The sequence below is a fragment of the Terriglobia bacterium genome, assembly GCA_020072815.1.
Taxonomy (GTDB): Bacteria; Acidobacteriota; Terriglobia; order Terriglobales; family Acidobacteriaceae; genus Angelobacter.
This window is the reverse complement of record JAIQGE010000005.1, coordinates 1-230,686: the sequence shown is the minus strand read 5'-3', so window position 1 is coordinate 230,686 and position 230,686 is coordinate 1. Positions and strand designations below refer to the sequence as shown.

General features: G+C 59.0%; 195 protein-coding genes and 1 pseudogene (1 of these 196 cut by a window edge). 84 read left to right on the top strand and 112 right to left on the bottom strand.

The annotated features are described in order from the left end of the window. From LAO20_08400 to LAO20_08375, 6 genes are all read left to right on the top strand, one after another. Positions 1 to 705, top strand: partial view of a segregation/condensation protein A gene (locus LAO20_08400; protein MBZ5531438.1) — the 3' portion only. It extends 105 nt beyond the left edge of the window; 705 of the gene's 810 nt are visible here — the last part of the coding sequence; the start codon falls outside the window, past its left edge; its stop codon occupies positions 703 to 705. A 126-nt stretch (positions 706 to 831) separates the two neighbouring features. After that, positions 832 to 1,770: an SMC-Scp complex subunit ScpB gene (gene scpB / locus LAO20_08395; GenBank protein ID MBZ5531437.1), complete on the top strand. Its 939-nt coding sequence runs from the start codon at positions 832 to 834 to the stop codon at positions 1,768 to 1,770. Further along, positions 1,771 to 3,132, top strand: a complete 1,362-nt coding sequence (locus LAO20_08390) for a pseudouridine synthase (protein MBZ5531436.1) — start codon at positions 1,771 to 1,773, stop codon at positions 3,130 to 3,132. It begins immediately after the preceding gene. Positions 3,133 to 3,197: 65 nt separating this feature from the next. Beyond that, positions 3,198 to 4,331 (top strand): histidinol-phosphate transaminase, encoded by a 1,134-nt coding sequence (gene hisC, locus LAO20_08385; protein ID MBZ5531435.1) that lies wholly within the window; start codon positions 3,198 to 3,200, stop codon positions 4,329 to 4,331. 96 nt (positions 4,332 to 4,427) lie between these two features. Further along, entirely contained in the window at positions 4,428 to 5,291 is an 864-nt protein-coding gene (locus tag LAO20_08380; GenBank protein MBZ5531434.1) for an ABC transporter permease, read from the top strand. A 235-nt stretch (positions 5,292 to 5,526) separates the two neighbouring features. After that, complete coding sequence (locus LAO20_08375) at positions 5,527 to 5,982, top strand: metallophosphatase family protein (protein MBZ5531433.1); 456 nt, start codon at positions 5,527 to 5,529, stop codon at positions 5,980 to 5,982. A 233-nt stretch (positions 5,983 to 6,215) separates the two neighbouring features. Here the strand turns inward: LAO20_08375 and LAO20_08370 are convergent, their stop codons facing one another. Further along, positions 6,216 to 7,133 (bottom strand): ABC transporter permease, encoded by a 918-nt coding sequence (locus tag LAO20_08370; GenBank protein ID MBZ5531432.1) that lies wholly within the window; start codon positions 7,131 to 7,133, stop codon positions 6,216 to 6,218. A 117-nt stretch (positions 7,134 to 7,250) separates the two neighbouring features. Continuing rightward, on the bottom strand, positions 7,251 to 7,568 hold the full coding sequence (locus LAO20_08365) for an antibiotic biosynthesis monooxygenase (GenBank protein MBZ5531431.1): 318 nt from the start codon (positions 7,566 to 7,568) through the stop codon (positions 7,251 to 7,253). 101 nt (positions 7,569 to 7,669) lie between these two features. Between LAO20_08365 and LAO20_08360 the strand changes: the two genes are divergently transcribed. Then, positions 7,670 to 8,629 (top strand): helix-turn-helix domain-containing protein, encoded by a 960-nt coding sequence (locus tag LAO20_08360; GenBank protein MBZ5531430.1) that lies wholly within the window; start codon positions 7,670 to 7,672, stop codon positions 8,627 to 8,629. Between the two features lie 183 nt (positions 8,630 to 8,812). On the opposite strand, the gene LAO20_08355 is transcribed toward LAO20_08360, so the two are convergent. After that, a complete protein-coding gene (locus LAO20_08355) occupies positions 8,813 to 10,165 on the bottom strand; it encodes a hemolysin family protein (GenBank protein MBZ5531429.1) in 1,353 nt (450 codons plus the stop codon). A gap of 198 nt (positions 10,166 to 10,363) precedes the next feature. On the opposite strand from LAO20_08355, the gene LAO20_08350 reads away from it, so the two are divergent. The 3 genes from LAO20_08350 (at position 10,364) to LAO20_08340 (ending at position 14,118) form a co-directional block, all read left to right on the top strand. Further along, positions 10,364 to 11,572 (top strand): efflux RND transporter periplasmic adaptor subunit, encoded by a 1,209-nt coding sequence (locus LAO20_08350; GenBank protein ID MBZ5531428.1) that lies wholly within the window; start codon positions 10,364 to 10,366, stop codon positions 11,570 to 11,572. A gap of 30 nt (positions 11,573 to 11,602) precedes the next feature. Next, a complete protein-coding gene (locus tag LAO20_08345; protein MBZ5531427.1) occupies positions 11,603 to 12,601 on the top strand; it encodes a DUF4097 domain-containing protein in 999 nt (332 codons plus the stop codon). Between the two features lie 539 nt (positions 12,602 to 13,140). After that, positions 13,141 to 14,118 (top strand): hypothetical protein, encoded by a 978-nt coding sequence (locus LAO20_08340; GenBank protein ID MBZ5531426.1) that lies wholly within the window; start codon positions 13,141 to 13,143, stop codon positions 14,116 to 14,118. Between the two features lie 163 nt (positions 14,119 to 14,281). Here the strand turns inward: LAO20_08340 and LAO20_08335 are convergent, their stop codons facing one another. Continuing rightward, positions 14,282 to 14,521, bottom strand: a complete 240-nt coding sequence (locus LAO20_08335; protein MBZ5531425.1) for a hypothetical protein — start codon at positions 14,519 to 14,521, stop codon at positions 14,282 to 14,284. A gap of 517 nt (positions 14,522 to 15,038) precedes the next feature. On the opposite strand from LAO20_08335, the gene LAO20_08330 reads away from it, so the two are divergent. Next, positions 15,039 to 17,540, top strand: a complete 2,502-nt coding sequence (locus LAO20_08330; protein MBZ5531424.1) for a sodium-translocating pyrophosphatase — start codon at positions 15,039 to 15,041, stop codon at positions 17,538 to 17,540. A gap of 233 nt (positions 17,541 to 17,773) precedes the next feature. Here the strand turns inward: LAO20_08330 and LAO20_08325 are convergent, their stop codons facing one another. Then, the gene (locus LAO20_08325) at positions 17,774 to 18,160 is read right to left on the bottom strand and encodes a hypothetical protein (protein MBZ5531423.1); all 387 of its coding nucleotides are present in this window, start codon (positions 18,158 to 18,160) and stop codon (positions 17,774 to 17,776) included. A gap of 117 nt (positions 18,161 to 18,277) precedes the next feature. Here LAO20_08325 and LAO20_08320 point away from each other — a divergent pair, with 117 nt between their 5' ends. Together LAO20_08320 and LAO20_08315 are read left to right on the top strand one after the other, a co-directional pair. After that, positions 18,278 to 18,688 (top strand): VOC family protein, encoded by a 411-nt coding sequence (locus LAO20_08320; protein ID MBZ5531422.1) that lies wholly within the window; start codon positions 18,278 to 18,280, stop codon positions 18,686 to 18,688. Between the two features lie 55 nt (positions 18,689 to 18,743). Beyond that, positions 18,744 to 19,532, top strand: a complete 789-nt coding sequence (locus LAO20_08315; protein ID MBZ5531421.1) for an SDR family oxidoreductase — start codon at positions 18,744 to 18,746, stop codon at positions 19,530 to 19,532. Positions 19,533 to 19,605: 73 nt separating this feature from the next. On the opposite strand, the gene LAO20_08310 is transcribed toward LAO20_08315, so the two are convergent. Together LAO20_08310 and LAO20_08305 are read right to left on the bottom strand one after the other, a co-directional pair. Beyond that, on the bottom strand, positions 19,606 to 19,899 hold the full coding sequence (locus tag LAO20_08310) for a hypothetical protein (protein MBZ5531420.1): 294 nt from the start codon (positions 19,897 to 19,899) through the stop codon (positions 19,606 to 19,608). After that, positions 19,896 to 20,477 carry a redoxin domain-containing protein gene (locus tag LAO20_08305; GenBank protein ID MBZ5531419.1) on the bottom strand — a complete coding sequence of 194 codons (582 nt, stop codon included), beginning with the start codon at positions 20,475 to 20,477 and terminating at the stop codon, positions 19,896 to 19,898. The genes LAO20_08310 and LAO20_08305 overlap by 4 nt, the downstream gene beginning before the upstream one ends. Positions 20,478 to 20,750: 273 nt before the next feature. On the opposite strand from LAO20_08305, the gene LAO20_08300 reads away from it, so the two are divergent. From LAO20_08300 to LAO20_08290, 3 genes are all read left to right on the top strand, one after another. Beyond that, the gene (locus LAO20_08300) at positions 20,751 to 21,656 is read left to right on the top strand and encodes a fatty acid desaturase (GenBank protein ID MBZ5531418.1); all 906 of its coding nucleotides are present in this window, start codon (positions 20,751 to 20,753) and stop codon (positions 21,654 to 21,656) included. A 153-nt stretch (positions 21,657 to 21,809) separates the two neighbouring features. Beyond that, the gene (locus LAO20_08295; GenBank protein ID MBZ5531417.1) at positions 21,810 to 22,715 is read left to right on the top strand and encodes a HAMP domain-containing histidine kinase; all 906 of its coding nucleotides are present in this window, start codon (positions 21,810 to 21,812) and stop codon (positions 22,713 to 22,715) included. After that, on the top strand, positions 22,712 to 23,443 hold the full coding sequence (locus tag LAO20_08290) for a response regulator transcription factor (protein MBZ5531416.1): 732 nt from the start codon (positions 22,712 to 22,714) through the stop codon (positions 23,441 to 23,443). Before LAO20_08295 ends, LAO20_08290 begins: the two co-directional genes overlap by 4 nt. Here LAO20_08290 and LAO20_08285 read toward each other — a convergent pair. Together LAO20_08285 and LAO20_08280 are read right to left on the bottom strand one after the other, a co-directional pair. Next, positions 23,440 to 24,171, bottom strand: a complete 732-nt coding sequence (locus tag LAO20_08285; GenBank protein MBZ5531415.1) for a hypothetical protein — start codon at positions 24,169 to 24,171, stop codon at positions 23,440 to 23,442. The genes LAO20_08290 and LAO20_08285 overlap by 4 nt on opposite strands. Positions 24,172 to 24,675: 504 nt before the next feature. Further along, positions 24,676 to 27,753 carry a hypothetical protein gene (locus tag LAO20_08280; protein ID MBZ5531414.1) on the bottom strand — a complete coding sequence of 1,026 codons (3,078 nt, stop codon included), beginning with the start codon at positions 27,751 to 27,753 and terminating at the stop codon, positions 24,676 to 24,678. A gap of 765 nt (positions 27,754 to 28,518) precedes the next feature. Between LAO20_08280 and LAO20_08275 the strand changes: the two genes are divergently transcribed. Beyond that, positions 28,519 to 28,809, top strand: coding sequence for a hypothetical protein (locus tag LAO20_08275; GenBank protein ID MBZ5531413.1), 291 nt, complete (start codon positions 28,519 to 28,521; stop codon positions 28,807 to 28,809). A 205-nt stretch (positions 28,810 to 29,014) separates the two neighbouring features. Here LAO20_08275 and LAO20_08270 read toward each other — a convergent pair whose 3' ends face one another. Then, on the bottom strand, positions 29,015 to 29,851 hold the full coding sequence (locus tag LAO20_08270) for an NAD(P)-dependent oxidoreductase (protein MBZ5531412.1): 837 nt from the start codon (positions 29,849 to 29,851) through the stop codon (positions 29,015 to 29,017). Positions 29,852 to 30,024: 173 nt separating this feature from the next. Here LAO20_08270 and LAO20_08265 point away from each other — a divergent pair, with 173 nt between their 5' ends. Together LAO20_08265 and LAO20_08260 are read left to right on the top strand one after the other, a co-directional pair. After that, on the top strand, positions 30,025 to 31,209 hold the full coding sequence (locus LAO20_08265; protein MBZ5531411.1) for an acyl-CoA dehydrogenase: 1,185 nt from the start codon (positions 30,025 to 30,027) through the stop codon (positions 31,207 to 31,209). Positions 31,210 to 31,367: 158 nt separating this feature from the next. After that, complete coding sequence (locus tag LAO20_08260) at positions 31,368 to 32,948, top strand: hypothetical protein (GenBank protein MBZ5531410.1); 1,581 nt, start codon at positions 31,368 to 31,370, stop codon at positions 32,946 to 32,948. Between the two features lie 39 nt (positions 32,949 to 32,987). Here LAO20_08260 and LAO20_08255 read toward each other — a convergent pair whose 3' ends face one another. From LAO20_08255 to LAO20_08220, 8 genes are all read right to left on the bottom strand, one after another. Next, positions 32,988 to 34,286 carry a cytochrome c3 family protein gene (locus tag LAO20_08255; GenBank protein MBZ5531409.1) on the bottom strand — a complete coding sequence of 433 codons (1,299 nt, stop codon included), beginning with the start codon at positions 34,284 to 34,286 and terminating at the stop codon, positions 32,988 to 32,990. Further along, entirely contained in the window at positions 34,267 to 35,346 is a 1,080-nt protein-coding gene (locus LAO20_08250) for a cytochrome bc complex cytochrome b subunit (protein ID MBZ5531408.1), read from the bottom strand. Before LAO20_08250 ends, LAO20_08255 begins: the two co-directional genes overlap by 20 nt. 1 nt (position 35,347) lies before the next feature. Then, positions 35,348 to 35,824, bottom strand: coding sequence for a Rieske 2Fe-2S domain-containing protein (locus LAO20_08245; protein ID MBZ5531407.1), 477 nt, complete (start codon positions 35,822 to 35,824; stop codon positions 35,348 to 35,350). Between the two features lie 228 nt (positions 35,825 to 36,052). Continuing rightward, positions 36,053 to 36,361 carry a cytochrome c gene (locus tag LAO20_08240; GenBank protein ID MBZ5531406.1) on the bottom strand — a complete coding sequence of 103 codons (309 nt, stop codon included), beginning with the start codon at positions 36,359 to 36,361 and terminating at the stop codon, positions 36,053 to 36,055. Between the two features lie 30 nt (positions 36,362 to 36,391). Then, the gene (locus tag LAO20_08235) at positions 36,392 to 38,938 is read right to left on the bottom strand and encodes a hypothetical protein (GenBank protein ID MBZ5531405.1); all 2,547 of its coding nucleotides are present in this window, start codon (positions 38,936 to 38,938) and stop codon (positions 36,392 to 36,394) included. Between the two features lie 15 nt (positions 38,939 to 38,953). After that, on the bottom strand, positions 38,954 to 39,967 hold the full coding sequence (locus LAO20_08230; GenBank protein ID MBZ5531404.1) for a DmsE family decaheme c-type cytochrome: 1,014 nt from the start codon (positions 39,965 to 39,967) through the stop codon (positions 38,954 to 38,956). Positions 39,968 to 40,441: 474 nt separating this feature from the next. Continuing rightward, the gene (locus tag LAO20_08225) at positions 40,442 to 40,894 is read right to left on the bottom strand and encodes a cyclic nucleotide-binding domain-containing protein (GenBank protein ID MBZ5531403.1); all 453 of its coding nucleotides are present in this window, start codon (positions 40,892 to 40,894) and stop codon (positions 40,442 to 40,444) included. A gap of 103 nt (positions 40,895 to 40,997) precedes the next feature. Continuing rightward, positions 40,998 to 41,726 (bottom strand): Crp/Fnr family transcriptional regulator, encoded by a 729-nt coding sequence (locus LAO20_08220; GenBank protein ID MBZ5531402.1) that lies wholly within the window; start codon positions 41,724 to 41,726, stop codon positions 40,998 to 41,000. Positions 41,727 to 41,980: 254 nt separating this feature from the next. Here LAO20_08220 and LAO20_08215 point away from each other — a divergent pair, with 254 nt between their 5' ends. From LAO20_08215 to LAO20_08200, 4 genes are all read left to right on the top strand, one after another. Continuing rightward, positions 41,981 to 43,153, top strand: a complete 1,173-nt coding sequence (locus LAO20_08215; protein MBZ5531401.1) for a BON domain-containing protein — start codon at positions 41,981 to 41,983, stop codon at positions 43,151 to 43,153. Between the two features lie 265 nt (positions 43,154 to 43,418). Beyond that, entirely contained in the window at positions 43,419 to 44,300 is an 882-nt protein-coding gene (locus LAO20_08210; protein ID MBZ5531400.1) for a universal stress protein, read from the top strand. A gap of 123 nt (positions 44,301 to 44,423) precedes the next feature. Continuing rightward, positions 44,424 to 47,159, top strand: coding sequence for a bifunctional acetate--CoA ligase family protein/GNAT family N-acetyltransferase (locus LAO20_08205; protein ID MBZ5531399.1), 2,736 nt, complete (start codon positions 44,424 to 44,426; stop codon positions 47,157 to 47,159). A gap of 147 nt (positions 47,160 to 47,306) precedes the next feature. Then, the gene (locus LAO20_08200) at positions 47,307 to 47,933 is read left to right on the top strand and encodes a DUF308 domain-containing protein (GenBank protein ID MBZ5531398.1); all 627 of its coding nucleotides are present in this window, start codon (positions 47,307 to 47,309) and stop codon (positions 47,931 to 47,933) included. A 37-nt stretch (positions 47,934 to 47,970) separates the two neighbouring features. On the opposite strand, the gene LAO20_08195 is transcribed toward LAO20_08200, so the two are convergent. The 5 genes from LAO20_08195 to LAO20_08175 form a co-directional block, all read right to left on the bottom strand. Then, the gene (locus tag LAO20_08195; GenBank protein MBZ5531397.1) at positions 47,971 to 48,666 is read right to left on the bottom strand and encodes a formate dehydrogenase accessory protein FdhE; all 696 of its coding nucleotides are present in this window, start codon (positions 48,664 to 48,666) and stop codon (positions 47,971 to 47,973) included. Positions 48,667 to 48,747: 81 nt separating this feature from the next. Then, positions 48,748 to 49,431, bottom strand: coding sequence for a formate dehydrogenase subunit gamma (locus tag LAO20_08190; protein ID MBZ5531396.1), 684 nt, complete (start codon positions 49,429 to 49,431; stop codon positions 48,748 to 48,750). Beyond that, entirely contained in the window at positions 49,428 to 50,312 is an 885-nt protein-coding gene (fdxH, locus tag LAO20_08185) for a formate dehydrogenase subunit beta (protein MBZ5531395.1), read from the bottom strand. Before fdxH ends, LAO20_08190 begins: the two co-directional genes overlap by 4 nt. 10 nt (positions 50,313 to 50,322) lie before the next feature. Further along, complete coding sequence (fdnG, locus tag LAO20_08180; protein MBZ5531394.1) at positions 50,323 to 52,959, bottom strand: formate dehydrogenase-N subunit alpha; 2,637 nt, start codon at positions 52,957 to 52,959, stop codon at positions 50,323 to 50,325. A gap of 48 nt (positions 52,960 to 53,007) precedes the next feature. Further along, a complete protein-coding gene (locus LAO20_08175; GenBank protein MBZ5531393.1) occupies positions 53,008 to 53,586 on the bottom strand; it encodes a hypothetical protein in 579 nt (192 codons plus the stop codon). A 345-nt stretch (positions 53,587 to 53,931) separates the two neighbouring features. Between LAO20_08175 and LAO20_08170 the strand changes: the two genes are divergently transcribed. Together LAO20_08170 and LAO20_08165 are read left to right on the top strand one after the other, a co-directional pair. Continuing rightward, the gene (locus LAO20_08170; protein MBZ5531392.1) at positions 53,932 to 54,699 is read left to right on the top strand and encodes an enoyl-ACP reductase; all 768 of its coding nucleotides are present in this window, start codon (positions 53,932 to 53,934) and stop codon (positions 54,697 to 54,699) included. 37 nt (positions 54,700 to 54,736) lie between these two features. Continuing rightward, positions 54,737 to 54,928, top strand: coding sequence for a hypothetical protein (locus LAO20_08165; GenBank protein ID MBZ5531391.1), 192 nt, complete (start codon positions 54,737 to 54,739; stop codon positions 54,926 to 54,928). Between the two features lie 37 nt (positions 54,929 to 54,965). Here the strand turns inward: LAO20_08165 and LAO20_08160 are convergent, their stop codons facing one another. Continuing rightward, positions 54,966 to 55,544 carry a hypothetical protein gene (locus LAO20_08160; GenBank protein MBZ5531390.1) on the bottom strand — a complete coding sequence of 193 codons (579 nt, stop codon included), beginning with the start codon at positions 55,542 to 55,544 and terminating at the stop codon, positions 54,966 to 54,968. Between the two features lie 84 nt (positions 55,545 to 55,628). Next, positions 55,629 to 56,240: a hypothetical protein gene (locus tag LAO20_08155; GenBank protein ID MBZ5531389.1), complete on the bottom strand. Its 612-nt coding sequence runs from the start codon at positions 56,238 to 56,240 to the stop codon at positions 55,629 to 55,631. A 266-nt stretch (positions 56,241 to 56,506) separates the two neighbouring features. On the opposite strand from LAO20_08155, the gene LAO20_08150 reads away from it, so the two are divergent. Together LAO20_08150 and LAO20_08145 are read left to right on the top strand one after the other, a co-directional pair. Continuing rightward, a complete protein-coding gene (locus tag LAO20_08150; protein ID MBZ5531388.1) occupies positions 56,507 to 57,034 on the top strand; it encodes a hypothetical protein in 528 nt (175 codons plus the stop codon). Further along, positions 57,009 to 57,302, top strand: coding sequence for a hypothetical protein (locus LAO20_08145; GenBank protein ID MBZ5531387.1), 294 nt, complete (start codon positions 57,009 to 57,011; stop codon positions 57,300 to 57,302). Before LAO20_08150 ends, LAO20_08145 begins: the two co-directional genes overlap by 26 nt. Positions 57,303 to 57,363: 61 nt before the next feature. Here LAO20_08145 and tsaE read toward each other — a convergent pair whose 3' ends face one another. From tsaE to LAO20_08015, 26 genes are all read right to left on the bottom strand, one after another. Further along, the gene (gene tsaE, locus LAO20_08140) at positions 57,364 to 57,789 is read right to left on the bottom strand and encodes a tRNA (adenosine(37)-N6)-threonylcarbamoyltransferase complex ATPase subunit type 1 TsaE (protein ID MBZ5531386.1); all 426 of its coding nucleotides are present in this window, start codon (positions 57,787 to 57,789) and stop codon (positions 57,364 to 57,366) included. 10 nt (positions 57,790 to 57,799) lie between these two features. Then, positions 57,800 to 59,503, bottom strand: coding sequence for an NAD(P)H-hydrate dehydratase (locus tag LAO20_08135; protein ID MBZ5531385.1), 1,704 nt, complete (start codon positions 59,501 to 59,503; stop codon positions 57,800 to 57,802). A 19-nt stretch (positions 59,504 to 59,522) separates the two neighbouring features. Next, complete coding sequence (locus LAO20_08130) at positions 59,523 to 60,473, bottom strand: potassium channel protein (protein ID MBZ5531384.1); 951 nt, start codon at positions 60,471 to 60,473, stop codon at positions 59,523 to 59,525. A gap of 268 nt (positions 60,474 to 60,741) precedes the next feature. Beyond that, complete coding sequence (locus LAO20_08125) at positions 60,742 to 62,217, bottom strand: amino acid permease (GenBank protein MBZ5531383.1); 1,476 nt, start codon at positions 62,215 to 62,217, stop codon at positions 60,742 to 60,744. Positions 62,218 to 62,264: 47 nt separating this feature from the next. After that, positions 62,265 to 63,815 (bottom strand): amino acid permease, encoded by a 1,551-nt coding sequence (locus LAO20_08120; protein ID MBZ5531382.1) that lies wholly within the window; start codon positions 63,813 to 63,815, stop codon positions 62,265 to 62,267. 18 nt (positions 63,816 to 63,833) lie between these two features. Beyond that, on the bottom strand, positions 63,834 to 64,472 hold the full coding sequence (gene thiE / locus LAO20_08115; protein ID MBZ5531381.1) for a thiamine phosphate synthase: 639 nt from the start codon (positions 64,470 to 64,472) through the stop codon (positions 63,834 to 63,836). Positions 64,473 to 64,960: 488 nt separating this feature from the next. Continuing rightward, entirely contained in the window at positions 64,961 to 66,175 is a 1,215-nt protein-coding gene (locus LAO20_08110) for an AIPR family protein (GenBank protein MBZ5531380.1), read from the bottom strand. Between the two features lie 843 nt (positions 66,176 to 67,018). Continuing rightward, positions 67,019 to 68,404: an acetyl-CoA carboxylase biotin carboxylase subunit gene (gene accC / locus LAO20_08105; protein ID MBZ5531379.1), complete on the bottom strand. Its 1,386-nt coding sequence runs from the start codon at positions 68,402 to 68,404 to the stop codon at positions 67,019 to 67,021. 111 nt (positions 68,405 to 68,515) lie between these two features. Continuing rightward, positions 68,516 to 69,007 carry an acetyl-CoA carboxylase biotin carboxyl carrier protein gene (accB, locus tag LAO20_08100; protein MBZ5531378.1) on the bottom strand — a complete coding sequence of 164 codons (492 nt, stop codon included), beginning with the start codon at positions 69,005 to 69,007 and terminating at the stop codon, positions 68,516 to 68,518. Positions 69,008 to 69,076: 69 nt separating this feature from the next. After that, positions 69,077 to 70,165: a Xaa-Pro peptidase family protein gene (locus LAO20_08095; GenBank protein MBZ5531377.1), complete on the bottom strand. Its 1,089-nt coding sequence runs from the start codon at positions 70,163 to 70,165 to the stop codon at positions 69,077 to 69,079. Positions 70,166 to 70,228: 63 nt separating this feature from the next. Beyond that, positions 70,229 to 72,721, bottom strand: coding sequence for a type IV pilus secretin PilQ (gene pilQ / locus LAO20_08090; protein MBZ5531376.1), 2,493 nt, complete (start codon positions 72,719 to 72,721; stop codon positions 70,229 to 70,231). 203 nt (positions 72,722 to 72,924) lie between these two features. Beyond that, on the bottom strand, positions 72,925 to 73,737 hold the full coding sequence (locus tag LAO20_08085) for a hypothetical protein (protein ID MBZ5531375.1): 813 nt from the start codon (positions 73,735 to 73,737) through the stop codon (positions 72,925 to 72,927). A gap of 29 nt (positions 73,738 to 73,766) precedes the next feature. Further along, complete coding sequence (locus LAO20_08080; GenBank protein ID MBZ5531374.1) at positions 73,767 to 74,435, bottom strand: type 4a pilus biogenesis protein PilO; 669 nt, start codon at positions 74,433 to 74,435, stop codon at positions 73,767 to 73,769. 30 nt (positions 74,436 to 74,465) lie between these two features. Beyond that, entirely contained in the window at positions 74,466 to 75,071 is a 606-nt protein-coding gene (locus tag LAO20_08075; protein ID MBZ5531373.1) for a PilN domain-containing protein, read from the bottom strand. Then, the gene (locus LAO20_08070) at positions 75,068 to 76,120 is read right to left on the bottom strand and encodes a pilus assembly protein PilM (protein ID MBZ5531372.1); all 1,053 of its coding nucleotides are present in this window, start codon (positions 76,118 to 76,120) and stop codon (positions 75,068 to 75,070) included. Before LAO20_08070 ends, LAO20_08075 begins: the two co-directional genes overlap by 4 nt. Positions 76,121 to 76,160: 40 nt before the next feature. Continuing rightward, positions 76,161 to 76,373: a helix-turn-helix domain-containing protein gene (locus LAO20_08065; protein ID MBZ5531371.1), complete on the bottom strand. Its 213-nt coding sequence runs from the start codon at positions 76,371 to 76,373 to the stop codon at positions 76,161 to 76,163. A gap of 537 nt (positions 76,374 to 76,910) precedes the next feature. After that, positions 76,911 to 77,618 (bottom strand): pirin family protein, encoded by a 708-nt coding sequence (locus LAO20_08060; GenBank protein ID MBZ5531370.1) that lies wholly within the window; start codon positions 77,616 to 77,618, stop codon positions 76,911 to 76,913. Positions 77,619 to 77,718: 100 nt separating this feature from the next. Beyond that, positions 77,719 to 79,905 carry a fused MFS/spermidine synthase gene (locus tag LAO20_08055; GenBank protein MBZ5531369.1) on the bottom strand — a complete coding sequence of 729 codons (2,187 nt, stop codon included), beginning with the start codon at positions 79,903 to 79,905 and terminating at the stop codon, positions 77,719 to 77,721. 46 nt (positions 79,906 to 79,951) lie between these two features. After that, on the bottom strand, positions 79,952 to 80,404 hold the full coding sequence (locus LAO20_08050) for a MarR family transcriptional regulator (GenBank protein MBZ5531368.1): 453 nt from the start codon (positions 80,402 to 80,404) through the stop codon (positions 79,952 to 79,954). 122 nt (positions 80,405 to 80,526) lie between these two features. After that, positions 80,527 to 83,625, bottom strand: coding sequence for an Rne/Rng family ribonuclease (locus LAO20_08045; GenBank protein MBZ5531367.1), 3,099 nt, complete (start codon positions 83,623 to 83,625; stop codon positions 80,527 to 80,529). Positions 83,626 to 84,029: 404 nt separating this feature from the next. After that, a complete protein-coding gene (gene rodA / locus LAO20_08040) occupies positions 84,030 to 85,124 on the bottom strand; it encodes a rod shape-determining protein RodA (protein MBZ5531366.1) in 1,095 nt (364 codons plus the stop codon). Beyond that, on the bottom strand, positions 85,124 to 87,184 hold the full coding sequence (gene mrdA, locus LAO20_08035) for a penicillin-binding protein 2 (GenBank protein ID MBZ5531365.1): 2,061 nt from the start codon (positions 87,182 to 87,184) through the stop codon (positions 85,124 to 85,126). Before mrdA ends, rodA begins: the two co-directional genes overlap by 1 nt. 762 nt (positions 87,185 to 87,946) lie before the next feature. Beyond that, complete coding sequence (mreD, locus tag LAO20_08030; protein MBZ5531364.1) at positions 87,947 to 88,471, bottom strand: rod shape-determining protein MreD; 525 nt, start codon at positions 88,469 to 88,471, stop codon at positions 87,947 to 87,949. Further along, the gene (gene mreC / locus LAO20_08025) at positions 88,468 to 89,889 is read right to left on the bottom strand and encodes a rod shape-determining protein MreC (GenBank protein MBZ5531363.1); all 1,422 of its coding nucleotides are present in this window, start codon (positions 89,887 to 89,889) and stop codon (positions 88,468 to 88,470) included. Before mreC ends, mreD begins: the two co-directional genes overlap by 4 nt. Before the next feature lie 80 nt (positions 89,890 to 89,969). Continuing rightward, entirely contained in the window at positions 89,970 to 90,971 is a 1,002-nt protein-coding gene (locus tag LAO20_08020) for a rod shape-determining protein (protein MBZ5531362.1), read from the bottom strand. 208 nt (positions 90,972 to 91,179) lie between these two features. After that, the gene (locus LAO20_08015) at positions 91,180 to 92,475 is read right to left on the bottom strand and encodes a hypothetical protein (protein MBZ5531361.1); all 1,296 of its coding nucleotides are present in this window, start codon (positions 92,473 to 92,475) and stop codon (positions 91,180 to 91,182) included. Between the two features lie 266 nt (positions 92,476 to 92,741). Between LAO20_08015 and LAO20_08010 the strand changes: the two genes are divergently transcribed. Further along, on the top strand, positions 92,742 to 94,112 hold the full coding sequence (locus LAO20_08010) for a nucleotide sugar dehydrogenase (GenBank protein ID MBZ5531360.1): 1,371 nt from the start codon (positions 92,742 to 92,744) through the stop codon (positions 94,110 to 94,112). Positions 94,113 to 94,212: 100 nt separating this feature from the next. Here the strand turns inward: LAO20_08010 and LAO20_08005 are convergent, their stop codons facing one another. The 6 genes from LAO20_08005 to LAO20_07980 all read right to left on the bottom strand — a co-directional run bounded on the left by LAO20_08005 (position 94,213) and on the right by LAO20_07980 (position 101,373). Further along, positions 94,213 to 96,114, bottom strand: coding sequence for a serine/threonine protein kinase (locus tag LAO20_08005; protein ID MBZ5531359.1), 1,902 nt, complete (start codon positions 96,112 to 96,114; stop codon positions 94,213 to 94,215). A gap of 43 nt (positions 96,115 to 96,157) precedes the next feature. Next, a complete protein-coding gene (locus tag LAO20_08000) occupies positions 96,158 to 96,943 on the bottom strand; it encodes a protein phosphatase 2C domain-containing protein (protein MBZ5531358.1) in 786 nt (261 codons plus the stop codon). A 34-nt stretch (positions 96,944 to 96,977) separates the two neighbouring features. Continuing rightward, positions 96,978 to 97,472 (bottom strand): FHA domain-containing protein, encoded by a 495-nt coding sequence (locus LAO20_07995; protein MBZ5531357.1) that lies wholly within the window; start codon positions 97,470 to 97,472, stop codon positions 96,978 to 96,980. 103 nt (positions 97,473 to 97,575) lie between these two features. Beyond that, positions 97,576 to 99,222, bottom strand: a complete 1,647-nt coding sequence (locus LAO20_07990) for a trypsin-like peptidase domain-containing protein (protein MBZ5531356.1) — start codon at positions 99,220 to 99,222, stop codon at positions 97,576 to 97,578. Positions 99,223 to 99,762: 540 nt separating this feature from the next. Then, a complete protein-coding gene (gene rho / locus LAO20_07985; protein ID MBZ5531355.1) occupies positions 99,763 to 101,013 on the bottom strand; it encodes a transcription termination factor Rho in 1,251 nt (416 codons plus the stop codon). 138 nt (positions 101,014 to 101,151) lie between these two features. Continuing rightward, entirely contained in the window at positions 101,152 to 101,373 is a 222-nt protein-coding gene (locus tag LAO20_07980; protein ID MBZ5531354.1) for a DNA-directed RNA polymerase subunit omega, read from the bottom strand. Positions 101,374 to 101,790: 417 nt separating this feature from the next. On the opposite strand from LAO20_07980, the gene LAO20_07975 reads away from it, so the two are divergent. Next, a complete protein-coding gene (locus tag LAO20_07975) occupies positions 101,791 to 102,315 on the top strand; it encodes a putative metal-dependent hydrolase (protein MBZ5531353.1) in 525 nt (174 codons plus the stop codon). A 112-nt stretch (positions 102,316 to 102,427) separates the two neighbouring features. Here the strand turns inward: LAO20_07975 and LAO20_07970 are convergent, their stop codons facing one another. Beyond that, positions 102,428 to 104,632: a hypothetical protein gene (locus LAO20_07970; GenBank protein MBZ5531352.1), complete on the bottom strand. Its 2,205-nt coding sequence runs from the start codon at positions 104,630 to 104,632 to the stop codon at positions 102,428 to 102,430. Between the two features lie 288 nt (positions 104,633 to 104,920). Between LAO20_07970 and LAO20_07965 the strand changes: the two genes are divergently transcribed. Next, positions 104,921 to 105,745 (top strand): hypothetical protein, encoded by an 825-nt coding sequence (locus LAO20_07965; GenBank protein ID MBZ5531351.1) that lies wholly within the window; start codon positions 104,921 to 104,923, stop codon positions 105,743 to 105,745. Between the two features lie 61 nt (positions 105,746 to 105,806). Here LAO20_07965 and LAO20_07960 read toward each other — a convergent pair whose 3' ends face one another. Together LAO20_07960 and LAO20_07955 are read right to left on the bottom strand one after the other, a co-directional pair. Beyond that, positions 105,807 to 107,111, bottom strand: coding sequence for a DUF711 family protein (locus tag LAO20_07960; protein ID MBZ5531350.1), 1,305 nt, complete (start codon positions 107,109 to 107,111; stop codon positions 105,807 to 105,809). A 188-nt stretch (positions 107,112 to 107,299) separates the two neighbouring features. Continuing rightward, the gene (locus tag LAO20_07955) at positions 107,300 to 107,671 is read right to left on the bottom strand and encodes a hypothetical protein (GenBank protein MBZ5531349.1); all 372 of its coding nucleotides are present in this window, start codon (positions 107,669 to 107,671) and stop codon (positions 107,300 to 107,302) included. Positions 107,672 to 107,839: 168 nt separating this feature from the next. On the opposite strand from LAO20_07955, the gene LAO20_07950 reads away from it, so the two are divergent. Further along, on the top strand, positions 107,840 to 108,493 hold the full coding sequence (locus LAO20_07950) for a DUF4412 domain-containing protein (protein ID MBZ5531348.1): 654 nt from the start codon (positions 107,840 to 107,842) through the stop codon (positions 108,491 to 108,493). Between the two features lie 361 nt (positions 108,494 to 108,854). On the opposite strand, the gene LAO20_07945 is transcribed toward LAO20_07950, so the two are convergent. Then, positions 108,855 to 110,186, bottom strand: coding sequence for an amidohydrolase family protein (locus tag LAO20_07945; GenBank protein ID MBZ5531347.1), 1,332 nt, complete (start codon positions 110,184 to 110,186; stop codon positions 108,855 to 108,857). A 128-nt stretch (positions 110,187 to 110,314) separates the two neighbouring features. Then, positions 110,315 to 110,983 carry a hypothetical protein gene (locus tag LAO20_07940; GenBank protein ID MBZ5531346.1) on the bottom strand — a complete coding sequence of 223 codons (669 nt, stop codon included), beginning with the start codon at positions 110,981 to 110,983 and terminating at the stop codon, positions 110,315 to 110,317. Between the two features lie 269 nt (positions 110,984 to 111,252). Here LAO20_07940 and LAO20_07935 point away from each other — a divergent pair, with 269 nt between their 5' ends. Further along, on the top strand, positions 111,253 to 112,074 hold the full coding sequence (locus tag LAO20_07935; protein ID MBZ5531345.1) for an energy transducer TonB: 822 nt from the start codon (positions 111,253 to 111,255) through the stop codon (positions 112,072 to 112,074). Between the two features lie 49 nt (positions 112,075 to 112,123). On the opposite strand, the gene LAO20_07930 is transcribed toward LAO20_07935, so the two are convergent. Beyond that, positions 112,124 to 112,516, bottom strand: a complete 393-nt coding sequence (locus LAO20_07930) for a hypothetical protein (protein MBZ5531344.1) — start codon at positions 112,514 to 112,516, stop codon at positions 112,124 to 112,126. Between the two features lie 213 nt (positions 112,517 to 112,729). Between LAO20_07930 and LAO20_07925 the strand changes: the two genes are divergently transcribed. After that, positions 112,730 to 114,310 carry a M20/M25/M40 family metallo-hydrolase gene (locus tag LAO20_07925; protein MBZ5531343.1) on the top strand — a complete coding sequence of 527 codons (1,581 nt, stop codon included), beginning with the start codon at positions 112,730 to 112,732 and terminating at the stop codon, positions 114,308 to 114,310. A 253-nt stretch (positions 114,311 to 114,563) separates the two neighbouring features. Here the strand turns inward: LAO20_07925 and LAO20_07920 are convergent, their stop codons facing one another. The 5 genes from LAO20_07920 to LAO20_07900 form a co-directional block, all read right to left on the bottom strand. Beyond that, positions 114,564 to 115,106, bottom strand: a complete 543-nt coding sequence (locus LAO20_07920) for a DinB family protein (GenBank protein ID MBZ5531342.1) — start codon at positions 115,104 to 115,106, stop codon at positions 114,564 to 114,566. Between the two features lie 313 nt (positions 115,107 to 115,419). After that, positions 115,420 to 115,746, bottom strand: coding sequence for a PQQ-binding-like beta-propeller repeat protein (locus LAO20_07915; GenBank protein MBZ5531341.1), 327 nt, complete (start codon positions 115,744 to 115,746; stop codon positions 115,420 to 115,422). A gap of 174 nt (positions 115,747 to 115,920) precedes the next feature. Continuing rightward, entirely contained in the window at positions 115,921 to 116,814 is an 894-nt protein-coding gene (locus LAO20_07910) for a hypothetical protein (GenBank protein MBZ5531340.1), read from the bottom strand. A 506-nt stretch (positions 116,815 to 117,320) separates the two neighbouring features. Continuing rightward, positions 117,321 to 117,803, bottom strand: a complete 483-nt coding sequence (locus LAO20_07905; GenBank protein MBZ5531339.1) for a hypothetical protein — start codon at positions 117,801 to 117,803, stop codon at positions 117,321 to 117,323. A gap of 1,313 nt (positions 117,804 to 119,116) precedes the next feature. Continuing rightward, positions 119,117 to 120,664, bottom strand: a complete 1,548-nt coding sequence (locus tag LAO20_07900) for a YifB family Mg chelatase-like AAA ATPase (protein MBZ5531338.1) — start codon at positions 120,662 to 120,664, stop codon at positions 119,117 to 119,119. Positions 120,665 to 120,809: 145 nt separating this feature from the next. Between LAO20_07900 and LAO20_07895 the strand changes: the two genes are divergently transcribed. After that, positions 120,810 to 122,027, top strand: coding sequence for a PilZ domain-containing protein (locus tag LAO20_07895; protein ID MBZ5531337.1), 1,218 nt, complete (start codon positions 120,810 to 120,812; stop codon positions 122,025 to 122,027). A gap of 245 nt (positions 122,028 to 122,272) precedes the next feature. Here LAO20_07895 and LAO20_07890 read toward each other — a convergent pair whose 3' ends face one another. Beyond that, positions 122,273 to 123,460, bottom strand: a complete 1,188-nt coding sequence (locus LAO20_07890; GenBank protein ID MBZ5531336.1) for an acetyl-CoA C-acetyltransferase — start codon at positions 123,458 to 123,460, stop codon at positions 122,273 to 122,275. Positions 123,461 to 124,073: 613 nt separating this feature from the next. Between LAO20_07890 and LAO20_07885 the strand changes: the two genes are divergently transcribed. Continuing rightward, positions 124,074 to 124,373: a CPBP family intramembrane metalloprotease gene (locus LAO20_07885; GenBank protein ID MBZ5531335.1), complete on the top strand. Its 300-nt coding sequence runs from the start codon at positions 124,074 to 124,076 to the stop codon at positions 124,371 to 124,373. 614 nt (positions 124,374 to 124,987) lie between these two features. Continuing rightward, entirely contained in the window at positions 124,988 to 126,397 is a 1,410-nt protein-coding gene (gene rmuC / locus LAO20_07880) for a DNA recombination protein RmuC (protein MBZ5531334.1), read from the top strand. A 20-nt stretch (positions 126,398 to 126,417) separates the two neighbouring features. Here the strand turns inward: rmuC and LAO20_07875 are convergent, their stop codons facing one another. The 7 genes from LAO20_07875 to hrcA all read right to left on the bottom strand — a co-directional run bounded on the left by LAO20_07875 (position 126,418) and on the right by hrcA (position 134,402). Beyond that, positions 126,418 to 129,372 carry an ATP-dependent helicase gene (locus LAO20_07875; protein MBZ5531333.1) on the bottom strand — a complete coding sequence of 985 codons (2,955 nt, stop codon included), beginning with the start codon at positions 129,370 to 129,372 and terminating at the stop codon, positions 126,418 to 126,420. Positions 129,373 to 129,899: 527 nt separating this feature from the next. After that, positions 129,900 to 130,607, bottom strand: coding sequence for a 16S rRNA (uracil(1498)-N(3))-methyltransferase (locus tag LAO20_07870; GenBank protein ID MBZ5531332.1), 708 nt, complete (start codon positions 130,605 to 130,607; stop codon positions 129,900 to 129,902). A gap of 39 nt (positions 130,608 to 130,646) precedes the next feature. Continuing rightward, positions 130,647 to 131,774, bottom strand: a complete 1,128-nt coding sequence (dnaJ, locus tag LAO20_07865) for a molecular chaperone DnaJ (GenBank protein ID MBZ5531331.1) — start codon at positions 131,772 to 131,774, stop codon at positions 130,647 to 130,649. A gap of 7 nt (positions 131,775 to 131,781) precedes the next feature. After that, entirely contained in the window at positions 131,782 to 132,156 is a 375-nt protein-coding gene (locus LAO20_07860; protein ID MBZ5531330.1) for a DnaJ domain-containing protein, read from the bottom strand. Positions 132,157 to 132,191: 35 nt separating this feature from the next. Continuing rightward, a complete protein-coding gene (locus LAO20_07855) occupies positions 132,192 to 132,536 on the bottom strand; it encodes a DnaJ domain-containing protein (GenBank protein ID MBZ5531329.1) in 345 nt (114 codons plus the stop codon). Between the two features lie 148 nt (positions 132,537 to 132,684). Continuing rightward, positions 132,685 to 133,320 (bottom strand): nucleotide exchange factor GrpE, encoded by a 636-nt coding sequence (locus tag LAO20_07850; protein MBZ5531328.1) that lies wholly within the window; start codon positions 133,318 to 133,320, stop codon positions 132,685 to 132,687. A 35-nt stretch (positions 133,321 to 133,355) separates the two neighbouring features. Beyond that, positions 133,356 to 134,402 (bottom strand): heat-inducible transcriptional repressor HrcA, encoded by a 1,047-nt coding sequence (gene hrcA / locus LAO20_07845; protein ID MBZ5531327.1) that lies wholly within the window; start codon positions 134,400 to 134,402, stop codon positions 133,356 to 133,358. A gap of 676 nt (positions 134,403 to 135,078) precedes the next feature. Here hrcA and LAO20_07840 point away from each other — a divergent pair. Beyond that, on the top strand, positions 135,079 to 136,596 hold the full coding sequence (locus LAO20_07840) for a hypothetical protein (GenBank protein ID MBZ5531326.1): 1,518 nt from the start codon (positions 135,079 to 135,081) through the stop codon (positions 136,594 to 136,596). A gap of 140 nt (positions 136,597 to 136,736) precedes the next feature. On the opposite strand, the gene LAO20_07835 is transcribed toward LAO20_07840, so the two are convergent. The 3 genes from LAO20_07835 to LAO20_07825 form a co-directional block, all read right to left on the bottom strand. Next, positions 136,737 to 137,498 carry a J domain-containing protein gene (locus LAO20_07835; protein MBZ5531325.1) on the bottom strand — a complete coding sequence of 254 codons (762 nt, stop codon included), beginning with the start codon at positions 137,496 to 137,498 and terminating at the stop codon, positions 136,737 to 136,739. A 285-nt stretch (positions 137,499 to 137,783) separates the two neighbouring features. Continuing rightward, positions 137,784 to 138,629, bottom strand: coding sequence for an Mrp/NBP35 family ATP-binding protein (locus LAO20_07830; protein ID MBZ5531324.1), 846 nt, complete (start codon positions 138,627 to 138,629; stop codon positions 137,784 to 137,786). A gap of 111 nt (positions 138,630 to 138,740) precedes the next feature. Next, positions 138,741 to 139,157 carry a hypothetical protein gene (locus tag LAO20_07825; protein MBZ5531323.1) on the bottom strand — a complete coding sequence of 139 codons (417 nt, stop codon included), beginning with the start codon at positions 139,155 to 139,157 and terminating at the stop codon, positions 138,741 to 138,743. Between the two features lie 56 nt (positions 139,158 to 139,213). On the opposite strand from LAO20_07825, the gene LAO20_07820 reads away from it, so the two are divergent. Then, complete coding sequence (locus LAO20_07820) at positions 139,214 to 139,534, top strand: tetratricopeptide repeat protein (GenBank protein ID MBZ5531322.1); 321 nt, start codon at positions 139,214 to 139,216, stop codon at positions 139,532 to 139,534. 190 nt (positions 139,535 to 139,724) lie between these two features. Here LAO20_07820 and LAO20_07815 read toward each other — a convergent pair whose 3' ends face one another. Further along, positions 139,725 to 140,549 carry an SDR family NAD(P)-dependent oxidoreductase gene (locus LAO20_07815; protein MBZ5531321.1) on the bottom strand — a complete coding sequence of 275 codons (825 nt, stop codon included), beginning with the start codon at positions 140,547 to 140,549 and terminating at the stop codon, positions 139,725 to 139,727. Positions 140,550 to 140,767: 218 nt separating this feature from the next. Here LAO20_07815 and LAO20_07810 point away from each other — a divergent pair, with 218 nt between their 5' ends. The 3 genes from LAO20_07810 to LAO20_07800 all read left to right on the top strand — a co-directional run bounded on the left by LAO20_07810 (position 140,768) and on the right by LAO20_07800 (position 144,256). After that, positions 140,768 to 141,367, top strand: a complete 600-nt coding sequence (locus LAO20_07810) for an LON peptidase substrate-binding domain-containing protein (GenBank protein MBZ5531320.1) — start codon at positions 140,768 to 140,770, stop codon at positions 141,365 to 141,367. Positions 141,368 to 141,402: 35 nt separating this feature from the next. Further along, a complete protein-coding gene (locus LAO20_07805; protein ID MBZ5531319.1) occupies positions 141,403 to 142,896 on the top strand; it encodes a magnesium chelatase in 1,494 nt (497 codons plus the stop codon). A gap of 121 nt (positions 142,897 to 143,017) precedes the next feature. Further along, a complete protein-coding gene (locus LAO20_07800; GenBank protein ID MBZ5531318.1) occupies positions 143,018 to 144,256 on the top strand; it encodes a hypothetical protein in 1,239 nt (412 codons plus the stop codon). A 30-nt stretch (positions 144,257 to 144,286) separates the two neighbouring features. On the opposite strand, the gene LAO20_07795 is transcribed toward LAO20_07800, so the two are convergent. The 5 genes from LAO20_07795 to LAO20_07775 form a co-directional block, all read right to left on the bottom strand. Beyond that, a complete protein-coding gene (locus LAO20_07795; GenBank protein MBZ5531317.1) occupies positions 144,287 to 144,865 on the bottom strand; it encodes a hypothetical protein in 579 nt (192 codons plus the stop codon). A gap of 6 nt (positions 144,866 to 144,871) precedes the next feature. Beyond that, a complete protein-coding gene (locus tag LAO20_07790) occupies positions 144,872 to 145,039 on the bottom strand; it encodes a hypothetical protein (GenBank protein MBZ5531316.1) in 168 nt (55 codons plus the stop codon). A gap of 184 nt (positions 145,040 to 145,223) precedes the next feature. Then, positions 145,224 to 145,859 (bottom strand): hypothetical protein, encoded by a 636-nt coding sequence (locus LAO20_07785; GenBank protein MBZ5531315.1) that lies wholly within the window; start codon positions 145,857 to 145,859, stop codon positions 145,224 to 145,226. 187 nt (positions 145,860 to 146,046) lie between these two features. After that, positions 146,047 to 146,271, bottom strand: a complete 225-nt coding sequence (locus LAO20_07780) for a CDGSH iron-sulfur domain-containing protein (GenBank protein ID MBZ5531314.1) — start codon at positions 146,269 to 146,271, stop codon at positions 146,047 to 146,049. Positions 146,272 to 146,494: 223 nt separating this feature from the next. Then, positions 146,495 to 147,901: a sigma-54 dependent transcriptional regulator gene (locus LAO20_07775; GenBank protein ID MBZ5531313.1), complete on the bottom strand. Its 1,407-nt coding sequence runs from the start codon at positions 147,899 to 147,901 to the stop codon at positions 146,495 to 146,497. Between the two features lie 295 nt (positions 147,902 to 148,196). On the opposite strand from LAO20_07775, the gene LAO20_07770 reads away from it, so the two are divergent. Beyond that, positions 148,197 to 149,003, top strand: a complete 807-nt coding sequence (locus LAO20_07770; GenBank protein MBZ5531312.1) for an SAM-dependent chlorinase/fluorinase — start codon at positions 148,197 to 148,199, stop codon at positions 149,001 to 149,003. Positions 149,004 to 149,050: 47 nt separating this feature from the next. Continuing rightward, positions 149,051 to 149,284 carry a hypothetical protein gene (locus LAO20_07765; GenBank protein MBZ5531311.1) on the top strand — a complete coding sequence of 78 codons (234 nt, stop codon included), beginning with the start codon at positions 149,051 to 149,053 and terminating at the stop codon, positions 149,282 to 149,284. 161 nt (positions 149,285 to 149,445) lie between these two features. Here LAO20_07765 and LAO20_07760 read toward each other — a convergent pair whose 3' ends face one another. From LAO20_07760 to LAO20_07725, 8 genes are all read right to left on the bottom strand, one after another. After that, positions 149,446 to 150,873, bottom strand: a complete 1,428-nt coding sequence (locus LAO20_07760) for a sigma-54 dependent transcriptional regulator (protein MBZ5531310.1) — start codon at positions 150,871 to 150,873, stop codon at positions 149,446 to 149,448. Continuing rightward, complete coding sequence (locus LAO20_07755; protein MBZ5531309.1) at positions 150,809 to 152,470, bottom strand: hypothetical protein; 1,662 nt, start codon at positions 152,468 to 152,470, stop codon at positions 150,809 to 150,811. Before LAO20_07755 ends, LAO20_07760 begins: the two co-directional genes overlap by 65 nt. A gap of 75 nt (positions 152,471 to 152,545) precedes the next feature. Next, on the bottom strand, positions 152,546 to 153,754 hold the full coding sequence (locus tag LAO20_07750; GenBank protein MBZ5531308.1) for a type II secretion system F family protein: 1,209 nt from the start codon (positions 153,752 to 153,754) through the stop codon (positions 152,546 to 152,548). A gap of 69 nt (positions 153,755 to 153,823) precedes the next feature. Further along, positions 153,824 to 154,936 carry a type IV pilus twitching motility protein PilT gene (locus LAO20_07745; protein ID MBZ5531307.1) on the bottom strand — a complete coding sequence of 371 codons (1,113 nt, stop codon included), beginning with the start codon at positions 154,934 to 154,936 and terminating at the stop codon, positions 153,824 to 153,826. A 37-nt stretch (positions 154,937 to 154,973) separates the two neighbouring features. Next, positions 154,974 to 156,695 carry a type IV-A pilus assembly ATPase PilB gene (gene pilB, locus LAO20_07740; protein MBZ5531306.1) on the bottom strand — a complete coding sequence of 574 codons (1,722 nt, stop codon included), beginning with the start codon at positions 156,693 to 156,695 and terminating at the stop codon, positions 154,974 to 154,976. A 367-nt stretch (positions 156,696 to 157,062) separates the two neighbouring features. Next, complete coding sequence (locus LAO20_07735) at positions 157,063 to 157,452, bottom strand: hypothetical protein (protein ID MBZ5531305.1); 390 nt, start codon at positions 157,450 to 157,452, stop codon at positions 157,063 to 157,065. Between the two features lie 395 nt (positions 157,453 to 157,847). Continuing rightward, positions 157,848 to 159,500, bottom strand: a complete 1,653-nt coding sequence (locus LAO20_07730) for a methylmalonyl-CoA mutase (GenBank protein ID MBZ5531304.1) — start codon at positions 159,498 to 159,500, stop codon at positions 157,848 to 157,850. Between the two features lie 97 nt (positions 159,501 to 159,597). Continuing rightward, a complete protein-coding gene (locus tag LAO20_07725; protein MBZ5531303.1) occupies positions 159,598 to 159,903 on the bottom strand; it encodes a hypothetical protein in 306 nt (101 codons plus the stop codon). A gap of 115 nt (positions 159,904 to 160,018) precedes the next feature. Here LAO20_07725 and LAO20_07720 point away from each other — a divergent pair, with 115 nt between their 5' ends. The 5 genes from LAO20_07720 (at position 160,019) to LAO20_07700 (ending at position 165,039) form a co-directional block, all read left to right on the top strand. Beyond that, entirely contained in the window at positions 160,019 to 160,339 is a 321-nt protein-coding gene (locus tag LAO20_07720; protein MBZ5531302.1) for a hypothetical protein, read from the top strand. Positions 160,340 to 160,465: 126 nt separating this feature from the next. After that, the gene (gene glgC / locus LAO20_07715) at positions 160,466 to 161,719 is read left to right on the top strand and encodes a glucose-1-phosphate adenylyltransferase (protein ID MBZ5531301.1); all 1,254 of its coding nucleotides are present in this window, start codon (positions 160,466 to 160,468) and stop codon (positions 161,717 to 161,719) included. Positions 161,720 to 162,327: 608 nt separating this feature from the next. Further along, positions 162,328 to 163,551 (top strand): toll/interleukin-1 receptor domain-containing protein, encoded by a 1,224-nt coding sequence (locus LAO20_07710; GenBank protein MBZ5531300.1) that lies wholly within the window; start codon positions 162,328 to 162,330, stop codon positions 163,549 to 163,551. Next, a complete protein-coding gene (locus LAO20_07705) occupies positions 163,538 to 163,675 on the top strand; it encodes a hypothetical protein (protein ID MBZ5531299.1) in 138 nt (45 codons plus the stop codon). The genes LAO20_07710 and LAO20_07705 overlap by 14 nt, the downstream gene beginning before the upstream one ends. 1,010 nt (positions 163,676 to 164,685) lie before the next feature. After that, the gene (locus LAO20_07700; protein ID MBZ5531298.1) at positions 164,686 to 165,039 is read left to right on the top strand and encodes a hypothetical protein; all 354 of its coding nucleotides are present in this window, start codon (positions 164,686 to 164,688) and stop codon (positions 165,037 to 165,039) included. Positions 165,040 to 165,521: 482 nt separating this feature from the next. Here LAO20_07700 and LAO20_07695 read toward each other — a convergent pair whose 3' ends face one another. The 4 genes from LAO20_07695 to LAO20_07680 all read right to left on the bottom strand — a co-directional run bounded on the left by LAO20_07695 (position 165,522) and on the right by LAO20_07680 (position 170,645). Continuing rightward, positions 165,522 to 166,148: a hypothetical protein gene (locus LAO20_07695; protein ID MBZ5531297.1), complete on the bottom strand. Its 627-nt coding sequence runs from the start codon at positions 166,146 to 166,148 to the stop codon at positions 165,522 to 165,524. 444 nt (positions 166,149 to 166,592) lie between these two features. Further along, on the bottom strand, positions 166,593 to 168,578 hold the full coding sequence (locus LAO20_07690) for a transcriptional regulator (GenBank protein ID MBZ5531296.1): 1,986 nt from the start codon (positions 168,576 to 168,578) through the stop codon (positions 166,593 to 166,595). 168 nt (positions 168,579 to 168,746) lie between these two features. Beyond that, complete coding sequence (locus tag LAO20_07685) at positions 168,747 to 169,628, bottom strand: hypothetical protein (protein ID MBZ5531295.1); 882 nt, start codon at positions 169,626 to 169,628, stop codon at positions 168,747 to 168,749. Positions 169,629 to 169,865: 237 nt separating this feature from the next. Beyond that, positions 169,866 to 170,645, bottom strand: coding sequence for a hypothetical protein (locus LAO20_07680; GenBank protein MBZ5531294.1), 780 nt, complete (start codon positions 170,643 to 170,645; stop codon positions 169,866 to 169,868). Between the two features lie 226 nt (positions 170,646 to 170,871). Here LAO20_07680 and LAO20_07675 point away from each other — a divergent pair, with 226 nt between their 5' ends. From LAO20_07675 to LAO20_07660, 4 genes are all read left to right on the top strand, one after another. Continuing rightward, positions 170,872 to 172,266 (top strand): sigma-54 dependent transcriptional regulator, encoded by a 1,395-nt coding sequence (locus LAO20_07675; GenBank protein MBZ5531293.1) that lies wholly within the window; start codon positions 170,872 to 170,874, stop codon positions 172,264 to 172,266. An 8-nt stretch (positions 172,267 to 172,274) separates the two neighbouring features. Next, positions 172,275 to 174,170, top strand: a complete 1,896-nt coding sequence (locus tag LAO20_07670; protein MBZ5531292.1) for a PAS domain-containing sensor histidine kinase — start codon at positions 172,275 to 172,277, stop codon at positions 174,168 to 174,170. Beyond that, positions 174,167 to 174,835, top strand: a complete 669-nt coding sequence (locus tag LAO20_07665) for a hypothetical protein (protein MBZ5531291.1) — start codon at positions 174,167 to 174,169, stop codon at positions 174,833 to 174,835. Before LAO20_07670 ends, LAO20_07665 begins: the two co-directional genes overlap by 4 nt. 803 nt (positions 174,836 to 175,638) lie before the next feature. Beyond that, positions 175,639 to 176,106: a CBS domain-containing protein gene (locus LAO20_07660; GenBank protein ID MBZ5531290.1), complete on the top strand. Its 468-nt coding sequence runs from the start codon at positions 175,639 to 175,641 to the stop codon at positions 176,104 to 176,106. Positions 176,107 to 176,417: 311 nt separating this feature from the next. Here the strand turns inward: LAO20_07660 and LAO20_07655 are convergent, their stop codons facing one another. The 3 genes and pseudogenes from LAO20_07655 to LAO20_07645 all read right to left on the bottom strand — a co-directional run bounded on the left by LAO20_07655 (position 176,418) and on the right by LAO20_07645 (position 179,143). Then, on the bottom strand, positions 176,418 to 177,179 hold the full coding sequence (locus tag LAO20_07655; protein MBZ5531289.1) for a glycosyltransferase family 2 protein: 762 nt from the start codon (positions 177,177 to 177,179) through the stop codon (positions 176,418 to 176,420). Positions 177,180 to 177,912: 733 nt separating this feature from the next. Beyond that, positions 177,913 to 178,749: pseudogene (locus tag LAO20_07650) on the bottom strand (prolipoprotein diacylglyceryl transferase). Between the two features lie 148 nt (positions 178,750 to 178,897). After that, complete coding sequence (locus LAO20_07645) at positions 178,898 to 179,143, bottom strand: hypothetical protein (GenBank protein MBZ5531288.1); 246 nt, start codon at positions 179,141 to 179,143, stop codon at positions 178,898 to 178,900. A gap of 661 nt (positions 179,144 to 179,804) precedes the next feature. Between LAO20_07645 and LAO20_07640 the strand changes: the two genes are divergently transcribed. Then, complete coding sequence (locus tag LAO20_07640; GenBank protein MBZ5531287.1) at positions 179,805 to 179,999, top strand: hypothetical protein; 195 nt, start codon at positions 179,805 to 179,807, stop codon at positions 179,997 to 179,999. Between the two features lie 119 nt (positions 180,000 to 180,118). Here the strand turns inward: LAO20_07640 and LAO20_07635 are convergent, their stop codons facing one another. Continuing rightward, complete coding sequence (locus LAO20_07635; protein MBZ5531286.1) at positions 180,119 to 180,751, bottom strand: hypothetical protein; 633 nt, start codon at positions 180,749 to 180,751, stop codon at positions 180,119 to 180,121. Positions 180,752 to 180,866: 115 nt separating this feature from the next. After that, complete coding sequence (locus tag LAO20_07630; protein ID MBZ5531285.1) at positions 180,867 to 181,454, bottom strand: XRE family transcriptional regulator; 588 nt, start codon at positions 181,452 to 181,454, stop codon at positions 180,867 to 180,869. A gap of 170 nt (positions 181,455 to 181,624) precedes the next feature. Here LAO20_07630 and LAO20_07625 point away from each other — a divergent pair, with 170 nt between their 5' ends. From LAO20_07625 to LAO20_07610, 4 genes are all read left to right on the top strand, one after another. Then, positions 181,625 to 182,119 carry a fasciclin domain-containing protein gene (locus LAO20_07625; protein ID MBZ5531284.1) on the top strand — a complete coding sequence of 165 codons (495 nt, stop codon included), beginning with the start codon at positions 181,625 to 181,627 and terminating at the stop codon, positions 182,117 to 182,119. Between the two features lie 58 nt (positions 182,120 to 182,177). Then, positions 182,178 to 182,414, top strand: coding sequence for a DUF378 domain-containing protein (locus LAO20_07620; protein ID MBZ5531283.1), 237 nt, complete (start codon positions 182,178 to 182,180; stop codon positions 182,412 to 182,414). Positions 182,415 to 182,637: 223 nt separating this feature from the next. Continuing rightward, positions 182,638 to 184,080 (top strand): SDR family oxidoreductase, encoded by a 1,443-nt coding sequence (locus LAO20_07615; protein ID MBZ5531282.1) that lies wholly within the window; start codon positions 182,638 to 182,640, stop codon positions 184,078 to 184,080. 66 nt (positions 184,081 to 184,146) lie between these two features. Beyond that, positions 184,147 to 185,451, top strand: a complete 1,305-nt coding sequence (locus LAO20_07610) for an MFS transporter (protein MBZ5531281.1) — start codon at positions 184,147 to 184,149, stop codon at positions 185,449 to 185,451. 19 nt (positions 185,452 to 185,470) lie between these two features. Here LAO20_07610 and LAO20_07605 read toward each other — a convergent pair whose 3' ends face one another. Then, positions 185,471 to 186,484, bottom strand: coding sequence for a zinc-binding dehydrogenase (locus LAO20_07605; GenBank protein MBZ5531280.1), 1,014 nt, complete (start codon positions 186,482 to 186,484; stop codon positions 185,471 to 185,473). A 250-nt stretch (positions 186,485 to 186,734) separates the two neighbouring features. Here LAO20_07605 and LAO20_07600 point away from each other — a divergent pair, with 250 nt between their 5' ends. The 10 genes from LAO20_07600 to LAO20_07555 all read left to right on the top strand — a co-directional run bounded on the left by LAO20_07600 (position 186,735) and on the right by LAO20_07555 (position 198,197). Beyond that, positions 186,735 to 188,072, top strand: coding sequence for a B12-binding domain-containing radical SAM protein (locus LAO20_07600; GenBank protein MBZ5531279.1), 1,338 nt, complete (start codon positions 186,735 to 186,737; stop codon positions 188,070 to 188,072). After that, positions 188,069 to 189,457, top strand: a complete 1,389-nt coding sequence (locus LAO20_07595) for a B12-binding domain-containing radical SAM protein (GenBank protein MBZ5531278.1) — start codon at positions 188,069 to 188,071, stop codon at positions 189,455 to 189,457. The genes LAO20_07600 and LAO20_07595 overlap by 4 nt, the downstream gene beginning before the upstream one ends. A 12-nt stretch (positions 189,458 to 189,469) precedes the next feature. Next, positions 189,470 to 190,135: a hypothetical protein gene (locus LAO20_07590; protein MBZ5531277.1), complete on the top strand. Its 666-nt coding sequence runs from the start codon at positions 189,470 to 189,472 to the stop codon at positions 190,133 to 190,135. A 1-nt stretch (position 190,136) separates the two neighbouring features. Further along, positions 190,137 to 190,556: a hypothetical protein gene (locus LAO20_07585; GenBank protein ID MBZ5531276.1), complete on the top strand. Its 420-nt coding sequence runs from the start codon at positions 190,137 to 190,139 to the stop codon at positions 190,554 to 190,556. A gap of 62 nt (positions 190,557 to 190,618) precedes the next feature. Further along, positions 190,619 to 191,524 (top strand): sterol desaturase family protein, encoded by a 906-nt coding sequence (locus tag LAO20_07580; GenBank protein ID MBZ5531275.1) that lies wholly within the window; start codon positions 190,619 to 190,621, stop codon positions 191,522 to 191,524. A 255-nt stretch (positions 191,525 to 191,779) separates the two neighbouring features. After that, positions 191,780 to 193,180, top strand: a complete 1,401-nt coding sequence (locus LAO20_07575; GenBank protein MBZ5531274.1) for a B12-binding domain-containing radical SAM protein — start codon at positions 191,780 to 191,782, stop codon at positions 193,178 to 193,180. A gap of 9 nt (positions 193,181 to 193,189) precedes the next feature. Next, positions 193,190 to 194,590 carry a B12-binding domain-containing radical SAM protein gene (locus LAO20_07570; protein MBZ5531273.1) on the top strand — a complete coding sequence of 467 codons (1,401 nt, stop codon included), beginning with the start codon at positions 193,190 to 193,192 and terminating at the stop codon, positions 194,588 to 194,590. After that, entirely contained in the window at positions 194,587 to 195,723 is a 1,137-nt protein-coding gene (locus LAO20_07565; protein ID MBZ5531272.1) for a hypothetical protein, read from the top strand. Before LAO20_07570 ends, LAO20_07565 begins: the two co-directional genes overlap by 4 nt. Next, positions 195,674 to 196,477 carry a hypothetical protein gene (locus LAO20_07560; GenBank protein MBZ5531271.1) on the top strand — a complete coding sequence of 268 codons (804 nt, stop codon included), beginning with the start codon at positions 195,674 to 195,676 and terminating at the stop codon, positions 196,475 to 196,477. Before LAO20_07565 ends, LAO20_07560 begins: the two co-directional genes overlap by 50 nt. 103 nt (positions 196,478 to 196,580) lie before the next feature. Beyond that, positions 196,581 to 198,197, top strand: a complete 1,617-nt coding sequence (locus tag LAO20_07555) for a GH3 auxin-responsive promoter family protein (GenBank protein ID MBZ5531270.1) — start codon at positions 196,581 to 196,583, stop codon at positions 198,195 to 198,197. A 45-nt stretch (positions 198,198 to 198,242) separates the two neighbouring features. Here LAO20_07555 and LAO20_07550 read toward each other — a convergent pair whose 3' ends face one another. After that, complete coding sequence (locus LAO20_07550; GenBank protein ID MBZ5531269.1) at positions 198,243 to 199,544, bottom strand: DUF3887 domain-containing protein; 1,302 nt, start codon at positions 199,542 to 199,544, stop codon at positions 198,243 to 198,245. A 32-nt stretch (positions 199,545 to 199,576) separates the two neighbouring features. Beyond that, complete coding sequence (locus LAO20_07545) at positions 199,577 to 200,686, bottom strand: hypothetical protein (protein MBZ5531268.1); 1,110 nt, start codon at positions 200,684 to 200,686, stop codon at positions 199,577 to 199,579. Between the two features lie 940 nt (positions 200,687 to 201,626). On the opposite strand from LAO20_07545, the gene LAO20_07540 reads away from it, so the two are divergent. The 9 genes from LAO20_07540 to LAO20_07500 all read left to right on the top strand — a co-directional run bounded on the left by LAO20_07540 (position 201,627) and on the right by LAO20_07500 (position 216,083). Further along, positions 201,627 to 202,136 carry a hypothetical protein gene (locus tag LAO20_07540; GenBank protein ID MBZ5531267.1) on the top strand — a complete coding sequence of 170 codons (510 nt, stop codon included), beginning with the start codon at positions 201,627 to 201,629 and terminating at the stop codon, positions 202,134 to 202,136. A 43-nt stretch (positions 202,137 to 202,179) separates the two neighbouring features. Further along, entirely contained in the window at positions 202,180 to 204,069 is a 1,890-nt protein-coding gene (locus LAO20_07535; GenBank protein MBZ5531266.1) for a hypothetical protein, read from the top strand. A 272-nt stretch (positions 204,070 to 204,341) separates the two neighbouring features. Further along, positions 204,342 to 205,655, top strand: a complete 1,314-nt coding sequence (locus LAO20_07530) for a hypothetical protein (GenBank protein MBZ5531265.1) — start codon at positions 204,342 to 204,344, stop codon at positions 205,653 to 205,655. 99 nt (positions 205,656 to 205,754) lie between these two features. Then, positions 205,755 to 207,647 carry a hypothetical protein gene (locus tag LAO20_07525; protein MBZ5531264.1) on the top strand — a complete coding sequence of 631 codons (1,893 nt, stop codon included), beginning with the start codon at positions 205,755 to 205,757 and terminating at the stop codon, positions 207,645 to 207,647. A 189-nt stretch (positions 207,648 to 207,836) separates the two neighbouring features. Continuing rightward, a complete protein-coding gene (locus LAO20_07520) occupies positions 207,837 to 210,191 on the top strand; it encodes a hypothetical protein (GenBank protein MBZ5531263.1) in 2,355 nt (784 codons plus the stop codon). Positions 210,192 to 210,241: 50 nt separating this feature from the next. Beyond that, positions 210,242 to 212,911: a hypothetical protein gene (locus tag LAO20_07515; GenBank protein MBZ5531262.1), complete on the top strand. Its 2,670-nt coding sequence runs from the start codon at positions 210,242 to 210,244 to the stop codon at positions 212,909 to 212,911. After that, entirely contained in the window at positions 212,908 to 213,723 is an 816-nt protein-coding gene (locus tag LAO20_07510; GenBank protein MBZ5531261.1) for a hypothetical protein, read from the top strand. Before LAO20_07515 ends, LAO20_07510 begins: the two co-directional genes overlap by 4 nt. After that, on the top strand, positions 213,720 to 214,664 hold the full coding sequence (locus tag LAO20_07505) for a hypothetical protein (GenBank protein MBZ5531260.1): 945 nt from the start codon (positions 213,720 to 213,722) through the stop codon (positions 214,662 to 214,664). The genes LAO20_07510 and LAO20_07505 overlap by 4 nt, the downstream gene beginning before the upstream one ends. 6 nt (positions 214,665 to 214,670) lie before the next feature. After that, positions 214,671 to 216,083, top strand: a complete 1,413-nt coding sequence (locus tag LAO20_07500) for an NAD(P)-binding domain-containing protein (GenBank protein MBZ5531259.1) — start codon at positions 214,671 to 214,673, stop codon at positions 216,081 to 216,083. Between the two features lie 41 nt (positions 216,084 to 216,124). On the opposite strand, the gene LAO20_07495 is transcribed toward LAO20_07500, so the two are convergent. Further along, positions 216,125 to 216,769 (bottom strand): HPF/RaiA family ribosome-associated protein, encoded by a 645-nt coding sequence (locus tag LAO20_07495; GenBank protein MBZ5531258.1) that lies wholly within the window; start codon positions 216,767 to 216,769, stop codon positions 216,125 to 216,127. Positions 216,770 to 217,284: 515 nt separating this feature from the next. Between LAO20_07495 and LAO20_07490 the strand changes: the two genes are divergently transcribed. After that, positions 217,285 to 219,324 (top strand): carbon starvation protein A, encoded by a 2,040-nt coding sequence (locus LAO20_07490; GenBank protein ID MBZ5531257.1) that lies wholly within the window; start codon positions 217,285 to 217,287, stop codon positions 219,322 to 219,324. Between the two features lie 58 nt (positions 219,325 to 219,382). Here the strand turns inward: LAO20_07490 and LAO20_07485 are convergent, their stop codons facing one another. After that, a complete protein-coding gene (locus tag LAO20_07485; GenBank protein MBZ5531256.1) occupies positions 219,383 to 220,033 on the bottom strand; it encodes a hypothetical protein in 651 nt (216 codons plus the stop codon). A 155-nt stretch (positions 220,034 to 220,188) separates the two neighbouring features. On the opposite strand from LAO20_07485, the gene LAO20_07480 reads away from it, so the two are divergent. The 5 genes from LAO20_07480 to LAO20_07460 all read left to right on the top strand — a co-directional run bounded on the left by LAO20_07480 (position 220,189) and on the right by LAO20_07460 (position 223,591). Continuing rightward, a complete protein-coding gene (locus LAO20_07480) occupies positions 220,189 to 220,464 on the top strand; it encodes a hypothetical protein (protein MBZ5531255.1) in 276 nt (91 codons plus the stop codon). 31 nt (positions 220,465 to 220,495) lie between these two features. Further along, on the top strand, positions 220,496 to 220,783 hold the full coding sequence (locus tag LAO20_07475; protein ID MBZ5531254.1) for a hypothetical protein: 288 nt from the start codon (positions 220,496 to 220,498) through the stop codon (positions 220,781 to 220,783). Between the two features lie 64 nt (positions 220,784 to 220,847). Beyond that, the gene (locus LAO20_07470) at positions 220,848 to 221,861 is read left to right on the top strand and encodes an arsenical pump-driving ATPase GET3 (protein MBZ5531253.1); all 1,014 of its coding nucleotides are present in this window, start codon (positions 220,848 to 220,850) and stop codon (positions 221,859 to 221,861) included. Next, positions 221,824 to 222,879, top strand: a complete 1,056-nt coding sequence (locus LAO20_07465; protein ID MBZ5531252.1) for an ArsA family ATPase — start codon at positions 221,824 to 221,826, stop codon at positions 222,877 to 222,879. The genes LAO20_07470 and LAO20_07465 overlap by 38 nt, the downstream gene beginning before the upstream one ends. A 34-nt stretch (positions 222,880 to 222,913) precedes the next feature. Beyond that, entirely contained in the window at positions 222,914 to 223,591 is a 678-nt protein-coding gene (locus LAO20_07460) for a phosphoribosyltransferase (GenBank protein ID MBZ5531251.1), read from the top strand. Between the two features lie 42 nt (positions 223,592 to 223,633). Here LAO20_07460 and LAO20_07455 read toward each other — a convergent pair whose 3' ends face one another. Genes LAO20_07455 through acsA form a run of 5 tightly spaced genes read right to left on the bottom strand, consistent with a single transcriptional unit; the run spans position 223,634 to position 228,953 of the window. Then, positions 223,634 to 223,891 carry an acyl carrier protein gene (locus LAO20_07455; GenBank protein MBZ5531250.1) on the bottom strand — a complete coding sequence of 86 codons (258 nt, stop codon included), beginning with the start codon at positions 223,889 to 223,891 and terminating at the stop codon, positions 223,634 to 223,636. Further along, positions 223,888 to 225,132 (bottom strand): 2-oxo acid dehydrogenase subunit E2, encoded by a 1,245-nt coding sequence (locus tag LAO20_07450; protein MBZ5531249.1) that lies wholly within the window; start codon positions 225,130 to 225,132, stop codon positions 223,888 to 223,890. The genes LAO20_07455 and LAO20_07450 overlap by 4 nt, the downstream gene beginning before the upstream one ends. 9 nt (positions 225,133 to 225,141) lie before the next feature. Next, complete coding sequence (locus LAO20_07445) at positions 225,142 to 226,116, bottom strand: alpha-ketoacid dehydrogenase subunit beta (GenBank protein ID MBZ5531248.1); 975 nt, start codon at positions 226,114 to 226,116, stop codon at positions 225,142 to 225,144. Next, entirely contained in the window at positions 226,113 to 227,129 is a 1,017-nt protein-coding gene (pdhA, locus tag LAO20_07440) for a pyruvate dehydrogenase (acetyl-transferring) E1 component subunit alpha (GenBank protein ID MBZ5531247.1), read from the bottom strand. Before pdhA ends, LAO20_07445 begins: the two co-directional genes overlap by 4 nt. An 18-nt stretch (positions 227,130 to 227,147) precedes the next feature. Beyond that, a complete protein-coding gene (acsA, locus tag LAO20_07435) occupies positions 227,148 to 228,953 on the bottom strand; it encodes an acetate--CoA ligase (GenBank protein MBZ5531246.1) in 1,806 nt (601 codons plus the stop codon). 1,068 nt (positions 228,954 to 230,021) lie between these two features. On the opposite strand from acsA, the gene LAO20_07430 reads away from it, so the two are divergent. Both LAO20_07430 and LAO20_07425 read left to right on the top strand, forming a co-directional pair. Continuing rightward, on the top strand, positions 230,022 to 230,378 hold the full coding sequence (locus LAO20_07430; GenBank protein MBZ5531245.1) for a metalloregulator ArsR/SmtB family transcription factor: 357 nt from the start codon (positions 230,022 to 230,024) through the stop codon (positions 230,376 to 230,378). Further along, on the top strand, positions 230,356 to 230,686 hold a 331-nt coding region (locus tag LAO20_07425; GenBank protein ID MBZ5531244.1), incomplete at its 3' end, for an SRPBCC domain-containing protein. The genes LAO20_07430 and LAO20_07425, both read left to right, overlap by 23 nt.

Sequence of the window (230,686 nt, the reverse complement as noted above, 5' to 3'; positions counted from 1 at the left end):
ATCCGCAAGCAGGACATTGATATCTACGATATCCCCATCGCCAAGATCACGGCCCAGTACCTGGGATACGTGGAGAACCTGAAGCACCTGGACGTGGACGTGGCCGCTGAGTTCATCTACATGGCGTCGCTGCTGATTCACATCAAGAGCAAGATGCTGCTGCCGCGCGACCCCGAACTGGCGGAAGGCCAACTGGAAGACCCGCGCGACGAACTGGTGTCCCGGCTGCTGGAGCATGAGAAGTTCAAGAATGCCGCGCAGATGCTGATGCAGAAGCAGCAAATTGAAGACGCCGTGGTGAGCAACCCGTCGCTCAAGGAATTCCGCGACGCGGAAGGCACCGAACCGGAACTCGCGGCCGACGTGGTGGACTTGGTGCGCACGTTCCAGGAGATTCTGGAACGCGCCCGCAACCGCCCGGTCCTGAGCGTGGACGAAGATACCGTCACCGTTGGCCAGATGATCGAATACTTTCGCCGCCGCCTGCTGATGGAAGATCGGCCCATCCGCTTGAAGCGACTGCTGCAGCACATCTCGTCGCGAAATGCGCTCATCTCATCGTTTCTGGCGCTGCTGGAACTGGTGCGGCTACAGGCGGTGCTGCTGCGGCAGGAGCGGACGTTCGGCGACATCCTGCTGAAAAAGCATCCCCTGTTTGACACCATCATGGGAGAAGGCGTCGCGGTGAGAGATGATTGGAGGTAGGGCAAATAGCAAATAGCAATTAGCAACTGGCAATTAGCCAGGCCATTTCAAAGAGAACAGAGGATAGTGGTGGCCAAAGGCGCACAAGCTAATTGCCAATTGCTAATTACTAAGTGCTGATTTCCCATGTCCATCAAAGCCCAACTCGAAGCACTGATCTACGCAGCGGAAGAGCCCATCACGCTGGACCAGATGGTCGCCCTGTTGCGCGACGACCTGCTGGCGCTGAAGACCGCGCCCGCGCCGGAGTATTCGCCCATGGAGCCTCATCCTGCACAGGCGGACGACCATCTGGGCGCCGTCGAAGAGGAAGATGCTGCGGCTACTTTCGAAGAGCACTCCGCAGGAAAAGACCAGCCGAGCCAAACTAAGCCGGGTCAAAGCAAGCCGGGCAAAGACAAAAAAGAAAGAACTGAGAAAGCCGAGCTGCGCGCCCTGCTCAAGCCGTACCTGGAAGAGTTGATCGCCAGCTACCAGGCAGAAGACCGCGGGATTGAAGTGCGCGAGGTAGCCGGCGGATATCGCATGTCCACCAAGCCGGAGCATCATGATGTGGTGCGGGCGTTTTCCAAGAGCTTGAAGCCGCCGATCCGCTTGTCATTGCAGGCGCTGGAGACCCTGGCGGTGATCGCCTACAAGCAGCCGGTGACGGTGCCGGAGATCGGCGACATTCGCGGCGTGGACGCCAGCGGCGTCATCGGCACGCTGCTGGAGCGCAAGCTGATCACCACCGCCGGCCGCAAGGCCGTGGTCGGCCGCCCCATGCTGTACAAAACCAGCAAGGATTTTCTTTTGCGCTTTGGCCTCAAAGACCTGAGCGAGTTGCCCAGCCTGGAAGAGTTTGAAAAGCTGGCTGCCGGAGAGCTGCAGGACGAAATGTTCGCGCGCGATGCAGCCATCGCCGACGCTACCGGCATGCCTGACTCCGGCGTGGAACAAATGGCGGAGGACCGGGCCGAGGTCCCGCAGAACGTGACCGAACCCACGGTTTCTTCCGACCCACGCCACACCGAGACCGATGAACAAGTCGCCGGCGAGGTGGCATCAGAAAGTACCGGAGGCTGAGTGCCCGCTGAGCGATTGCAGAAAATCATTGCCGCGGCGGGGATCGCCTCGCGCCGCCACGCCGAAGAGTTGATCACCCAGGGACGCGTCACCGTGAACGGGCAGGTGGTCACTGCGCTCGGCAGCAAGGCTGACCTGGCAACCGACCACATCAAAGTTGACGGCAAATTGCTCCACGGCGCGGAACGCCATGTCTATCTTCTGCTGAACAAACCCAAGGGCTACGTGACCACCGTCTCTGATCCTGAGGGCCGCCCCACGGTGATGGACCTGGTGAAGCAAGCGGGAGCGCGCATATATCCCGTCGGCCGGCTGGACTACCTGAGCGAAGGCCTGCTGCTGATGACCAATGACGGAGCGCTGGCGAACCATCTCATGAGCGCCGCGTCGCACGTGGCGAAAACCTATCTGGTCAAGGTCTCCGGCCAGCCCAAAGCGGACGACGTTGAAAAACTGCGGCGCGGCCTCAAGCTGAGCCCTAAGCCCGGCTACCGCTCCATGCACGCGGAGCGCACCGCGCCGGCCCATGTGCAACTGACCCGGGAAGGCAACAACCCGTGGTATGAAGTCACGCTGATTGAAGGCAAAAACCGCCAGATTCGCCGGATGTTTGAAGAAATTGGCCACCACGTGGAAAAGATCAAACGCATACGCTACGGCGCGCTCACCTTGGACGTGGAGCCCGGCGCGTATCGCGAACTCACGCTGCGCGAGATCGCCACGCTGCGCCGGCCCGGCGAAAAGCAGTTACCCAAAGAACCGCAGCGCCTGGAACGGAAGCAGCGCTGGCTGCCTCCGGGCAGCGGGCAGCGCAAGAGCACTGGCCGTCGGCAAAGCACTGGGCCACGTCAGAGCGCTGGACGTCGCCAAGACACTGGCGCGCGTCCGAGCATTGGAACGCATCAAGGCACGGGCGTTCGTCCGAGCACCGGGCCTCGTCAAGGCATCGGCCCTGGTCCGAGCACTGGGCCTCGGCAAAGCGCGGACGTTCGGCAAGGCGCTGGACTTCGCCCAAGCAAAGGACCTCAGCAAAGCACGGGACTTCGCCCAAACATCGGACCTCGGCAAAACGCGGGATCTCGTCCGGCCTTTGGAACTCGTCAAGGACCTCATCAACGCCCAGGCTCTCGCCAAGGCAGTGGGCCGCGGCCAGGCAGTGGGCCGCGACAGGGTACGGGACCTCGGCAAAGCAGCGGTCCGCGGCAAGGCACCGGTCCGCGGCAGGGCGCCGGACCGCGCCAGGGTGCGGGCCCTCGACAGAATGCTGGGCCTCGCCAGAATGCCGGGCGTCGTCCCGGCGCCGGCCCGGGCCCCAGTTCCGGGCCTGGCCACGCAGGCAAACATCCGCGAAAGTCGCGCTAACTTCCACCTGGGATAGCTAAGCCCGTAGCATTCGTGATACAAAACTCTGTAACACTTCTCATGGAATGAAGAAGACAGTTCTCGATCTCGTCTCGCCTCACATACGTTCCCTCACCGGTTACGTGCCGGGCAAAGCGCTTCGCCAGGCGCAGCGCGAGTCGGGCGTGGCCATGATCAAGCTGGCCTCCAATGAAAATCCTTTTGGACCTTCGCCGCTGGCGATTGCCGCCATCCGCGAAGCCGCGCCGCTGGTCAACCTCTATCCTGATAATGACGCAACGGACTTGCGCATGGAGCTGGCGCGCCGCCATCAACTGGCGCAGGAGCAGATATTCCTGGCTGATGGCTCGCTCGGCCTGCTGGACATTCTGGCGCGCACGCTGCTGGCGCCGGGGCTGAACTGCATTACCAGCGAGCGGTCATTCATCAGCTACCCGATTGTGACCCGCGCCGCCGGCGCTGAGCTGATCACCACTCCCTTGCGCCATGACGCTTACGATCTGGATGCCATCGCCGCGGCCATCAACGACCAGACGCGCGTGGTCATCCTGGCCAACCCCAACAATCCCACAGGGACGATGTTTGACGCGGACGCCACGGAAAACTTCCTGCGCCGCATGCCCGACCACGTGCTGGTCGTCATGGACGAAGCGTATTACGACTTTGCCAGCTACTTCGCCGCACAGCGCGGCATCACCTACACGCGATCGCTGGATTACGTCCGCGCCGGGCGCGCCAACGTTCTAGTTTTGCGAACGTTCTCCAAAGCCCACGGACTGGCCGGGCTTCGCTTGGGATACGGTTGCGGCAATCCGGAACTGCTGCAATACTTCGCACGCGTGCGCAGTTCGTTTTCTGTTTCCGTGGTGGCCGAGGCCGCCGGGCTGGCCGCCATTCGCGATGAAGCCCACATCCGCAAGACGGTGGAAAACAACGCCGAGGGCGCCGCATGGCTCATGCCGTACTTTGCCGAACTGGGGCTGCGCGCCGTCCCCACCAGCGCCAACTTCATCTATTTTGAAATTGATGAGGACGCCAACGCCTTCGCCAAACGCATGCAGGCCGAAGGCGTGATCGTGCGTTCACTGGTGCCATGGGGCATCCGCAACGGCATCCGCGTCACCGTAGGTACGCCGGAACAGAATGAAGTGTTCGTGAAGACGCTGAAGAGAGTCGTGCGACAAGCCGTCGCGAAATAAGAACTCAAACCACAAAGGACACGAAGGAGCACGAAGGTCTCTGGTTCGCCTATTTCTTTGTGAACCTTTGTGTCCTTTGTGGTTAACTGGTTTTCCATGGCCGCCACATCCACCTGGACCACCGCAACCTCGCTCGGACGGCACAACAAGCTGGCCGGAGCCGGCATGGTGCTGGTGGCGCTGTTTGTGGTGCTGGCGATCTTTGGTCCGTGGATCGCCCCGCAGGACCCCAGCAACATTGATCTGCCGTCGCGTCTGCAACCACCGAACGCGGCGCACTGGTTCGGCACCGACGAACTGGGCCGCGACATCTTCTCCCGCGTAATCTACGGCGCGCGCATCTCCATGCTCGTCGGCAGCAGCGTGGTGGCAGGATCGCTCCTGCTGGGGCTGATCATCGGTTCCATCGCCGGATACTACGGCGGATTTGCCGACAAGTTTTTCAACGTCGTGCTGATGAATGCCTTTCTCTCTTTTCCAGGAATTCTTTTGGCCATCGCCTTTGTAGCGTTCCTGGGGCCGGGCATCTTCAACCTGATTCTGGCTTTGTGTATCGGCGGATGGGTGGGCTACGCGCGCCTGGTCCGCGGCCAAGTGCTGGCGATGAAAGAACGCGAGTTCGTGGAAGCCGCGCGGGCGCTGGGCGCCAGCGACTGGCGCATCGTCACCCGCCATATCCTGCCCAACGTGATCCAGCCGGTGATTGTGCAGGCGGCCATCGGCATGGCCGGCGCGGTGCTGGCGGAAGCGACGATGAGTTTTCTCGGCCTGGGCGTTCCCCCACCCACGGCAAGTTGGGGCTCCATGTTGAATGACGGCCGCGCGCACCTGTTCGACGCGCCGCACCTGGTGCTCTTCCCTGCCGCCGCCGTGATGCTGGCTGTGCTGTCGTTTAACTTCATCGGCGACGCCCTGCGCGACTACATGGACCCAAGATCGAGGATTGAAGCGGGGCTGTAGCAGCAATTGGCAATTAGTCATTGGCAATTGGCCTAAATCTCACCACGGAGGCACGGAGACACGGAGGAAACCTATCTGGTGGGTTGTCTGTAGCGAGCAAAGTGCATCTTTTGCGGCGCTGCGAGCGCCTTCAGGCGCGACATAATGGTAGCCCAGGCCGTCAGGCCTGGGTAAGCGTTCTCAACGAAAGCAGAGCCCCTTTAGGCGGCACACTTGAAACTCACAAGTTCTCCTCATGCTCATCGGCGTTATCTCTGACACGCACGGGCTCCTGCGGCCGGAAGCCGTGGAGCTTCTGCGCGGATCGGAGCACATCATTCACGCAGGCGACATCGGCGATCCGGCAATTGTTCCTGCGCTAGAGAAAATTGCGCCGGTCACGGCCATCCGCGGCAACGTGGATACGCAACCCTGGGCGCGGCGCTTTGCCGAGACGGAAGTCGTCGAACTGGGCGGAGTGGTGATCTACATCCTGCATGACGTCAACTCGCTCGACCTGAATCCGAAAGCCGCCGGCTTCGCTGCGGTGATCAGCGGCCACTCCCACCAGCCCAAGCAGGAAGTCAAAGACAGCGTGCTGTATTTCAATCCGGGCAGCGCGGGGCCGCGAAGGTTCAAGCTGGAGGTGAGTGTGGGGAGGATGGAGATTGTGAGTGGCTCGCTTACCGCCGAAGTTATCCTGATTGCTTAAGACCACGCCGTCATCCCGAACCCCGTGGATGAGGGCGCGCCGTCGTCAGCGCCCGAATAGGGGTGAGGGACCTTGTGTTGAAGTCAGGTCAATTTGGAGCCTCAATCGCAAGGTCCCTCGTCGCTACTCGGGATGACGCATCATTTATGCATATAGGGATCCCTCCCCTTCGGCTACGCTCAGGGTTTCGGGCCAGTGGCCCTCAAGCAAGAACGCTCGGGATAAAGAAAAAGCTACTGCCTGATCCTCGGGTTCGCCAACGAATAAAAGAAATCGGTCATGAAGTTCACCGCCAGGTAAGTCAGGCCGATCATCAGGATGCAGCCTTGCACCAGGTAGTAATCGCGGTTGCCGATGGCCGTGATGGTCAGCCGTCCGATGCCGGGCCAGGAGAAGATGGTTTCGGTAACGATTGCTCCTGCGAGTAATGCCCCAAACTGCAAGCCCACCACCGTCAGCACCGGCACCAGCGCGTTGCGCAGCGCGTGTTTGTAGACCACGGCGCGCTCGGAAAGGCCCTTGGCGCGTGCAGTGCGGATGTAATCCTGGCTCAGCTCTTCAAGCATCGCGGTGCGGACCATGCGCGTGAGGATCGCCGCCAGCGACGCGCCCATGGTCACCGCCGGAAGAACGAGATGCGCCAGCGTGCCGGAGCCGGAGACCGGCAGCCAGCCCAGTTGAATCGAGAAAAATAAAATCAAAATTGGCCCCAGCGCGAAATTGGGGAAGGACAGGCCCAGCAGGCTGACGAAGCTGAGCGCGCGGTCGTCCCAGCGGTTGCGGCGCCGCGCCGAACGCACGCCGGCAGGAATGGAAATCAGCAGAGCAACCAGCATCGCGGCCACGGTCAACTGCAGCGTCTGCGGATAGCGTTGCGCCACCATGCGCGCCACCGGCTGGTCAAAGCGCAGGGAGCGTCCCAGGTCGCCGTGCAGCACGCCCTTCCAGTAATTGAGGTATTGCTGTCCCACGGGGACGTCCAGCCCGTAGGCATGGCGAGCGGCCTGCATGTCCGCGGCGGACGCGCCCTCGCCCAGCATCTGCTGGATGGGATCGCCGGGCACCAAGTGGATCAGCAGGAACACGACGGAGACCACCAGCCACAGCACGGGGATGGTGTACAGCAGCCGGGTTGCGATGTAGCGGAGCATGGTGGCCGGGAAACATGTTATCGCATGAGTCTCCCGTCAACGAACCGGTGCAGTCGTACAGCGGCCGATTGTGTGTTGTCGGGGCGGCCTGGAGCCGCCCTGGCAGCAACAACACTTTTAGCCGACGGCCACCTCCTGCGGAAGCTTGGCTCCCAGAATCTCATGCTTCTCGATGGAAGGCGGCACGGCCAACAGCTCCGGGGCGATGGCAAAGAGTGCCTTGGCAATGGGCCCGTTGAGGTGGGCTTGCCTTCCTGATTCATCGGCAAACGCATCGAATACGCCGAAGGTGGATGGGCCCAGGCGCAGCGCGAACCACAGCGGAGTGGTCGCTTCCTGATTTGCCATTTGAAGACCTTGGTTCAGGAAGGCGGCAACCTCTTTTTCCTTTCCGGGTTTCGCTTCAAGGCGTACAAACAATCCAATCTTAATCATTTTCAATTCTCCTTAGCCGAAATGTCGGCCTGGTGCGAGACTACGTACCGGGGCGTTTTTATGCTAGAGGCAAGAATGCCATCTTTGATATCATTATTGCCATGCGAATCAACGTGCTTGTACTCGATGGCGTCTTTGATTTGGGCCTCTCGGCGGTACTCGACGCATTCCAGACCGCAAACGAATTGATTGAGGTCGCCGGTCTTGCTGTGCCACGATTTGATCTGAAAATTGTGGGGGTGCGCAAGGCCATTAAAACATCGCAAGGCCTCAGCGTTCCCGTTAGCGCCATTGACGCGCGGACGCCTGACTGCGTCGTGGTCCCCGCGATTGGATTCAAGATGCCCGGTCCCTTGGAAAATGCGCTTGCCCGGCCGGACATCCGGGCTGCCGGCGCTGCGCTGCAACGGTGGTCCCGCCGCGGCGCAACCATGACGGCCGCATGCATCGGGACCTTTGTCATGGCGGAGTCCGGTCTGCTCGATCATCAGCGCGCGACCACAACCTGGTGGCTGGCGCCGCTGTTTCGCAAGCGATACCCGAACGTGTTGCTGGAGGAATCGAACATGATCGTAAAATCAGACCGCTTTGTGACTGCCGGGGCGGCGCTGAGCCATATGGATCTTGCTCTATGGCTGATTCGGGGAGTGAGTCCGCAGCTGGCTTCTCTCACCGCGAAATATCTCATCGTCGATTCCCGCCCGTCGCAGTCCGCTTATTCACTGACCGATCACCTGGTCCACGCAGATCCCTTGGTCCAACGCTTCGAAGCTTGGGCCCGCGCCAGATTGAGCAAGGGGTTTTCGCTGGATGACGCGGCCAAAGCCACTGGATCCAGCAAGCGAACACTCGCGCGCCACATGCAGAGCGTGCTGGGAAAGTCGCCGCTCTCTTATTTCCAGAGCTTGCGGGTGGAGCATGCGGTGCATCTCTTGAAGACGGGCAGCGCGACCGTGGACGAAGTTGCCGCTCGCGTGGGATACGCAGACGGCGCAACTCTGCGAGCGCTGCTGCGCCGGCGGCTTCAAGTTGGCATTAAGGAAATCAGGAGAACCGGGTGAGAGATCGCCGTGATCGCGCGTGATCGCCGACATCGCGCGACATCGGAAACGTAGCGGAACGCTTGGGCTAACTCTTTTCGTACCTCCACCGTTGGTGGATGTGTTGCTGCGACTTAAATACTTGCCCCGCGTTCACGAGAACATAGGGATCCCTCGCTCCGCTCGGGATGTAAAATAAGAGCATCAGCTTGCCGATTCCAACTGGTGCGCGCTCTCAATCTTCACGTGTCCGATGCGGCGGCCTTCCATCTGCAAGATGGTAAAACGGCGTCCGGCGAACTCCAGGGTCTCGCCGCCTTTGGGGATGCGGCCCAGCTGGGCCATGACAAAGCCGGCCAGGGTCTCAAAGCCCTGGTCGCGCGGCAAAACGATGTCGTATTGCACTTCCAGGTCGCGGATTTTCGACGAGCCCTCCAGCACCACCGCCCCGGACGCCAAAGACACCGCGGGACGCTGGGCCACGTCGAATTCGTCTTCCAGCTCGCCCACCAGTTGTTCCAGCACGTCTTCCACGCTGACCAGGCCGGTCGTGGAGCCGAACTCGTCCACCACAATTGCCAGATGGCGTTTGCGCGATTGAAATTCTTCCAGCAGGTCGGCCACCGTCTTGGCTTCGGGAACAAACAGGACTTCGCGCATGATGTTGCGGACTTTCAATCCTGACGGCTTCTGGCTGAAGGTCAAGCCGGCGGCCAGGCGCATAAGCATGAAGCGGGAAAGGTCTTTGGAGTACAGCAGCCCAATAATGTTTTCCGTGCCTTTCTCCGGATCAAACACGGGCACGCGGGAATGCTGTTCTTCCACCACTTTGGTCATGGCCTCTTCCAGGGGCATGTCCGCGGGAAGGGAAAAAATATTGTGGCGAGGCACCATGACTTCGCGCACCGCCAGGCTGCCCAGATCCAGCGCGTGGTGGATCATCTCTTCTTCGCTTTCCGGCAGCAGTCCCAAACGCCGGCTGGCGGTGACGATCAGCTTGAGCTCGTCGGCCGAGTGGGCGCCGCCATCGCGACGCAGCCGCGATCCAAATCCGCGCAGCACCAGATTGGCGGACTTGTTCATCAGCACCAGGAAGGGGCGCGCCGCGGTGATGAAGACTTCCATGGGACCGGCTACGGCCAGCGCCATACGCTCGGCGCGTTCCAGGGCCAGCGATTTGGGCACCAGTTCGCCCAGAATGACCAGAAAGTAGGTGATGACGGCAAAGGCCAGGGCCGCGGCGATGCCATGAGCGTAATACTTGGCGTAAGGCACGGCGCCCAGCCAGGGTTGGATGATGGCGGCCAAGGTGCCCTCGCCGGCCCAGCCCAGTCCAAGACTGCACAGCGTAACGCCAAACTGCACGGCGGGGAGGAACTCGTCCAGATGTTGCTGGATTTTCTGCACAGCGCGGGCGCCCAGGCGGCGCATCTCAATCAGTTGATGGATGCGGGTATCGCGGACGCTGAGCATGGCGAACTCAGCCGCGACAAAGAAGGCGTTGGCTGCCACCAGCAGGACCACCAGTATGATCCTCAGCAGCACCAGGGTGACCATAGAAGTAAAATCATACACTGCCGGGCCGTGCTCCTGGACGCCCGGAAGTCCAGTGTTTTCTTCAGCATCTGCTGTCCTTTTGGTTGTCCGGACGTCTAACGGGTGTTCTAAGGCCAATTTTGTCGGCCTTTCCTGGAACCAGTCTCCTTTACCCGGCGTATTCACTATCTGAGAGCCAACCGATCAGGGGGTTTTTCTGTGGCAAACGGCAATGGCAAGAAAAAGAGCAGGCGTCGTCTTTATATCTGCGGTGGCATCGGCATCATTGTTCTGGGCACATTCATCTTCGTCGCCGCCAGCCGCGGCGGCACCAAGATTGACGCATCCAAGCTGGCGAAAGTGGAAAAGGGCGACCTGGCCAAGAACGTAGTGGCCACCGGCAAGATTGAGCCCATCACCAAGGTTGAGCTCAAATCCAAGGCCAGCGGGATTGTAGAAAAGCTCCTGGTGGAGTATGGCGAGCCGGTCAAAAAAGGCCAGGTGCTGGCGGAGCTTGATAAGCAGCAGATTCTGGCGCAGGTAAACCAAATCAAAGCCTCGCTGGAAGCCGCGGAAGCCGCCGCGCACGCTGCTGAAGCCGACCTGGACCGCGCCAAGGTGGACGCGGAAGGCCCTGACGTTCCCACGCTCAAGCGTGCCTACGAACGCGCACAGACCATGGCTAAAGACGGCGTAGTTTCCCCTTCCGCCCTGGATGACGCTCAGAGGAACTACGAACTGGCGGTGAACAAGCAGCATCTAGGCAAAGCCAACGTGATTTCCGCCGCGGCCAAGGTGCGGCAGATGCAGGCGCAGGTGGCGCAATCCCGGGCGCAGTTGGCGGAGAAGGAAGAAGAGTATCGAAACTCCACCATCGTCTCGCCCATTGACGGCGTGGTCCTCTCGCGTGACGTGGAAGTGGGTAGCGCGGTCAGTTCGATTCTGGTCCTGGGCTCTTCCGCCACGCTGGTGATGACTCTGGGCGACACGCGCGAAGTTTACGTGAAGGGCAAAGTGGATGAGAGCGACATCGGCAAGGTATTTCTCAACCAGCCGGCGCGGATCAAAGTGGAGTCCTACAAAGACCGCACGTTCTCCGGCAAAGTCACCAAGATCTCACCCATGGGCGTGGAAAAAGACAACGTAACCACGTTTGAAGTGCGCGTCTCCATTGACAACTCCAAGGGCGAACTGAAATCGCAGATGACGGCCAACGCGGAGATCATTCTGGAAGAGCACAAAGGCGTGCTGATGGTCCCGGAGGCCGCGCTCATCTATGACAAAGACCGCAAAGCGTCCGTGGAAGTGCCGGACCCAGCCAAGAAAGATGGCAGGAAAAAAGTGGACGTCGCGGTGGGCATCTCCAACGGCTCCAAGACAGAACTGCTCTCCGGGTTGAAAGAAGGAGCGCAGGTGATCCTGCAGTAAGATCTCAAAACAGGCTTGCACGGAGGGAATATGAAGACGACGAAAATCAGCTTTGCCCCTTACTTGGTCCTGGCGCTTCTGGGTCTGGCGATGAGCGCCATTCCCGCCCACGCGGCCGCGACCGGCCACTTTGAGCGCACGCTGCAGGTTTCCGGCGAAGTGACCCTGGAGGTCACCACCGGATCGGGCAACATCACCGTGCGAACCGGCAACGGCAGCACGGTGGAGGTCAGGGCCAAACTCCACGGCAGCAACTCCAGTTCCTGGCTCTTCGGCGGCGGCAATATTGAAGACAAGATCCGCAAGATTGAACAGAACCCTCCGGTGGAGCAGCAGGGGAGCATCATCCACATTGGGCGGATCGAGGACCACGAACTGACGCGCAACGTCTCCATTGATTACGAACTCACCGTGCCGGCCCAGACCAAGCTGACTTCGCGCACCGGATCAGGCGATCAGTGGATCAGCGGTGTGCAGCTTTCGCTCACGGCAAAAACCGGCTCCGGAAACATCACGGTGGACAACGTCGGCAGCAGCGCGCGCATTGAGTCCGGTTCCGGAGACTTGAAGATCAACTCCATCAAGGGAGCTCTTTCCGCCCAGACCGGCAGCGGCAACATTCGCGCGGAAGGCGTGGCCGGGGAAATTGTGGCCAACTCCGGTAGCGGCAACATTGAAATGCACCAGGTCTCGGCGGGCGACGTGCGGGCGGCAGCGGGCTCAGGCAACATCAAGCTGTACGGCTTGAAAGGCGGCCTGCGCGCCGACACCGGCAGCGGTGACATCCATGCCGAAGGCGAACCCACCCATGACTGGCGGCTGGGCGCGGGTTCGGGCAATATCAAATTGCACGTTCCTTCCCAGGCCAACTTTAACCTGGACGCCAGGACGACTTCGGGCACGCTGGACATCAAGCGGCCGGTCACCATGCAAGGCCAGCTCTCGCGCAAACACATTCAGGGCAAAGTAGGAAATGGCGGCGTCTTGCTGGACCTGCATACCGGCTCCGGCGACATTGAGCTTAACTAGCTCGGTTTGTATCGCTCTACGACCTGCTTGGGGCATAATGGCTTAAGACTTGCTGGCTATGGCTGCCATAAGACAATCCATAGTTACTGATAAGCGGAGCCTATGGGTGATATAGAAAAAACATTTCTTTGAAAGTCTAATCTTCTCCCAATCACTCTCTAATTACCGTAGTGCATTCTTTTTCTCGTATTGGTAGAGGCTTTCGGGCCCCCTGGCACAGCGAGGTCCTTCCGGGACTCGTGACGCCAGAACGAGAACTTCTGCTTCCGGCAATCAGGCAACGTGTGCTGATTGAAAAGAAGTGCATGGCAGTTGAAAGACCTGTAAGAACGCACGACTGACATCGCAAGCGTTTTCGGGCCACCTCAGCTCCGTCGCCGCTTTTCACAACACAACATACCCCGTGCTCTCAAGCGCTTCTGGCGCTGGCGCGTTGGTGTGCCTTCCCGCACCGCAGGCTTTGCGGAGCGCAGGAGAAGTGTGCCTTGTGCGCCGCTGTAATGCTGGACGTTTTGCACAAGGGAAAGGATGGGTGAACAGTGAATTTGCCCTCAGAAACAACTCTTACCGAGCGCGACCTCACGGCGAGTCTGGCCCCGGAGCGCCAAAAGGCATGGGCGGGACCACTGGGCGTTGCCTGGATCGCGGCCTTCTTGAGCACGGCCGCACACATTCTTTCTCCTTCGGCAGTGCGCGCCTTCTTTGCTAACCTGGCCCTGAAAGACCGTCTTTTGTCGCGCCTGGGCTGGGCGCTTGTCCTGGCCGTACCGGTTTTCGCCGCAGCCGGATTGCTGGGCACGCAGGCGGCGTTCAGCGTGAACTCGTTGAGCGTGAGCCCGTGGATCAAGCCCATCAAGTTTTCCATCTCCTTTGCGACTTTTGTCTGGACGGCCAGCCTGTTTCTGATGGCCTTGCGGATTCCTGCATGGCAGCGGCGGCTGGCCCGTCAGGTGATGGCCGCCAGCGTGGTCGCGGAAATGCTCTGCTTGGCCGCGCAGGCCTGGCGCAACACAGCGCCCGGCGCCGGCGACTTCACTGACACCCTGATCAGCCAGGGCACCACCGCCATGGTGAGCATCAACACCTTGATTACCATGTGGCTGTTGTGGCTGTTCTGCAGCAAGCGTGAGCGCATCAAGCTGGTGGACCACGCGCAGATCATCGCCATCCGGCTGAGCATCGCCATCTTTTTGGTGGGCAACGCAGTGGGCGGATACATGCTTGCGCGCGGCTCGCATACCGTAGGCGCGGCCGACGGCGGCCCGGGACTTCCCTTTGTGAACTGGAGCACGATCGGCGGCGATTTGCGCATCGCCCACTTCATCGCCATCCACGCCATTCAGATTGTTCCCTTGTTCGCCTGGATCTTGTGGAAGATGGCGCCGCGGCCGGCCGTGGATCAACGCCGCATTGCCGTCTATGTGATCGCCGCGCTGGTTTTTCTGGCGGTCGGCGGGACGTTCCTGCAGGCGGCCCTGGCCCAGCCGTTTGTGACTTTGGGTGCGCTCGGCCGATAGCGCGATCAGGCATTCTCTCCAGCGGCAGGTCACGGGGCCTGCCGCATTTTTGCGCACAAAACGAGTGGCCCAAGACAACATGCACGCCGCGGTCCGCTCACGAGCAGGTTCTCTCGTGAATCCTGCGGGACGCCGGCGTGCAATGTTTAAAACTGTGCCCAGCCTAGGGGCGTGGGACCTGAACTGCGCTGACGGTGAAAACCACATCTTTGCACCTGAATTTGCCGTCTGGCAGTTCGGTGCAGTTTCTGGGGTCGTAGGAAACTTTGCTGACGCTCTTGGGGGCAAAGCGCAGCGGCTTTTGCGCGGCGCACCCGGTCAATATCAAAAGGCCCATGGCGAAGGCCATGTGGAGGCCGGTTCTGCGGAGCGTGGCAAGGAAACTGATTCGCGACGCTTTCATACTCACTCCTTGCGGCGGAGGCGCGTTTCCTACCCGGAATTGGGCTCGGCCGCGGGTACTGTCTTACTCCTGGTACTGTCTGACTTAAAGATTGCTCCGGGAAATTAAAGAACGATTGGGGCGAAATTAGCTTTTCAAATAAGCATGGCGGGCCCATGCTGCACGTGAACAACGGCGCACGCAGGCGTCGATATTGCACGCGATGCGGAGCCTAGGTGGACTCTTAGCTGGGCTCATGGCGCAATTGACCTGCGTTTCCGCAAATGATATAAAAGCTGGTTCCACTGGACGCGGCTGGAGGTCTGTCTGCCTTGCGGCGCGCCGGTGGACTCCGACGCGGCCAAACCTCAAACCACGGTTCTTGATGTGGAAGCGCGTTTCCGGAAATGCCAGATTAGGCGTTTTAGTAAATTCAAAACCCCAACTTCTGACTCTATTTTGGAGGAATCATATGCACAGCTGGCTCTGTACGGGCCTGATGGAGCGTGTAATCTCCGCTCGCCGGATTCTCGCGCTGATGGCTTTGCTCTCATTGGTGGCGATCGCGCTGCCCCTTTCCACGTCCGCACAGGCACAGCCTGCGGCGGCACCGACCCAACCTGCGGCCACGGCGTCGTCCCAACCCGCAGCTGCCACACCCGCGGCCGCTCCGCAGCAGGCGCCGGCTTCAGAAGCAGGCGGCGAAGCCAACCTGAAGCTGCCGGACCTGAGCCAAGTCTCGTTTCTGAACGGCATCAGCGGTTCCAAACTGCTGACCCTCGGACTGATCTTCTGCGCGCTCGGCCTGCTGTTCGGCCTGGTGATTTACGTGCAACTCAAGAACCTGCCGGTGCACCGCTCCATGCGGGAGATTTCCGAACTGATCTATGAAACTTGCAAAACCTATCTGATCACGCAAGGCAAGTTCATTTTGATCCTGGAAGCGTTCATCGCGGTGGTCATCGTGCTGTACTTCGGCGTCCTGCATCACGAGTACGGCGCTAAAAAGGTGATCATCATTCTGTTCTTCAGCCTGGTGGGCATCGCCGGAAGTTACGGCGTGGCGTGGTTCGGTATCCGGGTCAACACCTTTGCCAACTCGCGTACCGCGTTCGCCAGCCTGCGGGGCAAGCCGTACGCGATTTACGCCATTCCTCTGAAGGCCGGCATGAGCATCGGCATGTTGCTGATCAGCGTGGAACTGCTGATCATGCTGTGCATCCTGCTGTTTATTCCGGGCGACTATTCCGGCCCGTGCTTCATCGGCTTTGCCATCGGCGAATCGCTGGGCGCGGCCGCGCTGCGTATTGCCGGCGGCATCTTCACCAAGATTGCCGACATCGGCTCTGACTTGATGAAGATCGTCTTCAAGATCAAGGAAGACGATGCCCGCAACCCCGGCGTGATCGCCGACTGCACCGGTGACAATGCCGGCGACTCCGTCGGACCGAGCGCTGACGGCTTTGAGACCTACGGCGTGACCGGCGTGGCCCTGATCGCCTTTATTCTGGCCGCCGTTCATGATCCCGTCGTACAGGTGCAATTGCTGGTCTGGATTTTCGTGATGCGCATCATGATGCTGGTCTCCAGCGCGGGCTCGTACTTTCTCAATGAAGCCATTGCCAAGGCCCGCTACCACGCCTCCGACGACATGAACTTTGAAGCGCCGTTGACTTCGCTGGTTTGGATCACCTCGATCGTGTCCATCATCCTGACCTTCATCGTTTCCAAGTTGATGATCCCCACGCTGGGCGGCGACGCCTCGCTGTGGTGGAAGCTGGCCGCGATCATCTCCTGCGGCACGCTGGCCGGGGCCATCATTCCCGAGCTGGTCAAAGTCTTCACCTTGATGAGTTCCAGCCACGTGAAGGAAATCGTGACGTCTTCAGAAGAGGGCGGCGCATCCCTCAACATTCTTTCCGGCCTGGTGGCCGGCAACTTCTCCTCCTACTGGCTGGGCATGAGCATGGTGCTCCTGATGTCGGTGGCTTTCTACTTCAGCACCATGGGCTTGGGCGCTGCCATGCTGGCTCCGGCCGTGTTCTCCTTCGGCCTGGTCGCGTTCGGGTTCCTGGGGATGGGGCCGGTGACCATCGCCGTGGACTCCTACGGCCCGGTCACCGACAACGCGCAATCCGTCTACGAGCTCTCGCTGATTGAGCACGTGCCCAACATTGCGGCGGAGGTCAAGAAGGACTTTGGCTTTGACGTGAAGTTTGAACGCGCCAAAGACCTGCTGGAAGAAAATGACGGCGCCGGCAACACCTTCAAGGCGACCGCCAAGCCGGTGCTGATCGGCACCGCCGTGGTGGGCGCCACCACCATGATTTTCTCCATCATGATGAACCTGACCAACGGATTGAGAGAGCACACGGAGAATCTCTCGCTCTTGCACGCTCCGTTTGTTCTCGGCCTGATTACCGGCGGCGCCATCATCTACTGGTTCACCGGCGCTTCCATCCAGGCGGTGACCACCGGCGCTTACCGCGCGGTGGAGTTCATCAAACGCAACATCAAGCTGGAAGGCGCGGAGAAGGCCTCCGTTGCCGACTCCAAGAAAGTCGTGGAAATCTGCACCCAGTACGCGCAGAAGGGTATGTTCAACATCTTCTTGACGGTCTTCTTCGCCACGCTGGCCTTCGCCTTCGCTGAACCCTATTTCTTCATCGGCTATCTGATCTCGATCGCCATCTTCGGCTTGTACCAGGCCATCTTCATGGCCAACGCCGGCGGCGCATGGGACAACGCCAAGAAAGTGGTGGAAGTGGTGCTGAAGCAGAAGGGCACGCCACTGCACGATGCCACCGTGGTCGGCGATACGGTGGGCGATCCCTTCAAGGACACTTCATCGGTGGCCATGAATCCGATCATCAAGTTCACCACCCTTTTTGGACTGCTTGCGGTATCGCTGGCGGTGAAGCTGACCGGCGAAAGCGGCGCCATGACCACCAACGTCCTGGCCGTGGTTTTCTTCCTGGTGTCTGTGTTCTTTGTGTGGCGTTCGTTCTACGGAATGCGGATTGGCGCACTCAAAGATTAGCCGGCACGCATCAGAGACTCTTGCCAGGCGGGCTTTGCGGCCCGCCTGTCTTTTCGTCGAGTGAAAGAACACCTCTGAAACAAGGAGGAAAGGAGGAAACGGAGGTAGTAAAGTCGGGGTTCAATTAAAGGAAAGTTTCGATTGGACGAACGGCCTACGATTGAATTTCTCCTCCGCGTCCTCCGATCCTCTGTGTTTCAAAGTTTTTTTCGAATGACGCCCGAAATTCGCGCCTAGCGCGGCGGCGTAGGAAACGTCCTGGGGACTGGCTCCACGCGCACCGGAGGGCCAACGGCTTCCTTCATTTTTTCTTTGACGCGCTTGGCCAGTTTCTCCACCTCATCGGCTTTGCGCACCACGTCGAGTGACAGCGTGTTCTCATTGCTTTTGTCCACGGCTTCCTTCAGCTCGGTGGCCAGGTGGAAGAGCTTGTCGGTGTCACTCTTGATCTCTTGTTGGCGCTTCTTGTTGGCTTCGCGGGCGTTTTTGTCAATCATCTCCTGCTCCGCCTGAGAGCGTTCACGCTCTCGAAACTGCGGAGCAGCCGCAGGAACCGTGCGGTAGGCTGCGACGACCAGGAACAGGCAGAACGCGAATAGGAGTGCGGTTTTTCTTGGCACGTCGAACCTCGCTGAAGCATGTGATTCTAGAACCGATTATAAACATTTTGTCTCGGCTATAATCCGACGGACAGAGCGGCAAAACGTCATCGCACGCTCCTTAAAGGAGTCCGTACTATGAATGATATACACGCTGAAACTCTGTCCAAACCGACACTTCTTGCCGCCGAACCCCAGCTCTTTGTCGCCGACGTTGGAACCTCGTGTGAGTTTTATACAAAAAAGCTGGGGTTTGCGGTGGCCTTCATTTATGGTGAGCCGCCATTTTATGGACAAGTTTTCCGGGATGGAGCCAGATTGAATCTCCGATCTCTACCCGAACCCGCAATCAATCCGGAGCTTCGGGACAGAGAACATCTGCTCTCAGCATCCATCACACTCGATGATGCAAAGCCGCTCTTCCTTGAGTTTCAGGCGGCAGGCGTGGTATTTCATCAGGGACTCAAGACAGAACCGTGGGGCGCTCGCACATTCATCGTTTGCGATCCCGACGGTAATCTGATCCTTTTTTCAGGGCGAGGGCGGTAGTCACATACTGTCAGCTGAACGACCTTTGCTATCCGAAACGAGCAATGGAGGAGCCATGGAACTTGGACTGAAAGGCCGGGGCGTGATTGTGGCCGCCTCCAGCCAGGGGATTGGCCGGGCCACAGCAGAAGCCTTTGCCCGCGAAGGCGCGCAAGTTGCCATGTGCGCGCGCACGGAAAAAACTCTCCAGGAAGCCGCCAGCCAGATTCGCAAAGATACCAGCGCGGAAATTTACGCCGAACCGCTGGATGTGACCGACGCCGACCAGGTCCAGCGTTTTGTCGAGCAGGCAGCAAAGCGCTTTGGACGCATTGATGTATGCGTGACCAATGCGGGCGGCCCTCCGGCCAAAAATTTTCTGTCTATCTCCAGCGACGAGTGGCGCCATGCCGTGGACATGAACTTTATGAGCGTGGTCCATATGGCCAAAGCGGTGATTCCTTACATGCAGCGCCATCGCTGGGGACGGATCATCACCATCACGTCGGTCACCGTGAAACAGCCCGTCGCTGAGTTGATCATGTCCAACGCCGTCCGCGCCGCCGTGGTGGGACTGGTGAAGAGCCTGTCCAACGAGTTTGGCAAAGACGGCATCCTGGTGAACAACGTGGCGCCGGGCTACACGGCCACGGAACGCCTGCAGGAACTGGCCGGCGTCCGCGCGCTGGCAGCCGGAGTCGCCCCGCAACAGATCTACGAACAGTGGGCCGCGGACGCACCGGTGAAACGCCTGGGCGAACCCAAGGAGATCGCTGAAGCCATCGTCTGGCTGGCTTCGGAGCGGGCTTCTTACATCACCGGGCAGACTCTGTTGGCCGATGGCGGGCTCTATCGCGGGCTATAGGCGGTGAGAAGGCGCGGTCCTATCAGCTGGAGAAAGAAAAAATCCGGCGCGCGATTGGCACGCCGGTGAAGTATCAAGGGGAAAACGCCTTTCTTTCACTCCAGCGGAACACTACTTCTTGGCCGTTTTTTTCAGTCCCGGCGGGTCCTGGACGCAGAAACCGGTGGTCCCGCTGGGTATCCAGCAGAAGCAGGTCCCAGAGCAATGCACCGTCGCGCTGCATGTCCCCCTGCAAACCCCAAAGGCTTTGGGGGAAGTTGTCAGTTGCCTTGCGGAGGCCGCCCCCGCGAACAAAACGGTGGCCGCTAGGGTTGCGAAAAGCAATTGGTTGGTAATCTTTCTCATCATCGAGTCGGGCTCCTTTCATTTCACTTCCAGAACGGGCTGCTGTGCGAATGCAGATTTGTCTCCGCGGGCGAGCCGCTTGATCTCCGCCAGCGACGAGTCACTGAGGACTCCTGACCAGACTTTCTCCACCTTTCCGGTGCGATCAACAAGGATGGTTTGCGGAGTCATCGAAAAATGGTAGTTCAGGGTCGCCTGGGGATCGATTCGCAGCAAGACGGGAACATCGGCAAGCTGGTGCTGAGAGAGAAAAGCCGCGGTTGATGTGGCGGTGAGGTCCACGCCCACCGTCCGGACCGTATCGCGATCCAGCGCCGGCATGAGTTGCCACCACTTCGGCCAATTCTCTCCACAGAACGGACAGGTAGGCGAAAAGACCAACAGCAGCACTTTGCGCGAGTCTTCTCCGTAAGCCACCTGCAGCGGTTTACCCGTCACGTCATAGCCCTGCAGGTCGGGCACATGGCTGCCCGGCTGGGCCTCCATGGCGGGTGGTGGCGCGGAAAGCTGGGCCTTGAGCTGCCGGTTCTGGCGGATCAGGGCAACATTCATCGCCAGCAGCAGGACGCAAGCGGCACTCACCGCAATGTTCCATTTCATGACTTTCCTCGGGCACCCCCAGGCGCAGAAGGACAGCGACTCCGGTGCTTCGGCGAATTCTAGCAAAGGGCTTTCGTCAAGCAGCACCTGCAGTGCAACTTTAAAAGGCAAGCCGTTCCATTTTGGGCTTTGTTTTTATGCGGTTGTGCGAGTCCCATATCGCCCGTAACTTCTAGATTACACAAGTATTACAAACGGATTGCCGCCTTCCTGTTAGGGTTGAAATACAGGCGCAGATTCCCCCCAAGGCTTGAATCAGGAGCAAACGGACAAATGGAAACCTTGAAGCACGACAGAACATTTCATGAACCCATCAATTGGCTGACGGCCTTTTTCATGGTGGCGTTCCATATCGGAGCCATTGCCGCGCTCTTCATGTTTACCTGGCCTGCGTTTTTTGTGGGCATGGCGCTGCTGTTCGTGGCCGGCGGCCCGGGGATCGGCATGGGTTACCACCGGCTGCTCACGCATCGCGGCTACAAAACTCCTAAGTGGGTGGAATACTTCCTGACTGTTTGCGCCACGCTGGCGCTGGAAGGCGGACCGTTCTTCTGGGTGGCGGTACATCGCGTACACCACCAGAACACTGACGTGGAAGGCGACCCGCATTCTCCGCGCGATGGCGGCTTCTGGTCGCACATGGGCTGGATCATTACCGGGCGCGTGCTGGCCAACCAGTCAGACGCACTGCTGCCTTACGTCCCCGATCTTCGCAAATCCAAATTTCACACCTGGATCAGCAAATGGCATTGGGTACCGATCACGGTTTCCGGCATCATCCTGTTCGCGATTGGCGGCTGGCCGTTCCTGATGTGGGGTGTTTTCTTCCGCACCGTCGTCGGCCTGCATTTCACCTGGCTGGTGAATTCCGCAACCCACATGTGGGGCAAGCAGCGCTTCATCACCGATGATACTTCCAAGAACAGCTTCTGGGTGGCCCTGCTGACCCACGGCGAAGGCTGGCACAACAATCATCACGCGCACCCGCAGTCGGCCCGCCACGGCCTGGCCTGGTATGAGATTGACTTCAACTGGTACGGCATCAGCACCCTGAAAATGCTGGGCCTGGCCTGGGACGTGAAAGCCATGTCCCTGGCGGAGCTGGAAAAGAAAGAAGCCGAAAAACGCCCGGCCATTCCCGCGGCCACCGTGGGAGCCTACGCCGGCGGCGACGATTAACAAATCGGTATTTAGTACTTAGCAATTGGTACTTGGCACGCTGGACTCCCGATATTGTTCCCGGTTTCCGGTCCGCCAGGTACCATTTCCATTTTAGCGCCCCACTTGCGCACTTCTTATTCCCCGTCTGTCTCCACTACAATCTTGCTATCCATGCGGATTACCAGCCGTACCAAGGCGATAGCATTCTTCATTACTCTGGGCTGTTGCCTGGTGGGGCTGACGATTTACCTCAACGTCAGCTGGATCGTGCTCAACTGGCGGGAAGTGGTGCCGCTGGTGCTGGGAATTATTTTTTTTGGCGTGATCATTGCCGGCATGGTGCTGAACACCATTTTCCTGGTGCGGGAAATCCGCCGCAATGAACAACAGGACAGCTTTCTTAACGCCGTGACCCACGAGCTGAAGACGCCCATCACATCCATCCGCTTGTACCTGCAGACACTGGAACGCCGCCCCATTGATGACCAGCAGCGCCACGACTTCTACCGCCTGATGCTCGAAGACACCGACCGCTTGATGGGCACGGTGGAGCAGGTGTTGCGCGCCAGCGAAGTCCGGCAAAGCAAGAAACGCAAGAACTGGCAGGAAGTGAATTTTTCCGCCATCGTGCGGGAAAGCGTGGAGCTGGCGCGGCTGCGCCACGGACTCACTCCCGAAGCCCTGCACTTTTCCACCGAGCCACCGGGCCACATCACGCTGATGGGCAATCCGGAAGAGCTGCGCACAGCGGTGGCCAACCTGCTGGAAAATGCCGTGAAATACACCGGGCCGCAGCGGGAAATTGTGGTTGACCTGCTGACGCCCAACGTGGACACCGTCCTCTTCCGCGTGCGCGACAACGGCGCGGGCATTCCCCGTCCCGAACTCAAGCGGATCTTCAAGCGCTTTTACCGCGTGCAGACGCAGGCCACCGACCATGTCAAAGGCACCGGACTGGGGCTGTTCATGGTGCGCGCCATCGCGCGCAAGCACGGCGGTGACGCGGTCGCCGAAAGCGAAGGCGAGGGCCACGGCAGCACCTTTACCGTCCGCCTGCCCAGGGTGTACCGGATATGAGCGCGGCGCACATCCTGGTGGTGGAAGACGAAGCGCACATTGCGCAAGGACTGCGCTTCAACCTGGAAGCCGAAGGCTATTCTGCCGAAGTCTCGAAGAATGGCGAAGACGCCATCAAGCTTCTCCAGCAGGAAGGCAAGCATTTTGATCTGGTGGTTCTGGACGTGATGCTTCCCGGCAAAGACGGCTTCACCGTGGCCCACGAACTGCGCCAGGCCAACAACTACGTCCCGGTGCTCATGCTTACGGCGCGTGGACGCCCGGAAGACGTGCTGAAAGGCTTCGAGAGCGGCGCTGACGACTATCTGGCCAAGCCCTTCAACCTGGGCATTCTCATTGCCCGCATCAAGGGCCTGCTGCGCCGCAAGGAATGGCTGCAGACCGCGCAGCCGCCGGCCTCAGCCACCGATCAGCCGGCAACCTTCGCCTTCGACGGGCAGACCGTGGATTTCCAAAAGCTGCAACTGCGCAAAGGTGACCAGATATTCCAACTCACGCTGATGGAGAGCGACCTGCTGCGCTATCTCATCCGCAACAGCGGACGCCCGGTATCGCGCAAAGAGATTCTGGAGGAAGTCTGGGGCCTGAAGGAAGACACTGACACGCGGGCCATTGACAATTTCATTGTCCGGCTGCGGCGCTACATTGAAGAGGTCCCCGCCAAGCCCAAACATCTGCTTACCGTGCGCGGCCTGGGCTACCAGTTCGTGCCCGAACCGGGACGCTAGAACCGCACCACGAGTCCGCCCATAACCGTAAACGTCTGCCGCGCCTGGCTCACTTGCTGAACCACGCCGAAGGGCAAGGGGACGATGCGGCTGGTCTCGCCGGTACGGACAAAGTCGCGGAACTCCGTACGCAAGGCAAAGAGCCGCGTCATCTTCACATCCACGCCGCCGCCAAAATCGTATACGCCCTTGAAATTCCTGGTGGACAGCCCGCTGTTCACAGCCAGCGCTGTACTGAGATTGGTGAACCCGTCTTGTATCAAAGTTGCGCGTTCCACGCCCGCGCCGGCAACGGCGTAGGGCGAGATTGCTTTGTTGAAAAAACGGAAACGGAATCCGGGAGTGAAAAAATATGCTGAATCTGTGGTTGACTGCGGAAATATGGTGTTGCCGACATCAAATTGGGCAAAGGAGTCTACCGTTTGCGAAGGCACGTGTGTGAACGGAAGTTCAAAGTACACGGCGACCGGGCCGGCATGGGCCAGTCGCCATCCGAAATTCGCCTGCCATACGGAAGCGAAAGGCGAAGTTGCCACTTCTTTGACGTTGAGCCCGTTGCTTAAGGGAGCTTGGGCGCCGGCGTTCTCGGGAGCTTTGGCCGCTCCGCCCATCACGGAGAAGTCCATACGCGGCGCATCCCCGCCGGTCTGGCATGTGGCGATGGGAAGAGCGGCAAACAGAGTTGCGAGAAAAATAGCGAATAATAGTGCGAACCGATTGGCTTTCACAATTTCCATCCTCTTTGACAAGACAGCATCTATAAGACGGCTTCTAGTGCCTGAACGTTTCCCCTGCAACACTCTTGCGGGTTAAGTATTGTTGAGATACACCAAGCTCTGCGCCGGACTGCCGAGCCAAATATTGCTCTAGCGCGCGAGCGGCCAGACCGTTCACACTTTGCCGCGGAAATCTGATCGGAAAAAATGAAAACCCGGACGGATGAAGTCCGGGTCGCCATTTTTCGGTTGCACTCGGCCCACTTCCGGAAGGCGCGAGCGAATCAAAACTCTATTTTGAAAGAGGTAAGAAAAGAGAGGCGGACAGAGCCCTCGACTGCTCTGCCCACCTCCAGGAAGGCGCGTGGAGAATAGCTTCGCCATCGCGCTTATGACCTGAGGGCAAGTCAGGTGTAGATCAATATCTATAAGGTCGCAGAAGCTTACTGCTGGTGTGAGGGGTTGCGGGCTGCCGGGCCGGGTAGACTCGGCAGCCCTGTTTGGTGAACCAGTATCCTATTGCCGGATCTTGGTCAAGGCGAACAGGCCGCTATCGCCGTTCAGGTTGGACCTGACATCCAGCGGCGCTGTCGGACACGGCGTTTGATAACCCGCCGCGTTGCCGCAGGCTGGTCGCGGAGCTCCAACCACATCAAGGGTGTAGACGCCTGCCGCCAGGGTGAACGTGTTGCCGACTCCGCCTGCTGCGGGATCGGGATTATAAATGGTCCCCGTAGTGGTGAGGTACGGTTGCAGTTTCAACACCACATTCGCGCTGTTGACTGACGAGGTTGCTGTCAGAATCAGCCGCTGTTTGCCGGTACGGTATTCCGCAGCCGTCACGGTGATCAGGTCGGGCAGCGGGTTGATGGTGACCGTGGTGGTTACCGGCGCTGAAGTTAGCGGAGCCGTGTTCCTCGCCGTGATGGTCAGTGTGACCACCGTGGGGGCAACCTGGCCAATCGGCAGCACTGGAGCGTTAAAGCTGACAGTCGCCGTGGTGGCGCTGGTTGGCGTCACCGTGAGGCCGAGCAGCGTTCCCGCCGGGGCCTGAGTCACGGTGAAGGTAAGCGGCGTAAGCGCCGGAACGTTGGGATCAGAACCGCTCAGCAGAACGGTCTGATTGATCGCGCCCGAGAACACCGTCTTCGGCGCCACAGCGTTGGCCGTGGGAGCCAGAGCGGCGTTCACCGTAACCGTTGAGCTGGCGGTAGAGGTGCCGCAGCTGTTGGAGGCGGTCAGGGACACGTTCACCAGGGTCTGCGCAAGCACCACAGGAGCGGTGAAGGTTGCCGCGGCGCTATTCAGCGGAGCAATGCTGCCCGAGGCAGGCGGCGCCCAGCTAAACGTGATCGGCGTTGTCCCGGAAGCGCTGCCGGCCAGTGAGACCGAGCCGCCGGAGTTGACGGAGTAAGGACCACCGGCATTAGCAACTGGCGCCACACAACCCGCAACCACCGGATTGATGGTGACAGTGGTGGAAACCGGCGCCGAGGCGACACCTGCGGCGTTGGTCGCGGTTACCGTAACTGTGATGTTGGTAACGGTAAGCACACCGGATGGCGCGGTGTAATTCACTGCTGCCGCGCTGGAACCAGTTGGGGAAATGGAAAGACCGGTGAGAGCGGGTGCGCCACTCTGCGACACCGTCCAGGTGAGGGGCAGAGACGCTGGGTTATTGGAATCCGTGCCGCTAACCGCGAAGCTGCCAGACGAACCGGAATCCACAGCTTGAGGTGCGATGGCGTTGACGGTGGGCGCTAACGCTGCGCTGACCGCTACGGTGCTGGTGGCCGTGCTGGCTCCGCAGCTATTGGTCACGGTGAGCGTCAAGTTGACGGAAGTTGCCACGGCAACCGCAGGCGCCGTGAAGTTGGGCGATTGCAGCGTCGGATCGGACAGAGTGCCCGCCGATGCAGTCCAGGCCCAAGTAAAGGGACCCGTCCCCGCTGACGTGCCGATTAGCCCCACGGTTCCGCTCGAGGCAACTGCGTAGGGACCGCCGGCGTTCGCCGCTGGAGGCGCGCAGGCCGGAATCGGAGTGATGTTGCTGGGCCAGGGATCGAGCTGCCCCGCAATGGTTCCCGTGGACGAGCTGTACCCGCCCTGCGCCAGGAAGGGGATGGTATTGAAGTTGTTCTCCGGAATCGGGGCGCCAGGAACGTTCTCCGGGAAGATGTACTCCAGGATGGGAGCGTGATACTGCCCGGCGATGATCCCGTTCGCGAAGGTGGTAACTTGTCCAGGCACCCAGGCGCCTTCAATCACCGCTCGTACTTCGCGCGGCGGCGGCAGGAAGCTGCCGGCAGCGTTCATCACGCAAGTCTTGTCGGGTTTGGCTGGAACGCTCCCGAAGGGATCGCATGGCGGACGGAAGCGCCAGCGGCCTTTGACAGCTCCGAGTGGCGGCCCCGGATCCACGCCGATCGTGCCAAAGTCGCGGTCGCTGGGCGTGCCGGTGATGGGAGCGTAATCAATGCCGTAAAGGTGGATCTTACGCTGCAAGGCAGGATTGGGGTTCACGTCCGTGGTCATGCCCTCAAAGCGCGTGCGGATCACGGCCTCGCCGGCGCCAACAACCGTCAGCCCGCCGGTGCCGATGAGTGCGACTTCAGTGGCCACGTACGACGGGTTCGAGTTCGGCCATGTATAGATGGCGACGTTGCTGCTGATGGTGTGGGCCGAGATGTAAGTGTTAGCAATGCCCGGCCACGGACCAGCCGTGGGGCCAGCGGTAACGCCGGGATCGGCGACCAATGTTCCAGCAAAGGTAACCCAGTCGCCAACTTGCATCGGCGCCTGGATGGTTGCATCGGGAGGCACTCCGGCAAGGGCGACTGGATCATTCATTTGAATGACTGTAGCGAAGCCAACCGCCGGCGCGACCGCGATGGGTCTCTGTGCCAGCGGGCACAAGCCGTCGTCGGGGTTGCCAGGGATTGACGGGTCCGCCAGGACGCGCGGGAGACACATGGGGAAGCCGGTGGCGGCGGCGATGGTCGGGTTGGCGTCGTCCACCGAGAAGCGCGCGTCGGGTGACATTACACGGCCAAATCGGCCAACTGGATCGTTGATTTGTACGCGAGCGCCGGTCGCGCAATTACCGATGACTCCGCCCACACGCATTTCGCCGGTGGCGTGGTTAATGCAGTTGATAAACCCGTTGCCGGAATTCAGGCTGTGCTGGGAAATGAAAATCAGCCCGGCGATATAGACATCCGGGCCTCCGGGGCCGCCAAGCACGCGATTGCCCACTACCTGCGCCTCATACGTGGTAAGCGGCGCGGGAAGATCAGACAGGGCCATGCCTGTCTGGGTGGGGCCGTAAGGCGCGGGCGCCAAAGCAAAAAGCTCCTGCCAGGTCAGGGCGTTTGCGGGCAGGATGACAATGGTCTCCGACGGCACGGTGATCAGGTGGCCGTTGACGGTGATGTTGCCGCCCTGGTGCGCGCCAGCGCCGGCGCCGGTGCCGGGCCCGCCTAGCGTGGCCGACTGGATAAAGCCGGTGACATCAAACTGTGAAGAAGCTGGAATCGGCAACTGGGCCCAGGCGGTGGCGGCCATGGCGATCAAGCTGAGCAGCACGATGCTCAAAAGCCGCTTCGTTGCGCTTCCCCGTTTGGGAAGGTTGGTTGTTGCGAAATTCTGAAGATCGCGGTGGGCGCTTTGCAAGCTGCCAGCGAGTTTCGTTTTGTCCGTCATCATAAAGGGTCAGCCGTCCTTTGCCTTCAAATTCGAATTGGAGCGCGAGTCTGCAAGTGTCCGAGCCAACAGGCGAGCCACGGCAAATGCCTGATCGGCCCTTGTCTCGACACAACGGCGCACGCACGCTCCGCTCCTTGAGTCGGTCGTAGGAGCACGCCGTTCTTGCAACAATCTTTTTTATTTTTCGGCTGTGGTTGCTGGTTCCTGTCCCGGTACAGGCCCCCCCGGAAGTTCTGGCATGGTGAGGAGGTGCGGACTGAAGAAACGTCCGCGGTCTGCGTCAGTGAAACAGCGCCGGGCTAGCTGCCAACGCGAACAGTCATCGCGCTGCCCCGGACCTGGGCCCCTGGCAAGCGGACGAATCGGGCGTACGCCGGCCATTTGTTGCTTCAGAGTGAAGGAGCTTGATTTCAGCTCACACACCCTGTGTGAGATCTTGCTTCTGCTTATCTAGTGGTTACCAAAGTATCGGATGATAGTGCGCGTCTCATTAATTTCCCTAATCACAGACTTTCGCCTGGCGATTCTGTGCCGAAGACAAATGCGTGTTTCCCCGTTGAATATGCGGCCGATTGCAACGCGACGCCTCGACCATGAGCAGGCTGGCAGGCGAAGATCGTAAGCGTGTATCGTAATCAGGGCTAAGGACTCTTAATGCTTTGCGAGCATCTCAGAACGCTGGAAGAAGCCATGGTCGCCGCGGGGATGCGCGAAACCTGGCGCGGACAGGCCTGGTCCAACAACTGCCGGGAGTGGGTGTATTTCGACTGCTTCATTGATACGGAAGCGGTTCGGAGGAATTTATCGCTCGCGCCGTGCGTGATTGATCATGCTCATCGCGGCACCCACGACGGCCAAGAGCGCGGCTTGGAGTGCTCGGCATGCCATGATGGAATCATGGGAGCGTATGAGAAACGAGCGGGGATGGCGGTGTTTGCGGGGTGAAGGAAGATGTTTTGCAGCGGATTTCGCAGATGGGCGCGGATCGGTACGAACCTGAGCAGCGTTGGTCGCGATAGGTATCCCTCCCCTTCGGCTTCGCTCAGGGTTTCGGGCCTGCGGCCCTCAAGCAAGAACGCTCGGGATGAAAAACAAACGCACGGGCCGGAGTGCCCGTGCCATACGATCCCGGTGAACATGCGGCCGATGTTTATGGCGTCTTGCCTTTGATCCTTAGCCCCGCGCGTTCTTCCAGCAACATGATGGTGGCGGCGTAGTCCAGGTCGTCGTGGCCATCCTTGCTCGCTTCTTCGTAGATCTCGTCAATCTTGGTGAGGCCTGGCAGATCCACGCCGTGCTCCTTGGCGGCGTCCATCATCAGGTGCATGTCTTTGTGCATGAGCTTGAGCGGGAAGTTGGGCGAGTAGTCCTGATTGAGGATGAACGGCTTTTTGTATTCGGCCACACCGGAGCGGATCATGGAAGCCTCAATCAGCTGGAACATCTTCTCCTGGGGCACGCCCAGCTTTTTGGCCAGGGTAAGGCTTTCACACAGGCCTTCATAAATAAACACGATGTTCATATTCTGGGCCAGTTTGGCGGAGAGGCCCTTGCCGTTGTCGCCCATGTGGATGACCTGTTTGCCCATGGCGCGCAGCAGAGGCTCAACCCGTTCGATGTTGTGGGGGGCACCGCCGATCATGAAGATCAGTTGCCCGCTCTCCGCGGCGATCTTGGACCCGGTCACCGGTGCGTCCAGAAAGTCGCAGCCCAGTTCCTGCAGGCTTTCCATGATGTTCAAGCTGGCTGTGGGCGAGATGGTGCTGGAGTCAACCACAATGGTCCCGCTGGTAAGGCCGGAACTGGCGCCGCCCGGCCCGAACAGGACGGTTTGCACCGCCTTGGTGTCTGACACGCAGATCCAGACGGCTTCTTTGCCGCTGACGGCTTCGGCCGGTGTGGCGGCGGTGGCGGCCCCAGAGATTTCCTTGGGCGTGCGGTTCCAGACGGTCACTTCATGTCCGGCTTTGACCAGATTGGCGGCCATGTGCCGCCCCATAATTCCCAGACCTAAGAAGGCTACTCGCATATCCTTGGCATTAAAAACAGTTAAACGGGTGGCGTCAAGTGGGAAGCAGCCAGCACTCAGCCTTCAGCAATCAGCCATTCGCGGTGTTACAATTTTTGGTTTGCTCAAGTCTTTGAAAAGGATTCCTTGTTATGTCTCAAGCGACCCTGCAAAATGCGTCTGCCGCTCCGTCCCCTTTGGTGGCCCTGACGGAAGATGAAGTCCTGTTTCGCGAAAACGTGCGCCAATTTGCCGACGAAAATATCCGTCCCAAAGTCCGCGAGATGGACGAAAAGGGCGTCTTCGACCAGGGACTGATTGACCAGTTTTTCCAGCTGGGTTTGATGGGCATTGAAATCCCTGAACAGTACGGCGGCGCCGGCGGCAGCTTCTTTGAAGCCATTCTGGCGGTGGAAGAAGTTTCCAAAGTGGACCCTTCCGCCGGCGTGATTGTGGACGTACAGAACACGCTGGTCAACAACGCGCTGCTGCACTGGACCACGGACGACCAGAAGAAGCGCTACCTGCCCCGCCAGGCCAGCAACACCGTGGGCGCGTACGCGCTGAGCGAAGCCAGCTCGGGATCAGACGCCTTCGCCATGCAGACGCGCGCGGAGAAGAAAGGCAGCGACTACCTCCTCAACGGCCAGAAGCTGTGGATCACCAACGGCAAAGAGGCTGACACCTTCATCCTGTTCGCGACCCTGGATCCGGCGGCGGGCTACAAAGGAATTACCGCGTTCATCGTGGAAAAAAGCTTCCCCGGCTTCAGCGTGGGCAAGAAAGAAGACAAGCTGGGCATACGGGCGTCAAGCACGTGCGAGCTCATTCTGGAAGATTGCAAAGTCCCGGGCAACAACGTGCTGGGCGATGCCGGCAAAGGCTACAAGATCGCGATTGAGACGCTGAATGAAGGACGCATCGGCATTGGCGCGCAGATGCTGGGACTGGCCCGCGGCGCCTGGGAAAGCGCCCTGAAGTATTCGCAAGAGCGCAAGCAATTTGGAAAGTCCATCTCTGATTTCCAGGGGATACAGTTCCAACTGGCGCAGATGGCCACCGAGATTGAGGCCGTGCGCATGATGGTGTACAACGCCGCGCGCATGAAAGATGCAGGCATGAACTTTGTGAAAGAAGCCGCCATGACCAAGCTGTTTGCGTCGCAGGTGGCCGAGCGCGTGTCGTCCCTGGCGGTGGAGATCTACGGCGGCTACGGATTCACCAAAGACTACCCGGTCGAAAAGTTCTTCCGCGACTCCAAGATCGGCAAGATTTACGAAGGCACCTCCAACATGCAGTTGCAGACTATTGCCAAGTTGGTGCTGGGAGGAAAGTAGCCCATCCGACGATGTGAGCCAAGTAGCTTTTGAATCAATGCGTTACATGGGGTTACCGATCTGTTAACAGCCGCGGATTGTTTCCCCTCATTCACCTGGTTTAAACTAACCGCCAAACCCGACTCTCACCGCCAGGAGACAAAAGTCAGGAGTTGATCGTGGCACAGGACTCCCAAAGGGAGTTGCAGGACCTTATCACCGTTCATGGCTTCTATGTTGGGCTTTTGGAAAAAGGCCTGGGACATGGTGTGCCCGTCCCTGCCCTGGTGCAACAGGCAGCGCAAAAGGCGGACAATCCCGCTCAGGCCATTGAGCAGGTGAAGAACTGGCTAGACGTTCTCGATCTGGCTACCACGCCTCCCTTGGTGCGCGACGCGCTGAAGGCGCTTCCTGGATTTGATGTCGCGCATGCGCTGCTGCGCTATTTCGTGAACAAGACCTCTCTCCGTTCCGGTGATCGCGACAAGACCGATTGCATCATTACGTTTCTGTTCCGTAATCCGCCGCCGGCGGCCGCGGGCGGCCCGTCGGCATGGCAGCGCCCGGAGGTGGACGCTTCCTACTTTTTCATCTCGCAAGCAGCTCTGGCTTTTGAAGGCGACCTCTATCGCGCCCTGGCTGAGGTGGAATACGGTTCCATGCCCCAGGAACACGTGCAGTTGCTGCAGGAGTTTGAATACCTGTACCAGGAACTGGAAGAATTCCGGCATTTTGACCAGATTATGGACTCGGGGATCGTGCAGCGGGTGCGCGAACTGAAACAGTCGCTGGGTAAGTCGTTTTATCATCCCGACTCCATGGCCAACCTGGCCGTGTGGAATGACGTGTTCGGACGCAAGTTCGATGAACTGTTCCACGATGCGGCCAAGCAGATCAAGACGTTTGCCGAGAACGTGCAAAAGGAAGGCGGTAGCATCCTCTCTCGGCTGGAAGGCGACATCACGGTCAAGCAGCTGACCGAACTGGAGGCCGGAGACATTCTGGCGGAAGACTACCAATACGCGCAGGACGACTTCCGCAAAGTATCCAGGTTCAAAAAAGCGGTGGACAACAAGCGTCCGGTCCGAACGGCGCCTCCGCCGCAGCCCCGCGCACCGGCCGAGCCCCCGCCGATGCCTTCGGCCCGGCCCGCAATTCCTGTGGCTCCCCACTCGCCGCCGCCGGCGAGCAGCGTCACTCCGCCATCACGGATGTCTTCGGGGTCGCCGCACACCGTGCAGGCTGAGGTGCTGGCGGTGCCGCCGTCACAGGCCGTACAAAACGCCGTGCAGGAAGGCAAAATCCACAGCGCGCGCGAGTCCATCAAAGAACACGTTCGCCAGTCGGACGCCAAGCTGGCCCACATTGTTCCGGTGAAGAAGAGCAAGATCACGCTTTCCTCCGCGGAAGTGGAAGCCTTCCGCGCGGACCACACGGGCGAAAAGAGCTTCCGCTCTGACTACGCCAACCTCATGATGACGATTGTGGCTTATCTTTCGCGGATGATCGTAGAGGTGGACGAGTACAACCAGAAAGCCGGATCAGCCTACTTGTGGAAGCCCCATGCTGATGCTCTGGGATATTTGCTGACGACGCTACAGCGCTTGAACATGGAAGCGGGCCAGTTAACGGCCGTGGCCCGGGCCCGCGGCTTGCAAGACAAGGCGGCATCACTGCAGGCGTCGCTGGAGAAGCTGCAGGATTACGCGAAAACCGTTTCGCAGACGCTGCAAGCGGCCGACCAGAATCCCGCCAGCTAGATGGGCTTCAAGCTTGCGTGTACGGCTGATCAGCTCGAGCTAGGCGGTCGTCGGTTTTCCGCTCTCAATCTGTCTGAGATACAGCAAGAGGCCGGCCACCACAATGGCGATGGCGATCAGCGAGAGCCCCAGTCCCATCCGCCGGAAGTTCCTCTCTTTGAGAGCTTCCTGGCCCGCGCGGTAATCCTTTTCCGCACCTGCCAAACCCGGCTTGATGTCTGCCTCCACGCGTTCCACACGGAAACTATGGATGGACACGCGCGCCTTGGTAAGCGCGTCCTTGGTTTGCACCAGGTCACCCTTGGCGTCAGTGACTTCCATTCCCGATTGTTCGGCCTGACTCAGAATCTGGTCTGCCTGGTCAACCGATTGCGCCAGGTGCGTTAGATCGCTCTTGATTTTGCCCGCAGCTTCAAACCCCGCGTCGCCCTGCACATGACATTGTGTGCACACCGCCTCATCGCCGGTCCCGATAAACGCATCGGTGGGATGCTGGATGTTGTGGTTGCTGTGGCAAGTCACGCAGCCGGGCAGGCCAGCTGAGGTAAAGGGCTGCTTGTGGGGGCTCTCATCAAAAAGCTGCGCCTGGAACACGTGGCAGGTGGAACAGACGTTGACCACGGAAGAGGCGCCCGGCGGCGTTGCACCGTGATTGCCGTGACAAGTGGCGCAGTTGGGCGCGCTCAGATCGCCGCGCACCGTCAATGCCTCATAGTGGACGCTCTTGCTGTAATCGGCAAACTGGCTGGTGGGGATCTTGTAGTCCTTCATGCGCGCCGCGTCCGAGTGGCAGCGCGAGCAGGTCTTGGCCACGTTTGCGGCATTCACCGTTGACCGCGAGTCGCTGGGCGGCCGCAGATCATGCACGCTGTGGCAATCCGTGCAAACGGCAACGTTGGTATCGCCCGCGGCCAGGCGTTTGCCGTGCACGCTGGTATGGTATTGGCTCAGTTGGTCAGTGCGCAGGCCGGGTTTGTACTTGCGCATGAAGTCCGGGTTGGAATGGCAGCTTCCGCACAGCTCCGGAATCTGCTTGCGGCTAATGTGGCCCTTGAATCCGGCTTTGCGGCTCATGGCTTTCTCGGCATCGTCGCTGGTAGCGTCGCCGCCGTGGCATGAGGCGCAGGTGAGGCCCTTTTGCGCGTGGATGTCCTGGCTGAACTTCTCTTCCGTCACGCCCAGGTTGTCAGGCAAGATCGAGTGGCAGTCCAGACACTGGTCTTTGGCCGGCGCGTTGGCCTGCGCGCGGGCCAAGCCCACGGACACTAGCAGGACTCCCGCCAGCAGCAGCCAGGAAGAGCGGAGAACAGCTCTCGTCTTATTTTGCAATATAGCCATAAATGGTCATACCTATGATGTAAGCCAGAGCAAATATGCCGATGCCGCTGATCCATTTGCGGGAGCGCGCCGACCTCTCCAAGAACGGAAGCAGGATCCAAATCGCGCCAGCTGCCCCGAACGCCAGAACACCCAGCACCTCTCCGTCAATGAACCACACTTTCGACGGAATCATCTTCAGGGTCTGGAACATGAAGAGGAAATACCATTCCGGCTTGATGCCCGCGGGCGCTGAGATGAACGGGTCCGCCTTCACCCCCAGGTTCCAGGGGAAGACCGCCGCCAGTGCCCCCAGCACGCCCAGCGCGATGTACCAGGCGATGGCTTCACGCAGGGCAAAGTTGGGAAAGAACTTCATCTCGCGACGCGCGTTGGGATTGGCGATCCATTCCGCGTCCACCTTGGGCGGCACGCTGATGCCCAGACGCTGCACCAGAAGCAGGTGGAGCATGACGAGAAGCGTCGCAATGCCCGGCAGGACGGCGACGTGAAATCCAAAGAAACGGGTCAGCGTTGCGCCGGTGACTTCATCGCCGCCGCGCAGGAAAATCATCAGCGGCTTCCCGATGAGCGGCACCTGGCCGGTAATCTCCGTTCCTACTTTTGTGGCGAAGAAAGCCAGCGTGTTCCAGGGCAGCAGGTAACCACTGAAGCCGAAGCCCAGAACCAGGAACAGCAGGACCATGCCGGTGAGCCAGGTAAGCTCTCTGGGTCTGCGGTACGCCTTGAGAAAGAAGACGCTGAACATGTGGGCGAACGCGGTAAAGACCATCAGGTTGGCCGACCATGAATGGATCGAGCGAATCAGCCAGCCGAATTTCACCTGGGTCATGATGTACTGGACGCTCTCAAAAGCTTCATTGGGTCCGGGGCGGTAATACAGCAACAACAGGATCCCGGTCAGCACCTGGACCACAAACAGAAAGAGCGTGATGCCCCCCAGAAAATACCAGTAGGATAACCGGTGGAGCGGGACCGTTTTCTTGCGGAACGGCGCCAGCAGGTCGTCCCAATTGAAGCGGTCATCCAGCCATTTGCGCACTACAGTTGCAGGGCTCATCTCAGGCTTCCCGCCGCCGTCTCACAAAGACCTCCTCACCGCGGACCTGGACTTCAAACGACTCCAGGGGACGCGGCGGGGGACCGGAGACATTGCGGCCATTCAAGTCATAAGTTCCGTTGTGGCAGGCGCACCAGGGTCCGCGCAGGTCAGCCCGGTACTGCACGATGCAGGAAAGATGGGTACAGGTGGCGGACATGGCGCGGTATTCTCCATCCGCCGTAAGGACCAGCAGCCCAGGACGGCTGCCGAAATGAAAGATCTTTCCGCTGTTCGGCTTCAACTCTCCCACCCGCGCGGCCACCACCGAGTCGCTGCCCACGTCAATGGTGCGGGGTGGAATCAGGTAGCGCAGGACAGGATAGATGAAAGCCGCGGCGGTCGCCATGAACCCGCTCCCCAGCACCACCTCCACAAAGCGTCTGCGCTGGACTGGCGCGTCTCCCGGAACAGCGGGTTGGTTGCCCTGATCGCTCATAACACTTGCGGCCCCCCGTGAATGAGATTGATTTCTGGCCCGGCTGTGCGGTTGTGCAAGCTTGAAGCCCTGGAACTGCTCCAGGTGTTGCAGCACGGTGGCGCCGAACCCTGACATACTAAAGGCCGGGACCCACGTTGGCTACTCAAAAATCGCGGACCACAAATCCAGTTCGTGGTCCGCCGGTCTACTCTCAAAAGAAAAAGTGCCTTGCCGATTTTTCCAACCTTACTTCAAGGTACGGATGAATTTGATCAGCCCCTTGATTTGATCATCAGTGAGCTTCTTGTCGTAAGCCGGCATTTTGTTCTTGCCCTTCTTGGCTACTTCAAAAAGCTCCTCGTCGCTCTGTTTTTGGACCTCGGGCGATTGCAGGTTCTTCACGCCCAGTTTGTTGCCGGCAGCGCTGCCCGCGCCGTCAGGACCATGGCAGATCTGGCATTTCGATTTGTATAGCGCCGCGGCGTCCTGGGCTTGCTCCGGGACCGCCAGGGCCATCACCAACGCAAATGCCATCGTGCCAATCAATGCTTTCATTACGCTTCCTCCAGTGCGATTCAGTTTAACTTACATGGTGTAACGCAAAGACACGGTAAACATATTGCCACGGAAATCGCGCGGTAACGTGGGTCCAGGATCGGACTTTTCATTGTAGCCGTAATAGTTCCACCCGGACTTCAAGGTCAAGGCCTTGTTCACCTCAAAGGCCACGGAAGCCGTGGGCAGGTGGTAGTTGGACGCCAATGGTCCGGTGGGCGCAATGGGGTTCAAGATCAAGGTATTGCCAGAGGTACTGGTCACGGCGTATCCCACACCCGCGGTGAAGCGTCTGACGGGCTTGAAAAGGAAGGAAGCGGAAGCGAAGTGTGAAACGTCAGTATAGGTTGAAATGCCGGACAGGAACGGCGTTCCGCAGGCGACCAGGCCGGGCACGTTGAAGTTGGACGCAGCCACAAAGCAAATGTTGGTCTGCGAGTAGATGTCGTTGTAGTCGTAAGACAGGTCCACTGACCACCAGGTACCTGGAGGAGCGAACGCGCCGCTGAAGCCAAAGCTGCGGTTGTGACCCAGGCCGCCGATGTCACCGGTGGTGTTGCGGGTTTCCAGAATGCGGACGGCCGCACCCAGGCTCATCCAATCCTTCGGCTTGTAGCTGGCCCGGAAGCGGTAGTCCTGCGAATGACGCGGCGTTACCCGGAAGAAGGTATTGTCTCCGTAGAACAACTCGGCGTCCGCACTGATGCGGAGCTTGTCCGTGGGACGCGCGGAGAAGCCGATCAGTCCTGTATGGCCGTTGATCTGGGTAAAGTCTGCACCGACATCGGCAGCTTGGGCTATGGCCGTGCAGGTGCCGTCAGGATTCAGCGGATGTGACGCCGCCGGAGAGCAGGCGCCGCGATTGGCGAGCGCCGCGGTCGGGCCGGGGAAGAATGTGGAGATCGTGACATCATCAACCCGCTGGGTGATCTCCCGCCGCTCAAAGCGATAGCCGACGTGCGCCGAGATCCGCTTGGTGAAGTCGAATTCCAGAAGGAACGTGTTGCCTGTCCGCTTCTGGCCAAGGAAGTCATTGCGGAGGTCCACAATAACGTCGGCCGCCGAGCCGCTCACGTGCTGCGGGCAGGTGGCCGCCGTAAACGGCGGCGGGCAGGTGGCCGGGGTGAACAGATTGGGCGCGGTCAGCATATTCACCGCAAAAACGTTGAAGGTGGCCAGGTTCCACAACCCGGGGATGCGGAACGCGTCATAACGGAAGGCATCCACGATCCGGAGCTTGTCGGTCACCCGGATGGTGGTGGCCAGATCGCCGGCCACAGAAATGCGATGAGTCAAAGCCGAGCCGGTCAGCGCAAGCCCGCGGAAGCGATTGCTCTTCTGTCCATTAAACAATTCGTTGGTGGAAGGCGTGCTGGCTTCCGCGTCAGAATAGTTCAGCCTTCCGGAGAAATCGAAGCGCCGGAAATAATTGCTTTGAAAACTGAACTGCTCGGTGGGGAAGGAGTTGCGGTTCCGGCCGTCGCGGTTGTAGCTGAGGAACGCGTTGCAGGTTGGAGTGACAAAGCCGCCTGTAAAAATGGGCGCGGCGCAAGGCTGGTTGGAAGCTGAATTAAATGGAAGTCCAATACTCACAGGAACGCCATTGGACAGACTGAAACTCGGCACGCCGAAAAGGCCCATGGTGGCGGGAGAGGCCAGAAACCCGGTGGTGTCCCCTTTGTAATACGTATAGAACTGGTCGTAATTGAAGTTGGTGCGGGGAATCACGCGCAGTGAGACACCGAAGTTGTAGTTGTCCGTGGTATTCAGGGTCGGTTGCTGAATCAAACCCTCGGTTCCCTGATGGTCGGTGGAGAAGCTGGTGCCTTCGTTCACCACCCGGGACCAACCCAGCTTGAACCTGACGTTGCCGACGGGAAAAAGATTGAGATTGGCGTCGCTCATCCTGCGGGTAAGCAGGAACTCATGCGGCGAATGCAGGATCGGAACGTTCGGAACAGACGTTGCCGGGTTGAGCGGATTGGCAAGCAAATCGTAATCGAAAATGTTCTGGTCGCGCCGGAACCCGCCACTGAAGCTGTAAAGCTTGCCCTTCTGCGCGCGGACGCGGCTGACGTTGTTAGGATCGCCACCGTAGCCGAAGTTGCTGAAGGTAAGATCGTCAAATAGCTTTCCGGTGTGGGTGGGCGAATGCAGGTCCAGCGTGTACTCCATCAAGCGGGGGCCGGTGCCTAGATTGACGAACGTGTCCCAGGTGCCGGTGTTGCCGGTAAAGTCAGAGAAACGTCCGCCGAATTCCACGGACTGCTTGACGATCCACGGTCCGCCGGTCTCGCCTTGGTTGTGCTCTGAAGTGATCCAGGTGCCCAACGCGTCAGACTTGCGGCCGGAATCAATGGCCACGCCCAGATCAGGCTGGCGGCCGGAATCATCTTTCTTGGCGGCCGGTTTCTTGTCTTTGTCTTTGTCCTTGTCCTTGTCCGTCTGGTGCTGCGGAGCAGGGGCAGCCGCACTGTCACCGGGCGTCTGCGCGAAAAGTGTAAGGCCAAACAGTCCCATTCCGATCAACAGAAGGCGCGATGGCCACATATCGAGCGTGTGTAAAATTTTGTTCATCTCATCACCTCCGTTTTACGGTTTGAAGAACACACGGTCTGAATTGGAACCGTGAATTGCTGTGTGGCACAAAGTGCAAGCTTGATACTTCGTGGCCTGGTTATGGAACGAGGGAGCCGCCGGAGCTGGTGCATCCACCGTGAGCGTGTGGCATTCCAGGCAAAGCAGATTTACGTTGCTGCGCTTGAGCAGACGCGGATTGCTGGAGCCGTGAGGCGTATGGCAGGAGACGCAGCCCTCAGTCTTGATGGGCGCGTGCTCCCAGGCGAAGGGACCTGCTTTGTCAGTGTGGCAGTTAAAGCAAACCTGGTCCTGGGCGGCGGTGGAGCGCAATTGACGAGACAAGAAGCCGCCGTGCTGGTTGTGGCAGTTGGTGCAATTGACCAAGCCTTCATTCACCCGATGGTGGAAGGGCTTGGAGAAATCAGGCTTCACTTCCTGGTGGCAGGAGTAGCACAGAGCAGGCTGCGCGGCTTTCAGCAATTGCCGGTTGACCTTGGGCGAATGGACGGAGTGGCAATCCACGCATCCCACATTGTTCTTGAGGTGCTGCGAACGAAGAAAATTGCTGTGCTCTTCGCCGAACTCGTGGCAGCTTAAGCATCGCTTGGAAGACTCTTCCCGCGACAGGCCGCCGAAGTGGATGATCTTCTCCGGGTCGGCTGATTCGGCGTGCGCCTTGCCTGGGCCATGGCAGGATTCGCAGCCCTGCCACTCCGGGCCATGTTTCTTGTCCAGCGCTGTTTTCCAGTGGGGACCTCGGTCGTAGCTTTTTGCCTGATCTTCATGGCAAGTCTTGCAGGTTTCCTCGCCTACGTATTGGGCAGGATCCACCGCAGTTTCCGCTTTGGGGGCTTTCTTATTATGGCCTTTATCAGCGCCTTGATTGCTTGGGTCCTTCGCACCGGCGCTCTTGTCATTGGCCTGTAGCCTGGTTCCGGCAAAGCACAATGCCAACAGCAACAGTACGAAAGCAGCAACCCCGGTATACCTCAGGTGTGTATTTCCCAGCATGAGCGGGCCTCGCATTTCTCCTGTTTGGAGTTACAAAGCAGGGAGTATAGAAAACTTTACAAAGTGGAATCTGTGACTTAAATCACAACACGCGAACGAACTTGCGGGCTTTTTGTGGGCGATAGCTCAGGTACCACAGCGCGTCCTCCGCAAGGAACACGCTGATGCAGCAGAACTAACCTGAGAATCTTACGCGCATCACAATGTGCGCGGCAAATGATTTGCCGATCAAAAATATACTTAGTACTCTCTCTGAACAAATTAGGACTTGTTCAATTTAGGACATATTAAGGATTTGCCGGCCGCCTCTGGAGCAAGAAAAAGAGAGCCGATGGCCGACTCTCTTTTTGACGAAAAGCGATTAGGAGCGCTTTTTTGATCTGGACAGCTTCTTCCAGCGCCGGGCTTCCCCCGATGCCAAGGCGCTGGAAGAAGAGTCCATTTACAACACACGTTAACAAACCGCGCAAACTGCCGCTGTGACCATCGTCACATCCGTTGTCCGACCTTGGCACGGTTGACCAGGACCGGGCGGCGCGAGCAATCGCGAATAAGGCGGTCGGCAATTTTCAGATCAGCGCTGAGCACGCGGGCCACGGCAAAGTAGATGTTGGGATACTTTTGCAGTATGGCCATGAATTCTTTCCGGGGGACCAGCGTGACCGAACATTCGTCCAGGCATGTTACGTTGATCTCAGGGGTCTCTCCGGCGATCACCGCGCGCATACCAAAGACTTTGCCTGGACCGGCAGAGCCCAGCGAGACGTGGCTTCCGGCAGCGGGAACAGAAATGTCCACGGCGCCGGAGTTGACGATGACCAAATTCTCCGGCAGGACGCCATGTTCAATCAGCTTGCCGCCGCTGGGGACGATCGCGGAGTGTTCATGCTTTTTCAATTCTTCGACCGCTTCCGCCGACAGGCCTTCATAAAGGTCATTCACAGCATCATCCTTTGCAACAATTGTGGAATCCATTTGAGAACTTATAGCCTGCCTCTAGTCCGCGCGTAAGTGATGGCGGTCACCAAGACGTGTGACGGCCCTTTTACGTGGTCACCATCTTCTCTAAAGCTGGCTTGTCCAAAATGCACCACGTCGCTCCTCTGATCTTCAGCCAGCCCTTCTTGCGAAAATCACCCAGCACGCGGGAAACGGTCTCCCTGGTGGTGCCTACGAACTGCGCGATCTCTTCCTGCGTGAGCGTTACCCGGATGGGTATACCCTGGTCAATTCTCCGGGGAATGTTGACGGGATTCTGCGCCCAGCTCAACAAGAGCTTGGCAATCTTTTCCGGCACGGAGTTGGAAAGTCCGAGCGAACGGATCTCGCTGTAAGCGCACTTGCAGTTATGGGTAAGCTGCTGGGCCACCTTCAGGCCCACGTCAGGAAATTCTTGCAGGAACTTGACAAAGTCTCCTTGCGAGATGAAATTCGCCTGGCTGGGTTCCATGGTCTCAATGGTGGCTTCGTAAGGCGTGTTGGAAACGGCGGCGGTCAAACCCAGGACTTCGCCCGGCTCGGCAATACGTAAGATGATGCTTTTGCCTTCGGCTGACGTGGTGGAGAGCTTGGCCCGGCCGGTGCACAGAATATAAATGCCACGCGGCGACTGGCCTTCCAGGCAAAGCAGAGTTCCCTTGGGATAGACGGACGTCGCTTTGATCGCTTGCAGCTTGATCAGCGCTTCCCGAGGCAGATTGCAAAACAGATGGTCTTCGCGAAAATCGCACTTCAGGCAGTTCTCAATGATATGAAGGTTATAGGCCGCGGTCATGAATGGTACCTCTCTTCTTTATGCTGCACTCAAATCACCCCTATAGGCTAAGCCGCCAATCACAAAGGGGATGTGATGGCCATCACACCTGTTTTCCCCCAGTAAATATGCGGGAAGCCGCCGATTGCGCGGCTGGCCGCGACGTGTCGCGAGACGTACGCTCACGGTTCGTGCGTGCGCGCACCAAGTGATGACCATCACGGTGAAATCCGCTGCCCCGAGCGACACTGAGCTTGAGCGCAAGGAGGTGTCTAATGGCCGGCAACAGAACCGCCAGCTGGACGCTGCTGACCGGCATTGCCGCCGGAGCAGCCGCCTATTATTTTCTTGATCCCAAACGCGGTGCAGAGCGCCGTGATCTTTTCACAAAGAAAGCAGGGCGCCTGGCGAAAGACGTTGGCCAAGCCGCTTCCAAAAGCCTGCGCGACAGCCAGCACAGGCTCTCCGGGCTGGCCAGTCATGTATGGCCGGGCTTTCATCACCGGCCGCCGGAAGACCGCGTACTGGAAGAACGGATCCGCTCGCGCATGGGGAGAATCGTTTCCGACCCGCACAGAATCCACGTAGCGTCTGACGCCGGCACGGTCACCCTGTGGGGAACCGCGCCGGACGTGGAAGCCAAAGAACTAGTCCACGCGGTAGAGACCATGGACGGAGTGAACGAAGTGCTGGACCACCTTGAGATTCATCCAGTGCCTCCGGCTGAAAATGAACCCGATTCCTATCATGCGATACGCAAGCAAACGCTGCTCAACTGGAACCCATCCAAGAGGCTGGTGGTCGGCGCGCTGGGGACCGCTGCCGCGGTGTACGGCTGGAAACGGAAAGACAACCCCGGATTGATCCTTTCCCTACTGGGCGCCGGAATGGCCGCGACCAGCCTGCTCGAAAGAAACCCCTACTCCATGCTTGCGCTTTCGCAAGACTCTCCCGGTTACGAGCTGGACCGGACCATCACCATCAATGCTCCCCTTTCCGACCTTTACGGCTTCTGGACCAACCCGGAGAATTATCCCAAGGTCTTTTCTCATATCTCCAATATTGAGCGGCTGGGTGAGAACCTGTACCGCTGGACCATCGTTGGTCCGGCGAACATACCCATTCAATGGGAGGGCATGATTACCCAGACCGTCCCCAACACCACGGTGGAATGGAAGAGCCTGCCCGGTTCCATGGTTGGGAATTTTGGCATCGCGCGCTTTGATGCCAACTACGACGCCAGCACCCGGCTGCGCGTCCGCATGTTTTATCGCCCGCCGGCGGGAATCCTGGGGCGCTTCCTGGCCGAACTGTTCGGCGCTGATCCGGAAAAAGTGCTGGACCATGACCTGAAGCAGCTCAAGCGGCTTTTTGAACAGGATGAGAATCTTGTCAAAGAACTTCAAGAAGGAGGTGACGAACAACTTCTCAAAACTGCAACGACCTAGTTGCTACTCAAAAAGCTACGATTGGCTATTACCTCAAAGAAGGATGCGAGTCACCTCGCGTCCTTCTTTGCTTTTACTTGCGTGATGCAGGTCACTGCCGCCGGTCTGCGGCGAAGGCAGAATACTTGGTGGGACCGGATTTAGGCTTCAAGAACAGTGGTGCGCGATTACAGCCGGCGCCAACCGCTTGCACCGTGACCCAAGCAGCCATGGAAGGCGAACTCGGGGCCACCGTTGAGGCTGAGTTCAATTTGAGGAGGTCTTTATGCAAGCCCTGGAAACCGTTACGAGTATTTCCTTCAAGAACATCTTATTCCTTACCGACTTCAGCGAAGCTTCGGAAGGCGCTTTGTCTTACGCTCTGGGTCTGGCCCGGCATTTCAAAGCGCAGCTCTTCCCCGCGCACGCCTGTGACCCAGTGGTCCTGAGCGAGACTGCGGCGCTCAACGTAGTGGATGAAGTTGTGGAGAGCAGCCGCAAGCAGCTGGATACATTGGTAAAAGACAAAGATGTGGTCACTCATCCGCTTTTCGTCCATGGCACGGTGGAATCCGCCCTGCCACGCTGGATCAAGGAGAACGGGATTGACCTGGTAGTGATCGGCACGCATGGCCGCCGCGGGATCGGCCGGTTCATGCTGGGATCAACGGCGGAATTCATCTTCCGCAATACCACCTGTCCGGTGCTGACCGTGGGCCCGCACGTTAACGGAAGGCCCTACAAGGGATTCACCGCAGACAACATCATGTTTCCCACCGACCTGGGATCGCATGCTGACTTTGCCGCGACCTACGCGTTCTCCTTCGCCCGCGAAACACATGGCAAGGTGATGCTGATGCACGTGGTGACACAGGACGAAGCTTTCCAGAGCAACACTGCCGAGCTGGTCGCCGATTCCAGGAAAAAGCTGGAGAAACTGGTGCCGCCCGATGCCCGGCAATGGTGCCAGCCGGAACTGATTGTGGAAGTGGGCAACCCGGACCTGGAAGTGCTGGGCTACGCTGAAAAAGAGCGCCCGGACTTGATCGTCCTGGGGCTGCCGTTCCAGAAAGAATTCAGCACGCACTTTGCCGCCGGGGTAACTTACCGGCTGGTCAGCCAGGCTCCATGCCCGGTGCTGACCGTGCGCGACCTGGGAAATAACTAAGCGGAGCCAGCCAAGGGGCCGCAACCTCACGGATGAGCCACCAATGCGCCCCATGAAGAAGGACGCGAGATTTCCTCGCGTCCTTTTTTTCTACGCAGGCAAAAGTAGTAACCTAAGGGCACGATGACCATCAAACCGGAAGTTGTCAGAGAAAAGCAGGCGCGGGACCAGGGCAATCCGGCCTGGCCTCCCAGCCCGCTGGCGCCGATTTTCTATCCCCGAACCATCGCGGTGATCGGGGCCACGGAAAAGCCGGCGAGCGTGGGCCGCACGATATTGCGCAACCTGCTGGAGCACCCGCCGGGAGCCACCATTTTCCCCATCAATCCGCACCGCAGCAACGTGATGGGGATCCGGTGTTATCCCAACATCGCGGCCATCGGCGAGCCCGTGGACCTGGCAATCGTCGTCACTCCGGCCGCCACGGTGCCGGACGTCCTGCGGGAGTGCGCCGGCGCTGGCGTACGCGGGGCCGTGGTGATCTCAGCGGGCTTTGCCGAGACTGGCGCCGCAGGCAAGGAATTGGAAAACCAGATCCGGGAAATACTGTCCACCAGCCGCATGCGTCTGGTGGGACCCAACTGCGTGGGCGTGATGAATCCGCGCACCGGGCTGAACGCCACGTTTGCCCAATCCAACGCTCTGCCCGGCAATATCGCGTTCCTGAGCCAGAGCGGCGCGCTGTGTACAGCGATTCTGGACTGGAGCCGCCGGGAAAACGTGGGCTTCAGCGGATTTGTCTCCGTGGGCTCCATGCTGGACGTGAGCTGGGGCGACCTGATCTACCACTTTGGCGACGACGCTTACACCTCGAGCATTTTGATCTACATGGAGTCCATCAGCGACGCGCGCTCATTTCTTTCCGCGGCGCGGGAAGTCTCCTTGCGCAAGCCGATCATTGTGATCAAGCCGGGCCGCACGGAAGCGGCGCGCAAGGCCGCGGCGTCGCACACCGGCGCCATGACCGGCGCGGATGAAGTCTTTGAAGCCGCGTTTCGCCGTTGCGGTATCCTGCGCGTGGCCACCATCGGCGAATTGTTTGACATGGCTGAAGTGCTGAGCAAGCAGCCCCGCCCGCAGGGACCGCGCCTGGCGGTGGTGACCAATGCCGGCGGCGCAGGCGTGCTGGCCACCGACGCCCTGTTGGCGGCGGGCGGACAACTGGCAGAGATTTCCGCGGAAACCAAGGAAGAGCTCAATAAGCTGCTGCCCCAGGCCTGGAGCCACTCGAATCCGGTGGACACGCTGGGGGACTCGGGTCCGGAAGTTTATGCCAAGGCGGTGGGTATTGTGGCGCGCGATCCCGGCTGCGATGCCGTACTTTCCATTCTGGCGCCGCAAGGCATGACCGAGCCGGAAACGGCTGCTACGATTCTCAGCCACACGGCGGATGGCACCAAGAAGCCGCTGCTGGCCAGTTGGATGGGCGGCTCCCGCATGCAACTTGCGGCCAACGTGCTGAATGACGCCAAGATTCCAACGTTCGAGTACCCTGACGCCGCCGCCCGCTGCTTCGCTTACATGTGGCGCTACACGTCCAACCTGCAAGCGCTTTATGAAGCACCGGAGTTCACCGGCGATCTGCCCGAAGACGGCCCCAAACGCGTGGCCGGCATCATCGCGGAGGCGCTGAGCAAGAACCGCACCCTGCTCACGGAGCACGAATCCCGCCAGATCCTGGCAGCCTATGAGCTGCCGGTTACAGCATCAAAACTTGCTCTCACCGCAGATGAGGCAGCGAAGGCGGCGGACGCCATCGGCTTCCCTGTCGTGGTCAAGCTGCATTCGGAAAAAGTCACCCACAAGTCTGACCGCGGGGGCGTCCAGCTGAACCTGCAAAACGCCGAGGCCGTGCGCGCGGCATTCGCCAAAATTGAAAGTGAGTTTAGCCGTGACAACAGCTTCCAGGGCGTGACCGTGCAGCCGATGATCAACACCAGCGGCGGTTGCGAGCTGATTCTGGGCAGCTCCACGGACCCGCAATTCGGCCCGGTGATGGTGTTCGGCATGGGCGGCCAATTGGTGGAAGTGCTGCGCGACCTGGCCCATGCTCTGCCTCCGCTCACCACCACGCTGGCGCGCCGCATGATGGAACACACAAAGATTCTGCGGGCGCTGAAGGGCGTCCGCGGCAACAAACCCGTGGACCTGGAAAAGCTGGAGGAGCTGCTGGTGCGCTTCAGCGAACTGGTGGTGGAGAACCCGCGCATTGCCGACATTGAGATCAATCCGCTGCTGGCCGGGCCGGAAGGCATCCTGGCGCTCGACGCGCGCGTGATCCTGCATCCGGCCACGGTGAAAGACGCTCAGTTGCCGCGTCCGGCGATACGGCCCTATCCCAGCCAGTATGTTTCCACCTGGGAAAGCGAAGGAACCATGTTTACGCTGCGTCCTATCCGGCCGGACGATGAGTCGCTCATGGTGGACTTCCATCATCAGCTCTCTGAAACCAGCGTTTACCTGCGCTTCTTCTTGCCTCTGAAGGTGGACGTGAGGACCACCCACGAGCGGTTGTTCACCAAGTGCTTTATTGACTACGATCGCGAGATCGCGCTGGTGGCGGAGTACAACGATGAAGCCGGGGCCCGCCGCATCGCCGGCGTGGCGCGCATGATCCGTAAGCATTCCGATAGCAGCGCTGAAGTCGCGTTCCTGATCGCCGACCACTTCCAGAACCGCGGTCTGGGCACGCACCTGCTGGATCGGATGATCCATATCGCGCGCAAAGAAGGTATTTCCGCCCTGGAAGGCGTGACCCTCTCCGACAATTACGGGATGAAAGACATGTTCGCCCGGATGGGCTTCCAGTTTTCTCCTCCGGAAGATGGCGTGGTGACGGCGGTGTTGCCGCTGACGTGACGCCCGGCAGGGTCAATCGGCGGGAGAGGCCCATGCCTGGGACTTCTCCGGTGATGCTGGTCACAGCCTAGGCGCTGCCACAGGCGCACACTGAAATGGCATCGCCACGACTCGCTGGAATCGCGGCAGAAGAGGAGCCGATTCCTTATGATCCGCCTCCTGATCAACAATTGGTGGCTGCTGGCAATCCGTGGCGGCTTCGCGCTGGCGTTTGCCGTTTTTGTCTTTGTGTTTCAGCCTTTCTTGTCCACACTTTTCCTGAAGGCGGTAGCACTTACTGGTTTGACCGTGCTGTTTGGCCTGTTTGCCTCGGTGTGCGGCATGGCTACCATCCTTGCCGCCCTGCGTGGCGCGGAGCGCAAACGCGGCCTGGGACTGCTGCTGGCCGACGGCATCGCGGTTACCGCGGCCGGACTGGTTCTGTTGCTGGCGCCGGGATTGACGCTATGGCACGTTGTCCGCATCATCGCCGCGACGGCAGCGATCGTCGGGCTGCTGGAGATCGCCATCAGCGTGCGCTTGCGCAGACACTTACTGGACGAATGGCTGCTGATGGCGGGAGGCGTGGCTTCAGTGGCGTTTGCCGTGTTTCTCTTTTTTGGCGGCCTGACTGAGGTTTCCGAGGTGCTGAACTGGACTGGCGGGTATGCTCTGGTCAACGGCGCAGCCATGGTGGGCTTGGCGCTCCGGCTGCGGAGCCTGCGCAATTCTGTTCACGCGATGGCCGACGCCGGCGCGGCCGGCGGAACTGCCGCGGGGCACTCCGGGGCTTGAGTATGGCGAAAGATCAGCTTCCGCAAACGGAGGGCGGTCAAACACCAAACAAGTTCGGGGCAAGCTTCTGATACTTGTGTTCCGCGGCCCAGAGGTTGAGCGAAACCGACGCCAGTTCGTCCACCACCGGGACCACGCGGCCGTCCTTGGTTAGATCAAAAGACTTGATGTAAGTGTGACAGGTGTCGCAGGCTTCAACGCGGATGAAGTTGAAGTCCTCAGCGATAAACACCGGCAATTTGTCTTTGTTCTCTTCGCCGCAACCCGGACACACCAGACGGCGAAACGTCCACTCCTTGAAACAGAGCGAGCATACCAGGGAGCGTTTTCCTCCATCGCCCTCCGGCCGCAAGACGGCAAACTGCGGGGCCGAGGCGCAAAACGGGCACCTTACCTGTCCCGAGTCGGTTTCCACGGCGGCCGTTCTCTCCGATAGAAACTCAGCATATGGCTGCAGGAGGGCCTTGGCGAAGAAAGCGAATTCGGGGGCCAGGTCGCGGCTCTCGGGCTCCTGCTGCCAGATGCTCTGCACCAGTTCCAGGCGGCTCTGCGGGGTTTCCTTCTCCAGCGCGTCAGCGGCCTGCTGCAACGCCGGAGAACCGGACTGCTTGACCAGTGAAAGCAGCGGAGAAAAATACGGCATGAGCATGGAAGCGTCATGCTCGCCGGCGGAAGCAAGATCGTGATGGATGGACTTTTGAAAGCGGGCAAGCTGCTGATAAAACTTCAGCATTTCAGAGACTGTAGAATTCTTCTCTATCAGCTCGCCTGCCCGCGCAATGCGGAGGTCCCAGGAAGACTTCAAACGGCTCCTTTACTTCGTTGATACGCGGTCGCGGTCGCTCCCCGCGACTTTGTCGTACCAGAGCCGGTGATGCGCTTTGGCCCAACTCGCCGGCACCCGTCCCCACAAAATCCCGTGGAGACCGCCGGAGACGAAGAACAAGCCCATGTAGACGTGGATCATGAACCCGCCGATGGTGGCCAGCGCGCCGACGCAATGGAGAAAAACCACCAGCGACAGCACCCAGTGGGCGCCACGCGGCATCAGTTCCGGGAACCACATGACCACGCCGGTAATCAGAAGGACCATCCCGCCGATGAACATGACCCAGTAGAACTGTTTCTGACCGTGATTGAAGTGCCCGGCTGGGGCCACCTGTTCATCGCGGTTGGTGACGTAGGCCTCAATCGTCTTGCTCCATTTGCGGTCATCGTCGGTGACCTTCATGTCCCCGCCCCACATGTTTTGCATCCACAGCAAGCTGGCGGTGAAGATCAATCCGGCCCAGGGATGCCAGAAGCGGATGGTGGCTCCGCCGCCCAGCACGATGGCAATCCAGTACATGTAAGGCGTGAAAAGGGCCATTCCGGTGAACAGGAGGTATAGATAAGACACTCCTGAGATCCAGTGGCACATACGCTCCTTGAGGGTATAGCGGACAACCTCGTCGGCGCGAAGATCAGTTCCGTGACGGACAACAATGTTGCTGCTCATTGTTTGCTCCCTCCATCGGCTCCATCCAGGGGTTTCGGTCCGTAACGAACGTAGTGGCCGAACAGGGCAGCGACGCCCAGTCCCATGGCGATTCCGCCCAACCACTTGAGCGGGCCTTTCCACATCTTGACGAAGAACGGGACCGTGGGATTGGCAGGCAGCCCGCCGTAGTCCTCAGGCCGCGTGGCATCGCCCAGCACATAGATCACGTGGGTGCCGCCTACGCCGTCTGGATCATAGATGCCGGCCTTCTTCCAGGACGTTTTGTCGTGGAGCTGGGTCACGCGTTTGTTGGCTTCAAACAGCATGTCTTCCTTGCTGCCAAAGTGCAGGCAGCCGGTGGGACACGATTTGATGCAAGCCGGTTCCAGCCCGGCGCCTACGCGGTCAGAACACAAGGTGCACTTATAGACTTTCTTGGTTTCCGCATTGAATTTAGGAATATTGAACGGGCAGCCGGTGACGCAATACTGGCAGCCGATGCAGTGTTCCTGGTTGAAGTCCACAATGCCGTTGCTGTATTGCACGATGGCGCCATCGGCAGGGCAAGCGACCAGGCAGCCCGGCTCAGCGCAATGCATGCACTGGTCTTTGCGCATGAGCCATTGCATGGTGCCATCGTCGCTGGGACGCTCGTCAAAGCGGATCAGGTTCCAGAAATTCCACGCCGTATCCGGCATGGTCTGATAGGTATCAGCGAAGGTGGTTTCGCGGAAGTCGTAACCGTTCCACTCCAGGCAAGCCACCTCGCAGGCTTTGCAACCGATGCAAGTGGTGGTGTCCACCAGCTTGCACACGTCGTAGTCGCGGGAAACGCCTTTTCCGGGCGTGCCGCCGCGATGGCCGGAAATTGCTTTCACTTCCAATGTTCCATTGCTCATGGCGCGCTCCTTAGGCTTTCTCGATGTTCACCAGGAAGCCTTTAAACTCCGGGGTGAATGCGTTGGGATCAACGACTGTGGGGGACAAGATGTTGGCGCCGCCGCGTTCGTTTTCAGGACGGCCGTCGCCAAGCCCCTTGTAGCCCCAGTGAATGGGTATTCCGACCTGGAAAGTCTCCTTTCCATCAATCTGCATCGGCTTGATCCGGTGGGTCACCATGGCCTTGCAGTGGTAAACGCCACGGGCTGAGCTGACTTTGACCTTGTCGCCGCCTTTGATTCCAAGGTTCTTCGCCAGTTCGTGTGGAATTTCCACGAACGGCTCAGGAACCAGCTGGATGTTCATGGGATTGTTCTTGGTCCAGTAGTGGTAGTGCTCGGTCAGCCGGTACGTGGTGCAAACGTACGGGAACTTGTCCTTGGTACCGTACTGCTTGGCGTCCACGTCGGTCTTGAACTTCTTCACCACCGGACTGGTGGACTGCTTGGCATGCAGCGGGTTGTCAACCGGGCTCTCTGTGGGCTCGTAGTGCTCAGGGAACGGACCATCGGCCAGTCCGGCCAGCGGCACAAAGAAGCGGGCCAGGCCTTCTGGAGTCATGATGAACGGGCCCATGTGGTCTTTGGGATTGGAATCCGGCTTGAAGTCGGGGACGTCATTGCCGGCCCATTTCCCATTGGCCTCATTGAACCAGACCTGCTTGCGGCTGGGATCCCAGGGTTTGCCTTCCAGGTTGCAGGAGGCGCGGTTGTACATGACGCGGCGATTCATCGGCCATGACCAACCCCAGGTGGGGTGGATGCCAAGGCCGGAAGGATCGTCTGGGTTGCGACGTTGCGTGTTGGAACCGGCGTCCGGCCAGGAACCGCAGTACAGCCAGTTGCCGCAGGACGTGGTGCCATCGTCTTTCAGCCAGGCAAAGCCGGGAAGCTGTTGGCCGGCTTTCCAATCCGTGGGCGTCTGTTTTTCATCATGCAGATCAGCCAGCGCTTTTCCGTTGATCTCCTTGGCGATCTCGGTGAGCGACGGGCTGGCCGGATTGCTGTAAGCCCAGGTCAGATTCAGGATGGGGTCCGGGAACTTGGTCTTGGGATCGTCTTTCTCCTTCTGATACAGTTCGCGGACCTTGAGGAAGATGCTGGCCAGGATGGCGTGATCGAGCCGCGCGTCTCCCGGAGTGGGCAATGCGGCCCACTTCCACTGCAGCCAGCGCGCCGAGTTGACGAAGGTGCCGTCCTTCTCAGCGAAGCCTGCGCCGGGCAGACGGTAGACCTCAGTCTTGATTTTGGCCATATCGTCTTTAGAGATTCCCGGAGATTGCCAGAATTCGGCGGTTTCCTCCGGATAGATCTCGCAGACCACCAGCCATTCAGCTTTCTTCAAAGCATCAATGTTCTTCTGGGAGTTGGGTCCAATGGCCACGCCATTCATGCCAAAGGCAATCAGGCCTTTAAGTTTGCCCTGGTGCATGGCTTCCCACTGGTCGGTCCAGGAGAACCGCTTGTCGCCGATTCTGGGGAGATAGTTGAAAGCCCAGTCGTTTTCCTTCTTGGCGGCGTCTCCGTACAGGGCCTTCATCAAGGAAACGGCAAACTTGGGAGTGTTGGACCAGTAGTTGAACGAGTCCCACTCCTTGGGTTTGGCCGTGGTCGGGGTTGTGCGCTTGAGGTACGACGCCCAGTCAGCATCCGCGGGGATTGGCACCTTGAGATAGCCGGGCAGAATGTCAAAGATGCCGGCCATATCGGTTGCGCCCTGGATGTTGGAGTGGCCGCGCAGGGCGTTCACGCCGCCACCGGCGCGTCCCACGTTGCCCATGAGCAGTTGATACATGGCCGCAGTGCGAATGATCTGCGCGCCATTGCTGTGCTGCGTCCAGCCCACCGAGTAAATGATGGTGCCGACTTTCTTGGTGTCGCCATCTTTGCGGATGGAGGTCAACAGTTCCGCGGCTTTCTTGAATTGCTCCGGCTGAATACCAGTGATTTTGGAGACCATCTCCGGCGTGTAGCGGGAGAAGTGTTTCTTCATCAGCTGGAAAACGCAGCGGGGATGTTCAAGAGACGTGTCATACGCGGTGTTGGGCGGAAGACCCAGGGGCGGTGGCGGCGGAGCAGGTTTGCCGGCCACAGCCACAACCTTGGGTGGCGGAGCAGCGGCCTTGGCGGCGGCTTGCTTGGCAGCTTCCTCGGCGGTCATGGGGCCGTCGCCGGCGGCAATGGCAGCAGCCGCCGTGCCGGTCACGTTTCCACCCTCTTCATAGTTCCAGGAAGAAACGTCATACTTTCCGGCCGCGGGATCGTAACCGGAGAACAGCCCGTCTTCCGGCAGCTTGAAGCCCTTCTTGATGATGAGGGCCGCGTTGGTGTAATTGGTGACGTATTCCTTGGCAAAGCGGTTGTTCTGGATGGCGAAATTGATCAGGCCGCCCAGGAAAGCAACGTCTGTACCCGCGCGAATCTGGCAGAAGATGTCCGCCTGAGACGCCGTGCGCTGGAAGCGCGGATCCACCACCACCAGTCCGGCATTGCGGACTTTTCTGGCTTCCACCACCCACTTGAAACCGCAGGGATGGTTTTCCGCCGGGTTGCCGCCCATGATCAACATCATGTCAGTGTTCTTGATGTCAACCCAGCCATTGGTCATTGCGCCGCGCCCGAAAGTTGGTCCCAAACTTGAGACCGTGGGGCCATGTCAAACACGGGCCTGGTTTTCCATGTAGACGACGCCCATACTTCGCATCGTCTTTACCACCAGGTAATTGAATTCGTTGGTGTCGGTGCAACCACCATTGAACGCGAAGCCTTCGCAGCGGTTCAGCGTCTTGCCGTCCGCGTTCTTCTCCACGAAGGTTTCGTCGCGGGTCTTCTTGATGTGGCGGGCAATCTCATCAATGGCTTTGCCCCATTCGATGGGCTCCCACTTGTCCGAGCCAGGGCGCCGCACCTCTGGCGTCAGCAGCCGGCGCTTATTGAGGATTTCCTGGTAGAGCGATGCGCCTTTGGGACAGAGGGTCCCGCGGTTGATGGGATGGTCAGGATCACCTTCCACATGTACCACCTGGGGCGTTACGTTCTTGGCTTTATCGCCGAGAGTGTGGATGATGACTCCGCAGCTCACCGAACAATAAGGACAGGTGGAGCGGGTTTCCGTGGTGCGAGCGATTTTTAGTTCTTTCGCTTGCGCAAGGACCGGTTTGGCGTCAAACCCTAAAAGTAGCGCGGCGGCGCTGCCGGTTCCAACTTTGAAAAACTCACGTCTAGACAAGCCCATAGCGGTTGCCTCCTCTTGGGCGATCACGGCCGGTGAGTCAAATTCAGCACTCGGCGAATTTTGAACACAATAATTCCGCAAATTACAGCCCGGCTCCCAGGCTGCTTGAAAAAGTGCACAGAATGTTAGAACCAGCAACCCGTTTTGTCTATATGTTTTTGTGTTTCGGATTGATCAAGCTAATTCCCGCTTGATTTCCCAGGGTTGCGCGCACGGGCCTGAAGTCTTACCAGCTTCGGACGCAGCGCCGAATCAGGGGCCGCCGTGGCGAGCCGGGACCGCCAAGGCACGAATCACATGCTTCCTGTTATCCTTGCTAGTTTCTTTGCGAGGGGACTGACCACTATGCTGAGCATGCAGGGCAAAAACGCCGTTATCTTTGGAGTCGCGAACAAACGGAGCATCGCCTGGGCGATTGCCCAGGGCTTGAGTGAAGCCGGCGCCAAGCTGGCCATCACCTACCAGAACGAGCGACTGAAGCAGGAAGCCCATGACCTGATCACTTCCCTGCCGGGGGCCGAGGCTTTCCAATGCGACGTGGCGAACGACGCGGAGATTGAACAACTCTTCGCCCAGCTCAAGGCCCGCTTCGGCCGTCTGGATGCCCTGGCCCACTGCGTGGCTTACGCGCCCGCAGAAGACATGAAAGGCGACTTCCTGAACACCAGCCGCGAAGGTTTCCGCATCGCGCACGACGTCAGCGTCTATTCGCTCATCGCCGTCACACGTGCCGCAGCGCCTCTGATGAGCGAAGGCGGCTCGGTGATCACGCTGAGTTATTTCGGCGCGGAAAAGGTGGTTCCCGGCTACAACGTGATGGGCGTGGCCAAGGCATCACTGGAAGCCACCGTGCGCTACCTGGCCAACAGCCTGGGGCCGAAGAAGATTCGCGTGAACGCCATCTCCGCCGGGCCCATCAAGACCCTGGCCGCGCGCGGTGTAGGCGATTTCATACAGATGCTCAAGAACCACGCCGAACACGCGCCGCTGAAGCGCAACGTGGACGTAAAGGAAGTTGGCGATACGGCGTTGTTCCTGTGCTCTGACATGAGCTCGGCGATCACCGGTGAAACGCTCTACGTGGACTGCGGCTACAACATCATGGGTTTTTAAGATCAAGGCTTCTAAGATCAGGGATTTTGAGCACAGCATGTCACGCGGCACAATCTTTGCCATTTACGTTGTTGTAAATCTGCTGATCGTCAGCGGGGCGGTGTGGTGCGCCTTTCACCGCTGGCCGGTCATGAAGTACCTGGTTCCGGCGGCAGTGCTGTTCGTGCTGAACGGCGTGTGGCTGGTGGTGATGACGCTGAAGAACACGCCAAAAACCGGAGCCGAATAACCGCGCCGCAGTTTACTATCCGTCAGTACGGTCTTTCCTATTCTCGGGCGTCAGTCTGCTTGGCCTCTTTCTTCCGGGGCTCTTCAGTCGATATGGCCGGAGGTTGGCCGGCCAATTTGGCCACATCGTTGACCAGGGCCACCAGGCCGCGATCGAAACTCTGATCGTGCGTGGCTCCGCGAGTTGGGAGATATTCGGTAAAGGACCAAAGCACAGCACGGGTCTTTACGTCCGTGATCAGCAAGCGAAATTGGGGACGACTCCAGGTCTGGCCAGATTCGTTAACGCGTATGGGAGCGTCAAAGTGGAGCTCAAAAATCAGTTCAGCGTCGGCAGGAGTTAATACTGGTTCATATCGTCCCCAGTTCTTGATGGCGGCATAAAACTGGTTGTACGCGCGGTCAGGACCTCCGCTGTAGTGGTCGGGCGAAATGTCAACGTCGCCGCCGACGTTGGAGATGAACACTTTTTTTGCCGAGAATATCTGTGCCGGAACCGGAGCTTGCGAAACTTGCGCCGGATTCGGCGGTTGTGTTTGCCCCTCCACGGCCTGCATTGCAGTCAACACAATTGCAAGAATTACACCAGCGATTGCCGGCTTGACGATTTTCAACATGATTGCTCTCCTTCTGAAGCCGGCAACGCTGCGCTTAAGATGGCGGCTGTGGCAACTGCGCCGGCGCGGGTCCCACAGTCTCCGCTAGTAGGGCGTTGGTTGCCACGGAGGCGCATCTTTTTTCCTTTTCACAACGATGGCCGGGGGTTGCCCAGCCAGCGTGGAGACGTCGTTGACGAGGTCCACCAGGGCTTGATCAAAGTTCTTGTCACGGTTTTCCTGCAACATCGCAACATCAATGTGTTCGGTGACGGTCCATAACAAGATGCGGGTCCGGACATCAACGATGGCCAGTTTAAAGTGCGGGTCTGGAAAAGAACTGCCGCCGCTCACCCTTGCTTGGGGCTCCGCGAAAGATATCTCAAACACCAGTTCGGCGTCGGCGGGGTTGGACGCCAGTTCGTAGTGTCCCCAGGTTTTCATGGCCGCATAGAACTGATCGTAGGTCCGTGTGGCCGATCCACTGTATCTGGCATAGTCGGCGTTGCTGTCTCCGCCGGCGTAAGCAATAAAGACTCTCTTTGCCGAACGGATTTGCGCCGGAACCGGCGCCGGGACCATCACCGCAGGCTTGGCCTTTTCCTTGCTCCCTGATTTGCCGGCATCTTCCTGTTGCGCTGCTGCGACGGAGGCCCACAGCGCCGTTCCGAGGACAATCAACGCAACAACTGGCCGCCGATCATTCATTTTGAACATGACTCGCTCCTGATGTTTGCTTCTATTTCTGGCCGACCCACGCAATGGCAGCGCCTTGTCCAGTGTCAATTGCTCGACCAACGCGTAGCCTTGGCCCCAAAGCAGCGCCCCTCAGTCGCATCTTACTCGGCTGGGTTTCTAGCTATGTATGTAGTTTGGAAGAGTTTTGATAAGATTTGCAATGGTAGTTAGCACTAGAAGCAGAATAAGATCCACGTATGAGGTTTTATCCTTGGCGTCGCGGCTTTCCTGGAAGGAGTTACTCCATGAAACGCATCCATCATTCGCAGTTATGCATATTACTTTTGCTTTCTCTGGCAATGGCTGGATGCGGCGGAGGAAACAACACCTCCACCACCACTGCTATCCGAGCTTATCAGATCAATGCCACCTCAAATACCAACTCCGCCACGATTTGGAGATTGAACGGCAACCTGGCGCAGAACGGCCGCAGCGTCTCCGGCATTATGCATATTACGATGCCGTCCTGTTTTTCTTTCAGCACTGACATTCCGGTGACCGGCTCCCTGAGCGACGCCCCGGATTTCCCCGTCGAACTTGGTCTGACGTTGCCGAGCGGACAGATCCTAAATTTCAGCCTCTCTCATCCGGCAGTCCATCCGAGCTTACTTGACGGAACCTACTCTATTACCGGCGCCGGTTGTGCCGGCCCCGCCTCGGGGGGGCGCCATCGTCAACACATTGGTTTTGACCGGCATTTGGCGCGCGACTTTTACCTCGACTGGTGGAACGGCCTCGCAGATGAGCATGGCGCTCACGCAGACCGGCCCTGATGCTCATGGATTATTCTCCGGGACCGGCACCGCAACCATCACGGGCGGCACCTGTTTCAGCGCGGCCACGGTTGACCCGGCTTCGCTTCTCATCGGCGCGGGAAGCCAGTTGATTCTGGACAACAGCCAGCCGGGAACCACGGGCAAGACAATCCTGCAGGGTGATTTTGCCCCCCTCGCCTTCGGCGGCGACTTCTTTACCGGCACCTATACCTCAACCCAGGGCACGTGCTCGGAATCAGGCACCGTCAGCATGCAGTTCCCGTAGATCCGGCTTAGCCTCTGCTGATATCCGGCTAAGTGAAATTCCGAATCGCCAGATTTATCGATCACCCGATTTTTATGAGTCGGTCATCTCCACCCTTATGCTCAATCGCTATCTCCACGTCGCGCTCTTGGGCGAAGCGCGGAAACTTCTCTCCCCATTCGATGAGCAGGATGGTATTGGGCTCCATCAGGTCGTCGAGGGCCAGCGTGTCCAGTTGGCGCTGCGTGTCAATACGATAGAGATCAATATGGAAGACCGTAACCTCCGGGCCGCGATATTCGTGGATGAGCGTGAATGTGGGGCTGGTGACGGCCTCGGCTTCTGCGGCGTGAAAACCCTCCGCAATGCCTTTGACCAGCGTGGTCTTCCCTGCTCCCAGATCGCCGCGCAGCAGGACAATGCTGCCAGGCTTGAGTTCACCGGCCAGCTTGCGCCCGAGTTCGGTGGTCTCGTCGGCGGAGTGGGTGGTGAAGGATTTCATCTTCATTTTTGTCTTTTTATCTTTGGAGGTAGGCGAACTTGCCGTGGGCTTCATGTTCGCAAACGTCAAAGGCTTCGCCCAGACAGTTGATCATGTCCGTGGCGATCATGGAATTCTCGCCGTACAAATCGCGGGCGATGTCACCGGCCAGGCCGTGGAGATAGACGGCGCTTGAGACGATCGTAGCCACCCAGCCGTAAATGGCATTCGCGGAGAACTCATCGATGGCCTGTTGCGCATCTTGATCTCCCGCGTCGCGGCGTCGAAGGAGCTCCTTTACTTCTTCCGACTGTGAACCTAACATGAATCCACGGTCGTTCATTCGAAAGAGAAGAGTGGCCGCGATTATTCCGGAGAGTACATCGCCGGAACCGCCTTTGGCCATACCGGGATTGCCGGAGGTATTCACCCATACTTGCCCATTCTTTGACGCGGTCAGCGTGCGATGACCTTTCAGAACCACGATAGCATCGTGCCTGTGGGCGATCTCGCGCACCACCTTGAGACGGGACTCTGCGCCTTCGCCCACCGGAGAGCCAGCAATTCTGGCCATTTCTCCGGGGTGCGGGGTAAGAATCAGGCCAGACTCGTTGCGGAGTTGGTCAGTGTGGCCTTCAAAAGCATTGAGGCCGTCGGCATCGAGGACGACTGGTGTGCTTAACTCAGGCAGAAGCTGACGAATTGTGTCCGCAGTTTCAGAGTTGTGCGAAAGCCCTGGCCCGAGAACGATCACATCTTTCCCCTCGGCGAGTTTCTTCAATTGAGATAACGCCTGGGAGCATACGGTGCCTTCAGAAGTCTCTGGCAGTGCGTCGGTCATGAACTCCGGAGCAAACGAGGCGACGGTGGGCTGTACGGACTTGGGGGACGCCACGGTCACCAGACCCGCACCCGTTCTGAGAGCAGCGAGCCCCGCCATCGCGGCAGCTCCTGCTTTGCCGACCGAACCGCCAATCACCAGGATGTGCCCGAAGTTACCCTTGTGAGCGTCAACTTCGCGCGGAAGAAAAAAAGAAGTTACGTGCCCGCTGAAGGTCGCATGAAGTTTCAAGCTTACTGCGACTTGTTCGACGATTTTCCACTCTGTGCCGATCGAAACCACGGCAATCGGCCCTGACGTGAGGTCACCAAAGACGTGTACCGGCTTGGGAGCAGTAAAAGTGACGACCGCGTCAGCTTTGGCCATGAGTCCCTGGGCCCTGGCGGGCAAAAAGCTATCGGAGTAAGCACCCGATGGAATATCTATTGCCAGCACCGGTGAAGCAGCCTGATTGATAACTTCTACAGCTTTGCGACCCAGCCCTTGTAGCGGCGACTTGAAACCCGTGCCGACGATGGCATCAAGGATTAGTTCAGACTTGAGTTCCGATTGAACTTCGGGCCTCTCGAAGTCAGACTCTTCAGCAACCCACAGAGGCTTCATCGGCAACGTCTTGAACACTTCAGCGGCGTCGCCGCGCAGTTCGTCAGAGGACTTCGCCAGAATGATGACGGCAACTTTCTTTCCCGCTTCCTGCAGCTTGCGCGCGGCGACCAAGCCGTCACCGCCGTTGTTGCCTTTGCCGCAGACCACGCAAACGTAATTGAAATCAAAATGCTTCTGCGCGAACTCCGCCACGGCCGTCCCCGCGTTCTCCATGAGCGTGAGGGAAGGCACGCCGTACTGTTCGGTGGTAAGGCGGTCAATCTCCCGCATTTCCGCGGCGGTTACGATCTTCATAAGAAAGGCGACGCAGCTTTCATAGGATTGGCGAGACCGCCTGGGTGGCCAGCTTTTCAAGTTTGGCCAACTGGCCGGGTTCGCCCATGGCAATCAGGTAGTCGCCGGTGCGGATGGTTTCCTGGGCCTTGGGATTGAAGCGGGTTTCGCCGTCGGCGCGGCGGATGGCCAGAATCATGATGCCGAAGCGATGGTGCAAGCCGGAGCCGCCTACGGTGGTTTGCGACAAGGCCGACCCTTCGCCCACGCGGACCTCTTCAATGATCATTTCAAAAACGCCGGCCCGGGCCGTGGTGATGTCCAGAAAATCCAGGACGTTGGGACGGAGAAAACTCTGGGCGATGCGGTGCCCGGCCGCGGTGTAAGGCGAGATCACCACGTCAGCCCCGGCGGTCCGCAGGTGCTTTTGCGCGTGTTCTTCACTGGCGCGGGCAATGATCTTGAGCCGGGGATTCAGGCTGCGCGCGGTGAGCACGATATAGATATTGGTGGCGTCCGTGGTGGTGGCCGCCACCAGGCCAACGGCGTGCTCAATGCCGGCTTCGCGCAGGACCTTTTCGCTGGCCGCGTCGCCCAGGAGAACCAGCCACTTGGGGTCCATGGTAGCGACGCTCTTCTCGTCGTTCTCTACAATCACGAAATGGCAGGGCTTGCGCGCCAGTTCAAGGGCCACGCTGTTGCCCACGCGTCCGGCGCCGCAGATGATGTAGTGATTTTTCAGGTTGGCCACTTCACGTTGCATACGGCGCCTTCCGAACACCTTGACCAATTCGAATTCTAGCAAAGCCTGGGTCAGCGCCCCGATCATCAGGAACACCAGTCCGACCCCGGCGGTGATCAGCGCTACGTTGAAGACCCGTCCGGCGTGCGAGAGCGGGCGGACCTCCTGATAACCGATCGTGCTGAGCGTAATCACCACCATGTAAAAACTGTCAAACCAGCTCCAGCCTTCAATGTAGTGAAATCCCACGGTGCCGGCGGCGGTGAGCGCCAGCAGGGCGATCGCGCAAATCTTCAGTAGACGGAAACTTTGCAGGTTCAGGGCGGGACTCCTGATTCGGAGTCCATTTTAGATCAAAAGCAAAATTCCACCACGGAGACACCGGAGGCACGGAGAAACCTAAATCGATCGCGAATAGCGCTGCACAAACCCAGAGGTCCAGAGCTGCTGAAAAACCAAGCCCCCCGCCGGAGCGAAGGGCCTTTGAAGAACCGAAGAGCACGAGAATCGCTTTTCACTAGACTTCGTTGGCCAGCTTGCTGCGCTTTATGCCGTACAGGAAATAGAAGACCAATCCGATGACCAGCCAGACAATGAGCCGCAGCCAGTTCGTCCAGCCCAGACCGTAGATCATGGCGCCGCAAACGATGATGCCGAGAACGGATACCACGGGCAACCATGCAACTCTGAAAGCCCGCGGCAGCTCCGGCCGCTTGACGCGCAGAATCCACACGCCCGCGCACACCAGGATGAAGGCAAACAGCGTCCCGATGCTGGTCATTTCTCCTACGATGTCCTCCGGAATGAACGCCGCGAACAGCGAGGTGAAGACAAAGAACAGCATGTTGGACTTCCACGGCGTTTTGTACGTGGGATGAACTTCCGAAAATACTTTGGGAACCAAGCCGTCTTCGCTCATGGAGTAGAACACGCGCGATTGGCCCAGCAACATCACCAGAATGACCGATGAGAAGCCGGCGAGAATGGCCACCGTCACAAACTTTGCCAGCCAGGCATAGCCAATCATGTACTTGGAGATGGCGAAAGCAACGGAAGCTTCCTTGCCTGCGGTGCGGAAGTCCTGCACCGTGGCCACGCCGCTCAATACGTGCGAGAACGCGACGTACAAAATGGTGCAAATCACCAGCGATCCTAGAATGCCGATGGGCATGTCGCGCTTGGGGTTCTTGGCTTCCTGCGCGGCGGTGGACACCGCGTCAAATCCGATGAACGCGAAGAACACCACGCCCGCCGCCCCCAAAATCCCCATGATGCCGCCGTAAGGATGAGTAACTCCCTGTGCGGTGGTAAACGTGGTGGCCGCGGGAATATACGGCGTGTGGTTCGCCGGATTCATGAATCCCCAGCCAACCACAATAACTACTATGACGATGGCGACCTTGGTCACAACGATAAGGCTGTTCACGAACGCCGATTCGCGGGTGCCGCGCACCAGCAGCAGCGACAAAATCAGGAGAATGCCGACGGCAGGAAGATTGATGATTCCATGAAGACCGGAGTTCACTCCCATGCCGACTTCAAACGGAGAATGGCACCACTGGTACGGAATGTGCAGGCCGACATATTCCAGGACTTTATTGAAGTACTCGCTCCAGGCGATGGCCACGGTGGCGGCGCCCACGGCGTACTCCAGCACCAGGTCCCATCCGATGATCCACGCGACAAGCTCGCCCATGGTGGTATACGAATAGGTGTAAGCGCTGCCGGCGATGGGGATCATGGAAGCAAATTCCGCGTAGCAGAGCCCGGCAAACGCGCAACCGACGCCCGCGAGCAGGAACGCCAACGTCACCGATGGGCCGGAGCGGTCGGCAATGGCCGCGGCGGTCCGCACAAACAGGCCGGCGCCGATAATGGCCCCAATCCCCAGCGCGACCAACGACACCGGACCCAGCGTCCGCTTGAGCGGCGTCTGACCGCTTTCCGCGGTGAGACGATCAATTGATTTCGTCCTGAATAATGAGCCAGCCACTCGTGTCCCTCTCAGTTCTCTAAGATTGAGTTCCGATTTTTGCAGCCCTACACCTGGCGGAGCGCGCCCTCGCGGCGATGCCAGATCAGATACACCGGAATTCCCAACAACACGATGATCAGTCCCGGCCAGGTGTATTGCGGTTTGTAGCGCAATAATACGATGTCAATAAATAATGCCATCACAATATACACGGCGGGCAGTATCGGATAGCCGATTGCGCGGTATGGCCTTTCGGCATTCGGCTGCTTGCGCCGCAGCACAAACAGGCCGGCGATGGTCAATATATAGAAGACCAGCACGGCAAAAATAATGTAGTCCAGCAGCTGGCCGTAAGTGCCGGAGAGGCACAGGATGCAGCACCAGATACCCTGCACGACGAGAGCATTCTTCGGCGTGTGGAACTTGGGCTCTACTTCGCCGACCTTCTTGAAGAACAGGCCGTCTTTGGCCATGGCGTAATAGACGCGCGCGCCGGAGAGGATAAGCCCGTTGCAGCAGCCGAACGTCGAGATCATGATGGCGATGGCCATCAACGCGGCGCCGGTGCTGCCGAACATCTGCAGCATCGCGGCCGTGCCCACGCGGTCCGCCGTCGCGTACTTGATGCCGCGGGCAAAAACGGTTGCGCCGGCGGGGTCGCCATTCAAAGGCAGCACGCTCAGGTAAATGAAGTTCACGGAAATGTAGAGCAGGATGACCACGCCCGTCCCCAGCGCCAGCGAGAGCGGCAGATTGCGTTTGGGGTTCTGGACTTCACCCGCGGTGAAGGTGACGTTGTTCCACGCGTCAGCGGAGAACAGCGAGCCCACCTGGGCGACGGCCAGAATGGTCAGCGTGCCCACCAGGACGGTATTTCCGTCCATGCCAACCGGCACGGCGTGTTGCGCTGACAACGCGGCATTGTGCCAGAAGTTGCTGAAGTTGGCAGCCACGGCCTGAGCATTGCGTCCCACAAAAATTCCGGCAAACACCAGCGCGGCCAGCGCCGAGACCTTGGCGATGGTGAAAACGTTCTGTACCGCCGCGCCTAGCTTGAGCCCAAACGTGTTCAGCACGCTGAGGAAGATAATAATGACGATGCCGCAAAGGTTCTGCGTGTTCAGGCCCACGTCCATGTTGCCCAGCACCATGGGGCCGATGGGAATCGGCGGGACCTTCCACAGATGGACGATCCAGTGGTCGGCGGCAACGCCGGGGAAAAAATATCCCAGAAATTTTCCAAAAGCCACGCCCACGGCGGCGATGGTCCCGGTCTGGATTACCAGGAACAACGTCCATCCGTAGAGGAATCCCCAGAGCGGGCCCAGCGCTTCGCGCAGGTAAACGTACTGGCCACCGGCTTTGGGCATCATGGCGGCAAGTTCGCCGTAGCTGAGCGCGCCGACGATGGTAAGGAATCCGGTGACCGCCCAGGCGGCAATCAGCAGCGCGGGCGAATCGGTGAGGCGAGCGATATCGGCCGACACAATAAAGATGCCCGAGCCAATCATGGACCCCATCACCAGGGTGGTGGAACTGGTCAGGCCCAGGCCTTTGACCAGGCCTTCACTGGTGGTCTGCGCGTTATTCGAGCCAAGCTCTGCCGAGGTGGACATAATTTTGTTCCGTATGTTTTACCCTAAAACGCGGAGAAAAGCTGCAACTGCTTTGGCCGGGGACTCAAGAAGGTCAGAGATCACGGCCACTGAGTCCGCCCCCGCGGCTTTGACTTGCAGGCAATTCTCGCGGGTGATGCCGCCAATGGCGACTAAAGGTTTAGTTGTGGCCGCGCGCGCCTGACGCACGCCATCCAGTCCGATCACCGGATCAGGATTGGCCTTGGAGGCGGTCGCAAACACCGGGCCAATGGCGATGTAGTCCACGGGGAACGAGTCGGCTTCGCGGACCTGGACGAGGTTGTGGGTGGAGAAGCCGATGATCTTGGCTTTCCCATCCTTTATCTGATCGAAAATCTTCCGCGCGGCGACGGGAGAAAGATCGTCCTGGCCCAGATGAATGCCGTCGGCGTCGCAGGCCAAGGCGATGTCGAGGCGGTCGTTGACGATGAACGTTGCTCGGCCTTGCGTCACGCGACGAAGTTCGCGGGCGTGGCGGAGGAACGTCTGCGGACCAGACGTCTTGTCGCGATATTGAATGATGCTCGCGTCGGCAGCGAGAAGCTCTTCGGCGTAGCTCACCATCGCCGCCAGCGGATCTTGCCTTCCGGCGAAGCAAGAGAAGTCGAGGATGGGATAGAGCGAAGGAAGCCTCATCAGTTTGTAGTTTACCGATGGTACCCCCCGGTTTCACCCAATTTCACCCAAGACGGGGCCCCCAGCACGCCCGTTTTTGGCGTGATGGGGTGGAAGGTCACCCAATGTCACCCAAGAATCGGCTGAGAGGTCGCAGATTTGGCCAGTTGCTAGTTGCTAGCTGCCAGCTGCTAATTGCTTTTTTTTCAAAGACCTATCGTACTCCACACCCTGAGGCGCAGCCAGCAATATAGCAGATTTCGTATAGCGAATCAAGTACGAAGTAGTACATCTTTACAGCGCGTCGAGTAATCTCGTTTGGTTTCGGTCAGCAGTGTCACTAACAGCCATGCTGCGCCCAGACTACTGGCGCGCCTAGGAGCGAAGTTGGCGAAGTCGAGAATAGGTAGCGGGAGGAAGGGGGCCTGGGAGACTTCAATCAGATGAGCACAACAGGAAACGCCGGCCTGTCTACGGGCCGGCGCACTGTTGGATTTAGATAAAGTTACTTATTTGGTGGCTTTCTTCATGTCACGCATTACTTCAACTAGCGTTCTAGGATAGATTCGCAACGCGTCATAGGCACCCGCCGAACGTCCCATTTGCATGGGATCGCTGTCTATGCTCCGAAATTGTGAGACCGCTCGCGCTATCATCTCGTCCGACTTAAACAAATCCGGTTTTGAAATAGCCCACTTATGGGGTGATTTCTCTTCGACGAACTCACTCATAGCTCCAACGAGCGGAAAAACCAGCCCGGGAGAAACCCAAACGATTCTTCCTGCTTTCTTGTCGCGCCGACAAGCCCGCCCGCCCTTCTTGGTCTCGTCCCAAATATGGTGCCCGTTCCAGCCGTCATGTCGTTCCCAGTACTCATATTCTGCGATCGCGTACGGAGCTATTTGGACAGTAAATTCATACTTCCGTCGTGCATCCAGATTCTTGTCTTTGTTTTCGTACCAATTTGAAAATTCGGTTAGGCACTGTTCAGGATTTTTGTACGGGCGAAGCTTTTCGGCTGGCGTATCGTTCAGTGACACACTTAGCGGCATCAGCAATCGGGCATATTGCAGGATCTTGCGGGTGTCATAAACATTTTCATCCGTTTCACTTTTGCGGATTTTTATGTCAGGCCGCACTTTGCGGATGCTTTCCTCCAACTCCTCTAAGTGACCGCGTGCACCTGCTTGCGAGATGGACTTGACCGGAGTAGCCGTATTACGAGCAATCGCGGTCTCGACAACCTCGTCAGCATCCGGGTCAACGATTATTTCCGCACGAACGTAAAAGGGCGGATCTTCCGGTGTGCCGGGCAAATCATCGCCGTAGGCTTCTTGAATCCAGCGGCGAATCTCACCCTGGGACTGAGCACCATTCAAAATGCTCGGCTCCTTTAGGCGAATTTCTTTTTTGCCGTCGTCAACATCGATTCCCGCAGCACCGATGACAAAGCCACTATTGCGGGTAATAAACCGCTGCGGTTCGGTCTGTATGGTGTTCCGAATCGCATCATGAACGCGATTCCGTTTCTTTGGGTTATATTCGGCGATATACGCACGTAAGTTTTCCTTGGTGCCGAGTTTCAAGATTTCGAAAGCGGAAAGATTGGCGACGAACGATTTCACGCCGGTTAAGGTCTCGTCAGGGCTAGTTGTATTCCGAAGCAGTTGGTAGGACAGAACCACACTTGAAGGTGTTTGCGAACCACTGATTGTGGTTGACATATTTGTTTTCTCCTTGTAAGTCGTTGCCTCCCGTGAGAAACCGCATCCGCGATCCTCACCAGCAATCGACTTTTTAACCATAGCAAATCTAGGAGCCTGAGGTCAACCCAATCACAACTGGGGAAATAGTTTGCGATGGAAACACCCTTGCTGCATGGTGGAGGACACATCCTCGGGATCTCTCGACTTCCCTCAGTCGCAAATTCGCTCCTTCGGGGGGCGCTCGAGATGACAGGTTAAAAGGACTCAACGCGGCCATAAATGGCCGCTTTTCCACCGAAGGCAAGTACCCCCAACCCCGACACCCGGCGTCTTCGCCGGGTGTCTCTTGTTTTTTGTTTCGGGCCGACGCGACGCGATACGGAAGCCCGCCAGGGCTTCCGCCCGGCGGGTCGGCACGAAAAGAAAGCAGTTAGCAGCTAGCAACTGGCAATTTGTCCGAAGCAGATGCGCGAAAGTGAACAGCGCGGTAACGCCGCGCTGTCAAGGTGTACTACTTCGTTCTTGATTCGCTATCAAAGGCGCGTTATAATGTACTGCGCCTCAGGGTGTGAAAGCCACTAGTTCATTGAAAACAGACAACTTAAGCAGCTAACCGCATTTTGGCTCCTTGGCCTTACATTCCTGACAACAAAGCTGCGACCTCTCAGCCGATCGATTGGGACCCGATTGGGATCAACCGTGGCTAAGTCCTTTGTTTATTGGGATCATTGGGATGAATAGGGAGGGGTGGGGCTCCCCATTTTTCTCCGTGTCTCCGTGCCTCCGTGGTGGAATTACTTTTTCTGGTATCGGTGATGACGGGAGAAGAGTGATCCGGTGATCGAAACACAAAGGCGGAGGCTAGACCGTCGCAGCCGCTTCCGCCCGTTCCTCCTGCAGCCGTGCCAGGAAGCGTTCCATGTACTTGGTGTCAAAGTGGCCGGCCTGGAACTCGGGGTCGGCCAGGATGCGGCGGTGCAGCGGGATCGTAGTATGGATGCCTTCCACGATGAACATCTCCAGCGCGCGCCGCATGCGCATGATGGCTTCCGCGCGGTCTTTGCCGTGGCTGATGAGCTTGGCGATGAGCGAATCGTAATAAGGCGGGATCACGCCTTCGGCGTAGGCGGCGGTGTCCATGCGGATGCCCAGGCCTCCGGGCGTGTGGAAAGTCTTGATCTTGCCCGCCGACGGCGTGAACTTCTCCGGGTGTTCGGCGTTGATGCGGCACTCAATGGCGTGTCCGCGCCGGCCTTTGCGGTCCAGGCGGGGGATGATGTCCGCCATCTTGGCGCCGGCGGCCAGCAGGATCTGCGACTTCACCAGGTCAATCCCGGTGACCATCTCGGTGACCGGATGCTCCACCTGGATGCGCGTGTTCATTTCAATGAAGTGCAGGCTGCGGTCTTCGTCCATGAGGAACTCAACCGTGCCGGCGTTGACGTAACCGATTTCCGAGAGGCATTCAGAAAGCTTCTTGCCGATCTGTTCGCGCAGCTCTTCGCTCACCTGCAGTGACGGCGCTTCCTCCAGCAGCTTCTGGTGGCGGCGCTGGATGCTGCACTCGCGTTCGCCCAGGCTGATCACTTTGCCGTAGGCGTCGCCCAGCACCTGGAACTCGATGTGGCGCGGCTGCTCAATGAACTTCTCCATGTAGAGGTTGCCGTTGCCGAACGCGGCGGCGGCTTCGGCCTGGGCGGAGTTGAACAGGTTTTCGAGTTCCGGTTCCGCGCGGATCACGCGCATGCCGCGGCCTCCGCCACCAGCGGACGCTTTGACGATCACCGGATAGCCGATCTGCTTGGCCCATTCCTTGGCTTCGTCGGCCGTGGCGATCACGCCTTCCGAGCCAGGCAGGATGGGCACGTTGGTCTTCTTCATCGCCTGGCGGGCTTTTTCTTTTTCGCCCATCAGGCGGATGACTTCCGGCGGCGGCCCAATGAACTTGATATGGCTGGTCTCGCACACTTCGGCGAAGTTGGCGTTCTCGCTCAGCAGGCCGTAGCCGGGATGGATGGCGTCCACGCCGGTGATCTCCGCGGCGCTGATCACCGCGGGAATGTTGAGATAGCTTTCCGAAGAGCGCGGCGGGCCGATGCAGATGGCTTCGTCGGCAAAGCGGACGTGCAGCGAATTGCGGTCGGCGTCACTGTAGACGGCGACTGTCTTTACGCCCAGCTCTTTGCAGGCGCAGATCACGCGCAGAGCAATCTCGCCTCGGTTTGCTATGAGAATCTTTTTAAACATTATTCATGTCGCTTCGCTCCACACCGCCTGCGACTCAAGTTTTTCGGGAGGAGCATTCTTGCGCTTGAAGCAGCGGGCTCGGCGCGCCAGTCGGCCTCGCCCTTGTATTTTTTATTTTCGTGGCCGGATGGCAAACAGCGGCTGGCCGTATTCCACGGGCTGTCCGTTGGCGGCGACGGTCTTGACCACTTCGCCGGACACGTCGCTCTCAATTTCGTTCATCAGCTTCATGGCTTCAATGATGCACAGCACCTGGCCGGCCTGGACCGTGTCCCCGGGTTTGACGAAGGGCGGAGCGCCGGGCGCCGGAGCTTCATAAAACGTCCCCACGATGGGCGACTTGACCATATGAAGTTCCTCTTCCACGGGGGGCGGCGGCGCTGTGGCAGTGGTTGGGGGCGGAGGAGGAGGGGCAGCGGCCGTCGGGACCGGCGGCGCGGCCGAAACCGGCACCGCGGCGGCGATGACCGGCGCGGCGTGCGTTACGTGGACGTCCGCTCCGCGCTTCACGCGCACCTTTACGTCGCCACGCTCCAGTTCGAATTCGGCGATGTCCTTTTCGACCAGGAACTCGATCAGTTCTTTGATTTCCTTTTGATTCATGCGCGTGTCCGTCAGCTCTCTCCTGCTCCCGCGCGCGCAATGCCGTCCCGCGCCCTGGGATTTGTGGAGCTAAAGCGTGATCAGGTCCTTTGTGGTGGGCGTCAGGACCTCATGGCCCGACTCAGTGACCAGCACCATGTCTTCGATTCGCACTCCACCTTCGTCCGGCAAGTAGATGCCCGGTTCAATCGTGATTACCATCCCTGGCAGAAGCTTCTGGGTTTGGCCTTTTGCCAGCCGAGGCAGCTCGTGGATCTCAATTCCCACTCCGTGCCCTGTGGAGTGGGTAAAGTAGGGGCCATACCCAGCATCTTCTAGCACTTTACGGCCTTTTTGGTCCACTTCGCCCGTTTCCACACCGGGCTTCACGGCGTCAAGGGAAGCCTGCTGGGCCTGCCGAACAGCATCATACATGCGGCGGTGGGTATTGGAAACAGGGCCCACGTGGACTGTGCGGGTCATGTCCGAACAGTAACCTGCGAGTATAACACCGTAGTCCAATATTATGAACCCGTTGCCGGGGATGGACTGGGCCGAGGCCCGTCCGTGGGGCAGCGCGGAGCGCGGGCCCGAGGCAACGATCGTATCAAAGGACATCTTTTCCGCTCCGGCGCGGCGCGCCTGATGCTCCATTTCCCCGGCCACCGCGGTCTCCGATACCCCAGGTCGAATCGCCCCCAGCGCCGTGGGGAACAGGCTGGCTGCCAGCAGGACCGAAGCGCGAATCTGCTCGATCTCATCGGCGTCTTTGACCGCGCGCATCTGCTCCACCAGTCCGGCGATGGCCTTCAGGTTGGTCTTGCCTCGCAAAATTTGCCCCAGATATTTGAACTGGCTGACCGGCATTTGCTCGGCTTCAAATCCCAGGACTTTGATTCTGGCTTTGAGTGCGCCTTCGGCAGCCAGCGCCAGCGCAGCTTTGGCGGCGATCACAATCTTGGCGCCCTTGACTTCGTCGGCGGCCTGCTGGGTGTAGCGGCCGTCCGTGTAAAAGGTGAGCTTGGCTCCGCGCTGGCCTGCTTGCAGGAGCAAAGCTCCGGAGCTTCCGGTAAAGCCGCACAAATAGTAGATGTTGGCCGGATGGGTTACCAGCAAGGCATCCACGCCTGCGTCGCGCAGTGCCGCAGCCGTTCTCTTTTGTCGGGCAAGAAAGTCCATGAGGAGGGTCAAAGACAAAAGCCCCCGGAAATACTCTCCCGGGGGCACATGCGCAAACAGGGTTTAGGTTTGAATGATCTTCGGCGTGATGAAGAAGATCAGCTCCTGCGTTGAGGTTTTCACCGATTGATGTTTGAACAGGTTGCCCAGGATCGGAATGCTGCCCAGCAGCGGGACCTGCGCAATGGCCAGGTTGTTCTGCGTCTGCACCACGCCGCCGATGACCACCGTGCCGCCGTCGGCAACCAGCACCTGCGTGGTGGCTTGTTGCGTATCCAGCGTGGGGTTCACCTGCGAACCGGTAATGCTGGTGGTATCAGCCACGGTGTTTTCCACGTCCACGTCAAGGAAGATGGTGTTCTCCGCGGTGATCTGCGGGGTGACCGTCAGGCGCAGGAACGCGTCAATGTACTGCACCGTAGGCGGACCACCCAACTGCGCGGCGGTAACCACCGGCACGCGCGTGCCCTGGCGAATCAGCGCCTTGATGTTGTTAAAAGTGGTGATGTGCGGACGCGACAGCACTTTCAGCAGGCCGCGGCTCTCCGCCATGGTCAGAATAAAGTCCAGGCGGAAGCCAGCCGTGGCGGTGGTGAATTCAATGCCGCTGCTGGGACCGGTTGCGCCCAAATCAGAGAACAGCGGAATGCTGGTGGCATCGTTCGCGCCGGTAATGAAACGCGGGACCACGCCGGTCGGCAAGGTCACGGCAATCGGGCTATTGGCCGTTGCGCCGCCTACGGCGCTGTGGCCGGAACCAAAGCCGGCGCCCAGTTGGGTGCCGATGTCGCGGGCAAACGTCCGGGTGGACGCCACCACGCGCGCTTCAATTTCAACTTCCGGAGTCTTGCGATCAAGCGTCTTAAGCAGCGGATCAATCTTTTCCAGATACAGCGGGATATCTTCAATAATCAGCGCGTTGCTGCGCTGATCGGCAACCACGTCGCCGCGCGTGGAGAGGAACTTCTTGACGATGGTGACCGCGTCTTTGGCCTGGCCATAGCTCAGGTAGCGGGTGATCCTCTCTTTGGGGACCGCCAGCGCCTGGGCTTCCTGCTGGGCGCGCCGCGCGTCGGCTTCCGTCTTCATGGTTTCCAGCGTGGCAATACGCAGAACGTTACCTTGCAGTTGACATTCCAGACCGTTGTTGTGCAGCACAATGGCCAGGGCCTGGTCCCAGGGCACGTCGTCGATCACGAGCGTGACGCTGCCTTTGACCGCCGGGTCCAGCACCACATTCAAGCCGCTGATTTCGTGGATGACCCGGAAGAAATCCTTCAGGTCCAGGTCTTTGAAGTTCATGCCAATCGGCTCGCCGGTGTAGCGGCCGGTGGTGCAGTTGCCCACCGTGCTGCTTCCCCCTCCGGAGCCCGGTTGTGCCTGTTGATTTTGCAAGGCCGCGTTGATCATGGCCGGCGGCGCGGACAGGCTTGCGCTGGCCGGGAATGGAGGTTCGTTGGTGCTGGGCACTTTGGATTGAAGCTGTGCGAAGCGCGAAGCAGCTACGTCAGCTCGCGACGGCCGGGCTTCCACCATGGCTTCTTGCATTTTCTCCGGCGTGGCAGTCTTTGTGGCTGGTTTGCCGGTAAAAACTGGGTTGGAGAAGACCACATCCGGAGCCTGCCCCTGGTTGCTGAGTGACGGGTTGGTGGGCGCAGTTGCGGCAGCGGGCGTTTCAATCGCGGCCAATGTATTCAGTTGTGCGGGCTTCACAGCGGCGGTTGCCACCGCAGCCTGGGTCGCGGGCTGGGCATGGTTGCCGGCATCTTTCATCCGGACCACCAGCTTGTTGCCCTGCGGCACTACTTCAAAGTCATGCATCGCTGCCAGGTCCACAACCACACGCGTGGCCGGGGGCGCATCTTGATAGCGCGCCGCGCGGACTGCCTTCACGTCGTGGGAATTGACCGAGATGTCCCGCGGCCGGCCTTCCAGCAGCGCGTTGGGGATGTCCACCACCAGGCGATCTGGCGATTTCAACTTCATGGTGCTGGCGGTCATGGGACCGCTGCCGGTAATCTCCACGTTCAGGCCGTCGCCGGCGCGGACCACGGAGATGCCTTGCACGCGCGTGATGGCCGCGCGACGCGACGAGGCATGGAAGCCAACCGGGGCCGGCGCGTGAGAAGCCGCTTCAATGTCCTGCTTCGAGGGGACCACGGCAGGAGCGCCGGTCACCCGCACCTCCACGCCGCCTTCCACGTCAACCACGGACGCCTTGGCGCCGGACACCAGACTCAACTCCACGCGCACTACTTCCGCGCCGCTTCCACTGCGGTAGGTTGACACGCGATAGGAGCGCACTCCGGGAGCGAAGACCGCATGGGCTCGCGGGTCCGGACGCGGCATGGAAACTCCCGCCAGGTCCACCAGCATCAGGTTGTCGGCAGGGCGATACTCGGTATGAGTAAACGTCCCGCTGGCCATGATGGTGACCACACCGGCGCTGTCGCGGCCCTTCACCAGGATTCCCGACAGTTGCGCCACGGATGCTGACGCCACGGCGGTGGTCGCGATGGCCAACGTAACGATTCCTAGCAGTTTCTTAAGCCTCATCTTTTGTCTCCCTACGGCAACGATCACAGTTTCGCTGGGCGTGCGCGGCCTTCCCGGACGTCTTGCCAACGCCGTGGGCCGCTGTCGCTGATAATGAACGATTCATGTATGACGCCTTTGTAATCACTTTCCTGTGCTCCCAAAACTTGTTCGGCCCGTCAATGTTTTCGCCGCATCTTGATCGAATATCATCTGGCCCTCGCCTACGAAGGCGGGGTCATCTTCTTTACCACTTCACGCGCCGTCTCACGGCCCAGCGCGTCTTTCACAAACTCGCGAAAAACAATGGAATCACTAGTGATCTTTTCCACGCTTCCGTTGAAAACCTGGTCGTTTTCCCGCAGCGTATAAGTTTTCTGCACGCTGTTGGAGACCACCGCCAGCATCTTCCCGCTGATGTCGCGCACGGTCCCGCGCAGGACCAGCTCAGGAATGTTCAAGCAGCGCTTGCCCGTGTTGCAGCCGGGCAGTGGCCCCCGCGGACCTTCGATGCCGCGGATCGGGCTGACGAACGGATCGCGGCGCCCCGCCGCGCCCATCAACCTCTGGGCCGGCTTCTTCTTCTCCGGCTGCGCCGTTTCCGCCACCTTGGGTTGTCCGGTCGCGGGCTTCTTGGTGGCCGCGGTCTGTCCCTTTGCGGATTTCTTCTTCTTCGCCGGGGCGGTGGCTACGATGGCCGGCTTCTTCCCGGCTTTTGTCGCCGGAACCGGTGACGGTTTGGCGACGATCTGCGGCGCCGGGCCGGTCTTGCTTGCTGCTGGAGCTGTACCCGCCGGCTTGCCTGCCGTGGCAGGAGTGGCGGCCGGTTTTGCCGCTGCGCCCTTGGCGGCGCCAGCGGGTGCGCTGGCCGCCGGCTTCTTGGATGCCGGGGGCTGCCCCGCAGGCTGCGGTTTACCGGCGGCAGCGGCCGGCGATTTGACGGGCGTCGCGGCCGGGGCCGGCGACTTGCCGGCATTCTGCGCCGTGGCCATTGTCGCCATGGCTGCCGTTAGCGCGAGAATTTGAATCAGCTTCATCTTAAGTTCCCCTGGCTTCATCATCGAGCTCAATTCGGCCTGGGCTGTACCGGTGCGGCCGCTGCTGGCGGCTGTCCCGGACGAACCGGCCCGGCCGGCGCCGGAGGCTCCGGCTCGTGACTGTAAAACGTGGTTGCTGTGCAGCTGGCTACCACCGTTTCCCCCTGCGCGTAGGTATAGGTGTTTTTCACCTTCGCCGCGTTGGAGTTTTTGGTGTTGGCCATCTGCAGATTGTCAATGTTGATGATGCGCTCCAGCTCGGAAACCCGCTGGAAGAAGTTCAAGACCGAATAATAGGGCCCGTCAACATCAATGGAAAACGGCACTTCACTGTAGAACTCTTTGTTGGCGATCGGCAGCGCCGTGTAACGGCGGATCTCAATGCCTGAAGTCGCCGCTGTATCGTGCAGCAGGCGGATAAACTGGTCCGCGTCTTTCTCGTCCGGCACAATCTTCTTCTGGATTTCCATTTGCTGCTGCAGGATGGCCATTTGCCGGTTCAGCTCTTGCAGCTTGGGCTCAAACTCCCGGAGCTGGGCGTTTTCCCGGTTCTTGTCTGCGATTCTGGTCTTGAGCGCCTGGTTGGCCTGCACCTCGCCATTCAGAAAGGCGTACCAGTAGACCGCAGCCGCAATCGCCACCACCAGCACCATGATGCCGAATCGTGCGCCAAACGACATTTCATTGAATTTCGCCATAAGCTCAACCGTCCCCAACCGCCGCTTACGTTAAGATTCCTTCTGTATCTTTCCTGTCAATGCCTTTTCGCAAATCAACTCAAACTTGAATGCCTGCAGCTCTTTCACCGCGGTGTCCTGCGCGGTTTCCTTGATCTCCACGGACTTGAACGCCCCGCTCTTTCTCAAGTTGGCCATCAAGTCGGCCACCGCATCGGCGCTGAGCGCCATCCCGGTAAAGTCAATGCTCCGGCCGTCATCGGTCATGGCTTCCAGCCACACGGCGTCCGTCCTGTTGACCGTGTCCGCGATCCGGTTGAGCATCTCAAACGGCCCTTTCTGGGCCTCTTTCAGATCGTCAATCACTTTCAGCCGCCGTTTGAACATGTCGGCTTTTCTTTGGCTGGCTTCGTATTTCACTTTCACGTCCGCCAAACGCCGGTTCTCAGCCAGCGCGAATTCCAGGTCTTTGTTCAGCTTGGGGCGTTCTACGCGCACGTAATACCAGTACGAACCTCCGATTCCAACCGCCAGCAGCCCCAGGAAAGCGATCACCATCACAATCGTGCTGGAGCCTTCTCCCGGCATGGAGGGCGCTGAGGGACGTTTGCCCCCTCGTGTTTTTCGCGGTGTTCCGAGCAGGTTGATGCGAATCATAGGTTCTCAAAGCTCCTGAGGGCCAAACCCACAGCCACTGCGAGCTGTCCCGGGTTCTGTTCCAGGGTTTCGTTCTCCATGGCGTCCATGGGCGGCATAATTCTCTGGAACGGGTTCAGGATCTCCACCGGCAGCGAGAATTCCTGGCGCAGGGCCTCCACCAGCCCCGGCACCTTGGATGAACCGCCGGCAATGAAAATGCGCTCAATGTGCTCGCCCGAAGCCGTGGCCCGGAAGAAGTCAAACGTCTTCTGGATTTCAAGCACGATGATTTCCGTTACTTGTTGCAGGATCGGCTGCTTGGCGTCTTCGCTGACCGTCCCCACTTTCTTGCCCAGCTTGAGCGCTTCGGCGTCGTCAAAGCTCAGGTCCAGTTCTTTCTGCAGCGAATCGGTGTACTGGTTGCCGCCCACGCTCACGTCGCGCGTGAACAGCGGCGTGGTCCCTTTGACGATGTTGATGTTCATCACGCTGGCCCCCAGGTTCAGCAGGGCCACGGTGGAGTTGGGGGAGGGCTGGTAGTTGTATTCGTAGCAGTTCTGCAGCGCGAAAGCGTCAATGTCCACGATGGCCGGAGCTTTGCCGGCCAGCGAGAGCACGTTGGTGTAATTCAGGATCTTGTCTTTTTTCACGGCCACCAGCAGCACGTCCATCTGCGGGCCGGTATCTTCCGGGTTCAGGATGTCAAAGTCCACGTTCACGTCAGCAATGTCAAAGGGAATATGCTGGGCGGCTTCCGTGGTGATGCTCTCCGCCAGTTCCGCTTCGCTCATGGGGTTCACGTTGATCTTCTTTACAATCACCGAGTGCCCGCTGACGGACGTGGCCACGTTCTTGGTCTTGATGTTGTGGTCGGCGAAGATTTTGCTGATCGCGCTGGAAACGCTGCCCGAATCCACGATCATGGAGTCCACCACGATGTCGCTGGCCAGCGGCTCCACGCCCAGGTGGGACACCACGATCTCGCCCTTGGAGCGCTTCAACTCAATGGCCTTGATGGAACTGGAGCCGATGTCCAACCCTACGATTGATTTTCCTGAACCAAACATGCTGTCCGCCTTGTTCTCACTCTGCCTGGGATCCTGGACCTTATCGTCCGCCCGCCGCTTTGGCGCCTTTTGGTTTCTTCTTGGCGCCGCTCATGTTCATGGTGCTCTTCTGTTCCATCCATTGGTCCAGAATGGTTTTCTTGAATTTCCAGCGGTTCCCGAGTTTGAAGGCAGGGATCTTTTCCTCGGTCACGTACTTGTACAGCGTGTCCGCACTGACTCCCAGATACTGCGAAGCCTGTCGAATGTTCATCACTTCACGCGAGTCTGCCGCCATAAGCGTTAGCCTTTCCACGGTGGGTTCTTGGGCTCCACCCAGGCCTTGGATAAATCCTTTGTCTTCTCGGGGGGGAAAACTTCAGGTCGAAGCGAGTTATAGCTGGCCTACTTCAGGAGGTCAATAGGGAACTTCCGGTTTCTACCCGTGTTTCCGGTGTATCTTTGGGGCTAGTACCACTTTTCTGCCTGGTACATCTCAAAATGGCGGGTCACCAAGGCCAGTGCACCACAAGATATTGTGGTGTTAATGCACAATGCTCACAATTTGGCCCGTATGTTACCAAGGACGCGAGCAACTGGAGCCGCTGGTAATGGCGAAAGTAACCGGAACCGCCTGCGCAAGCGGCGAAGCCGCGAATCAAGCGCAGACCGGGCTCGTGTGGCACAGCCGCCCTCGGCTGTGTTCGCTCGAAGCTGAACCCACTTGCCGACGAAGCAGGAGGTCCTCCCGAAACGGAAAGACCTTTTGCTTTTCGTCAGCCCTGCTTCGCGGCTGCTCCCGGCAGCTAGCTCATGCCAGATCAAACAGCAGGACTTCGCTCTTGGCCGAAGCTCCGGTGATCTGAAGCCGCGTCTCCTGCGAAACCGCCGCTCCATCGCCGGCTTTCAATTCCTGGCCGTTGAGTTCCACGGAACCGTGGGCCACCTGGATCCAGGCGTAGCGTCCCGCGGCAAGTTCATGCTCCACAGACTGGCCGGAGTCCAGTTCGGTGGCGAACAACTCCACGCTCTGGTACAGCTTGACCGCGCTGCTTCCATTGCCGCCCCGCGGTGAAGCCACCAGGCGAAGCTTGCCTTTCTTCTCTTCCGCGGGAATGGCCTTCTGCTCATACATGGGCTGGATGCCCTTCTTCTCCGGCAGAATCCATATCTGGTAAAGGTGCACCGGGTCGTCTTCCGAGTGGTTGAACTCGCTGTGACGCACCCCGGTGCCGGCGCTCATCTTCTGCACGTCGCCCGGGCGGATCACCGACCCCGTCCCCATGCTGTCTTTGTGCTCCAGCGATCCTTCCAGCACGTAAGTAATGATCTCCATGTCGTTGTGCGGATGAGTAGGAAAGCCGTATCCCGGCTTGACCCGGTCTTCATTGATCACCCGCAGGCTGCGGAACCCCATGAACTCTGGATCAAAATAGTTGGCGAATGAGAACGTATGGTAAGTGTCCAGCCAGCCATGATTGGCGTGGCCGCGTTGGTCGGCGCGTCTAACCTGGATCATATTCAGCCCCCGTGAAGCAAAGGTTGTTGTCCGTTCACTTGGGTTAGATGCTTTGATGTCAAAATAGATTCAGGGGCCCCGGCCGCCGCGAAAACGGCGCTTACTCGTCGTTTTCCTCCCGCGTGTACCACTTGAACTTCTCCAGCTTCAGCAGCGGGAGCAGGCTATTGTAGTCGTCGGTCCACAGGCGGAGCCCAGGCAACGGGGCGATGTCCTCCGCGCCTTCGGTCACCGCGGGCAGATCCAGGAAAGCCTGGTTCGCGGTGACCAAGACCCAATCCGAGCTATACCCGCCTTCTCCTTGATCTTCGCGGTCTTCCGTACCCACCACGGTTGCCGGTAGTCCGGCTTCCTCAGCTTGCTGCAGCACGACCGGTGCCAGATTCAGATACCGGTTGGAAACGTGGACCGCCAGAATTCCCCCGGGACTGAGATGGCGACGGTAGAGGGCAATCGCCTCCCGGGTAAGCAGATGGACGGGAATGGCGTCGCCGGAAAAAGCGTCCACGATCAGCACGTCATAGTTTTGCGGCGGTTCAGCAGCCAGCGACACGCGCGCGTCGCCGGTCACGATTTCAATCGAAGCCTGGGACTCGCGCAGATAAGAAAACAGACTGCGGGCGATCCGCTCCACTTGCGGGTTGATGTCGTAAAAACGAATCACGTCCCCGGGGCGGCCGTAAGCCGCCACCGTGCCTGTTCCCAGACCGATGACTCCGATGCGGCGCCGCCGCTCTCCGCAGCAATTATCTATCGCAATGCCCACGCCGGAATCGTGCGTGTAATAGGAAGTGGGCGTGCGGCGCAGCTCGTCGGTAAAAATCTGCAGACCGTGAATGATGGTCCCATTCATGAGCGTGCGGGTGGCTGCGGTGTCCGGCGGATTAAAGGATTCAGTGACGCGCAGGGTACCGTAGAAGTTCCGCAGTTGGGCGATGCTGTGCTTTCCGTTGTACTGGACCTGCAAGTAAACCACCGCGATCATCGCCAGCGTGGCCGCCGACCAGAAGACGCGCCAGCCGACCGGCAGCCGCCAGCTCACCAGCACCGCCAGCAGGGTGGTAACGGCAAGTCCGCAGACCAGCTCGTAGTTGGCGGAAGAGACCACAGGCGCCACAATGCCTACATAAATGGACCCCAAGGCCCCGCCGGCGGCAATCAGCAGATAAAACGCAGTCGCGTAGCGTGGCGCAGGACGCAGCCGGTGCAGTTCGGTATGGCAGAACAAACAAACAATGAACAGCGCCAGGCAAAAGAATGCGATGGAAACCTGAAACAGCAGGGTCAGGGTCTTGCTGTACAGCACGTAGCCCATGGAAAAGACGGCCGCAGCCAGAAGAATGAGCATGATCAGGCGGGCAACACTCACGCCCAGACCGGGGACCTGCATGGCCATCAGCCGCCAGGGACGCTGCCTGGGGCTAAACGCCAGCACAAACGTAAGCAGGTAGATGGTGAGCGGCAAAATCCACATCAGCGGGATGGCGGCGATGTTCTGGCTGATGTGGTTGGTCACCGCGCAGAGCATCAGCGATCCGCACGCTGCGAGCAGCACCCACAGAGCGCGATCACCCAGACTGGGTGCGGCTGATGGTGACATGGACGGCGCTGGCGTGGACGCCGTTTCCGTCGCCGATGCAACCGGCGCGGCGGGCTGAAGCTCCGCAACGCGAACCAGCTTCCAAAGAATGGTTCCGCAGACGATAACAAAGACAACAAAGCCGCCCAGCCAGGCCACGGCCTGCGCGTGCAAAGTAAAACGCGGCTCAATCAGCCACGGATACACCACCAGCCCCAGCAGAGAACCGAAATTCGACAAGGCAAACAGACGATAAGGCGGGGTGACGGCGGAGCCGGATTCGCCGGCGTTCGCTTTTCGCGCAAAACCCCGCGCGTACCAGGATTGCAGCAGGGGGTTGGTCGCCGAAAGAGTCAGAAACGGCAAGCCAATCAGCACGCTGAGGAGCCAGAAAACGCTCGCCACCGGATGCGCGCTGGAAGACTGCAGGCTGGGACGCAGATTGAAAATCGCCTGCGCCAGGCTGGCCGCCAGCAACGCCATGTAAACCAGGGCCTGCACGCGCGGCCGCAGCCGGCTGGCCATCCAGTGCGCGCACAGGTAGCCCAGCAGTAACGCCGACTGGAAGAAGACCAGACAGGTGATCCAAACGGCGGCGGACCCTCCTAGAAGCGGAGTGAGCCGCTTCCCGGCCATGGGTTCGACCAGAAAAAGCAGAGAGCTGCCCAGAAAAATGGCGATGGCATACAACCAGGCTGAAAGTGACATGAGCGGACAAAGATATCATGCCGCGCGCCGTGACTTGAGGATTGTCTTACGACTGCAGGCCCTTACCCAGTTTGCGGCAGAGATCGCCCAGTTGCTGTTGCTCGGCGCTGTTGAGCCGGCCCATGATTTCAGCAATGCGGCGGGAATGGTCAGGGAAGATTTTGGCGATCAATTTGCGCCCCGCGGGCGTGATGGTGGCCAGCACAAAGCGCTTGTCCGGGTTCTGTTGCTGCCGTTTGACCAGACCGCGCTTTTCCAGGTTGTCCACCACCAGAGTCAGGTTGCCGCCGCTGGTCAGGATGCGACGCGCCAAATCGCCCAGACAAAGAGGCCCCACGTGGAAGAGCGCCTCCAGCACTGCGAATTGGCTGGGCGTAAGGCCGGAATCGTCAAAACTGGCACGGGCGTAAACCAGGGCCGCATTGGCGGCGCGCGCCAGTTTTACGTAGGCGCTCAGGGCACGCTCCTCGCGGGGCGTGCCTTTGAAATTTTTCCCCATATACCGGAAGCCGTCCTTTCGGGGCACGAGAACGATATCAATAAAAAACCCCGGACTGCACAGTCCGGAAGTGCTACAACCCGGGAACGCGCCACGCGCGTCCCCGGCTGAATTCCGCTACATTATTGGATGTCGAACTGTTCCGGATGCACCAGAGGATCAGACTTAACCAGGATGGTTCGTTTGGTCAGCTCTTCCATCTCTTGCAGCCACTTCCCGGCGTTGCTCTTGAGCGCCTTGGCGACTTCAGGATTCACGCGCAGCATCACGTCGTGCTCAAAATGGCGCGCCATCTTGCGCATCTCGACATAGATTTCATTGCACACCGTGCTCACGGACTTGATCATGCCCGTGGCCTGGCACGTGGGACAAGTCTGGCCCAGCGTGCGCTCCAGGGATTGTTTGACCCGCTTGCGGGTAATCGCCACCAGGCCAAAATCGTTAAACTGCAGGACCTTGGAGGGCGCGCGATCGGCCTTGAGGGCCTCTTCCAGCGCCTGCATCACCTTCTGGCGATTGCGGCGCTCATCCATGTCAATGAAGTCAATCACAATGATCCCGCCCAGATCGCGCAAGCGGATCTGGCGGACCATTTCCTTCACCGCGTCCAGGTTGGTCTTGACGATGGTGTCCTCAAGCCGCGTGGTCTTGCCGACGTACTTGCCCGTGTTGATGTCAATCGCCACCAGCGCTTCGGTCTGGTTGATGACGATGTAGCCGCCGCTCTTGAGCCAGACCTTGGACTTGAGCGCCTTGTTGATTTCCTCATTGATGTTGAACTGCTCGAACAGCGGCGTTTCCTTGCTGTAAAGCTTTACCCGCTTCAGCAGCGAAGGCTGAAAACGGCTGACAAAGCGCAAGATGCGTTCGTATTCCGGCTCGGTGTCCACCCATATGCTGGAGAAACTGGTGGTCACCTGATCGCGCAGGATGCGTTCCACCAGGTTGAGGTCGTGATAGATCAAAGCCGGGGCCTTGGATTTCTCCGCGCGCCCGCGAATTTCCGTCCACAGGTTGATGAGGAAGCGAATGTCGGCGCGAAGATCATCTTCATTGGCGCCCGCCGCCGCGGTACGGACTATGAATCCGCCGTTGGCTTCGCCCCGTTCGCTCAGCACAATGCGCTTCAGGCGATGGCGCTCCTCGTCCGACGCAATCTTGCGCGAAACGCCGGTGTGATGCACCGTGGGCATGTACACCAAGTAGCGTCCCGGCAGCGCGATGTGGCTGGTGATGCGCGCGCCTTTCTTGGCGATAGGTTCCTTGGCGATCTGCACCAGGATTTCCTGGCCTTCTTTCAGCAGATCGCTGATGACCGGGATCTGGCGCTGCACGTGGGGGCGTCGTCCCCCGCCGCGCATGCGGCGTGCCGGGCGGCGTCCACCGCGACGGTCCACGGGGCGTCGCTCCGGTTGGCCCTGCTGATAGCCGGCGCTTGCGGGAGCCGCACGATGTTCAGCGCCTGCGCCCTCCTGATCTTCGTTCTCTTCTTCCAGGGCCGCTTCCATGTCTTCTTCGACATCTTCCTGGGCCAGGCCGAACATTCCCGACTCGCCTTCAACGCCCTCTTCGGTTTCTTCCGGACCTTCCAAGCCATCGGCTTCGTACTGGCCGGTGGCATGTTCGTTGACGTGGGCGTCGCGCACAGCTTCCGTCAGCTCGCGTCCCATGGCGACCATGGCTTCGTTGCCCGGACCCAATACTTCCTCTTCCAGTTCTTCGTACTCCACCAGGTCAACGTCTTCTTCAAATCCCGGCAGATCGCTTTCGTCTTCTTCGATCTCTTCCTCTTCCACCACTCCGCTGGCCGCTGCCTTCCACGGCTGGCCGTCACCAGTGGAGGCGTCTTCTGCAGCGTGGCTTCGCCCGCCTTCTGAGGAAGCTTCTTCGGAAGGCTCTTCTTCACTTTCCGCAAACGATTCTTCCGCAGGCTCCGCCGCAGCGCCACCAAACACGGCGGCCACGTTCATGGATTCAAAGCGCGACTCATCGTGCCGCGGCTCGGGTTCATGCGCGTGCGCAGGGAGTTCGGTCTCGATTACTGGAGTTGCTTCGCTAACGGGCGCGGCTTCACGCACCGGCGGCGCTTCGCGAACCGGCGTTTCCCGAACCGGCGTTTCCCGAACCACCATGGGCGCGATCACCGGCGGCGCTTCAACGCGCGCTTCAGGCTCCGTTTCCTTCTTGTACTGGCGCGGAACCGGCCCTGTGGATTCCGCGTCTTGCAGAAAGCCGTGTTCCTCGGTTTCCGGCCTAACGGGTGTTTCCACGGCAGCGGCCGGCTTCTGCGATGCGGGATGCCGGTACTTTGAAATGGTCTCGCCGGGCAGCGTCATGGAGCCGGGCGAAAATTGCGAGGGATCAATCGAATACTCGGTGGATGGCTTGGCGGCGTTACGCCGCACCGGCGCTTGCGGCCCGGACTCCGTTGCCGCCGGCGTGGCCGATTGCGGCTGGTACTTGCGGATGGACTCTCCCGGCAGCACGATGGGCTCATAGCCCGGAGGAGGCGCGCTTTCAGGCCGGCGCTCGCGATCACGATCAAAGCTGCGCTCCGGCCGGTTGTCCTGGCGGAATTCACGCCGTGGCTCCGGACGGAATTCCGGCCGCGATTCAGGGCGGCCTTCAGAACGGGCTTCAGGACGAGCTTCAGGACGAGCTTCAGGACGAAATTCAGGACGGCTTTCCGGCGTGGCTTCAGCCGGGCGGTCTTCACGCTCCTGGAAACGGCCGCGCCCGCCACGGCGGCGGCGGCGTCCGCGCCACTTGCGCGATCCTTCACGGTCTTGATCTTCTCCCGCGGCTTCTTCGCCGGCAGCCGGGCCGCGTTCTTCCTCGGCCGGCGGCTCGCCCAGGACTTCCATGGGCGGCATAATGTCCTGCGCTTCCAGCGGGGCAGCATCTTCCCCGGCGCCGCGTTCGTCGGATTGCGGCAGCACTTCAATGCGTGACCGTGATACCGCCTGCTCCAGCCCTTCCGCGTCCTCATCTTCTTCCAGCAGGAAATCGGTGACGTACAGGAAGGCGTCGCGCTCCAAACCAACGTTGACAAAGGCCGACTGCATGCCGGGAAGCACGCGGGTCACACGTCCTTTGTAGATGGAACCTGCCAGGGTGTATTCGTTCTCGCGTTCGTAATAAATCTCAGCGAGCAAATCTTCTTCGACAATCGCAACTTTGGTTTCGTGCGGCGTCGAAGAGACAAACAGTTCTTTCGACATCAATTTCTCTCCGGTGTTGACCGGACCGGGTAAGAACCAGGAACTAAGAGGAGAAGATCCAGAGCAAGTTGAGCGCCGGGGCAAAAATCACGCCGGCGTTCAGGCATAGAGGTGTGCGGAGATTCAATCTTGTTCGCCGGCAGGGAGAAGACGCGTGCTCCGGAAAGTTGTCCCGGAGCGGCTCTGCAACCTGCACATGGCTTGTTTGAAAAATCTTGGCACCTTTGCATTCCCGGGGTTGTGGCCACCCTGCGTTTTTCGCGGGGCCGTTACCTGCCCGGTCATGCTCTCTGAATTCTCTCCGGCTCTCTCCAGGGCCGGCGCCCTCTTAAAACGTAAGGGCGTAACGTTAAAAACTTATTCCCTTTGCGCGCCCCTCCAGGGCGCGGTTTGAAATTCCCTTCCTAGTTCACGAAACGGCGCATCCGGATGTTCATCACAATCCCCAAAGAGAGGAACATGAACAGCACGGACGAGCCTCCGTAGCTCATCAAAGGCAAAGGAATTCCGGTGACGGGCATAAACCCAACCACCATGCCGGCATTGACCAGGACGTGGAATAGCAAGATTGCCACCACGCCCATCACCACAAAACCTCCCGCGCGATCAGGCGCGGTCTGGGCGTTGTGGATCAAACGCATCAGCACCATAAAGTATAGCAGCAGCAACCCCATAGCGCCGACAAACCCATGCTCCTCCGCCCACGCGGCAAAGATAAAGTCAGTATGCGGTTCCGGGATGAACGATCCCTGGGTCTGGGTGCCTTTGCGCACACCTTTCCCCCAAATGCCCCCGGAACCTACCGCGATCTTGGATTGCTCCAACTGGTATCCGCGGTTTTTAGGATCGGCGTCAGGGTGCATGAAGTTGGTGAGCCTCTCTTTCTGGTACGGCTTCAACCCCTTCATCCACACGGCGGGCGCCAGCACGCCGGCCACCAGCAACAGGATCACACCATGGCGTATCTGCATGCCGCCAAGGAACAGCCCCATGATCGCGATCGGGATGTAGGTAAGCGCCGTGCCCATGTCCGGCTGCCGCAGCACCAGCAGCATGGGGACGGCCGCAATCAATCCGGCTTTCACCACGTCGCCCAGCGTGGCCGAGCGGTCATTTTCCTCGCTGAAATACTTGGCCAGAGCGATGATCAGCACCAGCTTGACCCACTCCGAAGGCTGAAAATGCTGGCCCCCGGGAAGCTGGATCCAGCGTCGCGCACCCAAGTACTTTTTGCCGAAGAGGGCCACAGCCAGCAAAGCCATGACCGATGCAATGTAGAACCAATGCGCGTTTTCCAGCAGGATTTGGTAGTTCACCAGGCTGACCATGAACATCAGGAACAAGCCGCCCATGATCCAGTAGATTTGCCGGACGTGGGCCCCGGCAAACTTGGTCCCGGCCGTGGTGCTGTAGATTTCCAGCACGCCCAGCGCACAGATCAGCAGAACAAAAAACAGCAGGACCCAATCAAAGTCCCGGTAGGAGATCATGCGCCGCATCAGTCGGCTCCCGCAGTACCCACGGCGACCGGCTTTTGCGGCTGCGCCGGACGAAAAGCTTTGGACCGGCCCATCTTTACCAGGAAGGTTCCCCCCTGCAAATGGTTCTCGGCCTCGCCGGCCTCAGCAGGATGATCGCCGCCCAGGTCGGGATAATTCCATACTCCGGCAATGGGCACCGATCCGGGATCAGCTTTGTCACTGAACAGCATGGGATTGTTGCGGACGCGGCGCTGCTTGTCCACAAAGGCCTTGATCACCTGTGCGGCCACGCGCGCCGCCAGCGGACCGTGTTCGCCGCCTTCAAAATACACCACGACGACTACTTCCGGATTACGCCGCGGCGTGACGCCGGCAAACCACCCATTGCCCTTCAGCTCGTCTTTTAAGCCCTTGGTCTTCAATCCGTGCTGCTCCAGGTACTGGTGGCTGACCCTCTGCGTGCTTCCCGTCTTGCCGGCAAAATCCACGCCTTGCAGGTGAGAGGCATTGGCAGTGCCGAGCGGACTGATCACGTTGGCCATGGCGTTGGTGATGGTGATCCAGCTCTGCGGCTCGATGGGAACATGCACAACTTCCGGCACGTCAGATTGCGCAACGTTGCGGAACTCCTTAGGCAGATCGCCGGGGTTCACCACATGAGGCCGGTAGAAGACGCCGCCCATGGCAATCCCGCCGATGGTGCGCGCAAGCTGAATGGGGCTCACGGTTACGGCCCCCTGCCCGATCCCCACGGAAATGACTTCACCGGCATACCACTTTTGCCGGAAGGTCTTCATCTTCCATTCTTCGGAAGGCATGAGGCCGGTGGCTTCGTTGGGAAGATCAATTCCCGTCTTTTTGCCAATCCCCATGGCACTGGCCCATTTGGCGATCTTCTCAATCCCCAGCCGTTCCGCCAGCGTGTAAAAGAAGACGTCGCACGATTGATAAATTCCCTTGGAAATGTCCACTGCGCCGTGGACGCGATGCTCTTCTTTCACCCAGCAATTGAAATATCGCCCGTAGAATATTGCGCCGCCCTGGCAGTTTACCTTCAAGTTCTGGGCAATGCCTTCCTGCATACCCGCTGTGGCCACTACGATCTTAAACACCGAGCCGGGAGCCGCTTGGGCTTGAATCGCTTTGTTCAACAGAGGGTGCGCTGGATCGGTGATCAACTGGTTCCACTCGTCGCGCGAGATACGCACGGCAAAATCGTTGGGATCGAAAGTGGGACGGCTGACCATGGCCAGGATTTCCCCGCTGCGCGGGTCCATGGCCACGATGGCGCCGTTCTTCCCTTCCAGCGCCTGTTCGGCCGCCTTCTGCAGATCAATATCAATGGTGAGTTTGAGCTTCTGACCAGGCACCGCGGGAATGGTGGAATCCTTGGGGCGGCCAACTTCGCGGCCTTTGCTGTCCACCAGCACGCGGCGCGAACCGTCTTTGCCCATGAGCAGATCGTTGTATTCCAGTTCCACGCCGGACTGGCCTACCGTGTCGCCGCGCTGGTACACCTCAAACTTGGGCGAGTTCAACATGTCTTCGCTCACTTCACCCACGTAGCCGATCAGGTGCGCCATGAATCCGTCCCGCGGATACAGGCGCCGGTGGATCATCAGCGTTTCCAGTTCGGGAAAATCGTCTTTGTGCGATTCGATGAACGCCAGTTCGTCGGGAGTGATGTCTTCCTTAATGATGATGGGGTCCGACGTAGGCTTGCGCGCCAGCTGGTAGCGGCGGACCTTGTCCAGCACTTCCTCCACCGGAAGATGCAGGCCGTCGGCGATTTTTTGCGCGTCGGCGTTCAAGTCGCGCATCTGGTCGCGCAGCAGCAGCGCGGAGAAGGAAGGATAGTTGTCAACGATGATTTGCCCGTCGCGGTCCAGCAGCTTGCCGCGCGGCGCAAGGATCGGAATCTTCCGGATGCGATTGTTCTCAGCGCGCACCACGTAGTCATCACTCTTGCGCACCTGCAGGCTCCACAGTCCATAGGCGAGGAACAGAAACACTGCCAGCGTGATGTACTGGATGACCGTCAGTTTAAGGTTCGGAATTTTTTCTTCGCGACCGGACATATCTGTTACGTGCTGTCGCCGTGACAACCGGGTATGCGTGGAATCAGGCTGACGCCGATACCTCTAGATTACCGCATTTTCGCCCGCTCCAGGGTAGGACAAAGACCCGAGATGCGTTACTGAAGGATTACGTTGAACGCACAGAAGCGGCCTTAAACGCTTGAGACCAGTCACCTGCAACCGTCCCGCGTGCAGGTTGACGCGAAGTGACATGACTTGAGCTATGGCAGCGAGCCCGGCTTGCGCGGCGAACTGCCTATTACAGGTGCTGGAGGAATCTCTGATTGGTAAATTTCCGTAAGCGGTTTGAAGCGGAGCGACAGCAAGAAAAGCCGCGCCGAGCCCGGGGCCCCCAGCGCGCCCGGTTTTGGCGTGATGGGGTGGGAGCCCGCTGCCGCAGGCGCAAAAGGGTTGTTGAGCGGGAATCAGTCGCCGGCGGTCTGGAGCGGAGCGACAGAATAATTTGGATTAAGTGAACGTAAGGGCGAGGCCGACTTGCACGCCGAGCCCGGGGCCCCCAGCGCGCCCGGGTTTGGCGTGATGGGGTGGGAGCCCGCTGCCCTAGTCGCAAATAGGGTTGCTGCGCGGGAGTCAGCCGCCAGCGGTTTGGAGCGAAGCGACAGAATAATTTGGATTAAGTGAACGCAAGGGCGAGGCCGACTTGCGCGCCGAGCCCGCTGCCGCTTAGGCGCAAGAGGGTTGTTGAGCGGAAGTCAGCCGTCGGCGGTTTGGAGCGGAGCGACAGAATGATTGGGCAGACGTTTATATCCTTTGCTTGAACTTATCCAGCAAAGCGAACAGCACCACCGACAGCAGGGCGTTGGCCAGGGCGCGAAGCAGCGTATGGCCCCATTGCCAGGGTTCGCTGGCGCCCACCAGCCCCAGGTTCACCACCATGTACACAATGTGGTGAATCACGTAAAAGGCCAGGGTCATCAGGAAGCGCGAGCCGGGGTTGTCCACGTCCACTTTGACCCCCAGAGACGAGGCCAGATAGCCAATGATGGTCTTGGAGATTCCGAACAAGCCTATCTTCTGGCCGGCCAAAGCATCCTGGACGGTCCCAATCAGCGCTCCGGTGATCATGCCCGGCACCGGCCGGCGGCGGGCGACGGCAAAAAATATGGCCACCAGCAAGGGCAGATCAAAGATCTTCAGAAACCCCATCTTCAACGGCAGGTAAGACTGGATCAGCAAAGCCAGGGCGGGGACCCCCAGCGAAACGATCCAGCTAAACCGATGGACCTCGATTTCCTCGCGCGATGTGAGGGAAACGCCGATGTTCATTGCGGCGGCTTCTCCCCACCGGGAGGCGGCTGCTCTTGGCCTTCCGCTTCCGGTTTCTTGGAGGCCGGCGTTTCGGTTGGAGTAGCGGCAGGCGCGCCGGTCTGGGCTGGAGCCGCGGGCGTTGGTTTGGCGACCGGGGGCTTGGCCTTCTTGGTCGTTGGACTTCCGGTGGCCGGACTTCCCGCCGCGGCGGCGCCCGAAGGCTGAGTCTTCTTCTGGTCAGTAGCGGGCTTCTTCGTCTCGGCGCCAAGTTTCGCGGACGGAGTTGGGCTGGCGCTGGCTTGTCCGGAAACGGCCAGCTTCTTCTTTTGCTCCCCAGCCTTTTGCTCCGAACCCTTCTGCTCTGAACCCTTGGGCACGCTCACCGGAGCCACGGATTTCTTTTCGCCTGCGGGTGCGGCAGATTTTTTCTCGTCTGGACGTGCGCCCGATGGCACGGGCGTTGCGGCGCTTGCCGGAATTTTGCCGGTGTCCGTTGCATCCTGCTTCTTGGCGCTGGGCAGCCGCTGGGAGAGGATATCGGCGGCGCGCTGCGGCCCGGAGTCCGCGGCCGCCGACGGCGCTTCTTCCGCCATCTTGGTGATTACCAGCACTTCTTCCAGCTTGTCCAGGTTGGCAGCCGGTTTCACGCGGATCTTGAGGAACGGGTCCGTCTCCGGATCTTTCCCCGAACTGATGACCACCCCCACGGGAACGCCTTTGGGATAAATACCGTCGCCGCCACTGGTGACGATGCGCTCTCCGGCCTTGATGTCTTCATCAGACATCACGTGGTCCACCACGAGCTGTCCTTGTGAAGTTCCCTTCAAGACTCCCTGCAGACGGGAGTCTTGCAGAAGCACGCCGGCGCCGCTGCTGTGATCGCTGACCAGCAGCACCTGTGACGTGAAAGGAAAAACTTCCTTGATCTTGCCGACCACGCCGTCCGGTGTGATGACCGGCAAATCAGGCCTGAGGCCGGTTGAGTTCTTGGAACCTTTATCAATGTAGATGACGCGAGACGGTTCGCTGCCGCTGGTGCCGATGACCTGCGCGGCCAGCGTCTGGCCGACGTAGCGCTCCTTGAATTCGAGGAGAACTTGCAGCCGCTTGGCCTGCCCCGCTTCCTCCCGCAGCCGCATTTGCTCCATCTTCATGCGGGAAAGCTGCTCCTGCAATTCGCGGCTTTCTTTGCGCGCCCCATGCAGATCAATGTAGTTGCTCCAGGCATGACGGAAAAAATGCCCGGTGCCGGTAAAGGCCTTTTCAAAAGGAGTAATGATGCTCACTGTCCACACGCGGATCAGCCGCGGGCCGCCGCCACCGGAGGGCTTGGCCGATTCCGACCGCTTGACCTGGGTGGCCAGGCCGACCACCTGAATGAACAGCACCAACATCAGGACAAGCGGATTCTTATACCGGCTGAAGAAATTTTCCATGTTGCGCTGTGGAGGGTCGGTTAAAAAAACACGTCCAGGAAAACAATTCAGGGCGGACCGGCCAAGGCCGCCCTGCAGGATTATTCGATTGAGATCTTGCGCAAGAGTTTAAAGTCGCTGAGCATCTTGCCCGTGCCCAGCACCACGCTGGCCAGGGGATCATCGGCGATGGAAACCGGCAATCCGGTTTCTTCGCGGATACGCTTGTCCAGGTTCTTGAGCAGAGCACCGCCGCCGGTGAGCACGATTCCGCGGTCGCTGATGTCGGCGCTCAACTCGGGCGGTGTGCGCTCCAGAGCGACGCGGATGGCGTTCATCACGGTGCTGATGCACTCGCTCAAGGCCTCGCGAATTTCGCTGTCATCAATGGTGATGGTTTTGGGCACGCCTTCAATCAGGTTGCGGCCCTTGATCTCCATGGTGAGCGGTTTGTCCAGGGGATACGCCGAGCCAATCTCCAGCTTGATATTTTCCGCGGTGCGTTCGCCGATCAGCAAATTGTATTTGCGCTTCAGGTAATTCATGATGGCTTCATCCATCTGATTACCGGCCATGCGCACGGAGCGCGAATACACAATGCCGCTGAGCGAGATCACGGCGATGTCCGTGGTGCCGCCGCCGATGTCCACCACCATGTTGCCGCTGGGTTCGGTGATGGGTAGCCCGGCGCCGATGGCCGCCACCATGGCCTGCTCCACCAGATGGACTTCACTGGCCTTGGCGCGATAGGCCGAATCCATGACCGCGCGCTTTTCCACCTGCGTGATTTCCGAGGGCACGCCGATCACGATGCGCGGGTGCACCAGCATCTTGCGGTTGTGCGCCTTCTGGATGAAATAGTTCAGCATCTTTTCGGTGACTTTGAAGTCGGCGATCACGCCGTCTTTCATCGGTTTGATGGCCACGATGTTTCCCGGCGTGCGGCCCAGCATCTCTTTGGCTTCTTTGCCCACGGCTTCCACTTCACCGGTGTTCTTGTTGATGGCCACAATGGATGGCTCGTTCACCACAATGCCTTTGCCCTTGGCATACACCAGCGTGTTGGCTGTCCCCAGATCAATCGCCAGGTCGCTGGAGAACATGCTGAACAATGAGCGCAGATTATGAATGCGCGAATTTTCTGACTTGAGTCCGTTTTTCGACATACCCGCTTCTCTCTCTTATTTCCTAAGCCCGCAAAAATTTCCCCGCCGCAGCGTCTTTTGCGGAAATCGCTGCCGCACCAAATCCACAACCTGTCTGGAAACAACTAAATGTGGAACAAAATCCGCGCCGGAGCAATAGGGAATATTACTGGATCGTCACATTTTTTGTTTCCGTATGGGCCTGGCCCTTGGAATTTTGGGCCGTAATCGTAATAAAGTTCTCTCCCGTCGGGAGAGGGTTGGTGAAGTGGTGGAAGGTGCCGTCACTGTTAATGATGGCCACTTCCTGGCCGTTCACCATCACCCGGGCGTTGGGCTCCGTCCGGCCGCGCACCTCAAACACGTGGCCCATCTGCCGGAACGGTTCCAGTTCCAGCAGAATCTCTGCCTTGTCCTGCGCCTTGGCAATCACCACAAACCGGTTTCGCTCGCTCTCGGCGGAGAGCTTGCCGTTTTCGTCAATGGACTGCACTTGCCAGTAAAAAGGGCCTTCGGCCAGGCCGGAAACCGTCACCTGGGAGAATTTGACTTCCCTGTCCAGTTCCAGGGGCGGCGCAAAATAGGTAGTCCGCGCGATCTTGATGCGGTAGCGCTTGGCGCCTTCCACTTCTGACCAGGAGAAACTCACGCCCTTGGAACCGGGCGGCACAAAGACGGGACGCAGATTCGGAGGATCAATCAGAATCGGCGGGCCAATCTCTTTGCTTTTCACCATGTGCCGCGTGTCGTCGGCCGCGAAGGTGACCTTTTCGTTGTCCACCAGCTTGACGCTCTCGCTGCCGCGGACCACTTCGCCGGTGCCCTTCTTCAACAGAATCTCGTTCTGGTCATTGCGCGGATCAGCCATGGTGGTGGCCGAACTCTCCGGACCGATTCTGGCTGTGGCGCCCGCAACGATGACTTCTGACTTGGAACCCACGGCCATGTTGGTAGCGGTGGCCATGTCCACCGTACCCGCTTTGACCTGCACCGCCACCCGGCTTTGCTTCGAGGCATTGACGGTGTTCTCCTGGATCACGATCAGCCCGCCCGGCTTCACGGTGTAGCTGGTGCCATCCGTGAACGCCACTTTCGCCATACCTTCCGGTGCAGTCTGCACCACATCATTGGGTTCCAGGGCCAGGCTGTAGTCGGCGGGAATCCAGGAATTGGTGCTGGCTTTTTTCACCCGCACGGTCCCGTCAATGTTCGTGAAATGCGCCTGCCGCGGGCCGGGCTCGGTGTTGGGACTGGCGCTGGCGCTGCCGGAGACGCCCAACTTGGCCAGAACCTTGCTGAAGCTGAGTTGGCCGGCGAGGATCACGCGGTTGGATGTATCCGGAAACGCAAAGTACATCACCACCGCCGCCAGGGCGAGCACGCTCAACGCCCCCATGAACACACTGCGGTAAGTGATGGTGACGTAAGAAATCTGAAAGGCGGATTTGCGCTTCTGTGCCACGCGTTTGACTGAACTGAGGGGAGTTTCCAGTTAGTAACTAAGATTACCATACTTCCGTAGGTCTTTAATCTATGCGGCAGGCAGCCCAAAAGGGCCGCAACCAGCCGCCGCCAAGGACAGGAACCCCCGCCAAATCAGTAAATTAAAAGGAGCCGTCGGCGCGGAATAGTAGCTACGCAGGTACCCCTGAATCACCGCTGTTCATGGCCCGGCTTTTCCGGCGGACACGCGGCCCTACAATGGAGGAGAAAATCTTGCCGAACCGCATGTCTCCTCAACCCGGCCGCCTGTCTCCGCACGCCGAGCTCTTCCGCGCGCGCATCACAGCGCGCACCGCAAAAGTTGGGATCGTCGGCTTGGGCTACGTCGGCCTGCCCTTGGCGCTGCTGTTCAGCGAACAGCGCTTCGCCATCACCGGCTTTGATATTGACCCGGAAAAAGTCCAGGCGTTGAACAGCGGCCGGTCTTACATCTACCGCATTCAGCCAGCGGAGATCGCAGCGGCGCGCACGCAAGGCTTTTCCGCCACCAACGACTACTCGCGCGCCCGGGATATGGACGCGATCATTATCTGCGTCCCCACGCCGCTGAATGAGTATCGCGAACCGGACTTGAGCGCGATTGAAGCCACCGCGCGCTCGCTGGCGCCGCACCGGCGCGCCGGACAGTTGGTCGTCCTGGAAAGCACCACGTATCCCGGCACCACGGAAGAAGTGCTGGCGCCGATTCTGGAAGCAGGCAACTCCCTGGGGCTCAAAGCCGCGCGCAGCGATAAGGATGATGACGATCCTGCCAAGACTTTCTTCATCGCCTTCTCTCCCGAGCGCGAAGATCCCGGCAATGACACCGTTGCGCGCAAGGACATTCCCAAAGTCGTGGGCGGCATGAGCCCGGCGGCGTCCGCGATGGCCGGCGCTCTGTACAACGCCATCTTCAACCGCGTGGTGCCGGTTTCGAGTCCGGCCGCGGCCGAGATGACCAAGCTGCTGGAAAATATCTATCGCTGCGTGAACATCGCGCTGGTGAATGAATTGAAACTGCTTTGCCTGCGCATGGGCATTGATATCTGGGAAGTGATTGCCGCAGCTTCCACCAAGCCGTTCGGGTTCCATCCGTTTTATCCCGGACCAGGACTGGGCGGACACTGCATTCCGGTTGATCCCTTTTATCTTTCCTGGAAAGCCAAAGAGTTTGACTTCCACACTCGCTTCATCGAGCTCGCCGGGGAAATCAATACCGCCATGCCTTATCACGTGGTCAACTCCGTGGCGTCAGCGCTCAACAAGAAGAAGAAAGCGCTGAACGGGGCCAAAGTGCTGGTGCTGGGAGTGGCCTACAAGCGCGATATTGATGATCTCCGCGAGTCGCCGTCGCTGACCATTATTGAAGAACTGCAGGGACGGGGAGCGGAAGTTGCTTACAACGATCCTTACTTTCCTCGCGTGGGCCGCGGACGCAAATACAACTTGCAGATGACCTGCGCGCCGCTCGACAACCTGCAGCAATACGACTGCGTGCTGATTGTGACCGACCACTCCGATTACGATTACCAGAAGATCGTCAACGAATCGCAACTGGTGGTGGACACGCGCAACGCAACCAAGGGGATCAAGTCAGAGAAGGTCGTCCACTGCTGAAGAAGAGCAATTGGCAACTGGCAATTAGCAAATAGCCAAGGCCAAAACCAACGAGCGCCGCCATCCAGTCGTCACGATAGAGGCCCATGCTTCGCTGATTTCACTTCGATGAACCCTGTATGGATTGGTACGCGCCCACGGCGCTTCCCGCCACGTTGTAATCAAAGAAATCCCAGTTGCCCATGCCGCTGGTGGAGAGGTGAAGCATTCCTCCGCCGACGAGCTTGACTTGTTTGAAAGTTCCGGCCGGGAACGTGACGCGCTCACAGCGGCCCGAGGGGTCATTGCTGGCGGCGCAAACGTAAGACACCGTGCCATCCGGCTTGACATTCATCCAGCCCGCGCAGTAGTACGTCTGCGCGCCGACGATGTGGCGATGTTTCACCAGGAAGTTCTTTCCCTGGGCGTTCTGCTGTTGCCGCAATTGTTCCTGCTGGTAACGCTGCAACTGGTCCTGACTCGGCTGAGCTTGCGCCTGCACCCGGGGCGTGGGAGGCGGCGTGGGCGGCGGAGTCCGCTGGGCGGTCTGCTCGCCGGACGAAGGGCCAGGCGGCGGGACCAGTTTGTGAGGAGTCGCGGCCGGAGTTGCGCTGGCAGAGTCATCGGCGCCGACCGCCGGACCTGATGATTTCTCGCCTCCGGTGGCCATCACAATTTCCTCCGGCGACGAAGTGGCGGAAGCCCCTCCCGCCTGCTGTTCTTGCCGGGGAGGCGGAGGCACGGATCCGCCCCCACCCTTCGCTGTTTTGTTGGGCCACAAAACCACCGCCATCACGGCCACCGCCAATAATCCGACCAGCGAGATAGCAAGCATTAGTATGGTGCGGCGCGAGGTACCCGCAGCGGCCGGCGGCGCAGGCGGAATCGTCGCCACGCCTTGCGGAATGGACGTCACGCCCATGGGCACGGTCATCGCGGAGGGCGATGCCGGCACAGTTTGTCCCGCTCCCCCGGCTGGCACTGCTTGTCCGGTTCCCGCGACCGGCGCTGGCTGTCGCGTTCCTGCTGCCGGCATGGCGTATCCGGTTCCCGCCAGAACCGTCATTCCCGCGCCTGCTGCCGGCGCCGGCCCGGGCGGCGCTGTCGGGTTCAGCGGCATGGTGACGGCGGAAGAACTGACCCTGGAACCTGTAGAGTCCATCACGGTGCCGCGGACCATGGGCGGGGCCGCCAGCGGCGGAGGAACAATGACGTTCTCCGGATGTTCCAGACCGGCTCCCATCTCTTCCACGGTTTGAAAACGGTCGTCAGGATTTTTGGCCAGCGCCTTGGCCAGCACCGGCTCGTATTCCCGCGGCGCGTACGGGTAGTAGCGATGCAGCGGCGGCGGGGTGGCCGTCACGTGGTCATGCATGATCTGGAAATCGCTGTCGCCTTCAAACGGCGTATGGCCGCTGAGCATCTCGTACAGCGTGATGCCCAGAGCGTAGATGTCAGAGCGCACGTCCACGCCGCGGTTCTGTATTTGTTCCGGCGACATGTAGTTCAGGGTCCCCAACTGCATTCCGGTCTTGGTCATTCCCCGCGTGCCCAAAGCTTTGGCAATGCCGAAGTCCATGACTTTGACGATTCCCTGCCGGTTCAGCATGAGATTGCTGGGCTTGATATCGCGATGGACGATGCCCACGCGATGCGCCGCGCCGATGCCCAGCAGCGCCTGCTTGAACCAGGGCACCGCGTCTTTGGCTTGCATGGGGCCGGCGCGGTGAATGATCTGGTCAAAGTTTTCGCCGTCCACGAATTCCATGACCATGAAGGCGTTGCCCTCCACGATGAGGAAGGCGTACAGCGTGGCCAGATTGGTGTGGTTTAGATTGGCCTGGGCCTTGGCTTCCGCCTGGAAGCGCTGCATCAGTTCGGGATTCCCTACAAACTCCGTGCTCAGGACTTTGATGGCGACAGGGCGGTCGAGTTGGATATCCACTCCCTTGTAAACCACGCCCATACCGCCCGCGCCGAGCTTTTCGACGATGCGGAAGTTCGCAATCTGGTTACCGATCATGTCCTGGCGCCTTTCTCATGCGCTGCTGCAGCTCGGGCGCTGCTCAGCGCGGATGGATCTTGACGATCTGGACGGTAATGTTGTCATAGCCGCCGCGGGCCTTGGCTTGGTCCACCAACTTGTGGCAAGCCGCTTCAGGAATGTCCTGCAGGACCGTCTGAAGAATCTCTTCATCGCTGACCAGGTCGTGCAGACCGTCAGAGCAGAGCAGCAGGACGTCTCCGTCGCGCAGCGGAATGGGATTCTCCGGGAGTTCGGCGGGCACTTCTTCGCCCACGCCCAGCGCCGTCATCAACACGTGGCGGTCAGGATGGGTCTTGGCCTGCTCCCGCGTGAGGATTCCCTCATCCACCAGTTTTTCGATCATGGTCTGGTCGCGCGTCACCTGGGTGATCCCCGCGTTACGCACCATATACAGCCGCGAGTCCCCAACGTGAACGTAAAAGAGCTGGTTGTTGTGGATCACGGCTGCGGTGCAGGTGGTGCCCATGCGGGAATCCTCAGGGCTTTCCCGGGCGGCGTTGCGAATGGCCACGTGGGCTGAGACCAGCGCGTCCACCAGAGCATCTTCCGGAGCGTTGAGCTCGCTGTTCAGATACTTGGAGCGGATCACCTCCACGGCGATTCCGCTGGCCAGCGCGCCGCCTTCGTAGCCGCCCATGCCGTCGGCCACCACCGCCAGCCGGCCTTTCTTGGCGAACTGCTCATCGCTTTCCGGCTCGGCGTAACAATAGTTGTCCTGGTTGTCCGGACGCTCACACCCGGGATCAGAAACGCTGCCCACTTCCACGCCGGGACGGACCTTGGCGGTCTGCCCGGGATCAGTCATCGGTTTCGTCGGGTTCACCATTGGCCTGGGAAAGTTATAAGCACTTGAATTTCAGAACGACTTCACCGATGCGAATTGTATCGTTGTCCTTCAGTTCCTCGCGGGCAATCGCCGTGGCGCCGTCGTTCAAGAACGTCCCGTTACTGGAATCCAGATCAGTGAGGAAAAACTTGGCGTCCTTGTAGCGCAAGCTGGCGTGTTTGGAGGAAACCGTGGGGTCCTTGATTTGGACTTCTGCATCGGGGGCCGACCCCAGAATATTCTGGCCGTCGCGGAGGCGAAAGTCGTCGCCTTTCTGCTCGCCGGACATGGCCACCAGCCAGCCGACCACCGGGGCCTTGCGGCGCTCAGAAATCAGGACGGTCTTGCGCCCGCCCGACGCGGCCGGCGGCATGTCAGGGGCGGTGGCGGTTTCAATCCGCGTCTTGGCGCTGGCCGGGACCGCCGCAGCAAAGCCCGTCTTCTGGCAAAAAGGACACAGCTCCCAGGAATCTTCCATCTGATGCCCGTTTACACAAAACTTTGACATGCTCAAGACCCTCCATGATTGTCGCTGGCCATGCTCTGGCTCACTGTGACCGCGCCGCGCTCAGGTTTCATTTCCCAAGCAGGCGGCGCGCTCTTTGCCCGGTTCATCCCGCAAAGTAGGTAAACACTGAACCCTTTTTCCCCAGAAAGACGCGGTCACCGTTGTGCAACCCGACTTTGCTCACGCGCGGCGCGTCGGCAGAATTCAGATAAGTACCGTTGGTGGAGCCTTTGTCAATCACCACCACGTGGCCATCGGCGGGGACAATCCACGCATGCTGGCCGGAAACCGAATCGTCAGTGACCACAACTTCGCACTTGGATGCATCGCGCCCGATCCATAGCCCGTTCTTGCTGACTTTGAAGGTGCGGCCGGAAAGCGATCCGCCAATGAACTGGATACGTCCGAAAGATTGCTCCACCGTGGTGGACGCCAGCGCCGGTGATGGCGCCGTTTGGACCGGCAGGGTGGGAGCGCTGCCCATAGTTGCCACATTTGCCACACCAGCGGCCGCCTGCGCGGGCACCTGGGCGGGCGCTGCCTTGCCGCCTGATCGGGCCAACATCACCAGCAATACCACCACGATGAGGACCACCACAGCGGCAATGGCAATGGCCGGCCCTTTGCCCACCGTTTCCATGGTCTTCTGGACAACGCTCATCTTGTCCACGCAGGAAACCGCGGCCGAACGATAGCGCGCCGCGTCAGGCAAATTCGGCATGAACTGGGACACGTTGTCAATTTCGGTGATGGCCTTGTTGCACTGGCCTTCGTCGTACAGATCCAGGGCGTTGGCCCAGTGGCGGTTGAAGGTGCCGATTTCCGGCGAAACGCCGGTCTGGCGGACGAACTCCATGGCCGTGTTAATCGGCACCAGGAAGTTGAAGCCTTGCACTTCCTGCGCGCCGTAGGTGGCCAGGCCTATGACCTCGCCTTTGTCGTTAAACGCGGGACCGCCGCTGTTGCCGTGGGTAATGGCCACATCCGACTGCAGCAGAGGCGTGCCGATGCTCTCGGTCTTGAGGGCCGAAATATGCCCGTTGGTCGCGGTGGGCTCCAGGCTGGATTCCTGGCTGATGAGCGAACTCACCGAACTTCCGCCCCAGGGAGACGCCAATCCGGGATAGCCCAGCACCATGATTTGTTCTTGCAGGCGGACATCCTCAGAGTTGCCCAGCGACACGGTGGGGAGATTGGTGCCGGGAATCTTGAGAATGGCCACGTCCTTGCCTTTTTGATCTACGGCGCCGCTGTATTGCAGAATGTCGGCGTCCAGCGCCTTGCCGTTGGCCAGGATCACTTTCAGCTCCGGCTTGGAGATGGTGATGCTGTATTCGGACTTGGCAACCGCGATCTGCTCCTGCTCAGTCAAACTGCGCTTGATCTGGCTTTCGATGACGCGAAAGATGGCGCCTTGTTTCAGCGCGTTCAGGAATTCTTCGCGCAGGCGGCGCTTCAGTGCGTCTGAGGCCTCGGGGTCCTTCATGTTGGCGTCAGCCACCACGTGCCCGTTGGTGATGAGATAGCCGTCTGGCCGGAACAGGAACCCGGTGCCGGTGGAAGTGTGGCGCAACTCGATTGGTTTAGGGAAGACTTCCAGGGTCCACTTGGTCTTGAAATCCACCAGAACCAGGACCACCGCCGGCTTCAACTCCAGCGCGCGCTTTTCCTCTGGTCTGAGCTGTCCCGCCCAAAGCGGAATACTGGACAAAACAATAAGAAGAGCCCCGATCGCGGATAACTTCCTCATTGTGCCACCTCCGTCTTTTAAGTCCGGCCGGGCGATATCGAGGGGGACCTTTTAGCGACTCGCTCGACGGTGATTTCCTATGTGGTACAGATTGATCTTCGGGGGAAGGTGCTTGCGTCCGGTCTTAGACTAGCATGGTCATTGCCCGTCCCGCGGATGGGGGTTGAGGGCAATCACCTGGGGCCTGATCTTGCTTTTTAACTTGATTCGGGCGCAGACAAACTTTCTCCGACATCAATAAGTGCAGATTAAGGTAGTATCGTTGCGCCCAAATGTCAAAAGACTTTAGATAAGAAAACGAAAGAAAAGCGGCTGAAGCTGCACCGCGCTGCACAAAAAGCTGCACTCCCGTGCACAGCACGGCGATTGGGCCGGGGAGTTCCCGCCTCCCAGTCGCCTTGGGCAAACCTGGGCAAGGGGTCCGCGAATAAGGGCCAACACGCTGGTCAATTCCTTTAGCTTTGATTCGTGTTGATTCGCGAAACTCGCGGCTTGTTTTTGGTTTGGCTAGTTGCCAATTGCCAGTTGCTAATTGCTGCTCTAAATCGAACTCATGTTCGACAGGAACTGGCCGTTCGACGGCGTCTTGCCCAGCTTATCAATGAGCAGTTCCATGGCTTCCACCGGCGAGAGCGGGTTCAGCACCTTGCGCAGCACCCATATGCGGGCCAGGTCTTCCTTGGGAATCAGCAGCTCTTCTTTGCGCGTTCCGGAGCGCTGGATATCAATGGCCGGGAAGACGCGCTTGTCCACCAGTTTGCGGTCAAGAATGATTTCGCAGTTGCCGGTGCCTTTGAACTCTTCAAAGATCACGTCGTCCATGCGCGAGCCGGTGTCAATCAGGGCGGTGGCGACAATGGTCAGCGATCCGCCTTCTTCAATGTTGCGGGCCGCGCCGAAGAAACGTTTGGGCCGCTGCAGGGCGTTGGAGTCCACGCCGCCGGAGAGCACTTTGCCTGAAGGCGGAACAATGGTGTTGTAGGCGCGCGCCAGGCGGGTGATGGAATCGAGCAGGATCACCACGTCGCGCTTGTGTTCGACTAATCGCTTCGCTTTCTCAATGACCATCTCCGCAACCTGTACGTGACGGGCCGCGGGCTCGTCAAATGTGGAAGAAATAACTTCGCCCTTCACCGAGCGTTGCATGTCGGTGACTTCTTCCGGACGTTCGTCAATCAGCAGGACGATCAGCACCACTTCCGGATGGTTGGTGGTGATGGAGTTGGCGATGTTCTGCAACAGCATGGTTTTGCCGGTGCGCGGCGGCGCGACGATCAAGCCGCGCTGGCCTTTGCCCAGCGGCGTCAGCAGGTCCATGACGCGGGCGCTCACGTTTTCCTTCAGCGTTTCCAGCTTGAGGCGCTCCTGCGGATACAGCGGCGTCAGGTTGTCAAACAGGATCTTGTTGCGCGCTTCTTCCGGCGATTCAAAGTTGACGGCCTCAATCTTGACCAGCGCGAAATATTTTTCGCCTTCATGCGGCGGGCGCACCTGGCCGCTGATGGTGTCACCGGTCTTTAAATCAAATTTGCGGATCTGCGAGGGCGAAACGTAAATGTCGTCGGGACCGGGCAGGTAGTTGTAATCGGGAGAGCGCAGGAAGCCGTAGCCGTCAGGCAGGATTTCCAGGACGCCTTCGGCGAAGATGTGCCCTTCTTTTTCACTCTGAGCCTGCAGGATTTTGAAGATGAGGTCCTGTTTGCGGAGACCGCTGGCGCCAGGCAGGTCGAGGGTGCGCGCGATCTTGGTAAGCTCAGTTATGTTTTTTTCTTTGAGTTCTGCAATGGTCATTTGTCACCTATGAGGATTTTCTTGATGGACAGGGAGGACGTAAACGTTGGAATTTCAGAAGGCGAGAACTTCTTGCCTCAGGTCTAACCTGAGGACCCGCCAGGCGGCCAGGCCCGGCGGGATTTTCAGGAATGTCTATTATGCAGCGCGACGCTGTGGTTCTGCAACATCACCGTTGGGCGCGGTCATGACTTCTTGCTGCTCATCGGCGCCTCCAACGCGAACCAGCACGTCATTCATCGTCTCCTGGATGCGGGTGGTCGGCTTATGGAACTTCCGCGTCGCCTTGGAAACGATCTGGCACAGCAGATAGCGGTTGTTGACAGTGTCGAGCGCGTCGTAAATGAGGTTTGAGCGCATACGTTCCTCCTATGTATTAGTTCGGTTTCTTCGCGATTCCTAATGAATTCAAATCTTTACAGCCACCACAAATCTGGGCGGAGCAAAAACGCTGCATTCTTTATGCCGAGAGGTTCCGGCACGCCAAAACTTGTTTGTGGGAATGACCAGAGACCTATTTGCGCTTATTAGACGCCAACGGCGGTATCTGCGTTGCACAATTATCTTCAACTTTGACTTAAGGGAGCGGCTGACCTTCCTGGAATGCTGGTTAAAGATTCGCGCGTCCACCCGTGGATGGCTATAAATTAATGGTAAACCGCCCTAAGGTCAAGAAATTTTTATGGTTCAAATTATGTGTAAGTCCTTATTTTTCTTCATATAATTGCCTGATACAGTACTCTTTTGGCCCTGCACCGCCAGTTTTTGTGAGGTTTTATGCCCGATCTGAGGTATCCCACCGGCCACTTTACTCCGGAGTCCGACCCAACGTCCGAAACCCGGGCCAAGCATATTGAAACCATTGCCGCCCTGCCCGCCAAGATGCGCCAGGCCGTTGCCGGGCTGACTTCCCAGCAATGGGAAACGACCTACCGCGATGGCGGGTGGACCCTGCGCCAGGTCGTCCACCATGTGCCTGACAGCCACATGAACGCCTACATCCGCACCAAACTCGCTTTGACCGAGAACGTGCCGACCATCAAGCCCTACGATGAAGCGGCCTGGGCCCGGCTCAAAGATTCAGAACTGGCGCCGGTGGAGGTTTCACTCACGCTGCTGGAGTCTATTCACGCGCGCTGGGTGCCGCTGCTGAAGTCGCTCAAGGAAGAAGATTTCAGGCGCAAGCTCAACCATCCGGAATCCGGCGTGCACAACATTGACTGGCTGGTGGCGCTGTACTCATGGCACGGCAACCACCACCTGGCGCACATCACCACCACGCGAGAACGGCTGAAATTCTGAGATTTGGTAATTGGGTAATTTCGTAATTTGGTAATTGAAGCAATTGGGTAACTTGGCTGTACTCGTGCACGCCAAATTACCCAATTACCAATTTACTCATTTACCAAATTCTTTACGGAATGAACCCCAAGTCTTCCGGCAGCGCCCCAAAAATTGGGACCTCAAACAACGGCCCTGGACCATCAGGATCAATGATCAGCGCGCCGTCGGTGGCGAAGAAGATGGCAATCTGACTCTGCCCTCCCACCGCGACTCCCGCCACCGGCGGTGTTCCGCCGATGTTGGTCAGGAACGTGTGCGGGTTCTTGCCGAAACCGACTCCCAACGCGAACGCAATGTCGTTGCGGAAGAAAGTGGCGCGGTCAGCAAGATCGCCGGAGCGGATGAGCGCCGTGGCCGCGGGGTTGGGTACCGTCTGGTCGCCGCGGGCAAACTGGATGATCACGCTCTTCGCACTCTCACCGGGAAGTGGTGATTTGCGGATGAAGGGCGCCCAGGCGACGGGGTCGCCGGCCTGGCCCAGCCAGCGGCTGGTGTCTTCCACGGTTTGAATGGCAACCGCCCCCGGCACGGCGTTGATCACCGGCGGCAGATTGCGCAGCGGGCTGTTGTCATTGAAGAAGAACGGCGGCCCGGCGTTGAGCAACGCAGGTACGCGCACGGCCAGCGCCTGCGTCAGCAAAAGTTTGAACGACGGGCTGAGCCGGACGATATCAATGATCGCTCCACCGGGAACGTTGGGCACGCCGGCGCGGACGTCAGGCTCGATGCCGAGGAAGATGGTGCCATAGATCCCGCCGAAGGACTGCCCGGCGTAGTAAATGCGATTGGCGTCGAGGTCAGGCAGGCCGTCACCGTTGGTATCAATGCCGCCCTGGATGGCGCGGACCAACTGCATCAGATCAGCCACGGTTTCCTGCAGCGCGTCACGCGAGCCGACAGTCCCTTGCGGGCTGGCAAAGAACGTGGAAGAGCCTTCCGCGGAAGTGATCTGGCCGTTGCCGTCCTGGTCAAAACCTCGGCCGCCTTCGGGGAACGTCACAGAAGTCGCGCCTTGCTTCACCGTCAGCGTGCTGTTGGGGCCAAAACCATGGCCCACCACGTTGATGGAGATGCTGGCAATGCCGTTATGCGCCAGCGTGGACGCCACGGCAAACGGCGCGCCCTGCTTGCTGTCAGTGAATCCGTGGCCAAAGATGGCCACTGGCCAGCCGTTGGTGGGACGCGGGCCGGAAGGAATGAACAGGTTGAAGTACAGGTCTTCGGTGCCCGTCGGCGGCACGTCGCTGCGCGTGGGGACCGCGGGGATGAACACGTTGCCGTTCTTCCACTGCGTTGAAGTGAACTTGCCGAACGCCATGGTGCTGATGGAACCGGGGAAAACCTGCAAGGCCCCTAAGTTGCCGTTCAGGCTTGTCGGGATGAGCGGACCCACGGTCAACGCCTGGACGTTCCAGGTAAGCCCGGTGACAGTGTTGAGCGGGAACACCGTCTTCTCACCACCGCTGCCCAGGTTGAAGTTGACGCTGGGCGCTGCCGCGGCCTTGACCTGGTTGCGAATGCTTTCCAGGGTGGAAGTCACGCTTTCCACGGTAAACAGGCTGGCTGCGGCAATGTGCTTCTTTTCCAGGCCGGGAGCAATGCGGTGCAGGGTGCCGTTGTCAATCAGGCTGCGGAGAGCCTGGCGATAAAGGCGGGCCTGGGCGTCGGCGCTCTCGTCGGCATCCAGGTTGCGGAAGTCGCGGGTGGCAACAACCGGATTGCCGGCCGAATCGTGCACGCCGTCGGTCACCACCAGCAGGTAGCTGGCATGCTGGTCAAGATGCTGGTCGGATTCGGCAAACAGCGTCAGAGAAGCCGGGTCCCAGACCACTTGGTTGATGCCGATGATGTTGGGCGTAAAGCCGTGAAAGACGTTGTCGTCCGCTTGCTGGCCGAAGGCGAAACCGGCCGGCAACCCCACCAGAAAGACGGTGCTGCTGTTGACCGTGCTCACGTCAATGGCGCCGTCAAAAGGTATGGAGAGCCGGGGCTGGGGATTGAAGCCGTCAAGCTGGTTCAGCAGCGATAGATCGGCGCAGTCCGATGGATTGGTGGCGCAGTTTGGCAGCGGCAGCGCCACTCGAATGCCGGTGTTCTGGCCGGGATCGAGGACGGTAAAGCGGTCACTGGGAAAAGGCGACTGCGTGGTGGACTGCAAATTGAACAGCGGCCGGGTTTGCGCCGCGACAAAAGTAGGCACCAACAAAATGGCCGCGCAAAGGAACAATCCAGCGCGACCTAGAAATGAATGTTTTTCAGCAATAGGCTGATGCATGGCGGTGAGAACCTCCAGGGAGAGTGCAGAAAGGGCCGCCCGAAACCATAGACCTTGCAGGGGCCAATGTCAACGTCTGGTTAACGACAAAGCAGCGATAAATAGGACGTATCATCTGCCAAATCTCTGCACCACGAACCCGATCAGAGTCCCGCCAACGGCCCCCAGAGCGATGATCGGCACGTAAGCCTTGGTGATGATGGCGTAGTCAGCGAAGAATTCACAAATTGGGAAGACAGCCGTCGCAGGATTGATCTCTTGTGCATTGATAAGTCGGCTAACTTAGTAGTGGTTGAACTGAAGCGCGACGAAAACGCTTTCATGGATTTACAGGCCATTCGTTACGCCGCAATGATCAGCGTCATGACATTCAGTGAAGTCGTCACTGCATTCGGCGAGTATCTTGTAAAGTCTGGAAGATCCGAAAGTGCCGAACCGTCCATACTAAAGTTCTTAGGTTGGGATGCGCCCCAGGAAGACAGGTTTGGTCAAATGGTGCACATCGTGTTAGTCGCGGCCGAGTTCGCCAAAGAGCTCACGAGCTCGGTGCTCTGGCTGAACGAATCCGGGCTGAACGTGAGGTGCGTGAAATTGCAGCCTTATGAGATTGCCGGGCGCGTAATTCTCGACGTTCAACAAATAATCCCTTTGCCCGAAGCAGCTGGGTATCAGATTCAATTGAGAAAGAAACTCGCCGAAGAGAAGCAACCGTCCTCTGGAAGTGCGGACTGGACTCGGTTCGATCTGTACGTCAACGATCGAGAAGAAAAATCATTGTACAAACGATGGCTTATCTACTCGGTCGTGAAGGAGCTTATTTCTAAAGAGATCAGTCCGGAAGAGATAGCGAGTGCATTTGGATCGGGAACTTGGCTTCTGTTTGACGGGACGTTGAATGAGGAGGAATTCAGGGCAGCAGCGCAGGATCACGGGGTGAGCGAGGAGAAGCTAACAAGATTTATCTGCGCGAATGAACACCTGATCAATTGTCAGGGCAAGACGTATGCACTGAGCAATCAGTGGTCCAAGTACGACCTTCCAGCACTAGATGGTTTGATCGCTAAGTACCCACAATTCAACATACGCTATTCTGCCGCGATGCCTGCTGTTTGAGCTTGCAGTCACGCCCACCGTCACTTTTCCCATCGACATCCACACGCGCACATAGGAATGCCTAGCGAATCCTGATGTTCACCAGATACTGGCTGCTGAAGTCGGTCATCTCGCCGACTCTTCTTCCGGCAGCGGGCAGCAGCCGCGCGGAGAGAGGCTTTTTCCACTTCACGGCCAGGCTGGCCATGTCCGAGATGATGCTGGCCAGCTCGCGTTGCGATATGTCGCCGGGCAGTGGAATGGCGTCCAGGCCGGCGCTGCAAACGGCGGAGTAAGAGAGCAAAGCGTCGCGTGTGATGCGGCCAGCTTCCCAGCGCCGGGCCAGCACCGTGTCCTCGAGAACAGGAAGCATCAGTCCGCTGTACCCGGTTTGCAGCACCGGAATGCGGCGCAGGGCTGAAGTGATGGCGAAGGCCACGCTCAGGCTTCCGGGTGAACCAATGGGACCTTCCAGCAACGTTTCCATCGCCGCGCCGATGGAAACTTCTTTCAGCGGGACCGGAGTGAGATCAATGCCCAGGTAACTCCAGCCGGTAAGCTTCTCAATGCGGCGGGCCATCTCTTCCGCTTTCTTGGCTTCAGCGCCCAGAGCTTCGGTAAGCTGCAGGCTGGCAGTGGGCAGATCGCCTCCGGCGGAGGTAAACGCCTGGTTCACGATGCCCGCCGATTCCAGTCCAATGGCGAATCCATGGCCTGTTCCCTGCGTGTAGGACACCGGGAAGAAGGGCGCGTTGGCGGGAGGAAAAGCCGCCGCGGCGAAGCGGAAGTTGCCGTCGCCATGGTCAGTATGCTCTTCCAGATACTTGATGACGCGGGCGGCCTCATGAATCCCGTTCCAGTGGATGCCGGCAGCGTCGGCTACGACGATGAAGCCGTTGATGTTCTGCGAGCCGGCAATGATCTGGGCCAGCAGCTCGGCCTGGCTGGGATCGTCAGAGTCGCGCAGCATGGCGGGACCAACGTCCAGGATGAATCCCTGCTGCTGCGCCAGTTTGTCCAGGTCGTGGAAGAAGTTGATGGCCTGGAACTCACTCATCCCCCGGACGATGGCGGAAAAAGGCTGGGTACTGATGCGCAGTGTCTCCACTTCATAGCCGGCCCCGGTGAATTCTTCCTTCGCGGTATGCAACACGCGAAGCGCGTCAGCAATCTGTGTCTTGTATAACGCGCGCTCCAGGCGGACAAACGCGGTGATGGTCCGGACCTTGGGGCGTGGTCGCGACACCGACTGGGCTGCCGCGGGAAGGGCCGCCAGCAGCAGCGCGATCAGCAGAGCCGCGAGCCGGCTGGCGCGCGAAACCCTTCCCGGAACTGCCGGCGGTGTGGACAATGCGAGTTTGTGCGAATGGACCGGTTCGGGAGACACAAATACCTCAACAACTCGCTTAGCCGCGTTCAGCGCAACGCGTTGAGATTGCCTGAGAGACTTAAGTCTTGCTGCGCAAGAGTCTACTAGTGCACTACACAGGATGCAACAAGAGCTTGCAGGCATGAAGATTGCCGGGACCGCCGAAATTGCCGGATTTTAGGCTGCATTCTCTTGCAACTTGCCGGTTAGCGCGAGTTCGGAGGAAGCCGCCGCTCCATCTGGTCAATCAGCGTGCGCCACATGTCAATTTCCAGTTGGAATTGGTGCTTGAGCGCAGACGGGCTGCTGTCCACGAAAGCCAAATTGGTTTCCATCTGGTGCAGGATCACGCGCATTTTCTTCAGGTCTTCACGCAGGGCTTGCTGGTCGTCTGGGTGAACGGCGTCAGGACGAGCGGCGCCGGGACGAGCGGCGGCACGCTCCGCCTGGGTGGCGGATGGAGCGGGTGAAGATTTTGCGACGATCGCGGGAGTGCTTCCGGCCGGTTTCTGCTGTCCGGCATTTCCAGTCAAAGCCAGAGAAACGGCCGTAAGAATGATTGCTGCCAGAAATCGCATAAGGGACCTCTTTCTCGATACCTCAAAGTTGATTGCAAGATGCCCTAAAGTCAAGTGGAGTCTAATCCCAAAGAGTAAACACGTACATCGCGTCTGTGGTCCGGTAGCGGGATTCTTGGTGTATAAACAGCTTGTCCGCGATCACAATTTCAAGGAGAAAAGAAAATCGTGAAACCGAGCCTCTCCGCCAAGCTGGCGATTCTAACCCTGACGCTTCTGGCAGCTTCTGCCGCCCTTGCTGTCCAGGGCCCGCCGCAGTTTTCCGCAGATACCTCCACCACGTCTGCCAATGGCAACCTGAACATGACGGGAAAGATTTATGTCTCAATGCCCAGAATGCGCGTGGACATGAGCAATGCCGGCGGCGAGACCAAGAAAGCCGGGCCGATGGGCGGCAAGATGATCATGATCGTGGATGGGCCAGCGAAAATGATGTACATGCTGATGACCGAGCAACACATGTACATGGAGTTCTCCACGGACAGAGACAGCCCCATGACCCAGCGCATGCCCAAGTTTTCCGACATGCTCAGAGGCGGCGACCCGTGCTCCGGCCGTGAAGGCGCTACCTGCAAAAAGCTCGGCGTGGAATCCATTGACGGCCGGCCGTGCGACAAGTGGGAGCTCACGGAGAAGAGCGGCAAAATACAAACCTACTGGATGGACCAGAGAATTCATTTTCCCATCAAAGTAATCAGCGGCGAGATCACCACGCTGTACACCAACATCAAAGAGGGCCCGCAAGACCCTGCGCTCTTCAAGGTCCCCAGCGACTACACGAAAATGGATATGGGCGCGATGGGAGGCCGGCCGCCGCGCTAAGCGATCAGGTGGAATGGAAACACGAAGGACGCCGTGAGGCGTCCTTTTTCTTCCGTCTATCCTGTGTCGCCCCTCTGGGGCTCTTTTGCTTTTCTCCATCCACCCACCCCTTCCGGGGTGGGCTAGGCTGTTTCGCGCCTGCGGCGCTGGGGTGCAGTAATTCATCGGGTCTGGTTAACCTCTGAAGTTGTGATCACATGAACCAGAAACGCCTGACCTGCGGGGATTGGCAGGGCTAGGCTGTTTCGCGCCAACGGCGCTGGGGCGCAGTGATTCATCGGGTCTGGTTAACCTCTGAAGTTGTGATCACATGAACCAGAAACGCATGACCTGTGGGATCGGCAGCGCGCGGGCAAGGTCGTTACTTCCGCGTGAGGGTGTCCTTCACCACCGCTCCGCCCTTCATCACAAAGCCCACGTTCTCCAGCGCGCGGACGTCCTGGAGGGGATCGGCGCTTACGGCGATCAGATCGGCAAACTTGCCGGCTTCCACCGTGCCCACATCTTTGGAGCGGCCAATCAAATCGGCGGCGCTGCTGGTGGCGGCGCGGATGGCCTGCGCCGGAGTCATGCCGTACTTCACCATGTAGAAGAACTGTTTGGCGTTGTCGCCGTGCGGGTACACGCCGGCGTCCGTGCCGAAGGCCATCTTGGCCCCGGCCTTCCAGGCTTTTTCAAAATTGTCGCGCTGGCGCTGGCCCACCGCCTTTTCCTTGTCCACATTCTCTTTGGGCAGGCCGAACTCAATGGCTTTGCCCAGGATGTAATCGTCGTTGTAGATGTCCATCACCAGGTACACGCCGTGCTCTTTGGCCAGGCGGATGCCTTCATCGTCAATGAGGCTGGCGTGTTCGATGGAATCAATGCCGGCCAGGATGGCGTTCTTGATGCCCTGCGCGCCGTGGGCATGCGCGGCGATCTTGCGTCCTGCCATGTGCGCCTCGTCGGCGGCGGCCTTCAGTTCCTCCAGCGTGAACTGCGGCGCTCCCGGACTGTCGCCTTTGGAGAGCACGCCGCCCGAAGCCAGGATCTTGATGACGTCCACGCCGTACTTCACCTGCGCGCGGACCACGTGGCGGACTTGATCAACGCCATCGGCAATGCCGAAGTCGCGCTCGTCGGGGAACATGCTCACGTGAGTTTGCGGCGAGTAGTTGTTGAGGTCGCCATGGCCGCCGGTGATGGAGATGCCGGGACCGCTGGCCACGATGCGCGGACCGGGGACCATGCCCTCATTGATGGAGTTGCGCAGGTCCACGGCGAGAAAGGGCGCGGAGCCAACGTCGCGCACCGTGGTAAAACCGGCTTCCAAGGTCTTGCGCGCGTGGACGACCGCGGCAAAAGCGTGGTTGAAGGGCGTGTCTTTGAAGCGGTAAATCTCGTCATAGCGGTCGGCGCGCGCGCCCAGATGCGTATGGCAATCAATCAGGCCGGGCAGCACGGTGGCGTGGGAAAGATCAATCACCGTGGCGCCGGCCGGCAGCTTGAACGAAGCCGCAGACGCCACGTTCTGTATGCGATCGCCCATCACCACGATGATCACGTTGTCGCGAACGCTGTCGGAGGTGGAATCAAAGAGATGGCCGGCGCGAATGTACACGGTCTTGGGTTCGGCCTTGGCAGGCTGCTGGCCACGAACGGCCACGGGCAAGCACACGGCGGCAAGCAATAGAAGAACGGCAAAGCGCTTCATGTGAAGTGAACTCCTCAGGGAAAGCAAGGGACGAGTATACGGGAAGCAATCAGCAATTAGCACTCAGCAATTGGCGATTAGCAACTAGCAAAGGCGGTTCAGCAGCGAACCAACAAGCGACCGCGGAGTCAGTTTGCGCCGTGGGGCTTGGCCAGATGCAGAGGGCGGTCAAAGTTCAGCCAGATGCGCCAGCGGTCATATTCACGGCTGTGGGAAACCGCGGTGACCACGGCTTTTTCCACGGTCTGCTTGCTGAAGATCACGCTCATGGTGGAACCCAACTCCACCAGGGGCCCAATCAGCATGGTGGCGTGGCGGTCGCCCACGGGAAGAATAAGGTCGCGTTCCTGAAAAGGCATGCCGTTGGTGGCGATGCCGCGGAGAATCGCGATGGTGCCGCCTTCGGGGACGTTCAAGGAAGGCAGTTCAGACGAAGGTTCCTTGCGTTTCTTTTGCGCGCTACGGGGCTGGGTGGCGCCGCTGGCTTCCTGGGAGCTGAAGACGGTCACCGCCGGAATGCCTAGTTCCCAATCTTCAGGCGGGAAAAAGATCCCCCAGAAGTTCTCCGGACGATGAAGTTCAATGCCGTATTCTTTTTCGCCATTGTCGGCCCAGACCACTTGGCCAACACGCCACTTGTACGGTGCGAGCAGGCAGACACGTACTTCCATACTCGGTTCCAGGGGTACGGTGGACCGTATGCGGGCCCCATGCCGGTTGACCAAAATGGTTTCCGCTGCACCACTTACGTGCGAGCCATCACTCTTCTGGCCGGAAACCGACAAGGCCAGCGACACCAGGACACGAGAACTTCTGCGACCTCGCTCAGTTCCTGCCAGTTGCGCCATAATGTGGATCGAAGCGGCTGTTGACTGTGTGAACTATAGAACTTCCGGCCAGATACTCCTATATTACTGCAAGTCATATCACCTGTTATCCAAAAGCTATACGGCAATGTCCTACGGTAACCTGCTTAATCACCCCCTGAAACGGCGGGAGGAAGCAAAGCGCTCGGAGGTCCGGCGCAAAGTTCTTTCAGGCTGCAAGCTATAATCAGCAGTTCTTTATGCGTTGCTTTGAAAAACCGACCCTTGCGCTGGTGTTGCTTGCGGCGGGATTTTGCGCGAACGCCCAGACCGCGACCAAACCATCGGGCGACGAAGCAAAACCTGCGGCCAATGAGTCCACGCCGGCAAAAACCGCAGAGCCGGGAAGCTCCGCGATTCCGGATTCGACCCGGCTGGAGAGCATCAAAGCTCCACGCGCGCCCTATCCGCTGAAAGCGCGCGAACTGAAACTGCAAGGGCAAGTGATGATCGGGCTGCTGATCTCGGAAACCGGCGACGTGGAAAGCACGGAGATCGTCAGCGGCGAGCCGATCCTGGCCCAGGCCGCAGCGGATGCCTTCAAGAAGTGGAAATTCAAGCCCTATATCCGGAACGGGCAGGCAGTGAAAGTCCACACCACAATGCCGTATAACTTCGCGTTTTCAGAAAACGTTGAGGACCAGAAGCCAGAAAAAGCAGCTGACGTTCCGTCGCCTTCGCCTTCCCCAGGCGAAACCAGCCAGGACAAGGCTGAGAAGAATGGACCGAGTATTCCGCAAAGGATTCGCGTGTCGCAGGGCGTGAGTGAAGGTTTGCTGGTGCACCGGGTGATGCCGGTCTATCCACCAGACGCGCGACGCAGCCGCATTCAGGGGACGGTACTGCTGCAAGCGACGATAGGAAGAGATGGGGCTATCCACAATTTGCGCGTGGTTTCCGGCCCGCCGGAATTGACGCAAGCTGCCGTCGGCGCGGTGAAGCAGTGGCGCTATCGTCCTTACATGCTCAAAGGCGAGCCAGTTGAGGTGGAAACCACGGTCAGCATAACGTTCCACATGTGAGGCCGCCATCAGCGAGGCCGGCCACGATGACAACGAGCATCGCTTTCCGCTACTTCACACCCTCAATCTTCACCACGTGGATGGTATCGCCGTCCAAATTGCCGGTGATCTTGACGTTCTGTGCCGCGAACTTGGCCGGCGCATTCTGATCGTCCAGCCGGTAGATCTTTTTGCTTTTGGTGTTGAATAGCACGTACTCGTGGCTGCGGGCGCAGCCCTTGGTGCAGTTGGCGGCGGTGTTGATGCTGGCTTTTTTCATCACCGACTCATGGGATCCGTTCTTGGCGCACTGGCCGTCAGAGATTTCGCCGCTAAAGGTCTGCACCGGACCTTTGGCTGCGGCTTTGGGAGCCGGTTTGGGCGCCTGGTCATGCTGTAAGGCCAGGCTGTTGAGCGCGAGCATGCCAACAACGGCGACGATGGCAAAAATCTTCCTGGTCATGGTTCTCTCGGTTCTCCTGTTGACGAGTTCAGAATTTGGCTGAAAGCATGATTGTACTTTGCCCCGGCTGCGCCGCGTGGGCATCATTTCTTTCTCTCCTCACTACCTTTAGACGGCCGGCGGTCATTATAGCTTTTGCGGCGAACCTGATTGCCGCCGCACAATCGCTCACATATAATCCGCCGTTCCAACCTTCCGGACAGGAGCCAACCCATGCCTACCGATCAGCAAGACAACAGCACGCTTCGCAAGCCCGTTGCCCGCCGCAAGTTTCTCGCCGGCGCCGCCGCCGGAGCCGCAACCCTGGCTCTTCCCCGCTGGGCCACGGCGGAGAACAGCTTCGCGTCGGCATTCACGCTGATGCCGGATGACGACCTAGCCGCCATCCGCGCCGAGATCGCCAAGCGGCATGACGAAGCGCTGCAACGCCTGCAGACGTGGATCAAGCAGCCGTCCATTGCCGCCGAGAACCGCGGCATGAGTGAAGGCTGCGAGCTGACCATGCAGATGTTCCGCGACGCCGGCTTCCAGCAGGTGAGCAAGGTCCCCACCGACGGACAGCCCGGCATCTTCGCCACACTCGACGCCGGCGCGCCGAAGACTCTTGGGCTGTACTTCATGTATGACGTAAAGCAGGTGGACCCCAGCGAGTGGACGTCGCCGCCGTGGGAAGCGCGCCTGGTGGACAAGCCCGGCTTCGGCAAAGTGATCGTCGGGCGAGGTGCGGTCAATCAGAAAGGTCCGGAAGCGTCATTCATCGCCGCGCTGCATGCCATCAAAGGCGCGGGTAAAAAACTGCCAGTGAACCTGGTGCTGGTGGCGGAAGGCGAAGAAGAAATTGGGTCGCCGCATTTTCCGCAAGTGGTGCGCCGACCGGAAGTGCAGGCGGCGTTGAAAAAAGTGATGGGGATTTTTATGCCGTCGGCTTCGCAGGCGCCGGACGGGCAAGTCACCATCACGCTGGGCGCAAAAGGCGTGGTCGAACTGGAACTGGTCTCCAGCGGCGAAAAATGGGGACGCGGCCCGCGCGCGGACGTCCACTCCAGCAATAAGGCGCGGCTAGATTCGCCGGCCTGGCACCTGATCAAAGCGCTGAACACGCTGGTGACCGCCGACGGGCAGGATCCGGCGATTGAAGGCTTCGCCGACAAAGCCCGCCCGATTTCCGCCGACGAAAAAGCCATGATCGCCACCGCCGCGAAGCGAATGAATGAAACCGGCGCCAAGAAATCTCTGGGCGTGGAGCACTGGCTGCATGACGTGAGCTTCCAGGAGTCACTGGAACTGTTGATGTCGCGGCCCACGGTGAACATTGAGGGCCTGGTCGGCGGCTACACCGGACCGGGAGGCAAGACGATTCTGCCGCACCGCGCCGTCGCCAAGATGGACCTGCGCTTGGTCCCCGACATGAAAGCCGACGAAGCGTTGGCCGCGCTCAAGGCCCATCTGGCCAAACACGGGTTTGGCGATATTGAAGTCAACATGACCGGCGGCTACGATCCCAACAGCACGTCAGCCGATGCCGGCGTGATCCGCGCGGAGTTGAACGTTTACAAACGCGGCGGCGTGGAGCCCATCATGCTTCCGCGCAATGCCGGCTCGTGGCCCGGTTACGTCTTTACCGGCGAGCCGCTGAAACTTCCCGCCGGACACTTCGGCTTGGGCCACGGCAGCGGCGCCCACGCGCCGGATGAGTACTACGTGATTGAGTCGGCCAATCCGAAGATGCAAGGCATGGACGGCGCCGTGATGAGCTTTGTGGAATACCTGTATGAGGTGGCGAAGCTGGGGTAAGCAGATCGCCGGGATCGCACGTGATCGCCGACATCGCACGTGATCGGGAAAGCAAAACCTTGCCGCAGATGAACGCTGATGACGCTGATTGCAAGCGAGGCAAGAAATGCGTTCATCACTGGAATCTGCAAAAAGCGCACCGACAGGAGTGCCGGCGCCACACGAGAATGGCAGCCAGGGCAAGCAACGACCCGACCACTGATCAACACGGATGACGCGGATCGCGCGAGATGCCGGCGATTACGGCGATCTTCTAGCTCGCTTTCCCTTCCTTGCCCAGACGGTCTTGCGTGGCGTCATAGCTCTCGCCGTAGATGGACGGCACCTTGGCGCCCATGGGACGCAGGTACATGGAAAGCTGTCCGCGATGGTGCACGGAATGGTTCAGCGAGAGCGTGAGATAGCTGACTGCAGGAAACTGGAACAAGCCGCGGAAGTCAATCATCTTGGTTAGCTGCTCGCCGCTCAACTTTTCAATCTGCTGCACGTTGGCGTTGAAGGTCTCATCCGACCAGGCGGCAATCTTGGCGGAGTTGTTGATCTCCGGCCCACGATTGATCGGCGTGAAGTCAAACTGCCCGGTGCAGACGCCACTCAGGAAGCGCTGCTCCGCAGCCACGATGTGCCAGGCCAGCTCCAGCGCGGTTTTGGAAACGGCGTCAGGACGATAGTCGCCTTTGTCGAGCGGAATGGCTTCAATCACACGCTTGGTGGTGGTGTGCTCCATCTTGATCTGGGGCAGAGCCAGTGCGAGCAGAAACTTGGCTTGGTCGGGCGTGAGTTGGGGGGAAGACATGGTCGGTGAGTCCTTTCGTTGGGTCGGGGAACATTCTATCAAGGACTAAGAAAAACCATTTCACCGCAAAGGACGCAGAGGGCGCAGAGGAAAACGGAGGCCAGAATCGCAAAGCGAGGCTGAATCGAGCGCCCGCAGAGGACGCGGAAGTGCTAACGAAGGAAAAGAGGACATCGCTAGTCGGCGAGGCCGGCTTGCGCGCCGAGCCGGCTGCAACAAGCGCGGAATGCTCGCCGCAGGTTTTGCGCACACGTTGGCGACTTGGAGCGAAGCGACAAAAGTGCAAGACAGCGAAGCGACAGAAATCAGCGGCTCACCCCGAAGTTGCCGCGGCCGCGGCTGCCGCTTGGCGTAGCAGCTCTTCCGCTTGCGGTCCGGGACTGGAAGCGCCGCTGGCTGTGGCGATGGAAACCAGCCCCAGCCCCTGGCCGGGCATTTCGTTGTGCCACAAAAGTTTTCCGGTGGCGGCTTGCAGGCAGAAAATTTCGCCGTGGGTGGCAGCCAGGACCAGGTCTCCGTCCGGCAGCAGAGTCACGAAGTCAGAACCTTTCAGGTTGGTGGACCACAGGACCTGGCCGGTCATGCGGTCCAGAGAGAACGCCCGGCCGTGCATGCCGATGAAAATGGCGGATGAACTCATGATGACCTCCCGAGGACAAGATTGTACTCGCTACATCTTGGCGTTCCCCAGGGTTCGCCAACAACAGGGTTCCCGACGCGCCTTCTGATGAACTGCCACATTCTCGTCGGCACTGGATCGTTGCGCCTTTTGTAAAAGCCGATATATCAAATCGCGTACGGTCCTCACCCTCCATCATTCCGACGCCTCAACGGATTGCTTTTGTTCCTGCTCTTTCATTTCACGTATCAACTCATCGGCGGAGATCGTGACCGTCTCCGGGATTCCGCGGCAGCTTGCTGAAACCTCGTGAGCGTGGATGTCTACCACGGTTATGAACACGGTTTTATGGCCGTACTCGAAACATGGCACACCATCACCACTGGACGGCAACTCAAGACGCAACTGTTTGTTCGAGACGTTGAATACAATCAGATATCCCACTGATTCGTTATAATCGCAACAGTATTGATGAACCTGATACAGTCCCTTCTTGATGTATGTTGCCCCACGTCCTGCGGCATCGAACACCTTATAATCTCCAATGAACGGGTGGTCTGAATCCTCAAGAGAAACAACATCCGGTCGACCTGACGCTGTCTGCGGCTCCACATGAAACGGAATGCCCTGATCGAACAAGTACTCGTACATGTTCTTTGCGAGGACTTTTTCCCCTTGCGATGAATTGGCCTCAAATAACTTCTGCAACTCCTCACGGCGATACCACTCAACCTTGTGCTTATAGCGTATCAACGTAAGAAGGATAACGTTCGCATCTTCCAAGACTTCGTCCAGATAATCGAACAGTGGTTCCACGTACCAGTCGCGGTATTTGTCCAATCCGGCTTCAAAACCGTCGGACGTATGAACGTGGTTGTAGAATTCCTGCATTTTTTCTTGCGCGGCATACGCCTTCCACTTCGTGTAGGCAATAGCAGCCGCTTGCTCGGCGGTTTCGCCATAAATTTGGCTACCGCGAGGTGCGGTACCTACCTCTTGCACAGATTGAGGATTTCGGGCGACCAACTCGCTGATGACGGATTCGAGAATTGGGTTCGCCTCGACAAACGCAAAGAACTGTTTGCTCAACGGCAAGAATTCCTGCGTCTGACACGCCGAAATTCGCGAATGGCGGTTTCTGATCTTGACCCTGAGATCACGCAACATCTGTCACCTCAAATCTTAATTAGTCTATTTTGATGGTTCGTGGAAATGACCGCAGGAACTCGTCAAGAGCGCGTTTGGCTTTGTTAAACCCACCGTTCTGTGGATCGAGTTGGATGTTACATTTGCAGCCCCTACACAGGATCGTAAGTCCAAAGCGAATCTCACGTACCGTAATGCTGTTCGGGAACTTGCATCGCGGGCAAGGAAACTCCGGGGTTGCTTCATCGAGATTGAGCATACTGACGCCAGTCTAGCACCGTGGATTGACCTTTCGCCAGTGCTTCGCCTTAAAATAGCGGGCGCGGCTTGTGAACAGGATCAGGTGGGCTTTGGCGCTCATATTCTTGGTCGGCTGATCCACGCGTTCGCCCGGTGTTGGCGAAGCGCGGGGCAGCCCGTCCGATAGTGATTACTACTCTTGCTGCGCCTCAGCTTCTCTCCTTCGCATAGAACCTTCCAAAGACAATCAGTTTCGCGCCCATGATTCCGGCGGCGAACACCCAGAGGACACTCGCAACAATGGCCAGAGGCGTAAGGACTACCAGGTCAAACCAATCGTTGGACTTGAACACTTGGCCACGGGAAAGAATCTGCAGATACGACTCTAGGCTCTGCAAGAGCAGTGCCAGGACCGACATGCTTAAGCAGATGGAAAACAACCCCACATATATCAAGCCAATGCGAACCCCGATCTTAGCGAGAAGAGACCGCTGTTTGGGTTGCCCGTAGCCGTACCTGCCAAAAATCATCCACTTGACCATGCACACCGGCAAGACATAAGCTGCTGCAACAAACAGAAAAGGCGAAAGCAACACAAGGACGCCTCCGCTGAGAGCAAATATTCCCCAAAACTCATCTATCCCTTCTTCGGAATCTGCGTGTTGGCTTGCGGATCCTCTTCGACTGGACACCCCGTCTCCATGGCACGTCTGACAAATTCTGCTTCCACGGCATGCTTTGCATCTTTGGCTATGTCCGGCGAGTGCTTCCACTCCAGCTTCAAAAACGTTCAGCTCTCCGCCGGTGCCATTGCATTCAGAACACTTGCCATCGCCTCGATCATGCGAGAACGCGGCGCTTCCCAAACAGTCCGGGCACTTGGCCATAAGTGATCCATCAGAGGTCCTTTGCTGCGGCAGTCGTGAATCTGAGATTGCTCAGGTGCAAAGAACCTGGGTTTTAAGGGGGTGTTGGTTGGATAGCATACTTCCGGGTCTTCGTATTAGGCAAACAAAATTTGCAACCTAATTTTCGTCTCTCAGGCGGGTGACACCTTTGAATTCCAGGTCAAAAATCTTTGTGTTTGCGACTGGCGGCAGCAGAGCAGATTCCTCAGCCTCACCCACCAAGCCGGCGGAAGAACCCGGCGGAGATGATGGTTCGGCTTCGGAATGACACGTCGTGGTGCGGACGAACTTTATTCAAAGACCCGGCTTTTATGGTTTCGCCCAGTCTTACGATTCGCCCGGTCTTGTAAATCCGCGAAGATGGCCAATGTCCAAGTTCGCGCGTGCTTCTTTGATGACGTTCGCTTATAATTCGCTATCCATAAAATGCAGAAATCTGCTGACGTCTGTGGCCCGGAGCGGGTTGCAGGCGGGGATTGGTCTTTGAAAATCTAGCAATTAGCAATTGGCACTTAGCAATTGGCCAAAGGCAGGAGCACAAAACCCTTGTTTACCGCGAAAGAAGCCGAGAGCTCAAAGAATGAATGAGTTAGAGCTGAATTTTACCGATCAGTAAACAGTTGGGTCACCGTTGGGTCGAATGGAATAAACCTTTTGCTTTCAACAACGGATGCAAGGGGTGGGTGGGATGGGGAGTGACCGGGTGGTGATTGATCAAGTGGTAAATGTGCTCGCCGTGAGTGCAGGTGATCGGAAAGGCAAAACCTTACCGCTGATCCACGGCAAGCCGGGACAGGTTAACGCTGATGACACTGATCGGAAGGCAAGGAAGCGCAGGCGGGGGCGCCTGCGGTCCACAATTCGTGTGGGAGATCGCCGGGGATGAGTTGAGTTAAGTCTATATTTTCCGGGGATGAAGCTAATGGGGGTAGAGGTCCTTCGACTCGCTCCGCTCGCTCAGGATTTCGCCTGCGGGCTCACGCTACGCTCACGCCCGCAACCCGGCTCAAGATGAACGGGGAGGGGTAGGGCGATGGAAGATTGCCAAAATCGCCGGAATTGCCAAAATTGAAGATTGTGCGGGAACCCCACCATCCTCAAGCCCAGTACGTCCTGTGCAGCGTCCTGTATTGAATCGCCTCGGCGATGTGTTTGCTCTCGATCTGCGCGGCGGAGTCCATGTCGGCGATCGTCCGCGCGACCTTCAGGATGCGGTCATGGGCGCGGGCGCTGAGGCCTTGCTGTTGCATGGCGCGCTCCAGCATGCGTTCGCTGTCCGTGCCCAGGTCGCAGTAGGCGCGGATGTGGCGGGTGCTCATCTGGGCGTTGCAGTAGATGCGCTCCATACCGGCGGCAAAGCGGTTGAGCTGGACGTCGCGGGCGCGGATGGCCCGTTCGCGAATCTGGGCCGAGCTTTCACTCTTGCTGTCCGGCGCGCGCAGTTCCTTGTAGTTCACCGCGGGGACGTCAATGTGGATGTCAATGCGGTCCATGAGCGGGCCGGAGATTTTGGAGACGTAACGCTGGATCATGGGCTGCGTGCACTGGCACTGCCGCTGGCCGGAACCGTGGTAGCCGCAGGGACACGGGTTCATGGCCGCGGCCAGCATGAAGCGAGCGGGAAACGTCAGTGACATGGAGGCGCGGGCGATGGTCACCGTGCCGTCTTCCAGCGGCTGCCGCATGACCTCAAGCACGTTGCGGGGAAATTCAGGGAGTTCGTCGAGAAAGAGGACGCCGTTGTGGGCGAGAGAAACTTCACCGGGACGCGGGACCATGCCGCCGCCGATCAAGCCAGCGTCAGAGATGGTGTGGTGGGGAGAGCGGAAGGGCCGCGCGCCGACCAGGCCGGAAGTTGCGTCCAGCACGCCGGCCACGCTGTGGATCTTGGTGGTCTCCAGGGCTTCTTCAAACGTGAGCGGAGGAAGAATCCCCGGGAGCCGCTTGGCCAGCATGGTCTTGCCCGAACCCGGCGGGCCGATCATGAGAATGTTGTGCCCGCCGGCGCTGGCGATTTCCAGCGCTCGCTTGGCGGTGAATTGTCCGCGAACTTCCTTGAAGTCAGCGAACGAATGCTCGCCGCCCAGCATCTGATGAGTATCAACCTTGATGGGAGAAACGCCGTTGCCGCTGTTGAGCAGATTGACCACATCAATGAGCGACTTGACCGGATACACGTTCACGCCGGCGACCACGGCAGCTTCGCGGGCGTTCACTTCCGGCACGATCAGGTTGGCGATCTTCTTCGCTCGCGCCGCAATCGCGATGGGCAGCGCGCCGCGCACGCCGCGGATGCCGCCATCGAGCGAGAGTTCGCCCACCATCACGTATTCGGTGAGCTCCTTCTTGATCAGGCCGCCGTACGCGCCCAGGATTCCCATGGCCATGGGCAGGTCAAAGCCGGAGCCTTCTTTCTTGATGTCCGCCGGGGCCAGGTTGATGGTGATGGTGGTGGGAGGAACGTCAAAGCCGCAGTTGCGCAGCGCGGCGCGAATCCGCTGCCGGCTTTCGCGGACGGCGGCGTCAGGCAGGCCAACGGTCTGGAAGTTGTCTTCCGTCTGCCGGTTGGGACTGACGTCAACCTCGACTTCAATGATGTTGGCGTCAATTCCGTAGACGGCTGCGCTCTGGGTTTTGAAGAGCATTCTGGTTCTGGCGATCTCCGGGCGTTCTTAGCACCAGTGGGCGATTCTACAGGATGGCGCTCATGTTACTGAAGTACATGTTTCGGTTGAATCCGCAAGTTATTGAACGTACCATCAAATCTACCCTCCCACGGGCCAGGTGCTTATGAGCCGGCGTCGCGAACCACGGTACGAAGTTGACCTCGACGTAAAAGTCTGGGGCATGGACCGCCACGGCAAGCCCTTTGTGCAACAGGCGCGCACGGTGAACGCCAATCCGCTTGGCGGCGCCCGGCTGGCAGGGATTGATTGCGTCAACGTGGGAGAAGTCATCGCCATCCAGCACGCGGGTGAGAAGTCCCGCTTTCAGGTGGTCTGGGTGGGCCGCGACAACACAGCAAAAGCAGGCCAAATCGGGGTCCATTGCGTGGACCCGCGCAAGACATTGTTTGCCGTCGCGCTGAAGAATACCAACGCCGGGGCTGTTCATTACGAGTTTCCATCGAATCGTACGGAATGGAGTGTCGACAGCCTGCCGCGCGTCCAAAGGAGACCTATGCCAGACATTCCGTCCAGCAGAAGAAAGACCACGCGGTACCACTGTACCGGAGGCGTGGAACTGCGCCGACAGGAAGGCGCGCCGCCGATTTTCGGGAACCTCAGCGACATCAGCCTGGAAGGCTGCTACGTGGAAAGCTCGGCTACCTTTCCGGCGGGCAGTGACGTGGTGTTTCTAATCCGCGTGGGGAATGTCAACATCCGCGGCCGCGCGCACGTGAAAACGTCCAACCATGCGGTGGGCCTGGGACTGGAGTTCGTACACCTGGCGGCCGAAGACCAGCAGAAGCTGGACTTCCTGGTGGGTTCGCTGGCGGGAACGCAGGAGATGCGTCCGGAAGAAATGCGCCGGGTGGTGGCGGAAGATCCCATGCGTAAACCTGCTCCGCTGACCACGCGTCCCATCCGCACCGCGCAGGTGAACACGCCGCGGCCGGCATCGTCGCCCATGACCGGCGCCATGTCCCAGAAAATCACCAGCGCCCTGAACGAACTGGACAACCTGGAACAGACCCTGGTGAGAGACCGCCTGGATCCGCGGCTGATTGCCCAGCTTCATGACGCTATCGGGCACGTCCGGCAAACCGCTTGGACCGTCCAGCAATATGTGGACCTCAGTTCGACGGGCGGCGACCCGTTTGAAGTTCTGCCCCAGTTGGAAGCCGAACGCATGCAGATGCTCAGCAAACTGGCCCACAACGTTACCGCGGACATTGATTCCACCAGCATCAACCAGTACACCATGGGCATTTCCCAGTTGTATGAGAGCGTGCAGACCTTGTATCGCCGGCTGCATCGCTTGCTGGTGGATGAGAGTGGGGGATGAGGGATCGTTTCGTTCTGGCTTCCGTACGCAGTGCGGCCTTCTTCTGAAATCCCGAGCGGGGCGAGGGATCGCTATCGTCTCAGTTGCGCGACGACTTACAGAAATGCTTGGTGTTAGCCGTTCGCCGAAAAGAACGCCATTGCCCCAACACGAATCAACATTCAAGCCTCAGATTCGCGTTTGTTCGCGTTGATTCGCGGCTTGCTTTTGGCTAAGGGCTAAGTGCTGCCGGCTCACGGCTGGCCTTACCGCCGCTCCACCGCCATCGCCACCGAGTTGCCTCCGCCCAGACACAGCGCGGCGATGCCACGCTTGCCGTTGCGGCGGATCAATTCATACATCAGCGTAACCAGCACGCGGCACCCGCTGGCGCCAATGGGATGTCCCAGCGCTACGGCGCCGCCATTCACATTGACTTTGTCGGGATTCAAACCGAGTTCCTTGATCACCGCCACAGATTGCACGGCGAAAGCTTCGTTGATTTCGTAGAGATCAACGTCGTCGGGCTTCCATCCGGTCTTGGCCCAGATTTTTCTGATGCCATCCACCGGGGCCATCATCACCCATTCCGGGGCCGTCCCGCTGGTGGCTTGTGCCACCACATGCACCATGGGTTCGGCGCCCAGTTGCTTGGCTTTTGTCGCCGACGTCACCACCACCGCGGCCGCGCCATCATTCATGGTGGACGCGTTGCCCGCCGTCACGGTGCCGTCCTTCTTGAACACCGGCTTCAGGTTGCCCAGCGCCTGCGCTGTTGTGTCAGCGCGCGGGCCTTCGTCTTTGTCGAACATCGTAGACGCTTCGCCTTTTTTCTTCGCCGGCAGTTCCACTGGGACAATCTGGCTCTTGAAGCGGCACTCGTTCCAGGCCTGTATGGCCTTGCGGTGCGAATTCACGGCGAACTCGTCCTGCTGTTCGCGCGTGACGCCATACTTCACCGCGACGTTCTCGCCGGTCAGTCCCATGTGGTAGTTGTTGTAGATGTCCCACAGGCCGTCATTCACCACCGAGTCAATGATCTGCGAATTTCCCAGGCGATAGCCCTTGCGCGCCTGCGGCAGCAGGTACGGCGCGTTGGTCATGGACTCCATGCCGCCGGCGACCACGATCTCCGCATTGCCGGTCTGGATGGCTTGCGTGGCCAGCGCCACGGCTTTCAGGCTGGAGCCGCAAACTTTGTTGATGGTCATGGCGCCCACGGTGTTGGGCAACCCGCCGTTCAGCGCCGCCTGACGCGCCGGGTTTTGTCCCAGCCCGGCAGACACCACCAGGCCCATGATGCATTCGTCAATTTTCTCCGGCGCGACGTTGGACCGCGTGACCGCCTCGCGCACCGCGATCGCGCCGAGTTGCGGAGCGGAAAATCCTTCCAGCGCTCCCTGGAACTTGGCGATGCCCGTGCGCACGCCGCTGATAATGACCACGTCTTCCATAAACGTCTCCTTATGCGAATCCAAACCTTTCATTATAAGATGAGGCCCAGCGCCATAGCGCACCCAAACTTTTATGGAAAATGATTCGCCCCAGAACGGGGGCTTCCCTCCCGCAGCTAATCAGCCTGTCGAACCGCCTCCCTTGCTATCGGGAACACCACTGTCGCCGGAAGCGCCGGCGGCTCCAGAACAAAACCCATGGATCGCGCCTTGGTGGCACCTGGTGATCGTGGTGGCAATCCTGCTTATCTTCTCATTCCTGGGATCTTCGGGAGGCAAAGCCAGTATCACTGGCCCCTATGCGCGCTTTCTGGTTTACGGTTCCACATTCCTTTTTGAGCTGGTGGTGGTGCTGCTGATCTGGGTGGGGATTTCCCGCCGCGGCATCACCATGCGCGATCTCATCGGCGGACGATGGGACACGGTTGAAGACTTCCTCCTGGACGTGGTAATCGCCGCGTGTTTCTGGGTGGTGGCCACCGGAATTCTGTTCGGCCTTCGTGTGGCTTTGGGCACGCTTGACCTTCACAACATGACTCATCAAGCAGCGGAAACCAAAAAAATCCTGGCCCCTTTGATTCCCAGGACCTACCGCGAGGCGGGCTTCTTTCTGTTGCTGGCCGTGGGCGCCGGACTGTTTGAAGAAATTATTTTTCGCGGCTACCTGCAGCGCCAGTTCGCTGCCCTGGGCAAGAGCGTTTGGGCCGGCATTGTGCTCTCCGCCATGGTCTTCGGACTCGGTCACGGTTACCAAGGTAATCGCATGATGATCGTGATTGGAGTCTACGGCGCGCTCTTCGGAATTCTCGTCTACCTGCGAAAGAGTTTGCGTCCGGGGATGATGGCGCACGGATTTCAAGATGCGTTTACCGGTCTTGCGCTTTTCTTCTTGACGAAGAACGGCATGATCTGAGACAACCCCGGGAGTTTTTCCCGCGTCCCCGCGGGGGTGCCATCAAGAGTGACATCAATTTTTTTCTTGACTTCGATTTTCAATGAATCTATACATTCATCAATTGCGGTTTTTCTTAATTCAGACCGCATCCATGAAAAATGGAAAGGGAGAATAGAAACATGGCAGCTAAGAAAAAGGCTAAGAAGAAAGCAAAGAAAAAGTAACAGCTCTTCAAGCCAAACAAAAAACCACGGGGGACGCGCAAGCGTCCCCTTTGTTTTTGTGGCGACACGCTTTCCGCGCCATGCAAGGTGGGACCATGTCATGTTGAGCGAGTCAGAGTCCCGCTGCGCGGGACGAGGACGAGTCGAAACATCCCGACGATCTTCCAGACTCCGTGCCGCATCAGGCCATCTCGTTACGACCTTTGGTCCCTTTGCTTCTCTGCTGGAGATAGGCGACGCGCAGATGCACTCACCACCAAACCAGCGCCGTAGGCGCGAAATGAGTTAGCCCAGGCCGGAAAGGCCTGGGTAGCCTGCATCATTCGCGGCGAGCCCCAGCGGGGCGACACAGCTTCAAATTGGAAACTTGTGATCGCGAGTCGTAATAGAATCGGGTTACGAACGAATATGAGTCTCTCACTTGTTTTTGTCGCAATTTTTGGCGCCATGGCCGGTGGCCTGATCACATGGCTGTTCCTGCGCTCTCAATCCGCGGTTTTAGAGTCGCGGCTCTCTTCGGTCCAGCTACAGCTCACGGCGGCTCGAGGTGATGTCACAAAATATACCCAGCTCGCTTCGAACCTGAAATCCACGGTCGATAAACTTGAAACCGCAATGGATCTTGCGAGTAAGGCCAATCAGGAAAAGCTCGATCTGGTGAATCATGCAACGGAGAATCTGCGCGAGGCTTTTCGCGCGCTTTCCTCGGACGCTCTCAAGAGTAACAACCAGGCCTTTCTCGAACTGGCAACCACGAGCTTGGAAAAGTTTCAAAGCGAGGCCAAGGGCGATCTGGAGATGCGTCAGAAGGCCGTCGCGACTCTGGTAGCGCCAATTGAAGAATCCCTTCGCAAGGTCGATGACCAGATCACCCAGATCGAGAAGGAGCGCAGCCTGGCGTACGGAGGCCTCACTGAGCAGGTCCGCTCTCTGATCACCACGCAAGAGAAGTTGCACGCTGAAACCGGCAACCTGGTGAAAGCCCTTCGCACTCCCACCGTCCGCGGGAGGTGGGGAGAAATTCAGCTCAAGCGGGTGATTGAACTCGCTGGCATGCTTTCATACTGTGATTTTGTCGAACAGGAAACGGTTACCACCAGTGCAGGGCGCATTCGTCCGGACGTCATCGTCAAGCTGCCAGGCGGCAAGAATATTGTCATCGACGCCAAGACGCCGCTGCTCGCTTACCTGGAAGCCATCGAAAGCACCGACGACGAAGTTCGCCGGCAAAAGCTCGAGCTGCATGCCGCACAAGTACGCACGCACATGGACCAACTTGGCGACAAAGCTTACCAGCAGCAGTTTGACTCTCCGGAATTCGTCGTGATGTTCCTGCCCGGCGAAACATTTTTCAGCGCCGCGTTGGAGCAGGATTCTTCGCTCATCGAACGTGGCGTGCTCAAGAAAGTGATTCCCGCTTCGCCCACCACTTTGATTGCCCTACTCAAGGCCGTCGCCTACGGATGGAACCAGGAGAAGCTCGCCCGCAATGCCAGCGAGATCAGCCGGCTCGGCAAGGAGCTACATGACCGCCTGCGTAACATGGGTACCCATGTTGAAGCGCTGGGCAAAGGACTGGACCGTGCCGTGGAATCCTACAACAAGGCCGTTGGCACTTTGGAAAGCCGCGTGATGGTTTCAGCGCGCAAATTCGCCGAACTCGGCGCTGAGGGCATCGAAGAGATTCCGCCCTTGAGCGTGATTGACACCACGGCCCGGAATCTGACATTGGAATTTGATGATCTGGACTCCGCGTTAGACGCTGGTTCCACAGAAAGCCCCAAGCCGGGAACAAAGTCCTTGGGTGAGGCGAACTAGCTCCGTCCCTTCCGCGACCGTCATCCTTTCACTCCCGCCGTCATGGTCTCGCGTTCCGCCGTCAGCGTCTCCGCCGGAATGAATACGCGCTGCTCGGTCGCCGGACACAGCTTCCAGTAGTCGCACCAGATGCAATGCTGCCCCGGAGTCGGATCAAACTTTCCTTGGGCGATTCCCTCCGCCACGTCCTGAATCTTGTCTTGCGCCTTCTGCAGCGCCGCCGGCGTTCGCGTGGTGACCACTTCTTCGTTGCCCTGCAGGTTCAGCAGCACCAGCTCCTTCGGCGTGTAGCCCAGCGCGCGCGCGCCCATGGCGTAGACGGAGAGTTGCAGGCTCTCGTCGGCGAAGCGCCGGTTCTTGGGCGACCCCGTCTTGTAATCAATCACCCGGACCGTGTTGCCTTCCACACGGTCCACGCGGTCCATGCGTCCTACAACCTTTTGCCGGCCCAGCATAAATTCAAATTTTTCTTCGGCGGCAATCACGTCAACGGAACCCTTGGGGCGCGAAGCCAGCAAGGTGCGCAGCTGCTCCTGTCCCAGTTTTTCGTAAAGCTCGCGCTGCACCGGATCGCCGACCACCGCTTTGTCGAATTCCTTCTTGAAGGAAGCCAGCACGTCCTCTACCGACATCTGCGGAGCATGCGGCGCTGGATCATAATATTGCCGCAGCACGGTGTGGATGGCGCTGCCGTACTGCATGTTCACCGCGGCTTCCCCTGGGATTTTCCAATCGCGCTCCAGCTTGAACTTCAGGGGACAGGTGGAGTAGCTGCCCACAGCGTTGGCGCTCAGTGACATTTCTTCCGCCTTGAAGGCCGGTGGCAAAAGCATCCAAGCCGTGGCCGGGGAAATTTCCCAGCGAGCGCGCGGCGTTTCCTGTGGGGGCCGGCGGGCATCGCGGCTCCGCAGCGCCGTGAGCGATCGCGCTTGCAGCATCGGGCGCAGAAATCCCGGCGGCGAGGTGTCTTTCCCTCGACCGTGCCGGGAATGGATCGCCAGACGGTCGCGCGCTCGGGTAATCGCCACGTAGAACAGGCGGCGCTCTTCCTGCTCGTTCACTTCTTTGCTGTCGCCCAGAACAATGGAGCTGCGCAGCGCCGGAGGAAATTCAAACAACGGTTCCTTGTAGTTGACGGGAAAGCCCGGAGAGATCACGCGCAACAGCCAGACGTGCGTGAACTCCAGGCCCTTGGCGGCATGCACGGTCATCAGGCGTACCGCGTCAGGATTTTCTTCTTCCGCCTGCGCCAGTTCATCTTCGCTCAGCAACTGGATCACGCCCCCGCCTTGCTGGAACAGGTCCATATATTCCAGAAAGTGGTTCAGCGACTTGCTGCGGACGAACGGCTTGTTCACCCAGTCGTTGGCGAAGCGCTGCAGGGCCTTGACTGCCGGATCGCCTTTGGGGAAGCCAAATTGTTGCGCCAGGTATTCGAACGCGCCCGCGGCGTTGAGTTCCTGCGATCCAACGAACTCCCGCGCCGCCTGCAGCGCAGCCAGCACCCGCCTGCCCGATTCCATCTCCTGCAGCACGCTCTTGAAAGTCTTGTCGCGAGGGGCGGCGGCCAGCTTGGCCCGCAGTTCGTCGGGCGAGACCGCAAATTGCGGCAAGGCGCATACGCGGAACACGCTGTCGGCATCGCGGTCATTAGTCACCGCCCGGACCACCGCCATCAAATCACGCGCCACCGGCGTCTCAAGTACGCCGATTCCCTTCACGATGAACGGAATCTCCCGGCTGGCCAGCTCTTCGATGATCTTGGCGCGGTTCACGTGCGAACGGTACAGCACGGCCAGGCTAAGCTGTTCCTTGTCGCGTTTGCCCGCGTGCAGTTGGGCGATTTCCTCGGCGATGTCCGCCGCTTCGTGAGCGTCGGACGGGCCGAGCACTACTTCCACCGGTTCATCAAACACCAGGCGGCCCTGTTCCCTTTCGCGGCGGTCGCGCCCGGATTCCAGCACCTTGCGCTCAAAGCGCACATTCGCTCCCAGCGGACGAACCGCCGGATTGGGATGGATGGCGGAGTAAGCCACGCTCAGAACGTTGCCGCGCGAGCGCTGGTTCTCATCCAGGATGACGCTCCGGGTCTGGGGAAAGCGCCGCTGAAATTCTTCAAACGCCGCGCTGGACGCCCCGCGAAAGCGGTAGATGGCCTGGTCGGGGTCGCCGACGGCAAAAATATTCTGCGGCTCGCCACCCAGCAGCTCCGCCAGCGTAACGTTGCTGGAATTGCAGTCTTGAAACTCGTCAATCAGGATGAACCGGGCGCGCCGCCGCTCCTCTTCGAGCAGCGATGCATTCGATTGCAGTAGCCCCACCGCCCGGCTGATCATCATGCCGAATGTGCCCAGGTTTTCTTCCTGCAGCAGACGTAACGAGTTGGTGTACACGCGCGCGATCTCCCGCCAGCGCGCCAGAATCTCCTCGTCGCCCAGTTGCTCCACGTCCTTGGAACGGCAGTTGCGCGGCAGGCCCGGGCCGGGGTGCAGTGAGTCCACATACTTCTGGAAATCTTCCGGCCCGATCAGCTCTTCATGGCAACGATCAAAGAAGTTGCGCAGGTCTTCCAGAAACTGGCCTACGTCGGCAGGCCGTATGAAGCGCTCCAACCCAAGCTGGCCGATTCTCTGCCGGAGAAACACGTACACGTCTTCCGGCGTCAGTACAAAGAAGTCCTGGCGGCTGCGCTGCAGGATGGAGTAGCAGTAAGCGTGGAACGTCCCGGCGGCAATGGGTGCGCGACGATGCAGACGCCGTTCCACCCGGGTCTTCAGTTCGGCAGCGGCATTCTCCGTGAAAGTAATCGCCAGGATTTCATCCGGCCGGGCGTGCCCCTGCTCAATCAGCCAGGCAATGCGTTCCACCAGCACCGTGGTCTTGCCCGTGCCCGCGCCGGCCAGCACCAGCATGGGGCCGTCGACGTGCTCAATAGCCTCGCGCTGTTTCGGATTGGTGACGAAATCGGATGCCACGGTCGTGTGAAGCTATTATGCACGAAAAGAAGGCGAAGTGCGTTTCTCTTATCCCGAAGCGTTCCTGCTTCAGGACCGCAGGCCCGAAACCCTGAGCGTAGCGAAGGGGAGGGATCCCAATGATCTCAAAGCCGGCTCGGGTGATAGGAGGGCGCTAAGATGTGAAGTGGGAACGTTTATGCCGGCCTCGTCCGCCGGGTCGCGATCCACGCTTGCCCCAGCGGTTGAGAACCCAGCAAGCCAGAATTGCGAAAGCTAGGAATATGAATGTCTGGACCTCATGCACAAGCCACTGTTGTGCTACCGGCAATGGGCCGTACGAGTAGAACAGAAGAACCACGGGCAAAGCGATGATCACTAGCACTACCCCACCAAGCAGGAGTGCAACCATGTCGCGGTATGGCCTGCCCGTCGTTCTGTGGACAAGCCAGAGGCCACCAGCACCGACCACACCAAACAGACTTAGCACAATCAAACCAATCATTCCGTACGCCTTCCTCCGTGCCTCCGTGTCTCCGTGGTGGATTCTAGTCTAGTTCCGCGAAGGCCACCGCCACCGCTGCTATCGCCGCCGTCTCGGCGCGCAGAATTGTATCGCCCAGCGACGCAGACTTCCATCCGCCCTCGCGGAACAAAGCCAGCTCTTCTCCCGTCCAGCCGCCTTCCGGGCCAAAGGCCAGCGACAAAGGCGGCTTGGCTCCGGCCAGCGCGGCTTTGAGAGACACGCTGTCTTCCATCTCCGACAGCACGACGCGGCAACCTTGGGCGCCCGCCACGGCTTTCTTCAACGCAACCGGATCGGCTATCTCCGGCGCGGCCACCCGTCGCGACTGCTGCGCCGCTTCGCGCGCGATCTTACGCCAGCGCTCCACGCGCTTCTCGGCGGACTTGGCAAAGTGAAGCTCCGTGCGCCGCGCGATCACCGGCACAATCCTGGCCACGCCCAGTTCGGTGAGCTTCTCCAGCGCCCACTCCATGCGGTCGAATTTGAAAATGGAAAGATAAACGGTGATGTCAGGAAGCGCGGCCGGGGTAATCGCTGCGCCCAGCTCAAACTCCACCTGCTCCGCCGACGCAGAAGCCACTTTCCCCATCCGCAGCGCGCCCTCGGCCGCAATCTCAAACTCCTGGCCGGCCTTCACGCGCAGCACGCGAAACAGATGGTCAGCATTGTCGCCCAGCAGGTAGGCGCGGTCACCCGCCACGCGGTCGGCAATCCAGCGGCGGCGGGTCATTAGGAAGCGATCACAGGGGACTTGATGAGCATTGGCCGCTTATCCAAAGATCTCTTTCATCTTTTCCAGCAAGCTGCGCGGTTCAGGTTTGTTGTCCACGGAGAAGCTATGGCCCAGCTCTTCCAGCAGTTCGCGCTGGCGTTTGGTCAGCTTGGCGGGAGTCTGTATCCGGATCCTCACGAAAAGGTCTCCCTTGCCCGGACTCTGCACCGCCGGCAGGCCTTTGCCGCGGAGGCGGAACACCGTGCCGGACTGCGTCCCTTCGGGAACCTTGAGCTTGTGCTCTCCGCTCAGGAGGGGAATCATGATCTCCGTTCCCAGCGCAGCCTGCGCAAATGAAATCGGCACGGAGCAGTGCAAGTCCTGGCCGTCGCGCTCGAACGTCGCATGCGGTTTCACCTGCAAGACCACGTAGAGATCGCCGGACAGCGAGCCCCCAGGACCGGAGTCGCCCTGCCCGGGATAGCGTATGCGCATGCCGTCTTCCACGCCCGCCGGTACGGCCACGTCCACCGTGTGCTCGCGCATCACGCGCGTCTCGCCCTTGCACTTGGTGCAAGGATCAGTAATGACCCGGCCTTGTCCGTGGCACGCCGGACACGCGCGCGCCACGCTGAAGATCCCCTGCTGGTAGCGGACCTGCCCGCGGCCTCCGCATGTGGCGCAGACGGACGGTCCCTTTCCCGCCGAACCGGTGCCACGGCAGTGCTCGCACATTTCATAGCGGCGGACTTTGACCTGGGTCTTCTTGCCGAAGGCGGCTTCTTCAAAAGTCAGCGTGAGGTCGGCGCGCGCGTCACCGCCACGCTGCGCCCGTCCGCGACGCCCGCCGCCCATGTTCACGCCAAAAAAATCGCCCAGCAGATCGCCGAAGATGTCGCTGAAGTCGGTAAAGTTGGCAGGATCAAACCCGCTGAACCCGCCGCTGCCGCCATTCACGCCGGCATGGCCGAACTGGTCATAGCGCTGGCGCTTCTCGCCGTCAATCAGCACGCTGTAAGCTTCCGTGCATTCCTTAAACTTCTCTTCCGCTCCAGCGTCCTCGGGATTGCGGTCCGGATGGAACTGCATGGCCAGCTTGCGGTATGAGCTTTTGATCTCCTGGTCGCTGGCCGTGCGGCTGACGCCCAGAATTTCGTAATAATCGCGTTTTGCTTGTGTCGCCAAATCGTCCTCAATCCAAGATTTGAGTCAGTATTTCTATGATCCAAGGATCCACTTCCTGCAGCGCCTTACGTCCGTACCAGGCTGTCGCCGAGCGTGACGCCCAGCGCTCCAATTCCTCCACGTCGTATCCGCTCTGGGCTTCCGCAGGGATGACTCCGCTCACTCCAAACTGATCGTAGCGCGGACGCTGCTTCGGATCGCTCAACACGCGATACGCCCTGGCGATCTCCCTTAGCTGCTCCACGGCCTCTATGTTGGCCGGCTTTCCGCTTGCGTTGTACTGCATCGCCAATTCCTGAAACGCCTTGCTGATCTCCTGGTCGCTGGCCGTGCGGCTGACGCCCAAGATTTCGTAGTAGTCGCGTTTTGCTGGTGCCGCCAAAAGCCGTCTCTCGATCTCCAAATTTGATGATGGATCTACTTGAACAGATCCAGCAGGTCCCAAATAACGCTCAGCCAGCTGCCCGACCGCCGCACCCTCTTGCTGCGGTGGCTCTGGTTCTTCAAGTACTCAGCCATGTCGGGGTTCTTCTTGTCCCACTCGTCGTCTTCTTGCCGAAGCTTCGCGTCGTATTCCGCGCGTTTCGCCGGATCGCGCAGGAATGCATAGGCCGCTTCCACTTCTGCCAGCTCTTCCGGCGCGTCTTCCACTTCTGAAGCGCGGAGTTCGTTCACCCGCCGGATGTAGGTCTTCTCAATCTCCTGCGGGCTGGCCTCGGGCTTTACCCCCAGGTCAGAGTAATAATCGGGCAGCTCGGCCATAGAGTTCTCCTTCGACCACACAAGGGCCCCACCTTCTGCTTCAACCGCGCAGCGGGCCCGGCTTGCGCGGCGAACTGCGCTGCTTCCGACGCAAAATAATCCTTGCTGGAAGTTACCACCGCCGGCGGTGTGGAGCGAAGCGACAAGACTATTTGCTTTTCGCCACCCGCACCATGGCCGGACGCAGCAAGCGGTCTTTGATGCGATAGCCCGGCTGCAACTCTTCCAGCACGTGATGGTCAGGCACTTCGTTGCTCTCCACGATTTCAATGGCATCGTGCACCCGCGGATCAAACGGTTCGCCTTGCGCGGGAACGCGCTGCACGTTCAGCTTCTGCAGAACGTCCTGCATCTGCTTGTAGATCAGCTCCACGCCTTTGCGGAAGTCCTCCGGATGGGCGTCAGCGTTCTTGATGGCCAGACCAAAACTGTCAATCACCGGAAGGATGGCGCGCGCCGCGTCAGAGACGGCGTATTCGCGGAAGTCCGCGCTCTCTCTGGCCGCGCGTTTGCGATAGTTATCGAACTCGGCTTGAAGCCGCGCCAGCCGGTCCAACAGCGCGTCGCGCTCCGCCCGCAGTCTTTCCACTTCCGAATCGGCCGCGCGAGGCTCCACCGCAACTGGCCCGCCGCCGGTCCTGCCTGATTTCTCGTCAAACCCGTCAGCCGGATCGGCGGGAAGAAGTTCCGCAGCAGAAAGATCTGCGGCTGGAGGTTCTTGCTCCAGCTTTTCCTTCGCTCGTTCCGTGACGGGCATTTCTGCTTGTCCCTTAGACGTGCTCATTTCGCTTGAACCTGGTTTTCTGATTGGAATCTTTTTCACACGTTCTCATTCAGCAGCTTGTCAAAAAGCTGCGCGATGTAGGAGACCGCGGTGATGGTGTGCTGGTAGTCCATGCGCGTTGGTCCGATCACCGCCAGCGACCCGCGCATCTCTTCTCCCACCCTCGCCGGCGCGCCAATCAGGACAAAGTTGCGCATCTCCGGTACGGCCTCTTCCAGCCCGATCACCACCCGCACCGCCTCCTGCCGCGTATCCAGATACGCCCCCAGCAGTTCAGCCACGCGCTCTTTCTCTTCCAGGGTCTTCAGCAGTTCGCGCAGGTGCTCGCGGTCCTCGTCTTTGGCCACCAGGTTGGCCACGCCTTCCACAAAAACGTTGCGTGAAGGTTCTTCCTCCGTGAGAGCGCCGCTCTTGGTCAGTTCCTTCAGGCTCTGCATCAGGCGGTCATATTCGCTGCGCTCCTGGGCGATGCGGCGCGCCAGCTCGGCTTTCACCTTGTCCACCGTCCATCCGCGGAAGTTTTCGTTGATGTAATTGGCCGCGGTGTCCAGGTCAGTCTGCGGCAGATCGCGCTCCAGGCGCATCATGCGGTCGCGCACCACGCCGGAATTGGTCACCACCACCGCCAGGACTTTCTGCGTCCCCTGCCGGGAAAAATAAACGTGGTCCAGCGCATTGCGCGGTCCGGTTGTGGCGATGGCCACTCCCACGCCGCTGGAAACCAAGGACAGCACGTGCGACGTCCGCTCCAGGAACTGCTGTATGTCCACCGTACCTTGCAGGTTTTCGGAAATCAGGTTCTGGTCGGCCGGGGAAATCAGCGTTTGGCCGGACAACTGGTCCACGTAATAGCGATACGCCTGCGCCGTTGGCACGCGGCCCGCCGAAGTATGCGGCTGCTCCAGAAATCCCGAGTCCGCCAGGTCGGCCATGACGTTGCGGATGGTGGCTGGACTCAGCCCGTCCCGGTTCTGGCGGGACAGCGTGCGCGAGCCCACCGGTTCACCCGTTGATATATAGGTTTCAACGATGGCCGTCAGAATCTCGCGTTCGCGATGGCCAATTTGACCTGGGTTCGGCATGTCTCTACTGCTAACCTACTTATTTTCTTATATTTGCATGAAGCTGATGCGTTCCTACTTGATTAGATTGTGGAATATTAGTGGGTTGTTGTCAAGATAGCACTTGGAAGGGGAGAGTGCTAAAGGCATTGCGATTATTCCCCCAATGACATCCGATCTCAGGCAATTTTGTCGCAGCTGATCAAAGAACCAGCGTAAGATCATGCGTTCGCCAGAGAAAGTCTAGAGATGGACATCCGTGTGGAATTCGAAGATGGCAGGTGGTTCGTTTTGCCTGACCCTTGCCGCATTACAGTGAACACGCCGTTGTTCTGGCTCTTGCTTTGCCGTTTATCGGCTGTCAAACGGCTTCGTTGGACCGTATACTTCGAGCACGGAACGCCATTCAACCTGCAAGGTCACCGTCCGGACAGGTTCTATCTCCCCGTCACTACCATGAACACACATATCGGTTCGGCGGCGGCCCGACGAAATGTATTGGCAAAGGAACTTAAAGCCGCGGGAATTAACCCCAGAGAAACTAGGGATCATGAAGGCGCGATCGGTCCGCTCATACCCACTGAGCCTGGAACGTATAAGTACGGAGTTAGAGTAGAGGATGCCGACAGCGGTGAACCCATAAGCGACGATGACCCGCAATTGATCGTTGTGAGTTACTAACACGGAGCGGCACAATATGCCTTATCACATAGAGATCCTCAGCGTAGGGGATAATTCCAATTCCAAGATCGCGGAAGTCGCACAAGCGCTCAATGTGACCCAAAAGGAATTCCATTTTGCGCTTCCCCCGGAGCGACTAAGGAATGAGGGTCTGGTTTTTGTTCAGGAAAACTATCACACCAGTAAGGTTTTTGAGTTCTTGAAAGACTATCGCAGCAACGCCAAAGGGAGCCGCCCTTTTCTCCTGGCCGTTCTGAACGGAAGACTTGAATCTGATAAATATGGAAACCTGTTTGGCTCCCATGAGGCGTCCGACGGTCTTGCAGTCGTCACTCTGCATGATCACCAGCGCTTTGCTGACTCCTATCGCTCATATCTCTCTTATTATTTCATCCGGTACGCGTTAAGTTTCGTTTGTCCTAGCTTAAAGTCCCACAGCGAAGCACGTGGCTGTTTCTTCGATTTCAAGGGCAATAAGCCCGACCTAAAGAAGTCACTGGAATCAGGGGCGTTCTGCGCCAAATGTATGGCGATACTGGCGAAGTCTCTAAATGCCGAGATCAAGGTGGCGATTGACAAGATGATCGCCGCAATGAAGTCCCTGCAGGCGAACTCGGAAGCCGATCTAGATGCCACGGCTCTCAAAGGTCAGATCGACATCGGAATTGTCACTGTCCGTGAAGATGAGTTTGATCACATGCTTGATCGCTTTCCGTCTCGCAGGCATGCTGAGGGAAAGAACCGGCTCTATGAGTATGCGGAGATCAAGACCAGGAGGAGTGAGCAATTAGGGATCGCGATCGCTCGTTGTCCAGAGCAGGGGCAAGGACCTGCGAGCGCTGTTGCGAACGACATGATCACTGACTTCGCACCAGTGTGGATTTTTTTAGTGGGAATAGCAGGCGGATTTCCTGATACCGAATACTCCTTGGGAGATGTGCTGCTTTCTAGCCGGGTACATGATTTTGCTGTTTCAGCAGCGCTTGAAGGTGGGACTTTTGAACATCAGCAGCAAGGAGGGGCAGTACACCTGGAAGTCGAAAAACTACTTACCCATCTAAAGGCGCTGAAAAAGGAACTTGGCGATTGGAACAGTCCACAAAACATTGGTGCCAAGAAACCGGTTGAGCAGGTGCCTGTCAAAGCTACAAAGATCTATGGTCCCAAAGAATGGCGAGCAAAAGTCAAGAGCTCACTCCGCGCACATTTTCCGCCGAACGGGCCCATTCGCGACCCTATTTTCAAGGCGGCTCCAATGATCTCTGGCAATACTCTGGTCAAGAATGCAGACCTTGCCCGTCAATGGCGGGTAGCGGCGCGTCATGCAGTTGGAGTAGAAATGGAGCTCGGAGGCGTCTATCTCGCAGCCCGCTACGGTGGGGACGGCAGTACGCGTGTACTTGCCATCCGTGGCGTCAGCGACATTGTCGGCTATAAGCGAGCACCCGAATGGACTGAATTCGCCTGTCGGTCAGCTGCGGCCTTTACGTATGGTCTAATTACAAGCGGAAGAATTCGGAAACATACCGCGTAGCACTTTGTTGGATGCGCTCAGTTTGGTCTCTTTATCGCAACCTGCAGTGCCAATAAACAGCACTCTTAGCCATTGAACTCAGCCCCTTTGCCATCAGGGTGGTGGAGAGCCATCGCCGAGCATACGACCGTGGAGTTCCCTTAGTCCTTTGGCGACGCCGCCATGATTTTCAGGGGCGACTTGGCCATATTCTGCCAGCGCTCCACCACTCCGTTTCGGAAATAGACACGGGATTGCCCATAGCGCCATTCTTTCTCGCTGGACCAATCCGGCACGCCCTGTATGCGATAGACGTCCGCCTTGCTGGATCCCACGGAAAAATACTCGGGCTGCTGCGGCGCCGTGACTGTGGCTTGCGCCGCAGTGCCACCCAGCGTGACGTCAACAGCCGACCGGCCAAGGCTGCTCTCCAACGGAATCACCTGGGAAACATTCGCGCTAGGCGGCGGTGGCGGAGGGGGTTTGTGGCTGCTGGAACGGGTCGTAAAGGTGGCAAGGTTGGCAACCACAATCAATACCCACACCAACGCGAACTTGTTCCCGCGAGACTCCCCCACCGGACGGTACTGGTAATTGCCTTCATAGGGATCAGCGACGGGAGGGCGATACTCCCTGCGGCGCTGGTACTCACGCCATTGCGCCGTGGCTCCACTGGGATACGGCCTTTGCTGCCAGTACAGATCGGCTTCGCCCGGCCTGTAGTCCTTCAGAAATGTGTATGCCTCATTGATCTCCTTCAGCTTTTCCTGGGCATGTGCCTGCTTCCGCGCGTACTGCTGAAAGCGGTCGGGATGCCACAGTTTGACCAGATGAAGATACGCGCGGCGCAGGTCTTGGGCGGAAGCGCCGGGCTGCAAGCCAAGCGCGCGATAGTAAGCGAGAGGGCTTTTGCGATTTCGCATCTGCGGCCTCAACAACAAATGGCGGTCGCGCCAAGGAGTATGGCTTGATTATGCCACAGGTTGGCCGACAATTCGCCTGCCGCAGGAGGACCCGAAAGTTGAGACACCAAAGTGGCCCAGGACTTCGCCACGAGCCTATCGCCCAAGGCTGTGCACGCAGTTTGGTGTTTGCTTGACGCTCTTCCCAGACCCCCTTCCCATGTGAAAGGAAGCCGAGAAGCACCAAAATCTGTGCGGCCAGGAAGCACAAGCTAACGGCTAAGTACTAATGGCTAAGTGCTGCTCTTAATGCACTTGCAGTACGTCGCCCGGAGCGTTCTTTTTGACCTCGGCTACGCGCTGCACCACTTGTTGCGCAAACTCAAACAGAGACTTGGCATACGGTGTGTTTTCTTCCAGCACCGCGGGTTTGCCGCTGTCGCCGCCTTTGCGGATGTCGGGATCGAGCGCGATGGTCCCCAGGAAGGGCACGCCGAATTGGGTTGCTGTCCGCGCCACGCCGCCTTTGGAGAAAATGTCGATCTCCTGGTGGCAATGCGGGCACAGGAAATTGCTCATGTTTTCGACGATTCCCAGCAGGTCCACGCGGGCGGTACGGAACATCTCAATGGCCTTGCGGGCGTCCTGCAGCGACACGTCCGACGGCGTGGACACCACCACCGCGCCGGTCAGCGGGACGGTCTGGAAGAGCGAGATCACCACGTCACCGGTCCCCGGAGGCAGGTCCACGACCAGGTAGTCCAGTTCGCCCCACACCACCTGCTGCAGAAACTGGCGGATGATGGAATGGAGCATGGGCCCGCGCCATACCAGCGGCTTGTCGCCGGGGTTGAGCAGGCCCACCGAGATCACCTTGACGCCAAAGTTCTGCAGCGGCTCAATGCGGTTTTCGCCGATCACGCGCGGCTGCAGGCTGGTGTTCATCATCAGCGGGACATTGGGGCCGTACACGTCGGCGTCCAGCAGGCCGGTGCGAAAGCCCATCTTGGCCAGCGCCACCGCCAGGTTGACCGCGACCGTGGTTTTACCCACGCCGCCTTTGCCCGATCCAACCGCAATGATGCTGCTGACGCCGGGCAGCGGGAACGGTCCCGTCTGCGGCGGCCCTCCATGTGAGTGTCCGTGTGCCATAGGTAAGCTTCAATTATACGGGAAGGGCTGGAATGGATCGGGTTATCGGGTCATCGAGTGTGATCGGGTGATCGGAGCGGCCGGATCAGCATTTATCTGCGAAATCAGCGGCTAGGTTTTTCGTGGCCGGCGTTCCAGGTACGTGCCCAGATAGACCTCGCTCTGCCGCTGCAAGCACTCGTCTTCCAGTTTCGCGACCCATCGCTGCGCTTCGCAGTCAAACTCCACTACGCCGTGCTCCACGGGCTCGTGGTCGCGCTCACAGGCGTATTGCAGCGAGATTCGCCGACCGTCATCCTTCGCAACCGCAAATCGCACGCAGTCGGCGGGGCGATCGGCGGGCAGTCGCGAACACCCGCCGGCGTAGCCCAAATTGCAGAAGTCCCGCAGCTCAGCGTCTGACGGAGTAACTTCTTCCTTCGCGGCGCGGCACGTCCCGCAGAAGCCTGCGCCCAGCGGCAACCGCGCGGGAAACGGCCATCCAACGGCATAGGTCTTTTCGGTGGGATAGAAAAAAGGACAAGCCACAGCCAGCCCATCTTATGTGACAGCGACGGCGAATTGTGTAGAATTTTTTTATAGCTATGACTGAACCCAATCGCTTGCAGATGCTCACCGCGTTCCTGGAACAAAACCCAGGCGACGCCTTCGCCCGCTACGGCCTGGCCATGGAGTATGCCAAGGCCGGCCAGACCGACTCCGCGCTCGAACAGTTCGCTAAGCTCCTGCAGCTCCATCCTGACTACACCAACGGCTACTTCATGGCCGCGCAAACGCTGGGGAAAGCCGGCCGCACCGCCGACGCCAAAAAGATGCTGGAGAACGGCGTGGAAGCCGCCAAACGCACCGGGAACAAACATGCGTTGTCTGAGATGGCGGGGATGCTGGAAGAAATCAGCAATTAGCAATTGGCAACTAGCAATTAGCCAGAATTCAATACCAGTGCACCCGAGTCCAATGGAGATTTGGCTTTTGGCTTTTGGCTTTTGGCTTTTGGCTTTTGGCTTTTGGCTTTTGGCTTTTGGCTTTTGGCTTTTGGCTTTTGGCTTTTGGCTTTTGGCTTTTGGCTTTTGGCCAATTGCCAATTGCTATTTGCTAGCTGCTCTTCTTTGCTTCCGCAATCACCTGCGCCGTCGGTCTCAACGACTTTCTGATCCGGCCTTCCACCAGGCCCGGCGCGTTCTGGTACAGCTTGACGAAGATCCAGTAGAACCACGGTGTCAAGGCCTGGCGTTTGCGCTTGAGGACGGCTTTGAGCGTGTCGCGGGCCACCACCTCCGGACCGACTCCGATCCTTGCGGACGCGCCCACGCGCTCCGGCTGGCTGCCCTTGATCATGTTCTTGCTGAAGTCGGTGGCGATGTAGCCGGGGCACACCGTGACCACGTTGATGTTGTGGCGCTTCAGCTCCATGCGCGACGCCATCCCGATGGCCTGCATGGCGTGCTTGGTGGCGGCGTAACCGCCCATGTACGGCGTGGCAATGTGTCCGGAGACCGACGAAATGTTCACAATGTCTCCTCCACCGTGCTGGCGCATCGCGGGGATTACCGCCTGCATGCACTCAACCGTGCCGAACAAATTTGTCTCGAACATCTCGCGGAACCGGCCCATGTCCATTTTCTCCACCGAATCGTTCAGCCCGAAGCCGGCGTTGTTCACCAGGATGTCAATCTTCCCAAATCTCCTGAGAGCCGCATGGACCATGACATCCACCTGGCTGCGCTGGCTGACGTCACAGCTCAGGCACAGTGTGTTCTCCTGTGTCCCGCCGATGCGCGGGACGGCGGCTTCCATCCGCGCCAGATCGCGCGCGCACAGCACCAGCTTGGCGCCTTCCTGCAGAAACAGTTTTGCGATGGCCTCGCCAATTCCCATGGACGCGCCAGTAATCACCGCCACTTTGCCTTGAAGTTTCATGGCTCAAGTTTGTAGTGGCTGGGATTGCGTAAGTCAAGACACCCTGCTCGAGAAGCGCAGACCGAGTTTCCATGTCGAATCAGCCTGCCGCTATTTTGCGTGGCTTTGAATCACCCGATCACGGCGATCACCCGATCACCCGATTCCGTACTGCAGTTTGGTGCTTCCCGTTCCGCGCCGTACTCCGGGTGGTCAGGTTGTAAAATATCCGGGTGAACCTGCTCCCCCTATTCCCCCTGGACCTGGTGCTGTTTCCCGGCGCGCCTCTTCCCCTGCACATCTTTGAGCCGCGCTACAAGGAGATGATCGCCGAGTGCATCGCGCAGAAAAAGCCGTTCGGGATTGCGCGGGCCAAGGAAAGCGCCGTGGCCGAAGTCGGCTGCACCGCGGTCATCCTCAGCGTGACCAAGCGCTATGACGACGGCCGGATGGACATCGCCGCCGAAGGCACGCAGCGCTTTTCCATCGCGCAACTGAACCACGATCGCGAATTCCTGCAGGCGGAAGTCACTTATTTTGACGACGACGAGCCCGCGCAGGCGCCCAAAGCCGACCAGGAAACCGCCGTGCAGTTGCATCAGCAGCTGTTTGACACCATGGAGCAGGATTTTGAGCTGGACCTGACCAAGCCGCTGCTGTCTTTCCAACTGGTGAACTCGCTGCCGGTGGACCTGGACTTCAAGCAGTCCATGCTGGAGATGAAGTCGGAGCCAGAGCGGGTTGAGACCTTGATTGAGTACTACCGCGTCACCATCCCCAAAGTGGAAAAAACCGTGCGCACGCGCGAGAAGGCCAGCGGCAACGGCCACGTCAGTTAAGCGGACGGCGTATAATCTCCGGCAGAGGGCCCCGCATGAACCTTCCTCCGACGTTAGGCGAGCTCAGGAAAAGTGAATTTTCCGAACAAAGACTCCGCACGCGCAAGACCAAAGACGAACTCCGCGAGAACCTGATCGCCCGGCTGCGTTCCGGTGAGACAATTTTTCCCGGCGTCATCGGCTACGAAGATACGGTGGTCCCGCAACTGGTGAACGCCATCCTCTCGCGTCATAATTTCATTCTGCTCGGACTGCGCGGCCAGGCCAAGAGCCGCATCCTGCGCGCCCTCACCGGACTTCTAGACCCGCACATGCCGTACATCGCCGGCTGTGAGATTCATGACAACCCCTATCAGCCCATCTGCAAACGCTGCCGCATGCTGATCGCCGAACAAGGCGATAAAACTCCGATCGCCTGGCTCTCTCCTGATGACCGTTACGTGGAGAAGCTGGCCACGCCGGACGTGACCATTGCGGACCTGATCGGCGATATTGATCCCATCAAGGCCGCGCGCGGCGGGCATGATCTGGCCAGCGAGTTCACCGTCCACTACGGGCTGCTGCCTCGCGCCAACCGCGGCATTTTCGCCATCAACGAGCTGCCGGATCTGGCGGGCAAAATTCAAGTCGGCCTGTTCAACATCATGCAGGAAGGCGACGTGCAGATCAAAGGCTACCCGCTGCGGCTGCCGCTCGACGTGGCGCTGGTCTTCAGCGCCAACCCTGAGGACTACACGGCGCGCGGCAAGATCGTCACGCCGCTCAAAGACCGCCTGGGGTCGGAGATTCGCACGCACTATCCCAGTTCTTTGGAAGAAGGCATCAGCATCACCGAGCAGGAAGCCTGGGCGCGCCGCGACGGCCTGGAACTCCATGTTCCCAAGTACGTCCGCGAAGTGATTGAGCGCGTGGCTTTCCTGGCGCGCGAAGATAAGAAGATTGACAAGCGCTCCGGCGTGAGCCAGCGCCTGCCCATCAGCGTACTGGAGAACGTGATTTCCAACGCCGAGCGCCGGGCCTTGCGCGGCGGCGAAAAAGTCATCGTTCCGCGCATCGGCGATATCTACGCCGCTCTGCCATCTATCACCGGCAAGCTGGAACTTGAGTACGAAGGCGAGATGAAGGGCGCCGACCACGTGGCCCGCGAGCTAATCCGCGTGGCCGTGGCCAAGACCTACGACACGTATTTTAAGGACTTGAATTTGCAGCAAGTGGTCCAGTGGTTCGAGCTGGGTGGCGAAATCAAGTTGTCCGACACGGCCACCGCACAGGAAGTCCTGGAAGGCTTGCGTAACATCCAGGGGCTAACGGAAAAGCTGTCACCGGTGGGCATTAAGTCCAAAGACCGGCCGGAGGTGGTGGTGTCCGCCGCGGAGTTTGTGCTGGAAGGCTTGCACGCGCATCGCCGCATCGGACGCTCAGAAGAGCGCGTCTTCCAGGCGGAGAAACAGCCCAAGCGCGCCGAGCGGCCCATTGAGCGCAGTGAGGACGAGCCGCCGCCATTCCGGAGCCGGCGTCCCTATAACTAAGAGCTTTACCACAGAGGACACAGAGGAACACCGAGAGAAAATCGAAAACCGCATTAGTCAAATTGTCATTCCGAGGCCGCAGGCCGAGGAATCTGCTTTTTCTAATTGCTAATTGCTGAATATGAAGTACACGAAATATTCCAAATACGTCGCCGACCTGGCGGACGAGATGAGCATGGAAGACCTGCTCAACTCCCTGTCCGACTACCTGCTGGAGTCCGGCTTCCAAAACCAGTACATGTATTTTCAGCAGATGGACGAGCATTCGCTCGACGCTTTGCGCCAGGCCATCCAGCAGGCGCTGGAGGCCGGCGACTTCCTGGACGAAGCCACCCGCGAACGCATCGAGCAAATGCAGATGGACGGAACGCTGGACGAGCTGATCGAAAAAATCATCCAGCGTATGCAGCAGGAAGATTACATCTCGGTGGACCAGCCTTCCGACCCCTCGCGGCCGGCCAACACACCCGGCGATACTGGCGACGGCGAGTCGCAAGTGAAATTTGAAATCACTGACAAGAGCCTGGACTTCCTGGGCTTCAAGACCCTGCGCGACCTGCTGGGCTCGCTGGGGCGCTCCAGCTTTGGCCGCCATGACACGCGCGACCTGGCCACCGGCATTGAAGCCAGCGGGGCGTCCAAGCAATATGAGTTCGGTGACACCATCAACCTGGACATCACCGAGACGCTGTCTTCGGCCATCCAGCGCGAAGGCCTGCATTTGCCGCTGAACATCGAGTATTCGGACCTGCGCGTGCACCAGTGCGAATACCAGTCGTCCTGCGCAACTGTGGTCATGCTGGATTGCTCGCACAGCATGATTCTCTACGGCGAAGACCGCTTCACCCCGGCGAAAAAAGTCGCCATGGCGCTGGGACACTTGATTCGCACGCAGTATTCCGGCGACTCGCTGTCCCTGGTGCTGTTCCACGACTCGGCGGAAGAGATGCCCATCTCGCAACTGGCGCGGGTGAAGGTTGGGCCCTATTACACCAACACCCGTGAAGGCCTGCGCCTGGCGCAGCGCATCCTGCAACGCCAGAAGAAAGACATGAAGCAGATCATCATGATCACGGACGGCAAGCCCTCAGCCTTGACGCTGGAAGACGGCCGCATTTACAAGAATGCTTTTGGGCTGGACCCGCTGGTGGTCAGCCAGACGCTGGAAGAAGTTTCGCGCTGCAAGCGTGCCGGCATCATGATCAACACCTTCATGCTGGCTTCTGACTACGGGCTGATCCAGTTCGTGCAGAAAGTCACGGAGATGTGCCGCGGCAAAGCTTACTTCACCACGCCGCAGAACCTGGGCCAGTACCTGCTGATGGATTACATGTCGCGCAAGATGAAGACCATCCACTAATTCACCCGCCGAAGCAATCCCCTGGCGTTGTCATGGGTTTCCTTGCTTGCCTCCGGCGGCGTTGAAGAGTTCTTCCGTGCTCACCGGCCGGAGCAGATTTGCTCCGATCGTGTCCTTCACCATTCTCTCCACGACGTGTTCCCCCAGACGCACGTAGCCTTGAAACTGCGACTCATCAAAGAACTGGTTTGCTGTGCTTTCGTGCGGGAAATCGGAGTGCGTCTTGGCGTATTGGGTGACATCCTCCGGCTCGTCGCCGGTGAGAGAAGCCTTGATGTAGATAAGTTGTCCGTCTTCCACAGCCGTGCCGTCCACCGCGCTGTATTGGACCTTGCCCAGGAACCAGTGCCGGTCTGACTTATCTGGCCGCGGCTTGAAGGAAGCCAGGGGCCGGAACTCGATTGGGATGCCCAGATCAATCTGGATTTTGCGCATGGCGCCTCCCAGGTCATCCAAATTGAACCCAGGGTCGGCCGAACCATCCACCACAATGATGCGTTTGCAGCGGCGCATCACCATCTCGTAGAGGCCAAGATTTTCAAAGTGTCCGCCATCGGAAACATACACCCAGCGATGCTGGTCTGAAGTGCGGCCTAGACCTTCATTCATCAGAGGCTAAAGAGAAAAACGCGGGCCTTTTTGCTGCCACACTTCGCAGCCAGCATCGCCGGGATTGGGCAGCCACCATCCCATACGGGCGTTGAAGAAGGTCATGGCCATGGTAAGGACGGGAGAGGAGTGGTAGCCAATGTTGGGACTGGCGGCGGCTCCGCTGATGGCCATGGCCGTGCCGATACTGATGCTGATGGGCTCCTACGGGCCCGCATACTCGCCCGTAGGCCGGCAGCCCACGCGAAAACTTCCTGAATGGAGCGCGCTCACGGTAAGCGATTCCGCTTTGCGCTGTTGCTTCATGCCCAGGAAGTCAAATGCGAAGTCAAACGAAGGTAAGAGTGGGCGATAGACGCTAGCTGTGGACCTTGGTGGTATCCACCACTTCCTTGGCCACGTCTTTCACCAGCGGCTGTTTGCGGAAGCGGCGGACGTGGTGCGGCTCCAGGACACGAACGCGGTGGGCCGGCAGGGTGACAGCGGCGATCCGGTCTATGCGGCCATTGCGGACTTCCACCTTAAAGCGGAACCAGTCGGTGCGGAACAGCCGTCCGGAGCAGTAGAAGCTGGCGGAGGCGGCGACGGTCCCCTGGAAGTTGTCGCCGGTCAGGTGCAGCAGGCGCTCGCCTATGGGATGGGTCCAGGCTGTGCCGCCAACCAGGGGTTCGTTGAGATACTGCTTCTCGAAGGGGAGCGCGTGGTCGGTGCTGCGCAACTGCACCAGTTGCAGCAGGACGGAAGTCTTGGCCAGGTTGGTGATCACCAGACGCGCGTCAGTCGCGGCCGTCCGCTCCATCCGCAGGTGCAGCTCAGGCGCCCACTCGCGCTCAAACTGTTCGTGGGCCAGTTCCAGGGTGCGGTCCGCGGCATGCGCGTAGCGAAGCGTGGCCCGCGCCAGCACAATGCTCAAAATCGTGGTGACGATCGTTGCCAGCACCGGAATGAAATTCACCAGTCCCGCAACAGGAACATTGTGGCCGGCGATGTGCATGGGAATCCCCCGATTTACCAGAGCGTTGCAGGGTGTATTGCGTCTGTATAGCCTACCCTGACTTCGCCAGCGGGCCAGATGCGCATCGTCTAGAGCCTTTGGTAACCCACAAAAATAAAACGAGGAGCCGGTGTGGCTCCTCGTTCAAAAAGGATTGCGGAATGTGCGCGTCTGAAGATTCTTCAGCTTAGCCGCCGGCCTTCACCGCACTCTCCGCCGCCTGGAACCCGATCTTGGAATGCTGGCCATCACAGAAAGGCTTGTTGACCGATGCGCCGCAGCGGCACAGAGCAACCGCTGCTTTACCGGTGAGGTCATATTTGTTGCCATCGGCATCCTTCAGCTCCAATTCGTTCAAGTCTCCAGTTACGATGTATGGCCCGTTCTTCTTGGGCATGATATTGATAGCCATCAGTCTCCTCCGAGCGTTCTCACGTCAACTCATTTCTATGTCAAACCAATCAATCTAAATGGTTGCGCAGGAGCGCGCAAGGGCGCCCCGCAGCAAACGTGGAGCGCACCAGGGGACAACCGCTCTCCAGATTCAGTTGCTGCGAACTCGCGCGGATGGCGCGGGGTAGCGGCGGACGAAGTTCACTTGTTCACGGCGTGGCCGCTTATCGAGCGATCGCGAATCAGGCTTCGCCAATGCCGTATTCTTTGAGCTTGCGGTACAGTGTGGTTTTGCCGATCCCCAGGAGCCGTGCGGTCATCAGCTTGTCGCCGTTCAGCCGTTCCAGCGTGTCCAGGATGGCATGTTTTTCCATTTCGGCCAGGGGAACAATCAGGCTGCGGTCCGCCGCGCCGCCGTTGATTCTTGCGGGCTGTCCGGCTGCCTGGACTTGCGCTGGAAGGTCGGTTACGCCCACCACGCTGCCCGCACTCATGGCGGTGGCGCGTTCCAAACAGTTTTCCAGTTCACGCACGTTGCCCGGCCAGTCGTATTTCGTGAGGGCTTTCATGGCTTCCGGGCTGAGCGAATACGGCGTGCCCTTGGCCATGGAGATCTGTTGCAGTACATGGTCGGCCAGAAGGCGGATGTCGTCTTTGCGTTCGCGCAGAGGAGGCAGCCGCAGACTTACCACGTTGAGGCGGAAGAACAAGTCACGGCGGAACAGACCCTGCTGCGCGTAGAGGTCCAGATCGCGATGGGTGGAGGCAATTACGCGGACGTCAACCGGCACCGGCCTGGCGCCAGCGGGCTGGCGAATCTCTTTTTCCTGCAGCACGCGCATGAACTTTCCTTGCAGATCCAGAGGCAACTCGCCTACCTCGTCCAGAAACACGGTGCCGCCGCTGGCCAGCGAGAGCACTCCGCTCCTGGGCTTGGCCCCGCCAAAAACGCCCTTGACGTAACCAAACAGCTCGCTTTCGACCATGGCTGGAGGAGCGGAACAATCCACCGCCACAAACGGCCGTTCGCGGGCGGGCCCTTCGGCATGGATGGCACGGGCCACTCGTTCTCGGCCGGTCCCGCTTTCCCCCAGCACCAGGACCGCATGCCGGCTGGAAGCCACCTTGGCAATGATGCGATACAGCTTCTGCATCTCCGCGGACTGGCCCACCAGTCCGGCATAGCCCGGGTTGCTCACCAGCTTTTCCCGCGTCGAGCGCTCTTCCAGCGAGTCCTGCAGCCGGGCGGCCACGCGCTGCAACAGCAGCTTGAACTCTTCAATGTTGAAAGGTTTGGGCAGGTAATCGAAAGCGCCGCTCTTTAAGGCGCCCAGGACGGCGGGGACCGTGGCGTTCGCGCTGGCCACGATCACTTCTGTGTCCGGATACTGCTCCTTGATTTTGGCCAGCAGATCAACGCCATTGGCTCCCACCAGCCGGAGGTCCAGCAGGATAACGTCCACGGGCCGCGCAGCTAACTGCCGCTGGAGGGCGGCGGCGCTGTCCACGGTAGATACCAGGAAGCCCTCCGATTTCGCAGCTTCCTGGCAGGAACTGCGGGTCTCGGGCTCGTCATCCACAATAAGAAGTGAAAAACAGTACGGGACAAGATGCTCGTCTTGGGGAATAACTCGCAATGCGTCCGCCATAAATTCCACGCTCTCCGGCCAAGAAGGTCTATCTACTTACCAAGTCCGAAGCAGCTCACGGTGCAACCAACCGGGCTATCTCACCACGCTACCTGAGCGCGGGATGCTTGAGGCTTGAACGGAAAAAAATTTCCAGATTCAGAACATTCATCGGACAGCGACGATGGGCCAGAACGCGCGTTGGCCGATGGTGCCAAGCGGCCAATTCCAATTTCACGTCCGTGACTTGACTTCACCCAAGGCCACGCGATACCTTCGCCTCATCGGAGCCAAGCAACCTTTCAGGGAGCAAAATTTGCCTGTTCAGCGACTGATTACTTTCACCACCGATTTTGGCTTGACGGAACACTATGTAGGCGTGATGAAAGGAGTCATCTACGGCATCAATCCTTCCGCTCGCATCGTGGACGTCACCAACGCGGTGCAGTCCTTTGATGTTCTGGATGGCGCCATCGCCATCTCCCAGGCCTACAGCTACTTTCCCAAGGACACCATTCACGTAGTGGTGGTGGACCCCGGCGTCGGCGGGGCGCGGCGTCCCATCCTGGCCCATGCCGGGCAATACACCTTCCTGGCCCCGGACAACGGCGTGCTCTCTCTGGTGTTTGAGCGCGAAGAACGCGTCACCGTACGGCACGTCACCTCAGAACACTACTTTCATCAGCCGGTCAGCAACACTTTTCACGGGCGCGACGTTTTTGCCCCGGTGGCTGCGTATTTGAGCAAAGGCGTGGATTCCGCCAAGTTCGGCGACGAAATCAGCGACTTTACCCGCTTTGCCGCTCCCAAACCGAAAGCCGTTTCGCCGAATAACTGGAAAGCCGTGGTACTGAAGAGCGACAAGTTCGGCAACCTCATCACCAACATCACGGCCAAAGATATCCCGGAGATTTTTGACGGCGGGGCCAAGCCGTTCAAGATCACGGTGGGCAAATCAGAAATCACCAAACTGAGCTCCACCTACAGCGACGGAGCCCAAGGCGAGTTGATCGCCGTGATGGGCAGCACGGGTTTTCTGGAAATTTCCACCAATAAGGGGCCCGCTTCGCGTCTGGCCGCGGCTGACAAGGGAAGCGAAGTGTCGGTAACCATCACCGGATGAACAAAACCCTGCTCTGGACCGTAATCTCAGGACAATCTTAGGACACAATGAGACAACTGCTTCGCTTCCTCTGGAACTCAACTCGCGGTCACCATCTGGCTCCGTGGCGCAGCCCGTATCTGCGCTGGCGTATGGAAACCTATTCCGGGCTCAAGATGGACAAGATCGGCTTCACCGAGTTCTGGGGCTTCCTCATTCGCGAGCGAAAGCAACTGGGCCGCTTCCTGAAGTGGACCGCCGAGATGGAAGATTACGCGCGGGCGAAGCCGAAGAACCCGTGAAGAAGTTGCCAAAATTGCCAGTATTGCCAAAATTGAAAATTGAGGATCTGTGAGACTCGGCGGAAGTTTACCGCTTTCAGATCACCGGATCACCCGATCACCCGATCATCCGATCTGTTGCCAGGCTGATGGCTGAGTGCTGAATACTGAGTGCTTCCCAGCTAGATATCGTACTTCTTCAGCAAATGCCGAAAAGACCGGTAGGACACCTTGAGCAGTTCGGCGGCGCGCGTCTGCACTCCACCAGACTGCTTCAAAGCCTGCTCGATGAGCGAGCGTTCAATATCGGCGACGAACTTTTCGAAGTCCAGGCCATCTGACGTTACTTGAAGATTGCCGTTGGACGTTGCCCCGGGCGGATGCGCGGGCGCCCGCTCTGAATCCAAGTCAATGCGCAGTTCCTGGCCGGTGGCCAGGGCCACGGCGCGCTCAACGGTGTTTTCCAACTGGCGCACATTGCCCGGCCAGTCGTACGCGCGCAAAGCAGCCATGGAAGCTTCTCCAATGCGCAGGATGCTCTTCTGAGCCGCGGTGGAATATTTTTTCAGGAAGTAAGTGGCCAGCAGTTCAATGTCGTCGCGACGCTCGCGCAAAGGCGGCACCTGGATCGGAATCACGCTCACACGGTAGTAAAGGTCTTCGCGGAAGGTGTTGGCGGCCACCATGGCTCCCAGGTCTTTGTTAGTGGCGGCAACCACGCGGACGTCAATCGCCACTTCCTGCGATCCACCCACCGGCCGCACCAGGCGTTCCTGCAGCACGCGCAGCAGCTTCACCTGCATGGAAACGCTCATCTCGCTGATTTCATCCAGGAAGATGGTGCCGCCGCCGGCGACCTCAAACAAACCGCGCTTGTTCTGGGAGGCGCCGGTGAACGCGCCCTTCACGTAGCCGAACAGTTCGCTTTCCAGCAAGGTTTCCGGGAACGCTCCGCAGTTGATGGAAACAAACGGCTCCCCGGAGCGCGCCGAGCAGGTGTGGATGGCGCGCGCCACCAGTTCTTTTCCGGTGCCGCTCTCTCCGTAAATCAACACCGTGCTGCCGGTGGGGGCCACGGTGCGGATGGTGGTCTTCAGCCGTTCGATGGCCACGCTCTTGCCGATGATGTTGTCCAGCGAGTTGCGGCTGGCGGCGTCGCGCTTGAAGGCCAGGTTCTGCCGCTGCAGCAGCATGGTTTCCAGCGCCCGGCCCACGGAAATCTTCAGCTCCTCCATCAGGCCGGGGCCTTTGTGGATGTAATCGAAGGCTCCGCCTTTCACCGCCTGCACCGCAGCTTCGTAGTCCTCCACCGCGGTAATCAGGATGACGGAGGTTTCCGGCGACGATTGCCGGGCAAAGCGCAGCACTTCAATGCCGTCGGTCTGCGGCATCTTGATGTCGGTGATCAGGACTTCATAGTTGGCGGAGCTGAGTTTTTTCTTGGCCGCCTCGCCGCCGTTGACGGTTTCCACGCGGTGGCCTTCCTTGCGCAAAGAGATGTCGAGCATCTCGCAGATGGAGCGCTGGTCGTCGCATACCAGAATGCTAGCCATGCGATACCTCCGCTCCCGCCAGCTCGCGCGCGGGTTCGTTCTCCGCTGCCCTGGCATTCAGAATCTCCAGCACAAACTCTGCCCCTTGCCCAGGTGGTGACTGGACGGAAATCTTGGCGCCATGGGCCTGCACGATCTGGTACACAATCGCCAGTCCCAGGCCGGTGCCGCCTTCAAAGTTCGATTGAAACGGTTCAAAAATCTTGTCCACCATGTTGGGAGGAACGCCGGGGCCGTTGTCGCGGATGCCGATCCGCCAATAATCGCCCGCCGGCTGCACGGACACGGTGATCTCGCCCTTCTGGTCGGTAGCGCGGACGGCATTTTCCAGCAGGTTCCACACTACTTGCTTCAGGCGGTCGGAGTCGGCCGTGGCAAAAGCATGATCCACTTTGTATTGCCGGATGACTTTCAGGCCCAGCGACGAGACGGTGGAGCGGTTCTCCAGCAGGACCAGCGCGTCTTCCAGCAGCGGCACCAGGTCCAAGCGGACAAACTTGTAACTCTTCTCCCGCGAGTACGCCAGGAAATCGGTGATGATGGCGTTCAGGCGCGTGGATTCGCGGGTAATGATGTCCACCAGCGTCTTCTGCTCGTCATTCAGCAGCGCGAGCTGGGAGAGCATCTTGATGGAGCCGGCGATGGAAGCCAGAGGATTGCGGATTTCGTGGGCGATGCCGGCGGCCAAGCGTCCCACCGCGGCCAGACGGTCGCGCATCCGGACTTCCCGCTCCAGCCGGCGCAGCTCGGTGCGGTCCTCAAAGGTGTAAACGTACCCGATGGCGCCTTGCTCGGGGACATTGAGTTCGGTCACGGTGACGCCGAAGGTCTTTTCTTTTCCAGCGGGCGTCAACGTTCGCACTTCGCCCTGAGCGGAAGACGATTCCAGAAGAGGCAGCCGGTCCAGAAACATTTCCGCAATGTGCCGCCCGCACACCGAGGAGGCGGTGCGCTCCAGTAGTTTTTGTCCCGGCGCGTTGAGCAGCGTGATGCGGCCTTCAAGATCGGTGGTGATCAGCCCGCCGCGCAGGGACTGGATCACGTTCTCATGCAGCGCCTGCAGGCTGAGCAGTTCGCCGCTCTTGTCCTGCAGTTCCCGGCCCGCCTGGCGCAGCTTGGCGGTCAGCGCGCTGGAAAGATGCGCTACGGTCAAATAAGCAAAAAAGTTGATGAGGATGACCGCTTGCAGGGACTTGGAGTCGCCGCGCGCTGAAAACTGGTAGGTGGGGATCTTCTCGAAATAACAAAGTTCCAGCAGCGCGCCGAACAGGATGAACGAAACCGCCGCCGTCAGATAGGCCCAGTAACGGGGCAGCAGAATGCTGGCCACGATGATGGCCAGCGGATAAAGAAAATTGAAAAAGGTGTCAATCCCGCCGGTGACGTACACCACCGCGGTGACAAATGCCAGGTCAGTAAAGATCTGGGTGATGGCCTGGAGCTTGTACTCCTGCCAGATGGAACTCAATACTATGAAGAAGACGGAGACCGTGTACCAGACCAGGACCACGGTAATGAACAGGCGGGTGGGGACGTTGTTCGGGGTGACCTTGACGATCAGGAATTCAACCGCGAACAAAAAGGTAATGATAATGACACGGACTTTGACCAGCCAAGCCAACCACGTCCGCTCATTGAACCTCGTGTCGCCCATTTCCGCCTGTTCGAACCATTCGTATCGGTATGCGTGCTTCTTTAGTCTGTCAATCCCGCGCCGTGCTGCCGTTGGTTAGCCGGAGAGCTTGGCAATCATGCTGAACAGCGGCATGTAGAGGGAAATGACGATTCCGCCAACCGCCACACCGAGGAAGCCGATCATGATGGGCTCCAGCAGGGTGAGCATGTTCTTGGTGGCGGCGTCCACCTCATCTTCGTAGAAGTCGGCGATCTTCTGCAGCATGGCGTCCATGGCGCCGGTGGCTTCGCCCACGCCGATCATCTGCGTGACCATGTTGGGGAACACGCCGCTTTCCCGCAGCGGGTCAACAATGGTGCGGCCTTCTTCCACTGATTTGCGCACCTTCATCAGCGCATCTTCAAGAACGGCGTTGCCGGAGGTCCTTGCGGTAATGGCCAGACCTTCCAGGATGGGCACGCCGGAGGTGATCAAGGTGCCCAGGGTGCGGGTAAAGCGGGCCACGGCGATCTTTCTCAGCACATTGCCAACCACGGGCAGGTTGAGCAGAAATCTGTCCAGGGCCAAGCGGCCCTTGGGATCTTTGCGGACCATCTTGATGGCTATGTAACCCACGGCGCCCAGCAACAGGATGACCCACCAGAAGCTGGCCACAAAGTGGCTGAGGCCGATGACCACCTTGGTGGGCAACGGCAGATCCACGCCCATGCTGCTGAACATGTTGGCGAAGATGGGCACCACAAACTTGAGCAGGCAGCCCACCACGATGCAGGCAATGCTGATGACCGCCACGGGGTAAATCAAGGCCGATTTCACCGCGGCCTTCAGCTTCACGTTCTTTTCCACGTAGGTGGCCAGGCGCTGCAGAATGGTGTCCAGAATACCGCCCGCTTCGCCGGCCTCAATCATGTTGGTGGTGAGGTCGTCAAAGATCTTGGGGTATTGCCGCATGGCGTTGGACAAGGTGGAACCGCCTTCCACCGTGGTGCGCACTCCGGTCAGGCATTTCTGGAAGAAGAGGTTCTCCTGGTTGGTGGCCAGGATTTCCAGACACTGCACCAGCGGAAGGCCGGCGTCAATCATCACGGAAAACTGGCGGAAGAATACGGCAATGTCCTTGATGGCCACTTTGCCGGTGCCAAACTTGGGCAGGGCGAACTCCTTGCCCTTTTCCTTGATGGCGCCGGGGGTTATGCGCTCGCGGCGCAGCAGCATGTTGACAGCTGCTTTGCTATCGGCTAACCGCTCCCCGGAAATCCTTTTTCCCTGGGAGTCAGTCCCTGTAAATGTGAATACCGGCATACCGAAAACTCCTCTCGTGCTTGTTCCTACCACCCTTGGTTTCCTACCACCAACGGGAGTGCTGCATTCTTACCGCCGGAGCGTCGCCGCCGCCGCTGGGGTACGCGTGGCGATGACTCCGCGGTTGATCATGTCCTGCAATTCATCCGGCATGGACGAACGCTGCAACGCCGTCTCCAGCGTGATCTGCTTCTGGAAATACAGCGTCGCCAGCGCTTGATTAAAGGTCTGCATGCCGAACCGGTCCTGGCCGGACTGCATGGACGAATACACCTGATGGATCTTGTCTTCGCGAATCAGGTTGCGGACCGCGGCATTGGGCACCAGGATTTCCATGGCCATGCAGCGTCCGCTGCCGCCCACGCGGGGCAGCAGGGTTTGGCAAAGAATTCCTTCCAGCACCAAGGAAAGCTGCGCGCGGATCTGCGACTGCTGGTGCGAAGGGAAAACGTCAATAATACGGTTGATGGTGGAGGCCGCGGAGTTGGTGTGCAGCGTGCCAAAGGTCAAGTGGCCGGTCTCCGCGATGCGCAACGCCGATTCAATGGTCTCCAGGTCGCGCATTTCGCCGATCAGCACCACGTCCGGATCTTCACGCAGCGCGGCGCGCAGGGCGTCACTGAACGACTTGGTGTCAGAGTGCACTTCACGCTGGTTCACCAGGCAACTCTTGTTCTGGTGGACGAATTCGATCGGGTCTTCAATGGTGATGATGTGGTCATGCCGCTCGATGTTGATCTTGTCCAGCATGGCGGCCAGCGTGGTGGATTTGCCCGAGCCCGTGGGACCGGTCACCAGCACCAGGCCGCGCGGTTTTTCACACAGCTTGGCCACAATGGGCGGAAGGTTGAGCTGCTGGAAGGTCTTGATCTCAAACGGAATCACGCGATAGACGGCGCCCACCGCGCCGCGCTGGTTGAAGCAGTTGCCGCGGAAACGGGCCAGGCCTTTCAGTCCAAAGGAGAAGTCCAGCTCCAGGTTCTCTTCAAAGCGGTGCTTCTGCGCGTCGGTGAGCACGCTGTACGCCAGCTGCTTGGTTTCAGAAGGAGTCAGTGGCGGCATATCCAGCGGCTGTAAATGGCCGTGGACACGCACCTGGGGCGGCGAATTGGTGGTAATGTGCAGGTCGCTGCCCGCCATATCCAACATCTTCTTCAGCAGATCACTTAGCGATATGTTCATAATTCCGTCTGTCTTCCCTTCTACAAATCTACAAACTCTAGTGGATCGTCTCCCGGGCAACTTCTTCCAGCGTGGTCAGGCCGTCCTTTACTTTGATCAGTCCGCTGCGCCGCAGGGTGATCATCCCGTGCTCCATGGCTTTCTTCTTCAGTTCCACGGCGGAAGCGCCAATCAGGATCAGCTCGCGGATGTCGTCGTCAACTTCCATCACTTCGTACAGGCCGGTGCGGCCCTTGTAGCCGGTGCCATTGCAGGTGTTGCAGCCCCGGCCTTTGAAGATTTTGGCGGAACGCGATTCTTCCGGGGTGAACCCGGCTTCAATCTTGGCTTGCGGCGGCAGCGGCACTTCTTCGCGGCACTCAGCGCAGATGCGGCGCACCAGGCGCTGGGCGCAGATTAGATGTACCGCGGTGGCCACCAGGAATGGTTCGATTCCCATGTTCATCAGGCGGCTGATGGTTTCCGGCGCGCCGTTGGTGTGCAGCGTGGACAGCACCAGGTGTCCGGTGAGCGCGGCCTTGATGGCGATTTCCGCGGTCTCAAAGTCGCGGATCTCGCCCACCAGGATCACGTTGGGGTCCTGGCGCAGGAAGGCGCGCAGCGCTGCGGCAAAGTTCAAGCCGATGGACTCCTTCATCTGCACCTGGTTTACGCCGTGCAACTGAAATTCCACCGGATCTTCCGCCGTCAAAATATTGGTGTCCGGCTTATTGAGCAGCGAAACCGAGGAATACAGCGTGTTGGTTTTGCCCGATCCCGTGGGCCCGGTGACCAGCACCATGCCGTACGGCTTGAGCACCGCGCGCTGGAATTTTTCCAGCGACTCCGGCTCAAAGCCCAGCTTGGTCATGTCCAAGCGCAGGTTCTCTTTGTCCAGGAGCCGCATGACCACTTTTTCGCCCCACAGAGTGGGCAGGCAGTTCACGCGGAAGTCGAGCTGCTTTTTCTTGCCGCCAAGCTGCATCTTCAGCATGATGCGTCCGTCCTGGGGCAGACGCTTTTCGCTGATGTCCATCTTGGCCATGATCTTGATGCGCGAGGTGATGGCGTCTTTCAGCTTCATGGGCGGCGACATGATGTGGGCCAGCACGCCGTCAATGCGGAAGCGCACACGGTATTCTTTTTCGTAAGGCTCAATGTGGATGTCGCTGGCGCCCTTCTTCACCGCGTCCGTCATGATGATGTTCACCAGCTTGACGATGGGCGCTTCGTCGGCCGACTTCTCCAGTTCGGCCAGGTCCAGATCGTCCTGTTCCGCCTGCAACTCGACGTCGGCTTCATCGCCCATGGCCGCCAGAAGCTCGTCCACGTTCTCTTCCGGGCCGCGGTTGCCGCCGTAAGCTTTGTCAATGGCGTCCATGATGGCCGATTCGGACGCCACCACCGGCTCAATGTTGAAGCCGGTCATGAACTTGATGTCGTCCATGGCGTAGACGTTGGTAGGGTCCACCATGGCGATGGTGAGCGACGCTCCCACGCGGCTCAGCGGCAGGATCTGGTAGCGCTTGGCGGTTTCTTCCGGGATCAGCTTGACGACAGAGGGGTCAATTTCAAAATATTGCAGATTAATGGCGGGCACGCCGTACTGGCGGGAAAGAAAGTTGGTGACCTCTTCGTCGCTGACAAAGCCCAACGACACCAGGGTGGACCCTAGACGCTGGTTGGGTCCGGCGTCCCGCTGCGCCTTCAGGGCCTTATCGAGCTGCTCGGAGGTGATGATCCTCTCTTTGACCAGAAGATCGCCAAGCCTTTGGGACATAGAATTCCGTCTGTTTCCTGGAATGAAAATTTAACTCAAGGGCGCTTTCCGCAAAGTGGCTGGGATTGCAAGCCAAAGATCATCAGCAGGAAAAACGTCGGCAGTGGCGATTGTGTGCCGGGTGACAGAAATTGTCAATCAGGCTTCGTCCACTAAGGTTCATGGACTTACGGGTGACAGAATTTGGCAGTGGGGCAGAGGGCCATATCTTGCGAGTGGAAAACGCTTAAACTGGTTTGGATGATAGTTCCAGCCAATTGCACCTGCGGCAGCACACAAGTGCTCGTCACAAAGGAACTCAATGACGGCACAATAGAAGGACGTTGTCCATCGTGCCAAGTAGCGTTTTCTGGTTTTCTGATAGTCACTAATTCAGTGCCCAACATACCAGACGGGCTGCTTGACGCTGGCAACGCCACTCCCACTTAAGCTGATGATACCCGGACGGATATGGTCCACTGAAAATCTTTGGGCGCTTGACCTTACCCCAATACTTGACAGGGAATGAGTGGCGGCTCACCTGTGTTACATCTGGATCACCAACGACGCATTCTAGCTCGTTAATTCTCGGTGCAACAACATTGAATGCCAAAGCATCGCACACCCTAGATTCTCCGAGCATCCAATCGCCGTTCAACATCACGTCAGTCTGAAGCTTGTGAGGAATCCAACCAGCATCATCCAATTCTTGAGGGCCACGCGCAACAAGGAGGACAAGAAGAATCAGCAATGCTCCCCATAGTAAAACGCGCTTCATTTCTGGCGTAACCTCTTACTGAGTCTTCTTCCTCTGTGTCTTCTTCAACCTTTTAACAGGTGCAAAGCTGAGACGTGGCGAGCCCGTTTTCATTCTTTCAGTGCCGGAGGGTCGCCGGCGCTCCCGACTAGGCGGGCGAGACTGAGATGAAACATTGGTGAACACCGGGAAACTCCGTCGAGGGATTAGGCTGCGTTTGGACAACACCCACGGCCCCACTATACCGCAAACACAACAACGTGCCATTCCTCATGCCCCACCCTCGCTCAATTCGCTGTATTTCCAACCGAGGGAACGAGCGGGTCTCCATTAAGGGCGAATCGAAGCGGCGCGGGATTATCAATTCCGCTCTCAATCATCAATTTTGGCAATTCCGGCGATTTTGGCAATCTCTTTCAGATCACCACCGTCTCCTGATACTCCCCAAACACCTTTCTGAGCGCGTCAGAAATCTCCCCTACCGTGCAATAGCTTTCCACCGCTTGAACGATATACGGCATCAGGTTGGCGCCCGAGCGGGCGGCCTCTTCCACCCCGCGCAGCCCGGCTTCCCAGGTTGACTGGTCGCGTCGAGCGCGCAGGGCCCGCAGGCGCTCCACCTGGCGGCGCTCCAGGTCTTCGTCAATTCTCTGGATGGGAATAGATTTGTCGCCCTCGCTCTGGAAGCGGTTCACGCCCACCACCACCTGCTCCAGCCGGTCCACCGCCTGCTGGACATCATACGCGGCGTTCTGGATTTCCTGCTGGATGTAGCCTTTTTCGATGGCCTTCAGCGTGCCGCCCAGGGCGTCCACTTTGTCCAGATAGGCCTGGGCGCGCTGTTCAATCTCATTGGTCAGCGACTCGATATAGTACGAGCCGGCCAGCGGATCAACCGTGTTCGCCGCGCCGGTTTCATAGCCGATGATCTGCTGCGTGCGCAGCGCAATGCGCGCGGCGTTTTCGGTGGGCAGGCCCAGAGCTTCATCGAACCCGTTGGTGTGCAGGGACTGCGTTCCCCCCACCACCGCAGCCATGGCCTGCAAGGCGGTGCGGACGATGTTGTTTTCCGGCTGCTGCGCCGTGAGCGTGGAACCGGCCGTCTGGGTATGGAAGCGCAGCATCATGGAGCGCGGGTTCTGCGCTCCGAACCTTTCTTTCATGAGGCGAGCCCACATCCGCCGCGCCGCGCGGAACTTGGCCACTTCTTCCAGAAAATTGTTGTGCGCGTTGAAGAAGAAAGAGAGTCGCGGAGCAAACGTGTCCACGTCCAGCCCGGCGCTGAGGGCCGCGTCCACGTAAGCGATGGCGTTGCCCAGCGTGAACGCCACTTCCTGCACCGCGGTGCAGCCGGCTTCGCGCATGTGATATCCGGAAATGGAGATGGGATTCCACTCCGGCATGTGCTCATTGGCATAGGCAAACATGTCCGTGATGATGCGCAAGGCCTGCCGCGGCGGATAAATGTATGTCCCGCGGGCGATGTATTCCTTCAACACGTCATTCTGCACCGTGCCGCTCAGCCGGCGGACGCTGGCCCCCGACCGCCGGGCCACCGCAACGTACAACGCCAGCAGAATGGACGCGGTGGCGTTGATGGTCATGGACGTGGAGATCTTCTCCAGATTGATGCCGTCAAACAGCCGCTGCATGTCCTCAACGGAATCAATGGCCACTCCCACTTTGCCGACTTCCCCGTTGGCCATCTCGTGGTCAGAGTCCATGCCGATCTGCGTGGGCAAATCAAAGGCCACGGAAAGCCCGGTGGTGCCGTTGCTCAGCAGGTATTTGTAACGTTTGTTGGATTCTTCGGCGTCACCCATGCCGGCGTACTGGCGCATGGTCCACAGGCGTCCGCGATACATGGTGGGTTGCACGCCGCGGGTAAAAGGAAACTCGCCGGGATAGCCGACGTCGCGATCATAATCCCAGTCCTGCAGGTTGGCCGGGGTGTAAAGCGCATGAGGCACGACCACGGCGGCAGGCCCGGCGTCGGACGGCATGCACGGCTCCGCCTTACGCGCCTTCGGCTGCCCTGCTTCGACCACGAGTTTTATGTCGTCAGGCATGTGAACCAGAGACGATGAACATTAGATGCAGGAGACGGAGAAAAACGCTCATTTCAGCAAAGAACCCAAGGGCGGCGGCCGCGCAAACCTGGCGGCCCTAACTCTTTCTGGTCTTCTTGGCCCGGGTAAAGGAAACCAGTGTAAACCAGGCACAAACCACGGTGAACGCCAGGATGACCCAGAACCGTTTCCGGTCGGCAAAATGGTCCTTGGTGTACTGCGCGAACAACCTGGAGCCCCCCATCACGGCAAAAATCGCGAACATCAGGCCGGTTACCTCCAGCCACAGGGCATAGAGGGTCTTGGCAAAGGAAACCACCAGGGTCTTTCCCCCGGCAAGGATGGCGTGGAGCAGTCGGTCGCGTTTCTGAGGTGGCTTCTTGGCGGCGGAAATGTCCGGCATTTTGCACTATTGTAGCCCGAAAATCGGCGCCTTTTAGCCTACCGGCAAAACGCCCGCGCGTGTGCCGGCATCTTAGGGAATAGAGACTGGACAACAACGCACGCAGAGGTGTGGTGTGAATTTCCGAATGAACCGCCTGATGAAGGAATTGAGCGACGCTATCAACAGTTCGCTCGCCGAGTCCGACCAGATCAGCCAAGCGCTCGCCAGGATCAAAGAAGAAGGCTACGACGTCTATCTGGTCCTGGAGGCCAGCGCCGGCCCGCATTTTCTCGAGAAGCTGGACGATGTCCGGGGCGATGACGAGAAGCTGGCTTGGCCGCCGGACAGAATTGCACCTCCGTCCCGGGAAGACCGTCTCACGAGGTGGCCGGTTACCGCCCATGATGCGCGCTTCCTCAAGTCGCTCCACATCCTCATTGACGATGCGGCGTAGAGTTTTCTTCGGTCTGAACATCATCGCCGCCATGGACCGTCCGCATGGCGTTTTTCCTTTTCTGTTAGCATTTACAGTTCGCATGTGTCTTTTGTCGGGAACCAGCATCTTCTTACCCGTCACGCTATGAAGAGCACACTTGGAGTCTTGCTGGCAGGCGGCGCCGGAGAGCGCCTGTATCCCCTCACGCGCGACCGCGCCAAGCCGGCCGTGGTCTTTGGCGGCAACTACCGCATCATTGACATCACACTTTCCAACTGCATCAACTCCGACCTGCGCAAGGTTTACATTCTCACCCAGTACAAGGCGCTGTCCCTGAACCGCCACATCCGCGAAGGCTGGGGCACCGTGGTGGCGCGCGAGTTGGGCGAATTCATTGAAGTGATGCCGCCCATGAAGCGCGTAAGCGACAGCTGGTACCTGGGCACCGCCGACGCCGTCTACCAGAACATCTACTCCATTGGCTCCGAGCAGCCCAAGCATGTGCTGATTCTTTCCGGCGACCACATCTACAAGATGAACTACCAGCGCATGCTGGACCAGCACGAAGCCTCCGGGGCTGACGTCACGCTGGCCACCATCTTGATTGATCCCGGCGACTGCTCGCGCTTCGGCGTGGTGGATATTGACCGAACCGGCCGCATTATCGGATTTGAGGAGAAGCCCGCAACCACCACTCTGCGTTCGCCCTATAACCCGGATGCGGTCTCCGGCTCCATGGGCGTCTATCTTTTCAATACTGACGTGCTGCTGCCGGTGCTCCTGAAGGACGCGGAAGACGCCAACTCGTCGCATGACTTTGGCAAAGACATCCTGCCCAAGATCCTGGACCACTACAAGCTCTACTCCTTCAACTTTATTGACGAAAACCGCAAAGAAGCTCTCTACTGGCGCGACGTCGGCACGCTGGAAGCCTATTACGAAGCCAACATGGACCTGGTGGCCGTCTCGCCGGTCTTTAATCTGTATGACAAAGAGTGGCCCATCCGCACGCACCAGAGGCAGTACCCGCCGGCCAAGTTCGTCTTCGGCGAGCCCGGGCGCACCGGCATGGCCATTGACTCCATCGTTTGCCCGGGCTGCATCCTCTCCGGCGGCTCGGTCAAGAACAGCGTGCTCTCGCCCGACGTGCGCGTGAATTCGTTCTCTGAAGTGGACGCCAGCATCATCTTTTCCCACGTCAACATCGGCCGCCACTGCCGCATCCGCCGCGCCATTCTGGACCGCGACGTCCACATCCCGGAAGGCACGGTCATCGGCTTTGACCCGGAAGAAGACGCGCGCAACTACGTGGTCACCGAATCCGGCATCACCGTGGTTACTCGCGATTACTCGCTGTTCGAAAGCCCGGTAGCGGTGGATTACTTTACGAGCGAGTAATTTCTTTCTCCGTGGACCGCAGGCGCCCTCGCCTGCGCCTCAGCGAACCAGTTTCGGCGATGTTTGCCATACCCCTCCCATCCCCCTTCATCCCCGGAAAATAAAGACTTAGCTCCACTCATCCCCGGCGATAGGCGCAGGCTTCTCAATCGTCACTTTTTGGCAATTTCGACGGGTCATGGCAAATCCCATTGGGATACCCCCACCCCTCCCTATTCATCCCAATGGTCCCAATAAACAAAGGACTTACACGCAGCCGATCCCAATCGGGCCCAATCAGCAAGGCCCAGCTTCTTGCCTTGGCTGAATGCTGATTGCTAATTTGCTAACTGCTTATTTTTCAAAGATCCCTTCCAGGCGCTCGACGCACCCGGTCGCCATTTTGGCGACAACGAAAATCTCAACATAATACCTTATTTTATTCGCCTTAGCAAGAAGGAAAGAGTACATTGATCCAAAATCCCTTTGTGCCGAAGGTGCGCGCGCAGGAAAGCGCAGGGGACGGATCGTCGAATACCGCTCTTAGCGCCGCAATGGAACTGGGCAACCGCGCTTCTTGCCACTTGCTACAATCCATGTTGCTGGACTGAATAACACGAAAGCAAATTATGGCAGATGAAGCGCTGATCAGAATTCTGCAAGAGCGAGGTGTAGAGGCTTGGAACGAATGGAAAAACCACAATCCTGGAGCCCCGACGGATTTAAGCGGGGCAGATTTTAGCTTCGCAAATCTGATCAATGCCAACCTAGACGACGCAAATATGGCCCAGGCAGACCTCAGCGAAGCAAACCTGAGTGAGGCACAGGTGAGACGGGCAATCTTCACTTGCGCAGACCTCCACAATGCCAAGTTTGGGAGAGCAAATCTTTCCGCAGCTAGATTTGGATATGCAAACTGCAAAAATGCGAGCTTCGTTGAAGCTGATCTCGAAAACTCCTATTTTCATGAAGCAAATCTGATAAAAGCGGGGCTACGTGGCGCCAAACTGAGGCACGCAAATCTCACGCTCGCCAATCTTGCAATGGCCAGCCTGATTGATGCCGACTTCAGCGATTCCTACCTCACATCATCGAATCTAGCCGGAACGAGTCTTCTGAGAGCCAACTTACGCAACTCGGATCTTCGAGGTGCAAATCTCAGCGGTTCGATTCTCCAAGGAGCAGACGTAACCGACAGTACCATGGGATACACATTGCTGTCAGCCCTGGATCTGAGCGGTGTCATTGGTCTTGAGACAGTTAAGCACGAGACTCCCTCAAGTATTGGCTTGGATACCCTATTCCTTTCAGGAGGTAACATTCCAAGAGATTTCCTGCGTGGTGTCGGTGTACCCGAACATTTCCTCTCATACATAAAATCTCTTACGTGGTCAGGAATCGAGTTCTACTCCTGTTTCATCAGCCACTCCAGCAAAGATGCAGATTTTGCAGCCAAAATCAATCAAGGCCTCAGGTCAAGTGGGGTTCGATGTTGGTATTTCCCCGAGGATGCCAAATGGGGCGAGTCTATCTGGGGTGAGATTGATAGCTCAATCAAGACGTATGACAAGTTAGTGGTAGTTTGCTCCGAAAACTCGCTTCAGAGCGAACCGGTCATCCGTGAAATTGAGCGCGCCCTACAGCGTGAGGACAAAGAGAAAAGGAGCGTCCTGTTTCCCATCAGAATTGATGATTATCTTCTTGGAAAATGGGATCACCCTCGCAAGGCAGATGTGTTGAGCAAAGTAGTCGGAGATTTTCGGCATTGGAGAAATCCAAACGCCTATCAGAATGCCCTCAACAAACTTGTTGCCGCCCTGAACAAGCCCATTGGCCCGGTTGAACAAACATAAGGACATCGGCGACTTCCGCGATTGGAAGAACCATGACAAATACAAGAAAGCCTTTGACCGGCTACTGCGCGACTTGAAAGCCGAAGGAACTCCGCAACCGCCGACGATTGAAGGGGTCCGGTAGTGTAAGGGAAAGCGAAGAAGGAAGGAGCGATTACCTGCAACCACTCCCCCCAGAATCTTGCCAGAAGCACGTTTCGTGCAACCGTGAAAAGCTACCACATCGTGGGATCGCAGTCAGGCGGCACATGGTAACGCGGCTTTCCTTTTAGGCGAAGACGCTGGCCCGAGATGCGAACCAGCTTTCCTTCAACTTGAATCAACAGCAAGTTCTTTTGCCGCCCCACAATTCTCAGGGCGCGTATGGACTTTCTAGACTTGCCATTCACATGACCGTTGTTCGACACGGTGGAATCCTCCTTGTTCGCGAAAAAAGAGCTCGCGAAAGAAAAAAAGGTCAAATTCCGGCGTAGGAACGCGCCGGCGTGGACCACAAGGAGAAAGAAATCAGCAGCGGAGGGAGATGCCGCTGGTCACGGCGTCAGGGGGGCGGAGCAGGGCCGAGAACAAATCTGCCAGGACCAGATGACTTGGTCGTAAGCAAGAAGCTGTAATCCTTCCGGCGGCGAGCAAGAGAAAAAGACCAGCCAAGGCGAGACGCAAGCTATTGACCGGAGTGGTGGGGCCGTTCCTGGACTGGAAGCCGCCATCGGACGAAGGGAAAAAGAACAAGAGTGCCACCAGCACAATCAGCACGAAAAACAGCGATTTGGCGTGGCTGGCGCTCATCGCCCAGAGTTTAGCGTGCTTTGGCAGCCTTTTCAAATAAAGTTTGCAACATTGCCAGCCATCCCTGCAACAGCGTAGGTGGCCCAGGCGCGTGGCCCATCTTTGGCTGGTTCTCTGTCTTACGTCAGAGTAGCGCTCTACTCAGTGCCGCGCGCGACGCAGGGGGCCCCATCCACCACAAGAAAGCGCAGACCTCAGCCATCCTTGGCGTTGGGTGTTCAATTCCGGCGATTTTGGCAGTAGTTCAAAACGGGAATCTCAGGTTTACGCGACCTGCAATTCTTGCTGCTCACGCTGCAACGGAAACCGGAGGTGGGTCACAATAGAACAAGAAAGGAAGAAATTATGGCAAACGTTGTTGGCTCTTGGTCATTAACTACGGATTGGGGATGCGACGGCAGCATCACCGGTTCGTTCAATCAGACCTTCAATGCGGACGGCACTTGGACTTCGCCCGCCCCGTTCGTACACAGTGGACGGTGGTTCCAGGTTGAAGGACTCGTTACATGGACTTTCAACGACACTCCGAACTTGGTTTATGCGGCCAACCTTAGCGGCAGTTGGATGGCAGGAATCCAGGGATACGAAGCAGCAGGAGGAATCAAAGGCTGCTTCGGGGGCCACCGTGCAGGGGTACCAGCCGCACTTGAGACCGCCAAGGTCGCCAAGAAACACATCAATCCGCTTCTGGGTAAGTAGTTGGTCAAACGCGGGCATCCGCAAGGGGAGGGCAGGCGATACCGCCTGCCCCACTCCTGCCTTGGACGTTGACTTTGACAAGTTGATCGCCGCAATGCAGACCTATGTAGACAGGCAGGTGGCGCCGGTATGGGGGACGCCGGCGAAGCTGGTCAAAACCAAGGATTTCAAGAAAGGCGCGTGGGCCATGGTGTTCGGACGATGCCGACACGCCGGATGCGCTGGCGTTGGCTTACCACGATCTCACCCCGGCCTGCCGCAGTCAAAAATCCCGAATTACCGGCACGCACCCCTGCAACAGCGTAGGATCAAAGATGAGAAAGAATGGAGTCCTGCGAATGCCAAAGCTCAATGCACGGGAGAACTCACGCAATCGGACGCAAGCGAAAAAGCGGGAAAGAAACCGCATCCTCAGGGCCACGCTGACAGCGCCAGCCAAGACCATTACCAAAGCCAAGGGCCCTGCGGCAGCGTAAGCAAGCCTAACTAATGCTTAGCGGCTGGGTCAGCCGGAAACCCAGGCGATCGTCCGCCGCAAAACCTACTTGCTTCTTGCCGCCGCTTCCGGGAGTTCCGTCCGCTTTGCTGACGGTCACGCTCTTGCTGCCGGCCAACGCGTCCAGCAAACGGACCCCGCCTTTGCCGCTGCTCATGATGGCGATGTTGTGTTTCCGGTCGCCACCCATGAACACGCTGTTGGTCTGCAGCGGTGTTGGCTTGCCGTTCAGAGTAATGGACGTCAATGTGATCCGCAGGTAGCCGGCGTTGTGCAGGCGTCCCGATTCGCGCACCGCCAGAACCGTCCCGGTCACTCCCGCGCCCTCCGGCGCAATGGTCTGGTTGTCCACCACCAGCGGCTGGTCCAGCACGGCGTTAAAGGTTTGGCCTTCGCGCGCGGTAGCGCTGGAAATAGGCTCCTGCAGGCGGATGTAAATCGTGGAATTCGCTGGGACCACCAGCGGCTTGTTTCCAGTGAACGGCAACTGTTGCGAACTGGACGCGTCCGCCCCGGCGGCGGGCTGGTTCGCCTCAACGCCTTTGCAACCGGCAATCGCCAGAACACTCAACAGCGGAAACAGCAGGAACTTGGAAATCCTTGAGCCCTTCATACGTACTCCCGGCAGCGGGGGAACTGCCGGTAATGATGTTGCAATACGATTGCCAGTGTAAGCAGTGTTTTTTCATTAACTTACATATTGCTGACGCACGGTCAGCGTGTACTTTTTACCAAATCCGGTCCCTAATCACCGTCATGCCAGCCTTCAAAATGCCCCTCTCGCCGGATGTACATTGGCGACTCGATCTGCGCTACTTTTGCAGTCCGGCGAATTCAGAGTTGGTAAGCGGCTATGAGCGAGGCCAACAGAATTGACGAGTTTGAATCTGAGTGCTTGATGAGAACTCACTGACGCGGCATGGTGAGGACAAACATTCTCGGGATCCTTCGACTCCCACTTACTCGCTCTGCTCGCGCGTGGTCGCTCAGGACGACACAGCTTGAGGTGCGTCGGTCACCTGGATCCTCGTATGAGTTCAAAGCGGTCTACCGTCAGCTAGCGCGTGCCACTGCCGGCTACGGGCTGCAAACTCGCCGGCGGCTCCGGCTGAAGGACCACGCCGTCGAAAGGAGTGGTTCCCAGCAATCTGGCCCCGGCAGAACGGACAGTGCGCAGCAGCCAGCCGGAGTTGATGGGCTCCCAGGTGCGTCCGTTGTCTGAACTGGAAAACACGTTGGAAGAAGCCGCGCCGGTGGCCAGGATGCGCTGGTTCTCTTCATCGAATTGAACATTCACGACATTGGAGAGGCGCAGGGACGAGATGCGCTTCCAAGTATCGCCCAGGTCGCTGCTGCGGAACACGCCTTCACGCGCCGCCAGCCAGATGTTGCCGGTGGAATCCAGCGATACCGAGTTGATGACAAACTCGGCTTCCAGCGGTTTGGGAGTGAGCCAGCTTTCACCGCCGTTGACGGAGACGGCCACCGCGTTGCGGCTGGTGGCCACCACCATGCGGTCAGCGACGGCCAGTGTGTGGAGGCCCTTGACGGCAATCTCCGGCTTGCGCCAGGTTTGTCCGGAGTCCTCGCTCATCAGCAGCCCGGTGGAAGTTGTGGCGTACCACTTCTGTCCGGTAAGCTCCAGCCCGCTGACGCGCGCGTTCAGCTCGCTTATGACCGTCTTGGTCACTGGCGGCGTCTTTGCAATAGCCGAAGCCGGCTGCTTGGAGCGCGGCTTCAGGGCATTTCCTTTCTCAACTTCGGCCTTCTCTTCCACCAGCGTATTGCGAGGGACCCATCGCTTGTTGTCGCTGGTGAACTGGAAAATCCCGCGGTCGGTGCCGGCGACCAGAGAATTGTCCATGGCCTGGCGAAGCACCAGAACGTCGCGGCCATCCAGTCCGTCACTGATCTGGCTCCAGGTCTGTCCGGCGTCGCGCGAAAGGAAAACTCCTCCATATTCTTTGTCGTTGAGCAGACCGGCGTAGAGGATGGACTTGTCGCGGCGGTCCACCAGCAGCGCCGCCACCTGGCGATGGGTAAACCCGCGATTGACCGCGGTGAACGTAAAGCCACCATCGTCGCTGGAGAGCACGCCGCTGCGGTCGGTGGCCAGGAGCACGTGCGCCGGACGCTTGGGGTCCACCATCACGTCATTGATCACCAGGTTGGCGCCGGTGGTACGCCTCCATGTGGCTCCGCCGTCGGTGGTCTTCCACAAACCTTCCGTGGTCCCGGCATAAACAATCTTGTGGTCCGTGGGGTCCATTTGCAACATGCGCGTGCGCCGCGCGGAATAAGGAATTCCCTGGATCTTGCGAAACAATTCGCCGGCCGATTCGCTGCGATAAATCCCCGAACACGCGCTGATGTAAAGACTGGCCGGGTTCTGCGAGTCAATCACAATCGAGAACACGTCGGAATCGTCAATCACGCCTTTTTTGATGCTGTGCCAGGTCTTGCCGCCGTCATCGGTCTTCCAGGGCAGGTGCCAGGTCCCGGCGTAAATAATGTCGGGATTGGCAGGATCAACGGCCACCGACTCAACGTTCTTGATTTCGGCATGGTGCTCAGGCGAGATGCGTGTCCAGTTATCGCCGCCATCGCGGCTGCGGAAGATCCCGTCGAGCGCTCCTGCGACCAGGATTTTGGGGTCCGACGCCGCCATGGCCAGCGCGCGAATGGATTTGCCGTGCAGATCGGCCACAAGGTCCCAGGTCTTGCCGCCGTCTTTGCTGCGAAAAACGTCGCCGTCACTGTTGGGCGACTGCGCATTCCATGCGGCCACGTAGATGTTTCTGGGATTCGCAGGATCAATGATGATGTGGTCCAGCACCATCTCCGACGCGCTGCCTAAATGCGCGTAGCGCGACCAACTGGCTCCGTTGTCCACCGAGAGGTACAACCGGCCGGCGCTGGTGCCTAGAAAGATGTGCTCTGGATTCCTGGGATCAAAGGCCAGACTGCGGACCGTGCCTCCGTCCGGACCGAGCGGCAGCCATGACTGGCCGGACGCCGGAGTGGCGAGCCAAAACCAACTCAACAGAATGATGCTGCAAAAAATTCCAGAACGCATGGGTCGCATTGGTCTAGGGGAACTTCTCCACAATTATGGCTTATTGGCAGATTGCCACGGCCATTTTCTGCCAGCAAGTTACCCAAGGCCAACGGGATTGGTCAAAGAAAGGGTTTACTGATCAGCATACGCCGGCTAGTGGACCTGGGCCTGCTGCGGCGGAGGTCCGCTTACTTTAAGCAGGACCTGCGTGCCGAATTCCAGCTTCACACTGCCTGATTTGGACAGAATCACCGGCCCCGGCGTTAGGGCTGAAGGCCCGGCACTGAGCGCTAAGCCCGGCAGCCCGACAACGCCTTGAGGCAAACCAGCGCTGATCGGTTTGGCCCCGTCGCCCACTTCCACGGTCGCTACCGCATCTCCGGGGCTGCTGCCAGGATTACTCTTGATCCTAACCGGCGCGGACACCGGCATGGACGCCATGGAAGAAGCTCCGGTATTTCCCGATGACGTGGTGCGATTGTTGTTGTTGTTGCTGCCGCGAGATCCGCCGGGAGGGGTAATGGTGCTGTTCGCCTGGGCGTTGCCGCCGCCGCCCATCAGTGACGGAGGCAGCATCTGGCTGGGCATATCCACTTTCGACTTCCTTTGGCCAGGAGGAGCTAAAGCCTGCACGACTCCGACGAAATCCAGCTCCTGGTGGTGCTTGAGCAGAATCTTGTCAAAGACAATTCCCAAACGTGACGACGGATCTGCATCGGTCGCGCCTTTGGCCTCGGTGACGTGACCGATCAGCCGGGATTCCGACGGCGCCACGATCTTGCCCTTAAGAATCAAGTCTTGCGTAAGAGTCCCTTTTACTTTGCTCCCGGGCTTCAGCTTTTTGGCATTGAGCGTGTCATCAAACTCTGCCACCAGGTGGATGCCGGGCGGCAGGACGACGCTGGGTGCAACCGCAGGCTTGGCTGCTGCCGGCACAACCGGAGTTTGGGCAGAGGCAGAAGGAGTCATTTTTGGGCAGATTGTGCCCACGGTGAAGAGTAAGGCAATGACGATGACAATCGCGCAGTTTCTCATATCGCACCCCACAAGTAAGCAGCACCCGGATATGTCACTACACTTTAGTGCAACATTGTGCACTAATCGGTTGCCAAGATAAACCACAAAAAACAAGGACTAGGGTGATTCGTAGTATCGGCTGGCCCTGGCATGGGATGGCGAAAGTTGTGGTTGTGGGCTTCCAGACGGACATCGGGAGAGCAAGAAGCGGCCAGGACCTTGCGCCCGGCCGCCAAGGGAAGAGCTCTCAATGTGCTATTTGGCGCTCACCACCAGAAGTATCTGCGTTCCGCTCTCCAGCTTAATGTTGTGGCCGGCGGATTGGAGTACGGGCGGCTGGCTCGCGTCGGTTGCGGCCGCAAGGCTGACATCGGAAATGCCAAAGACACCTTTGCTCGAAGGGGTGAGGACGCCGTTGGCGGAAACACCTGTGTTTACCGCTCCGTCGGTCACGCCGCCCGCCGGTCTGCTCATGGGTCCGCTGGACGCTGGCCCCATCCCGCTGGGCGGCGCAGTGCTGACCCTGCTGCCCTGGCTTCCCATGGAAGTCGGCACGCCAAGATCCGGATTGATGTTGGAGGACATCGCGGGCAGCGGCGGCGCCCCTACGGCCTGAATGTTGACGCTCAAGACCGTTTCAACACCGCCTTTGGCGACGGCCTTTTCAAAGACCATGGTCAGCGTGGACCCTGGGGTTTCCTTGGTATGGGCTCGGGCCTGGGCCACATGACCGATCAGCTTTGTGCCTTGGTGCAGGACGACTTTGCCGTCGGCCTTCACGTCAGAAACCAGTTTGGCGGTCACCTCGTCGCCGGCTTTCGCGCTTTTTGTGTCCACGGACTTGGAAAGTTGTATCAGCAGAACGGTCCCGTTGCTCAACCCGGCGGAAGCGCCGGGCGCGCTCTGGCTGGCGACCGCCGGCGGCGGCGGGGCGGGGGCATTTCCGGTGGAGAAAGCGCTCGCCATCGGCGCCCAAGCGCTGACGGCAATCAACCCCACGCCCGCGGCAACCATCCAATGACTTTTCATCTTCATATATGGGTTCTCCTGGCGAAAATCCCGGTGCTCGAGCGGCCGGGTCGCTGGTCTCTACAAGGATGCAGATTCGCCCAAAAGAGTCTACCCTGTTAAATAGCGGCTTTTCCCGGGAAAATTTGCGCGAAGTGATGGTTGCCAAGGCGCTGTGCGGCGGTGTACGAAGGCGGCTCCAGGCTGCCCGGAAAGCGCCGGACTGGTGTAATCTTTCTAAAAAGGGGAACCTTTGAGTACTCAGGAGAAAGTCCTCGTTGTGGAGGACGAAGAAAACGAACGGACCGGGCTGGCGGAATTGATTACAGCCTGGGGCTACCGCACAGAGACGGCCAAAGACGGACTGGAAGGCCTGGACAAAGTGGCTGCGTGGTCGCCGGGAATCGTGGTCACCGACTACAAGATGCCGCGCATGAACGGCATCGAACTCTTGCAGCGCCTGGCCGAGCAGCCGAAACCGATTGCCGTGGTCCTGCTCACCGCGCAAGGCAGTATTGACATCGCCGTGGACGCCATGAAGGCCGGCGCTTATGACTTCATTCAAAAGCCGGTGGAGCCTTCGCGGCTGAAGCAGATCCTGCAAAACGCCGCGCGCCAGCGCGGCACCACGATCGAGTTGGAAGCCACGCGCCGCAAGCTGCGGGACACCGGAGTCTTCGGGAATATGGTCGGCTCGTCCAAGGCCATGCAGGAAATCTTCCGCATGGTGGAGATGGTGGCCCCCAGCACGGCGTCCGTACTGATCACCGGGGAAAGCGGCACCGGGAAGGAAATGGTGGCGCGGGCCATTCACGACCTTAGCCCGCGCAAAAACAAGCCGTTTGTGGCCATCAACTGCTCGGCCATTCCGGAAACGTTGATTGAAAGCGAGATTTTTGGCCACGAGAAAGGCGCGTTCACCGGAGCGGTGGAACGCCGCGCTGGTTGCTTTGAACTGGCTGAAGAAGGCACGTTGTTGCTGGATGAAATCGGTGAAATGCCGGCGCCCACGCAGGCCAAGCTTCTGCGTGTGCTGGAAGAGCGCAAATTGCGCCGCCTGGGCAGCAAAGTGGAAACTCCGGTGGATGTCCGCGTGCTCGCCGCCACCAACAAGGTACCCGAGGAGGCTGTGGCCCGGGGCGAATTGCGCGGCGACCTCTACTATCGCCTGAACGTCTTCACCATCCACATGCCGCCGCTGCGCGAGCACAAAGAAGACGTCCCGCAACTGGTGGAAGCGTTGCTGAACGACATGAACGCCAAGCACAATCGCAACGTGGCCGGTGTGAATGACGCGGTGCTGCAGATTTTCTCCAGCTACAACTGGCCGGGCAACGTGCGCGAGATGCGCAATACGCTGGAACGCGCGGTCATCGTCTGCCAGGGCAGCGTGGTGGAGCAGAGCCATCTTCCGCCCAACTTTGGCAGCAGCAGCCTGAAGATTTCCACCGGCGATGGTGACGGCATCCGCATGGAAGTGGGCACCACCGTGGGCGAAGCGGAAAAGATGCTGATCCTCAAGACCCTGGCCGCGACCAATAACAATAAGACCCGGGCCGCGGAAATTCTGGGCATCAGCCTGAAAACGTTGCACAATAAACTCAAGGAGTATGGCAACGCCGGCGTGGCCAGCGAAGCCGCCAGCTAAACACCCGCATGCCCACCTTGCGCCTGAAAACCAAACTGGTGTTCGCCATCACTGGCATGGTGGTGGTGATTGTGGCCGCCATGGCGGGCGTGTACATCTACGAGCTGGTCCACCAGCGGATTGAGCAAACCAACAAAGAAGCGGAAGCCACCGCGTACCAAGTCGTCGCCGCCGCGCAAAATGCCCTGCAGGTGGACCTGCGAGACACCCGTATCAACGTGAAGGACCCGGAACAGGTCAACGCCGCGTTGAAAGACTTGCTGGAAACCGACACGGCGGTCAACTCGCTGCTGGAATCGTGGCTGAGCTACCGGCCCGATTTCTATGACGCTGCCATTACTGACACCGATGGCTACGTGCTGTCGCATTCCAACCCAGCCCTGTTGGGCAAGACCATCTCGCGGCGCAAAGACCTTTCTACCCTGGTGAAAGCCAACTTTCGCGACCAGCTCAGAATGATTAACGGGCCGATCCAGTTTTACGACTACACCATGCCTCTGCAACGCGGTGGCGCGCCCTTCGGCGAAGTAAGGATCGCCGTCTCCACCATCCTGCTGCAGAACGAAGTGAAGAAGCAGATGAAACGCGCGCTGCAGGTATCGGGCGGCGCAATCCTGGTTTCTCTCTTTCTCTCTGTGCTGGTTTCCAGTCTCACTCTGCGTCCGCTAAGCGCCATCAGCCGCCGCCTGGACTTGCTGACCTCCGGCCAAGCCGAGCCCACCCTCTCTCTGCCGCAGCGCTCGGACGAATACGGCGCGGTCTCCCACAAGATTGAACGGCTGGGCCGCCAGGTGCGCGACGTGAAGGAAGTCTTCTCCGCCCTGAAAGAGAACCTGGACCAGATGATGGCCAACCTGCAGGATGGCGTCATGCTGTTCACCAGCGACTTTCGCGCGGTACTGGTCAGCGCGTCGGTGGAGCGCTTTGTCGGCCGGGCGCGCGGAGAAATGCTGGGCAGCTATCCATCGCAGATTTTTTCCACCGAATCGCCGTTGGGCCGGATGGTCCTGGATGCCTTCAACAACCACCAGCCGGTGGGCCAGGAAGAAGTGGAAGCCAAGAACGGCCACATCGTGCAGGTGTCACTGGACTTCATCGAGGAACGCGGCGAACGCATTGGCGCGCTGCTCACGCTGCGCGACTCTGAGTCGGTGCACCGCATTGAAGATGAGATCGAGTTGTCGCGCCGCCTCGCGGCCATTGGAAGACTCACCTCCGGCGTGGCCCATGAAGTCAAAAATCCCATCAACGCCATCGTGGTGCACCTGGAAGTCCTGCGCCAGAAATTGAAGGACATTGATCCCGACACGCGCCGCCACATGGACGTGATCGGCAGTGAAATCCAGCGGCTGGACCGCGTGGTGCAGACCCTGGTGGACTTTACCCGTCCGGTGGACCTGCGGCTGACGGAGATTGACCTGCACAAACTGGTGGATGAAGTGGTGGCCCTGGCCGCCCCCGCGGCGGCGCAGCACGACGTGCGCATTGAACGCAAGACCTCCCAGGACCCGCTGCCCGCGCGGGTTGACGTTGACCTGGTCAAGCAGGCGGTGCTGAACATTGTGCTCAATGGAGTCCAAGCCATGCCGGATGGAGGCGCCCTGCGGGTGACCACGCGCCGCGAAACTGAAGGCGCGTTGATTTCCATCCGCGACCACGGCAGCGGCATTCCGGCCGACCTGCGCGACAAGATTTTTAACTTGTATTTCACCACCAAAAAAGGCGGCAGCGGCATTGGCCTGGCCATGGCGTACCGCGTGGTGCAGTTGCATCACGGCTCGCTGGAGTTCACCTCCATCGCCGACCATGGGACCACTTTTTACCTGCGCTTTCCCCTGGCAGAATCCACTACAATGGAACAACCGCGCCGCGTCCCTTCCGAGGATTCGGTCAGCAAGACATGAAGCCACTTCGTATCAAACCGGGCCCTGGTTTGCTATTGTTCCGGCTGCCGACGTCCACGCTGCTGGTGTTCGCGCTGCTGGTGTGCAGCGGCTGCTTCCAGAAGAAGCCGGCGCAGACCACGGCAACAGCGCCTCCGCCAGTAGCTTCTCCCACGCCTGCTCCGCCGGAACCGGCGCCGCCGCAGTCCGCCACCGCGGGCCAGCCGGCGCAAGAGACCCCGCAAACCGAGCAGGCGCAAACCGCTCAGAAGAAGCCGGACAAGAAACCGCTGCCGCGCAAGCCGCGTCCAGTCGCCAAGAAGCCCGCGCCCACGCCGACTCCCCAGGAAAAGCCCACGGCTACTCCCGCAACCCAGGAAGCCAGGAACACGCTTCCAGCGAAACCGGACTCCGCGTCCGCGCCTCTGGCCAGTCTTGCGCCCGGCCCGGTGAAGAGCGACGCGACGCATGATCAGGCGGCCACCGACCACCTCCTGCAAACCGCGGAGAACAATCTCAACGGCCTCAAGCGCCAGCTCTCCAAGGACGAAGAAGACGTGGTCACGCAGATCAAGGCATTCATCGCGCAGAGCCGCGAAGCCTCCAAGAACAACGACCAGGTGCGCGCCTACAACCTGGCGGTGAAAGCCCAGTTGCTCTCTGACGCGCTGGCCAAGCCGAAGTAAGCATCGATAGTGTTAACCTGTCCCGGCCTGCCGTGGATCAGCGGTAGGGTTTTGCCTTTCCGATCTTAGCGATGATCCGGTAGGCTCTTGCCTTTCAATCACCCGATTACCAATTTCGTAATCACCAATCTGTTACTCCCCACCCCACCCCTCCCCTGCTTCCGTTGTTAAAAGCAAAGGGTTTATTCCATTCGACCCAACGGTCACCCAACTGTTTACTCATCAGTAAAATCCAGCTCTAAGTCATTCATTCTTTACGCTCTCTGCCTGCTTTGAGGTAATCGACGGGTTTTGTGCTTTTGCCTTAGCTGAATGCTGACTGCTGATTGCTTTTTTTGTCAAAGACCATTTCCCCGCCGCCTGGGCGGCGCGGCCCGCATTTTGCGGATTTTGCCAAGTGCCAACTACTAAATACTAAGTACCGTATTCGCATTGTACCGTATTTTATTCGCTCAGAAAAGCGCGAAGAAGTTCATCTGTGCGCACGCCTGTCAAGTGTCCTGAAGGTCAATTCGGGGCGGTTGTCGGGTACAGCCTCAAAGAATCTTAACGCCTGTCATCCTGACCGAGCCTGAGTCCCGCCCCGGCGGGCTGAGGGCGCGTGGAAGGACCCCGAGGATGCTTCCCATCACCATGCTCCTACAGTGTCTTCACACCATGCACTTTTGGCAATTCTGGCAATCTTCTTTATCACACCTCCCTGTAACGGCGCGCACAGCATAACCTCTCGGCCCGGACGATGATCAATGCAGGTTGGCGACACGCGGCGCGGGTCCGCGACCGCCGCCTGAGGAGGTTACCGTATGAAAGTCCAGGACATTATGACCAGAGCGCCTGCATGCTGTTTTCCCAAAGACGCCATTTATGTTGCCGCTGAGTTGATGTCGCGCTTTGACGTCGGCATCGTTCCCGTAACGGAAAAGATCAGCCAGCATGCCAAGCTCGTCGGAGTGGTCACGGACCGCGATCTTTGCCTCAAAGTGCTCGTCCCCGGCAAAGACCCTGGATCCGTAACAGTGGATGATTGCATGTCCAGAGAACTTACCATTTGCACGCCGGCGGAGAGAGTGGACCTGGTCCTGAAGCGTATGGGACGGGCCAAGGTGCGCCGTCTTCCCGTGGTGGACCGCAACTATGAAGTGGTGGGCATCCTCTCTCTGGATGACATCGTACGCATGAAAGCGGCGAAAGACAGCGAAATCTGCAAAGCCCTGGCCGCGATCAGTTCACCGGCGAGAGCCGCGCGTGTCGCCAGAAAGGCCGCAGCGTAGAGAGCACGCAGCGAGGGGCGAGTCGAAGAATCTCGGGAAGGTTTTACCGCCATGCAGGTTGAAGGAGTTTTTCTCGACGCTCTTTGGGAGAACGCCCCGCCGCTGCATTTGATGATCCAACATCTTCGGGATCTTTCGACTCGCGCCCGTCACCGCAGTTAGCGAATAAGCGCGTATCGGCGCTCCGCTCAAGATGACAATTCTTTAGGTATGTCGTGGAGTTTGCCGCAGTGGTTTGGCAGCCGCCAAGCAGAAACCAAGGGCCCGCGCTTGCTTGTGCTGAACAGTTTCCCGATTACCAAATTACCCATTTACCCAATCTTCTTTGACATTTCCCACGCCTTGGCATACTTCCAGCTCACGTACGCGGCGTGGGTCATCAGCACCAGCAGGCCTTCGCGGCCGTCGAGGAAGCCGAGACGGAAAATGTAGCTGTAGAGAAAACGCACCATTGGACGCAGAACGATATTGATAAAGCTGAAGCCCACCGGACGCTTCTCCACCACCATCTGCGCGCCCAGAGTTGAATAACGGTTAGCGTGCTCGATGAAGCTTTCCAGCGTGGGATAAGCGTGGTGAATCATGTCGCCGTCCAGGTGGCCGAGCGGCCCGGCCATCTTCATGTCTTCATGCACGGCGCGCAACTCAAATTCCGCCGCGCCGCGCTTGATCAGCCGCAGCTTGGGGTCGGGATAGTAGCCGCTGTGCTTGATCCAGCGCTTCATGTACATGTTGCGGCGATTCATCTTGTAACCGGCAAACCCCGCAGGCGAACTTGTCGTTAACAACGCCTTGATGCTCCGGGCGAGTTCCGGGCTGACTTCTTCGTCGGCATCGAGCGACAGAATCCAGTCGCAGGTCGCCTTGGCCAGCGACGAATTTTTCTGCGCGGCGAATCCTTTCCACGGCTCGGTAAAGACTTTCGCGCCGCGCGCCTGCGCCAGGGCCACGGTTTTGTCCGTGCTGCCGGAGTCCACCACAATGATTTCGTCCGCAATGCCTTTCACGCTGTCCAGCGTGCGGACGATGTTGGCTTCCTCATTCAGAGTAATGATGCACACTGAGAGAGTCATGCGCGGAAGGATAACAGGAGCTTGCGGCAGATCAAAAACCGTAGGACAACCCTGTGCCAAATTTACCCAATTACCAAATTACTCATTTACTCAATCTTTACTTCCGTCCTTCCTTCTTCTGTGCGATCACTAACCCGCGCGGCGTCGGCAGTAGGACAACGGAGATCAGTTGTTCCTGTTCCAGTTTGAGCGCCGCGTCGCGCACGGTCTTGAGGTGCGAACTGGCGTCGTGCATCAGGACCAGGCCCGTGGGATTTACCTGCGGAAGAAAGTGGCGGACTTCCTGTTCGCGCAGCTCCACCACCGAATCGCAAAACAGCATATCAATCGTCCCGCTGACCTTGATCTCCAGCGAAGACTGCTGGCGGGAGTCCACCCACTTGGACAAGCCTGAGGCCGCGATCTTCTCTTTGGCTTTGGCAAACACTTCCGGGTCAGGCTCGCAGGTGATGATCTTGCCGAAGCCGTTTTGCTTGAGGCCTTCCGCCATGTACACGGTGCTCACGCCCAGAAACGTTCCGGTTTCAACAATGATGTTGGGCTTGACGGTGGTGACCAGGCAACGCAGGAATTCCAGGACTTCAACTTCAGCGGTCATGGTGTCAAACATTCTCCAGCGCTCCGGGTGGGGACACTCCGGGGTGGCGCGATGATATTCCGGTTTTACTTCGTTTCCATGCTGGGTTACGTGGTCCAGGACTTTGTGGACGGGGTCAACGCGGCGAAATCGCCACCTCGCAAAAAGAAGAATGATGATTCCGGCGACGATGGACAGCAGCGCGGTGAACTGCGCGTTGCTCATGCCCAGCGCCGCATGCGGCGCGATCGGAATGAAGATCACACGCGGGTTGATGCGGATGAACTCGACGAGAAAACGTTCCAGGCCGCTGAGGATGAGGAACTCGCCTACGATCACGCCCGGGCCGAGCGGAGTCCGCAGCGCGCGCGTGCCGCGCCGCCAGATGTACCAGAAGATGAGCACGCCGGCCAGGAATTCGTAGATCGGCGTGGGATGAACGGCGCAATCTGCCGGCCATCCCAGAGGATGCACGGCGTCTTTCCAGTTCACGCAGGCCTGCGTGGTCGGGGCCAGCCCGTTGGGAAACGCCATGCCCCAGGGCACGTTGGTGGGAATGCCGTAGTCGCCGTCGCCGGAGACGAGGCAGCCGATGCGGCCCACGGCGTAACCAATGGCCGCCGCGGAGCTGGAAAGATCGAGCATGGCAAGAAGGTTGACGCGATGGCGGCGGGCGATCAGCAGCAGTGTGGCGATGCCGGCGACGAACCCGCCGAACCAGGCAAAGCCGCCGCGGAACCAGCCGAACACCTGCCAACTGAAGAGCAAGTCCAGCGTTGGACGGTCCGCCGGCGTGTCCATGATGTGCCACAGCTTGGCGCCCAGGATTCCGGCCAGCGCCACGTAAGCGACGACGCTGTAGGTATCCAGGCTGAGCTTGCGGCGTTTGATTTCGGCGTCCAGGGCGAAGTAAGCGGCCACGAACGCCAGGCACATGAACAGGCCGAAGGTGGGCAGATCAAAAAACCTGCCAATGTGTATATAAGGAAGCAGCTTGTCTCCTATGGAACAAAACGCACGTGACAGTATAAATGGAGAGCACGGCAGCGTTGCGATTTCCCGATATCCGGTCGTGGGCTAATGCTGCGTTGCCAATCGCGGGCAGTCGCGGGCCACGGCGGGAGGTCGCGGGATGAGTAAATCAACGGGCAATGACCAGACCCAGCACGTTCAGGAAAGGAAGCAGAACGAATGCTGGGGCCTTCTTCCTCAGGGCCGCCCCGGCGATCACAGTCAACGGATAGGTCCAGATCGACCAGACAATTAGGTAAGCGCTCCAAGTCACTCCGCCATCGAAGACCATGGCCGCCCATGGAGCCAGCATGAACCAAGGCACGAGAAGAACGAGCCACACAATCAACAGGGCCGTTGCAAGTTTTTGCGACATCGAGCACTTTCCTGCCGGAAGGGCGGGTTTTTATTGGAGCGAAATATGGCAATCTCGGTACTACGCAAGCAACTGTGGAAGCAGGAATCAGAGACGAGAACATGCATTTTGCTGATGCGGCTGCCGGAGCCATCATTCCTCGCCTTGTTCTTCAAAGTCATGAAGTAAGGCGGCAATTTTATGCCGCCCCTGGCAATTCGGCAACGCTCCCAACGTGGTCAATTAGCCCGCTTCCATTGCGGGAGTGACCCGCGGAGTTTGGTGAACACGGCAGAAGTTGTAGAACCCAAACCCGAGGCAAACCACAGCTTTCAGGTTGTCTAGCTTCTTTGAAAAAGCATTCGTCAATCCCGTAAATCTCCGTAGGTGCATACGGAAACTCAAGTGACTTCTTTCCACATAAGATGTGCTGATGTGTTCGGGATCCGGCCTACCATCGCGGACTCTGGACAACCAAGAAAGCGAAAGCAGCGCGGCATTAGCCCACTACCCCAATATCCCGTGCGGTCCATCGCAATGAACTTGCAGCGAAAACGCGGCTCTGAGATGAAACGGAAAGGCCGCCCGACGCACTACTCTTCAAACGGGAGCGAACCTTTCCGGCGCAAATCAGCCGGAGGCTTTTCAGGGCCTCAAGACGAGCATGAAGACAGGCCGCGCCATGAGAAAGAAAAAGAAGGAGCTCATTCTCTTGATTCCAGGGTTCTACGCCGACAATTCGGGAAGCGTATATCTGAACATGCGGGAATTTCTGCTGCAGCATGGACTGCCTGACTCCGCCGATGCAAGAAAAGTGGTGTGGGAGGAAGTCCGCGCCATCTTTGACGAAGTGGAAGTCCGGGAGATCGCTGACTGACCCGCGCTGCTTCGCGCAAGCCGAACCTCACTCTGCGCGAGCAGCACCTCGCTTTGCGCGAGCAGCACCTCGCTTCGCGCAAGCAGAATCTCGCTTTGCGCAGCAGAATTTCAGCCACGTTACTTCGCCAGCGGCGCCATTTCCGGCCGCTGGGCTTTCCCGCGCACGGCAAGGTGCGCCGGCACGATGAGGATTCGCGGCAAGGCGCCGTCTTTGCGGCGAAAGCGCTTGAGATCGGCGAACGTGGCAATGCCCAGCTTTTCCGCCAGAGCGGTGTTGGCGGGAATGTCCTGGATATCAAAGAGGTCTGCCGGACGGAACCTTTGTTCCGCGGCCATCAGCAATTCCCGTTCGCTGCGCAGGTCGGGGGACACGCTGGGATCAAGGACGAAACACCAGTAGATGTCCCACTCCCGAGGCTTGCCGTCCACCGTGTATTTGTTGACCACGCGAGTGTGGTCGTATTCCGGGCGCGCGGCCGAATGATATTGCTCGCCGGGGACCACTATATAAAGGTTAAGCCGCTTGTCCAGGGGCTTGCCTTCGGTCAGGCGTTCGCCAAAATTCCACGGCCCAAAGCTGGCCAGATGGCGCGAGCCGGTGACCTCGGGCGCAAACAGGATGTCCGTCCCGTCGTGATAGGCGTTGTAGGGCTTGACCGTTTGCAGCGACGCGCTGGGAAGGACCAGCGCGGCGGCAACGATCCCAGCTTGGGACAACTCCGGGAAATGTTTGAAGATGTCTCTGAACACGTGCCGGAGATTATTCCAGCTTAGGGTTCCCCGGAGCAAGCAAACAATTCGCCCGCCGAAGGATGCTAAAGTGAGTAGACGTGCGTAACATCCTTCAGAATCGCGGACTGCAGCTTCACGGGGTAGTCACAATGATCGCGCTGCACCGCTGCTTGGTCATGCGCCAATAACTGTGGCGCACACCAGAATCAAAGTAGATGGAATCGCCCTCGTCCAGCCGCTGCGCGTCGGAACCGATGACGATTTCCAGTTTCCCCCGCAGTACGTAGAGAAACTCAACGCCCGCGTGCTGGTGCATGCGGACCTTCTCCGGCGCCACCAGCTCAAAGTCCGCATAGAAGGCGCTCAGTTTGCGCTCCGTGGCCTTGAAGTCAAGACTTTCAAAGTGGTAAGTGCTGGCGCCTCCGCCGGGCTTTTCCGGGAAACGCAGCCGTTCATTCTTGCGCACGACCGCCACCACGTGGCGTTTCCGCTCATCGGTGAAGAAGTAGTCCAGCCCCACGCTGAACACCATGGCAATGCGGAGCAGGGTCGGCAAGGTCGGGAACAGTTTGCCTCGCTCCAGTTTTGACAGCATGGCGGGTGAAAGTTTAGTGTGCCTGCCTAACTCCACCAGTCCCATGCTTTTCTTCAGTCGCAGGGCACGAAGCTTTTCTCCCAGGCCGTAAGGCATGAGACCTTCAGAAATTGTCTTGTTGACCATAGTCCATTCGCCTGCTTTTCCTCCCAGTTAAAAGAACCCCGGTTTTTTGCCTGTCATGCACATGAACTTGCTGGGCCGCCCGATTGTGCACGTAAGGAAAATAGTTTTGACTTACAGTTAATACCAGCACAGCACGATCGAGTGCAAGAACAAAAGGAGTTTTTCAAATGATGAAATCAATGACAATTCTGAGCGGGCTGGCAATGCTTCTCTCCGTCACAACGGCGTACGCAGCCAGCGGCACAACTGCGGAAAAAGACATCGTTGACACGGCGGTCGCCGCAGGTTCATTCAACACACTGGCCAAGGCGCTGCAGGCCGCGGACCTGGTGGACACGCTGAAAGGCAAAGGCCCGTTCACGGTGTTCGCCCCCACCGATGCGGCATTCGCCAAGCTGCCGGCAGGCACCCTGGAAGAACTGCTCAAGCCGGAAAACAAGGACAAGCTGCGCGCCATCCTTACCTACCACGTGGTTGCGGCCCGGGTTGCCGCCAAGGACGTGGTCAAACTGGCGTCTACGCCGACCGTCAACGGACAGGAGATCCACATCAGCACGGTGGGTGGATCGGTAAAGATCAATGATGCCAGCGTCATCACCACTGACATCCAGACGTCGAACGGAGTAATCCACGTGATTGACACCGTACTTCTGCCCAAGTACTAGCCCGGGCAGAACCATCATCCATAGCAAGCAGACAAAAAACACTTTGAAAGAGGAGAACATGAAAACTACAGACATTGTGGCGGCATTGCTGCTGGTAATCGGCGGCTTGAATTGGTTCCTGGTTGGCGTGGCCCATTTTGACCTGGTGGCTGCCATCTTCGGCATGCATTTTGGCGAAACCTCGGCGTTCAGTTCCGTGGTCTACGTACTGGTCGGATTGGCCGCTGTGTATCAGGCGGTTCAGTGGAAGGCGATCCAGCGCCGTTGGGGCCAGGAACTGGCGCATTCCCGCTAAGGCAAGACCTGCCTTGGGGGAGGGCGGGGCCGGAGCGGTGAAGATGATGGCCGGCTCCGCTTACGGGCTCACGTCAAGCGTTTGACGACTGAGAACTTGATCTGGTGGATGAGCCGGGAGGAGGACGTTAGTGCACGGGAACTCTGCAGTTGTATTGAACACTTTCGTCCTCCTTTTTTGCTCTTCTCAACTTAAAAATCTATCAACTGAATGCGGGGGCGAAATGAGAATACTTGTTACCGGCGCGACCGGATACATCGGACGTCAGCTTGTACCCCTGCTGGTGAAGTCCGGCCACGACGTGACCTGCATGGTGCGCGACACCACACGTCCCGTCCCCGATGTCCTCAAGCGCCTAACAGTCGTCGAAGCTGACCCTTTGCGTCGTGACACTTTGCCGGCGGCGCTGAAGGGGATTGAGGTTGCGTACTACCTTATCCACTCCATGTCCGGGGCAGAGCATGGATTCGAAGAACGGGACCGCCGCGCCGCTTATAACTTTGCCACTGCGGCAGTTGCCGCCGGTGTGAAACGGGTCATTTATCTAGGCGGGTTGGTGGCCGCGGGGACTGCGGTTTCCGCTCACTTGCAGAGCCGTGTGGAAACAGGGGCGGTGCTGCGCAGGTTTGGCCCGCCTCTCACCGAATTTCGTGCCGGCATCATCGTCGGCAACGGAAGCACTTCCTTCGAGATCATTCGTTGTCTAACCGAACGGCTGCCGGTGATGATTTGTCCACGCTGGGTCATTACCCGCACGCAGCCCATCGCCGTGCATGACGTCTTGCGATATCTGGTTTCCGCACTCCACCGAACTAAGTCAACTGGCCAGATCATCGAAATCGGCGGCTCCACCGTGGAAACCTACCGCAGCATGATGCTCACTTACGCCCGGATGCGCGGGCTGCGGCGATGGCTCGTCCGCGTTCCAGTACTTACGCCGAGGCTCTCTTCTTATTGGCTGGACCTTGTGACTCCAGTGCCTGCGGCGGTAACCCGTCCATTGATTGAAGGTCTGCGCAGCGAGGCAGTGTGTACCGGTAGCACTGCCTTTACCTTGTTCCCCAACATCTGGCCGATGTCTTACGAGGCCGCTCTAAAAGTGGCTTTGCAGCGCTCGGGACCGGACACCGCTCCCGAACTCCAGCTTCCCCAGGCGGAGGGGCATTGGGCCATCCGCGACCAGGGCCTCACGCGGGATGTTCGCCAGACCATGATTCACGCTTCGCCTGAACAAGTCTTCCGGCTGCTGGAAAGGATAGGCGGAGATAACGGATGGTTCCATGCCAACGCGCTGTGGCGGCTTCGTGGCTGGATTGACAAACTGGCCGGCGGGGTCGGCATGTCAAGAGGACGAACCCATGCTGCTCGATTGAGCGCGGGCGACCATGTGGACTTCTGGCGCGTCCAGCGGGTCCTGCCTAACCGCTCGATCCTGCTGCGGGCGGAAATGAAGCTTCCTGGACGTGCCTGGCTGCAGTTCGAACTCTTGCCCCAGTCGCAGGGAAAAACGCTGCTGCGTTGCTGCGCATGGTTTCAGCCACGCGGGCTCTTGGGGGAAACGTACTGGTATGCTCTCTACCCCATCCACCTTCTGATATTCAGTGGTATGGTACGGGCCATCAAACGAACCGCAGAGAAACACGTGCCATCTCTGGCCGCTGCGTGAGCACCTAATAGTCTAGACGGCCCTTCGATCTGCACTCGCCAACGCGAAATGCTAAAGTGAGTAGGCGTGCGCAACATCCTTCAGCATCGCGGACTGCGGCTGATATTCGCGGCCAACGTGATCTCCATGTTGGGCAGCGGCCTGAACGCGGCCGGAGTCACCTGGTATGTTCTGCAGGCCACGCATTCGGAAATGGCCCTGGGCACCATGCTCATGCTGCAGACCATTCCCGCGCTGCTCATGCTGCCGTTTACCGGCGTGGTGATTGATCGCGAAGACCGCCGCCGTCTGGTCATGGTGCTGGACGCGGCGCGTGGCATCGTCGTCCTGATTGTTGCCGTGATGGCCTGGAACGGCGTGGCGCGATTGTGGGAAGTTTATTTGATGAGCATCCTGGTGGCTGCCGGATTCTGGATGTTCTGGCCCACCATCAACGCGCTGATTCAGGAGTTGACGCCGGATTCCAAGCTGGCCCACTCCAACAGCTTTATTCTCGCCGGATTCCAGGGCGGATGGCTGATTGCCGGTGCGATCGTGGGGTTCGTGTACAACCACATCGGCCTGGGCGGCATATTGTTCATTGATTTTGTGACGTACGGCCTCTCGTTCACTTGCTACCTGTTTGTGCGCAAAGGACGCCACGTGGTGGCAGTGGCTTCGCCGCACGTGCATCATGAGAGCGAGGTCGCCCGCTTTGTGCACGAGTTGCGGGAAGGCATCGCCTACATTCGTTTGCGTCCGCGATTATTGCTGCTGGGAATTTCATGGGCGTTGTTCATCGGCGGCATGTTGACGCAAGGCATCATCACGGCGCCGTTCAGTGACCGCATCCTGCAGGCCGGCGCCGTGGGCTATGGCTGGTTGAATTCAGGATGGGCCATCGGCGCGTGCACCAGCGCGTTTTTTACTCCGGCGTTGTTGCACGGTACAGGACATCGCCGCGCTATTGGCGTGACCATGGCGCTTCTGGGGATCTCGCTGATCGCGCTTCCCTTCCTGGGCGCGCATCTGCAGCGGCCGGTGAGAATCGCCGCGTTTACCGTCACGCTGGGACTGATTGCCGCCGTGGCCGTTTATTGCGTCATGGGCTCTTGCCGGGGGCTGGGCGGCGTGGCCATTACCACGGCCATGATGGAAATGGTGCCTAAACATTTCATGGGACGCGTGCAGAACACTTTCTATTTCGCCGGGACCTGCCTGCAACTTGGCTTCTCGATTCTGGTAGGGACCGTGGCGCACAAGCGAAGCCTGGCCGCAGGCTTTGCCATGGTTGGCGGTCTTTATCTTCTGGCGTGCGTTACCGGATCGTGGCCGGTGCGGGATTCGCTGGCAGAAGAAGTTCGCGCTCCGCTATCGGCACAGGGCGACTAAACATGGCCGTGGTCCAGCGCTAGGGCTTTATCAGCACTTTGCCGGCGCTCATGCTTTTGGCGTACTGATCGAGCGCTCGCGCGACATCTGGCAAAGGAAAGCGTCCTTGCACTTCGCTCTTGAGATCGGTGGAAAGAAGCGCCTGCACATGGTTGGAAACGCGGAATTTCTGCACAAGATTTTTATTGCGCAGCCAGCCGCTGAGCCAGAAGCCTTCCAGCCGCTTGCCTTCAAAGATCAACGACGCAGGATCTGTCTGGCATGTTTCCAGAGACAGAGCACCGTAAACCAGCAAGCGCGCGCCGAGTGGCTGTGCGCGCAGCACGCGCGCGGACAGCTCGCCGCTTACGGCGTCAAAGCCAATGGTCGCGCCCAGTTTGTGGCACAGAGAATGAAGTTGTTCGTCAAAACCAGCGGCCGAACTATCCAGCACGTGCTCCGCGCCGGATTGCCGCAGCAACTCAACTTGTTCCGGCCTTCGCACCACGTTGATGAGCGGAAGAGAAAACCGCTTGGCCAGGCGCACCATCATTTTTCCCAGCGCGCTGGCCGCGGCCGTCTGCACCGCCGCGCGATGACCGCCCTTGCGCGCCTCATCCACCAGCGCCCATGCGGTGAGAGGATTCACCAGCATCATGGCGCCTTGTTCCATGTCCACGTTCTTGCGCAGAGGAATGCAGAACTGCGCTGAAGTCACCAGGTACTCCGCCCACATGCCGCCCGGGGTCTTCGCGTCGGCGGCCGCGCAAGCCACGCGCTTGCCTTTCAGGAATCGCGGCATCAGGCCGGCGCCAGCTTCCACCACGGTGCCGCTGCCTTCGAATCCGGGGGTGGCCGGCAGGGGTTTCTTGAAGCCGTAGATCCCGCGAACAAACATGAGGTCAGAGGGATTCACCGGCGACGCAAATACCCGCACCAGCACCTCGCCTGGTCCGGGACGGGGCACAGGCACTTCGGCCACGCCGATGCTTTGCGGGGCGCCATCATAAGCGCGGATCTGCACGGCGCGCATGGTTGCAGGAACTGTGGCCATAGGGTTGCGATAGTAACACGCAGGGTGTGTTCACGCCGAAACTACCCTGCGCGGACCATTTCTATCCACCATCCACCTACGGCGCCAGCAAGCGATAGTTTTAGCCAATAGGAAGTATTCAAAAAAGTGCTTTACCTGAAGAGATTACTTGTATACTTCTTCGCGACTGGGAAGACCATGGAATCCCCGGGTGAAATTCTTTGACAGGCTCCTCGCCGTCCCGGTCGGCGATTCGCGCGTGGTAAAGCCTATGAAAGTCACCTTCGTCCGCCCAAATATGAGCGACATACGCTCCTGGGACGCGATGACGCCTCTGGTCTTCGCCATACTGGCCGGGCTCACTCCGCGCGACGTCCAGGTGGTCCTCTACGATGAACGCCTGGAGCCGATTCCCTTCGACGATCCAACCGACCTGGTCGCCATCACTGTGGAAACCTACACCGCGCGGCGCGCCTATCAAATCGCGAGCCAATATCGGAAGCGGGGCGTTCCGGTGGTCATGGGTGGATACCATGCGACGTTCCTTCCCGAAGAAGCGCTGAACTACGCCGACTCAGTTGTTGTCGGCGACGCAGAAGGTCTCTGGGAGCAGGTGGTGCGTGACGCGCGCGCCGGCCGCCTGCAGCGCATCTACCGGCAGGCGACCCAGCCGTCGTTGCAAGGCTCCAAGCCGGACCACGGCATCTTCCGCGGCAAGCGCTACGCTCCCATCACCTTGGTGCAGTACGGGCGCGGCTGCCGCTACGCCTGTGATTTCTGCTCCATCCACGCTTTCTACGGATTCAACCTGCGCCAGCGCCCGGTGCGCGAAGTGGTGGCGGAGATTGAGGCCTTGAATCGCAAACACGTTTTTCTGGTGGACGATAACATCTTCGTGGACGTGGCCAAGGCCGAGGAGCTATTTCAGGCGCTCATTCCGTTGAAGATCCACTGGTCGTGCCAGGTCAGCATTGACGTGGCCCGCAATGAGCGGCTGTTGGAGCTGATGGAAAAAAGCGGCTGCCTGACTGCTGTGGTCGGCTTCGAATCGCTGGACGAACGCAACCTGCAGCAGATGAAGAAGCGCTGGAACCTCAAGCACGATGACTACGCCACTTCGATCCACAAACTGCAAGATCATGGCATCATGATTTACGGGACGTTTGTCTTCGGCTATGACCACGACACGGTGGATTCGTTCGATGTGAGCGTGGAGTTCGCGCTGCGTTCCAATTTCTATCTCGCCAACTTCAATCCCCTTACACCCACGCCCGGCGCCCAGCTTTATGACCGGTTGCGCGCCGAAGGACGGCTGGTCCACGACCGCTGGTGGCTGGCGCCTGATTTTCGTTATGGCCAGGCGACGTTCCATCCCCGCCGCATGACCGCCGAACAGCTCACCGAAGGCTGTTACCGCGCGCGTTCGGCATTCAACACTTATGGGGCAATCTTCAAGCGTACCCTGGCCCCGAAAACCAACTGCCGCAGCCCCTATCGGCTGGGTGTCTATTTGGCGTCAAACCTCATTTCCCGCCGGGAGATTCATCGCAAACAGGGGCTTCGCCTGGGCGATGAAACCTGCCTTGAGCCGCTGCTGGAGGCGTCGTGAAACTCACCCTGATCAAGCCCAACATCGGCCGCATGGAGCACAGCCTCTATGTGGATGAAGCAAGAATGGAGCCGCTGCAGTTGGGAGTCATCGCCGGCATGACGCCGCCGGACGTCGAGGTTGTGCTCTACGACGACCGCATGGAAGCCATTCCCTACGATGAACCCACCGACCTGGTGGCAATCACCATCGAGACCTACATGGCGCGGCGTTGTTATGAGATCAGCGCCGAGTATCGCCGGCGCGGCGTGCCCGTCATCATGGGCGGCATGCAGGCCACTCTGCTGCCCGAAGAGGTGGCCGAGCACGCCGATTCCATCTTTATCGGCGATGCGGAGTTCCTGTGGCATCAGGTAATCGAAGACGCGCGCCATCACCGGCTGCAGAAGGTTTACAAGGCTGACGTGGGCATCCCGCAACCGGGGACGCTCACCCGCCGTGACATCTTCAAGGGCAAAGGCTACCTGCCCGTTACGCTGCTCCAGTTCAGCCGCGGTTGCCGCTTTGCCTGCACCTTCTGTGCGGTGAGCGTTTTCTTTGACAAGACCCAGTATTGCCGCGACGTGCGTGAAGTGGTCCAGGAAATTGAGTCGCAGGAGCGCAAGCTTCTCTTTTTTGTGGACGACAACATTCTTTCCAATCACGAAGCGGCCAAGGAGCTGTTTCGCGCCCTGATTCCTCTCAAGGTCCACTGGGTCTCTCAAGCCAGCATTGACATGACGCGCGACCCGGAGCTGATGCGGTTGATGGTCCAGAGCGGCTGCGTAGGCCATGTGGTGGGGTTTGAGTCGCTCAACCTGCAAAACCTGAAGAGCATGAAGAAGGCCCCCAACCTGGTGAACGGCTACAAAAACTACGCGCCGCAATTGCAGATCATCCGCGACTATGGCCTGCAATTGTGGGCTGCGTTCACGCTCGGCTACGACCACGATACCCGTGAATCCATTGAGCGCACTCTGGAATTCGCCCTGGAAAACAAATTCTGCTTCGCGGCCTTCAACATCCTTATGCCCTATCCCGGCACTCCGCTGTACAAGACCCTGGCTGCTGAAGGGCGTCTTCTCTACGGCGGCAAATGGTGGCTGCATCCGGAGTACCGTTTTAACTACGCGGCGTTTCGCCCCAAACTGATGACGCCGGATGAACTGACGGACGCGGCCTTCTACTGCCGCTCGCAATTCAACAGCATCCCATCTGTTTTTCGGCGAGCTTGGGATTTCAAAACGAACATGCGCTCACCTTATCGGCTGGGCGTGTATTTGAGCTATAACCCGATCTTTCGCAAGGAAACGTTCAAGAAGCATGGTATGTGGTTCGGCTTGCACGGACACCCTGACCTGGACGCCGGTGATGGAAGAAGGCGGCAAGGTTTTGCGCGGCTGTAAGCAGGAGAGAGCATGCGAAGATTTTTGGGGCTTTATCAGTACCTGGCGCCGGCCCTTCTGTTTCCAGTCAGCTACTGGCTATGGTGGGAGCGCAGCGGCCACAATCATCGCTTCGTCGCGCTGGTGCTGACCGTGCCCGTCCTGTTCGCCTACATCATTCCCGGTCTGGGCACCAACTGGCTGAAGCTCTGGGAGTTTCATACCCGCTGGCGATGGGGCAAGTTCCGTCCTCATCATGGATTCGTTTTTGGGACAGCGGCCAGCCTTTTCGCCCTTCTATGCGTGGATGCCCGCCCGCCGGGATTCGGCGTCTGGGAAGTGCTTCGCGCCGGATTTGTCATGGGGTCGGTTCTGGCCTTCTGGAATTGGATCTATGACATCTCGGCCATCAAGACGGGCTTTATTGTTGTGTACAACCGGCCTCACTTTGAGAAGCTGGGCCCGGAGGCCATCGCCACGGACTATGCTCCCGTTTTTTTTGGAGTTTTTGGCTTGTGCTACGGCATTACGATTCGCCTGGGCCAGCACTACTTGCTTGAGTTGGGACGATGGAACCTTATGGCCCGATTGATTGTCTTGGGCACGTTCGCCGTATTGGTGTTGCCGGTTTCGGCATTTGTGGTCTCCTCCTTGTTGAAAAACAAAACAACCGGATTGAAGCCATGCAAAGGAGAGTGAAATGAAAAAAGTACTGCAGCTATTCCTGTGGGGAGTTTGCGCCTTTCACGTGATCGTCGCGATTGGAATTAACTTCTCCACCGACTTCGTCAACCTGATGGCGTCGTGGTATGGAGCGCGCGTGGACATGACGCCCCAGTTCGTCGCCATCCTGCATCCACTGGGAGCGTTCATGCTTATTCTGGGCGGGTTGGCGGCCGTGGCGGCCATGGATCCGCTGCGCTACCGGCCCATCGTCTACGGCTTCGCAGCGCTGTTTCTGGTCCGCTCGCTGCAGAGAATCGTTTTCAAGCAGCAGCTCGTGGGCGCGTTCTCCATTGACCCCATGAAGAACACCATCAGCATGGTCTTCTTTTTCCTGCTGGGAGCGTCGTTGTTCCTTTTGTACCGGTACGTGGACAACCACTCCCAAACGGCTTGAACGAGTTCAGGCCGGATGCTGCCTGACTCGATTTATCAAGCAGCGCCCGGCCGGATGGACCCATGATCAACTTCGTAATGCTGGCGGCCGGCATTCAGGGCCTCTTCGTGCTGCTCGATTTGATCGAGTGGTATCGCGCGCCTGACCGCCGCGATTCCGCGCCGCCGGAAGGCCTGGGAACGTGGCTGTTTCTGGTGGGATGGATCGTCCTTTTCCTGGCGATCCAGTACGGCGGTTACTCGCTGGTTCCGCGCAATCAGGACCTGCTGCTGAGCATGCGGGCCGCCGTGGCGCGGTGGTTCCATCTGAACTCGGCTGACGCGCCCATGAACTGGCGGGCATTGGTGTTGGTCTCGGTGGCAGGGTTCTACATCTCTGGATTATGGGATTACCTGAACCACCGCTTCTTCAGCCACAGCCGCTGGCTGTTCTTTACCCATGAATATCATCATCTGCCCCGGCAAGTGACCTGCCTGATGCCGGGCATCGCGGGACGGCCATTCGCCGTGTTCGCCGTGTTCCCGCCCGTGGCCGCCAGCATCGTGACTGTCTACGCGCTGCTGGCTGTGTGCGGTCTTCCGTTGTGGGACCTGAGCGCGCTGAAAGTGCTCTTCCCCACGCTGCTTACCGTGCAAGTCGCTAGTCATTCTTCGTTTGTGCGCCGGCAACGATGGGTACACTACGTGCTCAGGACGTTGGCGATCACGTCTCCGCAGGAGCATGTGTTGCATCACACGGTTGACCTTAAGGGCAACTATGGCAACTACACGTCGCTTTGGGACCGCCTCTTTGGCACGTACCTTGATCCGCTGTTGCCGCAGCACCAGGGTCACGCCTGCGGGCTGGCTTACGACCAGGATTTTCTGGGCACCATCACGCTGGGAAAACTGAAGCTGCCGTCCGCGTGGCGCCGCCGCTTTCATGTCGCACGCTTCTGCAACATCACGCGAGAGCGGAAGACTCCATGAGACGTATTGCTTCCGGAATAGAGACCAGGCGCGAAACCAATGACAATCAACGGCACAACTCGATGTCGTGCTTTACCGCTTGTCTGTTTTCCTGCGGTCAAGCATCTTGTGAAACTAAGCTAGTAAAGGTGGAAACCAGCGGAGCATTCTTTTGGGGTAGGTTGGGAGAATGCTTCGCTGTAAAACCATCTTTGGAACGAAAAACTACATGCTAGAATCGGGAACTATTGTTGGCCTCGCTGATGGAGGGATCCCATGCTAACCGCTGACCCGCGCCCTTCCGACACAGCCTCTTCACTACTGCCGGCGGTTGCGCCAGAAGCCCGCAAGCTGCGCATTGTCCTGCTCTCGCCGCGCGGCCCGCTCTATCGCCAGCGGGGCGGCATATGGAAAAAGACCATGCGCTATGCGCCGCTCACGCTGACCACGCTGGCGTCGCTGGTGCCGGCGGATCTCTCCGCTCAGATAAGCATTGTGGATGAATATGCCGACGAAATTGAGCCGGACGCGATCCAGGCTGACCTGGTGGGCATTAGCGCCATCACGGGCACGGCGCCGCGCGCTTACGAAATTTCCGCGCGGCTGCGGCAGCGCGGAATTCCCGTAGTGCTGGGCGGCGTTCACCCCACGCTCATGCCGGACGAAGCCATGCAGCATGCCGACAGCACCGTGGTGGGCTACGCTGAAGAATCCTGGCCGCAACTGCTGAACGATTTCGTCGCCGGACGCATGGCCCCGCGTTACAACCAAAGTCCAACGCTCAAGCTGGCCAATCTTCCCTTCCCGCAGCGCCGACTCTTCGATCAACGCGTGGTCAACGTGGCTGACACCATTGAAGCCACGCGCGGCTGCATCTACCAGTGTGATTTCTGCGTGGTTCCCGCGGCCTGGGGCAAACCCATGCAGAAACCCGTGGCCGACGTGGTCGCGGACATTGTGCAGATGAAAGCCAAGCGGCTCATCTTTCTTGATCTCAACCTGATTGCCGACATCCCCTACGCCAAAGAACTCTTCACCGCGCTCATTCCTCTGAACATCCGCTGGGGCGGCCTGGCCACCACCAGCATCGCCTGGGACGACGAGTTGCTCGATCTGGCGGCGCGCAGCGGCTGCCGTGGCTTGCTGATCGGATTTGAATCGCTCAATCCCGAATCGCTCAAGGAAGCTAAGAAAGGCTTCAACATGCGCCGCGACTACCATGAAGTGGTGCGCAAGGTGCGCGACCGCGGCATCGCGCTGATGGGCTGCTTCGTTTTTGGCTTCGACCACGACACGCTCACCACCTTTGACGAAACCGTGGACTTCGTCATGAAATGCAAGATGGACTTGCCACGCTACGCCATCGCCGTCCCTTTCCCCGGCACCACCTTTTATAAGAGGTTAAAAGCGGAGGGCCGCATCACCACCGAAAACTGGGGGCTTTACGACGGCCAGCACGTGGTCTTTGAACCGCGCCGCATGACCCCCGATGAACTGCTTACCAACACGCGCCGCGCGTGGAAGAAGACATACAGTTACGCTTCCATGGCCAAGCGGCTGATGGGATCGCGCACGCAGTTGCCGGTGGCCATCCCCGCCAACCTGGGCTACCGCTTTTACGCCTATCACCTGGACACGTTTTACAACTGCGACTGGCAACTCGCGCCCAACGCCTGAAGGGAACCCATGCGTCTCACTCTGGTCCATCCTTGTATTGGCCGCCGCAAAGGCCAGCCCTACATTCGCACATGGCAGATGGAGCCGCTGGCGCCAGCCACGCTCGCCGGCCTCACGCCGCGCCACGACATGGACATCCGCTTCTATGACGACCGCACGGAAGACATTCCCTTCGACGAGCCGACTGATCTGGTTGCTATGAGCGTTGAGACTTACACCGCCAAGCGGTCGTACCAGATTGCTTCCGAGTATCGCCGGCGCGGAGTGCCAGTGGTGATGGGCGGGTTCCATCCGTCGCTGGTGCCGGAAGAAGCCGGCGAGTACGCCGAGTCTATTGTCATCGGCGAAGCGGAGGGCCTGTGGCCGGACGTGATTGACGATTTTCGCAATGGCCGCATGCAGCGTGTTTATCGCCAGCCTAAGCGTCCGCCGCTCACCGGCCTGCGTCCCGACCGTTCCATCTTCGCCGGCAAGCGCTATCTTCCGGTCGGCTTGGTGGAAGCCGGCCGCGGCTGCCACTTTCGCTGCGAGTTTTGCGCCATTCAGTCATACTTCGCCAATACGCAGACGCGCCGCCCTGTGGAAGAAATCATTGATGAAATCAAGCGCGTCAAGAAGCCGCTGATCTTCTTCGTGGATGACAACATCACCTCCAACATGGACCAGGCAAAAGAATTCTTTCGCGCGCTGATCCCGTTGAAAGTCCGCTGGGTCAGCCAGGCCAGCATTAACGCCGCGCACGACGAAGAATTCCTCCGCCTGATCAAAGCCAGCGGCTGCCAGGGCCTGCTCATCGGTTTTGAAACCCTCAACCCGGAAAATCTTCGCCGCATGAAAAAATCGTTCAACATGATGAAAGGCGGCTATGAAAAAGCCCTGGAGAACCTGCGGCGGCATGAAATCCGCCTCTACGTGACTTTTATTCTTGGCTACGACGAAGACAACGGTGACACCCTCAGAGAAACTCTGGCTTTTGCCGAACGGCACAAGTTTTATATTGTTGCGTTCAACCACCTCACGCCGTTTCCCGGAACGCCGCTGTACGAGCGGCTCCAGAGCGAAGGACGCCTGCTCTATGACCGCTGGTGGTTGCACCCTGAATATCGTTACGGCATGGTCCCGTTCGCGCCGCGCGGCCTCACCGCCGAGCAGGTCAAGCAGCGCTGCATTGAAGCGCGCCAGGCCTTCTACAGTTTCTCGTCCATCTTCCGCCGCGGCCTTGATTTCCAGGTGAACGCCAGCAACTGGTTCATGTGGACGCATTTCTTTTCCATCAACATGCTGTTTCGCTCGGAAGTACTCAAGCGAAAGGATTTTCCGTTGGGTGACGAATCCTACCGCGCGCCGCTGCTCAAGGCCGAACACGGCGCGCCACTGATCTTTGAACCATTGGCCAGTTTGCAGGCATGATGCACCTCACCGTAGATTTCGCCCGACCTGCCGATGACGCCGCCATTCGCCGCCTGCTGGCGCGCGAGCCCATGCCGGGACGCGTAACCGTCACCTTTGAGCGCGAGCCGGATTTCTCTCTGGGCTGTGCGGTCATGGGAGAAGATTGCAGGACCCTGGTTGCACGAAACGGAGTTGCACGAAACGGGGCCGCCCGCAACGGCCAAGCCAACGAGGTAATCGGCGTGGCGTGCCGCGCAACTCGTACCGTGTTCTTCAATGGCCGCGAACAGCGCCTGGGTTATCTGGGACAGCTCCGCATTGACGAGCGCTTCCGCGGACGCTGGCTTCTCTCATACGGGTTTCGGCTTCTGCGCCAACTGCATGAGGCAGACCCGGTGCCTGCGTATCTTGCGGCGATCATCGGCGGCAACGACGAAGCCACCGCGGTGCTGGTGGAAAAACGCCGCCGCATGTTCCCCGCTTTTCATCCGGTGGCCGACTATTGCACGCTGGCGATTGACGTTCATCGCGCCAAGCCGCCGTTGCCATGCGATGCGCAGATCGCGCCGGGCAGCGCGGACGACACGACTGAATTAGTAGAGTTCCTGCAAACGCACGGCCCTCGCCGCCAGTTTTTTCCTGTGTGGACGGAAGAAGACTTTCGCCGCCTCGCGCCCTTCGGCCTGAGCATGGGGGATGTGCAGATCGCACGCCGCAAAGGACAGATTGTCGGCGTCTGCGCGCTGTGGGACCAGTCGACATTCAAGCAGACCATTGTTCGCGGATATTCCGGCTGGCTCAAAGCCGCGGCGCCGGCATGGAACTTGAGCGCCTCGTTTTTCGGCCGCGCGCCTCTGCCTCGTCCCGGAGAAAGACTGCGGCACGCCTACGCCGCGCTGATCTGCGTCGCGGGCGATGATGCAGCCATCTTCGCTGCGCTCTTGCGGGCTGTTTACAATCTGGCGCACGCGCGCGGCTTCAGCTATTTGATGGTGGGCCTGGACGCGCGCGACCCGCTGCTGCCCACGGCGCGCGCCTACCGGCACGTGCTTTATCCCAGCCGTTTTTATCTGGCCGAATGGCCGGATGGAGGTCACCTGCATGAGCAACTCGACCAGCGCCCTTGTTACGTTGACATCGCCACGCTCTGAGCCGCGGCCAGAGCGCCGCATGGCGGGCTCCGTGGTTGCTCCGGGCACCCTCTCGTCCGGCGACCGCGACGTGATGTATCGCCTGCTGGAAACATATTTCGCGGGCACCAGCCGCGCGCAGTTTGAATCCGACTTGGCGGAGAAAGAATGCGCCATCCTCTTGCGCGACGCCGAGTCCGGCCAGATCCAGGGCTTCTCCACCTCCATGCGCCTCACGACACAAGTGGACGGTGAAACCATTGTCGCTTTCTTTTCCGGCGACACCATTGTGGCCCGCGAATACTGGGGTGACACGCTGCTCAGCCGCCTTTGGTCGCATACAGTTTTTTCCGCTGCTGACCGCATCCTCGCGGCCAACGCGGCGGCCCGCGTTTATTGGTTTCTGATCTGCTCCGGATATCGCACCTGGCGCTTCTTGCCCGTCTTTTTTCGCGAGTTTTATCCCAATCCGGATACTGCCACGCCGCCGCGCGTGCAGAAGCTCATGGATGCGCTGGGCCGGCAGAAATTTGGCGATCAATATTTGCCCGGAGCGGGCGTCGTCCGTTTCCGCTCAGCCGCGCCGCTGCGTCCGGGAATCTCTGACGTGACGGATGAGCGCTTGCATGATCCCTTCGTGGCGTTCTTCGCCCGCATGAATCCCGGCCACGTTCGCGGGGACGAACTTGCCTGCCTGACGGAAGTTTCCCGCGCCAACTTGACGCGCGCCGGCGCCCGCATGGTGGCAGGTGGCGCGAAGCTAATTGAAGGCTGATCCTGTTCTTCATCCAGATGCTGTGATCTGCACAATCGCAAATTCGCTTTGGCTGGCCGGGTGTCTTGCGGAATACACCCGCTTTCGTCGCGCAACGCGGCAAGTGGAACAAGAACAGCGGTCGTTGCTCCAGCGCATTCTGTGGGAAAACGCGGAAACCGACTTTGGCCGGCAACACCAGTTCAGTTCGATTCGCTCAGTACAGGAATTTCAGTCGAGAGTCCCTCTGCGCGACTACGCGGCCCTCCAGCCTTGGATGGACCGCGCTGCCGCCGGAGAGCCGAACGTTCTCACGCGAGAAGGCGTGCGACTATTTGAGCCAACCAGCGGGACGGGGTCCTCAGCAGCCACCAAGTTGATTCCGTACACGCCTGCGCTTCAGCGCGAATTTCATCGCGGCGTGCAGGCATGGATCGCCGATCTTTTTCTTCATCAACCGGAACTGCTCAACGGCCCCGCATATTGGTCGGTCAGCCCGGCACTCAAGCGCGAACAACGGACAGCGGGCGGCATTCCCATTGGCTTTGACGACGATGCTGCGTATCTTGGCTGGCAACAACGGCTGGCGCGCGCGGTGATGGCCGTGCCTGCTGCTGTGCGAGGCATCAGCCAGACCGAGGCATTCCGCTATCTGACTCTGCTCTTTCTGGTGCGCAGCCGAAAATTGAAATTGATCTCGGTCTGGAACCCAACATTTCTTTCGCTGATAGTCGGCCAGTTGGCGGAGTGGGGAGAAGAGCTTGCGCGCGACCTTTACCACGGAGGCGTGGCCCGCGATATTCCTTCCCTCGACGCTTCCCTGCGCTCGTCGCTGCTGGGCTCGCTGCATCCGGACAAGCGCCGGGCAGGTGAATTGCGCGCGGCGTTGCGCACCGGCAGTCCCGCGGGAACACACGCGGCCTTGTGGCCCGAATTGAAGCTCATCAGTTGCTGGGCGGACGCCAACGCAGCCGCGCCCGCCGCTGAGCTGCAAACGCTTTTCCCCGAGTCGCGAATCCAGGGAAAGGGCCTAATCGCCACGGAAGGTTTTATCTCTTTTCCCTTGGCTGGTCATCAAGACGCGGCGCTGGCGATACGTTCGCACTTCTTGGAATTTCTTCCCGTCAACGCCGCGGGCGAGTCTGATCCATCCACACCGCGGCTGGCCCACCAGCTCGACCAGGGCCAGCGATACTCGGTGGTGATCACCACCGGCGGCGGGCTCTATCGTTACCCGCTGGGCGACACGGTGGAAGTAACCGGCCGCGTTGCTGAGTGCCCTCTCATCCGCTTTGTGGGCCGCGAAGGCTACGTTTCTGATTGGTTCGGCGAGAAGCTGAATGAAGCCCACGTGGCACGCGTGCTTCAAACAGCGTTTGCTGCACAGGCGATGTCACCGCGGTTCGCCATGCTGGCTTGCGATCCTGCTCCGCCGGCCAGCTACGTCCTTTATATAGATACGCCGGAGCCGGACGAGACGCTCTACCGTGCCGCCGCGAGAATTGACGCCACCCTGCGCGATAACTTTCATTACGACTACTGCCGTGAACTCCGGCAACTCGGCCCGGTCCACGTGTTGCGCGCGAAGAATGCCGCAGAAACCTACATGGCCTTGGCTGCAAACAATGGACAACGCAGCGGCGGCGTGAAGCTGCTGGCGCTTGACCGTCGCGACGGGTGGTCCAGGATCTTCCAGGGCAAGCCGGCTGCTGACGTCATGCAGGAAAGTGCGCGATTGTGAGCAGATTCTTGGACGCGAATTAGTCCCAATCTTGCTCGCCTATCCTTACTGAATCTCCTGAAATTCTTGTGGAATATGCCTTGGGTTACCGGCAGTTTGCACATACCAGTTGCGGACCCTGAGGGCCGGGCCAAGGGCGAACTCAAAACTGACGTGCCCTTTCTGATACGCGCAGGTCACGATCACCACATCCGAATAGAGGTCCAGTTCTGAATCTTCTATGCGCTCAAAATCGCCAGCCTGCTGGGTCACCTGGTTCAAGTAGCTCCGCAACTGTTTTTCGTCAGGCACTTGGACCTGGGGCGCAAAGTTGTTGCGAAATTCGGCGAACTTCCCATGCGCCAGCAATTCAACCAGGTCTCGCGCGCGTTGCTGGATTCGGTCCGCAGGGCTGCCGGATATGATGGCGCCCGACCCAATTTGGGAGATTTTTCCCTGATCATTAAGAATCATCCACAAACGGGGACGCCCTTCATCGCAATTTCCCAGGGCTACGTATCCCGGAGGCGTGTTTCTCCACGTCACCCTGTGGACCTCCACGTCGTCAGCGCAGTGGCTTAGGTGCGACAGGCGGGCCGCGACCGTGTTAACCGGACTGGTATCGGCATGCGGCGCGAACCTGCCTTGCAGATATTGAAGATCGCCCCGCAAGACATGCGCGAGAATCTGGCCGGCCAACGCGTCGGGCTCCAGCGGCGATTCCGAATCATTATTGTCGGTATTGCCGCTGTTCTGGGCGAACACTTCTCCGATGGTGTCTTCCACTTGGGTTACGTTGCCGCTTTTGAGAACGTCATTCTTGAAGTGAAAAACCACTTCTCCCTTGTAAGGCGCGGCTTGGTTGCCTTCGCCCGAACAGTAGCCGATGGTGAGCTTCACCTCGCCTTTCTCCACATTCACATCAAACCTGGTTGGGTAAGCGCTGTCTCCTTTTTCGAGTTTGGCAAGTTCTCGCTCGGGTATTTTGTCGAGATTGCTTGTCTTGTCTCCTCCCCACGGCACTTTTTGGGCCAGGCCGGTCCATTTTTTCCCGATCCCCGTGCAAACCATCCCCGGCGGATTGAGCTTGCCTTCTTTGTAGTTTGAGGCGCACTTCGGGGCAAAGCTGTTGGCCGGGACGGCGACAACGCCCGGTATTTGAATCAATAGGCTGGCGGCTGCGTCGGCGTTGGTTACGGTGCAGCCGCCGCGGGATGTGATGGTAGCCAACGGATACTGCGCTTCCAGTTGTTCCTGCAACGTCGGCGCGGCAGCGGGAGCGCTCTGCGCGCGAAGTGTGACCGCGGATGCGATTACGCCCAGCGCCAGCGCGGATGTCTGAATGCAGCTAAAGAAGATCTTGCTCATCGTGCTTCTCCTTTTGGGGGATCGACTGCCTTCTACTGGTTCGGCCGGGCGGGACTTTGCGCTGGTTTTGCTATCTCCTGTTCCATTTGCTCAACGTTCCTTTGCTGGTCTTTCAGCTCAGATTCGGCGTTCGCGTCCGGCACTGGCGGGGCCACCTCGCCCGCGGTCCTGCCGGTGTCCGGGGCCGCAGGCAGGCCGTTTTTGCCCTGGTTCTCGGCCAGGGTTTTCAGGCCTGCATCCAGCTTTTCGCGAAATGCGTTGTGCATCTCCTGCAACTCGCTCACGTCCACGCTCGAGTTGGTGTCCACCGGGCAGTCACCTTGCTTGCTGCTGACCACGTTTACGGCGATCTTGTGGTCCGCGTCCGGTGTCTTTCCCATGCGCATGAGGACGTCGCCCGGCGTGACGGCACATTCGTTACCGTCATCGTCCGCCAAGTCAAGGTTGCTGGCCACGATGAAGATTTTTTGGCGGGGATCGAGCGCCTCAGGAACGTCTTCCGGCGTTTGATTAGGCGCTTGCTTGCCTCCACTCGGCGCAGGCGTCTGGGCCGCCACGGCCGGCTGCTCCGCCGCCGCGCGCTCTGCGGCCAGTTGGCGCTGGACCTCTTCAGAAATCATCTGCTTCACTTCCGGAGAGAGCGCGACCTGGCCAGCGCCGCCATCGTCGGCAGGCGGCGCCGCAGCCGGCGTGCCGGCAGCAGCTTCAGCGCGGGCGGCATACGCCAGCTGCAAACTTTCCGCCAGTAGATAATCCGTCAGCCAGAGAGATGCGTTGGCATAAGCCGGATAAGGAGTGAAGTAATATCCGTATCCCACGAACCACGGATTGCCGGCCCATCCCCAGTTGTAATAAACCGGCGACGCCCATGGGTTGTACGCCCATCCGTAGAACGCCGGATGATAGTAGTACGCAGGCGCGTAGCGGTAATAGACCACGCCATGATAGGGATAAGACCGATACGCTACCGCATAACGCCGTCCACCGTACACATATGTGCGTTGGTAGTACTCGCGTCCTCCGCGACGGTAGTATTTCCTCCCCACGTAACCCCCGTGTGGTCCATAGCCGACAACTTTGCGCTCATTGGGGCCCTCGTGGACGAAGGTTTTTCCACCGCGCAGGTTTTGATGAACTCTCAAGCCATGCTTCTCTATGTCACGCACGCGGCCATGATCATCCTTGGTTACTCGCTTGTCACCGATCTGCGTGTGGGTGCGAGTCGGTTCGCGTTTGGTGCCAAAGTGTTGCCTATCACGAGGCGTGCGTTCAGGAGGCTTGGGGACTGGAGGCTTGCGAACTGGAGGTTTGGGCTTCTTTTGGCCCGTCGGGTTCTTAGATGGCGGGCCAGGTTTCTTCGTCGTCGGTGGTCCACCGGTCAGGCCACTCGGCCGCTGTGGACGCCCCTGACTGCCTGTTGAGCCACCACCGGTGCCATTTGGTTTTTGTCCGCTAGGGGCGCTCGGTCTGCCTTGCCCCGATGATTGGGGCTTACCCTGCGGCTTGCCTGCGGCAGGTTTTGCCGGTGCAGCCGGCCTGGGGGTAGCGCTGGCAGGCGGCTTCTTGTCGCCTCCCCAAACGGGGCTTGAGACCGCAACCCAGAGAAGGAGCATCAAAACAATTTGCCAGCGGTGGGGACTGTGCGGTGAACTCATACGGCCTCCTGAACTGATCGGAACAGCTTGGCCCTGAGGATTCCTGACAACTGCGTTACCCGGTACCCAAGACAACCTGAGTTGAAGCGAAGGCTGCCACACTGCTTGAAAACGCATCGCGACAGCATTTCTACGAACACCACAAAGCCGGCCTGCGCCGTGGTTCTCGCTCGCACGATGATGGTATGACCATCTGCCAAGCGGCGTTACATTCGTTCAAGCAATTTTTTTGCCACTTCCAGGCCCCTGTCGCCGGCGTGTGGCAACAAACGCTCATGGGTTCAAAACCGTCCTTGGTCGCATACCAAAACTTGGGCGAAGTTTAGGCTTCCCTTAGGAAAATACCGACTAAGGCCCTAAACATTAGCTCAAAAACACCGCTTGGTTCGACGTATAATACGCAACCATTAACCAGGCAAGACCCCTCGTGCCCAACTGCCGCTCCATTTCGCCGGACGCGTGGACACACGCAAGAGAATGCCTGGTCTTCTATTTCTCCCGGCGGCTCCTTCGGTCAGACGCCGAAGATCTGGCGCAAGAGACGCTGCTCTCCATCTGGAACCGCGAAGACTACGAGTTCGACCAGGAAGACGACTTCCTGAAGGTCTGCTACGGGTTCGCCCGCCGCAAGCTGCAGGAAAGCTATCGCGACGCCCAGCGGCATGACGGCAGCGAACTGGATGGTTCTTTCCCAGCGCCGCCGCACGATTGGGCCGGCCAACGGGCCACCGAATCCCGCATGCTGCTGGAGAAGGTGTTCGAGATCGGACAGTCGCAACTGCGCGACAAAGACTGGGAATTGATTCGGCAGGCCGCCAACGCGGACCATCCGGCAGATGGACAGGCCGCCACTGCAGGGGACGGAACCAACGCGCGCGTCCGGCTGCACCGGGCACGCAAGCGGCTGGCAAAATTAGTGGGACTGGGCGAGGGGTAAGGTGTAACAACGGATGGAAACGGACCATATGTTAGCGGAGCCTATGAGAAGTTACCTGCTCGGTTTTCTTCCCGAAGACGAGGCGGCGGCGCTCGAACAGCAGTACTTTGCTGATCGGGCCGTCTTTCTGCGCCTGCAGGCGGAGGAGACGGCGCTGATCGCGGATTATCTCGATGGCCGCCTGCGTCCCTGGGAAAAGACCCGGTTTGAAGCCCGCTACCTGAAAGTGCCGGTGCTGCAGCGCAAGGTGGAGGAGGTCCGCCGCCAGCGTGCCGTGGATCGTCCGGCCGCGCGGCCTTCCATCTGGGCATGGCGTCCGCTGTTTGCCTCCGCGGCGCTGGTGCTGGTCTTAGGGCTCGGGCTGGGCCTCTGGGTTTATCGCAACCGGCAGGCGAACCAGGCACAATCGGTGGCTCAGGTGAAGCCGGCGGAAAACCCGGGCAATGAAACAAGGTCAGATGAGCAGCCGCCACAGCCCGACGGCGCTGGCCAAGCGTCCCTCTCATCCGAACTCCAGCAGCCTTCTGCTGCGCTCGATCCCAACCTGACGGTGTTCATCGCTTCCAACAGGATGTATTTGGTGGGCGACACGGACGAGTGTGCTGTCACCGCTGGAGACATTCTGCTCCGCACCGTGAGCGCGCCTGACGAGAACAACCGAGTTGATGTCAACGTGGTCAAGAGCAAGCAGGGTGACTGCCCGGAAGATACCTACTGGCAAGCGGAAGTCAGGGACCTGCAGGAAATGCATGAGCGGTTTCAGGAAAAACAGGATTCCCATATGCAAAGGCTGCAAGCACTGGCCAAGCAAGCTCCGCCGCAAACTGCAGCCATGGTCGCGAGCACTCCTCCACCTGGCAATGCGCCAACACCATCATCGGCGACTGCGAGCGCCGCGGCTGCCAACAGCGCCGCTAGCCCACAACCGTCTGTAAACCAGACTATCGCCGCAAATCCGCCAGCCAATGCTCCGCCGAGAGCTGAATACAAGCCGAGAGCATTGCCTGATGCGGCGCCCGCGCCGGACCATCAACCTCTCGCAGCGAATGCGGATTCACCCTCAGTCGCTTCCGTCCCTGGCAGGCCCAGTCATGCCAACGCCCGCGGTACGACACGTCCAACGCCGGGCGGCACTTTCCCGCCTTCGATGCAGGAACGACTGGAGGCACAGTTCCCTTTCGCCCGAGGGACAGACGGCTGCCATGTCGGCAACCCAGACACCGCTCTGGTGGCGCAACGCAATGTCGGCGGCATGCGCATTCTTCCCGTCAGTTCGACCGGCGCCACGATTGCCAAGTGCACCAACCACTACACGGACGGCAAGCTCAAAACGCCCAGCACCGCGTGCAATGGCGAAAAAATCGCCAAAGCGGGCGGGTGGCTGTCACACGTACCCAGAGTGGGAGGAGTGATCGGCGCGGGCGGGAAAGTGGGCGATCAAGCCGCGCAACAACCGATGGACGTGGTGACCACCGGAGACACGGTCTACCCGGTCAAGCTGGAAGTGGACGAGGGCAAGGGCGAGGTCAAGTTCTCCATCATCACCTGCAAGCAATCCGGCGACCAGTTGAATCCCTACAAAGGAGAAATCATCTTCCATTTTGCGCCCGGCACGCTCACAGTGGGGAACAGCATCCAGGTGGAAGACACTATCGCCGAAGTCTTTAACCAAGCTGGCGGAGATGCGCAAGGCAAAGACGGAGCCGACCAGGATAGCGGCGCACAGGCACAGCAAGCCAACCACGACCAGCAGCAGGACGATCCGGCCTCTACCTGCAACCCTGAGGTTGGGCAAACCGTTGCCCAGGTGGAGGGCGCATGCGGCGCACCGGCCTCAATAGCAAAAGGAGCCGGCACCAAAGCGATCTACATTTACAACCACCCCAAGCTCAGGATCACTTTTGTGAACGGCAGAGTGGCCGATATTGAGTGAGAACTTGCGGCTGAGCAAGAGATCAGATGAGTTCAAGGACCAGGCCCCGACGCGCCCTCTGAATTGTTGGAACCGTCCAGAAATTCTTTGCCTTTCCCGCTGATCATGCCGTGTTGCCATGCCGGGGTCTTGTACCAATTGGTGCCGCGGCGCAGACGTTCGTCACCTGCCGGCTGGTTCCCGAGATTTTTCTTTACCGCCCGTGCTGTGATGTACTAAAAGGGTTGAAACAGGCAAGTCATCTCTTTACTCATGCGACGGGAACTGACAGATTGAAAAACCACTTGTGCTTCAAAACAAGAATCTTTCTGAACGCGCGCTGCTGGCTGCTGGCCGCTTGCGCATTCTCCGCCAATATTTTTGCCGGACAAGCCTTTGCCGCGCAGATCACCGGCACGGTCACCAACGGAACCACCAACAAGCCGGCTTCGGGCACTGAAGTCGTGTTGCTATCGCTGGCCGGTGGCATGGAAGAAGCCGGCCGCGTCCGGACAGATGGCCAAGGCCACTTTAGTTTCGAGTTCAATGATGTGAGCGTCCCGCATTTGATTCGCGTTGATTATCAGGGCGCCAGCTACTTCCGCCAGGTGCCGCCCGGGACCACCACCGCCGACATCAGCATTTACGACGCCGCGATGCAGGTGGACCATTTGATCGCCGAGGCGCACATTTTCCAACTCCAGGCCGGCGGCGGTCAACTGGAGGTCAGGGAAAGCTACACCCTTCGCAATGAGTCCAAACCGCCGCGCACCAAGGCTGGCGACCGCACTTTTGAGATCGTGCTTCCTGACGGCGCGCAACTGAAGGAGGGCTCGTTTCTGCGTCCCGGCGGCATGCCTCTCTCCAGCATGCCCGTTCCCACGAAGCAAAAAGGCCACTACGCCTTTGACAATCCGCTGCGCCCCGGACAGTCGCAGTTCCAGGTCACTTATACCCTTCCTTACGGTGGATCGCAGGATTTTGTCATCAAGCCTGACATGCTCACGGCGGAGATAGGCATCATGCTGCCCAAGAGCATGCAGTTCAAGGCCAGGGGTGAGGACTTTCTGACCGCGCAGGAAGAGTCCGGCATGGCCACTTTCGTGGCCAAGAGCGTCCCTGCGGGGAGGACGTTGCAGTTCTCAGTTTCCGGGGAAGGTTCTGCCCCGATGGAAGCGAAGCAAGGCGGCGCTCGGGTACCAACTCAGGGTGGACCGCAAGCTGGATCCGGAGGCGGCTTGGGGCCACCGAACAATTCTGCCGATCCTTTGAGCGGATTGCGCTGGTATGTGATTGGCGGAGTGGCAGTGATCATAGCCGGTGGGGCGTGGTTTGCCATGCGAAAGAAGAACGCCTTGGCCCAGGCTGGAATGGCGGCGTCTGAGCCGGGCTCAAGTCCGGCAACGTCTTCACGGCGCGGAACGCGGCAAGATGGTCAGCGAACTTCGTCGCCGCCTGCGGGCGCCGCCAGCATGCTGGATGTGATCAAGGAAGAGTTGTTCCAGCTGGAAACTGACCGCCTTCTTGGCAAGATTTCACCACAGGAGTATCAAGCGTCCAAGGCCGGACTGGAATCGCTGTTGCGCCGGCAGCTCAAGAATTCTTGACGGAACTCAGCACTGACCGTTTGATTTTCAGTGCCGACCTGGAGTAGCGGGCCATTGTCATTCGCATGGCGAACCAAGAGTTTCGCAGTAGCACTCACCTTGCTGTCTCTGGCCACTTGGGGAGGCAGCCGCCTCCACGCCCAGATTTCTCCCGGCCCGCTTTCCAAGGCCCACCAGTCGCTCTCCGGCGTGACGCAATGCGCCAACTGCCACAAAGTCGGCGGAGGCGGTGCGCTCAAATGCCTGGACTGCCACACGGAGATCAATCGCCGTCTTACTGCAGGTCTGGGGTTCCACGCAGGCGTGGTGAAGAAAGACAATCCCAACAAAGATTGTGCCCGCTGCCATTCTGAACACAACGGAGAAAACTTCCAGCTTATCCGGTGGGACCCTTCGCAGGAGAAGTTCGACCACAACAAAGCCGGCTACAGGCTGGATGGCAAACATGCGTCCATCAGGTGCAGTCAATGCCACAACTCTGCCTTCATTCAGCCCGAGTTCAAGGAGCTGATCAAACAGAAAGACCAGAACCGCAGCTTCCTGGGGCTTTCACCTGCGTGCCTTTCGTGCCACAAGGATTTCCATCAAGGCCAACTGAAAAAAGATTGCTTGGCCTGCCACAATACAGCCGACTGGAAGGACGTGACCAGGTTCAACCACGCCAACACGCGTTATTCGCTCACGGGCGAACATGCCAAGGTCGCCTGCGCCAAATGTCACAAACCGGTTGAGCCGGGCCGCTCAGCCAAGTACACGGGTATCAATTTTGCGTCGTGCGCAGCATGCCACGCTGACCCGCACAAAGGCGCGTTCAAGAAAGACTGCGCTTCCTGCCACTCCACCGCGGGCTGGAAGCAGCTTTCTGCTGCCGGGTTGAGTTCGCAGTTCGATCACAGCAAAACCAGTTTTCCACTGCTCGGCAAGCACGCGACGGTGGACTGCGCCAAGTGCCATCGCAGCGGAGATTTCAAAGCCAAGGTGCCATTCGCGCTTTGCGCGGATTGCCACAAGCCGGATCCGCATGACGGCCAGTTCGCCAAGCGTAAGGGCGGCGACAAGTGCGAGTCCTGCCACACCGTAGAGGGATGGAAGCCCGCCAAGTTTACGGTGCAGGACCACGCGACCAGCGGCTATCCCCTGGAAGGCGCGCACATCAAAGTGGATTGCGCCAAGTGTCATGTCCCGGCGGGCAAGGCCACTAAATTCAAAATCAAGTTCGCTCTGTGCACCAACTGCCACCAGGACGCGCACGCCTCACAGTTCGCCGGCCCGCCTCTCTCCAACAAGTGCGAGAGCTGTCACACGGTCAAGACTTTCGCTCCTTCCACGTTCACGCTGGCCCGTCACAAGCAGACCAAGTTCCCGCTGGTGGAAGCGCATATCGCCGTGCCGTGCATGGAGTGCCATGCCGCCAAGCGCAAGAACGAGAAATCGCCCGTGCCCTATCACTTCACGGACATGACTTGCCAGGCCTGCCACCAGGATCCCCATCGCGGCCAGTTCAAGGAACAGATGTCCAGGAAGAGAGCCGACGGCCGCGTCCCCGGCTGCGCGTCGTGTCACAGCCAGGGCGACTGGAAGGACCTGACGAAGTTCGACCACGACCAGACTGCATATCCGCTGGCCGGAGCGCATAAGGCCGTCTCGTGCATACAGTGCCACAAGCCGCCGAACCTCGAGGTGACCCTGCGCAATGTGTCGTTCAAGGACGCGCCTCGAACCTGCGAAGGCTGCCACCAGGACCCGCACGCTCGCCAGTTTGCGCGCAAGGGCGCAACCCCGGCTTGCGAACAATGCCACCGCGTGGCCAAGTGGAAGCCGTCACTGTTTGAACATGAGAAAACTGCCTTCTCCCTCAAAGGCGCGCATGAGCGCGTGCAATGTACTGCATGTCACAAGAGTATTCGGGAAATCGACGGTAAACAGGTGCTTTTCTACCTACCTACTCCAAAAGAATGCTCAGCCTGCCATGGGCCAAGGGTGTCCGGTTGACCACCCATATCACATTGTTTCGTCCATGGGCGAAAACCGAGTCCGCTGGTGGCCATGTGTAACTCACGCATCCTGACCCAGGTGCTTTAAGATACCCGGCATGTAATTTGCAGGAGTGCGCGCCCGACGCCTACTTCGCAGGTTCTGTTCAACCACTTCGTCTGACGGAGCGAACCCAAGGTGGAACAGATGTTGCTCTTTGTAGTTGCGTTGTTGGCGCCGCTGATGCTTTCGGGCCAGGCCAAGCAAGACTCGGCTTCCACCCGTAGCCCGCACGGCGCATTGAATATCGCCTGCCAGTCCTGCCACACCAGCATGAGCTGGAAGCCGATCCGTGCGGTACCCGATTTCAATCACAACAAGACTGCTTATCCTCTGCGCGGTATGCACGCGTCGGTCGGCTGTACGCAGTGCCACGCCAAGTTGGTGTTTACCAACGTTGGCCACAAATGCGCGGAATGCCACGCCGACATCCATCGCGGGCAGATGGGGGCCAAGTGCGAATCGTGCCACTCGGTCAAAGGCTGGAACGTTTCCATCAAGGACATTCAGCAGCACCAGAACCGCTTCCCGCTGATTGGGGCGCACGCTCCGCTGACGTGCGACTCCTGCCACAAAGGCGCAGCCAGCGGGCAGTTTGTGGGACTTTCCACAAGCTGCTACTCCTGCCATTCCGCCGAGTACGCGGCCACCAATAACCCCAGCCACGTAAAAATCGGCTACAGCACGGATTGCCAGCAGTGCCACTCCATGGATAGCTGGCTGGGCGCGCGTTTTGACCACGCCAAGTTCACCGGATTTGCCTTGACCGGCGCGCACGCCAAGCTGGATTGCACCGCCTGCCATGCCAACAACGTCTTTACCGGCGCGCGCTCGGCTTGCGTCAGCTGCCACCTTACCGACTTCAACGGCACCAAGAACCCGCCGCATGCCAGCGCCGGGTTTTCGCAGGAATGCTCCATGTGCCACAGCACCACCACCTGGCTGGGCGTGAGATTTGATCACAACACCATGACCAAGTTCCCGCTGACCGGGGCGCACGTGAGCACGACGTGCTCGCAATGCCACTCGAGTGGAGTGTTTGTCGGCCTCTCGACCCAGTGCGTGTCGTGCCACCTGACGAACTTCCAGGCGACCACCAACCCCAATCACGCCTCCAACGGTATTCCGCAAACCTGCGAGCAGTGCCACAGCACCGCCAATTGGGGCAACGCCAGCTTTGATCATTCCAAGACCGTTTTCCCGCTCACCGGCGCGCACCTGACCGTGCAGTGCACCCAGTGCCATACCCAGGGCGGAAACTATGCTGCAGCGCCCACGCAGTGCGTTGGATGCCACCTGGCCAATTTCCAGCAGACCACGAACCCCAACCACGCGTCGTCCGGGTTCCCGCAGACGTGCGCGCAGTGCCACACCACCGCGACCTGGCTGAACGCGACGTTTGATCACTCTAAAACGTTGTTTCCGCTGACCGGGGCGCATATCGCGCTGCAATGCACGCAGTGCCACGCTGCCGGCAGCAACTTTGCCGCAACGCCCACGCAGTGTTCAGGTTGTCATCTGTCCACTTTCCAGAAGACGACGAACCCCAACCACGTAACCGGCGGCTTCGCGCAAACCTGTGAGCAGTGCCACACCACGGCCACTTGGCTGACGTCAACCTTCAACCACACCACCATGACCAAGTTCCCTTTGACGGGGGCCCACGTCAACGCGACCTGCGCCCAGTGTCACACCAGCGGAGCGTTTTCCGCCACGCCCACCGGCTGCAGTGCCTGTCACCTGACCACGTTCCAGGCCACCACCAATCCCAACCACGTGGCTGCGGGCTTCCCCACGGACTGCTCGGTGTGCCACAGCACGGCAACCTGGCTCACCGCCACGTTTGACCACTCCAAAACTCTGTTTCCGCTGACCGGATTTCACGCCACGCTGACCTGCACCAATTGTCATGCCAGCGGAGTCTTCGTCGGCTTGAGCACCACGTGCGTCTCATGCCACCTGACGAACTTCCAGAAGACCACCACTCCCAACCACCTGACCAGCGGCTTCCCCACGGACTGCCAGGTGTGCCACAACACCGCGGCGTGGGTGCCTTCCATCTTTGACCACAGCAAGACCGTGTTCCCCTTGACCGGCGCCCACACCAGCGTGGCGTGCGCCAACTGTCATGTCGGAGGCCGCTACGCCGGCACTCCCACCGACTGCTACTCTTGTCACAAGACAGTTTTCACAGCCACCACCAATCCCAACCACATTGCGGCGGCATTCCCCACCACCTGCCAAACGTGCCATAACACCACGGCCTGGACTGGCGCCACTTTCAACCACACCTGGTTCCCCATTTACTCCGGCACCCACGCGGGCAAATGGACGACGTGCGCTGATTGCCACACCAACTCTGCGAATTATGCAGTCTTTACCTGTGTTTCCTGCCACGCCCATGACAAGACGACCACAGACGCTCATCACTCCGGCGTGCGCAACTACGTTTACAACAGCACGAATTGCTATTCATGCCATCGCACAGGGAGTGCAGGTTGATGAGGCGCCTTTTAGTACTGGCTTGCCTAGTTATTTGGGCGAATTCGTTGTTGGCAGCGCAAGATTCTGCCTCGGCGGCGCGCACCACCTTTGCGGTCAAACAGGTTGACGACCGCGTCATCTACATTGACGGCGGCAAGAATGACGGCCTCGCTGCCGGCATGACGCTGAACATCAAGCGTGCCCGCGTGCTCGCCGGCGCGGGCGATGGCGAATTCAAGGGCAGTGTCATCATCGCCAAGCTGACGATCGTGTCGGTGTCCAGCACGTCGGCGCAATGCGAAGTCCGCACCCAGAGCGGTGACGTCCGGCGTGGCGATATTGCCACTCTGGTTGTCGTCGCCCACGATAAGAACACGCGCACGCCGAACTTTCCCGTAACGCCCCTGCTTCAAGACGGGCGCAATGCAGTTTTCAAAGCGCCCCTGGTTGAGATGGACCAGGAGACGGCCAAGACCACTTCCGCTCCTGCTCCGGTCAAGGCGGCGCCGGCGCCCACGCCTGCGGACGGACAAATTTCTCTCGCTGACGCGGCACGGGAAATAGCGCGCAGGAAGCGTGAAAAGAATTCGCCCGCGACTGCCACGGCAGCGAAGCAACCCGCTGCGCCTGCGTCCTCACCGGTTGCGAATCCAACAGTAGCCGCCAAGCCTCCTGCAAATCCCGGACCTCCAACCGCCACAGTAGCGGCCGACAAAAAGCCTGCGGCAAATCCAGCGAATCGAGATGCGGGAGTCAGCGTTGCTAATGCAACTCCGCCGCAGCCTCCGGCCCCTGCAAATGTCACGCCACCTTCCCCAATCGCGCCAATCACAGCAGCCGCGGCATCTAAGACCGCGCCCGCGCCTGCAAGCAGCGCTGAGTCCGCTCCAAGCACCATCGCTTCCGCAGTAACTAAGAGACCTGTCGCCGCGCCAGCACCGGTTGCGACGGCTCAGCCTCCGGCATCGCCCAGCAACTCAGCCAATAGCACGGCCAAGCCGGCTCTCGAAACGCGCGCGGCTGTTGCCACTCCATCGTCACCAGAGGTCCCGGTCGCGGAACCAGAAGCTGTCCCGGCAGCTGTGTCCGGCATGGCAGCCACAAGTGCAGCCCTGAAAACAGACTTCAAAGTGAAATACGTCGCCGAAGACGCGGTGTACATTGACGGCGGCAAGAGCGCGGGCCTGGCCGAAGGCATGGTCCTTGCGCTGAAGCATGCGGGCGATCCCGCAGCCAACGGCAGTGACCTCGCCAACCGCCCGGTCGTCGCCGAAGTTGCCGTAGTCTCGGTCTCCAACACGTCCGCGGTCTGTGAGGTCCGCACCAAGAACGCTGACATCCAGCGCGGCGACGTCGCACAGCTCTCGCAAGGCGATCAGGACAAGCTGGTCGAGATGCGCACGCTGGGGCCCACGCGCAAGTATCCGCAGGTGATCGCGTTCTCAGAGGGCGACCCGCTGGATGAAGAGGTGCGTGCGAGCGTCCCCAAGCCGCCGCTGCCGGAAGTGAATCGCGCGCGCGGAAGAATTGGGCTGGACTACACATACATCAGCAGCCGCGGCAGCACGGTGATCAACAGTTCGCAGACCGGCGGCGTGGTGCGCGCAGACATTACTCGCATCGGCGGGTCCTACTGGAATTTGAATGGATATTGGCGCGGGCGTCTCAACATTCGCTCGGCCTCCACCACCTCGCCGGCGCCGCAAAGCGTATTCGACCTGGTCAACCGCACATACACCATCGGATTAACGTATGTGAACCCGCAATCGCATTGGACCGCCGGCGTCGGTCGGCTCTATTTGCCCTGGGCGCCTAGTCTGGACACCATTGACGGCGGCTATGGAGGGCTCAAGCTGGGCAAACATACGACGATCGGCATTTTCGGCGGCACCACGCCTGATCCTGCTTCCTTCGATTACAACCAGGACCGCCGGCTGGCCGGATCGTTTGTCGCCTTTGAAGGCGGCAGCTTTGATAGCGTCCGCTTCACCAGCACGGAGGGCATCGCCGTAAGCGCCATTGAGTGGCGCGAAGACCGCCAGTTTATTTTTTCTGAGAACGGCCTGTTCTACAAAAGGTTCCTCTCCATCTACCACTCTGCGCAGGCGGACAAGCAGCGGCTTCCCACCGGCGGCACCACGGACGGCTTGAGCCGCAGCTTCGCCACTCTGCGTATCCAGCCGTTTTCGCGGCTGTCGTTTGACGTGAACCACAACTACTTCCGCGACGTCCCCACCTTTGACGCCAACCTGGTCGGCACCGGGCTCTTGGACAAGTTCCTGTTCCAGGGACTCAGCGCCGGCGCCCGCGTGGAACTTCCCGGCCGCATCAGCGTGTATAACAACTTCGGCCAGAGCAGCAAGAGCGGCGACGCCAAGAGTTCGCTCAACCAGCTTTACGGCGTCACGGTGGCCAAGCTGTGGTTCACCGGCATTCGGGGCGACGTTCGCTACTCCAAGTTCACCAGTTCGTTTGGCCAGGGCAACTATCGCGCGGCCTCCGTCTCGCGCAGCTTCGCTGAAGCCGTGAGAATTGAAGTCACCGCCGGCCGCCAGGATTTTGTTTCGTCCCTGGGCGTGGCCACCAACTACAAGCTGCTGGGGTCCACCATTGACCTGAACCTGGGCGGGCACTACTTCCTGGAGTCAGGGTTCAACATGCAACGCAGCAGCCAGCAGAATTTTGACCAGTGGCTTATGACCATGGGCTATCGCTTTGATTCGGGGAGACGCAAATGATGAGATTCAAGGCGACGGTAAGAATCGTGCTGGCATTGTTACCGGCGTGGCTGGCGACGGCGCAGACGGCTGCGGCGCAAGCCGATACGCTGGAACAGTTGCTGAACCGCGCCGGCGCCAGCGCTGCCCGCTTCCTGGACAAACTGGCGGACGTCAAGTGCAACGAAGATGTTCTGCAAGAGAAGCTGAATCTCAAGGGCAAAGCGGAAGAACGCGTGCAGTCGTCGTTCGACTACCTGGTCCTCGCGCAGAACCAAGGCAACGAACCGGTGCTGTACGAAGCGCGGGAGGCACTCAAGCAGTCGCACGGAAAGAAGAACGTGTCGCTGCTGGTGACCAACGGGTTCGCCACGCAGATGCTGGTCTTCCATCCCTATTACCAGCCCAGCTTCACGTTTGAAAGGCTGCCGGACGTGCACGTCAACGGCAAAGTCTACGCTCTGGTGCATTTCCAGCACGTGAAAGGGCGCCCGACGCCCGCCGCCCTTCTGCTGCGCGGGCGCGAATACCCGCTTTCTTTTTCCGGTACTGCGCGCATTGACCCGGCCAGCGGCGTAGTGGAACACATCGAAACCGAACTGGGCGCCAGCCTGGAAGACCTTGGTCTGAAGGGCCTGCGCAGTGAAGTTGAGTACGCGGCCGTAGGGTTTCCGCCCAACGCCACGTATTGGCTGCCGGCCCAGGCCACCGTGGAAGTGAATACCGCCAAGCAACATTGGAAAAACGTGCACCGCTTCACCAACTATCATCTTTTCTCCGTGAGCACAACGCAGAGCGTGGACCTGGAGAAACTGAAGGCGAAGGAGCAATGAGCACACTAGGACTCACTACCACCGCGACCATAAGCAGCCCCGAGGCCAGCAAAGGCCACAAGCTGCGCGTGGCGCTCTGTGCGCTCGCGGCCATGGCCGTTACCGCTGCCATCCTTTATTACGGGATGGGGTACTACCTGTCTTCGCCGATGGACCGCCCGTATCATCCGCGTCATGCGATGCTTCGCCCTGGCGGATTGATCGGCCTGTCGTTGGGTGTTTTCGGCGTGTTTCTGTTTCTCCTGATCTTCATTTACCCTTTGCGAAAGCGCTGGAAGTGGCTGGGCAAAATCGGCAATTCGCGGCACTGGCTTGATTTCCATATCGTGCTGGGGCTGACCGCGCCGGTGGTCATCGCGCTGCACGCGTCCTTCAAATTCAGCGGCATCGCCGGCATGGCCTACTGGATCATGTTCGCGGTGGCGCTCAGCGGCATCGCCGGACGCTATATCTACGCGCAAATCCCGCGCAGCATGAACTCGGCTGAGGTCAACTTGCAGGAACTCAAGCAGCGGCAGGAGAGCCTGACCGCGCAACTGAGCGCCCAGAATGTGGTGCGACCCAACGACCTGGCGGTCCTTTTCCGATTGCCGTCTCCGAAATACGTTGAGCGCGAATCGTTGCTGCGCGCCTTGGGGGCCCTCCTGTGGATCGACTTCAAGCGGCCCTTCCGCGTGGCCCGCGTACGGCGCAGAGCGTTGGGCTTCTTCGGCAAGGTCGTCACACTGGCCGGCTTTGTGTCGTCGCGAAACTATAAGCTGGAACACATCATCGCGGTCGCGCGCGATCAGGCGCGCCTTTCCAAGAAACTGCTGTTCCTCGCCAAGTCGCAGCGCATCCTGCATTTGTGGCACGTGGTACACCGGCCGTTCAGTTATTCGTTTGCGGTGCTTGCGCTGGTCCACATCGCCATTGCTTCTCTGTTCGGCTTGATGAGGTAAGGGTTCATGGAAAGTCTGTTCGCATTTGGGCTGGCGGTGGTGGTTACGCTTTTCTTTGTTCTGCGCTATCTCACCAAGCAGAAGAAGAGAGACCAGCGCGCTCGTGAGGCCCTGGAACAAGGCAAGCTGTTTTCTGACGGCCCCCGCGGCCAGCACCCGCACATTGATACATCGCATTGCATCGGCTGCGCTACTTGCACCCAGGTCTGCCCGGAAGGTGACGTGCTGGCCATGCTGGCCGGACAAGCGGTGATCGCCAACGGTCACAAATGCATTGGCCACGGATTGTGCGCCGACGCGTGCCCGGTTGGGGCCATCACCATGGTCATGGCCAGCCCCAGCCTGGGCGCGGACATGCCGTACCTCACGCCAGAGTTTGAGACTAGCATTACGAACCTGTTCATCGTGGGCGAACTGGGCGGACTGGCGCTGATCAAAAATGCCGTCAACCAGGGTCGCGACTGCATTGACCTGTTGGCCCGCAGGATGTCATCAAGGTCGCCGGGAAAGCACGATCCCGGGGTTTACGACGTGCTCATCGTCGGAGCAGGACCGGCCGGCATCAGCGCGTCATTGCGTGCGATCGAAAAAGGACTGAATTACATCACCCTGGAGCGCGACGAAGTGGGCGGTACGGTCGCCAAATTTCCGCGCCAGAAACTGGTGATGACCAGCCCGGTGCAGTTTCCCACCTATGGCAAGTTCAAGAAGCTGGAACTCTCCAAAGAACACTTGCTGGCATTCTGGGAGATGGTGCTCAACCGCGCTGACTTCAACGTTTGTACCGGTGCGAAAGTGGAGGACATCAAAAAAGGTCCGGACGGCATTTTCACCGTCACCACTGTCACCACGCAATACCGCGCGCGTGCGGTATTGCTGGCTCTGGGCCGCGCCGGCGAACCACGCAAGCTCGGCGTAAAAGGCGAGGAACTGCCCAAAGTGATGTACCGCTTGATTGAAGCCGACCACTACACCAACCATAAGATACTGGTTGTGGGCGGAGGCGACAGCGCGGTGGAAGCCGCCATGGGGCTCGCCCACCAGAAGGGCAACGTGGTGACCCTTTCCTACCGCCAAGCCCGCTTTGGGCGAATCAAGGAACGCAACTCCAAGCGCATCGAAGAGTGTGCGCGTACCGGCAAGATCCAGGTCATCTTCAACTCGCTGCCGGTGGAGTTCAAGCCGGATTCTGTTGTCCTGGACGTCCAGGGCCAGCAGCGGACCATCCCCAACGATTTTGTGTGGATCTTCGCGGGGGGCCTTCCTCCCACAGACTTCCTCAAGAAAATTGGCGTGCGCTTTGGCATGCGCGACATGACCGTGGAAGCCGCTCAGGAAAATAAGCGCGCCAGCGACGAGAAGACTCAGGCCACCGACACCAGCCTTGAGGTCAGTAGCGGCGCTCCTCAGCTCTTTTGAAGCCGGCCTTCGCGGATGCGTTCTGGCTCGATGGCCGCGGTTCAGGCAGCAGCGCGACGAGCAGTTTGACGGACGCCCTGTTTAGCCACAATTCGCACGGTACTGGCCTGCGGACCTTTGTCGCCTTGTTCTTCCGCAAAACTCACCGTGCTTCCCACCTTAAGGCGGCCAAAGGCCTTATTGAGGACGCTGTCCTTGTGGAAATAGATATTGCGTCCGTCCAACGTCGCCAGGAATCCATAGCCCTCATCGCTGAAGAGCTGGCTGACTTTTGCCAATGGGCGCGCTTCTCGACGCTTCACGTCGCCCCGCTGCCGGCGTGCATAGTCCTGCAATAGACGGCCCGCCGCTTTGAACGCTTGGTGGATCGCTTGGCGAAGATTTTTTTGCGGCGCTCTGGTTTCCAGGCGTTTCTTGATTTCCGCTTCGCCCGACTGCCGCGCGCTGGTCTTCAGACCGGGTTCGTGCTTGACCACGAGTTCACCACCCGGCACAGTCAAATCAATGCGTACATGATATGGGCTGCCCTCCCGATGGCGGCGGTGCGGACTCTCAACTGCCACCCGGCAACCCATGATCCGGCTGTAGAAATTCTCGAGCTTCGCTGCCTCCGAGCGTATCCACAGCTCGGCAGCCGGCAACGTCATCCCCTCACGAAAGGTGATCTGCAAAGGAAAGTTAGTCATTACATCACTCGCTTTCATATTCAAAGTCTCTGCCTCGACGCTCGGCGTTCTCAGTGATTCCTGTCACACCAGAGAAGAGAGAGGAGGACGCGTGTTGATGAGTGGATTGGCGGGATCAGGTCGCCGCGCGGGATTGCGCAACAAACAGCATCCAGCGAAGCAGATTCTTCTGCTCGCCCGCCCGGCTTCCAGTCCGAAATCGGCAGTGTGCAACGCCTGTGATGCGAATCACAGAATACCCATTCGACGGATTGGATAATTGTAATGACCGGGGAAGGGGCCGTAGCCTGTGCTCGAGGCTCTTGGTAAATCCCGCAGATTCTTCACTCGCCTTGTGCCGCAACAGCGGCCGTAGCGAGTGATTTTTTTGTCTTTGGGCAACTCCATCAACCACGGGCCATTCTGGCGCGGCAGGTCGACCCGGAACGCGGCCCGCATGTTGAGGGGCCGGACTCCCCCTGTATTTTGCCCGAATCGGCGTGAACTTAATCGGTTCGCACCGGAAGGAGTTCGCAATGAACATCCGCGCAGTGCTCCTGCTTCTTCTCTTCTTGCCGGTAATCATCTTGGGCGGCGTTGTCGTCGCGAAAATACCGATGAACGCAGCGTTTGTCGCCATTCTGGGCGCCTTGATGATTTATCTGGCCTACAACCTTTACGCGCGCCGCATTGACCGCGACGTCATCCGACCCGACATGAAAAAAGCTACTCCAGCCAAGCTGTACATGGATGGTGTGGATTTCATGCCCACCGGCCGCAACGTGCTCTTTGGTTATCACTTCAAGTCCGTTGCCGCGGCCGGCCCCATCGTAGGACCGGTTGCCGCCGCCACCCTGTGGGGATGGCTGCCAGCCCTGCTGTGGTTGACTCTGGGAGTAATGTTCGTGGGCTGGGCCAGCGACTATTCCGCGATCATGGTGGCCGTACGCAATGACGGCAATTCGCTCTCCGCGATTGCCCATCGCTTGATCGCGCCACGCACCCGGACCATTCTGTTCGTTTTTATTTTTTTCTACCTTCTGCTGCTGGCAGGGGCTTTCGTGGGCATTCTTGCCGGTATTTTGGACCCGCGTGCTGACGTCCCCTTCGGCATCTTCATGCTGGCCATATCGGCGCTGCTCGCCGGGCAAATGCTCTATCGCTGGAAGGTGGACCTGATCGCGGTTACGCTCATAGCACTGGGCATCACCGTGGGATCAATGGCCATTGGCGCACGCGGCATGACTCCGGCCAAGGGCATGGGGCCTGACGGCAAACCCGCGACGGCGATCACCTACACCGGGCCGATTAACTCCATGATCGAAAAGATTGACAACGGCATTAACCGCATCAGCGGTCAAAAACCAATGTACACCGTTGTTGATCCCACCAAAGCCGACCCCCGGCTGGGAATCACCACCCTCACACCGGAAGGCAAAGTAGTGCCCAAGTACCTGGACAAGAGTGGCGCGATCAAAGTGCTCCCGTCATTCGTGTTCTGGTGCTTGTTCATCTTCGCCTTCTCTTACATGGGCACGGTCTTGCCGATCTGGCGATTTGCTCAACCGGTAAGCTACATCGGCTTCTGGCTGACGTTCATGACCATCCTGCTCTCAGCGCTCGGGGCCATTGTGGGCGGTATTCTGGGCCTCCTTGGCAACGCCGATTTGCTGAAAGCAGTAACCTTCCAGTTGCCCGCTTTCAAACTCTGGATGCCGATCCAGCAGGTTGCGGGTCAGACTTTGCCCGCGATCCAGCCGCTCTGGCCGATGTTGTTCGTGACCATCGCCTGCGGCGCTATTTCCGGATGGCATACGCTGGTGGGATCCATCGGCACAGCGCGGCAACTCGAATATGAGACAGACGCGCTGCCCATTGGTGGCGGCGGAATGTTCGCCGAGTACTCGTTGGCTCTGCTCTCGCTGGTCGCGGTATCCATCGCGGGTGGAGCGGGGGCGGGCGCGTTTGCGGCGGGAGTCGGCAAGCTCCTGGGCATCGTCAGCTTTGGCTTCCTCCCCATCGCCTATGGCACGGCGCTCGGTTTTGGAGTGTTCGTGGTGATCGTGCTCACCGTGGTGCAGCTGGTCTTTCGCGTGATGCGCGTGACCCTGGGCGAATGGCTGGGCGAAGCGTGGGTTGGCTTCAAGAACCCGCACATCGCCGCGATTGTTTCCATGGCGCTGACTCTGGTGCTGGTACTGAGCGGAACGTGGATCTACCTCTGGCAGTTGTTCGGTGCGTCCAATCAGCTCATGGCGGCGCTGGGTCTGCTGGTGGTTTCGCTCTGGCTGTACTCAACCAAGCGCAATCCGGCGTATGCCTTCTACCCGATGGTGTTCATGTACATCACCACCATGGCGGCCATTGTTGTGACCGCCTACAACTTGTACGCCAGCATCCTCTCCAATCCGGCCATCTCCGCGCAGAAGATCAACGTCTTTGGCGCGGTCGCGATGATCGTGCTGGCCGCGCTGCTGTTTGTTGCCGCGCTGCTGATTGCCTGGGATGCATGGAAGGCCTGGGGGCGCATGCGTGGCGAGCACCCTCAGCATATACGTGAAATTGCTGCGGACTAACCTTAACCGGCCTGAGGGCAGGCCCGCAAAGCAGCATGGGCAGGCCCTCTGGCCGATTTCATAACTGGTCGCTGATCTCGCGGAGGATTTCAAAGACACGCCGTGCTGACACGTTTCCATAGCGGAGAAGTTGCAATTGAACTTCAAGCTGAGGCGCGTCCCGCCGAATGGCCAAGCGGACCAGGGGAAGCTGGCATCCAGCCGCTAGGGCCAGCAGCTTTTCGGCGATCTCCAGCCGGCCTTCGCCGGATGCAATCACCTGCGTTCCCGGCGGAGCAGCGACTGGGGCCCACAACTTTCTCGCCTCTTCCCGGCGGACGCCCCGAGGGGACCAAGCGCGCGGATCGGATGCTTCGAGTTGCAACGCAGGGCTCGAAGGCAGTTGGCAGCGCACAATCAAAATGTCGCGCCGGCCGCGGGCGTGGAAATATCCCCACAGGAAGGGGATGTCACGAGGTTCCAGCAAGATGAAGATTTCCACGTTCAGCAACGGCTTGCGCGGGTTTTGGAGCTTCAACTCCACGCCGGAAGTGCCCAACCAACGCAACGTGGTTTTCTCGCCGATCAGCGGCAGGCCTTCTTGCATCCAGCGCGCCACCGCATTGCCCTTGCGTACGTTGACCCACATGCCTGCGGCAAACCAGCCGACGAAGACGATGACGGCCACGAAAAACAGCGTCTTCCCCGCTTCCGGCGAAATTGCCATCATTTCAATCATCACACAGTGGTTAACACATTTGTGCCGCTATTACCAGCAGCTTGCGCCCGTGTGGACATACGCAGGCAAGAGGATGACTAGAAGGACTCGAGTAGATCGCCGGTGGCGGGTCGACGTCAGGCAGCAGTGCTGCAAGGAGCAATAGATTGGAACAGCCCAGTTTTAGCGCTCGAATCCGCGACTTCTTCTACGGGATGACCGGCTGGGAATTTGAGCGCCAGGCAACGGAGATGCGCGGAGCGCTGGAAAACGTCTTCTTGACGGTGACGCTGGGCGACATGCTGGGGCTGCCGGTGCTGCCTCCAATTTATTCCTTGCGCCTGCTGCCCTACGTGGTGCCGAGCATCGCCACCTGGAAGCGGCGCGTCTCGCGGACCCGGGACCTTCCCGATTCCGAGGAATACGACTTGCACGGAATGTGAAATGCCCGCGACAGCGGGCGGAGAAACCATCATGGCTGAAGAGCTAAAAGAAGAAAAGAAGGAAGAAAAACGCAGCACATTCACAAAAATCAAAGAGGTCCTGTACGGGATGGGCGCGCATGACATGTCACGCTACGCCGTCCGCACCCGCGCCAGCATGGAGCACCTGTTCATCCTGATCACCATGGGGGACTTGATTGGTGTGCCCATACTGCCGCCGTATTATTCACTGCGCCTGCTGCCCTATGTGGTGCCGAACATCGCCACCTGGAAGCGGCGCATGTTGCGCGAGAAGGACGTTTCCGACGCCATGTTCTGAAGCCGCAGCTTTCAGAGGCCGCGCGCCGGCAAAAAGATTCTGTGGTCCAGGAAGCGAGGCAAGCATGTCACTCAGAGAAGTGTTCGAGAAGAATCCAGATCGTCGTTACATCATGTTTGGGGGCAAAGGTGGATTGGGCAAGACCACGTTTTCCGCGGCCACCGCTTACTGGCTCGCGCAGCAGGGCAAGAAAGTCCTGGTCTTTTCCGTGGACCCGCAGGCGTCGCTGAGCGACATTTTCCAGAAAGATATCTTCGGCAAGGGTCCGGTAGAAATCATGCCTAATTTATACGCGCAGGAAATTGACGCCGACTCCCACATCAAGGCCTACCAGGAAGAGATTCGCAAGAAGATCCGCGACATGTACGGGTTCACGGAGATTCCGGAAGAGATTGACAACTACATCAAAGCCGCATCCGCCGAGCCGGCGATGGAGGAATCGGCGATTTTCGATGCCGTGGTGGACATCGTGGTGAAAGGCGACTACGACTACTACATCTACGACCTGGTGCCGCTGGGACACGCGTTGTATTACTTGTCCATGGCCAAGGTCTATGACGAGTGGATCAACCGCATCACCAAGCTGCGCCATGAAATGCGCGAGCATGAAGAGATGGTGGCGCGCATGAAACGCGAGAAGCTCACAGAAGAAGACCATATCCTGAGCGAGCTGGAGTACATCAAAGGGCGGATCAACCAGTCGTCGAGCATTCTGACCGACAAGAAGAAAACGGCGTTTTTCTTCGTGGTGGTCCCCGAGAAGATGATCATCGTTGACACCGCGCAGGCCGCCCAGATGTTTGCCAAGTTTGATGTGCCCCTGGCGGGCTATGTGGTCAACCGTGTTCTTCCGCCCGGACTGTCCGGGGAGAACTGCCCGCCGTACTTACGCAACCGCGTGAAGATGCAATCAGAGTACATGGGCGAGATCGAGAAAACCTTGGGCAACCAGGTCAAGGGCTACGTGCCGGAGATGGAACGCGACGTCACCGGTCTGGAAATGATCAAGAAGCTGGCCGCAACCATGTACGGCAACGGCAATGGCAAAGCCAGCGTTAGCGGCAACGGCCGGAGGTGAGGACATGATGGGCGAGATTGAACTGAATATGGCTGATTTTGTGCGGTCCAAGCCGGAATTGAAATATACGTTCTTCGGGGGCAAGGGCGGCGTGGGAAAGACCGTGATGGCCGGCGCTGCTGCGTTGCATCTTGCCGATCAGGGCAAGCGGACCATCCTGGCTTCCACCAACCCGGTCCATAGCTTGTCCGGCCTGCTGGGCCAGAACGTTTATGGCAAACCGACGCCGGTCACCGGCGCAAACAATCTTTGGGCGTATGAGATTGACACCAAGGAAACCATTGAGCGATCGAAAGCCGATATCAAGCAGAAGATCCAGTGGTTCCTGAAATTCGCCGAGATTTCCACGCAGGCTGATGCCTTCGTCGAAAGCGCCACCATGAACCCGGCGTTTGAAGAGTCCGCCATGTTCGAAAACATGGTGGACCTGATGTTCAAGAATGAATATGACGCCTACGTTTTCGACACCGCGCCAACCGCGAATGCCCGGCGGCTGCTGGGCATGAGCAGCGTGTATTCACTCTGGGTGAACAAGATGCTGAAGTCGCGCGAGGAGGCCCGCTCGCTCCGTGACCTGCTCTCTTTTACCAAGAAGAAAGAAAAAGACCCGTTGATGGACTACTTGCTGACATTTCGTGACCGCATTGAGCACGCGCGCGTGCTGCTGACGGACAAAGAGAAGACCGCGTTCTTCTTCATTACCCTGCCGGAGGCGTTGCCCATCGCCGTGGTCAAGCGGTTCATACAGTGGTTCCATGATTTCGGAATCCCGGTCGGCGGCGTGATCGTGAACATGTTGATTCAGAAAGACCAGGTACATCCCGACTCGCCCGAGTTCGTCAAGAACCGCGTAGCCATGCAGGACACCTACATGGCCCAGATCTGGCGAGACTTTCCGGGCGCGGTGCGTGCGGTGGTTCCGCTGTTTGACAATGAGGTCCGCGGCGTCAATGGCCTGCGCATGCTTGCTGAGAGCGTCTTTGCCGAGAGCAAAACTCCGGTCGCCGCCGCCAGCTGACCTTTGCGTATTGTTGGTGATCATGGGGGCATTTATGCCAAGCAACACTTTCAAATTTCAGGACCGGACCGAAGCCGGCTACATTCTGGCCAATCGCCTGCGTTCATATATCAAGCTGCGTGACGTTGTGGTGCTTGCTCTGCCTCGCGGGGGAGTGCCCGTGGGCGCCGAGATTGCTCGCGCATTGAACGTTCCATTGTTCACCTTCATCGTGCGCAAGCTGGGCGTTCCGGGCCATGAAGAACTGGCCATGGGCGCAATTGCCAGCGGAACCGCCCCCTTGATCAACTCCACCGTTATCAGAAGACTGCATCTTTCCAAAGCCCTGGTTGACACTGTTGTGCGGCGTGAGACGCAGGCGCTGACGCGCAGCGAACGTCTCTATGGCCGGGAGCGGCAGATGCCGGACGTAAGAGACAAGATTGTTATTCTTACTGACGATGGCGCGGCCACGGGATCAAGTCTTTCGCTGGCGGTCCAGACAATTCGGCAACAAGGCGCCGCCCAGGTGATTGTGGCTCTGCCGGTGGCATCTTCCCATGCGGTCTCTCAGCTCAACAAGACTGCTGATCAAGTTGTCTGCTTGATGGAGCCGAGGAGGTTCATGACCGTGGGCCACTGGTACCAGGAATTTGATCAGATGACCGATCGTGAGGTCTTTCAGATTCTGGAGCGCGTATCGGTGCGGGTCGCCGGGCAAAAGTCCGCTTAGATTTTCTTGAAGCGAAGGCGCGTGAGCTGCTGCGACTGCTGCCTATGTGGCAGGTGATGGCTGGTGAGACTCCAGATAAGCGGCGCAGCCGTCCAACGTAATTAATTTTGCGTAGTCGGCCTCAGGAATATCCACGTTGAACTCTTTGTGCATGGCGATCACAAAGTTCAGCATGTCCATGGAATCCAGATCGAGTTGATCGCGAAAGGCGACATCCGGTTTGACCGTATTGAAGTCGGCCTCCGGGGCGATGGTGCCCAAGAGCCGTATCACTGTGTCCTTGATCTCTTGCGTAGTCATAGTTTCTCCGGTTGTTGAAGGCGCCGCTCCAGGCTGCTGAGGAAAAGGCCGCCGCGATGGCCGTCGCTGACGCGATGGTCGGCGGAGAGTGTAGCGGTAATCACCGGGCGCACCGCCAGTGCTTGACCATCCACTACCCATGGCCGTTGAACAACTTTTCCAAAACCTACCAGGGCCACCTGCGGCGGATAGATGATTCCAAAAACGGTCTCCACACCCTGCTCGCCCAGGCTGGTGACGGTTATGGTGGATTCGGAAAGCTCGGAGCTCCGCAGAGAGCCCGCGCGTGCGCGCTGGATCAGATCGCGGAAGTCGCGCATCAATTCGATGAGGGACTTCTTGTCCACCTGATGCAGCGCGGGGGCAATCAGACCACCCTGGCGAATCGAGATTGCCACTCCTACATGAATCTCCGGCTTGACCATCAATTGTCCGGCTTCCCACACGGCATTCAATTCGGGGAATTCCCGAAGCGTCAGGGCCACCGCCTTAATCAGGAGCACTCCATACAAGAGGCGGTCTTCGACAGGCCGTTTCTGATTTTCTTCGGTAAGCCAGTCGAGAAGATGTTTCAGGTCAATGGTAGTGCTCAAGTAGTAGTGGGGAATTTCGCGTTTGGAGCGGGCCATGGCGGCGGCGATGGTTTGCCGCATCCGGGCCTGCTTGTCGAGCGGGGCAGGCGGTGCGATGACTGCCGGAGCGGGCGCGGCTGCTGGCGGCACAGGCGTTGCCGGCGTAGCAGGGACCGCCGCGGGACGGGCTTTGGCTGCACGTTCGATGTCCTCGCGCGTAATTCTGCCACCGGGGCCCATCGGCGTCACCGTAGCCACGTCAACTCCAAGTTCTGCAGCCAATTTCTTTGCAACGGGCGAGATGTGAATGCGATGCGGTGACGGTGGCGGCACAACGAGTACGGGTTTCGCGGCAGGCACAGCGGGAGTTGGAGCCGCCGATGGAATCTGCGTCGGTGGAGCTTCTCTCCGCACCGGAACCGAAGGCGCCTCGCCGTCCGTGCGAATAATCGCCAACGGAGTTCCCACCGGAACGCTGGTTCCCGGCTCAACCAGGAATTTCTCCACAATTCCGGTAGTAAACACTTCTACTTCAATATCTGCTTTGTCGGTTTCTACGTCAGCGATGATGTCACCGCGGCTCACGTGGTCGCCTGGCTTTTTTCGCCAGCCAAGGAGCTTGCCTTCAGTCATGTCAGCGCCGAGATGGGGCATCAGGAATTCAGCCATGATGGAAACTCAGAAGAAGCCCTGGACCGCACGCACAATTGTACTGGCTTGCGGCAGAGCGGCGTCTTCAAGATGTTTGGCGTAAGGCATGGGAACTTCCGCGCTGCAGACCCGAGATACAGGAGCGTCGAGCTCATCGAAGGCCTTTTCCATGATCTGCGCACTAATCTCGGCGGCAAAACTGCCGGTGCGCCAGGCTTCATCTACAATCACAGCGCGGTGGGTCTTGGCTACTGATTGCACAATCGTGCCTATATCCAACGGACGAAGTACGCGCAAGTCAATGACTTCAGCTTCAATTCCGTTTTGCGCGAGCTGCTCCGCAGCCTGCATGGCCTTGCCGAGGCTCCCGCCATAGCTGATCAGGCTGACGTCTCTGCCTTGGCGGCACACGGCCGCTTGGGAAATATCAACGGGGGTAATTTCCTCTTCAATTTCGGCGCTCAGCGGATAAAGCGTGGCGTGTTCGAAAATGAAGACCGGATCTGGTTCCTGGAGCGCTGCCAGCAGCATGCCGCCGGCGTCAGCGACCGTGGCCGGCGTGAGCACTTTGATGCCGGGAATGTGGGCATACCAACCTTCAAGACTGTGGGAGTGTTGTGCCGCCATGCGGCGCGCGCCTCCCGTGGCCATACGCACTACCAGCGGTACGCTCAGTTGTCCGCCAGACATGTGCCGCAACGTGGCTGCGTTGTTCAGGATCTGGTCCAGGGCCAGCAGGCTAAAGTTCACCGTCATGATTTCGACGATGGGACGCATGCCGGCCAGCGCCGCGCCGATTCCTGCTCCGACGAAAGTGGATTCGGACAGCGGCGTATCGCGGATGCGTTCCGGCCCAAGCTCCTCCAGCAGTCCCAGGCTCACGGCGAATGCCCCACCGTAGCGTCCCACGTCCTCGCCCATGAGGAAGACCCGCGGATCGTTGCGAATGGCCTGCCGCAGTGCGGCACGGATCGCTTCCCGGTATGTCATCTTTTTCTTCATGGCTTGGCTGCCTCCGCCGCGCACACATCCTTGGTCAAGTCTTCTACCGGCTCCCAGGGACTGGCTTCTGCAAACTGGACTGCCTCTTCGAGCTCCGCTGCGATCGAGGCTTCCATCTTCGTTACATCGTCATCGGTCAGCTGCCCTTGCTCACGCAACCGGGCCTGAAAAGTCGCGATTGGGTCGCGCGTCTGCCATTCGGCGATTTCCTTCTTGGTGCGGTAAAGGTCCGGGTCCGCAAGCGAATGGGCGCGGAAGCGGTAGGTTCGCAGTTCCAGAAAGAATGGCCCAAACCCCTGGCGTACGAACTCGGCGGCTTTTCGCGAAGCAGCTTCCACGGCGAGCACGTCCATGCCATCCACGCTGTCGGCAGGAACGCCTTCGCTTTGTGCTTTGAGCAGCAGATTGGTCTGGGCCTGATGACGCTCCAGCGCCGTGCCCATGGCGTAGAGGTTGTTTTCACACAGAAAGAGGACCGGAAGCTTCCACAGCGCCGCAAGATTCAGCGACTCGTGAAATTCGCCTTCGGCGACCGCGCCATCCCCGAAGAAGCAAGCGGTGATGGTCCCTTGGTTGTTTTGTAACTTGTCCGCCAGCGCAAGTCCAACGGCGATAGGCAGTCCGCCGCCGACGATTGCGTATCCACCATAAAAACGGCGCCCAACATCGAAGAAATGCATAGAGCCGCCGTGTCCGCGGCTGCATCCGGTGGCTTTTCCGTACATCTCCGCCATCAGCGCCGTAGCCGGAATGCCCCGGGCCAGAGCCTGGCCGTGTTCACGGTAGGTGGCCACGATGCGGTCTTGCGGCGTCAAAGCCTGCATGGCTCCCACGCCCACGGCTTCTTCGCCTATATAAAGATGAAGGAATCCCAGGATCTTGCTCAAGGTGTAGAGTTCAGCGGATTTCTCTTCGAAACGACGGATGCGCAACATCTCCCGGAGCAGGAAGAGAGCGTGGTCCTGGCCGGAACTTGCCAGCGCGGGCTGTTCAATGGCGGTTGAGGAACTCATGGCATCACCATCTTTCATCTAGCTCTGCTCCAGGGTGGAGGTATCGCCTTCCGGCAGACCCATCTCGCGGTTCTTGAGCAGGCGGCGCATGATCTTGCCACTGCGCGTTCGGGGAAGCGTGGTGACAAACTCTATTTCTTTTGGCGCCACCACCGCGCCCAGGCGCGACCGCGCAAGGGCAAGAATGTCACGGCGGAGCGTCTCGCTCGGGGTCTGTCCTTCGTGCAAGAGAACAAACGCCTTTACAATTTCTCCGGCGACGGGGTCCGGCTTGCCGATGACCGCCGAATCCGCCACCGCCTTGTGTTCCAGCAGCACGCTCTCCACTTCGAACGGCCCAATTAAGTGGCCGGACGTCTTGATGACGTCGTCCTTTCGTCCAACAAACCAGTAGTAGCCGTCGGCGTCACGTTTGGCCAGATCGCCAGTGAGATAGAAGCCGTTCTGGAAACATTTCTGGTAGCGTTCCCGCTCATGCCAGTAGTCGCGAAACATTGACGGCCATCCTGGACGCAGAGCAAGTTCTCCCTGAACGCCGGGCTCATTGATCTCGACGGTACTGTCACCCTGCTTTTGCACGATGGCCGCTTCAATGCCGGGAAGAGGTTTGCCCATGGAGCCCGGACGGATGTCCATGCAGGCAAGGTTGGCGATCATGATGCCGCCGGTTTCCGTCTGCCACCAGTTGTCATGGAACGCCAGTCCATAGGCGTCTTTGCTCCAGATCACCGCTTCAGGATTCAGCGGTTCGCCCACGCTCGCCAGGAAGCGCAGAGCACGCAGGTCATACTTGGCGACTAGATCTTTGCCCGCCTTCATCAGCATGCGGATGGCCGTGGGCGCCGAATACCACACCGTGACTTTCTGGTCCCGGAGAATCCGGTACCAGCGTTCTGCGTCGAAATCAGCCTCGTCAATGATGCTGGTAACGCCGTTGGTCAGCGGCGCGATGATGCCGTAGGACGTACCGGTGACCCATCCGGGATCGGCGGTGCACCAGAAGATGTCGTCGGGATGGAAGTCCAGGGCCAGCTTGCCGGTAATGTTGTGGGCGACAACCGCCTGATGAACGTGCAGCGCGCCCTTGGGCGTGCCGGTGGTGCCGCTGGTAAAGTGCAGCAAGGCTGGCTGGTCAGGATCAGTGGGCTGAATCTGAAATTCATCATTGGCCGTCGCCATCAAAGCGGCAAGATCTCGAGTGTCCGGCGGCGGTTCAGATTGCGGGTCATCGTTGACCAGCAGGACGTGCTGCAAGTCCGGTAACTGTTGCCGCAAGGCCTGCACCTTGCGCTTGTAAAGAGAACGCGTCGTTACCAGAAACTTGGCGCCGCCGATGGTCATTCGTGCCTTGACCGGCTCGGGGCCAAAAGCGGAGAACATTGGACAGAAAACACAACCAGCCTTGAGGGCGCCAAGCGCGGCTATGTACAGCTCCGGGATGCGGCCGGCAAGGGCATAGACACGGTCACCTTTTTGCGCGCCCAGCTTGGCCAAAACATTAGCGAAGCGATTGGTTAGACCTTGGAGATCACCGTACGTGAAATCGCGGACGCCGCCTGCTTTTGGAATCCAGCGGATCGCCAGATGGTCTCTGAGCAGGCCCTGGGCATGCCGATCTACGCACTCGTAGGCGATGTTCAGGCCTTGGCCATCCGGCAAGCCGGCAAGCTCTGCGCGAGCTGCGGCCCATGAGAATGATGCTCTTGTGGCCGCGTAATCAATAAGGTTGGGAGTTACGGGCCAATCGCGGGCGGTTTTGCGAATCGTCGACTGAGTACTGAGTACTTCGGTCAGATCGGATTGGACTGCGACGTCTGGAGTCATATGCCACACGTCCTCTCTGTAAATCTTTTCATTTCGGGGGTGCAGGATACAGTGACATGAATCACACTCCCTTGGTCCCCTTGAAGGGCATTGTGAACGAGCGTATTGCGCGCTTTGCGCATCAGCCACCGATACCTTTCCGCGCAAACACGGCGTCAAAGGCCTATGGTTGCAGGTACATTGTGCTCGGCGCTTCGAAACTGGCGCCCAGAAGCGCGAGGGCTGCACACTCAGAGGCACGCACGCTCAACGTTGCTGAGGGCGAATGTCGAGGATATTGAGGTGCAGCAGGAATTGATGCGCCATGCGTCCTACCCGACAGCGCTTGATCAATACAGCCATGCGATTACCAGAGTCCAAACGACAAACACAGGCACGCGTCCTGGACCATATTTTTGGGGATGACAGCGCGAATCGCACATTCAGGCACACGGCCATTCAGTCCACAATCAAATAAGGGCTTTAGATTGTGGCGGGGACGACGGGACTCGAACCCGCGGCCTCTGCCGTGACAGCCCACCGTTTTTAGGTTTTACAACAACATACAAGACCGCGGGGACTGCCAAAATACGCGGAAGACATATAAGACATTCATTTTTGTGGGTTGGGTTGTGGGTTGAGAATTGACATCAGGCGGACCACCTCGCCCACACTTTGCCTCTCTCGCATCAAGCGAAACGCACAGGTTGAGATCAAAGCTTTTAATTTCCGCAGATCCGGGACCCACTCTTTGACTGATCGCGTCGCTGGTGCTTGTTGACGATCACTCTACACTGGCCGACTTATCGGTACAAACCGGTGCCGATGAGCGCATTGGCGATTTACCACTCGCCGCGAAAGTCGCTCGAAAGTCAACTGCAAAGATCACTTGCCCGACAAGCCGGTGGCGCATCGAGAACAGGCTCCAGAGGCAATCCGCATTCTTCCGGCACCTGATGTCGGCGCCGCAACCTTGGCGGCTCGCGCTCCTGCGCAGGTTGCGGTGCGCACTTTCATCGTCAGGTGAATGAGGCTGGGTTCAGGAATCGCGAAATTCACACTTGACATCGATAGAAAATCCACTACCATATGGTTGTGGATAGTCTCGGTACAACATTTGCGGCTTTGTCTGATCCAACCCGTCGGGCGATGATCGAACGGCTTTCACGTGGGCCTGCCTCTGTGCATGGATTGACGAAACCGTTTGCACTCTCGCAGCAGATGATTTCAAAACATATTGCCTACCTGGTGCGGGCGCGGATTGTAGTCAAGACGAAGCGTGGACGAGAGAGTATTTGCACGCTTAGGCCAGAGGCGATAAAGACAATCAGCGACTGGGCGATTGGCTATCGCCAATTCTGGGAAGAGAGTTTCGACAAGCTGGATGCAGTTGTGAATCAAATGAAGAAAGCGGAGGTTGGACATGACAAAAAGCACGTTGAATGAGACAGAGCGGATGGTTGTCACAAGAGTTTTTGATGCCCCACGCGAATTGGTTTGGAAGGCGTGGACAGACCCGAAATATGTGATGCAGTGGTGGGGGCCGAAGGGCTTTACTGCGCCCGTTTGCCAGATGGATTTTCGCGTTGGGGGAAAATTTCTCTGCTGCATGAAAGCACCGGATGGGCAGGAGTTCTGGAATGCGGTTGAATACCACGAGATTGTTCCGCACGAGAAGATCGTTTCCTTGATGTACTTTTCGGACTCGAAGGGAAACAAGATTGATCCTGCGCAGCTAGGAATAGAACATGAGG

Bases quoted from the DNA above. Each gene is read 5' to 3' on its own strand.
- scpB (MBZ5531437.1), top strand. From the start codon at position 832: ATGTCCATCAAAGCCCAACTCGAAGCACTGATCTACGCAGCGGAAGAG.
- hisC (MBZ5531435.1), top strand. From the start codon at position 3,198: ATGAAGAAGACAGTTCTCGATCTCGTCTCGCCTCACATACGTTCCCTC.
- LAO20_08380 (MBZ5531434.1), top strand. From the start codon at position 4,428: ATGGCCGCCACATCCACCTGGACCACCGCAACCTCGCTCGGACGGCAC.
- LAO20_08375 (MBZ5531433.1), top strand. From the start codon at position 5,527: ATGCTCATCGGCGTTATCTCTGACACGCACGGGCTCCTGCGGCCGGAA.
- LAO20_08370 (MBZ5531432.1), bottom strand. From the start codon at position 7,133: ATGCTCCGCTACATCGCAACCCGGCTGCTGTACACCATCCCCGTGCTG.
- LAO20_08365 (MBZ5531431.1), bottom strand. From the start codon at position 7,568: ATGATTAAGATTGGATTGTTTGTACGCCTTGAAGCGAAACCCGGAAAG.
- LAO20_08360 (MBZ5531430.1), top strand. From the start codon at position 7,670: ATGCGAATCAACGTGCTTGTACTCGATGGCGTCTTTGATTTGGGCCTC.
- LAO20_08355 (MBZ5531429.1), bottom strand. From the start codon at position 10,165: ATGGTCACCCTGGTGCTGCTGAGGATCATACTGGTGGTCCTGCTGGTG.
- LAO20_08345 (MBZ5531427.1), top strand. From the start codon at position 11,603: ATGAAGACGACGAAAATCAGCTTTGCCCCTTACTTGGTCCTGGCGCTT.
- LAO20_08335 (MBZ5531425.1), bottom strand. From the start codon at position 14,521: ATGAAAGCGTCGCGAATCAGTTTCCTTGCCACGCTCCGCAGAACCGGC.
- LAO20_08330 (MBZ5531424.1), top strand. From the start codon at position 15,039: ATGGCTTTGCTCTCATTGGTGGCGATCGCGCTGCCCCTTTCCACGTCC.
- LAO20_08320 (MBZ5531422.1), top strand. From the start codon at position 18,278: ATGAATGATATACACGCTGAAACTCTGTCCAAACCGACACTTCTTGCC.
- LAO20_08315 (MBZ5531421.1), top strand. From the start codon at position 18,744: ATGGAACTTGGACTGAAAGGCCGGGGCGTGATTGTGGCCGCCTCCAGC.
- LAO20_08310 (MBZ5531420.1), bottom strand. From the start codon at position 19,899: ATGAAAGGAGCCCGACTCGATGATGAGAAAGATTACCAACCAATTGCT.
- LAO20_08305 (MBZ5531419.1), bottom strand. From the start codon at position 20,477: ATGAAATGGAACATTGCGGTGAGTGCCGCTTGCGTCCTGCTGCTGGCG.
- LAO20_08300 (MBZ5531418.1), top strand. From the start codon at position 20,751: ATGGAAACCTTGAAGCACGACAGAACATTTCATGAACCCATCAATTGG.
- LAO20_08295 (MBZ5531417.1), top strand. From the start codon at position 21,810: ATGCGGATTACCAGCCGTACCAAGGCGATAGCATTCTTCATTACTCTG.
- LAO20_08290 (MBZ5531416.1), top strand. From the start codon at position 22,712: ATGAGCGCGGCGCACATCCTGGTGGTGGAAGACGAAGCGCACATTGCG.
- LAO20_08275 (MBZ5531413.1), top strand. From the start codon at position 28,519: ATGCTTTGCGAGCATCTCAGAACGCTGGAAGAAGCCATGGTCGCCGCG.
- LAO20_08270 (MBZ5531412.1), bottom strand. From the start codon at position 29,851: ATGGCCGCCAATCTGGTCAAAGCCGGACATGAAGTGACCGTCTGGAAC.
- LAO20_08265 (MBZ5531411.1), top strand. From the start codon at position 30,025: ATGTCTCAAGCGACCCTGCAAAATGCGTCTGCCGCTCCGTCCCCTTTG.
- LAO20_08255 (MBZ5531409.1), bottom strand. From the start codon at position 34,286: ATGGCTATATTGCAAAATAAGACGAGAGCTGTTCTCCGCTCTTCCTGG.
- LAO20_08250 (MBZ5531408.1), bottom strand. From the start codon at position 35,346: ATGAGCCCTGCAACTGTAGTGCGCAAATGGCTGGATGACCGCTTCAAT.
- LAO20_08245 (MBZ5531407.1), bottom strand. From the start codon at position 35,824: ATGAGCGATCAGGGCAACCAACCCGCTGTTCCGGGAGACGCGCCAGTC.
- LAO20_08240 (MBZ5531406.1), bottom strand. From the start codon at position 36,361: ATGAAAGCATTGATTGGCACGATGGCATTTGCGTTGGTGATGGCCCTG.
- LAO20_08235 (MBZ5531405.1), bottom strand. From the start codon at position 38,938: ATGAACAAAATTTTACACACGCTCGATATGTGGCCATCGCGCCTTCTG.
- LAO20_08230 (MBZ5531404.1), bottom strand. From the start codon at position 39,967: ATGCGAGGCCCGCTCATGCTGGGAAATACACACCTGAGGTATACCGGG.
- LAO20_08220 (MBZ5531402.1), bottom strand. From the start codon at position 41,726: ATGACCGCGGCCTATAACCTTCATATCATTGAGAACTGCCTGAAGTGC.
- LAO20_08215 (MBZ5531401.1), top strand. From the start codon at position 41,981: ATGGCCGGCAACAGAACCGCCAGCTGGACGCTGCTGACCGGCATTGCC.
- LAO20_08210 (MBZ5531400.1), top strand. From the start codon at position 43,419: ATGCAAGCCCTGGAAACCGTTACGAGTATTTCCTTCAAGAACATCTTA.
- LAO20_08205 (MBZ5531399.1), top strand. From the start codon at position 44,424: ATGACCATCAAACCGGAAGTTGTCAGAGAAAAGCAGGCGCGGGACCAG.
- LAO20_08200 (MBZ5531398.1), top strand. From the start codon at position 47,307: ATGATCCGCCTCCTGATCAACAATTGGTGGCTGCTGGCAATCCGTGGC.
- LAO20_08195 (MBZ5531397.1), bottom strand. From the start codon at position 48,666: ATGCTGAAGTTTTATCAGCAGCTTGCCCGCTTTCAAAAGTCCATCCAT.
- LAO20_08190 (MBZ5531396.1), bottom strand. From the start codon at position 49,431: ATGAGCAGCAACATTGTTGTCCGTCACGGAACTGATCTTCGCGCCGAC.
- fdxH (MBZ5531395.1), bottom strand. From the start codon at position 50,312: ATGAGCAATGGAACATTGGAAGTGAAAGCAATTTCCGGCCATCGCGGC.
- fdnG (MBZ5531394.1), bottom strand. From the start codon at position 52,959: ATGACCAATGGCTGGGTTGACATCAAGAACACTGACATGATGTTGATC.
- LAO20_08175 (MBZ5531393.1), bottom strand. From the start codon at position 53,586: ATGGGCTTGTCTAGACGTGAGTTTTTCAAAGTTGGAACCGGCAGCGCC.
- LAO20_08170 (MBZ5531392.1), top strand. From the start codon at position 53,932: ATGCTGAGCATGCAGGGCAAAAACGCCGTTATCTTTGGAGTCGCGAAC.
- LAO20_08165 (MBZ5531391.1), top strand. From the start codon at position 54,737: ATGTCACGCGGCACAATCTTTGCCATTTACGTTGTTGTAAATCTGCTG.
- LAO20_08160 (MBZ5531390.1), bottom strand. From the start codon at position 55,544: ATGTTGAAAATCGTCAAGCCGGCAATCGCTGGTGTAATTCTTGCAATT.
- LAO20_08155 (MBZ5531389.1), bottom strand. From the start codon at position 56,240: ATGTTCAAAATGAATGATCGGCGGCCAGTTGTTGCGTTGATTGTCCTC.
- LAO20_08150 (MBZ5531388.1), top strand. From the start codon at position 56,507: ATGAAACGCATCCATCATTCGCAGTTATGCATATTACTTTTGCTTTCT.
- LAO20_08145 (MBZ5531387.1), top strand. From the start codon at position 57,009: ATGGCGCTCACGCAGACCGGCCCTGATGCTCATGGATTATTCTCCGGG.
- tsaE (MBZ5531386.1), bottom strand. From the start codon at position 57,789: ATGAAGATGAAATCCTTCACCACCCACTCCGCCGACGAGACCACCGAA.
- LAO20_08135 (MBZ5531385.1), bottom strand. From the start codon at position 59,503: ATGAAGATCGTAACCGCCGCGGAAATGCGGGAGATTGACCGCCTTACC.
- LAO20_08120 (MBZ5531382.1), bottom strand. From the start codon at position 63,815: ATGTCCACCTCGGCAGAGCTTGGCTCGAATAACGCGCAGACCACCAGT.
- thiE (MBZ5531381.1), bottom strand. From the start codon at position 64,472: ATGAGGCTTCCTTCGCTCTATCCCATCCTCGACTTCTCTTGCTTCGCC.
- LAO20_08110 (MBZ5531380.1), bottom strand. From the start codon at position 66,175: ATGTCAACCACAATCAGTGGTTCGCAAACACCTTCAAGTGTGGTTCTG.
- accC (MBZ5531379.1), bottom strand. From the start codon at position 68,404: ATGTTTAAAAAGATTCTCATAGCAAACCGAGGCGAGATTGCTCTGCGC.
- accB (MBZ5531378.1), bottom strand. From the start codon at position 69,007: ATGAATCAAAAGGAAATCAAAGAACTGATCGAGTTCCTGGTCGAAAAG.
- LAO20_08095 (MBZ5531377.1), bottom strand. From the start codon at position 70,165: ATGGACTTTCTTGCCCGACAAAAGAGAACGGCTGCGGCACTGCGCGAC.
- pilQ (MBZ5531376.1), bottom strand. From the start codon at position 72,721: ATGAGGCTTAAGAAACTGCTAGGAATCGTTACGTTGGCCATCGCGACC.
- LAO20_08085 (MBZ5531375.1), bottom strand. From the start codon at position 73,737: ATGAAGCTGATTCAAATTCTCGCGCTAACGGCAGCCATGGCGACAATG.
- LAO20_08080 (MBZ5531374.1), bottom strand. From the start codon at position 74,435: ATGGCGAAATTCAATGAAATGTCGTTTGGCGCACGATTCGGCATCATG.
- LAO20_08075 (MBZ5531373.1), bottom strand. From the start codon at position 75,071: ATGATTCGCATCAACCTGCTCGGAACACCGCGAAAAACACGAGGGGGC.
- LAO20_08070 (MBZ5531372.1), bottom strand. From the start codon at position 76,120: ATGTTTGGTTCAGGAAAATCAATCGTAGGGTTGGACATCGGCTCCAGT.
- LAO20_08065 (MBZ5531371.1), bottom strand. From the start codon at position 76,373: ATGAACATTCGACAGGCTTCGCAGTATCTGGGAGTCAGTGCGGACACG.
- LAO20_08060 (MBZ5531370.1), bottom strand. From the start codon at position 77,618: ATGATCCAGGTTAGACGCGCCGACCAACGCGGCCACGCCAATCATGGC.
- LAO20_08055 (MBZ5531369.1), bottom strand. From the start codon at position 79,905: ATGTCACTTTCAGCCTGGTTGTATGCCATCGCCATTTTTCTGGGCAGC.
- LAO20_08050 (MBZ5531368.1), bottom strand. From the start codon at position 80,404: ATGGGGAAAAATTTCAAAGGCACGCCCCGCGAGGAGCGTGCCCTGAGC.
- LAO20_08045 (MBZ5531367.1), bottom strand. From the start codon at position 83,625: ATGTCGAAAGAACTGTTTGTCTCTTCGACGCCGCACGAAACCAAAGTT.
- rodA (MBZ5531366.1), bottom strand. From the start codon at position 85,124: ATGCGGCGCATGATCTCCTACCGGGACTTTGATTGGGTCCTGCTGTTT.
- mrdA (MBZ5531365.1), bottom strand. From the start codon at position 87,184: ATGTCCGGTCGCGAAGAAAAAATTCCGAACCTTAAACTGACGGTCATC.
- mreD (MBZ5531364.1), bottom strand. From the start codon at position 88,471: ATGAACATCGGCGTTTCCCTCACATCGCGCGAGGAAATCGAGGTCCAT.
- mreC (MBZ5531363.1), bottom strand. From the start codon at position 89,889: ATGGAAAATTTCTTCAGCCGGTATAAGAATCCGCTTGTCCTGATGTTG.
- LAO20_08020 (MBZ5531362.1), bottom strand. From the start codon at position 90,971: ATGTTCTCCAGCGACCTGGCGATTGATCTGGGGACAGCCAACACGCTG.
- LAO20_08010 (MBZ5531360.1), top strand. From the start codon at position 92,742: ATGTCTCCTCAACCCGGCCGCCTGTCTCCGCACGCCGAGCTCTTCCGC.
- LAO20_08005 (MBZ5531359.1), bottom strand. From the start codon at position 96,114: ATGATCGGTAACCAGATTGCGAACTTCCGCATCGTCGAAAAGCTCGGC.
- LAO20_08000 (MBZ5531358.1), bottom strand. From the start codon at position 96,943: ATGACTGATCCCGGGCAGACCGCCAAGGTCCGTCCCGGCGTGGAAGTG.
- LAO20_07995 (MBZ5531357.1), bottom strand. From the start codon at position 97,472: ATGTCAAAGTTTTGTGTAAACGGGCATCAGATGGAAGATTCCTGGGAG.
- LAO20_07990 (MBZ5531356.1), bottom strand. From the start codon at position 99,222: ATGAGGAAGTTATCCGCGATCGGGGCTCTTCTTATTGTTTTGTCCAGT.
- rho (MBZ5531355.1), bottom strand. From the start codon at position 101,013: ATGACCATTGCAGAACTCAAAGAAAAAAACATAACTGAGCTTACCAAG.
- LAO20_07980 (MBZ5531354.1), bottom strand. From the start codon at position 101,373: ATGCGCTCAAACCTCATTTACGACGCGCTCGACACTGTCAACAACCGC.
- LAO20_07975 (MBZ5531353.1), top strand. From the start codon at position 101,791: ATGCCCGATCTGAGGTATCCCACCGGCCACTTTACTCCGGAGTCCGAC.
- LAO20_07970 (MBZ5531352.1), bottom strand. From the start codon at position 104,632: ATGCATCAGCCTATTGCTGAAAAACATTCATTTCTAGGTCGCGCTGGA.
- LAO20_07955 (MBZ5531349.1), bottom strand. From the start codon at position 107,671: ATGCGATTTCTGGCAGCAATCATTCTTACGGCCGTTTCTCTGGCTTTG.
- LAO20_07945 (MBZ5531347.1), bottom strand. From the start codon at position 110,186: ATGAAGCGCTTTGCCGTTCTTCTATTGCTTGCCGCCGTGTGCTTGCCC.
- LAO20_07935 (MBZ5531345.1), top strand. From the start codon at position 111,253: ATGCGTTGCTTTGAAAAACCGACCCTTGCGCTGGTGTTGCTTGCGGCG.
- LAO20_07930 (MBZ5531344.1), bottom strand. From the start codon at position 112,516: ATGACCAGGAAGATTTTTGCCATCGTCGCCGTTGTTGGCATGCTCGCG.
- LAO20_07925 (MBZ5531343.1), top strand. From the start codon at position 112,730: ATGCCTACCGATCAGCAAGACAACAGCACGCTTCGCAAGCCCGTTGCC.
- LAO20_07920 (MBZ5531342.1), bottom strand. From the start codon at position 115,106: ATGTCTTCCCCCCAACTCACGCCCGACCAAGCCAAGTTTCTGCTCGCA.
- LAO20_07915 (MBZ5531341.1), bottom strand. From the start codon at position 115,746: ATGAGTTCATCCGCCATTTTCATCGGCATGCACGGCCGGGCGTTCTCT.
- LAO20_07900 (MBZ5531338.1), bottom strand. From the start codon at position 120,664: ATGCTCTTCAAAACCCAGAGCGCAGCCGTCTACGGAATTGACGCCAAC.
- LAO20_07895 (MBZ5531337.1), top strand. From the start codon at position 120,810: ATGAGCCGGCGTCGCGAACCACGGTACGAAGTTGACCTCGACGTAAAA.
- LAO20_07890 (MBZ5531336.1), bottom strand. From the start codon at position 123,460: ATGGAAGACGTGGTCATTATCAGCGGCGTGCGCACGGGCATCGCCAAG.
- rmuC (MBZ5531334.1), top strand. From the start codon at position 124,988: ATGAGTCTCTCACTTGTTTTTGTCGCAATTTTTGGCGCCATGGCCGGT.
- LAO20_07870 (MBZ5531332.1), bottom strand. From the start codon at position 130,607: ATGACCCGCCGCCGCTGGATTGCCGACCGCGTGGCGGGTGACCGCGCC.
- LAO20_07855 (MBZ5531329.1), bottom strand. From the start codon at position 132,536: ATGGCCGAGCTGCCCGATTATTACTCTGACCTGGGGGTAAAGCCCGAG.
- LAO20_07850 (MBZ5531328.1), bottom strand. From the start codon at position 133,320: ATGAGCACGTCTAAGGGACAAGCAGAAATGCCCGTCACGGAACGAGCG.
- hrcA (MBZ5531327.1), bottom strand. From the start codon at position 134,402: ATGCCGAACCCAGGTCAAATTGGCCATCGCGAACGCGAGATTCTGACG.
- LAO20_07840 (MBZ5531326.1), top strand. From the start codon at position 135,079: ATGCCTTATCACATAGAGATCCTCAGCGTAGGGGATAATTCCAATTCC.
- LAO20_07835 (MBZ5531325.1), bottom strand. From the start codon at position 137,498: ATGCGAAATCGCAAAAGCCCTCTCGCTTACTATCGCGCGCTTGGCTTG.
- LAO20_07830 (MBZ5531324.1), bottom strand. From the start codon at position 138,629: ATGGCACACGGACACTCACATGGAGGGCCGCCGCAGACGGGACCGTTC.
- LAO20_07820 (MBZ5531322.1), top strand. From the start codon at position 139,214: ATGACTGAACCCAATCGCTTGCAGATGCTCACCGCGTTCCTGGAACAA.
- LAO20_07815 (MBZ5531321.1), bottom strand. From the start codon at position 140,549: ATGAAACTTCAAGGCAAAGTGGCGGTGATTACTGGCGCGTCCATGGGA.
- LAO20_07805 (MBZ5531319.1), top strand. From the start codon at position 141,403: ATGAACCTTCCTCCGACGTTAGGCGAGCTCAGGAAAAGTGAATTTTCC.
- LAO20_07800 (MBZ5531318.1), top strand. From the start codon at position 143,018: ATGAAGTACACGAAATATTCCAAATACGTCGCCGACCTGGCGGACGAG.
- LAO20_07795 (MBZ5531317.1), bottom strand. From the start codon at position 144,865: ATGAATGAAGGTCTAGGCCGCACTTCAGACCAGCATCGCTGGGTGTAT.
- LAO20_07790 (MBZ5531316.1), bottom strand. From the start codon at position 145,039: ATGGCCATCAGCGGAGCCGCCGCCAGTCCCAACATTGGCTACCACTCC.
- LAO20_07785 (MBZ5531315.1), bottom strand. From the start codon at position 145,859: ATGCACATCGCCGGCCACAATGTTCCTGTTGCGGGACTGGTGAATTTC.
- LAO20_07780 (MBZ5531314.1), bottom strand. From the start codon at position 146,271: ATGGCTATCAATATCATGCCCAAGAAGAACGGGCCATACATCGTAACT.
- LAO20_07775 (MBZ5531313.1), bottom strand. From the start codon at position 147,901: ATGGCGGACGCATTGCGAGTTATTCCCCAAGACGAGCATCTTGTCCCG.
- LAO20_07765 (MBZ5531311.1), top strand. From the start codon at position 149,051: ATGAGACAACTGCTTCGCTTCCTCTGGAACTCAACTCGCGGTCACCAT.
- LAO20_07760 (MBZ5531310.1), bottom strand. From the start codon at position 150,873: ATGCCAGGGCAGCGGAGAACGAACCCGCGCGCGAGCTGGCGGGAGCGG.
- LAO20_07755 (MBZ5531309.1), bottom strand. From the start codon at position 152,470: ATGGGCGACACGAGGTTCAATGAGCGGACGTGGTTGGCTTGGCTGGTC.
- LAO20_07750 (MBZ5531308.1), bottom strand. From the start codon at position 153,754: ATGCCGGTATTCACATTTACAGGGACTGACTCCCAGGGAAAAAGGATT.
- LAO20_07745 (MBZ5531307.1), bottom strand. From the start codon at position 154,936: ATGAACATATCGCTAAGTGATCTGCTGAAGAAGATGTTGGATATGGCG.
- pilB (MBZ5531306.1), bottom strand. From the start codon at position 156,695: ATGTCCCAAAGGCTTGGCGATCTTCTGGTCAAAGAGAGGATCATCACC.
- LAO20_07735 (MBZ5531305.1), bottom strand. From the start codon at position 157,452: ATGAAGCGCGTTTTACTATGGGGAGCATTGCTGATTCTTCTTGTCCTC.
- LAO20_07730 (MBZ5531304.1), bottom strand. From the start codon at position 159,500: ATGCCTGACGACATAAAACTCGTGGTCGAAGCAGGGCAGCCGAAGGCG.
- LAO20_07725 (MBZ5531303.1), bottom strand. From the start codon at position 159,903: ATGCCGGACATTTCCGCCGCCAAGAAGCCACCTCAGAAACGCGACCGA.
- glgC (MBZ5531301.1), top strand. From the start codon at position 160,466: ATGAAGAGCACACTTGGAGTCTTGCTGGCAGGCGGCGCCGGAGAGCGC.
- LAO20_07710 (MBZ5531300.1), top strand. From the start codon at position 162,328: ATGGCAGATGAAGCGCTGATCAGAATTCTGCAAGAGCGAGGTGTAGAG.
- LAO20_07700 (MBZ5531298.1), top strand. From the start codon at position 164,686: ATGGCAAACGTTGTTGGCTCTTGGTCATTAACTACGGATTGGGGATGC.
- LAO20_07695 (MBZ5531297.1), bottom strand. From the start codon at position 166,148: ATGAAGGGCTCAAGGATTTCCAAGTTCCTGCTGTTTCCGCTGTTGAGT.
- LAO20_07685 (MBZ5531295.1), bottom strand. From the start codon at position 169,628: ATGAGAAACTGCGCGATTGTCATCGTCATTGCCTTACTCTTCACCGTG.
- LAO20_07680 (MBZ5531294.1), bottom strand. From the start codon at position 170,645: ATGAAGATGAAAAGTCATTGGATGGTTGCCGCGGGCGTGGGGTTGATT.
- LAO20_07670 (MBZ5531292.1), top strand. From the start codon at position 172,275: ATGCCCACCTTGCGCCTGAAAACCAAACTGGTGTTCGCCATCACTGGC.
- LAO20_07665 (MBZ5531291.1), top strand. From the start codon at position 174,167: ATGAAGCCACTTCGTATCAAACCGGGCCCTGGTTTGCTATTGTTCCGG.
- LAO20_07660 (MBZ5531290.1), top strand. From the start codon at position 175,639: ATGAAAGTCCAGGACATTATGACCAGAGCGCCTGCATGCTGTTTTCCC.
- LAO20_07655 (MBZ5531289.1), bottom strand. From the start codon at position 177,179: ATGACTCTCTCAGTGTGCATCATTACTCTGAATGAGGAAGCCAACATC.
- LAO20_07645 (MBZ5531288.1), bottom strand. From the start codon at position 179,143: ATGTCGCAAAAACTTGCAACGGCCCTGTTGATTGTGTGGCTCGTTCTT.
- LAO20_07640 (MBZ5531287.1), top strand. From the start codon at position 179,805: ATGAGAAAGAAAAAGAAGGAGCTCATTCTCTTGATTCCAGGGTTCTAC.
- LAO20_07630 (MBZ5531285.1), bottom strand. From the start codon at position 181,454: ATGGTCAACAAGACAATTTCTGAAGGTCTCATGCCTTACGGCCTGGGA.
- LAO20_07625 (MBZ5531284.1), top strand. From the start codon at position 181,625: ATGAAATCAATGACAATTCTGAGCGGGCTGGCAATGCTTCTCTCCGTC.
- LAO20_07620 (MBZ5531283.1), top strand. From the start codon at position 182,178: ATGAAAACTACAGACATTGTGGCGGCATTGCTGCTGGTAATCGGCGGC.
- LAO20_07615 (MBZ5531282.1), top strand. From the start codon at position 182,638: ATGAGAATACTTGTTACCGGCGCGACCGGATACATCGGACGTCAGCTT.
- LAO20_07605 (MBZ5531280.1), bottom strand. From the start codon at position 186,484: ATGGCCACAGTTCCTGCAACCATGCGCGCCGTGCAGATCCGCGCTTAT.
- LAO20_07600 (MBZ5531279.1), top strand. From the start codon at position 186,735: ATGAAAGTCACCTTCGTCCGCCCAAATATGAGCGACATACGCTCCTGG.
- LAO20_07590 (MBZ5531277.1), top strand. From the start codon at position 189,470: ATGCGAAGATTTTTGGGGCTTTATCAGTACCTGGCGCCGGCCCTTCTG.
- LAO20_07585 (MBZ5531276.1), top strand. From the start codon at position 190,137: ATGAAAAAAGTACTGCAGCTATTCCTGTGGGGAGTTTGCGCCTTTCAC.
- LAO20_07580 (MBZ5531275.1), top strand. From the start codon at position 190,619: ATGATCAACTTCGTAATGCTGGCGGCCGGCATTCAGGGCCTCTTCGTG.
- LAO20_07575 (MBZ5531274.1), top strand. From the start codon at position 191,780: ATGCTAACCGCTGACCCGCGCCCTTCCGACACAGCCTCTTCACTACTG.
- LAO20_07570 (MBZ5531273.1), top strand. From the start codon at position 193,190: ATGCGTCTCACTCTGGTCCATCCTTGTATTGGCCGCCGCAAAGGCCAG.
- LAO20_07565 (MBZ5531272.1), top strand. From the start codon at position 194,587: ATGATGCACCTCACCGTAGATTTCGCCCGACCTGCCGATGACGCCGCC.
- LAO20_07560 (MBZ5531271.1), top strand. From the start codon at position 195,674: ATGAGCAACTCGACCAGCGCCCTTGTTACGTTGACATCGCCACGCTCT.
- LAO20_07550 (MBZ5531269.1), bottom strand. From the start codon at position 199,544: ATGAGCAAGATCTTCTTTAGCTGCATTCAGACATCCGCGCTGGCGCTG.
- LAO20_07535 (MBZ5531266.1), top strand. From the start codon at position 202,180: ATGAGAAGTTACCTGCTCGGTTTTCTTCCCGAAGACGAGGCGGCGGCG.
- LAO20_07520 (MBZ5531263.1), top strand. From the start codon at position 207,837: ATGTTGCTCTTTGTAGTTGCGTTGTTGGCGCCGCTGATGCTTTCGGGC.
- LAO20_07510 (MBZ5531261.1), top strand. From the start codon at position 212,908: ATGATGAGATTCAAGGCGACGGTAAGAATCGTGCTGGCATTGTTACCG.
- LAO20_07505 (MBZ5531260.1), top strand. From the start codon at position 213,720: ATGAGCACACTAGGACTCACTACCACCGCGACCATAAGCAGCCCCGAG.
- LAO20_07500 (MBZ5531259.1), top strand. From the start codon at position 214,671: ATGGAAAGTCTGTTCGCATTTGGGCTGGCGGTGGTGGTTACGCTTTTC.
- LAO20_07495 (MBZ5531258.1), bottom strand. From the start codon at position 216,769: ATGACTAACTTTCCTTTGCAGATCACCTTTCGTGAGGGGATGACGTTG.
- LAO20_07490 (MBZ5531257.1), top strand. From the start codon at position 217,285: ATGAACATCCGCGCAGTGCTCCTGCTTCTTCTCTTCTTGCCGGTAATC.
- LAO20_07485 (MBZ5531256.1), bottom strand. From the start codon at position 220,033: ATGATGGCAATTTCGCCGGAAGCGGGGAAGACGCTGTTTTTCGTGGCC.
- LAO20_07475 (MBZ5531254.1), top strand. From the start codon at position 220,496: ATGGCTGAAGAGCTAAAAGAAGAAAAGAAGGAAGAAAAACGCAGCACA.
- LAO20_07470 (MBZ5531253.1), top strand. From the start codon at position 220,848: ATGTCACTCAGAGAAGTGTTCGAGAAGAATCCAGATCGTCGTTACATC.
- LAO20_07465 (MBZ5531252.1), top strand. From the start codon at position 221,824: ATGGCAAAGCCAGCGTTAGCGGCAACGGCCGGAGGTGAGGACATGATG.
- LAO20_07460 (MBZ5531251.1), top strand. From the start codon at position 222,914: ATGCCAAGCAACACTTTCAAATTTCAGGACCGGACCGAAGCCGGCTAC.
- LAO20_07455 (MBZ5531250.1), bottom strand. From the start codon at position 223,891: ATGACTACGCAAGAGATCAAGGACACAGTGATACGGCTCTTGGGCACC.
- LAO20_07450 (MBZ5531249.1), bottom strand. From the start codon at position 225,132: ATGGCTGAATTCCTGATGCCCCATCTCGGCGCTGACATGACTGAAGGC.
- LAO20_07445 (MBZ5531248.1), bottom strand. From the start codon at position 226,116: ATGAAGAAAAAGATGACATACCGGGAAGCGATCCGTGCCGCACTGCGG.
- pdhA (MBZ5531247.1), bottom strand. From the start codon at position 227,129: ATGAGTTCCTCAACCGCCATTGAACAGCCCGCGCTGGCAAGTTCCGGC.
- acsA (MBZ5531246.1), bottom strand. From the start codon at position 228,953: ATGACTCCAGACGTCGCAGTCCAATCCGATCTGACCGAAGTACTCAGT.
- LAO20_07430 (MBZ5531245.1), top strand. From the start codon at position 230,022: ATGGTTGTGGATAGTCTCGGTACAACATTTGCGGCTTTGTCTGATCCA.